This is a genomic window from Klebsiella sp. HC6 (assembly GCF_022605325.1).
Taxonomy (GTDB): Bacteria; Pseudomonadota; Gammaproteobacteria; order Enterobacterales; family Enterobacteriaceae; genus Klebsiella; species Klebsiella terrigena.
In genome coordinates, this window is record NZ_CP093276.1 from 2,329,856 (window position 1) to 2,560,541 (window position 230,686).

207 protein-coding genes, 2 tRNA genes, 2 other RNA genes, 3 pseudogenes and 1 other annotated feature are annotated in these 230,686 nt (G+C 58.3%); of the genes and pseudogenes, 128 read left to right on the plus strand and 86 right to left on the minus strand.

Annotated features, from left to right (window positions below):
• The first annotated feature begins 121 nt into the window (after positions 1-121).
• A complete protein-coding gene (locus tag MMW58_RS11375; RefSeq protein WP_133598435.1) occupies positions 122-637 on the plus strand; it encodes a DUF4823 domain-containing protein in 516 nt (171 codons plus the stop codon).
• Positions 638-734: 97 nt separating this feature from the next.
• Here the strand turns inward: MMW58_RS11375 and MMW58_RS11380 are convergent, their stop codons facing one another.
• The 3 genes from MMW58_RS11380 to nhaB all read right to left on the minus strand — a co-directional run bounded on the left by MMW58_RS11380 (position 735) and on the right by nhaB (position 3,580).
• Positions 735-1,079, minus strand: coding sequence for a TehB family protein (locus tag MMW58_RS11380; RefSeq protein WP_041146175.1), 345 nt, complete (start codon positions 1,077-1,079; stop codon positions 735-737).
• Between the two features lie 281 nt (positions 1,080-1,360).
• Positions 1,361-1,891 (minus strand): disulfide bond formation protein DsbB, encoded by a 531-nt coding sequence (gene dsbB / locus MMW58_RS11385; protein ID WP_041146174.1) that lies wholly within the window; start codon positions 1,889-1,891, stop codon positions 1,361-1,363.
• A 138-nt stretch (positions 1,892-2,029) separates the two neighbouring features.
• The gene (gene nhaB / locus MMW58_RS11390; RefSeq protein WP_241723382.1) at positions 2,030-3,580 is read right to left on the minus strand and encodes a sodium/proton antiporter NhaB; all 1,551 of its coding nucleotides are present in this window, start codon (positions 3,578-3,580) and stop codon (positions 2,030-2,032) included.
• A 242-nt stretch (positions 3,581-3,822) separates the two neighbouring features.
• On the opposite strand from nhaB, the gene fadR reads away from it, so the two are divergent.
• Complete coding sequence (gene fadR, locus MMW58_RS11395; RefSeq protein WP_041146172.1) at positions 3,823-4,542, plus strand: fatty acid metabolism transcriptional regulator FadR; 720 nt, start codon at positions 3,823-3,825, stop codon at positions 4,540-4,542.
• A 60-nt stretch (positions 4,543-4,602) separates the two neighbouring features.
• On the opposite strand, the gene MMW58_RS11400 is transcribed toward fadR, so the two are convergent.
• Positions 4,603-6,135: a SpoVR family protein gene (locus MMW58_RS11400; protein WP_041146171.1), complete on the minus strand. Its 1,533-nt coding sequence runs from the start codon at positions 6,133-6,135 to the stop codon at positions 4,603-4,605.
• Positions 6,136-6,456: 321 nt separating this feature from the next.
• Here MMW58_RS11400 and MMW58_RS11405 point away from each other — a divergent pair, with 321 nt between their 5' ends.
• Both MMW58_RS11405 and dadX read left to right on the plus strand, forming a co-directional pair.
• Positions 6,457-7,755, plus strand: a complete 1,299-nt coding sequence (locus MMW58_RS11405) for a D-amino acid dehydrogenase (RefSeq protein WP_241723385.1) — start codon at positions 6,457-6,459, stop codon at positions 7,753-7,755.
• Positions 7,756-7,764: 9 nt separating this feature from the next.
• Positions 7,765-8,835, plus strand: a complete 1,071-nt coding sequence (dadX, locus tag MMW58_RS11410; protein WP_241723386.1) for a catabolic alanine racemase DadX — start codon at positions 7,765-7,767, stop codon at positions 8,833-8,835.
• 16 nt (positions 8,836-8,851) lie between these two features.
• On the opposite strand, the gene MMW58_RS11415 is transcribed toward dadX, so the two are convergent.
• Together MMW58_RS11415 and ldcA are read right to left on the minus strand one after the other, a co-directional pair.
• A complete protein-coding gene (locus MMW58_RS11415) occupies positions 8,852-10,585 on the minus strand; it encodes a potassium/proton antiporter (RefSeq protein ID WP_133598426.1) in 1,734 nt (577 codons plus the stop codon).
• A 92-nt stretch (positions 10,586-10,677) separates the two neighbouring features.
• Entirely contained in the window at positions 10,678-11,592 is a 915-nt protein-coding gene (gene ldcA / locus MMW58_RS11420) for a muramoyltetrapeptide carboxypeptidase (RefSeq protein ID WP_041146167.1), read from the minus strand.
• A gap of 95 nt (positions 11,593-11,687) precedes the next feature.
• On the opposite strand from ldcA, the gene emtA reads away from it, so the two are divergent.
• Entirely contained in the window at positions 11,688-12,299 is a 612-nt protein-coding gene (gene emtA / locus MMW58_RS11425) for a membrane-bound lytic murein transglycosylase EmtA (protein WP_041146166.1), read from the plus strand.
• 92 nt (positions 12,300-12,391) lie between these two features.
• On the opposite strand, the gene MMW58_RS11430 is transcribed toward emtA, so the two are convergent.
• The 9 genes from MMW58_RS11430 to MMW58_RS11470 form a co-directional block, all read right to left on the minus strand.
• Entirely contained in the window at positions 12,392-14,512 is a 2,121-nt protein-coding gene (locus MMW58_RS11430; RefSeq protein WP_241723387.1) for a TonB-dependent siderophore receptor, read from the minus strand.
• Between the two features lie 263 nt (positions 14,513-14,775).
• Positions 14,776-15,420: an MOSC domain-containing protein gene (locus MMW58_RS11435; protein ID WP_133598422.1), complete on the minus strand. Its 645-nt coding sequence runs from the start codon at positions 15,418-15,420 to the stop codon at positions 14,776-14,778.
• 37 nt (positions 15,421-15,457) lie between these two features.
• On the minus strand, positions 15,458-17,428 hold the full coding sequence (locus MMW58_RS11440) for a TonB-dependent receptor plug domain-containing protein (protein ID WP_241723388.1): 1,971 nt from the start codon (positions 17,426-17,428) through the stop codon (positions 15,458-15,460).
• A gap of 26 nt (positions 17,429-17,454) precedes the next feature.
• A complete protein-coding gene (gene modD, locus MMW58_RS11445) occupies positions 17,455-18,309 on the minus strand; it encodes a ModD protein (RefSeq protein WP_133598418.1) in 855 nt (284 codons plus the stop codon).
• A complete protein-coding gene (locus MMW58_RS11450; protein ID WP_241723389.1) occupies positions 18,306-19,109 on the minus strand; it encodes a class I SAM-dependent methyltransferase in 804 nt (267 codons plus the stop codon). Before MMW58_RS11450 ends, modD begins: the two co-directional genes overlap by 4 nt.
• Before the next feature lie 2 nt (positions 19,110-19,111).
• Positions 19,112-19,876, minus strand: coding sequence for an ABC transporter ATP-binding protein (locus MMW58_RS11455; protein ID WP_159235731.1), 765 nt, complete (start codon positions 19,874-19,876; stop codon positions 19,112-19,114).
• Complete coding sequence (locus MMW58_RS11460) at positions 19,873-20,865, minus strand: FecCD family ABC transporter permease (protein ID WP_133598412.1); 993 nt, start codon at positions 20,863-20,865, stop codon at positions 19,873-19,875. Before MMW58_RS11460 ends, MMW58_RS11455 begins: the two co-directional genes overlap by 4 nt.
• Positions 20,862-21,887, minus strand: a complete 1,026-nt coding sequence (locus MMW58_RS11465) for an ABC transporter substrate-binding protein (RefSeq protein WP_241723390.1) — start codon at positions 21,885-21,887, stop codon at positions 20,862-20,864. Before MMW58_RS11465 ends, MMW58_RS11460 begins: the two co-directional genes overlap by 4 nt.
• A 213-nt stretch (positions 21,888-22,100) precedes the next feature.
• Positions 22,101-23,903, minus strand: a complete 1,803-nt coding sequence (locus MMW58_RS11470; RefSeq protein ID WP_241723391.1) for an alpha,alpha-trehalase — start codon at positions 23,901-23,903, stop codon at positions 22,101-22,103.
• Positions 23,904-24,130: 227 nt separating this feature from the next.
• On the opposite strand from MMW58_RS11470, the gene MMW58_RS11475 reads away from it, so the two are divergent.
• From MMW58_RS11475 to MMW58_RS11495, 5 genes are all read left to right on the plus strand, one after another.
• A complete protein-coding gene (locus tag MMW58_RS11475) occupies positions 24,131-25,030 on the plus strand; it encodes an alpha/beta hydrolase (protein ID WP_241723392.1) in 900 nt (299 codons plus the stop codon).
• Between the two features lie 199 nt (positions 25,031-25,229).
• Positions 25,230-26,669, plus strand: coding sequence for a circularly permuted type 2 ATP-grasp protein (locus MMW58_RS11480; protein WP_133598403.1), 1,440 nt, complete (start codon positions 25,230-25,232; stop codon positions 26,667-26,669).
• The gene (locus MMW58_RS11485) at positions 26,663-27,592 is read left to right on the plus strand and encodes an alpha-E domain-containing protein (RefSeq protein WP_133598401.1); all 930 of its coding nucleotides are present in this window, start codon (positions 26,663-26,665) and stop codon (positions 27,590-27,592) included. The genes MMW58_RS11480 and MMW58_RS11485 overlap by 7 nt, the downstream gene beginning before the upstream one ends.
• Positions 27,589-28,404 carry a transglutaminase family protein gene (locus MMW58_RS11490; protein WP_241723393.1) on the plus strand — a complete coding sequence of 272 codons (816 nt, stop codon included), beginning with the start codon at positions 27,589-27,591 and terminating at the stop codon, positions 28,402-28,404. Before MMW58_RS11485 ends, MMW58_RS11490 begins: the two co-directional genes overlap by 4 nt.
• A gap of 18 nt (positions 28,405-28,422) precedes the next feature.
• Positions 28,423-29,163: a proteasome-type protease gene (locus tag MMW58_RS11495; protein ID WP_159235737.1), complete on the plus strand. Its 741-nt coding sequence runs from the start codon at positions 28,423-28,425 to the stop codon at positions 29,161-29,163.
• On the opposite strand, the gene MMW58_RS11500 is transcribed toward MMW58_RS11495, so the two are convergent.
• Complete coding sequence (locus MMW58_RS11500; RefSeq protein ID WP_241723394.1) at positions 29,160-29,939, minus strand: AraC family transcriptional regulator; 780 nt, start codon at positions 29,937-29,939, stop codon at positions 29,160-29,162. The two genes, MMW58_RS11495 and MMW58_RS11500, sit on opposite strands and share 4 nt — an antisense overlap.
• A 93-nt stretch (positions 29,940-30,032) precedes the next feature.
• On the opposite strand from MMW58_RS11500, the gene MMW58_RS11505 reads away from it, so the two are divergent.
• Positions 30,033-31,205, plus strand: coding sequence for an MFS transporter (locus MMW58_RS11505; RefSeq protein ID WP_241723396.1), 1,173 nt, complete (start codon positions 30,033-30,035; stop codon positions 31,203-31,205).
• Here MMW58_RS11505 and MMW58_RS11510 read toward each other — a convergent pair.
• Genes MMW58_RS11510 through MMW58_RS11530 form a run of 5 tightly spaced genes read right to left on the minus strand, consistent with a single transcriptional unit; the run spans position 31,202 to position 36,233 of the window.
• Positions 31,202-32,287 (minus strand): ABC transporter ATP-binding protein, encoded by a 1,086-nt coding sequence (locus tag MMW58_RS11510; protein WP_241723398.1) that lies wholly within the window; start codon positions 32,285-32,287, stop codon positions 31,202-31,204. The genes MMW58_RS11505 and MMW58_RS11510 overlap by 4 nt on opposite strands.
• Positions 32,274-33,236 carry a carbohydrate kinase family protein gene (locus MMW58_RS11515; RefSeq protein ID WP_241723400.1) on the minus strand — a complete coding sequence of 321 codons (963 nt, stop codon included), beginning with the start codon at positions 33,234-33,236 and terminating at the stop codon, positions 32,274-32,276. Before MMW58_RS11515 ends, MMW58_RS11510 begins: the two co-directional genes overlap by 14 nt.
• Positions 33,237-33,238: 2 nt before the next feature.
• Entirely contained in the window at positions 33,239-34,078 is an 840-nt protein-coding gene (locus MMW58_RS11520) for a carbohydrate ABC transporter permease (protein ID WP_133598388.1), read from the minus strand.
• Positions 34,068-34,976: a carbohydrate ABC transporter permease gene (locus MMW58_RS11525; RefSeq protein WP_133598386.1), complete on the minus strand. Its 909-nt coding sequence runs from the start codon at positions 34,974-34,976 to the stop codon at positions 34,068-34,070. The genes MMW58_RS11520 and MMW58_RS11525 overlap by 11 nt, the downstream gene beginning before the upstream one ends.
• 9 nt (positions 34,977-34,985) lie before the next feature.
• On the minus strand, positions 34,986-36,233 hold the full coding sequence (locus tag MMW58_RS11530) for an extracellular solute-binding protein (protein WP_241723401.1): 1,248 nt from the start codon (positions 36,231-36,233) through the stop codon (positions 34,986-34,988).
• Positions 36,234-36,456: 223 nt separating this feature from the next.
• Between MMW58_RS11530 and MMW58_RS11535 the strand changes: the two genes are divergently transcribed.
• Positions 36,457-37,629 (plus strand): ROK family transcriptional regulator, encoded by a 1,173-nt coding sequence (locus MMW58_RS11535; RefSeq protein WP_241723402.1) that lies wholly within the window; start codon positions 36,457-36,459, stop codon positions 37,627-37,629.
• A gap of 16 nt (positions 37,630-37,645) precedes the next feature.
• Here the strand turns inward: MMW58_RS11535 and MMW58_RS11540 are convergent, their stop codons facing one another.
• From MMW58_RS11540 to MMW58_RS11560, 5 genes are read right to left on the minus strand one after another with little or no spacing between them, the layout of a single operon-like run.
• Positions 37,646-38,599 (minus strand): sugar-binding transcriptional regulator, encoded by a 954-nt coding sequence (locus tag MMW58_RS11540; RefSeq protein WP_241723403.1) that lies wholly within the window; start codon positions 38,597-38,599, stop codon positions 37,646-37,648.
• Between the two features lie 4 nt (positions 38,600-38,603).
• A complete protein-coding gene (locus MMW58_RS11545; protein WP_241723404.1) occupies positions 38,604-39,047 on the minus strand; it encodes a 6,7-dimethyl-8-ribityllumazine synthase in 444 nt (147 codons plus the stop codon).
• 49 nt (positions 39,048-39,096) lie between these two features.
• Complete coding sequence (locus MMW58_RS11550) at positions 39,097-40,029, minus strand: sugar phosphate isomerase/epimerase family protein (protein ID WP_133598376.1); 933 nt, start codon at positions 40,027-40,029, stop codon at positions 39,097-39,099.
• A 10-nt stretch (positions 40,030-40,039) separates the two neighbouring features.
• Entirely contained in the window at positions 40,040-41,575 is a 1,536-nt protein-coding gene (locus MMW58_RS11555) for a glycerol-3-phosphate dehydrogenase (RefSeq protein ID WP_241723405.1), read from the minus strand.
• A gap of 21 nt (positions 41,576-41,596) precedes the next feature.
• Positions 41,597-43,159 carry an FGGY-family carbohydrate kinase gene (locus MMW58_RS11560; protein ID WP_241723406.1) on the minus strand — a complete coding sequence of 521 codons (1,563 nt, stop codon included), beginning with the start codon at positions 43,157-43,159 and terminating at the stop codon, positions 41,597-41,599.
• Positions 43,160-43,601: 442 nt separating this feature from the next.
• On the opposite strand from MMW58_RS11560, the gene MMW58_RS11565 reads away from it, so the two are divergent.
• From MMW58_RS11565 to MMW58_RS11595, 7 genes are all read left to right on the plus strand, one after another.
• Positions 43,602-44,255 (plus strand): DUF2291 family protein, encoded by a 654-nt coding sequence (locus MMW58_RS11565; protein ID WP_133598370.1) that lies wholly within the window; start codon positions 43,602-43,604, stop codon positions 44,253-44,255.
• Positions 44,252-45,790, plus strand: a complete 1,539-nt coding sequence (locus MMW58_RS11570; RefSeq protein ID WP_133598368.1) for a sugar ABC transporter ATP-binding protein — start codon at positions 44,252-44,254, stop codon at positions 45,788-45,790. The genes MMW58_RS11565 and MMW58_RS11570 overlap by 4 nt, the downstream gene beginning before the upstream one ends.
• A 23-nt stretch (positions 45,791-45,813) precedes the next feature.
• A complete protein-coding gene (locus tag MMW58_RS11575; RefSeq protein WP_159235746.1) occupies positions 45,814-46,872 on the plus strand; it encodes an ABC transporter permease in 1,059 nt (352 codons plus the stop codon).
• Positions 46,873-46,963: 91 nt separating this feature from the next.
• Entirely contained in the window at positions 46,964-47,914 is a 951-nt protein-coding gene (locus tag MMW58_RS11580) for a D-ribose ABC transporter substrate-binding protein (protein ID WP_123709432.1), read from the plus strand.
• A gap of 123 nt (positions 47,915-48,037) precedes the next feature.
• Positions 48,038-48,895 carry a DeoR/GlpR family DNA-binding transcription regulator gene (locus tag MMW58_RS11585; protein WP_159235747.1) on the plus strand — a complete coding sequence of 286 codons (858 nt, stop codon included), beginning with the start codon at positions 48,038-48,040 and terminating at the stop codon, positions 48,893-48,895.
• A 118-nt stretch (positions 48,896-49,013) separates the two neighbouring features.
• Positions 49,014-49,997, plus strand: a complete 984-nt coding sequence (locus MMW58_RS11590) for a fatty acid desaturase (RefSeq protein WP_133598362.1) — start codon at positions 49,014-49,016, stop codon at positions 49,995-49,997.
• The gene (locus MMW58_RS11595; RefSeq protein WP_241723407.1) at positions 49,990-50,790 is read left to right on the plus strand and encodes a phosphate/phosphite/phosphonate ABC transporter substrate-binding protein; all 801 of its coding nucleotides are present in this window, start codon (positions 49,990-49,992) and stop codon (positions 50,788-50,790) included. Before MMW58_RS11590 ends, MMW58_RS11595 begins: the two co-directional genes overlap by 8 nt.
• Positions 50,791-50,825: 35 nt before the next feature.
• Here MMW58_RS11595 and MMW58_RS11600 read toward each other — a convergent pair whose 3' ends face one another.
• From MMW58_RS11600 to MMW58_RS11630, 7 genes are all read right to left on the minus strand, one after another.
• Positions 50,826-52,166, minus strand: a complete 1,341-nt coding sequence (locus MMW58_RS11600; RefSeq protein ID WP_241723410.1) for an LLM class flavin-dependent oxidoreductase — start codon at positions 52,164-52,166, stop codon at positions 50,826-50,828.
• A gap of 44 nt (positions 52,167-52,210) precedes the next feature.
• Positions 52,211-53,110, minus strand: coding sequence for an ABC transporter substrate-binding protein (locus tag MMW58_RS11605; protein ID WP_133598356.1), 900 nt, complete (start codon positions 53,108-53,110; stop codon positions 52,211-52,213).
• 102 nt (positions 53,111-53,212) lie between these two features.
• The gene (locus MMW58_RS11610) at positions 53,213-53,881 is read right to left on the minus strand and encodes an ABC transporter permease (protein ID WP_133598354.1); all 669 of its coding nucleotides are present in this window, start codon (positions 53,879-53,881) and stop codon (positions 53,213-53,215) included.
• Complete coding sequence (locus MMW58_RS11615; RefSeq protein ID WP_045859042.1) at positions 53,881-54,510, minus strand: ABC transporter permease; 630 nt, start codon at positions 54,508-54,510, stop codon at positions 53,881-53,883. The genes MMW58_RS11610 and MMW58_RS11615 overlap by 1 nt, the downstream gene beginning before the upstream one ends.
• Positions 54,503-55,591 (minus strand): ABC transporter ATP-binding protein, encoded by a 1,089-nt coding sequence (locus MMW58_RS11620; protein ID WP_241723412.1) that lies wholly within the window; start codon positions 55,589-55,591, stop codon positions 54,503-54,505. Before MMW58_RS11620 ends, MMW58_RS11615 begins: the two co-directional genes overlap by 8 nt.
• Before the next feature lie 177 nt (positions 55,592-55,768).
• Positions 55,769-56,089, minus strand: a complete 321-nt coding sequence (locus tag MMW58_RS11625) for an AzlD domain-containing protein (RefSeq protein ID WP_045859039.1) — start codon at positions 56,087-56,089, stop codon at positions 55,769-55,771.
• Positions 56,090-56,830 (minus strand): AzlC family ABC transporter permease, encoded by a 741-nt coding sequence (locus tag MMW58_RS11630; protein ID WP_045859037.1) that lies wholly within the window; start codon positions 56,828-56,830, stop codon positions 56,090-56,092.
• Between the two features lie 131 nt (positions 56,831-56,961).
• Here MMW58_RS11630 and MMW58_RS11635 point away from each other — a divergent pair, with 131 nt between their 5' ends.
• Together MMW58_RS11635 and MMW58_RS11640 are read left to right on the plus strand one after the other, a co-directional pair.
• On the plus strand, positions 56,962-57,786 hold the full coding sequence (locus MMW58_RS11635; RefSeq protein WP_045859628.1) for a helix-turn-helix transcriptional regulator: 825 nt from the start codon (positions 56,962-56,964) through the stop codon (positions 57,784-57,786).
• A 43-nt stretch (positions 57,787-57,829) separates the two neighbouring features.
• Complete coding sequence (locus MMW58_RS11640) at positions 57,830-58,228, plus strand: cupin domain-containing protein (protein ID WP_241723414.1); 399 nt, start codon at positions 57,830-57,832, stop codon at positions 58,226-58,228.
• A 20-nt stretch (positions 58,229-58,248) separates the two neighbouring features.
• Here the strand turns inward: MMW58_RS11640 and MMW58_RS11645 are convergent, their stop codons facing one another.
• Entirely contained in the window at positions 58,249-58,947 is a 699-nt protein-coding gene (locus MMW58_RS11645; RefSeq protein ID WP_241723417.1) for an RluA family pseudouridine synthase, read from the minus strand.
• Positions 58,948-59,052: 105 nt separating this feature from the next.
• Entirely contained in the window at positions 59,053-59,946 is an 894-nt protein-coding gene (locus MMW58_RS11650; protein WP_041146137.1) for a LysR substrate-binding domain-containing protein, read from the minus strand.
• A 313-nt stretch (positions 59,947-60,259) separates the two neighbouring features.
• Here MMW58_RS11650 and pckA point away from each other — a divergent pair, with 313 nt between their 5' ends.
• From pckA to MMW58_RS11765, 24 genes are all read left to right on the plus strand, one after another.
• Positions 60,260-61,903: a phosphoenolpyruvate carboxykinase (ATP) gene (gene pckA, locus MMW58_RS11655; RefSeq protein WP_241723419.1), complete on the plus strand. Its 1,644-nt coding sequence runs from the start codon at positions 60,260-60,262 to the stop codon at positions 61,901-61,903.
• Between the two features lie 514 nt (positions 61,904-62,417).
• Complete coding sequence (gene tssB / locus MMW58_RS11660) at positions 62,418-62,915, plus strand: type VI secretion system contractile sheath small subunit (protein WP_133598342.1); 498 nt, start codon at positions 62,418-62,420, stop codon at positions 62,913-62,915.
• Between the two features lie 37 nt (positions 62,916-62,952).
• Positions 62,953-64,503: a type VI secretion system contractile sheath large subunit gene (gene tssC, locus MMW58_RS11665; protein WP_241723421.1), complete on the plus strand. Its 1,551-nt coding sequence runs from the start codon at positions 62,953-62,955 to the stop codon at positions 64,501-64,503.
• Positions 64,504-64,520: 17 nt separating this feature from the next.
• On the plus strand, positions 64,521-65,861 hold the full coding sequence (gene tssK, locus MMW58_RS11670) for a type VI secretion system baseplate subunit TssK (RefSeq protein WP_241723422.1): 1,341 nt from the start codon (positions 64,521-64,523) through the stop codon (positions 65,859-65,861).
• Positions 65,858-66,547 (plus strand): type VI secretion system protein TssL, short form, encoded by a 690-nt coding sequence (gene tssL / locus MMW58_RS11675; RefSeq protein WP_241723423.1) that lies wholly within the window; start codon positions 65,858-65,860, stop codon positions 66,545-66,547. The genes tssK and tssL overlap by 4 nt, the downstream gene beginning before the upstream one ends.
• Positions 66,544-68,253: an OmpA family protein gene (locus MMW58_RS11680; RefSeq protein ID WP_241723425.1), complete on the plus strand. Its 1,710-nt coding sequence runs from the start codon at positions 66,544-66,546 to the stop codon at positions 68,251-68,253. Before tssL ends, MMW58_RS11680 begins: the two co-directional genes overlap by 4 nt.
• 3 nt (positions 68,254-68,256) lie before the next feature.
• Positions 68,257-68,748: a type VI secretion system effector Hcp gene (hcp, locus tag MMW58_RS11685; RefSeq protein ID WP_041146130.1), complete on the plus strand. Its 492-nt coding sequence runs from the start codon at positions 68,257-68,259 to the stop codon at positions 68,746-68,748.
• Positions 68,749-68,924: 176 nt separating this feature from the next.
• A complete protein-coding gene (gene tssH, locus MMW58_RS11690; RefSeq protein ID WP_241723427.1) occupies positions 68,925-71,576 on the plus strand; it encodes a type VI secretion system ATPase TssH in 2,652 nt (883 codons plus the stop codon).
• Positions 71,573-74,074, plus strand: a complete 2,502-nt coding sequence (locus MMW58_RS11695) for a type VI secretion system Vgr family protein (protein ID WP_241723429.1) — start codon at positions 71,573-71,575, stop codon at positions 74,072-74,074. Before tssH ends, MMW58_RS11695 begins: the two co-directional genes overlap by 4 nt.
• A gap of 3 nt (positions 74,075-74,077) precedes the next feature.
• Entirely contained in the window at positions 74,078-75,703 is a 1,626-nt protein-coding gene (locus tag MMW58_RS11700) for a lipase family alpha/beta hydrolase (protein WP_241723430.1), read from the plus strand.
• A gap of 118 nt (positions 75,704-75,821) precedes the next feature.
• Entirely contained in the window at positions 75,822-76,826 is a 1,005-nt protein-coding gene (locus tag MMW58_RS11705; protein ID WP_241723431.1) for a T6SS immunity protein Tli4 family protein, read from the plus strand.
• 191 nt (positions 76,827-77,017) lie between these two features.
• Positions 77,018-77,866, plus strand: a complete 849-nt coding sequence (locus tag MMW58_RS11710) for an acetyltransferase (protein WP_241723432.1) — start codon at positions 77,018-77,020, stop codon at positions 77,864-77,866.
• The gene (locus MMW58_RS11715) at positions 77,863-78,954 is read left to right on the plus strand and encodes a T6SS immunity protein Tli4 family protein (RefSeq protein ID WP_241723433.1); all 1,092 of its coding nucleotides are present in this window, start codon (positions 77,863-77,865) and stop codon (positions 78,952-78,954) included. Before MMW58_RS11710 ends, MMW58_RS11715 begins: the two co-directional genes overlap by 4 nt.
• Before the next feature lie 174 nt (positions 78,955-79,128).
• Positions 79,129-80,211 (plus strand): T6SS immunity protein Tli4 family protein, encoded by a 1,083-nt coding sequence (locus MMW58_RS11720; protein ID WP_241723434.1) that lies wholly within the window; start codon positions 79,129-79,131, stop codon positions 80,209-80,211.
• Positions 80,212-80,275: 64 nt separating this feature from the next.
• The gene (locus tag MMW58_RS11725; protein ID WP_241723435.1) at positions 80,276-80,554 is read left to right on the plus strand and encodes a PAAR domain-containing protein; all 279 of its coding nucleotides are present in this window, start codon (positions 80,276-80,278) and stop codon (positions 80,552-80,554) included.
• Between the two features lie 528 nt (positions 80,555-81,082).
• Complete coding sequence (locus MMW58_RS30425) at positions 81,083-81,391, plus strand: DUF7079 family protein (protein WP_463351431.1); 309 nt, start codon at positions 81,083-81,085, stop codon at positions 81,389-81,391.
• Positions 81,392-81,532: 141 nt separating this feature from the next.
• Complete coding sequence (locus tag MMW58_RS11730) at positions 81,533-82,657, plus strand: hypothetical protein (RefSeq protein ID WP_241723436.1); 1,125 nt, start codon at positions 81,533-81,535, stop codon at positions 82,655-82,657.
• Positions 82,654-86,100 (plus strand): ImcF-related family protein, encoded by a 3,447-nt coding sequence (locus MMW58_RS11735; protein ID WP_371822998.1) that lies wholly within the window; start codon positions 82,654-82,656, stop codon positions 86,098-86,100. Before MMW58_RS11730 ends, MMW58_RS11735 begins: the two co-directional genes overlap by 4 nt.
• Complete coding sequence (tssA, locus tag MMW58_RS11740; RefSeq protein WP_241723438.1) at positions 86,100-87,686, plus strand: type VI secretion system protein TssA; 1,587 nt, start codon at positions 86,100-86,102, stop codon at positions 87,684-87,686. Before MMW58_RS11735 ends, tssA begins: the two co-directional genes overlap by 1 nt.
• Positions 87,687-88,054: 368 nt before the next feature.
• Complete coding sequence (gene tssF / locus MMW58_RS11745) at positions 88,055-89,809, plus strand: type VI secretion system baseplate subunit TssF (protein ID WP_241723439.1); 1,755 nt, start codon at positions 88,055-88,057, stop codon at positions 89,807-89,809.
• Complete coding sequence (gene tssG / locus MMW58_RS11750) at positions 89,773-90,858, plus strand: type VI secretion system baseplate subunit TssG (RefSeq protein ID WP_241723440.1); 1,086 nt, start codon at positions 89,773-89,775, stop codon at positions 90,856-90,858. Before tssF ends, tssG begins: the two co-directional genes overlap by 37 nt.
• Positions 90,836-91,381, plus strand: a complete 546-nt coding sequence (gene tssJ, locus MMW58_RS11755) for a type VI secretion system lipoprotein TssJ (RefSeq protein WP_241723441.1) — start codon at positions 90,836-90,838, stop codon at positions 91,379-91,381. The genes tssG and tssJ overlap by 23 nt, the downstream gene beginning before the upstream one ends.
• Positions 91,381-91,836 (plus strand): type VI secretion system baseplate subunit TssE, encoded by a 456-nt coding sequence (gene tssE, locus MMW58_RS11760; RefSeq protein ID WP_241723442.1) that lies wholly within the window; start codon positions 91,381-91,383, stop codon positions 91,834-91,836. The genes tssJ and tssE overlap by 1 nt, the downstream gene beginning before the upstream one ends.
• Before the next feature lie 103 nt (positions 91,837-91,939).
• Positions 91,940-93,277 (plus strand): VasL domain-containing protein, encoded by a 1,338-nt coding sequence (locus MMW58_RS11765; protein WP_241723443.1) that lies wholly within the window; start codon positions 91,940-91,942, stop codon positions 93,275-93,277.
• Positions 93,278-93,507: 230 nt separating this feature from the next.
• Here MMW58_RS11765 and ychF read toward each other — a convergent pair whose 3' ends face one another.
• Positions 93,508-94,599, minus strand: a complete 1,092-nt coding sequence (gene ychF / locus MMW58_RS11770; RefSeq protein WP_041146109.1) for a redox-regulated ATPase YchF — start codon at positions 94,597-94,599, stop codon at positions 93,508-93,510.
• A gap of 117 nt (positions 94,600-94,716) precedes the next feature.
• Complete coding sequence (gene pth, locus MMW58_RS11775; RefSeq protein ID WP_041147674.1) at positions 94,717-95,301, minus strand: aminoacyl-tRNA hydrolase; 585 nt, start codon at positions 95,299-95,301, stop codon at positions 94,717-94,719.
• A 271-nt stretch (positions 95,302-95,572) separates the two neighbouring features.
• Here pth and ychH point away from each other — a divergent pair, with 271 nt between their 5' ends.
• Both ychH and MMW58_RS11785 read left to right on the plus strand, forming a co-directional pair.
• Positions 95,573-95,848, plus strand: coding sequence for a stress-induced protein YchH (ychH, locus tag MMW58_RS11780; RefSeq protein WP_045858992.1), 276 nt, complete (start codon positions 95,573-95,575; stop codon positions 95,846-95,848).
• Between the two features lie 227 nt (positions 95,849-96,075).
• A complete protein-coding gene (locus tag MMW58_RS11785) occupies positions 96,076-97,119 on the plus strand; it encodes a MerR family transcriptional regulator (protein ID WP_241723444.1) in 1,044 nt (347 codons plus the stop codon).
• Here MMW58_RS11785 and dauA read toward each other — a convergent pair whose 3' ends face one another.
• From dauA to lolB, 4 genes are all read right to left on the minus strand, one after another.
• Positions 97,120-98,799 carry a C4-dicarboxylic acid transporter DauA gene (gene dauA, locus MMW58_RS11790; RefSeq protein ID WP_241723445.1) on the minus strand — a complete coding sequence of 560 codons (1,680 nt, stop codon included), beginning with the start codon at positions 98,797-98,799 and terminating at the stop codon, positions 97,120-97,122. It abuts the gene before it with no gap.
• Positions 98,800-98,925: 126 nt separating this feature from the next.
• Positions 98,926-99,873 carry a ribose-phosphate diphosphokinase gene (gene prs / locus MMW58_RS11795; protein ID WP_004863536.1) on the minus strand — a complete coding sequence of 316 codons (948 nt, stop codon included), beginning with the start codon at positions 99,871-99,873 and terminating at the stop codon, positions 98,926-98,928.
• Between the two features lie 183 nt (positions 99,874-100,056).
• Entirely contained in the window at positions 100,057-100,905 is an 849-nt protein-coding gene (gene ispE / locus MMW58_RS11800; RefSeq protein WP_166646161.1) for a 4-(cytidine 5'-diphospho)-2-C-methyl-D-erythritol kinase, read from the minus strand.
• Positions 100,905-101,516, minus strand: coding sequence for a lipoprotein insertase outer membrane protein LolB (gene lolB, locus MMW58_RS11805; RefSeq protein ID WP_095101965.1), 612 nt, complete (start codon positions 101,514-101,516; stop codon positions 100,905-100,907). Before lolB ends, ispE begins: the two co-directional genes overlap by 1 nt.
• 271 nt (positions 101,517-101,787) lie before the next feature.
• Here lolB and hemA point away from each other — a divergent pair, with 271 nt between their 5' ends.
• The 6 genes from hemA (at position 101,788) to kdsA (ending at position 107,178) form a co-directional block, all read left to right on the plus strand.
• Positions 101,788-103,044, plus strand: coding sequence for a glutamyl-tRNA reductase (gene hemA, locus MMW58_RS11810; RefSeq protein WP_159235766.1), 1,257 nt, complete (start codon positions 101,788-101,790; stop codon positions 103,042-103,044).
• 42 nt (positions 103,045-103,086) lie between these two features.
• A complete protein-coding gene (gene prfA / locus MMW58_RS11815) occupies positions 103,087-104,169 on the plus strand; it encodes a peptide chain release factor 1 (RefSeq protein ID WP_045858977.1) in 1,083 nt (360 codons plus the stop codon).
• A complete protein-coding gene (gene prmC, locus MMW58_RS11820; protein WP_241723718.1) occupies positions 104,169-105,023 on the plus strand; it encodes a peptide chain release factor N(5)-glutamine methyltransferase in 855 nt (284 codons plus the stop codon). The genes prfA and prmC overlap by 1 nt, the downstream gene beginning before the upstream one ends.
• Positions 105,020-105,412, plus strand: a complete 393-nt coding sequence (gene sirB2 / locus MMW58_RS11825; protein ID WP_241723446.1) for an invasion regulator SirB2 — start codon at positions 105,020-105,022, stop codon at positions 105,410-105,412. The genes prmC and sirB2 overlap by 4 nt, the downstream gene beginning before the upstream one ends.
• 3 nt (positions 105,413-105,415) lie before the next feature.
• Positions 105,416-106,228, plus strand: coding sequence for an invasion regulator SirB1 (gene sirB1 / locus MMW58_RS11830; RefSeq protein WP_159235768.1), 813 nt, complete (start codon positions 105,416-105,418; stop codon positions 106,226-106,228).
• Between the two features lie 95 nt (positions 106,229-106,323).
• On the plus strand, positions 106,324-107,178 hold the full coding sequence (gene kdsA, locus MMW58_RS11835) for a 3-deoxy-8-phosphooctulonate synthase (RefSeq protein ID WP_241723447.1): 855 nt from the start codon (positions 106,324-106,326) through the stop codon (positions 107,176-107,178).
• Positions 107,179-107,274: 96 nt separating this feature from the next.
• Here the strand turns inward: kdsA and chaA are convergent, their stop codons facing one another.
• Entirely contained in the window at positions 107,275-108,375 is a 1,101-nt protein-coding gene (gene chaA, locus MMW58_RS11840) for a sodium-potassium/proton antiporter ChaA (protein ID WP_123708327.1), read from the minus strand.
• Between the two features lie 265 nt (positions 108,376-108,640).
• Here chaA and chaB point away from each other — a divergent pair, with 265 nt between their 5' ends.
• Positions 108,641-108,871, plus strand: coding sequence for a putative cation transport regulator ChaB (gene chaB / locus MMW58_RS11845; protein ID WP_041146096.1), 231 nt, complete (start codon positions 108,641-108,643; stop codon positions 108,869-108,871).
• Positions 108,872-109,023: 152 nt separating this feature from the next.
• Positions 109,024-109,704 carry a gamma-glutamylcyclotransferase gene (locus MMW58_RS11850; protein ID WP_133598275.1) on the plus strand — a complete coding sequence of 227 codons (681 nt, stop codon included), beginning with the start codon at positions 109,024-109,026 and terminating at the stop codon, positions 109,702-109,704.
• 69 nt (positions 109,705-109,773) lie between these two features.
• Here MMW58_RS11850 and MMW58_RS11855 read toward each other — a convergent pair whose 3' ends face one another.
• Both MMW58_RS11855 and MMW58_RS11860 read right to left on the minus strand, forming a co-directional pair.
• Positions 109,774-110,016: a DUF1883 domain-containing protein gene (locus MMW58_RS11855; protein ID WP_076947669.1), complete on the minus strand. Its 243-nt coding sequence runs from the start codon at positions 110,014-110,016 to the stop codon at positions 109,774-109,776.
• Positions 110,017-110,256: 240 nt separating this feature from the next.
• Positions 110,257-110,610: a DsrE/DsrF/TusD sulfur relay family protein gene (locus MMW58_RS11860; RefSeq protein WP_045858961.1), complete on the minus strand. Its 354-nt coding sequence runs from the start codon at positions 110,608-110,610 to the stop codon at positions 110,257-110,259.
• 68 nt (positions 110,611-110,678) lie between these two features.
• Between MMW58_RS11860 and nasR the strand changes: the two genes are divergently transcribed.
• The 6 genes and pseudogenes from nasR to MMW58_RS11890 all read left to right on the plus strand — a co-directional run bounded on the left by nasR (position 110,679) and on the right by MMW58_RS11890 (position 119,649).
• Entirely contained in the window at positions 110,679-111,872 is a 1,194-nt protein-coding gene (gene nasR, locus MMW58_RS11865; RefSeq protein ID WP_241723448.1) for a nitrate regulatory protein NasR, read from the plus strand.
• 247 nt (positions 111,873-112,119) lie between these two features.
• Positions 112,120-113,376 carry a CmpA/NrtA family ABC transporter substrate-binding protein gene (locus tag MMW58_RS11870; protein WP_241723449.1) on the plus strand — a complete coding sequence of 419 codons (1,257 nt, stop codon included), beginning with the start codon at positions 112,120-112,122 and terminating at the stop codon, positions 113,374-113,376.
• Between the two features lies 1 nt (position 113,377).
• Complete coding sequence (gene ntrB / locus MMW58_RS11875; RefSeq protein WP_041146091.1) at positions 113,378-114,271, plus strand: nitrate ABC transporter permease; 894 nt, start codon at positions 113,378-113,380, stop codon at positions 114,269-114,271.
• A gap of 8 nt (positions 114,272-114,279) precedes the next feature.
• Positions 114,280-115,068, plus strand: coding sequence for an ABC transporter ATP-binding protein (locus tag MMW58_RS11880; RefSeq protein WP_041146090.1), 789 nt, complete (start codon positions 114,280-114,282; stop codon positions 115,066-115,068).
• Positions 115,069-115,110: 42 nt separating this feature from the next.
• A pseudogene (nirB, locus tag MMW58_RS11885) lies at positions 115,111-118,080 on the plus strand (nitrite reductase large subunit NirB); the annotation flags it as partial.
• Positions 118,081-118,272: 192 nt separating this feature from the next.
• On the plus strand, positions 118,273-119,649 hold the full coding sequence (locus MMW58_RS11890; protein ID WP_241723451.1) for a YchO/YchP family invasin: 1,377 nt from the start codon (positions 118,273-118,275) through the stop codon (positions 119,647-119,649).
• Here the strand turns inward: MMW58_RS11890 and narL are convergent.
• Together narL and narX are read right to left on the minus strand one after the other, a co-directional pair.
• The gene (narL, locus tag MMW58_RS11895) at positions 119,646-120,296 is read right to left on the minus strand and encodes a two-component system response regulator NarL (protein ID WP_041146087.1); all 651 of its coding nucleotides are present in this window, start codon (positions 120,294-120,296) and stop codon (positions 119,646-119,648) included. The two genes, MMW58_RS11890 and narL, sit on opposite strands and share 4 nt — an antisense overlap.
• 9 nt (positions 120,297-120,305) lie before the next feature.
• A complete protein-coding gene (gene narX, locus MMW58_RS11900) occupies positions 120,306-122,084 on the minus strand; it encodes a nitrate/nitrite two-component system sensor histidine kinase NarX (protein WP_133598266.1) in 1,779 nt (592 codons plus the stop codon).
• 311 nt (positions 122,085-122,395) lie between these two features.
• On the opposite strand from narX, the gene MMW58_RS11905 reads away from it, so the two are divergent.
• The 5 genes from MMW58_RS11905 (at position 122,396) to narI (ending at position 130,842) form a co-directional block, all read left to right on the plus strand.
• Entirely contained in the window at positions 122,396-123,787 is a 1,392-nt protein-coding gene (locus MMW58_RS11905; RefSeq protein ID WP_133598264.1) for a NarK family nitrate/nitrite MFS transporter, read from the plus strand.
• A 392-nt stretch (positions 123,788-124,179) separates the two neighbouring features.
• Positions 124,180-127,923: a nitrate reductase subunit alpha gene (locus MMW58_RS11910; RefSeq protein WP_133598262.1), complete on the plus strand. Its 3,744-nt coding sequence runs from the start codon at positions 124,180-124,182 to the stop codon at positions 127,921-127,923.
• Complete coding sequence (narH, locus tag MMW58_RS11915) at positions 127,920-129,458, plus strand: nitrate reductase subunit beta (RefSeq protein ID WP_133598260.1); 1,539 nt, start codon at positions 127,920-127,922, stop codon at positions 129,456-129,458. The genes MMW58_RS11910 and narH overlap by 4 nt, the downstream gene beginning before the upstream one ends.
• The gene (gene narJ, locus MMW58_RS11920; RefSeq protein WP_076947661.1) at positions 129,455-130,165 is read left to right on the plus strand and encodes a nitrate reductase molybdenum cofactor assembly chaperone; all 711 of its coding nucleotides are present in this window, start codon (positions 129,455-129,457) and stop codon (positions 130,163-130,165) included. The genes narH and narJ overlap by 4 nt, the downstream gene beginning before the upstream one ends.
• Positions 130,165-130,842 (plus strand): respiratory nitrate reductase subunit gamma, encoded by a 678-nt coding sequence (narI, locus tag MMW58_RS11925; RefSeq protein WP_133598257.1) that lies wholly within the window; start codon positions 130,165-130,167, stop codon positions 130,840-130,842. Before narJ ends, narI begins: the two co-directional genes overlap by 1 nt.
• Positions 130,843-130,859: 17 nt before the next feature.
• Here the strand turns inward: narI and MMW58_RS11930 are convergent, their stop codons facing one another.
• The gene (locus MMW58_RS11930; protein WP_133598255.1) at positions 130,860-131,756 is read right to left on the minus strand and encodes a DMT family transporter; all 897 of its coding nucleotides are present in this window, start codon (positions 131,754-131,756) and stop codon (positions 130,860-130,862) included.
• Between the two features lie 108 nt (positions 131,757-131,864).
• Between MMW58_RS11930 and MMW58_RS11935 the strand changes: the two genes are divergently transcribed.
• Positions 131,865-132,308, plus strand: coding sequence for an Lrp/AsnC family transcriptional regulator (locus MMW58_RS11935; protein ID WP_241723452.1), 444 nt, complete (start codon positions 131,865-131,867; stop codon positions 132,306-132,308).
• Positions 132,309-132,457: 149 nt separating this feature from the next.
• Here the strand turns inward: MMW58_RS11935 and MMW58_RS11940 are convergent.
• The 5 genes from MMW58_RS11940 to MMW58_RS11960 all read right to left on the minus strand — a co-directional run bounded on the left by MMW58_RS11940 (position 132,458) and on the right by MMW58_RS11960 (position 134,437).
• A non-coding RNA gene (locus MMW58_RS11940) (RtT sRNA) lies at positions 132,458-132,589 on the minus strand.
• A 45-nt stretch (positions 132,590-132,634) separates the two neighbouring features.
• Positions 132,635-132,719: transfer RNA gene (locus MMW58_RS11945), tRNA-Tyr, on the minus strand.
• A gap of 131 nt (positions 132,720-132,850) precedes the next feature.
• Positions 132,851-132,935, minus strand: a tRNA-Tyr gene (locus MMW58_RS11950).
• Between the two features lie 158 nt (positions 132,936-133,093).
• Entirely contained in the window at positions 133,094-133,936 is an 843-nt protein-coding gene (purU, locus tag MMW58_RS11955) for a formyltetrahydrofolate deformylase (protein WP_041146078.1), read from the minus strand.
• A 42-nt stretch (positions 133,937-133,978) separates the two neighbouring features.
• Positions 133,979-134,437, minus strand: a complete 459-nt coding sequence (locus tag MMW58_RS11960; RefSeq protein ID WP_133598251.1) for a YchJ family protein — start codon at positions 134,435-134,437, stop codon at positions 133,979-133,981.
• 111 nt (positions 134,438-134,548) lie between these two features.
• On the opposite strand from MMW58_RS11960, the gene rssA reads away from it, so the two are divergent.
• From rssA to galU, 3 genes are all read left to right on the plus strand, one after another.
• A complete protein-coding gene (rssA, locus tag MMW58_RS11965) occupies positions 134,549-135,451 on the plus strand; it encodes a patatin-like phospholipase RssA (RefSeq protein WP_241723453.1) in 903 nt (300 codons plus the stop codon).
• A gap of 89 nt (positions 135,452-135,540) precedes the next feature.
• Positions 135,541-136,554, plus strand: coding sequence for a two-component system response regulator RssB (gene rssB / locus MMW58_RS11970; protein WP_133598247.1), 1,014 nt, complete (start codon positions 135,541-135,543; stop codon positions 136,552-136,554).
• Between the two features lie 195 nt (positions 136,555-136,749).
• Positions 136,750-137,652, plus strand: a complete 903-nt coding sequence (gene galU, locus MMW58_RS11975) for a UTP--glucose-1-phosphate uridylyltransferase GalU (protein WP_045858929.1) — start codon at positions 136,750-136,752, stop codon at positions 137,650-137,652.
• A 118-nt stretch (positions 137,653-137,770) separates the two neighbouring features.
• On the opposite strand, the gene hns is transcribed toward galU, so the two are convergent.
• Complete coding sequence (gene hns / locus MMW58_RS11980) at positions 137,771-138,178, minus strand: histone-like nucleoid-structuring protein H-NS (protein ID WP_041146073.1); 408 nt, start codon at positions 138,176-138,178, stop codon at positions 137,771-137,773.
• Positions 138,179-138,738: 560 nt separating this feature from the next.
• Between hns and tdk the strand changes: the two genes are divergently transcribed.
• A complete protein-coding gene (gene tdk, locus MMW58_RS11985; RefSeq protein WP_041147671.1) occupies positions 138,739-139,356 on the plus strand; it encodes a thymidine kinase in 618 nt (205 codons plus the stop codon).
• A 189-nt stretch (positions 139,357-139,545) separates the two neighbouring features.
• Here tdk and adhE read toward each other — a convergent pair whose 3' ends face one another.
• Entirely contained in the window at positions 139,546-142,224 is a 2,679-nt protein-coding gene (gene adhE, locus MMW58_RS11990; RefSeq protein ID WP_133598245.1) for a bifunctional acetaldehyde-CoA/alcohol dehydrogenase, read from the minus strand.
• Positions 142,225-142,700: 476 nt separating this feature from the next.
• On the opposite strand from adhE, the gene MMW58_RS11995 reads away from it, so the two are divergent.
• From MMW58_RS11995 to MMW58_RS12025, 7 genes are all read left to right on the plus strand, one after another.
• On the plus strand, positions 142,701-143,348 hold the full coding sequence (locus MMW58_RS11995) for a YchE family NAAT transporter (protein WP_076947656.1): 648 nt from the start codon (positions 142,701-142,703) through the stop codon (positions 143,346-143,348).
• Between the two features lie 751 nt (positions 143,349-144,099).
• Positions 144,100-145,731: an oligopeptide ABC transporter substrate-binding protein OppA gene (gene oppA / locus MMW58_RS12000; protein ID WP_076947655.1), complete on the plus strand. Its 1,632-nt coding sequence runs from the start codon at positions 144,100-144,102 to the stop codon at positions 145,729-145,731.
• Positions 145,732-145,815: 84 nt separating this feature from the next.
• Positions 145,816-146,736, plus strand: a complete 921-nt coding sequence (oppB, locus tag MMW58_RS12005; protein ID WP_041146069.1) for an oligopeptide ABC transporter permease OppB — start codon at positions 145,816-145,818, stop codon at positions 146,734-146,736.
• 14 nt (positions 146,737-146,750) lie between these two features.
• Positions 146,751-147,659 (plus strand): oligopeptide ABC transporter permease OppC, encoded by a 909-nt coding sequence (oppC, locus tag MMW58_RS12010; RefSeq protein ID WP_115192440.1) that lies wholly within the window; start codon positions 146,751-146,753, stop codon positions 147,657-147,659.
• Between the two features lie 11 nt (positions 147,660-147,670).
• On the plus strand, positions 147,671-148,684 hold the full coding sequence (oppD, locus tag MMW58_RS12015; protein ID WP_133598243.1) for an ABC transporter ATP-binding protein: 1,014 nt from the start codon (positions 147,671-147,673) through the stop codon (positions 148,682-148,684).
• Entirely contained in the window at positions 148,681-149,685 is a 1,005-nt protein-coding gene (gene oppF, locus MMW58_RS12020; RefSeq protein ID WP_123708305.1) for a murein tripeptide/oligopeptide ABC transporter ATP-binding protein OppF, read from the plus strand. The genes oppD and oppF overlap by 4 nt, the downstream gene beginning before the upstream one ends.
• Before the next feature lie 45 nt (positions 149,686-149,730).
• A complete protein-coding gene (locus MMW58_RS12025; RefSeq protein WP_133598241.1) occupies positions 149,731-150,579 on the plus strand; it encodes an ion transporter in 849 nt (282 codons plus the stop codon).
• Between the two features lie 67 nt (positions 150,580-150,646).
• Here the strand turns inward: MMW58_RS12025 and MMW58_RS12030 are convergent, their stop codons facing one another.
• Positions 150,647-150,976, minus strand: coding sequence for an HI1450 family dsDNA-mimic protein (locus MMW58_RS12030; protein ID WP_095102024.1), 330 nt, complete (start codon positions 150,974-150,976; stop codon positions 150,647-150,649).
• 34 nt (positions 150,977-151,010) lie between these two features.
• Entirely contained in the window at positions 151,011-152,471 is a 1,461-nt protein-coding gene (gene cls, locus MMW58_RS12035) for a cardiolipin synthase (protein WP_045858917.1), read from the minus strand.
• 144 nt (positions 152,472-152,615) lie between these two features.
• On the opposite strand from cls, the gene MMW58_RS12040 reads away from it, so the two are divergent.
• Complete coding sequence (locus MMW58_RS12040) at positions 152,616-152,789, plus strand: YciY family protein (protein ID WP_095102028.1); 174 nt, start codon at positions 152,616-152,618, stop codon at positions 152,787-152,789.
• Positions 152,790-152,855: 66 nt separating this feature from the next.
• Here MMW58_RS12040 and MMW58_RS12045 read toward each other — a convergent pair whose 3' ends face one another.
• Positions 152,856-153,152, minus strand: coding sequence for a YciI family protein (locus MMW58_RS12045; RefSeq protein WP_045858916.1), 297 nt, complete (start codon positions 153,150-153,152; stop codon positions 152,856-152,858).
• Between the two features lie 210 nt (positions 153,153-153,362).
• Between MMW58_RS12045 and tonB the strand changes: the two genes are divergently transcribed.
• Entirely contained in the window at positions 153,363-154,100 is a 738-nt protein-coding gene (tonB, locus tag MMW58_RS12050) for a TonB system transport protein TonB (protein ID WP_241723454.1), read from the plus strand.
• A gap of 19 nt (positions 154,101-154,119) precedes the next feature.
• On the opposite strand, the gene MMW58_RS12055 is transcribed toward tonB, so the two are convergent.
• From MMW58_RS12055 to pfkB, 3 genes are all read right to left on the minus strand, one after another.
• The gene (locus MMW58_RS12055) at positions 154,120-154,992 is read right to left on the minus strand and encodes a fructosamine kinase family protein (protein ID WP_041146060.1); all 873 of its coding nucleotides are present in this window, start codon (positions 154,990-154,992) and stop codon (positions 154,120-154,122) included.
• 105 nt (positions 154,993-155,097) lie between these two features.
• Positions 155,098-155,382 carry a type V toxin-antitoxin system endoribonuclease antitoxin GhoS gene (ghoS, locus tag MMW58_RS12060; protein ID WP_045858909.1) on the minus strand — a complete coding sequence of 95 codons (285 nt, stop codon included), beginning with the start codon at positions 155,380-155,382 and terminating at the stop codon, positions 155,098-155,100.
• A gap of 87 nt (positions 155,383-155,469) precedes the next feature.
• Entirely contained in the window at positions 155,470-156,402 is a 933-nt protein-coding gene (gene pfkB, locus MMW58_RS12065) for a 6-phosphofructokinase II (RefSeq protein ID WP_241723455.1), read from the minus strand.
• A gap of 289 nt (positions 156,403-156,691) precedes the next feature.
• Between pfkB and MMW58_RS12070 the strand changes: the two genes are divergently transcribed.
• The 10 genes from MMW58_RS12070 to ihfA all read left to right on the plus strand — a co-directional run bounded on the left by MMW58_RS12070 (position 156,692) and on the right by ihfA (position 165,680).
• Positions 156,692-157,450: a DUF481 domain-containing protein gene (locus MMW58_RS12070; RefSeq protein ID WP_076947649.1), complete on the plus strand. Its 759-nt coding sequence runs from the start codon at positions 156,692-156,694 to the stop codon at positions 157,448-157,450.
• Positions 157,451-157,719: 269 nt separating this feature from the next.
• A complete protein-coding gene (locus MMW58_RS12075; RefSeq protein WP_041146056.1) occupies positions 157,720-157,953 on the plus strand; it encodes a YdgH/BhsA/McbA family protein in 234 nt (77 codons plus the stop codon).
• 447 nt (positions 157,954-158,400) lie between these two features.
• Positions 158,401-160,329, plus strand: coding sequence for a threonine--tRNA ligase (gene thrS / locus MMW58_RS12080; RefSeq protein ID WP_241723456.1), 1,929 nt, complete (start codon positions 158,401-158,403; stop codon positions 160,327-160,329).
• A 3-nt stretch (positions 160,330-160,332) separates the two neighbouring features.
• Complete coding sequence (gene infC, locus MMW58_RS12085; RefSeq protein WP_049267827.1) at positions 160,333-160,875, plus strand: translation initiation factor IF-3; 543 nt, start codon at positions 160,333-160,335, stop codon at positions 160,873-160,875.
• Positions 160,876-160,971: 96 nt separating this feature from the next.
• Positions 160,972-161,169, plus strand: coding sequence for a 50S ribosomal protein L35 (gene rpmI, locus MMW58_RS12090; RefSeq protein WP_001124225.1), 198 nt, complete (start codon positions 160,972-160,974; stop codon positions 161,167-161,169).
• A gap of 50 nt (positions 161,170-161,219) precedes the next feature.
• Positions 161,220-161,576, plus strand: coding sequence for a 50S ribosomal protein L20 (rplT, locus tag MMW58_RS12095; protein WP_133598233.1), 357 nt, complete (start codon positions 161,220-161,222; stop codon positions 161,574-161,576).
• Between the two features lie 118 nt (positions 161,577-161,694).
• Positions 161,695-161,820, plus strand: a sequence feature (Phe leader region).
• Positions 161,700-161,744, plus strand: coding sequence for a pheST operon leader peptide PheM (pheM, locus tag MMW58_RS12100; RefSeq protein WP_001386830.1), 45 nt, complete (start codon positions 161,700-161,702; stop codon positions 161,742-161,744). (Overlaps the previous feature by 45 nt.)
• Before the next feature lie 169 nt (positions 161,821-161,989).
• Complete coding sequence (gene pheS / locus MMW58_RS12105; RefSeq protein WP_041146054.1) at positions 161,990-162,973, plus strand: phenylalanine--tRNA ligase subunit alpha; 984 nt, start codon at positions 161,990-161,992, stop codon at positions 162,971-162,973.
• Positions 162,974-162,988: 15 nt separating this feature from the next.
• Positions 162,989-165,376, plus strand: coding sequence for a phenylalanine--tRNA ligase subunit beta (pheT, locus tag MMW58_RS12110; RefSeq protein ID WP_241723457.1), 2,388 nt, complete (start codon positions 162,989-162,991; stop codon positions 165,374-165,376).
• A 4-nt stretch (positions 165,377-165,380) separates the two neighbouring features.
• A complete protein-coding gene (gene ihfA, locus MMW58_RS12115) occupies positions 165,381-165,680 on the plus strand; it encodes an integration host factor subunit alpha (protein ID WP_004102960.1) in 300 nt (99 codons plus the stop codon).
• Between the two features lie 55 nt (positions 165,681-165,735).
• On the opposite strand, the gene MMW58_RS12120 is transcribed toward ihfA, so the two are convergent.
• Genes MMW58_RS12120 through admX form a run of 3 tightly spaced genes read right to left on the minus strand, consistent with a single transcriptional unit; the run spans position 165,736 to position 168,304 of the window.
• On the minus strand, positions 165,736-166,089 hold the full coding sequence (locus MMW58_RS12120; protein WP_159235779.1) for a RidA family protein: 354 nt from the start codon (positions 166,087-166,089) through the stop codon (positions 165,736-165,738).
• Positions 166,086-167,339, minus strand: coding sequence for a D-amino acid dehydrogenase (locus MMW58_RS12125; RefSeq protein ID WP_241723458.1), 1,254 nt, complete (start codon positions 167,337-167,339; stop codon positions 166,086-166,088). Before MMW58_RS12125 ends, MMW58_RS12120 begins: the two co-directional genes overlap by 4 nt.
• 50 nt (positions 167,340-167,389) lie before the next feature.
• The gene (gene admX, locus MMW58_RS12130; RefSeq protein ID WP_241723459.1) at positions 167,390-168,304 is read right to left on the minus strand and encodes an HTH-type transcriptional regulator AdmX; all 915 of its coding nucleotides are present in this window, start codon (positions 168,302-168,304) and stop codon (positions 167,390-167,392) included.
• A gap of 277 nt (positions 168,305-168,581) precedes the next feature.
• Here admX and MMW58_RS12135 point away from each other — a divergent pair, with 277 nt between their 5' ends.
• Both MMW58_RS12135 and btuC read left to right on the plus strand, forming a co-directional pair.
• Complete coding sequence (locus MMW58_RS12135) at positions 168,582-170,015, plus strand: gluconate:proton symporter (RefSeq protein WP_241723460.1); 1,434 nt, start codon at positions 168,582-168,584, stop codon at positions 170,013-170,015.
• Between the two features lie 133 nt (positions 170,016-170,148).
• Complete coding sequence (gene btuC, locus MMW58_RS12140; protein ID WP_133598221.1) at positions 170,149-171,135, plus strand: vitamin B12 ABC transporter permease BtuC; 987 nt, start codon at positions 170,149-170,151, stop codon at positions 171,133-171,135.
• Positions 171,136-171,197: 62 nt separating this feature from the next.
• Here the strand turns inward: btuC and MMW58_RS12145 are convergent, their stop codons facing one another.
• Positions 171,198-171,998 carry a MetQ/NlpA family ABC transporter substrate-binding protein gene (locus tag MMW58_RS12145; protein WP_159235782.1) on the minus strand — a complete coding sequence of 267 codons (801 nt, stop codon included), beginning with the start codon at positions 171,996-171,998 and terminating at the stop codon, positions 171,198-171,200.
• 225 nt (positions 171,999-172,223) lie between these two features.
• Between MMW58_RS12145 and MMW58_RS12150 the strand changes: the two genes are divergently transcribed.
• The 4 genes from MMW58_RS12150 to selO all read left to right on the plus strand — a co-directional run bounded on the left by MMW58_RS12150 (position 172,224) and on the right by selO (position 176,043).
• Positions 172,224-172,775, plus strand: a complete 552-nt coding sequence (locus MMW58_RS12150; RefSeq protein WP_045858875.1) for a glutathione peroxidase — start codon at positions 172,224-172,226, stop codon at positions 172,773-172,775.
• A complete protein-coding gene (gene btuD, locus MMW58_RS12155; RefSeq protein WP_133598217.1) occupies positions 172,775-173,524 on the plus strand; it encodes a vitamin B12 ABC transporter ATP-binding protein BtuD in 750 nt (249 codons plus the stop codon). The genes MMW58_RS12150 and btuD overlap by 1 nt, the downstream gene beginning before the upstream one ends.
• 81 nt (positions 173,525-173,605) lie before the next feature.
• A complete protein-coding gene (locus tag MMW58_RS12160; protein ID WP_041146044.1) occupies positions 173,606-174,070 on the plus strand; it encodes an NlpC/P60 family protein in 465 nt (154 codons plus the stop codon).
• A gap of 530 nt (positions 174,071-174,600) precedes the next feature.
• The gene (selO, locus tag MMW58_RS12165) at positions 174,601-176,043 is read left to right on the plus strand and encodes a protein adenylyltransferase SelO (protein WP_241723461.1); all 1,443 of its coding nucleotides are present in this window, start codon (positions 174,601-174,603) and stop codon (positions 176,041-176,043) included.
• A gap of 52 nt (positions 176,044-176,095) precedes the next feature.
• Here selO and hemP read toward each other — a convergent pair whose 3' ends face one another.
• The 3 genes from hemP to ppsR form a co-directional block, all read right to left on the minus strand.
• Positions 176,096-176,275, minus strand: coding sequence for a hemin uptake protein HemP (hemP, locus tag MMW58_RS12170; protein WP_161795705.1), 180 nt, complete (start codon positions 176,273-176,275; stop codon positions 176,096-176,098).
• 171 nt (positions 176,276-176,446) lie between these two features.
• On the minus strand, positions 176,447-177,493 hold the full coding sequence (gene aroH / locus MMW58_RS12175) for a 3-deoxy-7-phosphoheptulonate synthase AroH (RefSeq protein ID WP_045858869.1): 1,047 nt from the start codon (positions 177,491-177,493) through the stop codon (positions 176,447-176,449).
• A gap of 154 nt (positions 177,494-177,647) precedes the next feature.
• Positions 177,648-178,481 carry a posphoenolpyruvate synthetase regulatory kinase/phosphorylase PpsR gene (gene ppsR, locus MMW58_RS12180; RefSeq protein ID WP_133598210.1) on the minus strand — a complete coding sequence of 278 codons (834 nt, stop codon included), beginning with the start codon at positions 178,479-178,481 and terminating at the stop codon, positions 177,648-177,650.
• A gap of 340 nt (positions 178,482-178,821) precedes the next feature.
• On the opposite strand from ppsR, the gene ppsA reads away from it, so the two are divergent.
• On the plus strand, positions 178,822-181,200 hold the full coding sequence (ppsA, locus tag MMW58_RS12185) for a phosphoenolpyruvate synthase (RefSeq protein WP_241723462.1): 2,379 nt from the start codon (positions 178,822-178,824) through the stop codon (positions 181,198-181,200).
• A 126-nt stretch (positions 181,201-181,326) separates the two neighbouring features.
• Here ppsA and MMW58_RS12190 read toward each other — a convergent pair whose 3' ends face one another.
• The 6 genes and pseudogenes from MMW58_RS12190 to ydiK form a co-directional block, all read right to left on the minus strand.
• Complete coding sequence (locus MMW58_RS12190; protein WP_241723463.1) at positions 181,327-181,650, minus strand: DUF1493 family protein; 324 nt, start codon at positions 181,648-181,650, stop codon at positions 181,327-181,329.
• Positions 181,650-182,117, minus strand: coding sequence for an STM2901 family protein (locus MMW58_RS12195; RefSeq protein WP_045858861.1), 468 nt, complete (start codon positions 182,115-182,117; stop codon positions 181,650-181,652). The genes MMW58_RS12190 and MMW58_RS12195 overlap by 1 nt, the downstream gene beginning before the upstream one ends.
• A gap of 17 nt (positions 182,118-182,134) precedes the next feature.
• Positions 182,135-182,617, minus strand: a complete 483-nt coding sequence (locus MMW58_RS12200; protein WP_241723464.1) for an Hcp family type VI secretion system effector — start codon at positions 182,615-182,617, stop codon at positions 182,135-182,137.
• Positions 182,618-183,305: 688 nt separating this feature from the next.
• Positions 183,306-183,470, minus strand: a pseudogene (locus tag MMW58_RS30305) (IS3 family transposase); the annotation flags it as partial.
• A 270-nt stretch (positions 183,471-183,740) separates the two neighbouring features.
• Positions 183,741-183,848: antisense sRNA RprA (gene rprA, locus MMW58_RS12205), an RNA gene on the minus strand.
• Between the two features lie 184 nt (positions 183,849-184,032).
• On the minus strand, positions 184,033-185,157 hold the full coding sequence (gene ydiK, locus MMW58_RS12210; RefSeq protein ID WP_133598203.1) for an AI-2E family transporter YdiK: 1,125 nt from the start codon (positions 185,155-185,157) through the stop codon (positions 184,033-184,035).
• A 322-nt stretch (positions 185,158-185,479) separates the two neighbouring features.
• Here ydiK and ydiJ point away from each other — a divergent pair, with 322 nt between their 5' ends.
• Both ydiJ and menI read left to right on the plus strand, forming a co-directional pair.
• Positions 185,480-188,536: a D-2-hydroxyglutarate dehydrogenase YdiJ gene (gene ydiJ, locus MMW58_RS12215; protein WP_133598201.1), complete on the plus strand. Its 3,057-nt coding sequence runs from the start codon at positions 185,480-185,482 to the stop codon at positions 188,534-188,536.
• Complete coding sequence (gene menI / locus MMW58_RS12220) at positions 188,533-188,943, plus strand: 1,4-dihydroxy-2-naphthoyl-CoA hydrolase (RefSeq protein WP_133598199.1); 411 nt, start codon at positions 188,533-188,535, stop codon at positions 188,941-188,943. The genes ydiJ and menI overlap by 4 nt, the downstream gene beginning before the upstream one ends.
• Positions 188,944-188,995: 52 nt before the next feature.
• Here menI and MMW58_RS12225 read toward each other — a convergent pair whose 3' ends face one another.
• Positions 188,996-189,184 (minus strand): YegP family protein, encoded by a 189-nt coding sequence (locus tag MMW58_RS12225; protein ID WP_095102074.1) that lies wholly within the window; start codon positions 189,182-189,184, stop codon positions 188,996-188,998.
• A 166-nt stretch (positions 189,185-189,350) separates the two neighbouring features.
• Between MMW58_RS12225 and MMW58_RS12230 the strand changes: the two genes are divergently transcribed.
• Complete coding sequence (locus MMW58_RS12230) at positions 189,351-189,599, plus strand: GlsB/YeaQ/YmgE family stress response membrane protein (RefSeq protein ID WP_041146033.1); 249 nt, start codon at positions 189,351-189,353, stop codon at positions 189,597-189,599.
• A gap of 185 nt (positions 189,600-189,784) precedes the next feature.
• Here MMW58_RS12230 and MMW58_RS12235 read toward each other — a convergent pair whose 3' ends face one another.
• Positions 189,785-190,108, minus strand: a complete 324-nt coding sequence (locus tag MMW58_RS12235; protein WP_241723465.1) for a hypothetical protein — start codon at positions 190,106-190,108, stop codon at positions 189,785-189,787.
• Between the two features lie 947 nt (positions 190,109-191,055).
• Here MMW58_RS12235 and sufA point away from each other — a divergent pair.
• From sufA to ldtE, 7 genes are all read left to right on the plus strand, one after another.
• Positions 191,056-191,433: a Fe-S cluster assembly scaffold SufA gene (gene sufA / locus MMW58_RS12240; RefSeq protein WP_045858850.1), complete on the plus strand. Its 378-nt coding sequence runs from the start codon at positions 191,056-191,058 to the stop codon at positions 191,431-191,433.
• Positions 191,434-191,435: 2 nt separating this feature from the next.
• Positions 191,436-192,923 carry a Fe-S cluster assembly protein SufB gene (gene sufB, locus MMW58_RS12245; RefSeq protein WP_045858848.1) on the plus strand — a complete coding sequence of 496 codons (1,488 nt, stop codon included), beginning with the start codon at positions 191,436-191,438 and terminating at the stop codon, positions 192,921-192,923.
• A 66-nt stretch (positions 192,924-192,989) separates the two neighbouring features.
• Positions 192,990-193,736, plus strand: a complete 747-nt coding sequence (gene sufC / locus MMW58_RS12250) for a Fe-S cluster assembly ATPase SufC (RefSeq protein ID WP_045858845.1) — start codon at positions 192,990-192,992, stop codon at positions 193,734-193,736.
• Positions 193,711-194,985 (plus strand): Fe-S cluster assembly protein SufD, encoded by a 1,275-nt coding sequence (sufD, locus tag MMW58_RS12255; RefSeq protein WP_045858843.1) that lies wholly within the window; start codon positions 193,711-193,713, stop codon positions 194,983-194,985. The genes sufC and sufD overlap by 26 nt, the downstream gene beginning before the upstream one ends.
• Positions 194,982-196,202, plus strand: a complete 1,221-nt coding sequence (gene sufS / locus MMW58_RS12260) for a cysteine desulfurase SufS (RefSeq protein ID WP_241723466.1) — start codon at positions 194,982-194,984, stop codon at positions 196,200-196,202. Before sufD ends, sufS begins: the two co-directional genes overlap by 4 nt.
• A gap of 11 nt (positions 196,203-196,213) precedes the next feature.
• Positions 196,214-196,630 (plus strand): cysteine desulfuration protein SufE, encoded by a 417-nt coding sequence (gene sufE, locus MMW58_RS12265; RefSeq protein ID WP_241723467.1) that lies wholly within the window; start codon positions 196,214-196,216, stop codon positions 196,628-196,630.
• A 99-nt stretch (positions 196,631-196,729) separates the two neighbouring features.
• Complete coding sequence (gene ldtE / locus MMW58_RS12270) at positions 196,730-197,728, plus strand: L,D-transpeptidase LdtE (RefSeq protein WP_133598192.1); 999 nt, start codon at positions 196,730-196,732, stop codon at positions 197,726-197,728.
• 64 nt (positions 197,729-197,792) lie between these two features.
• Here the strand turns inward: ldtE and lpp are convergent, their stop codons facing one another.
• The 3 genes from lpp to ynhH all read right to left on the minus strand — a co-directional run bounded on the left by lpp (position 197,793) and on the right by ynhH (position 200,037).
• Positions 197,793-198,029: a murein lipoprotein Lpp gene (gene lpp, locus MMW58_RS12275; RefSeq protein WP_001082307.1), complete on the minus strand. Its 237-nt coding sequence runs from the start codon at positions 198,027-198,029 to the stop codon at positions 197,793-197,795.
• Between the two features lie 312 nt (positions 198,030-198,341).
• Positions 198,342-199,754: a pyruvate kinase PykF gene (pykF, locus tag MMW58_RS12280; RefSeq protein ID WP_076947623.1), complete on the minus strand. Its 1,413-nt coding sequence runs from the start codon at positions 199,752-199,754 to the stop codon at positions 198,342-198,344.
• Between the two features lie 7 nt (positions 199,755-199,761).
• Positions 199,762-200,037, minus strand: coding sequence for a protein YnhH (ynhH, locus tag MMW58_RS30430; protein WP_421673175.1), 276 nt, complete (start codon positions 200,035-200,037; stop codon positions 199,762-199,764).
• Between the two features lie 222 nt (positions 200,038-200,259).
• Between ynhH and fumD the strand changes: the two genes are divergently transcribed.
• A complete protein-coding gene (fumD, locus tag MMW58_RS12285) occupies positions 200,260-200,475 on the plus strand; it encodes a fumarate hydratase FumD (RefSeq protein ID WP_041146023.1) in 216 nt (71 codons plus the stop codon).
• A gap of 23 nt (positions 200,476-200,498) precedes the next feature.
• Here fumD and MMW58_RS12290 read toward each other — a convergent pair whose 3' ends face one another.
• The gene (locus MMW58_RS12290) at positions 200,499-201,137 is read right to left on the minus strand and encodes a TetR/AcrR family transcriptional regulator (protein WP_045858829.1); all 639 of its coding nucleotides are present in this window, start codon (positions 201,135-201,137) and stop codon (positions 200,499-200,501) included.
• Positions 201,138-201,262: 125 nt separating this feature from the next.
• Here MMW58_RS12290 and MMW58_RS12295 point away from each other — a divergent pair, with 125 nt between their 5' ends.
• From MMW58_RS12295 to MMW58_RS12310, 4 genes are all read left to right on the plus strand, one after another.
• Entirely contained in the window at positions 201,263-203,116 is a 1,854-nt protein-coding gene (locus MMW58_RS12295; protein ID WP_241723468.1) for a bifunctional sugar phosphate isomerase/epimerase/4-hydroxyphenylpyruvate dioxygenase family protein, read from the plus strand.
• Between the two features lie 158 nt (positions 203,117-203,274).
• Positions 203,275-204,597, plus strand: coding sequence for an MFS transporter (locus MMW58_RS12300; protein ID WP_133598188.1), 1,323 nt, complete (start codon positions 203,275-203,277; stop codon positions 204,595-204,597).
• Positions 204,598-204,612: 15 nt separating this feature from the next.
• Positions 204,613-205,449, plus strand: coding sequence for a shikimate dehydrogenase family protein (locus MMW58_RS12305; protein ID WP_133598186.1), 837 nt, complete (start codon positions 204,613-204,615; stop codon positions 205,447-205,449).
• Positions 205,450-205,504: 55 nt separating this feature from the next.
• Positions 205,505-206,245 (plus strand): substrate-binding domain-containing protein, encoded by a 741-nt coding sequence (locus tag MMW58_RS12310; RefSeq protein WP_241723469.1) that lies wholly within the window; start codon positions 205,505-205,507, stop codon positions 206,243-206,245.
• Here MMW58_RS12310 and MMW58_RS12315 read toward each other — a convergent pair.
• Genes MMW58_RS12315 through MMW58_RS12325 form a run of 3 tightly spaced genes read right to left on the minus strand, consistent with a single transcriptional unit; the run spans position 206,229 to position 209,033 of the window.
• Positions 206,229-206,978 carry an ABC transporter ATP-binding protein gene (locus tag MMW58_RS12315; RefSeq protein ID WP_241723470.1) on the minus strand — a complete coding sequence of 250 codons (750 nt, stop codon included), beginning with the start codon at positions 206,976-206,978 and terminating at the stop codon, positions 206,229-206,231. The two genes, MMW58_RS12310 and MMW58_RS12315, sit on opposite strands and share 17 nt — an antisense overlap.
• Positions 206,978-207,982 (minus strand): FecCD family ABC transporter permease, encoded by a 1,005-nt coding sequence (locus tag MMW58_RS12320; protein ID WP_241723471.1) that lies wholly within the window; start codon positions 207,980-207,982, stop codon positions 206,978-206,980. Before MMW58_RS12320 ends, MMW58_RS12315 begins: the two co-directional genes overlap by 1 nt.
• Positions 207,972-209,033 (minus strand): ABC transporter substrate-binding protein, encoded by a 1,062-nt coding sequence (locus MMW58_RS12325; protein WP_241723472.1) that lies wholly within the window; start codon positions 209,031-209,033, stop codon positions 207,972-207,974. The genes MMW58_RS12320 and MMW58_RS12325 overlap by 11 nt, the downstream gene beginning before the upstream one ends.
• A gap of 190 nt (positions 209,034-209,223) precedes the next feature.
• Between MMW58_RS12325 and MMW58_RS12330 the strand changes: the two genes are divergently transcribed.
• Complete coding sequence (locus tag MMW58_RS12330; protein ID WP_241723473.1) at positions 209,224-209,955, plus strand: purine nucleoside phosphorylase YfiH/LACC1 family protein; 732 nt, start codon at positions 209,224-209,226, stop codon at positions 209,953-209,955.
• A gap of 15 nt (positions 209,956-209,970) precedes the next feature.
• Here MMW58_RS12330 and MMW58_RS12335 read toward each other — a convergent pair whose 3' ends face one another.
• Both MMW58_RS12335 and MMW58_RS12340 read right to left on the minus strand, forming a co-directional pair.
• Positions 209,971-211,551 (minus strand): rhodanese homology domain-containing protein, encoded by a 1,581-nt coding sequence (locus MMW58_RS12335; RefSeq protein WP_241723474.1) that lies wholly within the window; start codon positions 211,549-211,551, stop codon positions 209,971-209,973.
• A 1-nt stretch (position 211,552) separates the two neighbouring features.
• Positions 211,553-212,149: a cysteine dioxygenase family protein gene (locus MMW58_RS12340; protein WP_133598172.1), complete on the minus strand. Its 597-nt coding sequence runs from the start codon at positions 212,147-212,149 to the stop codon at positions 211,553-211,555.
• A gap of 130 nt (positions 212,150-212,279) precedes the next feature.
• On the opposite strand from MMW58_RS12340, the gene MMW58_RS12345 reads away from it, so the two are divergent.
• The 7 genes from MMW58_RS12345 (at position 212,280) to MMW58_RS12375 (ending at position 219,335) form a co-directional block, all read left to right on the plus strand.
• Positions 212,280-213,173, plus strand: a complete 894-nt coding sequence (locus tag MMW58_RS12345; RefSeq protein WP_241723475.1) for a LysR family transcriptional regulator — start codon at positions 212,280-212,282, stop codon at positions 213,171-213,173.
• Between the two features lie 144 nt (positions 213,174-213,317).
• On the plus strand, positions 213,318-214,403 hold the full coding sequence (locus MMW58_RS12350; RefSeq protein WP_241723476.1) for an LLM class flavin-dependent oxidoreductase: 1,086 nt from the start codon (positions 213,318-213,320) through the stop codon (positions 214,401-214,403).
• Positions 214,404-214,474: 71 nt separating this feature from the next.
• Positions 214,475-215,563 carry an acyl-CoA dehydrogenase family protein gene (locus tag MMW58_RS12355; RefSeq protein WP_241723719.1) on the plus strand — a complete coding sequence of 363 codons (1,089 nt, stop codon included), beginning with the start codon at positions 214,475-214,477 and terminating at the stop codon, positions 215,561-215,563.
• 11 nt (positions 215,564-215,574) lie between these two features.
• The gene (locus MMW58_RS12360; RefSeq protein ID WP_241723477.1) at positions 215,575-216,549 is read left to right on the plus strand and encodes an ABC transporter substrate-binding protein; all 975 of its coding nucleotides are present in this window, start codon (positions 215,575-215,577) and stop codon (positions 216,547-216,549) included.
• Positions 216,546-217,583: an ABC transporter substrate-binding protein gene (locus tag MMW58_RS12365; protein ID WP_241723478.1), complete on the plus strand. Its 1,038-nt coding sequence runs from the start codon at positions 216,546-216,548 to the stop codon at positions 217,581-217,583. The genes MMW58_RS12360 and MMW58_RS12365 overlap by 4 nt, the downstream gene beginning before the upstream one ends.
• Positions 217,564-218,559 carry an ABC transporter permease gene (locus tag MMW58_RS12370; RefSeq protein WP_133598162.1) on the plus strand — a complete coding sequence of 332 codons (996 nt, stop codon included), beginning with the start codon at positions 217,564-217,566 and terminating at the stop codon, positions 218,557-218,559. Before MMW58_RS12365 ends, MMW58_RS12370 begins: the two co-directional genes overlap by 20 nt.
• Complete coding sequence (locus MMW58_RS12375) at positions 218,553-219,335, plus strand: ABC transporter ATP-binding protein (protein WP_241723479.1); 783 nt, start codon at positions 218,553-218,555, stop codon at positions 219,333-219,335. The genes MMW58_RS12370 and MMW58_RS12375 overlap by 7 nt, the downstream gene beginning before the upstream one ends.
• Positions 219,336-219,398: 63 nt before the next feature.
• Here the strand turns inward: MMW58_RS12375 and MMW58_RS12380 are convergent, their stop codons facing one another.
• On the minus strand, positions 219,399-221,561 hold the full coding sequence (locus MMW58_RS12380) for a TonB-dependent siderophore receptor (protein ID WP_241723480.1): 2,163 nt from the start codon (positions 221,559-221,561) through the stop codon (positions 219,399-219,401).
• A 427-nt stretch (positions 221,562-221,988) separates the two neighbouring features.
• On the opposite strand from MMW58_RS12380, the gene MMW58_RS12385 reads away from it, so the two are divergent.
• The 8 genes and pseudogenes from MMW58_RS12385 (at position 221,989) to MMW58_RS12420 (ending at position 229,143) form a co-directional block, all read left to right on the plus strand.
• The gene (locus MMW58_RS12385) at positions 221,989-222,810 is read left to right on the plus strand and encodes an ABC transporter ATP-binding protein (protein ID WP_241723481.1); all 822 of its coding nucleotides are present in this window, start codon (positions 221,989-221,991) and stop codon (positions 222,808-222,810) included.
• Positions 222,807-223,826, plus strand: a complete 1,020-nt coding sequence (locus tag MMW58_RS12390; RefSeq protein WP_241723482.1) for a FecCD family ABC transporter permease — start codon at positions 222,807-222,809, stop codon at positions 223,824-223,826. The genes MMW58_RS12385 and MMW58_RS12390 overlap by 4 nt, the downstream gene beginning before the upstream one ends.
• Positions 223,823-224,875, plus strand: coding sequence for a FecCD family ABC transporter permease (locus tag MMW58_RS12395; protein ID WP_241723483.1), 1,053 nt, complete (start codon positions 223,823-223,825; stop codon positions 224,873-224,875). The genes MMW58_RS12390 and MMW58_RS12395 overlap by 4 nt, the downstream gene beginning before the upstream one ends.
• A pseudogene (locus MMW58_RS12400) lies at positions 224,865-225,844 on the plus strand (iron-siderophore ABC transporter substrate-binding protein). Before MMW58_RS12395 ends, MMW58_RS12400 begins: the two are co-directional and overlap by 11 nt.
• Positions 225,841-226,740 (plus strand): MurR/RpiR family transcriptional regulator, encoded by a 900-nt coding sequence (locus tag MMW58_RS12405; protein WP_123708253.1) that lies wholly within the window; start codon positions 225,841-225,843, stop codon positions 226,738-226,740. Before MMW58_RS12400 ends, MMW58_RS12405 begins: the two are co-directional and overlap by 4 nt.
• Before the next feature lie 95 nt (positions 226,741-226,835).
• Entirely contained in the window at positions 226,836-227,603 is a 768-nt protein-coding gene (locus MMW58_RS12410) for a basic amino acid ABC transporter substrate-binding protein (RefSeq protein WP_045858783.1), read from the plus strand.
• Between the two features lie 66 nt (positions 227,604-227,669).
• Positions 227,670-228,434, plus strand: coding sequence for an amino acid ABC transporter permease (locus MMW58_RS12415; RefSeq protein WP_041146000.1), 765 nt, complete (start codon positions 227,670-227,672; stop codon positions 228,432-228,434).
• A complete protein-coding gene (locus MMW58_RS12420; RefSeq protein WP_133599402.1) occupies positions 228,421-229,143 on the plus strand; it encodes an amino acid ABC transporter ATP-binding protein in 723 nt (240 codons plus the stop codon). The genes MMW58_RS12415 and MMW58_RS12420 overlap by 14 nt, the downstream gene beginning before the upstream one ends.
• A 53-nt stretch (positions 229,144-229,196) precedes the next feature.
• On the opposite strand, the gene MMW58_RS12425 is transcribed toward MMW58_RS12420, so the two are convergent.
• Complete coding sequence (locus MMW58_RS12425; RefSeq protein WP_159235805.1) at positions 229,197-230,396, minus strand: MFS transporter; 1,200 nt, start codon at positions 230,394-230,396, stop codon at positions 229,197-229,199.
• Between the last annotated feature and the right edge of the window lie 290 nt (positions 230,397-230,686).

Consider the following 230,686-nt stretch of genomic DNA (forward strand, 5'->3'; position numbering starts at 1 on the left):
GCTGCCCGCAGCGCTAAGCAGTACGGCTAAAACAAAAATCCCGCCAACGGCGGGGTTTTTATTTTAGCTCGATGGTCACCGATGATAAAATGTTTCCGTTTGCAATTAATGGAAACATAAAATGAAAAAAATACTAATGATAGCGATTACCGGGCTCCTGCTTGGCGGATGTTCGGCGAAATACAACACAGCAGAAGTCACCAAAAGCACCGAGCTGTTGCTGAAAAATAAAATGGTTGTTATTGCTCAGCCGGCAAATGGGGTTTATGAAACCAAAGTATACAACGGCTCCGGGGCAGCTACGGCTCTCGCGGTCCAGTCTGCGTTCTCCCGTTATACCGACAACGTATCCGTTGTTCTGGAGTGTACGACGCTGAGCTGCCTGAAGGATAAACGCCCGCTCAGTGAAGGCTATTATGTGGTTCCTCAAATACTGCATTGGGAAGACAGAGCGACAGAGTGGTCCGGAATTCCGGATAAAATTGAAGTGAAAATAACGGTCTATCATTCCGTCACGGATCGCGTGGTCGCCTCATCCATCCTGAGCGGTAAGAGTAAGTGGGCCACTTTCGGTGGCGATCATCCTCAGGATTTATTACCGCAACCGATTAATAGCTACGTTGCGGGCTTGTATTAATCACCACGTCCAGCGGCGTTCGAATTAGCCTTTAATCCCTGTCAGCAAAAACCCGCCAACCGGCGGGTTTTCTGTTTTCAGCCATCGGCAGGCGGGATTACGATTTTTTGCTGTGGAACAGCCCGTTTTCGCCGTCGGCGTCATCCTCAACCCAGAAGTTGATATTGAACTGGGCGTCGTCGCTTAATTCGATGCGGTGCCAGTACTGAGGCGGGCTGGTCGCAAACTGCCCGGCGTTAATCACCACTTTGACCTCCGGCTCCGTCGCCTGTTCGTCGGCGAAGCCGTAATACGTCACCGTCCCTTCCATCACGCAGAGCTGGCCGAAAACGGCGGCAGCGGTGTTGTGGTGGGTGAGCAGGGCGGCAGGCACGTTCTCTTTGGTAAAGAAGGGCGTGGAGCGTTTAACTTTCCAGTTAGCCGGAATACGCAGGTGAGACATCGTGAGCTCCTTAGCGGATGCGAATAAGATGTATTTAATATGCAACTTATGAGACCTGACGTCAACTCGCGGGAGAGAAAAATACCCTAAAGGCGCGGTGCCGGCGATCGGGGTCCGCTGCGCTCAATGAACGTCGGACAGAAGCTGCGGCCTCCCCGGGTCTTTTCATCGCCGATCCTTCGGCATCGTGGAGAGCTGCTGGGGGGCGAGGCAAAAAAAAACCTGCCAGCGATTGCTCTGACAGGTTTTACTCTTAGCGGCGCGGCTTTAGCGCGGCGGGGTTAGCGGCCGAACAGATCGCGTTTTTTCGGTTTGAACGGCTGAGCAATCAGAACCAGCACGGCCACAACCAGATAGGCGGCAAAGATCCCCACCAGCCACTGCGGCATCTCCAGCGTCAGAAACTCCCACTGACGCACGGAACAGTCGCCGCTGGCCACGAACATCTGCGGCAGCCACTTATCCAGCGGCAGCCACGTTGGGAAACGGGCGGCAAAGTCGCAGGTCTGGAACGGAGAAGGGTGAAGCTGAATCATGGTATGTTCCCACGCCAGCTGCAGCCCCCGCAGCGCGCTGTAGAGCCAGATAACCAGCGCCACGTAGCGCAGCGGCGTTTTCGGGGCGATAGCGCCGACAATACCGGCTGCCATAATGCCTAATAGCGCACAGCGTTCGTAAATACACATTACGCAGGGCTGCAGCAGCATAACGTGCTGGAACCACAGCGCAACCATCTCAAGCGCGAAAGCGGTGAACGCCATCAGGAGCCAGGCTCCGCGTCCTCTTGAGCACTGGTTTAAATATCGCAACATAGTCTTTTCCCTGAAAAATGCTAAATCATGGCAGTGTAAACGAAAACCGAACCGACGCCAGCAGCTAGTCCGAAAATATTACGTAAAAATATTGCACATCCGCCGGTAGATTGCGGATGCGTCAATATCGCGTCAGGCTCAGGGAAGCTGCGGCGTCACGAGCCAGCCGTTTTCGAGCATCCACTGCGTCGCCGGCATCAGCGTAAACTCAACGCACAGCAGCCCGACCAGGGTCATCACGATGGTGTAAGGCAGCGCCATCCACACCATTCGCCCGTAGGAGAGGCGAATCAGCGGCGCCAGGGCAGAGGTCAGCAGGAACAGGAACGCCGCCTGGCCGTTAGGCGTGGCGACCGAAGGCAGGTTGGTGCCGGTATTGATAGCGACCGCCAGCAGCTCAAACTGCGGCAGGCTGATGGTGCCCTGCTGGAGCGCGGTTTTGGCCTCGTTGATATAGACCGTGCCGACGAAGACGTTATCGGAAATGGATGACAGCAGGCCGTTAAACAGATAGAACAGCGACAGCTGGGCGTGCGGCGACGCCTGCAGCACGAACTGAATCAGCGGCGAGAACAGGTGCTGGTCGATAATCACCGCGACCACGGCGAAAAAGACCGTCAGCAGCGCGGTGAACGGCAGCGCCTCGGTAAAGGCTTTACCGATAGCGTGCTCGTCGGTCACGCCGGAGAAGGTGGTCGCCAGAACGATCACCGACAGGCCGATCAGCCCGACCTCCCCAAGATGCAGGGCCAGCGCGGTAATCAGCCAGATGCCGATAATCCCCTGGGCGATAAGCCGCAGGCGATCCTGACGGCTGCGCTGCTGGCGGCTGCGATCGTCGTAATCCTGCAGAACCTTACGCACCGCCGGCGGCAGGGGTTCCCCGTAGCCGAACAGGCTGAACTTCTCCACCAGCAGGCAGGTGAGCAGGCCGCAGACGATGACCGGCAGCGTCACCGGCGCCATGCGTAAGAAGAACTCGCCGAAGTGCCATCCGGCCGCTTTGGCGATGATCAGGTTTTGCGGTTCGCCCACCATGGTCATCACGCCGCCCAGTGCGGTACCGACGCCCGCGTGCATCATCAGGCTGCGCAAAAAGCCGCGGAACTGCTCCAGCACGTCGCGATAGTGCTGGTCGATGTGGCTATCGTCCAGAAGATCGAGATCGTCGGGGCGCGCGGAGGCCACGCGATGATAAATGCCGTAAAATCCCACCGCGACGCTAATCACCACCGCCACCACGGTTAACGCATCGAGGAAGGCGGAGAGGAACGCCGCCGCCAGGCAAAAGGCCAGCGACAGCAGCATCTTGCTGCGGATCCCCAGCAGCAGGCGGGTAAAGATAAACAGCAGCAGCTGCTTCATAAAGTAGATCCCGGCCACCATAAATATCAGCAGCAGGATCACCTCGAGGTTGCCGGCGATCTCATCGCGAATATGCTCTGCGGTAGTCATCCCGATAAATACCGCTTCGATAGCCAGCAGGCCACCGGGCAGCAGCGGATAGCACTTGAGCGCCATCGCCAGGGTAAAAATAAACTCAACAACCAGCAGCCAGCCGGCGACGAACGGATTGAGGTAGAACGCCAGCGGGTTAATGATTAAGAAGATAATTAAGGTGAGCTTATACCAGTCCGGAGACTGGCCAAGAAAATTACGCCACAGGGCGCGGCCATAAGACATTTCCACGACAGACATCCTTCCCCGTCAAATATTGACATGAATTTACGTATTGCGATTGGCAAGACTACCAGCTGAGCAAAAGGGGAGGCAACCTGGTTCGCATCGCGCCCGACCTCTGTCAAACGCGAAGAGCAAAATCTCAAAATGAAACGGCGATCCCTTTTTAATTACCTCCTGGCGCTATCTGCCCCATAGCGGCTCTGGTATGATGAGTAGAATTTGCAACGCTGTGTAATGGAAATCTTACTATGGTCATTAAGGCGCAGAGCCCTGCGGGTTTCGCGGAAGAGTACATCATTGAAAGTATATGGAATAACCGCTTTCCCCCGGGCACCATTCTCCCCGCCGAACGTGAGCTTTCTGAACTTATTGGTGTGACCCGTACGACCTTACGCGAAGTTTTGCAACGTCTGGCCCGTGACGGTTGGTTAACGATACAGCACGGCAAACCGACGAAGGTGAACAATTTCTGGGAAACGTCGGGTCTGAATATTCTCGAAACGCTGGCGCGCCTCGATCACGACAGCGTCCCGCAGCTGATCGATAACCTGCTGTCGGTGCGGACCAATATCTCCACTATCTTTATCCGCACGGCCTTCCGTCAGCATCCTGAAAACGCCCTGCAGGTTCTCGCCGCGGCGCGTGAGGTGGAAGACCACGGCGATGCGTTCGCCGATCTCGACTACGGCATCTTCCGCGGCCTGGCCTTTGCCTCCGGTAACCCGATCTACGGCCTGATCCTCAACGGCATGAAGGGCCTGTATACCCGCATTGGCCGTCACTATTTTGCCAATCCGGAAGCGCGCAGCCTGGCGCTGGGCTTCTATCACCAGCTGGCTAAAGTCTGTGAAGAAGGGCAGCACGAGCAGGTTTATGAGATCGTCCGTCGCTACGGACATGACAGCGGTGAAATCTGGCATCGTATGCAGAAAACGCTGCCGGGTGATTTAGTCATCGGTATGCGCTAAGTCCCGCAGTAAGATAAAAAAACGCCCGGCGATTATGCCGGGCGTTTTGCTTTATGCGATTTACAGCGCGTTTTGCCGCGGCGGGCTGCGCTCCAGCAGTTCGATGCTGCCATCGGCATTTTGCTGCTCCAGCAGGATGTCGAATCCCCACAGGCGATGGACGTGCTTGAGCACCTCACGGCGGCCCTTATCCAGCGGTACGCGGTTATGCGGCACGTAGCGCAGCGTCAGCGAACGGTCGCCGCGAAGGTCGACGTTCCACACCTGAATATTCGGCTCGAGGTTGCTCAGGTTGTACTGGGCGGAAAGCTTGGCGCGAATCTCCCGATACCCCTCCTCGTTATGGATGGCCGAAATCTCCAGGTAGTTGTGATGGTCGTCATCGAGCACCGTAAAGAAGCGGAAATCACGCATAATTTTCGGTGACAGGAACTGGCTGATAAAGCTCTCATCCTTGAAGTCGCGCATGGCAAAGTGCAGCGTCTCCAGCCAGTCGGAACCGGCGATGTCCGGGAACCAGTATTTGTCCTCTTCGGTCGGCGACTGACAAATGCGCTTAATATCCTGGAACATGGCAAAGCCCAGCGCGTAGGGGTTAATCCCGTTGTACCACTGGCTGTTGTAGGGCGGCTGGTAGATAACGTTGGTGTGGCTGTGCAGAAACTCCAGCATAAAGCGTTCCGTCACCTTGCCTTCATCGTACAGGTGGTTGAGGATCGTGTAGTGCCAGAAGGTCGCCCAGCCCTCGTTCATCACCTGGGTCTGCTTTTGCGGATAGAAATACTGGCTCACCTTACGCACGATACGCAGGATTTCACGCTGCCATGACTCCAGCAGCGGGGCGTTCTTCTCCATAAAGTAGAGCAGGTTTTCCTGCGGCTCAGAAGGATAGCGGCGCGCGGTTTCGATGGCTTTCTCTTCTTCCCGCTTAGGCAGGGTGCGCCACAGCATATTCACCTGGCTTTGCAGATACTCTTCCCGGCTTTTCTGCCGCGCCTTCTCCTCCTGCAGCGAGATTTTCTGCGGACGCTTGTAGCGGTCGACGCCGTAGTTCATCAGCGCGTGGCAGGAGTCGAGCAGTTTCTCCACCTCATCAACGCCGTAACGCTCCTCGCACTCGGTGATGTATTTGCGGGCGAAGATCAGGTAGTCGATTATCGAGCTGGCGTCGGTCCAGCTGCGGAACAGGTAGTTATTCTTGAAAAAGGAGTTGTGCCCGTAGCAGGCGTGAGCCATCACCAGCGCCTGCATGGTGATGGTGTTCTCCTCCATCAGGTAGGCGATGCAGGGATTAGAGTTGATGACGATTTCGTAGGCCAGCCCCTGCTGGCCGTGCTTATACGCCTGCTCGGTTTCGATAAATTTCTTACCAAACGACCAGTGCGGGTAGTTGATTGGCATGCCGACGCTGGAGTAGGCATCCATCATCTGCTCGGAAGTAATGACTTCGATCTGATGCGGGTAGGTGTCGAGACGATACAGCTTCGCCACCCGGTCAACCTCGGCGAGATAGGTTTCCAGCAGTTCAAAAGTCCAGTCGGGTCCATCGCTTAAACGAGTCGTGTCCCTGTTTATGGAATCAATCGTAGCCATTAGCGCGCCCTCATTGTCGGTGACTCTCTCTATACGGAGAGCCTCACAACAAGCATAGAACACGGCTCGGCAAACTGCGTCTGCGGACAATTTCTTTTCTTCGCGATTTAGCAATCTTAAAGGCCTGGTTTAGCCTTTAACGCAGAATTTTATTCTGAGGAAAAATGAAGCGCAGCAGGAGATAGTAAATCTTTGGGGTCAGTGCTGGTGCGGTTCGGTGTGAGATAAGTCACCATAAATAAAGCGTATGTTGAATAATATTTTCAACTGAGTTATCAATTTGTAATCAGATGATTGTTCTTTAACTATTACGGAGTCGCTATGCGAGTCGTCATACTGGGAAGTGGGGTGGTTGGGGTAGCTAGTGCGTGGTATTTGAGCCAGGCAGGACATCAGGTGACGGTTATCGATCGTCAGCCGGGGCCGGCGGAAGAGACCAGCGCCGCCAACGCTGGACAAATTTCTCCGGGCTACGCCGCCCCCTGGGCCGCGCCCGGCGTGCCGCTGAAGGCCATTAAGTGGATGTTCCAGCGCCACGCGCCGCTGGCGATCGGCCTTGACGGCACGCAGTTCCAGCTCAAATGGATGTGGCAGATGCTGCGCAACTGCGATACCCGCCACTATATGGAAAACAAAGGCCGCATGGTGCGTCTGGCGGAGTACAGCCGCGACTGCCTGAAGGCGCTGCGCGAAAGCACCGGCATCCAGTATGAAGGGCGCCAGGGCGGGACGCTGCAGCTTTTCCGTACCGAAAAACAGTATGAGAACGCCACCCGCGACATCGCCGTGCTGCAGGATGCCGGCGTGCCGTATCAGCTGCTGGAGGCGAAACGTCTGCGGGAAGTTGAACCCGCCTTAGCCGAGGTGAGCCACAGGCTGACCGGCGGCCTGCGTTTGCCGAACGATGAAACCGGCGACTGCCAGCTGTTTACCACGCACCTGGCGGCGATGGCGGAGCAGGCGGGCGTCATCTTCCGCTTTAATACCTCGGTTGATGCCCTGCTGTACGAAGGCGAGCAGATCGCCGGCGTGAAGTGCGGCGATGAAATTGTCAAAGGCGATGCCTACGTCATGGCCTTCGGCTCCTACTCAACGGCGATGCTGAAAGGGCTGGTGGACATTCCGGTTTACCCGCTGAAGGGCTACTCGCTGACGATCCCTATCGCCGAGGAGGACGGGGCGCCGGTATCGACTATCCTTGATGAGACTTACAAAATTGCGATTACCCGCTTTGACCAGCGGATCCGCGTCGGCGGGATGGCGGAAATAGTCGGCTTTAATAAAGAGCTGCTGCAGCCGCGTCGCGAAACGCTGGAGATGGTGGTGCGCGATCTGTTCCCGCGCGGCGGCCACGTAGAGCAGGCGACCTTCTGGACCGGCCTCCGTCCGATGACCCCGGACGGCACGCCGGTGGTCGGGCGCACGCCGTATAAAAACCTGTGGCTCAATACCGGGCACGGCACCCTGGGCTGGACCATGGCGTGCGGCTCAGGACAGCTTTTGAGCGATTTAATCTCGGGTCGCACTCCGGCTATTCCGTACGACGATCTTGCCGTCGCCCGCTATAGCCCGGGCTTCACTCCGGCGCGTGCTCAGCACCTGCACGGCGTTCACAACTAAGGAGTTTTCATGTCTCGTCCGGTACTGGCCAGCATTGATTTGTCGGCCCTGCGGCAGAATTTGCAGATTGTCCGGCGCGCGGCTCCGGGCTCGCGGCTGTGGGCGGTGGTGAAAGCCAACGCCTACGGTCACGGCCTGGCGCGCGCGTGGCACGCGCTCAGCGGCGCAGATGGCTTTGCCATGCTGAATCTTGAAGAGGCGATCCTGCTGCGCGAGCAGGGCTGGAAAGGGCCGATTCTGCTGCTCGAGGGCTTCTTCCACGCCGACGAGCTGGCGCTGTTTGATAAGTATCGCCTGACCACCAGCGTGCACAGCAACTGGCAAATTAAGGCGCTACAGCAGGCGAAGCTGCACGCTCCGCTGGATATCTACGTTAAGGTCAACAGCGGTATGAACCGGCTGGGCTTTATGCCGGAGCGCATCCATACCGTCTGGCAGCAGCTGCGGGCGTTGGGCAACGTCAGCGAAATGACGCTGATGTCGCACTTTGCCGACGCGGAAAACCCGCAGGGCATCGTCGAGCCAATGCGCCGCATCGAGCAGGCGGCGGAAGGGCTGGCGTGCTCGCGCTCGCTGGCGAACTCGGCGGCGACCCTCTGGCACCCGGAAGCGCATTTTGACTGGGTCAGGCCGGGGATCGTGCTGTACGGCGCCTCGCCGTCCGGCCAGTGGCAGGACATCGCCAACAGCGGCCTGAAGCCGGTGATGACCCTCAGCAGCGAGATTATTGCCGTGCAGAACCTGAAGGCGGGCGAGGCGGTGGGCTACGGCGGCCTCTACCGGACGACGGAGGAGCAGCGGATCGGCATCGTGGCCTGCGGCTATGCCGACGGCTATCCGCGCATCGCGCCGGCGGGAACGCCGGTGCTGGTTGACGGCGTGCGCACCACGCTGGTGGGGCGCGTGTCGATGGATATGCTGGCGGTAGACTTAACGCCATGCCCACAGGCCGGGATCGGCGCGCCGGTCGAACTGTGGGGCAAAGAGGTTAAAATCGACGACGTGGCCGCCGCCAGCGGTACCGTCGGCTACGAGCTAATGTGCGCTCTGGCGCCGCGCGTTCCCGTTGTGACGGCGTAACTTCTCGTGAGGCGGATCACTCCGCCTCATCTTCCGCTACGCGAACGCCCACCTTCAGAACGTGGTCCTCTTCTTTTTCCGCGACCGTCCACACCATTCCGGCAAATTCAACGTGGTCGCCCACCACCGGCGCGGCCCCGAGCTGGTGCTGCACCACGTCGCCCAGCGACTGCTGGCGATCGCGATACTCTTCCCCGCCGTCAAGGCCATAAATTTGTGCGACGTCGGCAAACTTAGCGCTGGCGTCAAGGATAAAGTCGCCGAAGAAGCGCTGATCGAGCGCCACCGGCGGCGACTGGCTGAACATTTTACCCAGCGCGGGCAGGTCGCGCTCGCGGCCGATAACGCACAGAATATCGCCCTCCAGCAGGCGGGTGCTGCCGGTGGGGTGCAGCAGCGCGTTATCGCGAAACAGGGCGGCAATGCGCGTTTCCGGCGGCATATGCAGATCGCGCAGCGCCGCGCCGACGCACCATTTATCCGCGCTAAGCTGATAGACGAACTGCTCCCACGGATTCTCCGGATGAATATCCAGCCCGACCCGGGAAATGGGCCAGCCTACCGGCGGGACCACCACTTTGGCTTTTTTCGCCGCCCACGACAGCGAGGTCCCCTGCAGCAGCAGCGAGACCAGCACCACGAAGAAGGCGACGTTGAAGAACAGCCGCGCATTCTCAAGCCCGGCCATCATCGGGAATACGGCGAGGATAATCGGTACCGCGCCGCGTAATCCCACCCAGCTGATAAATATCCGCTCGCGCAGGTTAAACCCGCGAAACGGCAGCAGACCGGCGAAGACCGACAGCGGACGGGCGATAAAAATCATCCACATCGACAGCAGCAGCGCCGGGATCGCAATCGGCCACAGGTCGGACGGCGTCACCAGCAGGCCGAGCACCAGGAACATGGCGATTTGCGCCAGCCACGCCAGGCCGTCGAAGTTTTGCAGAATGCCGTGACGGTTGCGAATCGGCCGGTTGCCGAGCAGGAAGCCGCACAGATAGACCGCCAGGATGCCGCTGCCGTCCAGCGAGGTGGTGACGGCGAAAATCATAATTCCGCCGCTCAGCGCCAGCAGCGGATAGAGACCGGTCGGCAGCACGATGCGGTTTATCATCTGCAGGAGCAGATAGCCGCCGCCGAGGCCGATGACGATCCCGAGGCCAAACTGCTGCACGATGTGGACCGCGAACATCCAGCTGAGGCCGGTTTGGTGCTGCTGAATCATCTCGATAAGCGTGATGGTCAGAAACACCGCCATCGGATCGTTGCTGCCGGATTCGATCTCCAGCGTTGAGCCGACGCGTTCGTTGAGGCCCTTGCCGCCGAGCAGGGAGAAGACCGCCGCGGCGTCGGTGGAGCCGACAATCGCGCCGATTAGCATCCCCTCAATCAGGTTGAGATGAAACAGCCACGCCGCCATCAGCCCGGTCAGGCAGGAGGTGATCAGTACCCCGACGGTGGCCAGCGAAAGCGCGGGCCACAGCGCCACGCGAAAGGAGCTGGCCTGGGTGCGCATCCCGCCGTCGAGCAGGATCACCGCCAGCGCCAGGTTACTCACCATATAGGCGAAAGGGTAGTTGTCAAAAGGGATGCCGCCGATACCGTCAACGCCCGCCAGCATGCCGATAGCCAGGAAGATGACCAGAATCGGAATGCCGAGACGTGAGGAAAAGGAACTCAATAAAATGCTACAGGTTACTAATACAGAACCCAGAATAAACAGACTAATAACCGCACCGGCATCCAATGTTCATGCACTCCTTACGCGTATGAAGATTTTGATAATTTGACATCATATTAACCATCCGCGGGGGATCCGGAAATGTGTCACGGAAAATTTTATTCCGTCAGCACCGGATGGCCGCTCAGCGTGAGGGTGGTGGTGGCCGCATTGTTCACCAGCAGCGCCCGCGCGCCGAGCGGCAGGGTGACGGTGCGCTGCTCGTGGCCGAAATCTAAGCCGTCGATCAGCGGAATAGCGAGCTGCGCGCGCAGGTAAGCGTAAACCGCCGGTAAATCGTATCCGGCGTCGTAATCGTTGGGCGCGGCGCCGCTGAAGCTGCCGAGGATAATCGCCCGCTGGCGCGCAAGAATGCCGCTGTGCAGCAGCTGCAGCAGCATGCGCTCGACGCGGAACGGATGTTCGTTGATATCTTCAAGTACCAGAATGCCGTCGGCAATCTGCGGCAGCCACGGCGTGCCGATAAGCGAGGTGAGCATCGCCAGGTTGCCGCCCCACAGCGTGCCCTGCGCGCGGCACTCCGGACCGTCTCCGTCCCATTCGAGGGTAAACTGCGGGCTGCTCAGCGCCTGCCAGAAGTGAAATTCCGTGAACGGATCCAGCGTTTCTGCACCAAAGTTACCTGCCAGCATCGGCCCGCTGAAGGTGATTATGCTACCCTTTGCCAGCAGACCCAGCTGGATCGCCGTGAAATCACTGTGGCCGCAGATCAGCAGCGGGTCCTGCCGCTGGCGCGCGGTCAGGCCCTGCCAGTCGATATGCGGGAGCAGGCGGCTGGCGCCGTAGCCGCCGCGCACCGGCATGACGATGCGGTTGCTGCCGTCGAGGGTGGCGAGCTGGTTGATATCGTCCAGGCGTTGCTGCTCAGTCCCGGCAAAGCGCTGCTGTCGGCGGGTAATGACCTGCTGGTTCATCACCTGGTGTCCTGCTTCCAGCAGACGGCTGACGCCGCGGGCCGCCGCCTGCTGGTTGGTGCAGTAGCCTGAGGGGGCAACCAGATAAAACTGAGACATGACAATTCCTTGCTAAGAATGAAAGGGTTATCATGCCGCCTGGAGCGATTATTGTCATCTCCAGGCGGCAAACTTCAGCCAATAAGGATAGATGTGTGAAATTGAGATGGTGCGTTTTTTTATTTGTGTTCCTGGCCGGCTGTAGCTCGAAACATGATTACCGCAATCCGCCGTGGAACGCCGAGGTTCCGGTGAAGCGGGCGATGCAGTGGATGCCAATCAGCGAAAAAGCCGGCGCGGCGTGGGGCGTTGATCCGCAGCTGGTGACGGCGATTATTGCCATTGAGTCCGGCGGTAATCCGACGGTAGTGAGTAAATCCGGCGCGGTTGGCCTGATGCAGCTGAAGCCTTCGACCTCCGGGCGCGATGTTTACCAGCGCATGGGCTGGCGCGGCGAGCCGTCGGTGAGCGAGCTGAAAAATCCGGAGCGCAATATTTCGATGGGCGCGGCCTATCTGAGCATTCTTGAGAACGGTCCGCTGGCCGGGATTAAAGATCCGCAGGTGATGCGCTACGCGGTGGTGGTCTCCTACGCCAACGGCGCCGGCGCGCTGCTGCGCACCTTCTCGTCGAACCGCCAGGACGCGATTGACGAGATTAATGATATGGATGCCGACGACTTCTTCGAGCACGTAGCGAAAAAGCACCCGGCTCCGCAGGCGCCGCGCTATATCTGGAAGCTGCAGAAAGCGCTGGACGCGATGTAATCATCGCCGCCTTGCGCCACTCGCGCCGCGCTTAGCGGGACGACAGAACGCGTGATTCTGTCGCCCGCAGGCGCGGCGTTTTAGACCAGAGCTTAGAAATCGTAGCCGACGGTGGCCGTCACGCTGCGCTCCGCGCCCCAGTAGCAGTTGCCGGTTCCGTAGCAGCCGGAGAGGTACTCCCGGTCGCTGAGGTTATTCGCATTCACCTGCACGAACGCCCCTTTCAGCGACGGCGACCAGACGCCGAGATCCGCACGCACCATGGCATCCAGCAGGGTCGCCGACGGCAGACGCTCGGTATTGGCATCATCCGCCCACTGTTTCCCGATGTAGCGTACCCCCGCACCGGCGCTGATCCCCGCCGGGAACTGATAGCGCGCCCAGAAGGAAGCCATCTGATCCGGCGAGAGCTGCGGCGTATTATCGTTGGTACCGTCCCTGGTTTCCTGGAAGCGCAGGCGGTTCCAGGTATAGGAGGCGATGGTGCTCAGCTGCGGCGTAATTTGGTTATGCATCTCCAGCTCGACGCCCTGAGAGTGCACCTTCCCGGCCGGAATAAAGGTCGCGGTAGCGATATTCGGATCGCGGGTGGCCACGTCTTTCTGGGTTAAATCATAGATAGCGATACTGTACATATCGGCGCTGCCCGGCGGCTGGAACTTCAGACCCGCTTCTACCTGCTCCGCGGTCGTCGGTTTAAGCAGGGTGCCGTCGGCTCCCGGCAGCATTGCCGGAGTAATGGCCTGGCTGTAGCTCAGGTACGGCGAGAGGCCGTTTTCCAGAGCGTACAGCAGGGAGGCGCGGCCGCTGATATGGTCATCGGAACGGCGGCTCGAGGTGCCGAACGTGTCGCTGACCTGCTGGGAAACGATGCGATCGTAACGGCCGGAGAGATCCAGATGCCAGCGATTCCACACCATCTCATCCTGCAGATAGAGCCCGGTTTGATAGTAGCGGCGGTTATTGTTATCGCTGTAGGTGACGGTGTGTCCGGTCTGGGCGGTATAGCCGCTAAACGGATCGAGCGGCGAGGCGCTGCCGGCTCCGGTCCATAAATCGTTGCGGAAGCGGTGATATTCCGCGCCGAGGATGAGGGTATGCGCCAGCTCGCCGGTATTAAAATCGGCGCGCAGGCGGTTATCCGTAGACCACGCGTCCAGCGAGCCGCGCGAGCCGCTGTAGCCGCGGGAGAGCATATTGCTATCGTCAACCCAGCCCACCTGATACACCTGGTCTAACGAGACGTTGGTGTGGGTATAGCTGCCGGCGGAGTAGGCCGACCAGACGTCGCTGAACTGATGATTAAACTCATAGCTGTAGATCTGCTCGCGACGCTGATAGCCATCGGCCGGATCGCCTTCGTTGGTGCTGGTGGAGAGCTTGCGCCCGTTGTGCGCGTAGCGGGTGCCGTCCAGCGGCAGCGATCCGTGATAGCCGCCCGACGGATCTTTTTGCAGATAGGCGCGCAGCAGCAGCGACGTGTCGCTATCCGGCTGCCAGAGCAGGGACGGCGAAATGGCGTAACGCTCTTCGCGGGAGTTGTCATACTGGGTATCGCTGGAGCGCGTCATGCCGACAATCCGATAGGCCCACTGGTCGTTAATGGCATCGGTATAGTCGAAGGCGGCGCCTTTGGTATTTTGCGTTCCGCCGCTGAGGCGGAAATGGCCTTCGGAGGTGAACTGCGGGCGCTTCGAGGTCAGGTTGACCAGGCCGCCCGGCACGCTTTGCCCGTACAGCGCGGAGGAGGGGCCGCGAATAACGTCCACCCGCTCGATAAACCACGGGTCGACCTGAATGACGTTGTGGCTCCCGCCGTCGCTCATCAGGCGCATGCCGTCGAGGAACAGGTTGTCGACGTCGCCGCCGTGATAGCCGCGCAGGGAGACGGTATCAAAACGCGTCGCGCCGCCGCCAAAGCTCGAGTAGACGCCGGGCGTGTACTGCAGCGCCTGGCTAATCGTATTCGCGCCCTGATCGGCCATTTGCTGCCGGGTAATAACCGACACCGACTGGGCGGTAGTAATCAGCGGCTGATCGGTTTTGGTGGCTCCTGCGGAGGTCTTTGCGCTATAGCCCGCGGTTGGCGAGCTGGCGGAATCGACGGGCTGGGCGGTAACCACGACCGTCTCTTCCGCAAGGCCTGCGAGAGGGAAAGCGGTAGCGAGGGCGCACAGCAAGGCGGAGCGTTTGAAGGTGACGCGAGCGATCATTGCATAATCCTGATGTTACGCAGCCTGGTACTCCTGTACGCCGCCGCGTGAAAAAGCGAAAGTGTCAATTTTCGTCATAAAGTAATGCGAATTATTATTGTTTATCTTTTCGTTATCAAGGCGTAATTGGCGCGCAGAAAAGTAAAACCTCATGATAAATATGGTATTTATCGACACAGGCGCGGCGGGCGGGGAAGGGTGCGGCGAAAGCTGCCGCACCGGGCTACCAGATTTGGTAGCCCGGCGCTAAGGAGCGGCGGCAGCTAAGAGCGGCTTTGCAGACGCAGCAGCGCCAGCGCTCTCCAGCCGTCGGCAAGGAACGGCATGGCCGAGAGCGCCAGCAGCTCCTCCGGCGTCCCGCCGTCGCTAAAGACAATGGCCTGCACCCGGCTAAGCGGCCAGCCGGCCGCCGGCCGATCGAGCAGCACAAAGCCGTCGCTGCAGCCGGTCTCGCCGGGGGTGAGTACCCGGTAAAACCAGCCGTTGCGCGACTGCTGGTGCATCAGCTCCGGCGCGTGAGGGTCCCTTAGCCGCTCGGCCATGGTCTGACAGGCCACGCGTCCCCAGGAGATCTGGATTTCAGCGCTGCCGAGGCGAAAAACATCCCCCGGACAGACGTTGGCTTCCGTCATCCCCCGCGTGGAAAAGTTCTCGCCGAACAGACCGATATGCAGCTGCTGTCCCGCCAGAGCCGGGTAGCGCTCGCGCCAGTAGTCGTAATGCTCCCGCGCGTAGTGCATCAGCGCGCAGTCGGGATCGGCAAAATGCTCCTCAATACCGTTTTCTGCCTGCAGGCCGTGGGTGTTGAGAAACACGCGTCCGCTTAGCGCCGTTTTACGCAGGGAACCATCCGCCTGGCGCTGGTTGCCGAGAATGCTGCGCAGCATTACCGGAAAATCTGTCATCATGGTGCTCTCCTTGTTCTCCGCCGCGGCGGAGAAGGTCTCAGAATTTATATTCCACGCCGGCCCAGAAGTTACGCCCTTCCTCAATAAATCCTTCACCGTAGTAGTACCGGGTATCGAAGAGGTTATTGACCGAGGCGTTGACGCTAAAACCGTGGCCGATGGCGTAATCGGTCCGCAGATGGGTGATGGCAAATCCCGGCGCTTTTTGCGATCCGTCGCTGTTGCTGTAGCTGGAGGATCGCGCCTCTTCAGAGAGCGTGATTTGCAGCGGCTCGACGGGCTTGAGCGTCAGCCAGGCGGTCAGCGTCTGCACCGGAAGGTCGGTGACCTTGCCCGCCTCTTCGCGTTTGGCATCCGCGTGAATCAGACCGTAGCTTAGCCCGACGTCGAGCAGGTCGAACGGCGAGCCTTTGATCCCCACATCCAGGCCGGTATAGTCAACCCGGCCGCTGTTCTGGTTCTGTACCGTATCGGCATCGATATTGATCGCCAGGATGGCGTCGCTGACCCGGTTATAGTAGGTGCTTATCTCGTAGGCCCAGCGGTCGTTGAGGCGTCCATTCCAGGTCAGGTCGACGCCGCGGGCGCGCTCGGGCTTGAGCTGCGGGTTGACCAGCGCAATCTGGTCTTTGGCGGGCTTCGAGGTGGTATAGCGCTCTTTGAGCGTCGGGAAGCGGGTGCGATCGGACCAGGAGAGCGACAGGGTATCTTCGTTGCTAAAGCGGTAGCGGGCCATTGTTTCCCAGTTAAACGCGCTCTGCCGGTTGTCGTCGTAGTGGGTCAGGCTGCCGTTCTTTTCGTGCTTCATTCCCTCAAGGCTGTTGCGCCAGTCGTAGCTCATCCCGGCGACGAGGTCGAGATTCTCCGCCGCCGCCCACTGGTATTCGCTGGCGACGGACCAGGTGCGATCCTTATAGCGATCGTAAGGACCGTTGGCGGCGCTCTTCTCCCGATGCACATCATCTTTCCAGTTAACGGCAAAAGAGAGCTGGTCGTTCTGGCGGACGTCGGCGGCGAGCTGCAGCCCCGCGCCGGTGCTGTAGTCGCTATAGCGGCTGTAGCTGCCGTTCTTATTGTGCAGATCCGCCAATGAGTTATACATCAGCAGGGTATTTTTGAAGGTATCGTGGTAGAGGCGGCTCTTCAGGGTCAAGCTGTCGCCGAGGTGCGTCGTGCCCTGGTAGTAGTAGCTTTCTTTGTCGTACTCCGGCCACTGCCAGTAGCGGGATTTCTGGCTGCTGGTGCCGGCGTAAGGCGGGTTCTGCTTCTCGCCATCCTGCTTGATATAGGTCAGGGCGTACTCGTCGTTAGCGCGCGGCGTGAAGCCGAGCTTAATAATGCCGCGCTTATCGTCGCTTGCCGAGTTGACCAGCTTGCCGTCTTCCCCGGCGACGGGGTTATTCGTTCCGTGAGGCAGGCCGAGGAAATCCTGCTTCAGGCGGCTGCCGCTGAGCTGGATGTAGCCCAGATCGCCGCTGGCCCCAAGGGAGGCGTGGGTGTCATAGGCGTTAGTTTCGCTGCGGCTCCAGCCCTGACGATAGCCGATGCTGGCTTCCAGCGGTTTACTGGGGCGCGGCGTGGTGATGTTGATCGCCCCGCCCATTTGGTTGGGGCCCTGCAGCAGGGAAGAGTAGCCTTTCGATACCTCCACCGAGGCGATATCGGAAGTGAGAAACCGGCCCAGGTCGAGGTTGCCGTCGTAGGGGACGTAGATCGGTACGCCGTCAAAAAAGACCGGAACCTGGCGGCCATCAAAGCCGCGGACCTTCACCTGCAGCTCGTTGCGGCTGCCGGATTTTTGTAACACCACGCCGGGCACCGCCGATAGCGCGTGGGCGACGTCCTGCTTATCCAGACGCCGGATGGTCTCCTGGCCGAGGATATTGGTGGTCGCCGCCGGGACGGGGCTTGACCAGACGGTCATGGACTCCTCCGCCGGGTCTGCCCAGGCGGTTTGACCTAAGCTGAGGCTAATCAATGTGCAAAGATAGCGCTTCCTGATTCTCATTTTTATTGTTCCTGTTTTCGTTTTTTTTATCTTGAACTGTCCGGCTCCAGGCGAACCTGAATATCCGCCGGCGGCGCATACCACGGCGCCGAAGTAATAAACAATTCAATCCCACAATCGAGGTAGTTGGTTAAGGTGGTTAAGGTAATTCCGCCCGTCAGCGCCAGCGTGCAGCGTGGGGCAATACGCTGCGCCAGGTCAGCAACCTGGCGCGCCTGCTGCGGGGTAAATTTATCCAGCTGCAGGATGTCGGGTTCCGCCTGCAGCGAGGCCAGCGCTTCTTCGAGCGTGTCGGCCTCAACGGCAACCTTTTTCTCCGGTGCCGATCGGCGCAGGAGCTGAACGGCGTGCCGCCAGTCGCCGCCGTCGGCGAGGAACCGGCGATGATTGGCGAACAGCAGCAGGGTTTCCGCGCAGCCGGCCCGGTGGATCAGCCCGCCGGCGGCGACGATGGCCTGGGTCCCGAGCAGCCGGGTACCGGGAATGGCTTTGCGGGTACAGGCGATGTGGGCGGCAGGGAGGCGGGCGCGCAGCAGCGTCAGCATTTCCGCGACGTAGGCCGATACGCCGCAGCTCCACTCCAGCACGTTCTGCGCCGCTTTCCAGCCCTGATGCAGCGCCTCCGCGCTGCCGGTTGCGCGCAGCAGCGGCGCATCGGGCGGGACGTGCGCGCCCTCTTCCTGGAGCGCGGTAACGGTTAATCCCAGGCTGCTCAGCATCTGTCCAGCCGGAGAGATACCGCTGACGCAGCCGCCCTGACGGTGGCTGAAGGTCATGACGCCGGGGCGCGCGCCAATCGCCAGCGCCCGGGTGGTCAGGTCGCCGCCCTGAATATCCTCCATCAGCCACGCGTCGGTCAGCGCCTGGGGGAAGTAGATCATACGTTTTCCCCACACTCCCAGGAGATCAGCGCCCAGTCGCGGCTGGTTGGCGCGATGGCCTGCGGATCCTGCCGCTGATACCAGTGGCGCAGCCGCGCGCGGTCCTCTTCGCTGAGTACGCCAAGCGTCCATTTGACGTTCTCTTCAAAACGTTCAAAGGTGGCGTTATCCCGCTGGCAGCTGGGGCCGCGGATAAAATCGACCCGTGCGTGAATGCCCATTTGATACAGCACGTTTAGCGCGTAGATATAGTTCGGCAGTTCGACCACTTCGCGCCCCAGCGCGCGCTGGATTGCCGGCGGCATAAACGTCGGCTGGACGAGGTGGGTGGTATAGACGCGCAGCCGCGCCTGGTGGTTGAGCTTATCCATCGCCTGGCGCATATTGCCGACCAGCGTTGAGCGTGAGGCCACGGCGATATCACAGCGCGGAATATCGTGCCACGACTCCTCCCATGCCCGCAGATGCCAGCAGGCGTTGGCGATGCGCATCTGCGCCGCGCGCTTTTCGGCGACCTCCAGCATTCCCTGGCTGTAGTCAACGCCGTGTACCGCAGCGAGTTTGTCCGCCAGCGCCAGGGCGACGGTTCCCGGCCCGCAGCCCATGTCGAACAGGCTGTGCGCATCGGTTAAGTCTATTTTCGCCAGCAGCTGGAGAAGATAGCCGTCCGTGGGCTGGGCGCAGCTGTCGGCCATTTTCTCCGCCCGGGCGTCCCAGTGGGCGGGGGATTTCTCGCTGCGGCCGGCGAGCCTCATCTGCTGTTGGTAAAGCCCGGCAAAATCAATTTCATCAATAAGCATAATTATTCCTGAAGGTGGGAGTGACCCAGGTGATGGCGGATCTGTGACGGCGTCACGCCGTACAGGGTGGCCAGCTTGCCCGCTGCGAGCTGCTCCGCCGCCGTCCCTTGGGTGACGAGGCCGCCTGGCTCGACCGCGATCACGCTATCGGCGATGGCGAGGGCGTGCAGCGGATGGTGGGTGGCCATAAACAGCGTCACCCCGGTTTGCCGCAGCTGGCGCAGGGTGTCGAGCAGGCGGATCTGGTGGCCGAAGTCGAGGCTTGAGGCCGGCTCATCCAGCAGCAGCAGACGCGGGCGCTGGACCAGCGCGCGGGCAATTAAGGTCAGCTGGCGCTCGCCGCCGCTCAGCGTGGCCCAGTTCCGCCCGGCGAGATGTGCGATGCCCAGCGCCTCCAGCTGAGCCAGTGCGCTACTGCGATCGCTTCTGGCGGGCTGGGTGAAGGTACCGATATAGGGGCTAAGTCCCATCAGCACCATATCGAGGACGCTGAAGGCGAAGGCCCCGTCGTGCGCCTGCGGCACCCAGGCAATTGCGCGGGCGCGCTCGCGGGAGCACAGCTGGGTTACCGGCAGGCCGTCAATCAGGATCTGGCCGTCGCGCAGAGGAAGGAGGCCGAGTACGCTGCGCATCAGCGTGGTTTTACCGCTGCCGTTGGCGCCGAGCAGGCAGCACAGCGTGCCCGGCAGCAGCGAAAACGAGACGTCGCGCAAAACGGCGCGTTTGGGATAGCCAATTTCGGCATGGCGTACCGTCAGCAGCGTCATGGGCGGCTCCTGCGCAGCAGCAGCGCCAGAAAGAACGGCGCGCCGATAAAAGAGGTCAGGATCCCGAGCGGGATTTCGCTGGCGCTCAGCCCGCGCGCCAGGGTGTCGGTTAAGAGCAGCAGCACGGCGCCAAGCCCCATCGCGACGGGCAGAAGGCGCTGATGATTGCTGCCGGTGAGCAGGCGTCCGATATGGGGGACGATCAGCCCCACCCAGCCGATAATGCCGGCAATAGCGACCGCGCTGGCGGTCGCGAGGGTTGCGCAGGCGACCACAATCAGCCGCAGGCGCGCGACGTTGATCCCCAGCGATCGCGCTTCGTCATCGGAGAGGGTCAGCAGATTGATGCGCCAGCGCAGCAGCCACAGCGGCAGGCAGCCGACGAGCATCAGCGGAGCGGCGACGGTCAGATCGCCGGGGGTAATATCGGAGAGCCCGCCCATCAGCCAGAAGGTGATCGAGGGCAGCTGGGTGTAGGGGTCGGCGAGGATTTTGATCAGCGAAATCCCGGCCCCGCACAGCGTGCCGAGGCAGATCCCCACCAGCACCAGCGTCAGCGCCGGATCGTGGCGGACGATGGCGCGAGAGACGACGCCGACGCCGGCGACCACCAGCAGGCCGCCGCAGAAGGCAAACAGCTGGATATAGAGCGTCGACATTCCGCACATCAGCGCCAGGCAGGCGCCGAGGCCGGCGCCTGCGGCGACGCCAAGGATATCCGGCGAGACCAGCGGATTGCGAAACATGCCCTGATAGGCGGCTCCGGCGGCGGAGAGCGACGCGCCGATGGCCAGCGCGGCGCCGATGCGCGGCAGGCGTATCTGCCAGAATACGATACCGGCCTGCGGGGGAAGGGCGGCGCTATGCGGATCGAACAGCAGATCGAGCAGCCGTCCGAGGGTCAGGTTCCACGGGCCGGTTAGCAGGGCTGCCGAGAGGACCAGCAGGCCGGCAAGCAGCAGCGCGGCGCTCAACGTTGAAGGCTTCATGGACGATTCACCAGCCTCGTGTAGCGCTCGGGGGTTAACGCCGCGTGCCAGAATAGCGTGCTGTAGCGGGTTAAATCCTCCTGCAGCGTGGTGCGGACCTGCGGATCGAGCCAGGCGTGCAGGCGACGCATCCCGGCGAGGCGGTTGATCCCCGGCGGCGCGTCCAGCCAGCCAAACGGCAGACCGTCGAGCAGTAGAACCCGCCCCTGCGCCACGGCGCTGACGCCCTGCCAGGCGGGGTCCTGTAAAATTGCGTTTCGCGTGGTGGCCTGCTGGGTGAGGATGATATCCGGCTGCCATTCCAGCAGATTTTCCAGCGAGACCTGAGCCAGCCCGCTGCGTCCGCTCACCCGCGCGACGTTCTCTAATCCCAGCAGCTCCGCCGCCTCCGTGTGCAGCGAACCGGCGAGGCCCGTTTCCAGCCCTCGGGCGCCCCGGGCGGCGTAAAAACGCGTGCGCGCCCCGGCGCCGGAGGAGAAGGCGAGCGCCTCGGCGATAAACGTTTGCGCCAGCGCCGCCTGCCGCCGGGTGCGTTCGACGGTGCCGACGATATCGCCGATCGTCAGCAGCTGCTGCGCCGAGGAGGCCAGGGTGCCGGTAATCAGCACCCACGGAATATGGCTGCGGGCGTGAACCCGGCGCGCCTGCGAGATCCAGGTATCGTCCGCACTCCCGCAGTCCACTACCAGATCGGGCTCAAGGGCCAGCAGCCCCTCCAGCGACAGGGTGCTGGCGCGTCCGGCAAGACGGCCCGTTTTCGGCAGCCGGGCGATGCTATCGGGCAGCGGAGCGTCCGGGAAGAGGGCAAAATCAAATGAGGAAAACCCCAGCAGCTTTTCCGGCGCGGCGGCCAGCAGCAGCATATCGGCGGGCCCGCCCGCGCTGACAATCCGCCGGATAGCCGCCGGCGCAGGGCGTTCGCCAATGCTCAGGGCTAATGGCGTGGCGGCGCGACTCTTCTGGCCGGGGAAGCACAGCATGAGGCTTAAAGCCTGCAGGAACGTACGGCGCGAAAAAGGCATATGTTTCTATCCTGAAACAAAGTGATGAAAAAACCGCTATATATTTACATATATAACGTTGATGAATTTGCCGGAGATCAAAAATCGACACATTAGTTTCCGCCTTACTCCATAAGGGTGAGATGAAGTCGGGGTGTCATTGGGCAGGTTATTCAGGAGGGAAAGCGCCCGGCATGGCTGAGCTGCCGGGCGTACGCTGGATGCGGTGAGGAGTTAATGCGCGGCGGCGGGCGCCGCTTTATCCGTTCCGCCGACGCCGTCGTTTGCCGCCGGCTTAGCGGCGGGCGCCGTTTTATCCGTTCCGCCTGCGCTGTCGTTCGCCGCCGGCTTATCCGTGCCGCCGGCGCTGTCGTTTGCCGCCGGTCGCGCGGCAGGGAGCGAATCGCAGGGCTTCTCTTTCGGGCACACCAGGTCGAGCATTTTCAAGGTCACGCCGTTGGTCCAGCCGAAGCCGTCCTGCAGCGGATACTCGCCGCCACCGCCGCCGGTGCCGGTTGAGCTGACGTCATACTTTTCCACCAGCTTCTGCTTGCTGTCATAGGTGTGCTGAACGTTGCTGAGGAAACGCCAGCTGACCTCCATCGCGATTTTCTGCTGGCCGTAGTTCTGCAGCCCTTCGGCGGCCACCCACTGCAGCGGCGCCCAGCCGTTCGGCGCATCCCACTGCTGGCCGCTGTTGACGGTGGTGGTGGTTAAACCGCCCGGTTTCAGCAGGCGAGACTGCGTCGCGGCGGCAACTTTGGCCGCCCGTTCGCTGGAGGCGGCGTTGACGTACAGCGGGAACAGGGCCGCGGCGGTGAGCTGATTGCGCACCTTGTGGCTTTTCAGATCGTAATCGGCGTACCAGCCCTCTTTGTCATTCCACAGGTATTTCTCCAGCGCCTTCTGGCGGTCGTTGGCCAGGGCGTCGTACTGCGCCGCTTTCGCACTATCGCCGGCGGCTTTGCTGGCGCGGGCGAGGGTTTTCTCCATGCGGAACATCAGCGAGTTAAGATCGACCGGAACGATGCTGGTGGTGCGAATGGTGCCCAGCTGCTGCGGGTTATCCATCCAGCGGGAGCTGAAGTCCCAGCCGGAGGCCGCGGCGGAGCGCAGATCGCGGTAGATCTCGGTCGCCGGACGGTTGGGGTTGTTTTTGGCGGTGGTCACGTCATCGAGCCAGGACTCAGGGCGCGGCGTATCGTTGTCGTCCCAGTAGCGGTTCAGCAGCGCGCCGTCTTCCATGCGCACCACGCGCTTATTGGCTTTGCCCGGCGACAGCGCATCGGCGCCCTCCATCCAGTATTGGTACTCTTTCTCCATCTGCGGCAGCCAGGCTTTCAGCGCCCGATCGCCGTCGTGGGTTGCCAGCAGCTCCACCATAAACGGGAAGAAAGGCGGCTGCGAACGGCTCAGGTAGTAGCTGCGGTTGCCGTTGGGGATATGTCCCCAGGTATCGATCTCGTGGCCGAAGTTGGCCACCATATCGGCCACTTTATCCCAGTGTCCGCTTTCGGCGAGGCCCAGCATGGTGAAGTAGCTATCCCAGTAGTAGACCTCGCGAAAGCGGCCGCCCGGGACGACGTAAGGCCTGGGCAGCGGCAGCAGCGAATCCCACTTCTCGACCTCGACGGTGCTGCGGGTCAGCACCGGCCACAGGCCGTCAATATGCTGGCGCAGGGTTTGGCCCTTGGGCGGGACGTAGGTGTCGTTATCTTTCGGCAGCGCGAAGTTGAGCTCGACGAAGTGGCGCAGGTCGAAGCTGGCCTGGTTTTTCTGCATCCGATAGTCGGCGAGGATCATCAGCGGATCGCCGTTCGGTACCGCGTCGGCGAAGGTTTTCTGATCGGGGAAGAGTTTGGCGCTTTGCACGTCGTTGAACAGCGGGCCTAACAGAATATCCGGCGACTGCGGCGGGGCGGGTTTTGTCTCATCGGCCTGGGCCGCCAGCGCTGACAGCGCAAAGAGGGCGCCTCCCAGCGCCAGACGCAGCGCGTAGGGCAGCGCTGCCGGGCGACGTGAAACGGATCTCGTCATGGATAGTTCTCCTTATCATTACAGACGATTTTGCCACTGCGATTGATCATCAGAAAACCTTAGACGAATATCTGCCGCTACGCGTGTCACAGCTAACATTTTGGATGAAAACAGATAATTTACCTGCATTCTGCGGCGGTGCGGACAAGAAATAAAACGCCTGTCGCCATACTTTAGCCATACTCATGTGCTGCAATGAGCGCAACTCAAACTGATCGGAGCGGCCGGTGAATCGACGTCATTTTCTGCTGTTCAGCGCGGCGGCGCTGCTGATAACCCACCGTACGCGAGCCAGCGATAGCACCCAGGAGACGCTGCCTTTATGGTCGGCGGAGCCGCCTGGGGGCGGCGGGCCTGGCGGCGCTGTGCGGCTGTCGGCGCGCGGAGCGCTGAGCCATATCGTCCGACCGTCGCTGACGGTATGGCGACCGGCGGTACCCAACGGTCACGGCGTGCTGGTGGCGGCAGGCGGCGGATACCGGCGTATTGAGATGGCGAAGGAGGCGTGGCCCGCCGCCCGCTGGCTAACGGCCCGCGGCTATACCGCCTATGTGCTGAGCTACCGTCTTCCCGGCGAAGGCTGGACGGCGGGTGGCCTGGCGCCGCTGCAGGATGCCCAGCGCGCGCTGCGCCTGATTCGCCAGCGCGAGCAAAAGGTCAGCCTGCTGGGCTTTTCCGCCGGCGGCCACCTGCTGGGCATGGCCGCCTGCCGGGCCGATTTTGCCTCTTATCCGCCGCTCGACGCGGCGGATGCGCTCCCCGCCCGCGCCGACGGGGCGGCGCTGATCTACCCCGTTATTTCGCTGGAGCCGCCCTACAGCCACACCGCCACCCACCGGATCCTCGCCGGGCCTCACGCCTCGCCGGAGGTTGACCGCGCCTGGTCGGTACAGACCTACGTGAACGGGCGGACGCCGCCCTGCTTTTTGACCCAGGCGCTGGACGATCCGGTGTCCGATCCGCACAACACCCTGATTATGGCCGACGCCTGCCGCCAGCATCAGGTGCCGGTCAGCCTGTATCGCTACGCCAGCGGCGGTCACGGCTTTGCGATGGGGCGTCCGGGCACGCCAACCGTCGACTGGCCTGGGCACTATGCGGCCTGGCTGGAGGCGCTCTCGCCGTAATGGCGCAACGCGGTTTGCCGTGCCTCATTGTGGTGCAGACCGGGCGAAATATAAGGAAAACGACGGGTTGTTTTTTGCACAATCAGGCGGCGCGAGGCTGCGGGCTTGCACAGCGACGTCACCGGCCGCGATCTGGCATAATTAATGCTTATCTCTTCCCGGGGTTACCCCAAAGTGAGTACAACCGGAGGAGACGGCCATGATAAAAATAACGCTTCCTGACGGGCATTATTATGACGAGATGCTTACCGTCGAGGGACAGCAGCGCCAGCACTATAACGCCTGGTGGCAATGGTTTCACAACACCGATCAATTCTCTATCCGGCAAAAAAAAGAGCAGGCGGAGCTGCTTTTTCACCGCATCGGCATCACCTTTAACGTGTATGGCGAAGGCGAGGGGACCGAACGGCTGATCCCGTTTGACAGCGTACCGCGCATTATTCCCGCCGCGGAGTGGCGGCGCATCGATCGCGGCATCCGCCAGCGGGTGAAGGCGCTGAACGCCTTCCTTTACGATATCTACCACGAGCAGAATATCCTGCGCGCCGGAATTATTCCGGCGGAACAGGTGTTGGCCAATGAGCAGTACCAGCCCTGCATGCAGGGAATTAATCTGCCCAATAATATCTATGCCCATATCACCGGGGTCGATATGGTGCGCAACAGCGACGGTCAGTACTACGTGCTGGAGGACAACCTGCGCACGCCGTCGGGCGTCTCCTATATGCTTGAAAACCGCAAGATGATGATGCGCCTCTACCCGGAGATGTTTGAGCAGCACCACATTGCGCCGGTGGAGCGCTATCCGGGCTATCTCCTGCAAACCCTGCGCGAAAGCTCCCCCGTGGACGATCCCTGCGTGGTGGTGATGACGCCGGGGCGCTTTAACAGCGCCTATTTTGAGCACAGCTTTCTTGCCCAGCAGATGGGGGTTGAGCTGGTGGAGAGCGCCGATCTGTTTATTAAAGCCGGCGCGGTCTACATGCGCACCACCGAGGGGCCGCGGCGGGTCGACGTTATCTACCGCCGCGTCGACGACGCCTATCTCGACCCGCTGGCCTTCCGCGCCGATTCGATGCTTGGCGTTCCCGGCCTGCTGTCGGTCTACCGGGCGGGCGGGGTAGTGCTGGCGAACGCGATCGGCACCGGCGTGGCCGACGATAAATCGATCTACCCCTTCGTGCCGGAGATGATCCGTTTCTACCTTGGCGAACAGCCGATCCTCAACAACATCCCGACCTGGCAGTGCCGCAAGCCGGAAGACCTGCAGTTCGTGCTGAACAACCTCGAGCGGATGGTGGTCAAGGAAGTGCACGGCGCCGGCGGCTACGGCATGCTGGTCGGCCCGCGCTCGACGAAAGAGGAGCGCGAAGCGTTCCGCCAGCGCCTGCTGGCAAACCCGGCCAACTACATCGGCCAGGATACCCTCGCGCTCTCGACCTGCCCGACCTTCGTCGAAGACGGCCTGTCGCCCCGACATATCGATCTGCGTCCGTTCGTGCTTTCCGGCCAGGAGATCCGCCTGGTGCCCGGCGGCCTGACGCGGGTGGCGCTGACGGAAGGCTCGCTGGTGGTGAACTCATCCCAGGGCGGCGGCACCAAAGATACCTGGGTGATGGAGGATGACGAATCATGCTAAGTCGTACAGCGAGTGAACTGTTCTGGATGGCGCGCTATCTGGAGCGCGCGGAAAGCTACGCCCGGGTGCTCGACGTAACCTGCAAACTCTCGATGATCCCCCGCCATAGCCAGCAGGCGCGGGATCTGGCCCTGCCGCTGAACCTGTCGCAGACCCACGAGCTGTTTCAGGAGCGCCACGCGCGTTTCTCGATGGGTAACCTGTTCAACTTTTTTGCCCTCGACGGCAACAACCCCGGCAGCATCTACAGCTGCGTCGAGATGGCGTGGAATAACGCCCACGCGGTGCGCGGCAGCCTCTCCGCGGAGGTATGGGAGTGCATTAACGCGACGCGCATTGAGCTGCGCAGGCTACGCCAGCAGGGGATTAGCGAGCTCGGCAGCGACGGTTTCCTTGAGTGGGTAAAAGAGCGGGTGCACCTGTTTCGCGGCGCGGTGCTTGGCACGCTGCTGCGCAACGACGCCCTCAGCTTTATCGGCATCGGCACGCTGATTGAACGGGCCTACGCCACCACCCAGCTGCTGCTGGTCAAGGATCAGCAGCTGAGCAGCGACCCGGATCCGGTGCGTGAGTACTACCGGCTGGACACGCTGCTGAACGCGGTCAGCGCCCGCGAAGCCTACAACAGCATCTACCGCCAGCCGGTGAGCCGGGAGACGGTGATGGAGCTGCTAATTTTGCGCAACGACGTCCCGCGCTCGCTCAGGGCCTCCATTTCCGACCTGGTCGGCCAGCTGGAGCATATCGCCAACGATCGCTCCCATCTGCCGCTGCGCCTGGCGCATCAGCTGAACGTCGATCTGCGCTTCAGCACCCGAGAAGAGCTGGCCAGCGCCGATCTGCAGAGTTACCTCAACGGGCTGCTGGCGCGAATTAACGCCCTGTCCGACAGCATCAGACAAACCTATCTGGAGGCGCTATGAAACTGGTTATCGACCACCTGACCCGCTACGGCTACGATGAAGAAGTCAAGTTTTCGACTCAGTACCTGCGCCTGACGCCGCGCAGCTCCGGCCGGCAAAAAATCACCTCCTGGACGCTGACGCTGCCGGAGGGCGCCAGCATCGTGACCACCGACGCGTGGGGCAACGTGCTGCACGTGCTGACGCTCGATAACCCGCATAAGGAGATAGCGATCCGCGCCAGCGGGATCGTCGATATCGCGCAGGAGGACGAAGAGAGCGGGGTAGACGAAGAGGAGCTGCTTTCGCCGCTGGTCTTCCTGCGCTGCACGCCGCTGACCCGCGCCGACGAGCGGATCCGCGAGTTCGCCCGCGGCCTCTATCGCGCCGACGAGCCGGAGGAGAGCCTCAATCAGCTGATGGCGGAGCTGCTGGTCAAAATGCCCTACTCGCCTGGCGCCACCCAGGTGCAGGACTCCGCCGCCGACGCCTTCGCGCGATCGCAGGGTGTGTGCCAGGATCATACTCACGTTTTCCTCGCCTGCTGTCGGGCGATGGCTATCCCGGCGCGCTACGTTAGCGGCTATGTTTATAGCGATAACGCGCAGCACGTGGCGATGCATGCCTGGGCGGAGGTGTGGCTCAACGGGCGCTGGAAATCGTTTGATATTACCAATAATACCCGTAACCTGAACCAGCACCTGCGGCTGGCGACCGGGCTGGACTATCTTGACGCCTGTCCGGTGCGCGGTACCCGTCTGGGCGGCGGCGGGGAAGTGATGTTAACCAACGCTGAAGTGCGCGAACATTCTCAACAGGCGCAGCAGCAATAGAGGCAGGAACGGAGAACGATGACCTACTGTGTGGCCATGTGTTTAGCGGATGGACTGGTATTCGCGTCAGATTCGCGCACCAATGCGGGCGTGGATCATATTGCGACTTTTAAAAAGCTTCATGTTTTTCAGCAGGAGGGCGAACGGGTTCTGGTGCTGCAGTCCGCCGGCAACCTGGCCACCACCCAAAGCGTGATTAGCCTGCTGAGTGCGCGAATTCGCACCCAGCAGGAGCCTAACCTGATGCAGGTCAGCTCCATGTACGATGCGGCGATGCTGATTGGCAAAACGCTGCAGGAGGTTATTCAGCGCGACAGCAGCAACCAGCAGAACTGCGGCAATACCAACTTTAACTGTAACCTGCTGCTGGGCGGCCAGCTGGCGGGGGAGACGCACCGCCTGTTCCACATCTACCCGGAAGGTAATTTTATCGAGGCCACGCGCGATACGCCCTATTTCCAGATTGGCGAAAGCAAGTACGGTAAACCGATTATCGATCGGGTGCTGACCATCGACACGCCGCTGGAGCAGGCGATGTGCTGCGCGCTGATCTCCATTGATTCAACGCTGCGCAGCAACCTCTCCGTCGGCCTGCCGCTGGATACGCTGCTCTACCGCAGCGGCAGCCTGAGTAGCGCCGAGCAGCATCGCATCACCGAAAGCGATCCTTACTTCACGACCATTCGCCGGGCGTGGTCCGAAGGGCTGCAGAACACCTTCCAGAAGCTGCCGCCGTTCGCGCCGGAGCGCGAGCGCTAAACCGCCGCCGACGATGAAAGATAGCGTCCCGGCGTCATGCCGGTCATGGTGCGGAAAAAGTAGATAAAGGCGCTGTCGCTGGCGAAATCCAGCGCCTGCGCGGCGTCGGTGATGCGCTTCCCCGTCGCCAGCAGCTCCACCGCCTTCATCAATCGCCACTGCTGACGCCACTGCTGCCAGGACATCCCGGTATCGCGGCGCAAAATGCGGCTGATGGTCTTTTCGCTGGCGCCGCACTCTGCGGCCAGCGCCCGTAACGTCGGCGGCAGGCTCTGACCGCCCAGCGCGGCGAGGCGCTTATCCTGCGGCAGGGCGAGCATCATCGGCTCATAGGCCGCCGCGCTAATCTCCGCCGCGCACAGGGCGGCAAGGTGCCAGCCGGTACCGCTCTCCCAGTCGCTTTCCCACGGGCTTGCCGCCGTCCGCTCCAGCAGCTCGCGCAGCAGCGGGCCGACGTTGAGGATCGCCGGATGCGCGGGGAGATCGGGGAAACGGGAGGGCTGAAACCACACCGAGCGGTAGTCGACGATGCTTTTCATCTCCGCGCGATGGGGGACGCCCGCCGGGATCCACGCCGCCCGGGTGGGCGGAAGCAGGCACAGCAGCGCGCCGTCGTTGAGGGTCAGGCGCACGCAGCCCTGGCGGGTGAAAAGGATCTGCGCCATGTCGTGCCGGTGGCTGCCGGAGTCGTGGCTGCCGAGCGCCGAGCGGACGCCAACCACCGTTTTGTTCAGCGCATCCGGGTTGAATGCCGCCTGCGCATCGAGCCACGCCATAATGTCCGATTTCCGATATATATAGTCACTATGTTTATAATGTCCGATCCGCGACCTGCCTACAATAGCGCCTCTTATTATCAGGAGGTGGATATGTTCGGGCGTTCGGCCGTGGTGCTGGTCACCGCATTACTGATGTTTCCGCAGATGGTGGAAACCATTTACAGCCCGGTGCTGACCGATATCAGCGTCCGTTTTGCCGTCAGCGCGCAGCAGGCAGCGCAAACCCTGGCGGTTTACTTTATCGGCTTTGCTCTCGGGGTTCTTTTTTGGGGGCGGGCCAGCGATCTCTACGGCCGCCGTCCGGCGATGCTGGCGGGGATCGCGACGTACGCCCTCGGCTGCGCGATGGCGCTGGCGGCGACGGATTTCACTCTGCTGCTGCTGGCGCGGATCGTGGCGGCATTCGGCGTCGCGGCCGGGTCGGTCGTCAGCCAGACGATCCTGCGGGACCGTTTTAGCGGCCGCCGGCTCGCCGGCCTGTTTTCGCTTATCGGCCTGGCGCTGGCGGTCAGCCCGGCGGCGGGCGTCTGGATCGGCGGCCTGCTTGCCGCCGGCTGGGGCATGCGCGGCGTCTTCCTCGCCCTGGCGCTGCTGGCCGGCGTCCTGCTGCTGCTGTGCGGCTGGCTGCTGCCGGAGACGCGGCCGGCGCGGCAGACGAACGCGGCGTTTCTGCCGGTGCTGCGCCGAATGGCGACCGACCGGCAGATTGGCCTGGCGGTTATCCTGGTCGCGGCGTTCAACGTCAGCCTGTTCAGCTACTACAGCCTGGCGCCGTTTATCTTCGCCCAGCTGCGCCTGCCGGTCGCCGCGTTTGGCTATAGCGGCATGGCGCTGGCCGGCGGCTCCCTGGCCGGGGCGCTGCTCAATCGCCGGCTGTTGCGCCGGGGCGTGACTCAGGGGCGGATGCTGCTGCTCGCCTGCTGGCTCCATCTGGCCGGCGGCGCGGCGGTGTATCTGTGGCGCGACTCGCTTTGGTTCCTGCTGCCGATGGCCGGGGTGGCGCTCGCTTTCGCCATGGCGATCCCGCTGGTGCTCGGTTCGGCGCTCGGCGCCTACAGCGATTGTCGCGGCACCGCCGGGGCCATTTTCGGTCTCGCCTACTATCTGCTGATTGGCCTCGGACTGGCGCTGGTCGGCTGGGGGCAATCGCTGGGAATGTCGCTGATGATCTGCGCCGCGGCCGGCGTCATCGCCGGCGTTCGCTACTTACCCTGTTTCGCCGAAAAGAGCGCGGGCGCCGTCCGGGGCGCCCGCGTCGGCTAGTCCTCTTCCGCCAGCCGCTCGCCGCTGGCGGCATCGAAGAGGTGGATTTTCTCGCGTCGGGCGGTGAGATTCAGCGGCTGCTGGAGCCGGGCGTCGATGCGTCCGGCGACCTGCACGTGAACCGGGAATCCCTGCCAGTCGAGATGCAGCAGGGTGGACTCTCCGGTCACCTCCATGATGTTAACCGTCCCGGGCAGGCCGTCGGGGGCCGGCTGGATATCCTGCGGGCGCAGGCCGACGGTGACCGGCGCGCTTCCCTGCGCCGCCGCCGCCCGCTGCCAGCGTTCCGGCAGCGCCAGCCACAGCTCGCCGCAGCGCACGCCGGGAACCCCGTCGCGGCTGGTAATCTCTCCCGCCAGCAGGTTCATCGGCGGCGAGCCGATAAAGCGGGCCACGAAGGTGTTGCAGGGGCGATCGTAAATCGCCAGCGGCGGCCCCTGCTGGACGATAAGCCCCTCGCGCATCACCACGATTTGGTCGGCCAGGGTCATGGCCTCAACCTGATCGTGGGTAACGTAAATCATGGTGGTCTTAAAGCGCTGGTGCAGGGATTTGATCTCCGCCCGCAGCTCCATGCGCAGCTGGGCGTCAAGGTTGGAGAGCGGTTCATCAAACAGGAAAACCTGCGGGTTGCGCACCATCGCCCGGCCCATCGCCACACGCTGGCGCTGGCCGCCGGAAAGCGCGCGCGGGTAGCGGGCCAGCAGCTTATCGATCCCCAGCAGGCTGGCGATATGCTGGACTTTGCTTTTCTGCGTCTCTTTATCGACCTTTTTGACCTGCATATGGAAGGCGAGGTTTTCGGCCACCGTCAGGTGCGGGTAGAGGGCGTAGCTCTGAAAGACCATCGCCACGTCGCGATCGGCGGGATCGAGATCGCCGATCGGCCGGCGGTTCATTAAAATCTCCCCGGCGGAAAGGGCCTCGAGCCCGGCCAGCAGCCGCAGCAGGGTCGATTTCCCGCAGCCGGAGGGCCCGACCAGCACCGTGAAGCTGCCGTCAGGAATGGTTAAATCCAGCGGCAGAAGCACCGTCTGTTTGCCGTAATGCTTGGCGACTTTTATCAGCTCAACGCTGGCCATCGGCGGTCTCCTCAATGTGGTGTTGCAGGGTTCGCCAGTCGGGATAGTGGCGGGGAGATGTGCTAATGGCGTGCGCGGCGACGGCGTTGCCCCAGCGCAGCGCCTGTGATGCCGGCTGGCCGCTTAGCAGCCCGGCGAGAAAGCCGGCGTTAAAGCTGTCGCCCGCGCCGATGGTGTCAATCACCTCGACCGGCTTCACCGCCGCGCGGTCGCCGCGCTCGGCGGTCCACCACCAGGCTCCCTCCGCGCCGCATTTGACGATGCAGCCGCCCCGGCCGCTGAGGCGCGACGCCAGGCTGCGGGCCGCCTGCGGCAGTTCGCTCATCGCGGCGAGGCCGAGGGTTTCGACTTCATTGAGCAGCAGCCAGTCGCAATCGGCCAGCCACTGGTTCACCGCTTCGCGCAGCGCCGGGTCCCAGCTTTGCGGCGGCCAGCCGGTATCCACGGCGACCTGAAAACCGCGCTGGCGCAGCGCCCGCAGCAGCTCGGGGTAGTGCGGCAGCAGGGCGGTGCACAAAAACGTCCCGCAGAGCAGGACGATATCGCCGGCCGTTGCCTGTTCCGGAAGCTGGGCGAGAACGTCCTCGGCGGAGAGGCGGGTAATATGCCCGTAGTTGCTGAGGAAGGAGCGCTCTTTATCGGGATGCGTTACCGCCACCGTCAGCGAGGTTTCGCAGGCGTACTGCGGCCAGCGCTCGGCGCTGCCGGGAAACTGGGCCGCCAGCCAGGCGGTAAAGGCATCATCGCCCTGGCAGCCGATGGTACGATGCGGGATCTGCATGGCGGCCAGCGCCAGGGCGCAGTTGCCCGCCGAGCCGCCGGGGCGCAGGGCGCTGTGCTCCAGCATCACCTCCGTGCCCGGTAGGGGCCACTGCGCGAGGGTGCCCATAATCAAATCAATATTGTAATTACCCGCGATATAGAGCACGGGTGCGGTGAGCTTGTGCATAGTTATCCTTTACTTCCACCGTTAGTGAGGCCGCTGACCAGCGTTTTTTGTAACCAGATAGCGATAAACAGAGGCGGGACCGAGGCGAGAATGCCGACGGCGGCCACCAGGCCATCGTCGGTGGCGCGACCGGCGGTAAACCCGGCGATGGTGACCGGCAGGGTCTGAGCGGCGATATTGCTGGTAAACAGCAGCGAATAGAAAAACTCATCCCACGCCAGCAGCCAGCCAAACAGCGCCGAGGCGCCGAGCATCGGTTTCGCCAGCGGTATCGTGATGCGCAGCAGCACCTGCCACACCCGCAGCCCGTCGAGGCGCGCGGCCTGCTCAATATCCTGCGGCAGCGCGTCAAACTGGTTTTTCACCATCCAGGTGAGGAACGGCATAATCAGCGAGCAGTAGACCAGTACCAGCCCGCTGCGGGTATTGAGCAGCCCGAAGTGTTCGAGAATAAAGTACAGCGGCAGGACGAAGGCCACCGGCGGCACCATGTAAATCCCCAGCCCGGCGTACAGCCAGCCGTCGCGGCCAGGATAGCGCGAGAAGCTGAAGGCGGCGGGCACCGCCAGCAGCAGCGAGACCAGCGTCGCCCCGGCGGCGACCAGCAGGCTGTTGCGCAGCGCGGGTAAAAATAGCGCCCCCGGCTCGCCGGGCTGCAGGGAGAGCAGGCGGCCGTAGCGGCTAAAGTCCCACTGCCGCGGCAGCCACTCCAGCGGCACGCGGGTCAGATCGGCGGGAGTGCTGACGCTCATTAAAAATAGCCACAGCATCGGCGCCAGAATCGACAGGGCGACCAGCAGTGCCGCCAGATAGCGCAGCAGAGTGCGGATTTTACGCTTCATATTCGGTGCTCCGGCGGCGCTGGCGCAGCAGCATAAACAGATACAGGGCGATCAGCAGGGCGCACATCAGGGTCATCAGAATGGCGTAGGCCGCGCCGCTGCCCGCCCGCAGATAGCTGAAGGACTCCTGATAGACGAAAAAGCTGAGGGTTTTGGTGCTGTCGAGCGGGCCGCCGCGGGTCATCACGTAGATGATATCGAACACCTTGAAGGCGTCGATGGTCCGCAGCACCAGCGCCACGCCCAGCGGGGCGGCGATGGCCGGGAAGGTGATAGCGCGAAAGCGCCGCCACGATCCGGCCCCGTCGAGGCGCGCCGCCTCGTACAGATCCTCAGGAATGGACTGCAGCGCCGCCAGCACCAGCAGCGTGACCAGCGGATAGTTTTTCCAGATATCCGCCAGCATCACCGCATTCAGCGCCGAGTCCGGCGACCCCAGCCAGCTGCGATAGCCGTCGATGATCCCCAGCTGGCTGAGCAGCGCGTTAATGCTGCCGTAGTCCGGGTTAAAGTTAAGCCGCCACATCATCGCGTTAACGATGGTCGGCAGCGCCCAGGGCAATATCACCAGCACCCGCAGGATATTGCGTCCGACAAAGCGCTGATTGAGCAACAGCGCGACCAGCACGCCGATAACGCCCTCAATGGCGACGGAGACCACGGTAAAGTAGAGCGAACGGGCGAAGGCGGCGCGAAAATCCGGGTCGGTCAGGGCATAGAGATAGTTCTCCAGCCAGACGTAGTTCGTCGCCTCGCCGTTTCCCACCAGCGCGGTATCGGTAAAGCTCAGCCACAGGGTGCGCGCCAGCGGCCAGGCCGTCAGCAGGAACATCGCTACCAGCATGGGCGCCAGCAGCACCCATGCCTGACGACGCTCGCGTTGTTGCAAGCTCAGCATCAAAGCTCCTTAACGCAGGCGGGCCGCGCTTTTATCAACGGTCTGCATGGCGGCTTCCGGGGCTTCTTTACCCTGAAGCACCGCCTGAAGCTGCTGCTGCAGGGTGTTGGAGAGCCGCGAATAGTCGGCGGTTTCCGGGCGCGAGAGCATCACGTTCAGCGATTTATCCGCGGCGGCGATCAGGCTCTCCTGGCCCTGGGCGACCGCCGGGTCGTGGTAGGAGGATTTCCACACCGGCAGGCTGAGTTTGGCGTATTTATCCTGCACCGGCTGCGAGGTCAGGTAGTGGATATACTGCCACGCCTGCTCCGGATGCTGGCTGGCTTTGGCGATGCCTAAGCCCATCGAGCCGTTGACGGCGCCGGCTCTATCCGGGGTATCGCCGGGGGCGGGAATAATGCCGACGTCGCCGGCGACTTTACTCTGTTTCGGGTCGTTGGCCATGTTGTACATATAGGTCCAGTTCAGGGCGAACGCCGCGTCGCCGTTGGAGAAGGCTTTACGCACGTCCTCTTCGAGATATTCGCGCGAGGCGGGGTTGGTCAGGCCGTCGTCCAGCGATTGCTTCATCAGGGTGACCGCTTTCAGGGAAGCCGGCGTGGAGAAGTCGAGCTTGCCGTCCTGATAGAACTTGCCGCCGAAGCCGGAGACGAGGGTGGTGTAGTCGCAGACCAGAGCCTCCGCCTGGGACCAGCTCCAGACCAGCGGGTACTTCACCACGCCTTTATCTTTAAGAATTTTGGCGTCGTCCAGCACCTGCTGCCAGGTGGTTGGCACCTGCTTGATGCCCGCCTTTTCGAGCATGGCTTTGTTGTAGTAGAGATACTTGGTGTCGAGGATCCACGGCATCCCGAGGGTTTTGCCTTTGTAGACCACGGTATTCATTGCGCCAGGAAACACCTTCTCCCGCTCGTCGACGGGGATCCGCGCCGAGACGTCCTGCAGCAGATCGAAGCGGCTAAACTCCGCCGGCCAGATGGCATCGAAGAGCACCACGTCATAGCCGTTACCGCCGGCACCGCGCGCCGCGACAATCTTGTCATGCAGCGCCTCATAGGGGACGAACTCGAGGTTGATCTTAATATCCGGATTCTGCTTTTCGAAGTCGGCGGTCATCGCACGAATATCGTTTTCGCTGTACGCCGCCTGGGTCATAAACAGGGCGTTGACCTGGGTGGCGGCCGCGGCCGCGCTGCCGCTGATGACGAGCATAGCCAACAGACCGGCCTTCACCCGAAGTGTGCTGTGGTATTTCATGTGGCTCTCCGCTGTACTGAGAAAAAGGGGTTATGATTTATTAAATCAATTTGATTGATTTAATCGGGGCGACAATACAGCCGCAAGGTCATTCGTGGCCCTTGGCATAAGCGTAGCAAAGCCTGTGCCATGCGAAAGTCCGTCCGAGAATGTGATTGCGGGATTTGTGACGAGGGCTAGAATTGCAGCATCGGGCGCCTGGGAAAGGGAAGGAAGGGAAAGGATGAAAACATCGGGAACAAACCTTGAGCACGCGCGGGTGCACAACCGGCGGGTGGTGATTGAAGCCGTGCGCCTGCACGGCAAATTAACCCGTGCGGAGCTGGCGCGCTTGACCGCGCTGACCCCGCAAACGGTCTCTAATATTGTCGCCGAGCTGCAGCAGATGGAGATCCTCACCAGCCACGCGCCGCGGCGGGCGGCGGGGCGCGGCCAGCCTGCGGTACCGGTGAGCCTCAACCCTTCCAGCGCGTGGTCTATCGGCATTCATCTCGATCACCAAACGCTGATCGTGGTGCTGGTCGATCTCACCGGCGAGATCCATTTTCGCCGGCACATTTTGGTGCAAAAGCCCCAGCCTGGTGCCACCTTTGCGCGCATCGGCGAGGTGATACAGGAGCTGCGGACGCTGCCGGGGCTCGACTGGGGCCGGGTGCTGGGGATCGGCGTGGTGATGCCCGGGCCCTTTGGCGTGGAGGGGATCTCCTCCACCGGGCCGACGACCCTTAACGGCTGGGAGGGCGTGGACGTCGAAGGCGAGCTGGCGCGGCTTAGCGGTCTGCCGGTGACCCTCGAAAACGATGCGACGGTGGCGGCCATCGGCGAGCGTTTTCACGGCGTTGCCCGCCACCTGAACTCCTTTGTCTATCTCTATATCGGCACCGGGCTGGGCGCCGGTATTTTTACCGACGGCCATATTTATACCGGGCATGCGCATAACGCCGGGGAGGTCGGGCATATCGTCGTCCAGCCCGGCGGGCGGGCGTGCTACTGCGGCAATCAGGGCTGCCTTGAGCGCTATGTTTCGCTGCAGGCGGCCTATGAGTTCTGCGGCCTTGACCCCTATCGGGCGCTGCCGGAAGATCTGCTGGCCGTAGATGAGGCGCTGTTCGACCGCTGGATTGACAGCGCGCTGCCGCCGCTGCGCCAGGCGATCAACCTGCTGGAGTGCGTCTTTGATGCCGAAACGGTGGTGGTGGGCGGGACGATGCCGGCGCCGCTGCTGGAAAAAGTGCTGACGCGCCTGCCGCCGCTGTATCAGTCGGTGCGCGGGCGCTACCTGACGGGGATGCGGGTGAAAATGGGCATGACCGGCACCGATACCGCCGCGCTCGGCGCCGCCGCGTTGCCTATTTTCGACGAGTTTAACCCGCAGTTTCAGGCGCTGATGAAGTAGCCCGGCGGGACTATGGCTAAGGGGTGAGCAGGGCCTGGGCCGTCAGCTCGTCGGTAATCAGCCCGCGCAGCAGGCCGCTGGCCAGCACCGCGCGCAGGGCCGGCACTTTCGCCGCGCCGCCGACGAGGGCCACAATGTTGTCCCGGCCGTGCGGATCGAGCGGTACCGCCAGCGTTCTGGCGGTGAGGCCGTTATCAATGCGCTGCCCGCGGGCGTCAAAGAAGTGGCCGAGCATCTCGCCCACCGCACCGGACGCGGAGATCTCGTGCATCTCCTGGGCTTCCAGCATCCCGGCTTCCACCAGCTGCGCTGCGGGTTCAACGGTGCCGATGCCCACCAGCTTCAGCGTGCTCGCCGCCGCCATTGCAAATATCTGGCTAACGCCGCGCTGGGAGAGCAGCACGTCGCGGTCTTCCACGGTGTTGGCAAAAAACGGCACCGGCATAATATAGGCCCTGGCCCCGGTTTTCTCGGCGATACGGTGCATGACGTCGTGCTGATTGAGCGCGTAGTTGCGGGTCAGGCAGCCGAGCAGCGAGACAAAGCGCACCCGCTGCGCGTCGAGACGCGGCAGCTGGTGGATGGCGGCCGACAGCGTGCGCCCGTGGCCCAGCCCGATGGTCATATCCGGATTGTTCGCCAGCACCGTGCGCAGATAGTCCGCCCCCGCCACCCCCAGGGCGCGCACCGGCAGCCCCTCTTCGGCGACGTCCGGCGCCACGCGGCAGAAATCGAGCCCGTAGTCGTGACGCAGGCGCGACTCCAGCTCCACGCAGCCGACGATATCGCCGTCAATCGTCACCTTCACCGCGCCTTCCGCCACCGCGCGGGCGATCAGGCGATGGGTTTTGACCGACGGTAGACCGAGGCGTTTGGCCACCTCGGCCTGGGTGAGCCCGCCCACGTAGTGGAGCCAGGCCGCCCGCAGGCTCAGGGAGTCGTCGCCGTCGGGAAGAGAGGTTAATTTCATCTTCTCAGGCTTTTGACAGCGGCAGGCGATGGATCTGCAGGACCGCCTTCGCCGCTTCCTGGCCCTTTTTCACGAAGTGATCGCGGTAAAAATCGATAAATTCGGCGGCGGGCTGGAAGTTGTGCGGCGTCAGAGAGACCGAGAACATCGGCACTTCCGTTGCCAGCTGCGTCTGCATCAGGCCGCTGACCACCGCCTGGGCCACGAAGTCATGGCGATAGATCCCGCCGTCAACCACCAGCGCGGCGCAGACGATGGCATCATAGCTGCCGCTTTTCGCCAGCCGCTGGGCCAGCAGCGGCATTTCAAACGCCCCAGGGACATCCCAGCTCTCGACGGCGTAATCCGCCTGCTGGCGATCCAGCTCCTGGCGGAAACCTGTCTCGGCCTGGCTGACGATATCCGCGTGCCAGTTGGCTTTGATAAAGGCGACTCTTAACGATGGCATGACTCACTCCTGTTAAACGGCCGGCATCGGGCGATGCGGGCCCAATCATTTAGACCAGCAGATCCTCGACTCCGCTATCGATATAGGGGGCCCAAAAGGCCACGCTTTCAGCGATATCGGCGACAACCTGGCTATCGGTCGGTTCGCGTTCTTTAAAACTGAGCTCAAGGCAGATCTCGTTATCCTCGGCGCCGCCGCGCCTGAGCGCGTCGAGCAGCGGTTGGGGTTGGATCCGTCCGTTAACATTATACTGTAATGTAAAGGGTCGATGCCCGCCTTTATCCAACATGCTTTGTTTAATATGGATAATCGGCGAGTCGCGGGGGACGGTTTCGGCCCAGGCGTAGGGATCATAGTCGCGCGGGTCGGGGGAGGTGACGTCGCCGTGGTCAATATCCGCCATCATCCGCATCGGCAGCGCCATTCCCGCAGCGGCCAGCCGCGCCTGCAGCGCCCGGCAGGCGGCAAGGGTTTCGCCAAACTCGCGCCCGACGCTCATTGGCTCCCAGAACAGATACTGCAGTCCCGCCGCCTTCGCATGCTCCGCAACCTCCGCCCAGCACTCAGCCGCCGCGTCGATTAACGCCTCCCGCCGCCGCGCATCGCCGTAGTCGCGGTAGGTAAAAATGGCAAACTGGGAGCCGACGGCGCGGCCGCCGAGCTCCGCCGTGATATCGGCAAAGGTTTTAAACCAGTCAATATAGTAGCGGCGCACGGCGGGGTCGGGATGGCCAAAGTGGTTCAGCCGCCCGTAGGGGCCGGTCATCCCGGAGGTGACGCGCACGCCGGTTTTGCCCAGCGCCGCGCGCATTCTCCGCGTCATTCGGGTGATGGTCGGTGCGGGCCAGCCGGGATTGATAAACTCGTGCGTCAGCTGCAGATCGCGGATGCGAATCCGCCGCGCCACGGTATCAATCAGATCCTCAGGTTCGGCAAAGCGGTTAACCAGCGGATTGGTATTCAGGGACAGAGTCAGCGCCATTATGCTCTCCTTAACCGGCCCGGGCGCGAGGCGGCGCCTCGGCAAGAGGCACGAAGCTCATGGCGAACCAGTCGCTAAAGCGCTGCTGCTGCTCCCCGGTCAGGTGCAGCCGATGCTTGGTGCGTCGCCACAAAATATCCTCTGCCTGCCGGGCCCACTCGTTTTCGACCAGATAGCGGGCTTCGGCTTCGTAGAGCAGGCCGCCAAAATGCTGCCCTAAATCCTGCAGGCTGCGGGCGTCACCCAGCAGCTGCGGCAATCTGGCGCCGTACAGCCGGGCGTAGTGCCCGCGCAGCGCCGCCGGCAGCCAGGGGAACTGCTCTTTTAGCGTCTGCAGGAAGGTGTCAAAGTCGGCGTTGGCGATTTCGCCTCCGGGCAGCGTGGCACCGCGGGTCCAGTCGCCCCCCATCTGCGGGAAATAGGGCGCGAGCTTTTGCACGGCGTGTTCGGCCAGCTTGCGGAAGGTGGTGATTTTACCGCCGAAGATATGCAGAATCGGCAGCTGCTGCTCATCATCAAGGTCGAAGACGTAGTCGCGGGTCACGGCGGAGGGGTTGCCCTTGCCGTCGTCAAACAGCGGACGTACGCCGGAGAAGCGGGTGATAACATCCTCAGCCCGCAGCTTGATTTTGAAATAGCGGTTAACGGCGTCAATCAGATACTGCTGCTCGCGGTCGTCGGCGCTGACGGAGTCGGCGTCGCCCTCCCAGGGAATATCGGTGGTGCCGATCAGCGCCTTATCGCCTTCATAGGGGTTGATAAAAATCACCCGCTTATCGTGGTTCTGGATCAGATACGCCTGCTGTCCCTGCCAAAACTTATCGACGATGATATGGGAACCCTTCACCAGCCGGACGCTGCGCCTGCTGCGGGTGCGGGTGACCTGAGTAATGATATCCAGCACCCACGGGCCGGCGGCGTTGACCAGCGCCCTGGCGCGGACGGTTTCCTGCGCGCCGGTCAGCGTATTCTGCAGGGTAATTTCCCAGGCGCCCTCGGCGCGTTTTGCCGCGACGCAGCGGGTGCGGGTCAGGATGGTGGCGCCGCGCTCGGCGGCGTCCCGGGCGTTGAGCACCACCAGCCGGGCGTCATCAACCCAGCAGTCTGAATACTCGAAGCCTTTAGCATACTGGTCGAGTACGGGATCGCCCTGCGGGTCGCGGTGTAAATCGAGGGTGCGGGTGCCGGGGAGCTTTTTGCGCCCGCCGAGGTTGTCATAGAGAAACAGGCCGAGGCGGACCAGCCACGCCGGACGATCGATGGGGCTGTGCGGCAGGACGAAGCGCATCGGCCAGATGATGTGCGGCGCGGACTGCAGCAGGACCTCGCGTTCGATCAGCGCTTCCCGTACCAGGCGGAACTCATAGTACTCGAGGTAGCGCAGCCCGCCGTGCACCAGCTTGCCGGATCGCGACGAGGTGCCCTGCGCCAGATCGTCCTTCTCGCACATCATGACCGACAGGCCGCGTCCGGCGGCGTCGCGCGCGATGCCCCCGCCGTTGATGCCGCCGCCAATGACAAATAAATCGAGGATCGTTTCACTCATTTTGGGACTCCATTAATCCGGTTAACGGCCCGCGCCCGGCTGCCGCAGGGCGTGCCAGACCGGCGGCAGTTCGCTGCGAACCTGCTGGTAGCTGTGAAAAAGGTGCTGATAGCGTTCAACCAGCGCGGGAGAGGGGGCTTCCGGGGCGTCCAGCAGCGGCGTTACCCAGGTTTCGACGCAGCGCGCCATGGTGGGATAGGCGCCGATAGCGACCGCCGCCATCATCGCCGCCCCCGCGGCGCCGGCCTCTTCCCGGCGGCTGCTGCGCACCGGCACGCCGACGCAGGCCGAGAGGATCTGCCGCAGCTGCGGGGAGCGAATGGCCCCGCCGGTGAGCCGCAGCTCTCCGGGCATGCTGTGGCCCATGGCCTGATAGCAGTCGCGGGCGGCAAAGCCGATCCCCTCAATCACCGCCCGCACCATGTCGCCGAAGCCGTGGCTGTAGCTCAGCCCGACAAAGCTGGCGCGGGCCTCGGCGTTGACGAAGGGGCCGCGCTCGCCGGCTTCGGAAATATAGGGGTGATACAGCAGGCTGCCGGGCTGGGCCTCGCTCAGCCAGCGGTCGATATGGCCCACCAGCCTGGCGTGGTCGACCTCGCAGCCGAAGTCGTTGAGCAGGTCGCTGGCAACGTGCAGCAGCCAGTCGAGGTTCAGGGTTGAGGCCATGTTGGTCTGCACCTGGGTGACGTAGCCCGGCCAGGGAAGGGGGATGACGTATCCGGTTTGCTGCGGGTTGAGCCAGACCTCGGCGGTGGGGAGCGCGCGCAGGTGCACCCCGGTTGAGCCGACGATGGAGCAGGCGCTGTTTGCCGCCCCGGTATGCACCCCGGCGCCGAGCGCGGTCATCGCCATATCGACGTAGCCGAGGCTCACGGGGGTGCCCGCCCGCAGGCCGGTCGCCGCCGCGGCCTCGGCGCTAAGCGGATGGGTCGTCTGCGTTCCGTCGACGATCTCCGGCAGCAGGTGGCGACGGTGCTCGAGCTCCAGCGCGGCGATGGCCTGCGGATCGTAGCGCCCGGTGCGGAAGTTGCCGAAGGTGAAGCTGGCTTCCGAAGGGTCGGTGGCGCGCACGCCGGTCAGGTTAAGATAGAGCCAGTCTTTACAGTGCAGGGCCACTTCGCTCTTATCCAGCAGCGCGGGATGGCAGCGATCCATATGCGCCATTTGCGACCCCTGCTGGCAGGTGTTCAGGCCGGTTCCCGTCGCCTCAAAGCGCGCGCGCGCCAGCGGCGAACGCTTCAGCCGCTCAACCGTCGGCGCCGCTCGGGCGTCGAGCCAAATCCAGGCGTCGTCAACCGGTCGGTTTCCGGCACCCACCAGCCAGGTGCCGTCTCCCTGGCCGGTGACCGCCACGGCGACCACGCGGGCGGCGAGGTTATCGATACGCTCACCCAGCCGGCGGATGGCGTCGACCGCATCCTCCCAGGTCTTGCTCATCGACTGCAGCGCGGCGCCGCCTTCCGCCCGGCGATAGCTGTTGCGCGCGGAGGCGCAGCCCAGCTGCTCCCCTTCGAGATCGAAAGCCACCGCTTTGACCACCGAGGTACCCGAATCCAGCCCCAGAATAATGTCGCGATTATCCATCGATGCCTCCGCAGCGCCGGTGTACTCCTCGTGGAGGAAGGGAGAGAATGTTCATCTGTCGTCACCAGTGTGTTAATTAAGTGTGATTGTTTTGATAAATAACTTCATACACTATCTATCACACAGTTAACACTACCGATGTATTATTTTTCTTTTTGTGTAATAAATTTCAGATAAGAAAGCGGGGACGATCACAGTTTTAACCTTTACCTGGCGATCGATAGCCCTGAGTATTTTCCTTTGTCGCCTTACGTTACCCATCTTTCAGCCCGTTTCCCGCTGCGATAAAATTTTCGATCCAGATCGCGCTCTGTAGAAAAAACTCAAACCCATATTGACAATCGTGCAACAAACGAACAATTCTCATCACATATAGTTATCGTATTTATAACACTAAGGCGCGCTATCAGCGTCAAAGCTAACTCTCTGTGAGGTCAACATTATGTCCGGTGTTTCCGCCCTCTCTGCCCGGCACTCGCGTCAGCGCATTCGCCGCTACGCGCTAACCGGCCTCGCCGTCGCGGCGGCCATCGCCGCCATTGCGGCAGATACCAAAGTCGTCAAAACGGGCTCCGGCGCGGCGGCGCAGGCGCAGGGGTTCTCCGTCGAAACCTATGGCGACAAAACCTTTCCTGACATTAAGCGCGCCGTTGAAAGCCGCGCGGTGGAGGCGAACGAGCTGGCTGCTGCGTTAAAGGCCGACCCGCAGGCGGCGATAAAAAAATATGGCGTTGGCGCCACGCTGCCGGTGATGGCGGTGCGTTTTCAGGGCGCGGTGGGCGACGAAAAGGCGGGGATCTTTAGCGTCGCGGTGCCCGGACTCCCCGAAGGATGGAAGATTCGCCTGCAGACGGGGCCGGTGCTCACCGGCACCGAGCTGCGGGACGCCACCGGCAGCATCCAGTTTGGTGATTTTACTAACCAGATCGAGTACCAGAACGCCGGCGCGGCTCTCAACCGGACGCTAAAGGCGACGCTGCTGGATACCCTCGACCGCCAGGCGCTCCCCGGCAAGCAGGTCGCTGTCGTCGGCGTGTTTCGGCTGCTGACGCCCAATAACTGGCTGGTCACGCCGGTCAGCCTGGAGGTGAAATGAAACAACCCAAACTGCATCCGGCGCTGCTGAAGGGCGAGGTTATTCTCTCGGCGCGCAACGTGAGCAAAGTCTACGGCTCCACCCACGCCCTCAAAGGCGTCAACTTTGATATTCGCCGCGGCGAGGTCACCACGCTGTTTGGTGAAAACGGCGCCGGAAAATCGACGCTGATGAAAATACTCTCCGGCGTGATTACGCCAAGCAGCGGCGAAATCGTGCTCGACGGTCAGGTGAAGGTCTTCAGCTCCGCCAGCGATGCGCGGGACAGCGGGATTTCGATTATCCACCAGGAGCTGAACCTGGCGCCGAACATGAACGTTCGCGACAACATCTTTATTGGCCGCGAAATCATGAAGCCGGGCGGCGTCGATTATGCCGAAGAGACGCGGCTGACCGCCCACTTGATGAAGTCGCTGGAGGAGGGGATTGAGCCGCTGGCGCTGGTGGAAAATTTACGTCTTGGCCAGCAGCAGATCGTGGAGATTGCGCGGGCGCTGTCGGTGGATTCGCAAATTCTGATTATGGATGAACCGACCTCGGCGCTGAGCGCCGCGGAGGTCAGCGTGCTGTTCCAGGTGATTCGCGATCTCACCAGCCAGGGGGTGGCGATTGTCTACATCTCCCATCACCTGGAGGAGGCGCTGGAGATAACAGACCGCGCGGTGGTGCTGCGCGACGGCGTAATGACCGCCTGGGCCCGCCGGGATGAGATCGACCTCGACTGGGTGGTGCGCAACATGGTGGGCGACAGCTTCGATCTCGGGTCGCCACCGGAGGGCTATGCGTTCGGTGAAACCGCGCTGGCGGTCAGCGACCTGACGGTAAAAGGCAAAGCCGGGATTCGGCTGGTGGACAACCTGTCGCTGACGGTACGCGCCGGAGAGATCGTCTGTATTTATGGCCTGATGGGGGCCGGGCGGACCGAGCTGATGGAGTGCATCGCCGGGCGCTTAAGGCAGTCGGCGGGGACGATTTCGCTGCGCGACGGCGACGTCTCCGGCCTGTCGATTGCGCAGCGCATCGCCAGCGGCCTGGCGCTGGTGCCGGAAGATCGCCAGCGCGACGGGCTGGTGCAAACCATGTCGGTGGGGGAAAACCTGACCCTCGCCAGCATCGGCGAGTTTATTCGCGGCATGGTGCTCTCCACGCGGCGGGAAAAGCAGCTCATCAACGACAGCATCCGCAGCGTGACGGTCAAAACGGCCGGCGGGGAGGCGGCGATCGGCTCGCTTTCCGGGGGGAATCAACAGAAGGTGGTGATCGGCAAAATGCTCGCTACCCGGCCAAAGGTGATTTTACTCGATGAGCCCAGCCGCGGGATCGATATCGGCGCCAAAGCCGAGGTCTTTCGGCTGCTGGCGGAGAACGCCAGGCAGGGGCTGGCGGTGATCTACTCCACCTCGGAAGTGGGGGAGTGCCTAAGCATTGCCCACCGTATTGTGGTGATGAGCAAAGGTCGGATTACGGCCGTGTTTGACGCCAACGTAAGCAAAGAACGCATCATGGCGGCCTCCGGCGAGTCGCTGGTGGCATGAAAATAAAACCTGGAGTAGAAACCATGACCGACAGAACTCAGTCGTTAAGCCCCGCTACGCCGCTGGCGCGAGCAGGACGGGTAAATAAAGGGATGAGCGTGGCGCGTATCCTGCTGGAGGGGCGCGCCTTTTTCGCCCTGCTGCTGATTATCGCCGTGTTCTCATTCCTGTCGCCGAACTATTTAAGCGGCGCCAACTTTCTCACCATGGCCTCGCACGTCGCCATTTTTGGCCTGCCGGCGATTGGCATGCTGCTGGTTATTCTCAACGGCGGCATCGATTTGTCCGTGGGCTCCACGCTGGGCCTGGCGGGGGTCTGCGCCGGCTATATGATGCAGGGCATTCATCTCGATGCGGCCGGCGTGGTGCTCTATCTGCCGGTGTGGGCGGTGGCGATCCTGACCCTCGCCGTCGGGGCGCTGGTGGGGTTGATCAACGGGGTGCTGATCGCCTGGTGCCGGGTGCCGGCGTTCGTCGCCACGCTGGGATCGCTGTACGTGGCCCGCGGCGTGGCGCTGCTGATGACCAACGGCCTGACCTACAACAAGCTCTCCGGCGCGGCGGAGCTGGGGAATACCGGCTTCGACTGGCTGGGGTTCAACCGTATTTTTAACATTCCCGTCGGCGTGCTGGTGCTGGGGGCGGCGGCGCTGGCCTGCGGCTTCCTGCTGAGCCGTACTGCGTTTGGCCGCTGGCTGTACGCCTGCGGCGGTAACGAGCGCGCCGCTGAGCTATCCGGCGTGCCGGTTAAGCGCGTCAAAATCAGCGTCTACGTGCTGTCGGGGCTCTGCGCGGCGATGGCCGGGCTGGTGCTCTCTTCGCAGCTGACCTCCGCCGGGCCCACCGCCGGAACCACCTACGAGCTGACGGCGATCGCCGCGGTGGTGATCGGCGGCGCGGCGCTGACCGGCGGGCGCGGCAACGTGCGCGGCACCCTGCTGGGGGCTTTCGTTATCGGCTTCCTCTCCGATGGTCTGGTGATTATCGGCGTCTCCGCCTACTGGCAGACGGTGTTTACCGGCGCGGTGATCGTGCTGGCGGTGCTGCTGAACACCCTGCAATACGGCCGGCGCGGCCGCTAGCCCGAAACTTGTCCGCAGCGGAGGCCGGGCCGTATCCGTTCTGACGTTAATCCGTACCTGTATCCTAAAATAACGGAGCACTACCACTATGATGTTTGATAACAGCAAGCGTTTTATCCTCGTTGCCGCCGCCGCAGCGTTAACCGCCTTCTCTGCGCCAACCTGGGCCGATGGGCTGATGACGATTATCGTTAATGACCCCTCTAACCCCTACTGGCTGGCGGAGGGGCAGGTGGCGCAGAAGACGGCGGAGAAGCTCGGCTACACCGCGAAAGTTAGCGCTCATAAAGGCGATACCAATACCGAAAGCCAGCTGATTGATACGGCAATCACCAATAAATCAAAAGTGATTATCCTCGACCCGGCGAACGCCGACGGCTCTATTGGCTCGGTGAAAAAAGCCATTGCCGCCCACATTCCGGTGTTTATTATCAACGCCGAGCTGAATCAAAGCGGGCTGGCAAAAGCGCAGCTGGTTTCCAATAACGCGCAGGGCGCCGCGCTGGGGGCCCAGCAGTGGGTGCAGCAGGTCGGCGACAGCGGCGACTACGTCGAGCTGAAGGGGCCGCCGTCCGACAACAACGCCGCCACCCGCGCCAACGGCTTCGAAACCGTGCTCGGCCAGTATCCGGACCTCAAGAAGGTCGGCTCGGAGGTGGCTAACTGGGATCGCACCCAGGGCTTTAACAAGATGCAGTCCCTGCTGCAGGCCAATCCGAACGTTAAGGGCGTCATCAGCGGTAACGATGAGATGGCGCTCGGCGCGATCGCCGCGCTGAAGGAGGCCGGAAAGCTCAAGCAGGTGACTGTCGGCGGCTTTGATGGCTCGCCGGACGCGGTCGATGCGGTGAAGGAGGGGAGCCTGGCCTATACCGTGATGCAGCCGGTGGCGACCTTTACCGCCAAAGCGGTGGAGCAGGCCGATACGTTCCTGAAAACGGGCAAGACCGGCGCCGCGGCGGAGAAGCAGCTTTTTGACTGCATCCTGATAACCAAAGATAACGCCGCGAAAATGACCTCACCGTTTATCCTCTCCGAATGACCGCGTAGTCTCCGCATCGGGGCGCTCGCCGCCCCTTTGCGCGAAAGCCGCTTGAAGTATGGCGGCTATAGCGCTGTAATTGACGCTGTTCAGGCCCTTTACCGATCTCTTTATGGACGAACTATGACGCAATTTACGCAGGATCATTCACTCAACGCTTTTCTGGCGGAAGGGCTGCCAGGCGATAGCCGACAGGCCCGCCAGCGCGCGCGTCGCCAGCTGATTGTCGAAGCCGTCATGGTCGAAGGGGCGATTCGGATTGAGGATATTACCGAGCGCTTTGGCATTAGCCTGATGACCGCCCATCGCGATATCGACGAGCTGGTCGAGCGCGGCCTGCTGCATAAATCCCGCGGGGTGGTGTCGGCGACGCCCACCAGCCTGGTGGAGTCCAGCGATATCTACCGCTCAACCCGCCAGCTGGAAGAGAAGCAGGCTATCGCCGAGGTGGCGGTCAGCTACCTGGAGCCGGGGCAGTCCACTTTTCTCGACGACTCCACCACCGTCTTTCAGATGGCGAGGCTGCTGCCCGCCAGGGCGCCGCAGACCATCATCACCAACTCGCTGACCCTTATGAGCGAGCTCAAGGGCCTGCCGGATATCACCCTGCTCGGCCTTGGCGGACAGCTGCACAACTGGTGCAACGCCTTTATGGGGCACATGACGCGCAGCGAGATTGCCGGGCTGCGCGCGGATATGTTTTTCCTCAGCATGTCGGCGATCGTGGACGACGCCGTCTTTCATCAATCTGCCGAAATGGTCGAAACCAAGCGCGCGATGTTTGAATCGGCGCAGCAGCGTATTCTGCTGATGGATCACACCAAGTTCGAGCGCCGGGCGCTGCACCGGTTCGCCGACCTCAGCGAGTTTGACGTGGTGATTGTCAATCAGGGGATCCCTCTCCCGGCGCTCAACCGGATGCGCGAGCTGGGGGTTAACGTGGTGGTGGCGCCGATGAAGCCGGCGGCAGCGCTGAAGTAAACCGGCCGGCCTGATTCACGTTTCTGGCAAAGCTAAGTCATTTAAATACTTTGTTATTTTCCGTGTTATCTCACATCTTCGAAGGATAAAAGATAACGCGGAAACGGTATTTGCAGTAATGACCAAAAAAACGTCTCTCTATTTGCACCCGCAGCAGCGCGACCTGATCCGCCAGCTTTCACGCAGCCGCCTATGGCGCAGCGAACTTCCGACCTGGCTCCTGATTATCACCATCTACGGCGGCTGGTTTGCCACCCTCGTATACTGGCAAACCCTGGGGCTGCTGCCGGCAACGCTGCTGCTGATCTGGTTTAGCGCCTGGTACATGTCCCTACAGCATGAGCTGATACACGGCCACCCGACGCGCTGGCCGCGGCTGAATCAGCTGCTGGGCATCCTGCCGCTGGCGGTGTGGTATCCCTACGGCCTGTACCGGGATTCGCACCTCGCGCACCACGATAATCACCATCTCACGCTGCCGGTCGACGATCCAGAATCCTACTATTTTACCGCCGAAAGCTGGCGGCGCTTTGCGCCCTGGCAGCGCCGGGTGATTCATCTGCGCAATACCTTTATCGGACGACTGCTGCTGGCGCCGCTGCTGGATATTGCGCAAACGCTCGTCAGCGCGTGGCGCGCCTTTCGCTTTCGCCAGAAAGCGGCGATGGCGATGTGGGCTATCCACGGCCTGCTGCTGGCCGGCCTGTTTGCGCTGATGGCACACGTCGATTTTTCGCCGCTCTATTTTGTCGCCGTCGTCAGCTATCCGGCGCTGGCGCTCACCAAGGTTCGCTCCTTCCTTGAGCATCGGGCCGCCGACGATCCGCTGGCGCGCTCGGTGATTAATGAAGCGGGGCTGCCGTGGCGGGTGCTGTTTCTTAACCTCAACTATCATTCAGTCCATCACGACCTGCCGGGAGTTCCCTGGTACGGATTGCGTAAACTCTATCTGCTCGAACGGGAGAGCTACCGGCAGCGTAACCACGGCTTTGTGGTGCGCGGCTATGGCGAATGGCTGCGGCGCTTTTCGTTTCGCGCGGTGGCGGTGAACGCCCATCCCGGCGTAAAAAAGCGGCCCGACGCGGGGGAGAACCATGAATAACGTTGTCGATTTTCCCATGTATGCGGTTAATCATGAACAGACGCGGGCGCTGTGGCTGGCGCTGCGCGAGATCCTCACGGCCCGCGGGGTGACGGTGGCCGACCTGCCGACCCGCTGGCCCCGGGATGAGCTGCTGAGCCACTGGCGCGATCCGCAGCTGCTGCTGAGCCAGACCTGCGGCTATCCGCTGGTGACCCTGCTCCCGGAGGTGCAGATCGTCGGCTGCTTTCACTACGCGGCGCCGGGCTGTGAAGGGGCGAACTACCGTAGCCTGCTGGTGAGCCAGGCGGTAAATCAGCATTTGTCTCTGGCCGATTTTCGCCATCGGCGGGCGGTGTGCAATTCGCCAGACTCCCAGTCCGGCTACAATGCGCTGCTGGAAAGAGTGGCACCGCTGGCCGAGAGCGGCCGCTTTTTTTCCGCCGTGCGCTGGAGCGGCAGCCACCGCCGGTCGCTGATTGAATTACAGCAGGGAACGGCTGATATCGCGGCGATTGACTGCGTCAGCTGGGCGCTGCTGCAGCGCCATGAACCCGCGCTGCTTGCCGGGCTGAGCGTTATCGGACGCAGCCCGTCGGCGCCGGGGCTACCGCTGATAAGCAGCAAGGATACGCCGCCGGCGACGATGGCGCTCCTGCGCGAGGCGTTGCATCAGCTGGTCACCGGCGCGCGGTACCGGGATATTTGTCGGGCGCAGCTGATCGACGATTTTAGCGTCGTGACGCGCCGACCCTATGCGCAGCTGCTGGCGTGGCGCGCCGAGGCGGCGACAAGGGGCGTGACCCAGCTGTAGGCGGGTGAAGGAGGCCAGGCCTCCTTCGGCGTAGGCTAGCGCGGAGCCGGGGCGGTAAAGCGGTTTTCCGCCGGCGGCAGACCGAGCTTCTCCCGCAGCGTGCCCGGCGGATAGCTGGTGCGCATCGCACCGTTCCGCTGCAGAATCGGCACCACCTGGTCGACGAAGCGATCGAAATCCCCCGGCAGCAGCGGGAACATCAGGTTAAAGCCGTCCGCCGCGCCGGCGCGCCAGGTGGCGGTCAGCGCTTCGGCGACCTCCTCTGCGCTGCCGATCAGCAGCCAGCTGTCGGAGCTTTGCAGCAGCAGGCGGCCCAGCTGCAGAACGGTCAGGCTGGGATCGTAGTGGCGGATAAGCCGCAGCGCGGTGCGGATGCCGTCAAACGTCTCCTCGTCCGGCAGCGGCGGCAGGGGTTGGTCCGGCGAGTGGGCGCTTAAATCCATCCGCAGATAGGATGAGAGCAGATCTATCGCCATCTGGTCGCTCATCAAACGCTCGTTCAGCCGCTGGCGCTCCTCCTTCTCGGCGTCGGAATTGACCACCACGGGCAGAACGCCGGCGATGATTTTAAAGTGCGCCGGATCGCGCCCGTAGTCCCGCAGCCGCTGATTCATCTCCTGACGATAGGCCAGCCCCTCGGCAATGGATTGAATAAACACGAAGTGCATATCTGACCACGCCGCGGCGAGGTTTTTCCCCGCCTCGGAAGATCCCGCCTGGACCAGCACCGGATGACCCTGCGGCGGACGCGGGACGTTAAGCGGCCCGCGAACGTTAAAGAACTCACCGCGATGGTTGAGGTGGTGCACCTTCGGCGCGTCGGCAAACAGGCCGCTCGCTTTGTCATACAGCACCGCATCGTCCTCCCAGGAGTCCCAAAGCCGGGTGACGACATCGATAAACTCCCCGGCGCGCTGGTAGCGGTTGCCGTGCTGCGGAAGCTGGTCGAGGCCGAAGTTTGCCGCTTCCTCTTCCAGCCACGAGGTGACCACGTTCCAGCTTGCCCGGCCGCCGCTAAGGAAGTCCAGCGAGGCAAAGTAGCGGGCAAGGTTGTAAGGCTCGTTGTAGGAGGTGGAGGCGGTGCCCATCAGGCCAATATGTTCGGTCACGGCGGCGAGAGCGGCGAGCAGGGTGATGGGCTCCAGCCGCGCGTTGGCGTAGTGGGTGAGGCCGCTGGGCACCGTATCCCAGATCGAGATATGGTCGGCGATGAAGATGGCGTCAAGGGTGGCGGCCTCGGCCCTCTTCGCCAGCTCCGCGTAGTAGCCGAGGGTAAAAATTTCTTTGCCCGGCGCCTGCGGATGGCGCCATGAGAAGCGGTAATCCCCCTGCGGATTAAAGAAAAACAGGTTCAGAATCATATGATTTTCAGACATGTGCGGCTCGTTTGCGGTTATTGCCGATCCCTGGCACGGAGAGGTTAGCGGTTTGCCAGATGATCGTTGACCCACGCTTCCGCCACGGCGGCCGGATCTTTATGCTGCAGATCGACCTGCTGGTTGAGTTCAATCAGGGTGGCGTTGTTCAGCTTGCCGGAGACGTCGTTCAGCACCTTGCTCACCGTCGGCGTCAGGCTGGCTTTCCGCACCAGCGGCACCACGTTCTGGCTCGGCTGCTCGTGCTTATCGTCGTCCAGCACCACCCAGTCCTCTTTCGCCAGGTTGCCCTGGGTGGAGATAACCGTCGCGACGTCGATTTTGCCGGAGTTGAGCGCCAGGCGAGTCAGCGGCCCGCCCATATCGAGGGATTTTACCGCCTTAAATTCGAGGCCATAGACGCGCTTAAGCCCCGGCAGACCGAGCGCGCGCACCGCCAGCTCCGGCGGCCCGCCGATGGTCAGCTCATGAGCAATGGGCTGCAGATCGGAGAGCTTGCTCAGGCCGTACTTTTTCGCCGTGTCGGCGCGAACCGCCCACGCGGTAATTGAGGTCGCCGGCGAAGGCGTCAGCAGCGTGAAGTCGGCGGGCAGAACCTTAGCCAGCTCGGCGCTGACGTCGCTCTGGCTGGTGGCCAGGGTTTTACCGTCGTAGTAGTTAAGCAGGGCGCCAAGATACTCCGGCACAATATCAATTTCGCCGCTCTTTAATGCCGGAATAATAATCTCGCGGTTGCCGAGATTAAGCCGGGTGCTGACCGCAATATTATTTTTCTTCAGCGCGCTGGCGTAAATATTGGCGAGAATAGAGCTCTCGGTGAAATTAGCGCCGCCGATCGTGACGCTTTCCGCTAATGAGCTAAAGCTTAAGCCGAGTAATCCGACGGCTAATAGTGACAGGCGAAAACGGCGACGGTGAAAAGGGAAAGCTAATATATTGTGCATAGTGCCTCGCTAGGTGAATAAATATCCGTGATGCGCTAAGTCAGCCACGGGTACGCTGCCGCCCGTGTGAAATATTCGGGCCGCGGCGATGGGTGATAAAAACTAATACTCCGGAGTGCCGATGGTATGGGTGAAGCGTCGGTCAATCAGTGAAAAGAGCAGCTCGCTGCCGATGGCCAGCAGGGAGACCACCAGCGAGCCGGCGATCACCTGCGGAATATCGCGCTGGCCGAGCCCGTCAATCAGAAAGCGGCCGAGGCCGCCGAGGCCCGCATAGGCGGCGACGACGGCGGTGGCGATAAGCTGTACCAGCGCGGTGCGCATTCCGGCGAAAATAAGCGGTGCGGCCAGCGGGATCCGCAGCTGCCAAAGGCTTTGCAGCGGCGTCATGCCCAGCGCCTTCGCCGCATCGCACAGCTGGCGGTCGGCGTGATAGATCCCGACCCAGGCGTTGGTCAAAATCGGCGGAACGGACATGGCGACCAGCGCGGCGAAGAGCGGAATATCGTTAAAACCAAACAGCAGAATGCACAGCAGAATTAATCCCAGCGCCGGAACTGCCCTGCCGATATTAAATAAGTTAATGACCACGAAGGCGCCTTTGCGCCAGTAGCCGAGCGCAATTCCCGTGGGCAGGGCAATGGCGGAGGCGATCAGCATGCTCAGCGTAACGTAATAAATATGCTCCCGCAGGCGCACCAGAATACCGCCGTCGCTGAGCCAGTGTTCGGGCTGCAAAAACCAGCCCAGCGTTGCCTGTAGGATATCCATCAGCGCGTCCAGGGCGTAAGCCAATAGCCAACGCGGGCGATCAGCGAGTCAAATAACAGCGACAGCGCGAGGCTCAACGCCAGGCTGACAATGACAGGAGTAATAAAATCCTGGTTAAACCCCGCCAGCAGCAGCTGTCCCAGCCCGCCCTGGCCAATCAGCGCGGTCACCGTCACCAGCCCAACCAGGGTGACGGAAGCGATGCGCAGGCCGGCAAAAAGCGACGGCGCCAGCAGGTGTAGCTCGATATCAAAAAAGCGGTAGCCGCGGGTGTAGCCCAGCGCGCGGGCCGACTCCAGCACCGCCGCCGGCAGCTTCTCGATGCCGGCAAGCGTGTTGCGCAGCAGGATCAGCAGGGAATAGATCGTCAGGCCGATGACCGAGGTGGTCAGCGACAGGCCGGTAAACGGCAGCAGTAAAATGAACAGCGCCAGCGAGGGGATCGTAAACAGGATCCCGCAGAGATAGAGCAGCGGCTGCGCGGCCTTCGGCCAGCGCAGGGTCAGGCCAATCAGTAACCCCGTTATCAGGGTGCCAAAAAAGAGCGGGATAGCCACCAGCTGGGTATGCTGCCACAGCAGCGCGCCGATCGTCATTCGGTTGTCGAGGATCCACTGCCAGTCAACCATAGCGGCGAATTTCCACCAGACCATCCAGCACGTGCTGGAGCAGCGAGTGCGAAACGGTGCCCTGATATTTTCCGCTGTCGTCGACGTGCACCAGCACGCCGCCCGGCGCATCCAGCAGCGCGCTGTAGGCAAAGCGCAGGCTGTGCAGCGCGGCCAGCGGCTGGGTGATGGGCAGCGCGATGCGCCTGTGCGGATCGAACCACTGCAGCGGACGCTGGTGCCTATCGAGGATCAGCTGCAGCGGGCTGCTGAGGGTCGGGTGGTGGCTGGCGATGGGCTCATGCTGCTCGTCAACCAGCGCCACGTCGTGGCGCGGCAGCTGGCCGACCTGAATCATGCCCAGCCGCTTGAGGTTGGGCTCGGGACCGATAAAGCGGCGGACGAAGTCGCTGGCCGGGTGCGATAAAATATGGTCAGGGGAGGCAAACTGCGCCAGCACGCCGCCCTCCTCGAAAATGGCAATTCTGTCGCCCAGGCGGATGGCCTCGTTAATATCATGCGTCACCAGCACTATCGTTTTATGCAGGCGCTGCTGGAGCAGCAGCAGCTCGTCCTGCAGGCGTTCGCGCACCAGCGGGTCGATGGCGGCAAAGGGCTCATCCATCAGCAGCACCGGCGGGTCGGCCGCCAGCGCCCTGGCGATAGCGACGCGTCCCTGCTGGCCGCCGGAAAGCTGATGCGGATAGCGCTCAAGCAGCAGGCGGTCCAGCGACATTAAATCGACCAGCTCGGCAATGCGCGCGCGGATCTGCGTTTTGCTCCAGCCGAGCAGGCGCGGTACCGTGGCGATATTTTGCGCCACCGTGCGGTGCGGAAATAACGCCGCGCTTTGCATCACAAAACCAATTTTGCGGCGCAGCTGGATAATATCGCTTTCGGCTATTTTTACACCCTGCACGTAGACATAGCCGGAATCCGGCTTATCGAGCTGATTAATCATCCGTAATAGGGTGGTTTTACCGCAGCCGCTGGGGCCAACGAAGGTGCAGAGTTCGCCGCTATTAATCGTCAGGTTCAGATTGCTTATTGCCGCATGCGCGCTGCCGGGGTAGGTCTTATAGATATTTTCGAGTCTAATCATTTGCCGCCGTCGCGCCCTGAAGTTTATTTCATGGAAAGCATGAATAAACTACAAGCTACAGAGGCGGTGATTAACCGGCAAATATGATATTTGCATTTGCAATGCCGCTATTTGAATTTAACGCGTGGGGGAAAGCTGATAATGAAAAGGCCACGATAACCGTGGCCAGGAGCATAATTAAAGCAGCAGATAGCTGAGTGCGGAAAAGGCAACCATCCCGGCAATTACCGTAGCAAACAGGCTGCGGGTGAGGGCGCCTGCCACCGTCGCGGCGGCGGCGGCCAGCAGCGAAATGCTGATGCCCGAGCCGCTTAGCGCCGGCTTGCCGAGCAGCTCTGCGGCGATAATCGCCGCCATAATGGCGGACGGAATAAAGCTCAGCCACTGCTGGATAACCGGCGCCAGGCGAAAACGCGAAAGCAGTAAAACAGGCACCGTGCGCATCAGGGCGGTGACCAGCGCGGAGGCGAGAATGGCAAGGATGATATTTCGTTCCATCTATTTTTCTCCTTTGGACGTCAGGCGCAGCCCGACCGTTGCCAGCGTTGCCGCGACCGACGCCGCCACGATGACCACCACGCTCATATCGGTGTGGCCGGCGGTGAACAGCGTGATGACCACCGCCGTTGCAATGCTGAAGGCCTCCAGCGCTTTACGCCGGCTGGCAAACCAGATCATCAGCACCAGCCCGATAAACATCGACACCAGGCTGAAGCTCAGCCCCTCCATCAGCGACGGCGGAAGGGCGGAGGCTAACCCCGCGCCGACCACGCAGGCGAGGATCCAGTTCAGCCACGCGGCGACGTTGAGTCCGAGCATCCACGCGTAGGGCACTTTGTTGTGCCCGCTGCCGCGCTGGACCGCGACGCCGAAGGTTTCATCGGTCAGCAGCAGCCCGCTGATAATTTTTTGTCCGGTCGTGTATTCCCGAAAGAATACGCTCATGGCGGAGCTCATCAGCAGGTAGCGCAGGTTCACCAGCAGCACGCTCAGCACCACCGAGGCGACTTCGGCACCGGTGGCCCACAGCGAATAAAACAGAAACTGGGCGGAGCCCGCGTACAGCGCGCTCGCCAGTAGCGCCGTCTGCGCGGTGGTGAACCCTGATAACGTGCCGATCGCGCCGGCGGCAAAGCCAATGCTCCAGTAGCCGGGGATGGTGGGCAGGCAGGCGATAATGCCCGCGCGAAACTCCGCGGCTGCCTCATCCCTGGGCGAGGTCTTCTTGTTCATCAACATCAAATAGTCCCGAATTGTCCGTCACTGAATGATAATCTTAAGAAATCGTCAGGATCGCTATAGTAAAATCCTGCTCATTGGCTGAAATATCAATTTTGCGCAATAAAAAGGGTGCCGGGGTGGCGAAAGAGATACGGGATGATATCAGGCTCTGGCGGGACAGCGAGCTGCACGGCGGGATGGAGATCCTCCGCGCCTCCTGCTACGAGCACAGCTATCCGCCGCACTTTCATAATGAATATGTGATTGCCGCCTTCGCCCGCGGCGCCCAGCGCACGCGCATCTGCCGGGAGCGCGGCATCGCGGCGGCGGGGACGGTGATGGTGATCATGCCCGGCGAAGTGCATACCGGCGAAGCGGTGCAGCGTGACGAAGGCTGGGATTACTGCGCATTTTATCCTTCAGCGCAGCTGATCGATGAGGTGGCCGCAACGGTGCTTACCGGCACCGGGGAGGTCCATTTTGGCGGCGAAGGGATGCGCCACGACCCGCTGATGGCGCGCAGCATGCTGCAGGCCTCCGCGGTGCTTGGCGCCAGCCGCGATCCGCTGGAAAAAGAGTGCCTGATGTACCAGGTGCTGAATATGCTGGTGGGGCGCTATGCCGGGCGCAGCGCCCGCGGTGGCCGAAGGGATGCAATCCGCGCCGACATCCGTCGCGCCATCGAGTTTTTACACTGCGCCTATCAGCAGCCGCTGACGGTTAAGGAGATTGCCGGGGTCGCCGGGCTGAGCGAGTTTCATTTTATGCGCACCTTCCAGACGCAGACCGGGCTGTCGGTCCATCAGTACCTGACGCAGCTGCGCCTGGTCAGAGCCAAAGGGCTGCTGGCGAAAGGCTTCGGCGCCGCGCAGGTGGCGACGGACGTCGGGTTTTACGATCAAAGCCACCTGATTAAATACTTCCGCCTGCATTATGGCATCACGCCCGGCGTCTTCGCGGCCTCGTCGATATAGGCCGTTCGGCAGACGCTTCCCGGCGCAGCGAATGATTTTGCGTATGCAACTAACATATCCGTATTTGCGCGATGGCGCCGATCGGTTATTGATTGCGGCTGGCATTCGCCTGCAGGAGGCATTGATGGAGATTAACTCTGTATACCGGATCGCCGCCGGGCTGGAGCAGGTCTGGCAGTCGCGGGTATTGGGCGCGGTAGGCAATAGCGCCATAAAGGTCATAAAAATGGGCGGCGAGGGGATCGCCGCCGAAGCGCACGATGACTTCGACGAACTGCTGCTGGTGCTGGAAGGGGCGCTGCCGCTGGTTATTGACGGCAGGCGGTTCAACCTCGCTGCCGGCGATTACTGCTTTGTGCCGAAGGGCGCCGTGCATCACGTTCCGGCCGGCAGCTTCGGCACGCTGCTGCTGGTTGATGTCAGAGACGCGCCGCCGGATTAATCGCTGCCGACCGGCGGGTTTCAGAACGGACTGGCGCTGCTGGCGTTGATTAGCTCCCCGCTGACCGGGTGGGTAAAGCGCAGCTCGCTGGCGTGCAGCATCAGGCGCGGCGCGCGCTCGGTGCCGGGTAGCAGCAGGCCGCCGTAGAGATCGCAGCCTAAAATGGGGTGCCCCGCGAGCTGACAGTGAATGCGCAGCTGGTGGGTGCGACCGGTCTCCGGGGTGAGCCGCACGCGGGTCAGCGGCAGCAGCGTCCCGTCTTCACCCGGGCGCTGCAGGCGCTCAAGCACCCGATAGCGGGAGCGGGCCGGCTTGCCGCGGGTGGCGCAAATGGTCATCCGCGGAAACAGCGCCGGGTCTTTGGCGATGGGGGCGTCTATCACGCCTTCGTCATCGGCCAGGTGCCCGCACAGCAGCGCGCTGTAGACCTTGCTCACCGCGCGCTGGCTAAACTGCTGGCAAAGGGCGGCGTTGATGGCCTTGCTGCGGGCAATCACCATCACGCCGGAAGTGCCGAAATCGAGACGATGAACCAGCGTACAGCCGGGAAAGGTCTGGACTAACCGATGGTGCACCGAGTCGAGATTGTGCGGGTTTTTCCCCGAGAGGCTGAGCAGGCCGGCAGGTTTTGCGATCAGCAGCAGATAATCGTCCTGATAAAGGATCTCAATCTCTGCATGGCACGGCGGGGCAATAAAGGTATCAACGATCGTAGACATCGGGCGGCTCGCCTGGGAAAGAGGAGGCGGATGATAGCGAATTTTGTGCCAGCTGGCGAATTAGCTATTTAGCCGGCGACGGGGGCAAGCCGCCGGTTTTATTGCTCAGGACTGGCGGGCATCCCGGGATTTAATATGCTGCCAGAAGCGCTCGGCAGACTGGTTAAGCCGCGAGCCGGAACGATACATATAGGCCCCGATCGGCAGCGAGAGCGTGGCGTCCATAATGGCCAGGCGGCCCTCATCGAGCTCGCGCTGGATAGAGTATTGCGGCAGCCAGCCCACGCCGTCGCCGTTGAGGATCATACGCTTAAGCAGCTCGCTCATCGACGAGACGAAGGTCAGGGAGAAGGTGATCCCCGGCGTGCGGTCGATAACCTGATTCACCTGGCGCCCCATATAGCTATCGTTGGCATACCTCATCAGCGGCAAAACGCCGCGGTGCAGATGAAAGAGCGGTCTGCCGCTCTCATCGCAGGGCGTAACAAGGTGCACCGAGGAGTCGAAAATTTTGTGGTTAATAAACGGATAGTTCATTAACTCCTCATTATAAAACGACAGAATAAAGTCGCTCTTGCCTTCCTTGAGGTTAAATACGGCTTCGTTAACGTTAATGGATTCGACGTGGAAGGTTTTATTTTTTATATCGGTGTAGCCGGCAATTAATTCCGGAAGGACTAAAACAGAGAGCGACGGAGCGGCATCGATTCTTATTTTCTGAGTAGTATTATTTAGCCCCTTAATGCGACTAATCTGAAAGTCCATGTCGTCCAGCATATTTCGCGCATAGCCGACGAAAATTTTGCCACGAGTGGTGAGCTGCAGCGGGTTAACCCCGCGGTCGAAGATGCTGAAACCCAGCGACGCCTCAAGCGCCTGAATCCTGCGGCTGAACGAGGATTGCGATATATTTCTGGTTTTAGCCGCCAGGGTAAAGCTTCTGGACTCCTCCAGAGCAATGACATCGTACAGCCACTTCACTTCAAGATTAGCCAGCACGGATCCGTTCCTTAACGCTGTATTTAATGCTATGCAATTTTAGCATAACGCATAGAAACTATGCAATTAACATAACCAACCACAGGTGTTAACATTTTTCTCAGATTTAGCGTATTCCTAAGCAGTTAATACGAGTTGTCGTAAAGCACAGGCGATACCCTACGAGCACCGCTATAATATCGCTGCTCCAGGCGGCTCATCCCGTTATTTCATTTTGCTGTGGGTTTTTGTACACCGGAATTCACAGAAGAACGCAATGACGGGCTGAAATAATGAATACATCTTACCTAGCCAGCTGTTTGTCAGGAGTTCCATGCCACGTATCGAATTAGTAAAACAGGCTCTGCACGAGCTTGGTATTAAGGATAGCAGCGAGTTATTTTATAACCCCGATTACGACCTGCTGATTGCCCATGAAACCAGCCCGGAACTCACCGGCGCAGCGCGCGGCGTGATGACCGCATCCGGCGCAGTGGCCGTTGATACCGGGATATTTACCGGACGTTCGCCGCGTGACAAATATATCGTCAGAGATGACCTGACCCGCGATACCGTCTGGTGGTCCGATGCCGGGCTTGGCCGCAACGACAATAAACCGTTAACGCCGCAGATTTGGGCCAGCCTCAAAACGCGGGTTGCCGGACAGCTGAGCGGTAAAAAGCTGTACGTGGTTGATGCCTGGTGCGGGGCAAGTCCTGATACGCGCCTCGGCGTGCGCTTTGTCACCGAGGTGGCGTGGCAGGCTCACTTCGTCAAAAACATGTTTATCGTTCCCGACGCTGAGGAGCTGGAACAGTTCACGCCGGACTTCGTGGTCCTCAACGGCGCGGGCTGCACTAACGACCAGTGGCAGGAGCAGGGCCTCAACTCCGAGAACTTCGTCGCCTTTAACCTGAGCGAGAAAATTCAGCTTATTGGCGGCACCTGGTACGGCGGAGAGATGAAAAAAGGGCTCTTCTCGGTCATGAACTATCTGCTGCCGCAGCAGGGCATTGCTTCGATGCACTGTTCGGCTAACCGTGGCGAAGAGGGCGACGTGGCCCTGTTCTTCGGCCTTTCCGGTACCGGCAAAACGACCCTTTCCACCGATCCTCTGCGCCAGCTTATCGGCGACGATGAACACGGCTGGGATGACGACGGCGTCTTCAATTTTGAAGGCGGCTGCTACGCCAAAACCATCAACCTCGATCCGCAGGCGGAACCGGAGATTTATCAGGCGATTCGCCGCGATGCGCTGCTGGAAAACGTGGTGGTCAGGGCTGACGGCACGGTGGATTATGCCGACGGCAGTAAGACCGAAAATACCCGCGTTTCATACCCGCTGTCGCATATCGAAAATATCGTCAAGCCGGTCTCTCGCGCCGGTCATCCGGCGCGGGTGATTTTCCTCGCCGCTGACGCATTCGGCGTTCTGCCGCCGGTTTCGCGTCTGACGACCGAACAGATGCAGTACCATTTCCTGTCGGGCTTCACCTCGAAGCTGGCCGGCACCGAGCGCGGTATCACTCAACCGACGCCAACTTTCTCCGCCTGCTACGGCGCGGCGTTCCTGCTGCTGCACCCCACGCAGTACGCCAGCGTGCTGGCCGCCAAAATGGCGGAAGCCGGCGCCGAAGCCTGGCTGGTCAACACCGGCTGGAACGGAGAGGGTAAACGCCTGTCGCTGCGCGATACCCGCAGCATTATCAGCGCTATCTTAAACGATACCACCGGTCCTCTGCGTACGGAGGCAATCCCGGTCTTTGGCCTGGCTATTCCGCAGAGCATCCCGGGCGTTGACAGCGCGCTGCTCGATCCGCGCAGCGGCTGGCGTTCTGCCGACGGCTGGCAGGAGAAAGCCGAGAGTCTGGCCCAGCTGTTTATCGATAACTTCAGACAATACAGCGATACCGAGGCCGGCGCGCGCCTGGCCCTGGCGGGCCCGAAGCTTGAACCGTCCGCCGCTACGGCAAACTAATTCGCGACGTCAATAGCGTCGCCCGCGCGAAACCCGGATGGCAACACGTTTGCTGTCCGGGTTTTTCTGTTTCTGGCAACCGGCCGAACGTGCATTAGCGGTCAGCGTCGTCCGCGCCGGCTTTCTCCTGCTTGCTTCTTTAGTCAATACCACTCCTTACGTCAATACCGCCTGCTCCTCTCCTTGTGGCGTTTTAAATGTCCGACACTGGACTTGAAAAATATTATTTTATTATTTCATTTATTAATTTGGCATTCTTATTATTGTCGTGAATGTTATTTGTTTTTGCGGCGTGGGTTTATTTAAAATAAATATTAACGGGCGACAGGAGCGCCAGGCCTGTTATGTCGGGCTTATGGCGCGGGTTGCTTTTAATTAGCGATTGCCGTTACGGGTTGTTTGAGTTTTTCAGGCTTTACGTCGCGATGAATTTAGAGTAAAAACAAAAAGCCGCATCCTCGATAGTGACAATATTTCAGGTTAAATGATTAATTTATTCAGGAGATAAGTATATATGTCTGAATCATTTCAGAACGAAATACCTCGTGCGCGTGTAAATATAAAGCTGGATCTTTTGACGGGGGGAGTTCAGAAGAAAGTTGAGCTTCCGCTAAAGCTCCTGAGCGTGGGTGACTTCAGCAACGGCAAGGCAGAGGGCACGCTCTCTGAGCGCGATAAGATAGACATCAACAAGAATAATTTTAACAGCGTCCTGGCTAATCTTAATCCGGAAGTCAATCTCACCGTTAAAAACACCCTCGCCAACGATGGTTCTGAAGAAAACGTGAAGCTCTTTTTTCAGAATATGAAGGACTTCGAGCCGGAGGCGGTGGCGCGTCAAATCCCGCAGCTTCGGGCAATGCTCGCGATGCGTAATCTGCTGCGCGATTTGAAATCAAATCTTCTGGATAATATGACTTTTCGGAAGGAGCTCGAAATTATATTAAAAGACCCCGCGCTTTCCGCAGAGTTGCGTAATGAACTGAATGCGCTTGCCCCGGCCCAGGATTAATTACTGGACGTTTTTATCACGGAATAATGACGAGTAAATGCTAATGTCAGTCAATAACGAATCCCAAAATCTGGCGGGTAGCGCCGTTGTCGAAAAACACCTGCCGCAGGGTGGGGTATATGCCTCACTGTTTGACAAAATAAATTTAACGCCGGTGGCTGAGCTCGGTGATTTAAACGGTTTTGATGATACGACCGTTATGGCGGAAACCTCCGCCGACGCGCGCGTGACCGCCGCGGTGAAAGTATTTATGCAGTGTCTGCAACAATCCGGGCGCAAAGTGGAGAAGCTGGATAAAACGATCCTCGACCATCATATTGCGGAGCTGGATTTTCAGATTGGCCGTCAGCTTGATGAAGTCATGCATCACCGGGATTTTCAGCGCACTGAGGGCGTCTGGCGTGGGCTCAAATCGCTGGTGGATAAAACCGATTTTCGCCAGAACGTCAAGCTGGAGCTCCTCGATTTGTCGAAAGAGGAGCTGCGCCAGGACTTCGAGGACTTTCCGGAAATTATCCAGAGCGGGCTGTATAAGCAGACCTATATCGCAGAGTACGACACCCCGGGCGGCGAGCCTATTGCCGCGGTTATCTCCGCCTATGAGTTCGATGCCTCCGCTCAGGACGTGGCCCTGATGCGTAACATCTCAAAGGTCTCCGCCGCCGCGCACATGCCGTTTATTGGCTCCGCGGGACCGGCGTTCTTTTTAAAGGAGAACATGGAGCAGGTTGCGGCCATCAAGGATATCGGCAACTACTTCGATCGCGCCGAATATATCAAATGGAAAAGCTTCCGCGAAACCGACGACTCTCGCTACATCGGCCTGGTGATGCCGCGCGTGCTGGGCCGCCTGCCGTACGGCCCGGACACCGTGCCGGTACGCAGCTTCAACTACGTCGAAGAGGTGAAGGGGCCGGAACACGACAAATACCTGTGGACCAATGCCTCCTTCGCCTTTGCGGCCAATATGGTGAAAAGCTTCATCAACAACGGCTGGTGCGTGCAGATCCGCGGGCCGCAGGCCGGCGGCGCGGTGCAGGACCTGCCCATTCATCTGTACGATCTCGGCACCGGTAATCAGGTGAAAATTCCGTCAGAGGTGATGCTGCCGGAAACTCGCGAATTTGAGTTCGCCAACCTCGGTTTTATTCCGCTTTCCTATTATAAGAACCGGGATTACGCCTGCTTCTTCTCGGCAAATTCGGCCCAGAAACCGGCGCTGTATGACACCGCGGACGCTACCGCAAACAGCCGGATTAACGCGCGGCTGCCCTACATCTTCCTGCTGTCGCGCATCGCGCACTACCTGAAGCTTATTCAGCGTGAAAACATCGGCACCACCAAGGACCGCCGCCTGCTTGAGCTGGAGCTCAACGCCTGGGTGCGAAGCCTGGTGACCGAAATGACCGACCCGGGCGACGAGCTGCAGGCGTCTCATCCGCTGCGCGACGCCAGGGTGGTGGTGGAGGATCTTGAGGATAACCCGGGCTTCTTCCGCGTGAAGCTGTTTGCCGTGCCGCACTTCCAGGTGGAAGGCATGGACGTCAATCTGTCGCTGGTTTCCCAGATGCCGAAAGGGAAAGCGTAACGTAAGGCAGGAAGCAGATGAAAACGGAACAACCGTTATGGGGCAGGGGCATCATGATCTCTCCCCAGCACTTCCAGCAACAGGCTGCGTATGCGGCCTGGTCTGCGGAATGTATTGCCCGGCTGGGGCTCAACCATCCCTGGGGGGTGATTGAGTCGACCTTTGAACCGGACATGCTGAAACTCGGTCGTCTGCAGGCCCGCAGGCTGCATGTCCGTTTTCAGGATGGTTCGCTCATTGATACGGATAATGCCGATGCGCTGCCGCCAGCTCTGTCGCTGGATGGCGAATCACGTGACGCCGTGGTGGTGCTGGCTCTGCCCTTGTTACGGGCTAATGGCGGTAACTGCCTGACACCCGATCAGATGGCAGATCGCCCGGTTCGTTACCGCCAGCGATGGCGGGACGTGCGCAACCAGTATGGTGAAGACACCCGCCAGATTGCGGTGATGCAGCCGGAGCTGACGCTACGCTTTGCTCATCAGAACAACAGCGATTATCTGACCTGTCCGGTGGCCCACCTGCTACAGGATTCGCAGGGCATCTGGGAGCTTGATGACCGCTTTCTCCCGCCGCTGCTATCCGTACAGAGCAGCCGCTGGCTGGTGACCCAGCTCGAACAGCTGATGACCCAGCTGCGAGCCCGTCTGACCCGCCTGATGGCCATGCGCCGGGAAAGCAATGCGCGGATGGCAGATTTTGCGGTGGCTGACGTATCTCTTTTCTGGCTGCTGAATGCCCTGAACAGCGCGGAGCCGGTACTCGGTCAGTTTTTACGATATCCACAGAGCCCGGCTGAACGACTGTATCCGGAACTGGCAAGACTTGCCGGCAGCCTGCTCACGTTCTCCCTTGAGCATCAGATCAGCGCCATTCCGGGTTGGCAGCACGAACAGCTGAACGCTGTCTTCCCGCCGTTGTTTGACTTATTGGGCGACCTGCTGGAGGCCAGTCTGCCCTCACGGGTGTTGTCCGTTGAACTTGAGTACGATAAACGCCTGCATTTCTGGCAGGCGCGCCTGCACGATCCCCGCCTGCGCGAAGGTGCCGACTACTACTTATCCGTACGCTCTCCCATCCCGGTCGCACAGCTGCAGGAGCAGTTCCCGCGCCAGTGCAAAGTAGGCAGCCCGGATCACGTCCGGGGAATCGTTAACTCCTCTCGGGTGGGGGTGCCATTGATACCGCTACGCCACGTACCTGCCGCTATTCCTCTGCGCCTGGAGAATCAGTATTTCAGCCTCGATGTGTCCCATCCCCTGGCAGTCGACATGCTCGAAAGCGGCTGCTGTATGTTTTATGTCCCGGGAATGCTCGGTGAGCCTGAACTTGAACTCTTTGCGGTACTGAGAACATGAGCGAGCGTAAACGCGGCATCTCCGCGTCCATCGATATTGATGCGCTGTTACAGGACACATGGCTGCAGGTTATCAGCCTGCGCCACGGCCCAGGATTTCAGGAAGGGGAAGGTCGATTGCTGTGGGAACGCTGTGTTGCGGACGTGGAGCGCGTCCAGCGCGCGCTGAAAGAGAGCGAGCTGGATGACGCCAGCTGTCAGCATATTCTCACCGCACAGTGTGCGCTGCTCGATGAGACGGTTAAAGGCCGCGGCGTAGAAGATGACGCCTGCGTACAGTGGTATGACATTCCTCTACAGGGACACTTTCTCGGCACCATGGATGCCGGAGATACCCTGTGCGATCGTATGCGAGATGTACTGCGTGAACCTGCACCAGACAGTGCGGTGCTCACCTGCTTTCAGCGCGTCATGATGCTGGGGTTCCTCGGTGATTTCCGGTCGCTGAATGACCCCAACCGTCAGAAACTGATACAGGCATTCGCTGACCATGTCTCACCCTTCAGCTATCCACAAACCGAGCGGCTAATGGTAGAAAGCCGCGGATATCGGGTGATAGGGCGTTGGCTGTCATTATGGCCTGTACGGATCGCGGTGAGCGCTCTGGCGACGGTTGGCCTGTGGTGGGCGCTGAACTCCTGGCTCGATCGGATGCTGACAACCCTGTTGCCTGGGGTGGTGAAATGAGTCTGGCGCAACGGCGCGGGCTTGCGCTGTGGGCGGCACTGCTGAGCGCCGTTGTGTGCCTGGGATTTTTGCCGGCGTCCCGGCTGATTTCCGTTCTTGTGCTGCTGGTTGCTCTGGGGCCGATCGCGATAATTGGCTACGTCACAAGGCGCCGTTCCGAGCAGGACGTGGCCCTGCGGTTGGATAATCTTCCTGAAGCGACCTATCGCCAGCCGGTGGTGCTGGTCTGTGGCGATCTGCCGCAAATCTGGCCAGAACGGTCTCAGGTGCTGACCGTCACTCAGGGATGTTGGATCAAGGTTGAAGAGCATCAGAACCTGGCGCATCTGACGCGGCAGCTGCTATGCCTGCGTCCGAACTGGGGGCGGCAGCTCGCGGTGATGGTCAGCGTCTGCCCGCAGCAGCATGCGGACAGCGAAGTCCTGACCAGTCGTTTGCTGGCTCTGCGCTGGTATATCAGCCAGCTGCGTCGTGACATCGGGCATACGGTACCGCTGCTCCTGAGCGTCCAGGCCGGCAGTGCGATGATGAATGACATGCTCTGGCAGGCCGCTGTTGCGGAAGAAGGGATCCGTGTTTGGCGGGAGTCCTCGGCACCCAGCCCCATTTCTGCATGGGTCTCGACAGGTGGCACGGTAGCCATGCAGCAGCAGGTGCTGATGAACAGCCTGATGACCTGGTCCCAAAGCCACGTCAAAGCGGTATTTATCGATAAGAATCCGGATATTCCGGCAGTTGCCCCCGCTGCGATGCTATGGGGTATTGGGCCGAACGTTTCCGGTAGCCTCACTGATTCCATCTGGATCGCCTGGCTGACGCGCCACACCGCCATACTGCGCGCTGCTGGCTGGCAGCCGGTGGGGGCTGACAGCACAACAATAGTGCTATTCCCGGACTTTGTTCTCCCGCTCTTACCGAAAAGCCAGGGCCCCACGCCTCGTGGCCGTACCTGGCGCTGCGCACTCGGGCTTTTCACCCTGGCGGCCATCGTGGCGCTGCTCAGCAGCGGCTGGAACAATCGTCAGCTGTTGCACCGTTTGAGTTTCGATGTCGCCCATTACTACCAGCTCTCGATGGATGACTACGGTCCCAAAGCCGATGCCGTCAAGGTATTACGTCAGGATTCCGCTCGGCTAGACGGCTGGGCGCGCAACGGTGAACCGCTACGGATGGGCCTCGGCCTGTATCAGGGGGAACGGTTACGTATGCCGGTGCTGGATGCGATCCGTTCGTATGTACCGCCGCCTTCGCCAAAACTGAAGGCAAAGTTAGCTACGCCACCCAAAATCAGCCGTCTCGACAGCATGTCGCTGTTCGATTCCGGCAGGTTCGTACTGAAAGCCGGCTCCACCAAAATGCTGGTCAATTCGCTGGTTGGCGTCAGGGCTAAACCAGGCTGGCTGATCGTGATAGCCGGGCATACCGATAACACCGGCAACCCCCAACGCAATCAGACGCTGTCCCTGAAGCGTGCCGAAGCGGTACGGGACTGGATGCGGGATACCGGCGACGTGTCGGAAAGCTGTTTTGCGGTGCAGGGCTACGGCGAAAGCCGCCCGATCGCGACCAACGACACGCCGGAAGGCCGCGCGCTGAACCGCCGTGTCGAAATCAGTCTGGTACCGCAGGCGAACGCCTGTCAGATACCGGGCACCCACCAGGCGTCATCGCAGGATGATGGCGCATCACAACACAATGGAGAGTAATTCATGGCAATTCCTGTTTATCTTTGGCTGAAAGACGACGGCGGTGCGGATATTAAAGGTTCCGTCGACGTGAAAGATCGTGAAGGCAGCATCGAGGTGGTGGCGCAGGAACACAACCTGTACATCCCAACCGATAACAACACCGGCAAGCTGACCGGCACCCGCATTCATACGCCGTTCCTGTTCACCAAGGAGATCGACTCCTCCAGCCCGTACCTGTACAAGGCGGTGACTACCGGCCAGACCCTAAAATCTGCCGAATTCAGATGGTACAAAATCAACGACGCGGGCCAGGAGGTGGAGTACTTCAACACCAAACTGGAGAACGTCAAGCTGGTGAAGGTCGCGCCGAAAATGCACGACATCAAGGACCCTTCCTACGAGAAGCATAACCACCTCGAGCAGATCGAGCTGCGTTACGAAAAAATCACCTGGACCTACAAAGACGGCAACATCATTCATTCCGACTCCTGGAACGAACGCGCCACCGCGTAAGCCCGATGCGGATGGGGCAACCTGTCCGCAGTTTTCCTGAGTATCTGCCCGGCGGGTACTGAGTAAAACATCCCGTAAACGAAAAATCTGACCTGATGCGCTTTAGGTTCCTTACGACAAGGAAAAGCGATGGGCGGTAGCGTGCCTGAAGGTCCCCAGACAGCGAGTTCAAGAACATGGAAAATCCGGCAATCCTCCTGCGACGTCTCAACCCCTACTGCGCCCGTGCGATGGAAGGGGCTGCCTCCCTGTGCCTCACGCGAGCGCATGCCGAAATTCTGCCGGAGCACTGGCTGCTGAAGCTGCTGGAGCAGGGCGAGGGTGACCTCACGGTTCTGGCGCGTCGCTATGAATGGGATATGGACGCCCTGTGGCAGAATTTACTCGCCTGGCTCGATACGCTGCCGCGCTCGGTACGCAGCCGCCCGCAGCTGGCCGATAGCACCCAAACCCTGATGCGCGAAGCCTGGATGCGAGCCTCGCTGGCCGGCGAAGAACGCATTCGCGGCGTGCATCTGCTGATGGTGCTGGTGGATCAACCTAAGCTGGTACGCTGCGACGGCCTGTGGCCGCTGCTGACGCTGGGGCAGAGCCAGCTGCAGCGCCTGCGCCCGCTGCTCGATACGCAGTCTGACGAACGCCCGGAAGCCCAGCAGGACGCGGAGCTGGCGCAGAATTGCGGAGAGGTGCAGTTTGTCGGTCGTCCGGTTGGGGCCGGGATAAAAGAAGGTGAGCTTAATCCGGTGCTACAGAGCGCGCTGGATAAATATACCCTCGACGTCACCGCCAGGGCGCGGGAAGGCAGCATCGATCCAGTATTTGGTCGTGATACGGAAATCCGCCAGATGGTGGATATTCTCTCCAGACGCCGCAAAAACAACCCGATCCTGGTCGGCGAGCCGGGCGTGGGCAAAACGGCCCTTGTGGAAGGCCTGGGGCTGCGTATCGCCGAAGGTAACGTACCTGAGCCGCTGAAAGCCGTCAGCCTGCGCACCCTCGACCTCGGCCTGCTGCAGGCGGGGGCCGGCGTGAAAGGTGAATTCGAGCAGCGTCTGAAAAACGTCATCGACGCGGTGCAACAGTCGCCAACGCCCGTCCTGCTGTTTATCGACGAAGCGCACACCATTATCGGCGCCGGCAATCAGGCGGGTGGCGCCGATGCGGCCAACCTGCTGAAGCCCGCGCTGGCGAGGGGGGAACTGCGCACCATCGCCGCCACGACATGGAGCGAATACAAACAGTACTTTGAACGCGATGCGGCGCTTGAGCGTCGCTTCCAGATGGTGAAAGTCGATGAGCCGGATGATGATACCGCCTGCCTGATGCTGCGCGGCCTGAAGTCTCGCTACGCCGAACACCACAACGTCCACATTACCGACGACGCGGTACGCGCTGCGGTTACCTTATCACGACGCTATCTGACCGGTCGTCAGCTGCCGGACAAGGCGATCGATCTGCTGGATACCGCGAGCGCCCGCGTGCGTATGAGCCTTGATACCGTACCTGAACAGCTGACCCACATCCGCGCGCAAATCACGTCTCTTGAAATGGAGAGGCAGGCGCTGCTGGAGGATATCGCCGTTGGCAATCACGCGGATGGCGAACGCCTGGCCATGATTGAACAGGAAGAGGTGCGCCTGATTGTCGAACTCGACGAGCGGGAAACCCAGTACGGTCAGGAGCTCAGGCTGACGGAGCGGCTGCTGGAGAGCCGTCAGGATATCTCCTTACAGGCTGAAACGTACGAACTGCAGCAGCGGCTGCAGGATATTCAGCAAAGCGGTCCGCTGCTTTCGGTTGATGTGGATGTTCGCACCGTCGCCAACGTCATTGCCGACTGGACCGGCGTCCCGCTCTCCTCGCTGATGAAGGACGAGCAGACCGAACTGCTGAACCTTGAAGGTGAAATCGGTAAACGCGTGGTGGGGCAGAGTGCTGCCCTCAACGCCATCGCCCAGCGATTGCGGGCCGCCAAAACCGGGCTGACGGCTGAAAACGGCCCGCAGGGAGTATTCCTGCTGGTGGGTCCAAGCGGCGTTGGCAAAACAGAGACCGCGCTGGCGCTGGCGGACGCGCTGTACGGCGGCGAAAAATCCCTTATCACCCTCAATTTGTCCGAATACCAGGAGCCGCACACCGTTTCCCAACTGAAGGGTTCACCTCCGGGATACGTGGGTTACGGCCAGGGCGGCATTCTGACCGAAGCGGTACGCAAGCGCCCGTACAGCGTGGTGCTGCTTGATGAAGTGGAAAAGGCCCACCGCGACGTCATGAACCTGTTCTATCAGGTGTTCGACCGCGGCTTTATGCGCGACGGTGAAGGACGTGAAATCGACTTCCGTAACACCGTGATTCTGATGACTTCCAACCTCGGCGGCGACCCTATCATGCAACTGCTGGATGAGCAGCCGGAAGCTACCGAAGTTGATTTACATGAACTGCTGCGCCCCATTCTGCGCGATCGCTTCCAGCCGGCGCTGCTGGCCCGTTTCCAGACCGTGATTTATCGCCCGCTGGCGGAAACCGCGATGCGTACCATCGTGCAGATGAAGCTGGCGCAGGTCAGCAAACGCCTGAGCCGCCACTACGGTGTGGCCACGCATATCGACGAGAGCCTGTATGACGCACTTACCGCGGCCTGTCTGCTGCCGGATACCGGTGCGCGCAACGTCGACAGCCTGCTCAATCAGCAGATTCTGCCGGTGCTAAGCCAGCAGCTGCTGAGCCATATGGCGGAGAAGCGGGAGTTGTCATCACTGTCGTTAGGCTGGAGCGAGGATAACGGCGTCGCACTGGAGTTTAGCGAAGCCGGAGGAGTGGCATTATGAGTACAAATCCCAGAACCAGATTTAGCCATAACCATCACCAGCTGGCGATTAAGGGATGTAAACCAGCGCTGGACGTGCTGGCTTTTGAAGGCCAGGAATCCCTGAGCAGACCGTTCAGCTATCGCATTGAGTTCACCTGCACCGATCATGCCATCAGCAAAGAGATGATGCTGATGAAGGCCGGCTCCCTGACGCTGCAGGCTCCGGTCGATCAGGGTTTCGGCATTAAGCTGCAGCAGCCGGTGCGGGTAATTCAGGGCGTAGTGACGGGCTTTGAACGCCTCAGTACTTCCGCGGATGAAACCCACTACGCGCTGACGCTCCAGCCGCGTCTGGCGCTGCTCAATCGTTCGCACCAGAACGCTATCTGGCAGGATATGTCGGTCCCACAGATCGTCGAAAAAATTCTGCGCGAACGCCATGGCTTCAAAGGGCAGGATTTTTTGTTCTCGCTGAGCAAGGAGTACCCGCGCCGGGAGCAGGTGATGCAGTACAGCGAAGATGACCTGCACTTTATCACCCGCCTGCTGGGAGAGGTGGGGATCTGGTTTCGTTTTACCGCCGACACGCGCCTGAACATCGATGTGGTGGCATTTTACGACAGCCAGCAGGGCTACGAGAAAGACCTGACGTTGCCATCGGTACCGCTGTCGGGCCAGCATTCGAAAGGGGTGGACTCGGTCTGGGAGATGGAATGTCATCACAACGTGGTGGTGCAGCAGGTCAGCACCCGCGACTATAACTACCGTCAGGCGAATGAGGACATGAATGCGCAGGTGAATGCCACCCGCGGGGATAGCACGACCTACGGTGATGCCTATCACTATGCGGACAATTATCTCACGCCGGGCAGCGCGTACGACCGCAGCCCGGCCCCGGAGTCCGGGGCGTTTTATGCTCGTATCCGCCATGAACGCTATCTGAACGGCCAGACGCGGACCCGGGCGATGACCAGTTGCCCGACGCTCTCTCCGGGTATGCTGCTGAAGGTCACAGGCGGCTATGAAGTGGCGGAAACCTTCAGTCAGGGCGTGGTCGTCACCGCAATGCATACGCATGCTCGTCGTGATGAAGACTTTAGGGTTAACTTTGAGGGTATCCCGGACAGCGTCGATTTTGGTTTCCGTTCCGAACCAGGCTCACGCCCGGTGATGGCCGGTACGCTGCCTGCCCGCGTCACCAGCACCACCGAAAATGATACCTACGGCCATATCGATAAAGACGGGCGCTACCGAGTCAATATGCTGTTCGACCGTGACGGCTGGGAGACCGGGTTCGAAAGCCTGTGGGTGCGGCAGTCCCGCCCGTACGCGGGCGACACTTACGGCCTGCACCTGCCGCTGCTGGCGGGCACCGAAGTGGCGATTGGCTTTGAGGACGGCAACCCGGACAGGCCGTACATCGCCGGCGTGCTGCACGACTCGGCCCACGGCGACCACGTCACCATCCGCAACTACAAACGTAACGTCCTGCGGACGCCTGCGAATAATAAAATCCGCCTCGACGACGAGTGCGGCAAAGAGCATATCAAGGTCTCGACGGAGTACGGCGGCAAGAGCCAGCTGAATCTCGGGCATCTGGTCGACAGCGAGAAGCAACAGCGCGGGGAAGGCTTTGAGCTGCGCACGGATTCATGGGGCGCCATCCGGGCGCAGCAAGGGATATTCATCAGTGCTGACGGGCAGGCGCAGGCGCAAGGGGAAGTGCTGGAGATGGGGGCGGCACTGAGCCAGTTGCAGCAGGCGTTAATCCAGGCCGAAACTCTGAGCAGTGCAGTTGAAACGGCCAAAGCTGAACTGGCCGACATCCAGACTCAGAAGGCGTTGCTGGAGCAGGCGCTGACTGATTTGAAACAGTCGGCGTTATTGCTCTCTGCCCCGGAGGGGATTGCACAGAGCACGCCCAAAAGCGTGCAGCTGTCAGCGGGGGAGAATGTTATCAGCACCAGCGGCAAACACACTGATTTCAGTACATTGAAAAGATTCACCGTGGCGGCTGGGGAGAGGGTGAGTTTGTTTGCCCAAAAGCTGGGTATCAAAATTTTTGCCAGCAAAGGAAAGGTGGAGATACAGGCACAAGGGGATGAAATGGCGCTGGATGCGCTGAAAGATATCCGCATCAGCAGCAGCGAAGGCAAGCTGGTTATCAGCGCGAAGCAGGAAATTATTCTCACCAGCGGAGGCGGCTATATCCGTATTGCGGATGGTGTCGTGGAATGCGCGGCACCGGACAAAATCATCCAACGGGCGGCGGTGTGGCAGAAGTTTGGCGGGCAGAGTATGAGCCAGGCGGCGCAGAGCTGGGAAAGCGCTGATTTTGCTGTGACCCCTGAGGTTCGCTGGAGATATGATGGTTCACCGATAGCCGGTCAGGCAATTCGTTTAGCGAACGATGATGATTCGGGGCAAATACTGACCACTGTTTCATCCGGAGGGGCTCCAAAGCAGTCAGGCGTGAATCTTGATCCATTAAAGGCTTATTTACAGGATGAGGAATAAGAAATGAGTGACGCATTGGGAAATAATAGTGTCGCGACTGAAAAGTTCGATAACAATGGCTCTCGTTATTATGAGCTTCCGATGGGTGAAAAACTCAAAGATCAAAAAACGATAATTTATAAAATACCCGACCGGGTGATTCCAGTCATCTTTTTACCTGGAGTTATGGGCAGTAATTTGATGAATGGAGACGGTGAATCAATCTGGAAGGTTGATGGCAAGATGAGCATGATTGTTTGGGCTGGAAGGGGGGCTGCGAAGAGGAAAAAATTACTCAATCTTAAAAAAACAGTCGTTGATCCTGATGGAAAAATTGAAACTGAAGGAAGTGAAGAGGAACTGGTTTTATTTTCGTCACGACGGGCCAGAGGCTGGGGGGAAGTGGGGGCTATGAGCTATGGTACGTTCCTCCCATGGCTACAGGAGGCACTGAACGATCATCAAACTATGTTTACCAATAAATCCACCCAAAATGGCAAAAAAACATTACGTGAACAGCTAATGCTGATGCCACTGAATGCTGAATTGGGTGAAAGTCAACTGAGCCATGCTGAGGTAGCGCTGAGCTATAAATACCTCTTTCCGGTCCACGCAGTGGGCTATAACTGGCTGCAATCGAATGGTGATTCGGCCGCAGCTTTGAGTATACGCATCGATAAAATTATCGCTGATTATAAAGTGTCCGGCCGTAAATGTGAAAAGGTCATTCTGGTAACCCATTCAATGGGCGGGCTTGTGGCCCGTTATTATTCTGAGATTTTAGAAGGAAATAACGGTGATAAAAAAATCCTGGGGGTTGTGCACGGTGTAATGCCAAATTTAGGTTCTCCGATGACATATAAACGTATGAAAACAGGGGAGGCTGGAACAACAGGAGCAGTGATTGGGGCTAACGGTGCAGAAATGACAGCCGTATTAGCGCAGTCTCCTGGACCACTACAGCTATTGCCTGGAACTGCCTATGAGAAAGGATGGTTACGCATAGATGGTTTACATCAGCTGTTACCAAAATCAGATCCCTATACGGAGATTTATACCAAGCGTTCAGCCTGGTGGGCGCTGTGTGAAGACCGATTTATTAATCCAGAAAATGAAAAAATGGATAAATCCCAGCTTGAAAAAGATTGGTTGTTATATAAAGATATTATTAATGGAAAGGTCCGGGGGGTTATAGAAGGACTACATGGTCATTTTCATAAAAATACTTATGCTTTTTATGGTAATGATGGGGGGGAATATCCTTCCTACAGTTCTTTACGTTGGTTGGATATTAGTTCGAAAAATATGACTGATGCATATAAAGAAAAAGTCACTAGTGAGGGGGGTATTTTTTATCCCTCCGATGTATACAATAAAACAACGCGATTTGCAGGTATGACTACCGCCGATAAGGGAAATGTATATCGAAAATTTGAATTGTTACCTCCTAAAGATCCGGGGGATGGAACGGTTCCTGTTAGTGCCGCCGTGATAAATTCTCCAAATCTTCAAGCGCAGCTTGGGGTAGGAGTCGATCATGAGGGTGCTTATGGGACTAAAAATACTAATGACGCACGTTGGTTTACATTGCGCTCGATAATAAAAATAGCCCAAGCAGTGAATGGTACAGGGCTGAAATATGATAACTAAAAAACTTAATTATGTATTGATAATTATCGGGTGTGCCATACTGCTCGCATATTGGAGTTGCCGACAACACCAAATTTATCCTTCACTCCAAAATCTCACATCATCACAGAAGGCTATTATGAATGATTTATTTTCAGAGGTGAGCTCCTATTGCGTGGGGCGCTATTTGATTGATGTCCCTGTTTCTTTTGCCAGATATAAATTATCAGAAAGGATGGAGGATAATCTGTGGGAGGCAAACATATCCAGGCCAGATGATTCGCACAAAACATATATTCTTACCAAGAAAATGTATCATCCAGCATTTTTGCAGTTTATTCAGCGACGTGAAAAAGAGCTCGGCGTAAAAAAAACCGTTAATATTGATGATATGCCATTTTTGAAGAAAACATGGCCTTTGAACAATGGCGGGGTAGGGGTTATTTTTGAAAGAAATGACGGCCCGAGCACCAGTGATTTTATTCGTGTTCTTGAAGGTTATTTGTATACTAATGGAGTTGCAATTAAGCTACAGAAACAAACCATAAACGATTCAGATCCACGTTATGAAAAACAACGAGATGGTGATCATATTCGAAATGATGTGGCTAAAGATGTTCAGCAAATGCAGACTTTAATGGTGAGAATAAGTGGCAGAGATGATAATGACATACCCACAGAGTCGGGTAGTTGTATGACTAATGCATTTATAGCTACCGACCCCTCAGGGACAGAGCAGGAGGATATTTCTGTTGGGGTGCGTAGTGATAAATTAAATAATATCAGATTAATATTAGAAACTGATAATTTTGTTAGTGAGGAAGATTCAGTATTAGACAGGATTGGCGAGATTGAACATAACCTAGCTCAGTCACGTGGATATATAGAAAGAAAAGGGGCTTTTTCTGCAAACGGACTTAAAATGGAAGAGTTCCTGGCTGCTGGTTTGCAGGCGGGGAAAGATGACCCTCGTTATAGATTTGAATTATATGTAAATGAAATGAACTCACATTACAAGACACCCAGTTTTACACTGAGTCTGGATAATGAAGGAATGGCTCCAACCGCTTACAGCAAAGAAGAGCTTATTACATTTTGGGATACCATTAGCCATACTATCCGTCTGAGACCCGGGGCATTCTGATAGACGGTAAGCTATTCCCGGTTCACGTCTATGGCTATAACTGGCTGCAGGATAATAAAACCTCGGCAGAAGGACTGGTAACCTTTATCGACAGGACTATCAGCCCCTACAAAAATCAGCGTGGCCACGGCATTCCCTTTCCCGCCGGGCAGGAAAAAGTCATTATCGTCACCCATTCCATGGGCGGGCTGGTGGCACGCTATGCGTCGCAGGTCTGCGGGGCAAAAGATAAGATTCTGGGGATAGTGCATGGGGTGATCCCTGACCTTGGCTCACCGGCGGCGTACCGCCGTATGAAGGTTGGTGCAAAACAGGAGGGCATGGCCGGGGCGGTGCTGGGTAATACCGCGAAAGAGCTGATGCCGGTCCTGGCCAGGGCTCCCGCGCCGCTTCAGCTTTTGCCCTCGGCGAAATACCTTTCTGGAGCTCCCTGGCTGACCGTGGAAGGTGCTGGCGAAGATGGAAGCGATGTCAAACTGCCGCAGACCCGGGATCCCTTCGGTGAAATTTACCTGAATAAGACCCTCTGGTATCGCCTGTATGAGTCCGACATTATCGATAAGGATGAAAATATCTACAGTCAAAATTGGAAGGATTATTTCGAATTGATGAAAGATAGCGTGCGTCCTTTTATTACTGAACTGGATGATAAATATCACTCTAATACATATGCCTTCTACGGCCATAACATCGCCTCCGACGGTACCCTGACGTGGCGAAAAACCTCCATTACCTATCCGAAAAATAGGCATGAAAGTGACAGGAAGCTGCCAAACAACTACCGGGAGATCCCCCTGCCCTTTAATCGGTCTCAGATGTATGTGGTCACCTCGTCAAAAACGCCGGGGGATGGCACGGTACCGGTGGAATCGCTGAGCGCCATATGCCGTAACAGCGAAATAAAAAGCGTTCTGGCAACTGGAGTTGACCATCAGGATGCCTACAAAGTCAGCAGCCTGAAGGATATACAGACCAGGCCAGCCCTGCGGTTTACCCTCAGGGCTATTGTGAAAATGGTTCAGGAGATCCCGCCCCCATGAATGTTATTCGGCAGCTTACAGCATTATCTCTTATAGCGGGCAGCATGTTTGTTATTGACCCGGCTACAGCATCCACGCCAGTGCAGAAGGACAGTACAGTGATAAAAACTTTGTTTGCGCAAACCAAACCGCAGTGCATCGGGCGCTATGTGATTGACGTTCCTGAGTCGTTCAACAATCAGCTTCACGATATGATTTTTATCGATGACTTTAAAATTGAAAGCAAACCTCTCTATCCACCCGCGTTTAAACAGCGGGTGCAGTTAAGGGAGCAGGTGCTTAATGATGTAATAAACAAGCCAGGGAATAAGCCAGAAAATGCACCCTTTATAAAGCAGATTATTCGACTACAGAACGATAAGGGTGTGATTTATGATCGAAATAACTCTGGTTCTGCGGACTCATTCCGGCATCTGGAAGCGCATGTTTATATAAATGGCATCGCTTTTATTATCACAACCAAGATTTTAGACTTATCTGCTGCTAAGTATGCGGATGAGAAAAAATTGTATATCAACGCTGGTTTTTCCGGGGTAGAGACTAACACCAAACCAGCCAAGTTGGCGGCCCTGCAGTCCCTGATATCACGGCTTAGTGGCAGAAAAGATGAGGATATTCCGTCGGCTAAAGGGGTGTGTATTCCGAATGGGTTTATCGTGGATGATGGTGGAAAGCATAAGGAAAGCCTCACATTCCGGTATGAAAATGATGATTTTGTTTTTGGTGTCGATATGGACAATACAATCAAGGGCTCAGACGACACGTTGTTTAACCGCAGCCCGAAAATTAATGAGGCACTTAAAACATCAAATCAGTACACCATTAAAAAAGTGGCACTTTCACCGCACGGCATTCAGGCAGAGTCATGGTTATTCGGCGGTACCCAAACCATCAGAAATTCTGCGACGGGAAAAGATGAAAAGAACACATTCTATAATTTTATGCTTTATGCTAATGAGCGAGATGCTACATCGGATAAGCCGAATCTTAATATTGGGTTCGGCAGTGAGTATAAAAAAACGCGCTACAGCGAAGCGCAGATGATTGAAATCTGGTACAGGCTGGTGAATTCCCTGCGATATAAATGAAGAAAAAAGATGGACGTATGGAATTGCTTTTCGTTTCTTCCGGAGAGCCAGCCAAACGTACTGAATAGGAGTTTTTACCATGTAATGTCTTCGTGAACTTTCTGCCGATGAAGTTCACGTTACGCTCGATTATAAAAATGGCCGGGGAGGTCACCTCATGCGGGTAAGGCATTTATGGGGGGATTGATTGTTGTCGTACTTATTCTCGGTACGATTTTTTGGCTGCTCACCCGCCCGTGGCCGGCAGCCCCTTTAACGGCTAAGGAAAAACAAATGACGGATAAACTTTTTGAGCAGACCAAACCCCAGTGTATTGGTCGATATCTTTTTGATGTGCCCGTTTCATTCAATAACGCTGCGGTGGGTCAGGTAAAGATTAATGAGATGAGAATTTCCAGCAAGCGGCTGTATCCACCGGCGTTTGCACAACGTATCCGTTTACGTGAACAGGAATTAAACAATAGTCTTGTAGTTGATCCCGAGGACCTTCCTTTTCTGAAACAGGTATACCGGATAAATGACAATACAGTCATTTTTGATCGCAATGTAAACGGAAGTGTTCCGGGTTTCGGGCGAATTCTTGAAGGTCATCTTTATAATAATGGAGTGGCATTTATTGTTACTACTGAGATCACTGATTTATCCGATCAAAAATATAAAAAGGACAGAGAGGATTATTTAAACAGCGGATCGAAGGAAAGTGATCTAAACGATAAACCACAGAAGCTGGAAAACATGCAAAGCCTGCTTTCCCGGTTAAAGGGAAGAAAGGATGATGGGGTGCCAGCACATTCCGGCATCTGTATTCCAGAGGGTTTTATTAATGATGCAGGTGCGATATCAAAGGATGATATTACTTTGATATATAAGCAGGGTGATTTTGAGATTATTGTTAACAGTAATAATGCCTTGGGTAAAGAAAATACATTGCTGGAGCGAGGGGGTGAAATAAATGCCACCATCATCAGGGTTGGTGCTCACACCCTGAAAAAAGGGGCTGTAAAACTGCCGGAGATAAATGCAGAGGAGTGGCTGATGAAAGGCAAACAGGACATCTATCATCCGGAAGAGAAAAGCGTATCCTACTACACGTTCCATTTTTACGGTAACGAAAAAATTGGCGATTTGAAGCATCCGGTATTTTCTCTTGAGTTGCATAACTCTGGTAAGGAAACGAAAACCTATACTGATTCACAGTTGGTTGATATCTGGGACAGAATCACCAGAACGTTCAGATATCGCCCCGGAGCGAAGTAGTCGCTAGTGAAATTAGTCGTGCTTTCCACATACTTCCATAATATTTTAAAATAAAGGATACATAATGAGCGTCAGCTATTTTTTAAGAGTTGGTGATAGTACCACCTGCGGTGGAAAGATCCTTACCGGCGATCCAACGTTTCAATGGTACGGCGTTTCTGCTGCCAGAGAAGGAGATATGGTTAACTGCGGTAAGCACCCGGGAACGTACAAAATCTTAGGCGGAGCCGCAGATACATTCGATGGAGGCCAGGTTCTGGCAGGGGGGCTTGATAGTTTTAGTTCGTGTCCATGCCATGCAAGGTTTATCCCTGGCATTCAGGATAGCTATTCTAAGATCTAAAGAAAATGAAGGGATATTTGAAAAATTCTTCTCCACTTAAAAAATTTAAATACTGTATTCCTCTGACGTAGAACATAAAAATAAATGATTGATGAAATATAAATCTCAATGCAGATTATTGCCTGCCGACCTGGCATCTCTTATTTTCATCACCGCTTACCAAACGAAGTCGGTCACTGTCGAACGCAATAAAAATATTCAAATAGTCAGCCCGTTCTCTTATTCAAGTCCTGATGGGTAATGCTATAAAATAACCGCTGAGAATAAAGATTATTACTGGCGCGTGGATAAAGATGGTCATCCATTGAAAATTCCTGAGATTAAAGATAAAGATATCGAGATTAGCTTGGGTTTATTAGACGATAGCGATTGTAAAGAAAAAGGGATTTAGTATTCACTTATGGCTCAAGGAATGAGCAGGGCAGCGTTCCGTTCTGAGCGGCAGACAGTCCGGAATAGAAAGTTGAGGAGTTCAAAATATGGAGGATAAACTAATCTATTTCGATTTATGCGGCGCACATATCAGATATGTTTGTCGATAACGAGGTCGATTTTAAATATATAGCCTCGATAGCTAAATGTTTTCCTGTCGATAAAGTTGAAGAAGTCTTGTTTGAATGGGGTACCCCTGTTTGTTACACTAATCTTCTTATACCTGCCCCTTCTATATGGAACGGGTTTGATAAAAAGGCGTTATGGATTGATATTTGTGAATATCAAAACAAAAAATGTTTTTTAACAAAATGCAAACATAGAGTTCTTGTATTCACTCTTAAAATAACCTACAGGGAAAAATGGTCGATTCTGAAACATGAAATGCTAAATCTACTATCCTAAAATTATTCATGGATTATTAAGTTATTCGACTCATTAACGGACATCGGTGGCGATTAAGTAACAAAGAACATTGCTAATGATTCTTACTTTTACTTCGCTTTTGGGGTCTTAAATAAAATACAGCAAGTATCGAGTTTTACTATGGCATGGCCTATACCTGATATCCCTGAGCAGAAATCATTTCCAGAACCAAAGTATTGGCTCTGGATGGTAGTATTAATATTGATGTTAATTACAGGTGCTATTTCCAGCGTATGGATCTGGAATATGGAAACTTACGCTAAAGTTTTCTTCTACGGTGCCCTGCCAGCATTGTTGGTTTGGCTATGTTTATTCGGGGTAATTTTAAACCGCTATGAGCAGTCTATTATAGCCAGCCGGGCATGGAGCCTCGAAACGGAACGAACCAAAGCTCACTGGCGCAGCTGGAGTCGAAGGCAGCTAGCCGTAGTTGGTAATGTTCTATTTTCCCCGGAAGAGAAGGGAATGGAGGCGCTATTGGGTGAGCTGGATAAGGTGCCTGCATATCCTAAAAAAGCTCGCCCGTTATTCAATTCGCCATATAGTTTTCCAGATTTAATGAAAAAAATAGACCGTGATTTGGAGATTCAGCACCCAGGTTATCGTTATTTTCTTCATTCTATTTATGTTTTTCAATCTCCAGGAAAATTTGATGAGCATTGTAAAGAGTCGATTTCTCAGCAATGGGATCTTATACCCACTTCAGGTTATTTCAGAGAAATGCTGGAGTCTCTCTTTAACGTAAAGAGTTCCGACGGTTTGATATTAATTCTTTGTCTGCAGGATTGGCCTGGCTCAGGCGTAGGGCAGTCAAGCGAGTTTATTTCTGCTCAGCTTATCGCTTCCCCCAGCTTTACTCACCAGCATTCACTACCTGTTATCGCCGGCATGAGTCGTATGATGCCGCTGGAGGAAGGGAAACTTATTAAAGAGTTAGATATGTTATTTGAATATGTCCAGCCTGATAAACAGAGTCTGGAATACGTTTGGCTGCAGGGAACGGTTGAAAAAACTGCCGCAGAAATAATGCAGTACGCGACCCGACACCGGTGGCCGCTGCCGGAAAAAAGACCGCTGCATTCGATCGATCTTTCTTTTGGGCCTCCAGGGGAGATGGCTTTACCACTTTCTTTAGTCATGTTGGCCGAAGCTGCCAGCAAAACAGGTAAAGATCAGCTGCTGGTTAATCAGACGACGCAGCAAACAGGAACACTTTGCTTGATTACCAGGGAGCTTTACCCATGATTGAACAAAAAATAATACCAAACGCACGTTATGGCTCATGGGGATTTTTCCTCCTGATTATTGGTCTGGCGGGAGTAAGTGCTTTTTTAATTTTTATCAACCTGGACAGTTTGAACAGCATTGGGATTTCAACTCAGAAAATCTGGACAATCTGGGGAGGCGTGTTTGCCGTCTTGCTCTTTGGTCTGATTGGTTCACCTGTCTGGTGGCGATGGAAACAGAGAAGAAATCAGGCCGTCTACGAGCCACGGGAGCCTGGCGAAAAGATGGAGTCTCTCTCCGTTGAGGATAGGGATACCGTTCCATTTTTGCCCAGCCTTAAAAAATATCTCCGAGTCCGATATAGGCTTTTATGGCGCCACAAAGTCCACTTGCTGCTGGTGACGGGCGACGAAGCCGCGATTGAAAAACTGATTCCTGGCCTGCAACAGCTCCAGTGGCTTGAAGGCAACCGTACCGTTCTGATTTACGGCGGCAGTCTGACTGCTGAGCCCGATAAGGGAAAATACACCGCTCTGCGTAAACTACGCCGTGGGCGCCCGCTGGACGGGATTGTCCGGGTCATGCCTCAGTCGCTTAACCTGACCCCGCAAATCAGTGACAGCGACCTTCGCGGGCTGGAAAAAATCAGTGAATTGCTGCATTACTCAGCACCTGTCTGGCTGTGGCGGCTGTGTGACAGCAAATGGGCGCAGACAACGCGCACTGAGCAGGCGGTCGGGGCAACGTTCCCGCCGCGTGCAAAAGCTGATGATATTGTCCGTCAGCTTAAGCTGATGCTGCCGTCCCTGCGAACGCAGGGAGTGGGCCAGATCGCGGAAAACAACAGTCACGACTTCCTGCTGCGCCTGGCCCAGGACCTTAAAGACGGTGGTATCGCTCGCTGGGCTCTGCAACTGGTGCCATGGCTGGCAGCCTCCCAGCAGCGCATTCCGCTGCGTGGCCTGGTGTTCAGTCTGCCAGGGTATAAACCTGTCGATACGTCAGAGGGAACAGCCGGTGCTGAGACATTTATCCCTGAGTCACAGCGCCATGCGCTGACCCTGCCGTTAACCTGGCAGGGCATTGTGGATGACAGTACCCGCGTGCGTGGCCGCCGTGTCGGTATGGCGTGGGAGCAAACGCTCGCCTGGACGCTGATGGCCATCATCGGTGTTTGGGGGGCGGGGACGCTGCTGTCGTTTACAGTCAACCGCCAGCAGATAGTCTCTGTTGCGCAGCAGACTCATGCTCTGGTGGAGCATCCCTCGGTATCGGATCACCAACTGACGGCTCTGCACATCCTGCGCAATGACGCCGGTCGCCTGCTGCATCATGTCCGGGAGGGTGCGCCCTGGTATCAGCGCTTTGGTCTGGACCATAACCAGCAGCTACTCAACGCGATGCTACCGTGGTATGGCGTGGTAAATAATCGCCTGATACGCGATCCGGCGAATGAGGCCCTGACGCAAAAGCTCACCGTGCTGGCTAACTCAGCGCCTAACAGCGACCGGCGTGCTCAGCTGGCGAAACCGGGCTATAACCAGCTTAAAGCCTGGCTGATGATGGCCCGCCCGGATAAAGCCGATGGCGCATTCTACGCGCAGACCATGAAAGCCGTGCAGCCGACGCGAACAGGCATCTCCACCGGCCTGTGGCAGAGCCTGTCCCCGGATCTGTGGGCATTCTACATAACTGAACTGCCACAGCAGCCACAGTGGAAAATCACGCCGGATGCGCAGCTGATCGGCCAGAGCCGTCAGGTGCTGCTGCAGCAGATTGGACGGCGCAACGCCGAAAGCACGCTGTATGAAAACATGCTCAAATCGGTGCGTCGTAATTTTGCCGATGTTTCTCTGGAAGAGATGACCAGCGGTACCGATGCTCGCCGCCTGTTTACCACTGATGAAGTGGTGCCGGGGATGTTCACCCGTCAGGCATGGGAAGGGGGCATTCAGCAGGCCATCGAGAAGGCGGCCAGCTCCCGTCGCGATGAAATCGACTGGGTGCTGAGCGATTCCCGCAAGGCAGTCTCGGCTGACCTGTCGCCGGAAGCGCTGAAAGCGCGTCTGACCCAGCGCTATTTCACCGACTTTGCCAGCAGCTGGCTGAACTTCTTCAACAGTCTCCACTGGAATCCTGCAAACAACATTGCCGACGTCACCGACCAGCTGACGCTGATGAGTGATGTGCGCCAGTCACCGCTGATTGCCTTAATGAACACAATCGCCTGGCAGGGGCAAACCGGAGCACGGAGCGAAGGCCTTTCGGACTCTATCATCAAATCCGCTAAAGACCTGATGAGCGGGAAAGACAAGCCCATAATTGACCAGTCTGCGTCAGACCCACAGGGGCCACTGGATGAAACCTTTGGCCCGCTGCTGACGCTGATGGGCAAAAGCAAAGGCGGCAATGTGATGTCGGCCGACAGCACCCTGAGCCTGCAAACTTATCTCACGCGAATTACCCGAGTGCGTTTACGCCTGCAACAGGTGGCGAGCGCTACCGATCCGCAGGAGATGATGCAGACCCTTGCTCAGACGGTTTTCCAGGGCAAAAGCGTGGACCTGACTGACACCCAGCAGTACGGCAGCCTGATTTCCGCAAGCCTCGGCGAGGAGTGGAGCGGATTTGGCAGCACGATGTTTGTACAACCGCTGACCCAGGCATGGGAAACGGTCCTGCAGCCCTCAGCCGCCAGCCTTAACGATCGCTGGAGCCGCTCAGTTGTGGCGAACTGGCATACGGCCTTTGATGGTCGCTTCCCGTTTGCGGTCAGCAAAAGCGATGCCTCGCTGCCGATGCTGGCTGAATTTATCCGCAAGGACAGCGGACGCATTGACCGGTTTCTGACCACCGAACTTAACGGCGTGCTGCACAAAGAGGGTAGCCAGTGGGTGCCGGATACGGCGCACAGCCAGGGGCTGACGTTCAATCCGGCGTTTCTGCGGGCGGTCAACCAGCTTAGCCAGCTGTCAGACATTCTGTTTACCGACGGTAGCCAGGGAATAAGTTTTGAACTGCAGGCACGACCCGTATCTCAGGTGGTGGAAACCCGGCTGACCATTGACGGGCAGAAATTGCACTACTTCAACCAGATGGCCGAGTGGCACTCTTTCCGCTGGCCCGGGGACACCTTCAAACCCGGAACCATGCTGACGTGGACTTCTACCAGCGCGGGGGCGCGTCTGTTCGGCGATTATAGCGGCAACTGGGGCTTTATTCGCTGGCTGGATCAGAGTAAACGTCAGCGGCTCGACCGCAGTCAGTGGATGATGAGTTTTACGGCTCCGGACGGCCGCACCCTGCAATGGGTACTGCGCTCCCAACTGGGTAATGGTCCGCTGGCGCTTCTGGCGTTACGCAACTTCAGCCTGCCGGAGCAGATATTCAGCGTGGATCCCTCTGCGACCTCTCAGGCTCTGGCAAGTTCGGAGAATTCAGCCATAGATGGAATGGAATAATGACGACATTACAAAGTGTACTTCAGGCCTGCTGCGCCGATGAAAAGACGCTCTTGAGCAGTGCTCGGTCGCGCAGCGCTGACTGGGAGCGCTGGCTGAAGCCGATTGGCGACAATGAGCCAACCGGAGTGGATCCCGGATACGACGATGATTTTCAGCGTATCCGTGAAGAGATCAACAAACTTTCCGATACTGATACCGGTCTGATTTGCCAACTGGCGGAAAGGCTGCTGACCGGCACCAGTAAGGATTTACGTGTCATCACTTTCTACGTTTGGGCTCGTCTGCATCAGGATGGCGAGCTTGGGTTTACGCAGGGACTTGAGCTGATGGCCTCGATGCTGGAGCGGTTTGGCAGCCGATTGCATCCTCTTCGCGATCGCAGCCGTAAGGCTGCCCTGGAATGGCTGGGCAGCAGCCGTGTGACAAACAGCCTGTGTCTGTACCCTGAGGTTGATATGTCTATCATGCAGCGCATTACCGCTGCGCTGTTGCTGGCTGAACGGACGTTTCAGACGTTTGATGAGAAAGCCCGGCCAGAATGGGCGAGCCTGTATCAGGCTCTGGATAACCGACTGGTACAAAGCGGCGGAGCGAACAGTCTGGTGCCACAAACTAGCCGGGAAGAGGGCACGATTGCCGCGTCAGCACCGGTGATGAACACCGTCACCTCGGGGCGAGATTTGCTCGATCAGGCCAAAGTTCTGGCGCAATATCTTCGCGATCGGCCAGGAGGCTGGCTGGCCGGGCACCATCTGCTGAAGTGCGTACGCTGGGACACGCTAATGGAACTTCCGCCGCTGGATGCGTCCGGGCGCACCCGCCTGGTGCCACCGAAGCCAGACAACAAAGCGCACCTCAAGCGCCTGTATCTGCAGAAAAGCTGGTCTGAGCTGCTGGAGCATACGGATACTTTACTGGCGCAGGGTGTCAACCACCTTTGGCTGGACGTGCAGTGGTATGCATGGCAGGCGCTGGCGAAACTGGATAACGACACTGTACGTGCAGACATCCTGTGCCGCGATCTTAAGGGCTTACTGGCCCGCCTCCCGGGGCTGGAAGTACTGGCTTTCAGCGACGGCACTCCTTTCGCCGATGAAGCAACGCTGAGCTGGATAAGAGAAAGCGTGCTCGACGATATGCCCGGATGGAAAGATGAGCCAGTATCAGCCGCGGTTGCTGGAGGCGATGATGTGCTGACGCTGGAGCCTGAAGTGTTGGCGAAAGCAGACGGTGAAGGTATTGAAGCCGCGCTCAACTGGCTGCAGGTTCAGCCGGGTTATACCTCCGCCCGGGACCAGTGGCTGATGCGCCTGTTGATGGCCCGGGTGAGTGAACAGTACGGTAAACACGAAATGGCACTGCATCTGTTGGGCGAACTCGACGGTAGCGCCAGGGGGCTCACGCTTGAGCAGTGGACGCCAGAGCTAATGTTCGAAGTAAAAGCCCGCAGGTTAAAGCTGTTGCGGGGTAGAGCCGGGCGCAGTGAAGCAGATAAAACGCGCCTGCAGTCTGAAATGGACGCTCTACTATCCGGGCTTATCTCACTGGATCCTGCACGAGCAGCTGTACTCTGCAATGGATGATATTACGCGCATAAAATAATATTTGAACTGCTCCATAAATATGGGGGATATGCAGATATTATGATATTAAAATAATATACTTGATACTTTGGATAATACACTTGGACAATTATTTCCTCCTCAAGATAAAAACATAGGCATTGGAATTTAGAACATACTAAAAAGACTGGCGGGTGATTTTTGAAATGCTCCCGGAGGGTGGTGTTTAAAAAAGATAAAATTGTTTCGGTATCAATATTAGTTTGTATCAACGTCGTGCTGGCAAAGATTTCGATAAATCAGTAAATACGAAGCTATTAGGTTTCAGGTGTCTTCTTAGAACTTATTGTTTCGCTATCCGGTAAACAAACATTAATTAAGACAAATCTATGGACGACTTAACCCTGCGTTATTATGACGCTGAAATGCGCTACCTGCTGGAAGCCGGGGAAGAATTTGCCCGTGCTCATCCTGAGCAGGCAGCAATGCTCAATTTGGATAAAGCGGGTGCGCGCGACCCGTTCGTGGAGCGCCTGTTTGAAGGCTTTGCCTTCCTGATGGGCCGATTGCGCGAGAAGCTCGATGACGACCTGCCAGAATTGACCGAAGGGCTGGTCAGCCTGCTGTGGCCGCATTACCTGCGTACCATACCGTCGATGTCGGTGGTGGAGTTCACCCCCGACTGGGGCGAAATGAAGGAGCAGATGCGCATCGACAAAGGCTTTGAGGTACATTCCCGGCCGATCGGTGAGAAGGGGACGCGCTGTCGTTATTCCACTACGAAAGCGATAGACCTTCAGCCCCTCTCGCTGGAGCGCGTCAGCCTGGCGACCGATTCTGATGGCCGCTCGGTTGTCACACTGCGCTTTAGCTGCAGCAAGCTGGCGGACTGGAGCCGTATCGATCTCAGCCATGTCCCGCTTTACTTCAATGCCGACGCGCCTCTGGCCTGCGCCATGCACGAAGCCTTCACCATGAATGTGGCCAGGCTGTGGCTGCGGATGCCCGGTGATGTGGAAAGAAAACCGCTGGACGGGTATTTCACCGCGCTCGGGTTCGGTGATGATGATACCCTCTGGCCGAAGGGCAGCAGTAGTTTCAGCGGCTACCAGCTGCTGCTGGAGTACTTTACCTTTCGCGAGAAATTTATGTTCACCGGTCTGCGTGGGCTGGAGACCGTCGCGTTCCCGGCTGAGCTCCCCTGGTTTGAAATCGACGTGGTGCTGGCTGAGCGCTGGGAGCATGACTTCAGCTTTACCGGGAAGCATCTGCGGCTGAACTGCGTACCGGTAATTAACCTGTTTCCACTGGAATCCGATCCGCTGACGCTCAACTCGTTGCAGACGGAATACATGCTGCGCCCGATGCGGGTACAGGATGGTCATACCGAGATTTACGCCGTGGATTCGGTGATGTCATCAAGTCAGCATACCTACGTCCCGTTCTCGAGCTTTCGCCACAAGGGCGGGATGATGCGGCATGAAGCGCCGGAATACTACTATCACACCCGCCTACGCCGCGGACCGTCCGGTCTGCATAACACCTGGCTAATTCTTGGTGGCGAAGCGTTTGATACTCACACCGTGCCGATAGATGAAAGCCTGTCCCTGACGCTCACCGGCACCAACGGTCAGCTGCCTCGTCGGGCCCTGCAAAGCACCGTGCTCGATACGGTGGTGAAAACTACCTCAGTCAGCATCGCTGTTCGCAACCTGTGTGCGCCGACGCTGCCTTGCTATCCACCGGATAGGGATCGCTTTCACTGGTGTGTGCTAAGCCATCTTGGCAGCGGTTTTCTCTCGATGATGGATAACGCAGAGGTGCTCCGCGGCACCCTGGCGCTGTATGAGTGGACAGACAGCGAGATGAACCGGCGCCGTCTGGAGGCCATTATCGATGTGAAGCACAGCGAAACCGAGCGTTTTGAGCAGGGCTACCTGGTACGCGGCGTGCAGATTGACGTCATGCTCGATAGCCACGGCTTTGCCGGAAGAGGGGATATCTGCCTTTTTGGCGAGATGCTGAGCCGCTTCTTCGCGCTTTATACCGATATCTATCTGTTTAATCGCCTGATTATCATCCTGCAACCGACCGGAGAACGCCTGGAATGGGAAGAGAAGCACAATCGCCGCATTCCCGGCTGACCCTTCAGCTGGAGGCAGATCTTCAGCGTATTAACTTTTACCGTTTCTGCCAGCTGCTGGAAAAGCGCCATCCGGGTAAACCGCTGATGGGCTCAACCAGCCATCCAGCCGATGACCCGGTACGCTTTGCCCCTCATCCGGGAATGGGATTTCCGGTCAGCGAACTGAAAGCCGTCGAATACGACGAAGACGATGACGGCAAACCAGCGGTCATTCGTACCACCTTTATGGGGATGTACGGCGTCGATTCACCGCTGCCGACCGCTTATCTCGATGATATCGCCCAGCTCCGGGAGGGACATGAGGCACTCCAGAGCTTTTTGGATATCTTCAGCCACCGCATCCTGACCCAGTTTTATCGCATCTGGCGGAAGTACTCCTGGCCTGCCACGTTCGAGCCCGGAGGAGGCGACAATATTTCGCAGTCGCTGTTGGGACTGGTGGGGCTGGGGATCCCCGGAACCGCAGAGCATATCGCCACCCCGGTGTCGCGCTTTCTGGCCCTGCTCGGCGTGTTACGCCAGCCCGGAAAAACTCAGGAGGGGATGCAGGCGCTGGTGAGCTTGCTGGCACCTGAGACAACGGTGCGGGTGAGCCCGTATTGTCTGCGGCCGGTGGAAATCAGCCAGCCCATGGGGTTTTGCGGCGAGCAGGATTTTCTCCTGGACGGCAATACACCGCTTGGCGACGAGGCGATGGATGCCAGTAGCCAGCTGCTGATTGCGCTTTCAACGGATAACCGGCAGGAAGCGCAGGGCTGGAAGCCGGATGGTCTGCTGTATTCGGATTTTCTGGTGATGCTAAGGGTCTATCTGGGCTGGCGCTTTAAGGCAAAAATCACCCTAACCACGTCGACTCGCTTGTTGGCCGCCCCTCCGCTCGGCGAAGGTCATTTCTGGCTTGGTATGAATGGCGTGCTGGGAGCCGAAGATCGCGTGTTCCTGGACGATATCCCGCAGACCTTTACGACGGAACTGGGCTACTACAGCGGCATGAACCCCGCCATACCACAACAAGGAAACCGATGTGTTACGTACAAGTTCGACTAAAATCGCCTGCTGGCTGCTGCCGCTGGTGGCGTTCAGCCTGACGGGCTGTGGGGTGACGCAGAGCGTCACTGAGGGGACTAAATCGGCCTTTAGCGCCATTTTTTACAAGAAAATTAAAGTCCTGCATCTCGATTTTATAGCGCGCGAGGCGCTGAATATCGATGCACGTGAGAGCAATTCGCTGTCTGAGCCGCTGGTGGTGCGGGTGTATCAGCTTAAGGAACGCAATACCTTCGACAAAACGGTATATCAGCAGCTGCTGAAAGAGGGCGATACCCAGCTGAGCGCTGATTTGCTGGCCACGCGTGATGTGGTCGTGAAGCCGGGTGGTGATGCGAATCTCGATATGCCAATGGAAGCCGATGCGCAGTTTGTGGCCGTTGTCGGGCTGTTCCGTCATCCGGATATGGTGAATAACACCTGGAAGCTGGTCATCGAACGTGAAGACCTCGATCCCGATAAACCGCGTATCCTGGAAGCCGGAAACAACCATCTGAGGCTACAGCCCGTTAAGGATGATTAATGTCACAGGGACACAATACCCCCTCATTATATGAAATTCTCTACGGCAACTTCACCGGCGGCCTCGACCTCAACCACGTCAACGAGCAGGACCAGGCGATCCTGTCCGTGCTGGACAACATGCAGCGCATTCTCAACTGCCGCGCCGGCACGCTGGCGCATCTGCCGGACTACGGCCTGCCGGACATGACCAAAATCCTGCAGGGTATGCCGGGCACCGCCCATGAGCTTATGGGGACGCTGTCGGCCGTTTTGCTCAAATATGAACCGCGGCTGAAAAGCATTAGCGTTATTCTCCTTGAGCAGGCGATCCCCGGCGAGCTGTGCTATGCGATCGATGCGGAGCTGAAAGGGGTGGGGCTGGTGCGCTATGGTACCGAGTTTATGCCCGAGGGGCGGATATTCATTCGCCACCTAAAGCAACAGCATTATTTCGACAGAAATCCCCGCATGTAGGGATGCCGGGCAGGCCGGCACGATATCTTCCTCGGGACGAGTGACCGCCAGCTCCCGGAGTGAATCGCCAATCTCTGCCTGCCCATCCACGGATGAATTCATTATGAAAAGCACAGAACCCCGAGATATTCGCACGGGCGGCGATCCGCGCCCGTTTCCTGACTTCATCGCCCTTCGCGATGAAATGAGCAAGCAGACGCATCCCGCCAGGCCTGATATTCACTGGGAGCGGGTGGAGAAATTGTCGCTGGCGCTGTTTGATAAAAATGGGATTGAGCTGCAGACAGGGGCCTGGTACACCCTGGCGCGCAGCCATCTGGCGCGCGTGGAAGGCATGAACGAAGGTCTGAAGATCGTTGCCACGATGCTCAGCCGCCAGTGGGCGCAATACTGGCCACGGGCCAGCCACCCGCGGGCAGAAATTCTCTCCGGGCTGTTTCAGCGGCTGCAGAAAGTGTTCCGCACCTTTACCCTGAGCCATGAGGATTATCATCAGCTCCTGCAGCTGGAGTCGACGCTTGATTTCCTGAGCAGCATCCTTGCCCGCCAGGAACTGCTGCAGATAAGCCAGATAGAGCCGCTGCTGCAGCAGGTGTGCAGCGCGCTGACGCGCGTGGAAAATGCGCCAGAGCCGCAACTATCCGCTACAGCCATTACTCTTCCTGCCGCGCAGGTTCCGCCGATCGGATTGAACGAATCACAACCAGATCCCCGGCGGCCGAATGCAATCCCGCCAGCTTCCGCCGCCGCCGTTAACAGGATCCACAAAACGGCGCCTGCGCCAAAGCGGGTCGGCCTATTCGCCTGCGGGATGCTGACGGCCTTTGCGTTGAGTGCCGCAGTCTTTATCGGCGGGCACTCCCTGGCCCGCTCGGATCAAGCGGGTCAACAGCCCGACAGCCGCCAGCAGCCGCTACCCTGGCTGCCCGGCGCGGCGGCAGGCGAGACGTTCAGATCTTCTGGCTCAGCCGCCGGCTGGTTGAAGGATGCCTCGCTGAGGTTAGAGGCGCTTTCTGCCCTCCCGCCTGACTGGCATCTCCGCTATGGTCAGGATCTAATAAACCAGGCTTATGCACTGTGGCCGGAGCTTCCCGGAACTGAAGAGTTGGGTACTCAGTGGCGGCAAAAGCTTGCCCTGAACGGGACGCCTGATGATTCGCTGGCGGGCTGGCATCAGGGCATGCGCAGGCTCCAGAGCCTGAGCGAGCAGCTTAACGCGCTGGATGGACAAAAGGGGAGATACCTGACGGTCAGCGAGCTGAAATCGCAGGTGTTTGCAGCCATTCAGGCTTTTAATCAGTCGGTGCCGGCGGAGGAGCAGCTCCGGCAGATAGCTGCACGACAGGAGCCGGGGATGATCCCGCAGGCTCAGAAACTTGAGGTGGAGCAGCACCTGCAGCAGCTCATCATTCGATACTCGGCGCTAACCACCACGGAATAGCGTTGCTCTCCGGGGAGCTTGTTCGCCACGCAACCGGGTATTGTTCCGCAGTCAGCCCAGCGCTGAATAGCCATATGGAAATGCGCCCGGGGCATTTTTACGAACTGCGCAGAGCGGCCTGCAGTATCGCCCGCGTCAAAAACAAAAAACCACGCCATGGCGTGGTTTTTTTATGCTGCTTTGCTGCTGCTATGAGATTTTGTGAAACCTCATGACACAGCAGAAGTGATTTAGACGTTGAACAGGAAGTTCATGACGTCGCCATCTTTAACGATGTAGTCTTTGCCTTCGGCGCGCATCTTGCCGGCTTCTTTCGCACCCTGCTCGCCTTTGTAAGTGATAAAGTCTTCATAGGCGATAGTCTGAGCGCGGATAAAGCCTTTTTCGAAGTCAGTGTGGATTTTACCCGCCGCCTGCGGTGCGGTCGCGCCGACAGGGATGGTCCACGCGCGGACTTCTTTAACCCCGGCGGTGAAGTAGGTCTGCAGGTTCAGCAGCTCGTAGCCGGCGCGGATAACGCGGTTCAGGCCCGGCTCTTCGATGCCCAGTTCGGCCATGAACTCATCGCGGTCAGCGTCGTCAAGTTCCGCAATATCGGATTCAACGGCGGCGCACACGGCAACCACTACTGAGCCTTCGGCGGCAGCGATTTCGCGGACTTTATCGAGGTACGGGTTGTTCTCGAAGCCGTCTTCGTTGACGTTGGCGATGTACATGGTTGGCTTCAGGGTCAGGAAGCTCAGGTATTTGATGGCGGCTTTATCTTCGTCCGTCAGCGCCAGCGCGCGCAGCATGCCGGCGTTTTCGAGCTGCGGCAGGCATTTTTCCAGTGCGACCAGTTCAGCTTTCGCGTCTTTATCGCCGCCTTTTGCCCTTTTCTGTACGCGGTGAATGGCTCGTTCGCAGGTGTCAAGATCGGACAGCGCCAGCTCGGTATTGATAACGTCGATATCGTCAGCCGGGTCCACTTTGTTGTTAACGTGGATGATGTTGTCGTTTTCAAAGCAGCGAACAACGTGGCCGATAGCTTCGGTTTCACGAATGTTGGTCAGGAACTGGTTGCCCAGGCCTTCGCCTTTGGATGCGCCTTTTACCAGGCCCGCGATGTCGACGAATTCCATGGTAGTCGGCAGGATGCGCTGCGGTTTAACGATTTCGGCCAGCTTATCCAGACGCGGATCGGGCATCGGTACGACACCGGTGTTCGGCTCAATAGTACAGAAGGGGAAGTTGGCCGCTTCAATACCCGCTTTGGTGAGCGCATTGAACAGGGTGGACTTGCCGACGTTGGGCAAACCGACGATACCGCATTTGAATCCCATGATTTAAATCACCTTAATCTTTGGATAATCAACCTGTTACATTGAACAGATTGTAGAAAAGTAAATAGCTTCGCCTATTATACACGGTGTGCGGCAAAAATTCCGCACGTCGGCCGGTTATTGCGCTTTAAATGCGTGTAAACGGTTGGTGGCTTTGGTCAGTCCCTCTTTCAGCCAGACTTCCGTGCAGCGCGCGGCTTCATCAACGGCTTCGTCTATCAGTTTCTGCTCGCTAAGCGGCGGTTTACCTAACACAAAACCGACAACTTTGTTTTTATCGCCCGGATGGCCGATCCCGACGCGTAAGCGGTGAAAGTTCGGGTTATTGCCCAGTTTGCTGATGATATCTTTCAGGCCGTTATGCCCGCCGTGGCCGCCGCCGAGCTTAAACTTCGCCACGCCGGGCGGTAAATCCAGCTCATCGTGCGCGACCAGAATCTCGTCGGGATTAATCCGGTAAAAGGTGGCCATCGCCGCCACGGCTTTACCGCTGAGGTTCATAAAGGTGGTCGGCACCAGCAGGCGCACATCCTCGCCGGCAAAGTTAATCCGTGAGGTGTAGCCGTAGAATTTGCTCTCTTCGCGCAGCGGGGCGCGGTGGCGGTCGGCCAGGAGGTCTACATACCAGGCGCCCGCGTTATGGCGTGTCGCCGCGTATTCCGCACCGGGGTTAGCCAGGCCGACAATCAGTTTTATCGTCACTTTTATATCCTGCATGGGTCGTTCTCTGGCGCGTAGTGTACTGTCTGCGAGCGCGCTTGACAAAATTCTGCCAGCGCAGCGCTATCGACACGATAATTTCGCCGGTGAACCATTAGAATTTGATGTTGTTCAGTGGGTTATTTGTAAACTTTTGTTGGTTTGATGTTCGCTATTGTGATCGCCAACGCAATCAATCTTCTGCCCGTTGTCTATACTACACCTATAAGTTCTGAGGATATTCTCAGGCAACCCAAGGTTCCGGAGGTGACATATGAAACGCAGAAACGCTTCGTTACTCGGTAATGTACTGATGGGTTTAGGGTTGGTCGTCATGGTTGTTGGCGTCGGCTACTCCATTTTAAACCAGCTCCCGCAGCTTGATCTGCCGCAGTTTTTCGCGCACGGCGCGATTCTCAGCATCTTCGTCGGCGCCGTTCTCTGGCTTGCCGGCGCGCGTATTGGCGGCCATGAGCAGGTCGGCGACAGATACTGGTGGGTGCGCCACTACGACAAACGCTGCCGTCGCGACCAGCATCGCCACAGCTAGGTCAGTGCGTTATCTGCACCTGTCGCCAGGCGGGTGCAATTTTGTCAACGTATCCGCTCTACAGCCAGCCTTCGTCCTGACGGCTGGCTGACTATATTACTCCCGCTTATTTTACTCCCGCAACGCCCGTCCCGCTGATATTGTTGCCTCAGTTGATAAATATGCGCTTGACCCTGACGTAACGTCAGGCTGCAGAGTAGCGCCACTGGCAGGCAAAAGGAGCAGTCATGTTAATTCAGGTGGGGGAACTGGCGAAACGCGCCGGAATGACCGTCCGTACGCTACATCACTATGAACAAACCGGGCTGCTGACGCCTTCGGCCAGAAGCGCGGCGGGTTATCGGCTATACGATCTGGCGGCCGTTCAGCGGCTGCATATGATTAAGGCGCTGGCACAGGCCGGGCTGGAACTCGCGGCTATTAAGGAGCATCTCGATCGCGGTTCGCTTTCGTTATCCGATCTGCTGGTGCAGCAAATTACCACCCTCGATACGCAGCTGCGCACTATCTCAACGCTGCGCGAAAGGCTGGTGCTGCTCCGCGACGAACTGGGTAGCGGCCGTGAACCCGATCTGGAGTCCTGGCTACAGACCCTGGAGCTTATGAAAATGTACGATCGTTGGTTTAGTCCGCAGGAGTTACAAACGCTGCCGTTCGCCGAGCAGGATGAACAGCGCAATCAAATCTGGCAGGCGCTGGTTATTGACGCGCAGCGGCTGATGCAGGAGAGCTGCCCGCCTGACTCGCCGTCGGCGATGGCGCTGGCCACCCGCTGGATGGAGCGCCTGGAGCTTGATACCGCCGGGCGGCCGGAATTTCTCACCCGGCTCAATGAGATGCACGCTATGGAACCGCAAATGCGCGCGCAAACCGGCATTACGCCCGAGATTGTGGACTACATTACCCACGCCTTTGCGCAAAGCAAGCTCGCGATCTGGGCGCGCTATCTCAACGCCGAGGAGCTGGCGTTTACCCGTGAACACTATTTCGATCGGCTGATGGAGTGGCCGGGGCTGGTATCGGCGCTGCATCAGGCCTGCGCTGAGCAGACCGATCCGGCATCAGAAGCCGGGAAAAAGCTGGCGCGGCAGTGGCTGGAGCTGTTCCAGTCGTATGCCGGCACCAGCCCGCAGACTCAGCAAAAGTTTCGCCACGCGATGGAGTGCGAACCGTATCTGATGAAGGGGACGTGGATGACGCCGCCGGTGCTCGGCTGGCTCCAGCAGGCGATAGGGGTGATGATGCAGGCGCGAACGCCCGCATCCCGCTAGTTAAATATCCGCCAGCGCGGCGTTGCGATCGGGGTAGAAGCTCAGGCGTCCGGCAATGGGCTGGACGCCGGCGCGTGCCAGGGTACGCAGCGGCTGAAACTCAAGATTAGACACCCGCAGCTCGCAGCCTTCCGGCAGCTTTTTCACGAAGCGCTGGAAGGCATCCAGGCCACCGGCATCCAGCACCGGCACCGCATCCCATTTCAGCACCACGATCCGCTTACCCTCAATACGCGTTTCCAGATCGTTAAATAGCCCCTCGGCGGCGGCGAAGAACAGCGGGCCGATAACCCGCAGCACCAGCACGTCGTCGGGCACGTCGACGTTGACCGGGGCCAGGCGCGTCATGCGGGCGATACGGCGCATAAACAGCAGCGAAGCCAGCACGATACCGACGCTGATCGCGATGACCATATCAAACAGCACCGTCAGCGACATGCACATCAGCATGACCACGATGTCGTCCTTCGGCGCATAGCGCAGCAAATTCACCACCTTGTGCGCTTCGCTCATATTCCACGCCACCATCAGCAGCAGCGCCGCCATCGCCGAAAGCGGCAGCCAGGAGAGCAGCGGGGCGAGGATCAGCAGCGCCATAATCACCAGCAGCGCATGGATCACCGCGGAGATCGGCGAGGTCGCACCGGCGCGCACGTTGGCCGCCGAGCGGGCAATCGCCGCGGTCGCGGTAATGCCGCCGAAGAAAGGCGCGACGATATTGCCCAGACCCTGACCGATCAGCTCGCTGTTCGCCTTATGCTTGGTGCCGGTCATACCATCCAGCACCACCGCGCACAGCAGCGACTCAATGGCGCCGAGCATGGCCATGGAGAACGCCGCCGGCAGCAGCGCCTGCAGAGAGGCCCAGCTGAGGGTGAAATCAGAGCCCGGCATATCCCAGGGCAGCACCAGCTGCGGCAGCAGCTGCGGAATGCCGCTTCCCTGGCTGCCGTCGGCGAGCGTGTAGTGGAACTGGGAGCCGATGGTAGCGACGTGGCCGCCCAGCAGGGTGACAACCGCCATCACCGCACAGCCCGCCAGCAGCGCGGGAAGATGGCCCGGCAGGCGGATCCCAAGGCGAGGCCAGATGATGAGGATTGCAAGCGTCACGATGCCAATCGCGGCGTCGCCAACGTTGACCGTCGGCAGTGCCATAATCAGCGCGGAGACTTTCTGCAAATAGTGCTCCGGCACGTGCGTCATCTGCAGGCCAAGGAAGTCCTTAATCTGCATGGTACCGATAGTAATCCCGATACCTGAGGTGAACCCGAGGGTCACCGAGAGCGGGATATATTCAATCAGCCGGCCGAAGCGGGCGAGGCCGAAGAGAATTAAAAAAATGCCGGACATCAGCGTCGCGACCAGCAGCCCGGCGAGGCCAAACTGCTGCGATACCGGGTAGAGGATCACCACAAAGGCGGCGGTCGGCCCGGAAACGCTAAAGCGCGAGCCGCCGGTCAGAGCGATGATGATCCCGGCTACGGCGGAGGTATAGAGTCCATACTGCGGCGCTACGCCGCTGCCAATTGCCAGCGCCATTGCCAGCGGGATCGCAATAATCCCCACCGTTATCCCGGCAATCAGGTCGCGGGTGAAGCGCGAAACGGTATATTTTTCTTTCCAGCAGGCGTCGATGAGGGCGCGGAAAGGCATCACGTGTGAGGAAAATAATCTATTCACGATAATGTTTCATCCATGGGCGCATCATCTGTCAACTAATATGGCAGGTGAAGGAGGCAATGGTCATACAAATTGGGTTAAGAGACAAAAAAACCCGCCTCAGCGGGTTTCCTTGGCCGGGCTCGATTAATGCTCGAACATAGCAGAGATAGATTCTTCGTTGCTGATACGACGAATCGCTTCTGCCAGCATACCGGACAGCGTCAGGGTACGAACTTTTTCCAGGGCTTTGATTTCTGGCGCCAGCGGGATGGTATCGCAGACGACGAATTCATCAATCACAGAGTTTTTAATGTTCTGGATAGCGTTGCCGGAGAAAATCGGGTGAGTGGCGTAAGCAAAGACGCGTTTAGCACCACGTTCTTTCAGCGCTTCTGCTGCTTTGCACAGCGTGCCGCCGGTATCGATCATGTCGTCAACCATGACGCAGTCGCGGCCTGCCACGTCGCCGATGATATGCATCACCTGGGAGACGTTAGCGCGCGGACGACGTTTGTCGATAATGGCCATATCGGTATCGTTCAGCAGTTTGGCGATAGCGCGGGCGCGCACGACGCCGCCGATGTCCGGAGAAACCACGATCGGGTTATCCAGATTCAGCTGCAGCATATCTTCCAGCAGGATTGGGCTGCCGAATACGTTATCAACCGGAACGTCGAAGAAGCCTTGGATCTGTTCAGCGTGCAGGTCAACGGTCAGCACGCGGTCAACGCCAACGCTGGACAGGAAGTCCGCAACCACTTTAGCAGTGATTGGCACACGGGCGGAACGAACGCGGCGGTCCTGACGAGCATAGCCGAAGTAAGGAATAACAGCAGTGATACGACCCGCCGAAGCGCGACGCAGGGCATCAACCATAACAACCAGTTCCATCAGGTTGTCGTTGGTGGGAGCACAAGTGGACTGGATGATGAAAATATCACCACCGCGTACGTTTTCATTGATTTGTACGCTGACTTCGCCGTCGCTAAAACGACCTACAGCGGCGTCGCCAAGAGAAGTGTACAGGCGGTTGGCAATACGTTGTGCTAGTTCCGGGGTGGCGTTACCAGCAAAAAGCTTCATATCAGGCACGAGAAGAACCTCAGGCATGCGTCCAGTGGTGGATGAAAAGGGCCAAAAACTGTGCGGCGGCGTCGTTTCATCCAGGCGGTGTATTTAAAGAGAGCGATGCAACGTCTGGAACAGGGTGACGTTGTCACCGTAACTCAATTTGCCCGGCGTACTTATCGTTACTCACGCTTAACGCGGAGCAACTTAGGGTAGGGCTAGCCTGAGCGGCGAGATGTTAACTCCTCGCGCAACAAAGCCTTGTAGCCATTCCGGGGCTTTCTCCAGCACCTGACGAGCGGCAGATTCGGTGTCAAATTCAGCAAAGACACACGCTCCTGTGCCAGTCAGGCGCGACGGCGCATATTCTAACAGCCAGGAAAGCGCCGCATCAACCTCGCGAAAACGTTTTCTTGCGATAACCTCGCAATCATTGCGAAATTCACATTTTAGCAACGTATTTATTGGCCTGATCGGGGTGTCTCGTGGTAGCTCGGGGTCGCGAAAGATGACCGGAGTCGGAATACTGACCCCGGGGTGAGCGACGAGGTACCACTTTTCCGGCGGTTCGACCGGGGTCAGAATTTCGCCAATGCCTTCGGCAAAGGCCGCATGACCGCGGACGAAAACCGGTACATCGGCGCCGAGCTGCAGCCCAAGCGTCGCCAGCTGGTCTTCCGATAGCCCGCAGCCCCAAAGCTGATTCAGCGCCACCAGCACCGTGGCGGCGTTGGACGAACCGCCGCCCAGCCCGCCGCCCATCGGCAGGCGCTTCTCAATGCTGATATCGGCACCGCTGCCGGATGGCAGCCGCCCGCGTTCTGCCGCCGCCTGCATCAGCAGCCTGGCGGCGCGAATAATTAAATTCTCTTCATTCGGCACGCCGTCCACCGGCGTCAGCAGACGCAGCTCGCCGTCATCGCGCGCCTCAATGGTTAACGTATCGCCATAGTCGAGAAACTGGAACAGCGTCTGCAGCTGGTGATAACCGTCGGTGCGCTGCCCGGTTATATACAAAAACAGGTTCAGCTTCGCGGGAGAGGGCCAGCGGGTCATCATTTCACAATCCAGTTATCCATTTTCAGCTTGATGCGCTGACTGCCGTTGTTGAGCTCCATATTGGCCGGCAGCGATGGCGTGGTATCGCTGGTATATCCGCCGTAGGTGACGCGCCAGGTTTTGCCGTTTTGCGTATAGTTAAGGGTGCTCAGACGATACTGCTGATCGAGGGTATAATCGGTGGCATCGCCCGGCAGGCCGACGATCCACTGGCGCAGGCTGTTCAGCGGGATGGGCATCCCGGTCAGGCGGCCAATCATCTCTTCCGCGTCGGTTGCGGTATAGGTCTGACCCTTGTTATCGATCAGCGTCACGCTGCCCGGCTGCGCGGTCAGCGACAGCTCGGTACTGCCCAGCGGGTTGGTCAGCAGCAGGCGATAGCGATCCTGACCGGTCTGCTGCCAGAAGAAACGGGCGTAAACCTTTTGCTCGTCTGAAAGATAAGCAAAGGCGCCGCGGGTCTGGAACTGGCTAAGATTGCGGACATCCTGCTGGTGCTGACGCCACTGCGGTGAGTCCGGGCTTTTACCGGGGCCTTTCGGGGCGTTGAGGGTACAGGCGGTCAGGACCAGGCTTGCCAGGGGCAACAGGCGGAGCAGTCGATTCATAATGATGACAAATCCTTGATGTCTACAGTGAAATCCGGCGAAGGGTGAATACGCACACGATTTGTGTAGCGGGTTACAATTATAACTCTTAATGCTAGCGCCGCCCGGCGGTAGCGTCTACGTTCAAATTGTCTGAAATCAAAAAATTACCGTTAGTGGCTGTTACGCATTGGCTATTACTCCAAAAGGGGAGCGTCTCTTTTATTGATTCCGCGCATCCTGTATGATGCGCTCAGACTAACCTTAGCAACGCTGGTACTACTCCCTCACAATGACCCTTTTAGCTCTTGGCATTAATCACAAAACAGCCCCGATAGCGCTGCGAGAACGCGTAACGTTTTCGCCGGACACGCTCGATGAGGCGCTGGAGAGCTTGCTGGCTCAGCCAATGGTGCAGGGAGGTGTGGTGCTGTCGACCTGTAACCGCACGGAGCTCTATCTCAGCGTTGAGGAGCAGGATAATCTGCAGGAAGTGCTCATCCGCTGGCTGTGTGATTACCACCATCTTAATGAAGACGATCTGCGAAACAGCCTCTACTGGCACCAGGATAACGATGCGGTCAGCCATCTGATGCGCGTCGCCAGCGGCCTGGATTCGCTGGTGCTCGGCGAGCCGCAGATCCTCGGCCAGGTTAAAAAAGCCTTTGCGGACTCCAGCCGCGGACATCTCAACGTCAGCGAGCTGGAGCGGATGTTCCAGAAGTCGTTCTCCGTGGCTAAGCGCGTGCGCACCGAAACGGACATTGGCGCCAGCGCGGTCTCCGTCGCGTTCGCCGCCTGTACGCTGGCGCGACAAATCTTTGAATCGCTCTCCAGCGTGACCGTGCTGCTGGTCGGCGCGGGGGAGACCATCGAGCTGGTGGCCCGCCATCTGCGCGAGCACCACGTGCGTAAAATGGTCATTGCCAACCGCACCCGCGAACGCGCCCAGGCGCTGGCGGATGAGGTCGGCGCGGAGGTTATCGCCCTGAGCGACATCGATGAGCGGCTGAAAGAGGCTGATATCATTATTACTTCCACCGCCAGCCCGCTGCCGATAATTGGCAAAGGGATGGTGGAGCGTGCGCTGAAGGCGCGCCGCAATCAGCCGATGCTGCTGGTCGATATCGCGGTGCCCCGCGACGTCGAGCCGGAAGTGGGCAAGCTGGCGAACGCCTATCTCTACAGCGTCGACGACCTGCAAAACATCATTCAGCACAACCTGGCGCAGCGTAAAGCTGCTGCGGTACAGGCGGAATCGATCGTCGAGCAGGAAACCAGCGAATTTATGGCCTGGCTGCGCGCCCAGAGCGCCAGCGAGACTATCCGCGAATATCGCTCCCAGTCCGAACAGGTCCGCGAGGAGCTGACGCTGAAAGCGCTGGCGGCGCTGGAGCAGGGCGGTGATGCCCAGGAAATCATGCAGGACCTGGCGCGTAAGCTGACCAACCGCCTGATCCACGCGCCAACCAAATCTCTTCAGCAGGCTGCCCGTGACGGGGACGATGAACGCCTGCATATTCTGCGCAACAGCCTCGGGCTGGAATAGCGCCATTTCTCTCTTTTTTCAGGACAGGGTTAATTCACACCTATGAAGCCTTCTATTGTTGCCAAACTGGAAGCTCTGTACGAACGCCATGAGGAAGTTCAGGCGCTGCTGGGGGATGCTGCGACCATCGCCGATCAGGATCGATTCCGCGCGCTGTCGCGCGAGTACGCGCAGCTGAGCGACGTTGCACGCTGTTATACCGAATGGCGCCAGGTGCAGGATGATATTGAAACCGCGCAGATGATGCTTGACGATCCGGAGATGCGCGAAATGGCGCAGGAAGAGCTGCGTGACGCCAAAGATAAGAGCGAAGAGATGGAGCAGCAGCTGCAGGTTCTGCTGCTGCCGAAAGATCCCGACGATGAGCGTAACGCCTTTGTCGAAGTCCGCGCCGGTACCGGCGGGGACGAAGCGGCGCTGTTTGCCGGGGATCTGTTCCGCATGTACAGCCGCTACGCGGAAGCCCGCCGCTGGCGCGTGGAGATCCTCAGCGCCAACGAAGGCGAGCACGGCGGTTATAAAGAAGTGATTGCCAAAATCAGCGGCGACGGCGTCTACGGCCGACTGAAGTTCGAGTCCGGCGGCCACCGCGTGCAGCGCGTACCGGCGACCGAATCGCAGGGGCGTATCCACACCTCCGCCTGTACCGTCGCGGTGATGCCGGAGCTGCCGGAAGCCGAAATGCCGGACATCAACCCGGCCGACCTGCGTATCGATACCTTCCGCTCCTCCGGGGCGGGCGGGCAGCACGTTAACACCACCGATTCCGCTATTCGTATTACCCACTTGCCGACCGGTATCGTCGTTGAGTGCCAGGACGAACGCTCTCAGCACAAGAACAAGGCCAAGGCGCTGTCGGTGCTGGGCTCGCGCATTCGCGCCGCCGAAGTGGCCAAGCGTCAGCAGGCGGAAGCGTCTACCCGACGTAACCTGCTGGGCAGCGGCGATCGTAGCGATCGTAACCGTACCTATAACTTCCCGCAGGGCCGCGTGACCGACCACCGCATCAACCTGACGCTCTACCGGCTGGATGAAACGATGGAAGGTAAGCTGGATATGCTCATTGAGCCGATTGTCCAGGAGTACCAGGCCGATCAGCTGGCAGCGCTTTCCGAGCAGGAATGATGATTTTTCAACAGTGGCTGGCGCAGGCGATTGCCCGGCTGAGCGACAGCGAAAGCCCGCGCCGCGACGCGGAGATCCTGCTGGGACACGTGACCGGCAGGGCGCGGACTTACCTCCTCGCCTTTGGCGAAACGGCGCTGACCGATGGCCAACTAGCCGAGCTGGAGGGGCTGCTGAGCCGCCGCCAGCGCGGCGAACCGATCGCGCATCTGGTCGGTCAGCGCGAATTCTGGTCGCTGCCGCTGCTGGTGTCACCGGCAACCCTGATCCCGCGTCCGGACACCGAGTGTCTCGTCGAGCAGGCGCTGGCGCGGCTGCCGGCGACGCCGTGTCGGATCCTCGATTTAGGCACCGGCACCGGCGCGATTGCGCTGGCGCTGGCCAGCGAGCGTCCTGACTGTCGGGTGACGGCGGTCGATTTTATGCCCGACGCCGCCGCGCTAGCCGCGCGCAACGCGGCTCAGCTTGCCATCACCAACGTGACGGTGCTGCAGAGCAACTGGTTCAGCGCGCTGACGGGCCAGCGGTTTGAAATCATCGTCAGCAACCCGCCCTATATCGACGAAACCGACCCGCATCTTGCGCAGGGCGACGTTCGCTTCGAGCCGAAAACGGCGCTTGTTGCCGCCGATAGCGGCCTTGCCGATCTGGCGCACATCGTTCGCGAAGGACGTCGCTTCCTGACCCCTGGCGGCTTAATGCTGCTGGAGCATGGCTGGAAGCAGGGCGCCGCGGTGCGCGGCCTGTTCCACGATGCGGGATATCTCGACGTGGTGACCTGCCGCGATTACGGCGATAACGACCGCCTGACGTTAGGACGTTTTCCGGCTATGGATAAGAAGGTTGGCGTATGAATCTGTTTACCGCAGTGCTGTATCTGCATATTGCGGCGGTGGTCGTGTCGGTCAGCCTGTTCGCGTTACGCTACTGGTGGAGCTACAGCGGCAGCCCGTGGCTTAACCGCCGCTGGGTACGCATCGTCCCGCACTGCAGCGACACGATACTCTTTCTCAGCGGCGCCGGATTAATGGCAATAACGCACTATCTGCCGTTTACTGAAGACGGCACATGGCTGACTGAGAAGCTATTTGGCGTTATTATTTACATCGCATTGGGTTTTATCGCGCTGGGCCATCGGCGTCCGCGCAGCCAGCAGAGCAGGTTTATCGCCTTCCTGCTGGCTTTGGTGGTGTTGTTCATCATCATACAACTCGCCATCACAAGAACACCGTTACTGGGGTAAGTCATGAGGTCACTAGCTGATTTCGAATTTAATAAAACGCCACTGTGCGATGGAATGGTCCTCATTTCTGAATTGATCCGCGACGACTTTCCAACGGGTTACGTGCAGGACGAGCTGGAGCGGCTGCTGAGCCTGGCGCAGGAAGAGATCGCGACCTCGTGGGATCAGGAGCGTCAGCTGGAGCGGCTGCTGGAGCTTTTCTATCATGAATGGGGCTTCAGGGACTCCCACGGCGTCTACCGGCTGTCCGATGCCCTGTGGATCGATAAGGTATTGATTAACCGCCAGGGGAGCGCCGCGTCGCTGGGGGCGATTGTGCTGTGGATTGCCCAGCGCATGTCTCTGCCGGTGGTGCCGGTGATTTTCCCGACGCAGATGCTGCTGCGCGCGGACCCTGAAACCAGCGAAGAGATGTGGCTGATTAACCCGTTCAACGGGGAAACGCTGAACGAGCACACGCTGGAAGTGTGGCTGAAGGGCAATATTAGCCCGGTGGCCGAGCTGTTCAATGAGGATCTTGATGAAGCGGATAACGCGGAAGTGATCCACAAGCTGCTCGACACCTTAAAATCGGCGCTGATGGAAGAGCGGCAGATGGAGCTGGCCCTGCGCGCCAGCGAAGCGCTGCTGCAGTTCAATCCGGAAGATCCGTACGAAATTCGCGACCGCGGGCTGATCTACGCCCAGCTCGAGTGCGACCACGTTGCGCTGCTGGATCTGAACTATTTCGTCGAACAGTGTCCTGAAGACCCGATCAGCGAAATGATCCGCGCGCAAATCAACACGATTTCGCACAAACAAATTACATTGCATTAGTCGATATACGCGAAATACGCCGCGCTGAGGCGGTTTTTAGGTATGACGCGTATTTATCTGGAATGATTCCGGTTACACCCTGATAAGGCGATCTTATGAAACAAAAAGTGGTTAGCATTGGTGATATCAACGTAGCAAACGACCTGCCTTTCGTCCTGTTTGGCGGGATGAACGTGCTGGAATCCCGCGATCTCGCGATGCGTATCTGCGAACACTACGTGACGGTGACGCAGAAGCTGGGCATTCCTTATGTGTTCAAAGCCTCTTTTGATAAAGCCAACCGTTCTTCCATCCACTCCTATCGCGGGCCGGGTCTGGAAGAAGGGATGAAGATTTTCCAGGAGCTGAAGCAGGCTTTCGGCGTGAAAATCATCACTGACGTTCATGAAGCCAGCCAGGCGCAGGCCGTGGCCGACGTGGTTGACGTGATTCAGCTGCCGGCGTTCCTCGCTCGCCAGACCGACCTGGTTGAAGCGATGGCGAAAACCGGCGCGGTGATCAACGTTAAGAAACCGCAGTTCGTGAGCCCGGGCCAGATGGGCAACATCGTCGACAAGTTTATTGAAGGCGGCAACGACAAGGTTATTCTGTGCGACCGCGGCGCTAACTTTGGCTACGACAACCTGGTTGTTGATATGCTGGGCTTTGGGGTGATGAAAAAAGCCTCCAACAACTCGCCGGTTATCTTTGACGTCACCCACGCTCTGCAGTGCCGTGACCCGTTTGGCGCCGCTTCTGGCGGTCGCCGTGCGCAGGTTGCTGAACTGGCGCGTGCCGGTATGGCGGTAGGTATCGCCGGCCTGTTTATTGAAGCACACCCGGACCCGGAACATGCGAAATGCGACGGCCCGTCCGCGCTGCCGCTGGATAAGCTGGAGCCGTTCCTCAAGCAAATGAAGGCAATCGACGAGCTGGTTAAAGGCTTTGACGAGCTGGATACCAGCAAGTAGCGGTCCCTGATATGACAAAAGCCTGCCGGTTGCAAAACCGGCAGGCTTTTTTATGCATCCTCCCCCGGTCCGCGTCGCGCGGCCGGGGGAGGTGAATCAGGCAAAAATGGTCATCAGATAGGCGGCGAATAGCGCCAGGTGCGCCGCGCCGTTGAGCACGTTGGTGCGTCCGGTCGAGAAAGAGATCTGGCACAGCACCAGGGATGAAACCATTACGATCATCTCCGGCGACCCGAGGCCAAAGTGCAGCTCATTGCCGGTTAAAAAGGCAATCAGGGTCACGACCGGAACGGTCAGAGAGATGGTGGCCAGCACCGAACCGAAGAACAGATTCATCGCGCGCTGTACCTGATTGTTTAACACCGCCTTCAGGGCACCCAGGCCTTCCGGGGAGAGGATCAGCAGCGCCACCAGGAAACCGGTAAAGGCCACCGGCGCGTTCATGCTGGTCAGCAGCGTCTCCAGCGGGTTGGCGTTCATCTTGGTCACCGCAATCACCGCAATCAGGTGAATGAGCAGCCACGCGGTGTGCCAACCGCTGCTGTGCGCCGACGGCTTGCCGTGATGCGGGTCGTCGTCGTCGCCGTCATCTTCATGCTCATAAATAAACAGGCTCTGGTGCGTTTTGGTCTGAATCAACAGGAAAACGCCGTACATGGCCGCCGAAATAAGCGCCACCAGCAGCGCCTGGCCGGTGGAGAAATTGGCGCCAGGCAGGGCCATGGGAAACACCAGCACGATAATCGCCAGCGGGAAGAGGGCGATTAAATACTGCTTGATGCCGAACAGATTCATGTACTGGGTGGCAAACTTACGCCCGCCCAGCAGCAGCGAGAAGCCGACCAGGCCGCCGGTAACGATCATGATTATCGAGTACAGGGTGTCGCGCATCAGCGTCGGCGCCGCGTCGCCGGTGGCCATCAGCGCGGAAATCAGGCTAACTTCAAGAATGACCACCGACAGGCTTAGAATTAGCGAACCGTAGGGCTCGCCCAGGCGGTGGGCCAGCACGTCCGCGTGGCGTACTACGCTGAATGCGCTGCTGAGAATGCCGACTAACGCCAGAATATTAATCGCAATAACCACTGGCAGTGACTGGCTACTTCCGAAGAAGAAAAGCACCGCCAGTGCCAGCAGCGGAAATACGAGGGACGTCTCCTTGTGGCGGGTTTTTACCGCCTCATGTGCATGGGTCATGAACCATCTCCATATTGTGCAGGTGTTATAATTATAGATACTGTAAGTTGATAAAATAACAGACATTACGGGAATTGATTGCTTTTTTTACTTAAGTTTACCGCTATCAACCACTAATGGTGTTAGATTGCTATAACCTGCTGTTATTGCGCTTTTATATTTACTATTCAGATAATTACTAAAGTCAACTTCTCACTCCCTCCCGCCTTGCGTAGGGCAATATTGCGTTCCAGACTTAAATTCCAGCCCCTTTCTGGAGAACACTATGCCTTATCACAGTAAAAAAGACCTACCCGACAGCGTCCGCCACGTCCTGCCTGAACATGCCCAGGAGATTTATAAAGAAGCCTTTAATAGCGCCTGGGACCAGTACAAGCATAGTGAGGACCGTCGGGGCGACGCCAGCCGCGAAGAGACGGCGCATAAAGTGGCCTGGGCGGCGGTAAAACATGACTATCAAAAGGGAGACGATGACCGCTGGCACAGGAAGTCATAGCCGATCCTGCTACCCGCGCGGCGCCTGAGCGGCGTTAATTGCTAATTGCCAAATAAAGCTGGATAATAATTCAGCAATGTTTCACAAGAATGTTTCACAAGGATGGCATCAGATAAACGCCGGGAAGCGGGCAGTGGCGGAGGTAGTAGAAAGTGTTAACACGTGATTTCTTAATCAATGCGGATTGTAAAACGGCGTTTGGCGCTATTGAGGAATCGCTACTCTGGTCGGCAGAGCAACGGGCAGCCTCCCTGGCGGCCACTTTAGCCTGTCGTCCGGACGCGGGATCGGTATGGATTTTTGGCTACGGTTCGCTGATGTGGAACCCGGCCCTCGAGTATCGCGAGTCCTGTACCGGTACGCTGCCGGGCTGGCACCGCGCCTTTTGCCTGCGGCTCACCGCCGGGCGCGGAAGCGCTCATCAGCCGGGGCGCATGCTGGCGCTGAAGGAGGGCGGGCGCACCACCGGCGTCGCCTATCGCCTGCCGGACTGCACGCTGGAAGAGGAGCTCACCCTGCTGTGGAAGCGAGAGATGATCACCGGCTGCTATCTGCCGACCTGGTGCAAGCTGGAGCTCGACGACGGTCGGACGGTCAACGCGCTGGTCTTCATTATGGATCCGCGTCATCCGCTGTTCGAAGCCGATACCAGCGCCCAGGTGATCGCGCCGCTGATCGCCAAAGCCAGCGGTCCGCTTGGCACCAACGCCCAGTACCTTTTCTCGCTCGAGCAGGAGCTGCGCAAGCTCGGCATGCACGATGATTGCCTCGACGAGCTGGTCGGCAAGGTGCGAAATCTGCTGGGCGATTGCGGTCAGCCGGGGCTGGCCTGAGAAATGCCCGGGAGACCCGGGCATGAAGAGACGTTTGACGCTGCGGTCACAACGCGTTCAGCGGATGCCTCAGGCGGGAACGTAGCTGATTGAGTGCTCCAGCGACTGGCTGTGGCTGTCGATAAGCACGTTCCAGGTGCCGCTGTAGGGCACGGTCATATACGCGCTGTCCCGATCCTGCACGCTCAGCACATCTGCGTGGCTGTCGCCTGGAACCTTCGCGCTCATCAGGTGAATATGGCAGCGCTCTGAACAACGCACCACCAGCGTATCACCGCCAAACAACGTCAAACTTGCTTTTACCATTGCCATTTTCCAACCCCGTCTTTGTCAGCCCACGGCATCCTGCCCGTTCGATCCTGCGCGTGATATTGTTCACACTTTGCTCATGGCATAACACCAAATGGGGAAGGTACGGATGATGATTTTGATCAAAAAAAAGGATAAAGATTCAACAAAAATGACGTTGTTCCTGAAAGCATTCAGCTGGCATATCTTTTAACGCAATAAACGCTGCCAGCCTGGTATTTAATCCTGCTAAAGAGGGTTAACTCAGAAGGTCAGGACTTTATCCGCCGCCAGCGTCCACTGCGCCAGCTCAACCAGCGTGCCGATCTCAACGCCATCGATCAGCGGCAGGGAGGTTATCCCCCGGCCGTCGGTGCAGGTTTTGCACAGCTTCACCGGCACGTCCTGCGCGGTGAGGATCTCCAGCATCTGCTGAATGTTATAGCCTTCCGCCGGTTTTTGACCGCGTAGCCCGGCGGTAACCGCGTCGGACATTAAAAACACCTTCAGCGTCAGTTCGGACTGCTGTTCGCGCAGGGCAATCGCCAGGCGCAGGCTGTTGAACAGGGATTCGCTACCGTAGGCAGCGCCGTTGGCGATAAGCACAATACTTTGCATAAGGACTCCTTTGTATAAGGCACGGTTATTGCTTAGCTGAAGTATAAAGCGTTAACCCTGGAGAGAGCATGAATAATACGGCCGGCACCGTGCCTGAAGCAAACGACTGGTTCCAACATGCGCGCCAGCTCCAGAGGCAGCAGCTGCGTCAGCTGGCGCAGCAGGGCGCGCTGGCCAATCAGATAAGCGCCCTGGTGCATATGCTGCAGTGCGAGCGCGGAGCCTCCAATATCTGGCTATGTTCCGGCGGCCGGCTCTACGCCGCGGAGTGTCGGGCCGGCGGGGCGCTGGTGAATGAACAGCTGGCCGCCTTTCGCCAGGCGCTGGAGCCGGCGCGCGCCAGCGCCAGCAGCGCCCTGTGCTGGCGTATCGCCAGCGCGGTGTGGTATCTCGAGCAGCTTCCCACCCTGCGCGAGGCGGTGCGCCTGCGCACTATCGCCGCCGAAGAGGCGACCGGCCAGTTCAGCCGCATTATCCGGCACCTGCTGAATATCGTCCCGCAGCTCAATGACAGCATCGACGATCCGCAGATTGCCGGAAGGATGGTGGCGCTCTACAGCTTTATGCAGGGCAAGGAGCTGGTGGGGCAGGAGCGTGCGCTGGGGGCGCTGGGCTTTGCCCGCGGCCAGTTCAGCGACGAGCTGCGCCAGCTGCTGGTGGACCGTATCGACGGGCAGCAGCCGTGCTTTGACAGCTTTCTGGCCCTGGCCGACGCGGCGCAGACCGCGCTGTTTAATGAGCAGTGCCAGGCCGGCCTCGAAATAGAGCAGCTTCGGCGTATCGCCTGTACCCGTCAGCCCTCGGAGGATAGCGGCGAGACGGCGCTGCGCTGGTTCTGCGCCCAGACGCAGCGTCTGGAGCTGATGCGCGGTCTGGAAGAGCGGCTGATTAGCGATCTGCTCGACGCCGCCGATCGGCTGCTGCAGGGGAGCGGGCCGGAGATGCCGGACCGCTGGCCGGAAGAGGACGGCGGCGATGACGTTGCGCGACGGCTGGACAGGCAGCTGCTGCCGCTGGTTCGCCAGCAGGCGTATGAGCTGCAGCAGCTCTCCGGCCAGCTGGCGTCGCTAAAGGACAGTCTCGAAGAGCGCAAGGTCATTGAGAAGGCCAAAAGCGTCCTGATGTCCCACCAGGGGATGAATGAAGAGCAGGCCTGGCAGGCGCTGCGCAAGATGGCGATGGATAAGAATCAGCGGATGGTGGAAATCGCCCGCGCCCTGCTGATGGTCAAGTCATTATGGCCGCTAACCCCAAAGGAGTAGGTGCACAATGAGTGGGCATTCTCTGCCTGTAGACGGTGCAATTTTGGCCCTGACCGCCGCTGCAGCGGGGGGAAAACCGGCAAAAACAGCCATATGGAAAACTGGCATCCCGTTTGCATTAGCTAAATCGAGTTAGTTCACCATTTTTGGGCAGCAGGCCAACGGCGGCATGCGGGTCCATGGATAAAGGCGTCCTGCAGTGCGTAAGCACTGTCGGGCGCTTTTTTTTGCGCGTTCTGGAGCGGGTATGGGCGATAAGATTTCGATGACACGGCGGCGTTTTCTACAGGCAGGGGCCGCGCTTGGCGGCGCGATGCTGCTGCCTGGGCTGATGCAGTCAGCGTGGGCGGCAGGCTCCGATAAGCCGGAGCAAACCACCGTGCGGGTGGGCTTTATTCCGCTAACCGACTGCGCGCCTTTGGCGATCGCGTCGCTGAAAGGCTTTGATAAAAAATACGGCATTACCCTTGTGCCGACCAAAGAGGCCAGCTGGGCGGCGGTGCGCGACAAGCTGATCTCCGGCGAGCTGGATGCGGCGCATATCCTCTACGGCCTGCTGTACGGCCTCGAGCTGGGTATTGCCAGCAAACCGCAGTCCATGGCCAACCTGATGACCCTCAACCGCAACGGGCAGGCCATCACCCTGTCACGGGACCTGCAGGACAAAGGCGTAACCGATCTTCCCGGCCTGAAGCGGCTGATTGGCCAGAGCGCGCCGGGTAGCTACACCTTTGCCCATACCTTTCCTACCGGCACCCACGCGATGTGGCTCTATTACTGGCTGGCCAGCGGTGGCATCAATCCGTTTGAGGATGTGCGCACCGTCGTCGTGCCGCCGCCGCAGATGGTGATGAACATGCGGATCGGCAACATGGTGGGCTTTTGCGTCGGCGAGCCGTGGAACGCGCGGGCCATCAACGATCGCATCGGTTTTACCGCCGCCACCTCTCAGGAGATCTGGCCGGATCATCCGGAAAAAATTCTCGGCACCCGCAGTGAGTGGGTGGAGCGTAATCCGAATACCGCCCGGGCGCTGGTTGCGGCGGTAATGGAGGCCTCGCGCTGGATAGAGGCTTCGCCAGAGAACACCCGCGAGACGGCGCGCATCCTGGCGAAACGCGCGTGGCTGAATACCAAAGAACAGTACCTCACCGGGCGGATGCTGGGTGAATACGACAACGGACTGGGGCGCATCTGGCAGGACGCGCACCCGATTCGTTTCTACGACCGCGGCGAAGTTAGCTTCCCGTGGCTGTCGGATGGCATGTGGTTCATGACCCAGTTCCGACGCTGGGGGCTGCTGAAAGCGGCGCCGGATTATCAGGCGGTGGCGCAGCGTATTAACCGAATTGACGTATGGAAAGAGGCGGCGCAGGCCGTTGGCGGCATCAGCGCGCCGGGTCAGGTGATGCGCAGCAGCACATTGATGGACGGAACGGTCTGGACGGGGGCCGATCCTGAAGGCTACGCCCGCGGCTTTGCGATTCAACGTAAGGGGGCATGAGATGAAACACGCGCAAAAAAATAGTACCCAACCTGCAGTCGCCAGCGCTGAAAAAGCGCCGGGCGAAGTCATTATCCTGCCGCCGGTGCAGGTCCGTCGTCCAACGCCCGCCGTCACGCGCTGGCTGCGCGAAGGCGTCCAGCGGGTGCTGCCGCCGCTGCTGGGGCTGGGGCTGCTCCTGTTCTGCTGGCAGATGGCGGCGATTAACGGCAAAGGCTTCCCGACGCCGCTCAGCACGCTTGATTCGGCGCTGACGCTGTTTGCCGACCCGTTTTATCAGGACGGTCCTAACGACATGGGTATCGGCTGGAACGTGCTGGCATCGCTGCAGCGCGTGGCGGTGGGCTTCGGCCTCGCGGCGCTGGTCGGCATTCCGCTGGGCTTCCTGATTGGCCGTTCGCTGTTCTTCGCCCGCATGTTTAATCCGCTGATCGCGCTGCTGCGTCCGGTCAGCCCGCTGGCCTGGCTGCCAATCGGCCTGCTGCTGTTCCAGAAAGCGGAGCCCGCGTCGAGCTGGACCATCTTTATCTGCTCCATCTGGCCGATGGTGATCAATACCGCCGAAGGCGTCCGGCGTATCCCGCAGGACTATCTGAACGTGGCGCGCGTTTTGCAGCTTTCCGAATGGACGGTGATGCGCCGCATTCTCTTTCCGGCGGTGCTGCCCGCCGTGCTGACCGGGGTGCGCCTGTCGATAGGCATCGCCTGGCTGGTGATTGTCGCCGCTGAAATGCTCACCGGCGGTCTGGGGATTGGGTTCTGGATCTGGAACGAATGGAACAACCTCAACGTAGAAAACATCATTATCGCCATCGTCATTATCGGCGTCGTCGGCCTGCTGCTTGAGCAGGGCCTCATGCTTATCGCCCGCCGCTTCAGCTGGCAGGAAAAATAGGAGTCGCTATGAAACCATTAATTCAGGTACAGGCCGTCAGCCAGCGTTTCAATACCGCCAGCGGCGAGTTTTTGGCTCTGCAAAACGTCTCCTTCGATATCTACGAAGGGGAGACCGTCAGCCTGATCGGCCACTCCGGCTGCGGAAAATCGACGCTGCTGAATCTGATTGCCGGGATTACGCTGCCGACGGAAGGAGGCCTGCTGTGCGATAACCGCGAAATCGCCGGGCCGGGGCCGGAGCGGGCGGTGGTGTTTCAAAACCACTCCCTGCTGCCGTGGCTGACCTGCTTTGACAACGTCGCGCTGGCGGTGGATCGGGTCTTTCGCCGCACCATGAGCAAGGCCGAGCGCCGGGAGTGGATTGAGCACAATCTCGACCGGGTGCAGATGGGCCATGCGCTGCACAAGCGCCCGGGGGAAATCTCCGGGGGAATGAAGCAGCGCGTGGGGATCGCCAGGGCGCTGGCGATGAAGCCAAAGGTGCTGCTGCTGGATGAACCCTTCGGCGCGCTCGACGCCCTGACCCGCGCCCATCTGCAGGACGCGGTCATGCAAATTCAGCAGGCGCTGAACACCACCATCGTGATGATTACCCACGACGTTGATGAGGCGGTGCTGCTGTCGGACCGGGTGATGATGATGACCAACGGCCCGGCGGCGACGGTCGGTGAAATCCTCGATATCAATCTCCCCCGGCCGCGCAATCGCGTGCAGCTGGCGGACGATAGCCGCTATCACCACCTGCGCCAGCAGATCCTGCACTTCCTCTACGAAAAACAGCCGAAAGCGGCGTAGGGGGCGGCGCTACTCGCCTGAAGGTGACCGGTCTTGAGCCGTTCAGCCCCGCTGACGGCGCGGCCGGAAACCCGCGGATCGCCAGAATGGCTTTTTCAACCTTCTTCAATGCAGCCGCGTGCTGCAGGACAAATCACTATGACAAAATCTGTTTTGGTGCTGATCGGACACGGCATGGTCGGTCACCACTTTCTTGAGCAATGCGTCAGCCGTAACCTGCATCAACAGTATCGTATCGTGGTGTTCTGCGAAGAGCGCTACGCCGCCTATGACCGGGTGCATCTGTCGGAATATTTCGCCGGCCGCAGCGCGGAATCGCTGTCGCTGGTGGAGGGCGACTTCTTTACCGACAACGGGATTGAGCTGCGCCTCAGCGAGCCGGTGGCCGCCATTGACCGCGAGGCGCGGGTAGTTCGCGATGCTCACGGCCACGAAACCCACTGGGACAAGCTGGTGCTGGCCACCGGCTCTTACCCCTTCGTTCCGCCGGTCCCGGGAAACGATCTTGACGGCTGCTTCGTCTACCGTACGCTGGACGATCTTGACCGGATCGCCGCCTGCGCCAGCGGGGCGAAGCGCGGAGTGGTGATTGGCGGCGGCCTGCTGGGGCTGGAGGCCGCCAATGCGCTCAAGCAGCTGGGGCTGGAAACCCACGTGGTGGAGTTTGCGCCGAACCTGATGGCGGTGCAGCTGGACGGCCCGGGAGCGGCCATGCTGCGGGAAAAAATTAGCGATATTGGCGTCGGAGTGCATACCAGCAAGGCGACCCAGCAGATCGTCCGCGAGGCCAGCGGGCTGGCGCTTAACTTTGCCGACGGCGGTTCGCTCAGCACCGATATGGTGGTGTTCTCCGCCGGTATCCGCCCGCAGGACGCGCTGGCGCGCAGCAGCGGGCTGGCGGTGGGCGAGCGCGGCGGTATCTGTATCGACGATCGCTGCCGCACCTCCGACCCGGACGTGCTGGCCATCGGCGAGTGCGCCCTGTGGGAGAATAAAATTTACGGCCTGGTGGCGCCGGGCTATCAGATGGCGAGAACGGCGGCGGCGGATCTGGCCGGAGAAGAGGCGCGCTTCGGCGGGGCGGATATGAGCACCAAGCTCAAGCTGCTGGGCATCGACGTCGCCTCCTTCGGCGACGCTCAGGGGCGCACGCCCGGTAGTCAGAGCTATCAGTGGACCCACGGACCGGAGCAGATTTATAAAAAAATCGTCGTCAGCCAGGATGGCAAAAAGCTGCTTGGCGGCGTGCTGGTGGGTGACGCCAGCGATTACTCCACCCTGCTGCAGATGATGCTCAACGACATGGCGCTGCCGTCGCGCCCGGAAAGCCTGATCCTGCCGGCCCTTGAGGGCAGCGCGCCGAAGGCGCTCGGCGTGGCGGCGCTGCCGGACAGCGCGCAAATCTGCTCCTGCCATAACGTCAGTAAAGGCGATATTTGCCAGGCGGTCAGCGGCGGCGCGGGTGATATGGCAGCGATCAAAAGCTGTACCAAAGCCGCGACCGGCTGCGGCGGCTGCAGCGCGCTGGTCAAGCAGGTGATGGAGTATCAGCTCTCCGCCCAGGGCGTCGAGGTCAAAAAAGATATCTGCGAGCACTTCCCGTGGTCACGGCAGGAGATTTATCACCTCGTGCGCGTGAATCACATTCGTACCTTTGAACAGCTGATTGCCCGCTACGGCCAGGGGCACGGCTGCGAAATCTGTAAACCGCTGGTGGCCTCGGTGCTGGCCTCCTGCTGGAACGAATATCTGCTGAAGCCGGCGCATTTGCCGCTGCAGGATACTAACGACCGCTACTTCGCCAACATCCAGAAGGACGGCACCTATTCGGTGGTGCCGCGGATGGCGGCCGGCGAGGTGACGCCGGACGGCCTGATTGCCATCGGGCAGATTGCCAAACGCTACCAGCTGTACAGCAAAATTACCGGCGGCCAGCGGATCGATCTCTTCGGCGCTCGTCTGGAAGAGCTGCCGGCTATCTGGCGCGAGCTGGCTGATGCCGGGTTTGAAACCGGCCACGCCTACGGCAAATCCTTGCGCACGGTGAAGTCCTGCGTCGGCTCCACCTGGTGCCGCTACGGCGTGCAGGATTCTACCGGCCTGGCGGTGACCCTCGAACATCGCTACAAGGGCCTGCGCGCGCCGCATAAGATCAAAATGGCGGTCTCCGGCTGCACGCGGGAATGTGCCGAAGCGCAGGGCAAAGATATCGGGGTGATCGCCACCGAGAAGGGCTGGAATCTTTACGTTTGCGGCAACGGTGGCATGAAGCCGCGCCATGCGGACCTGTTTGCCAGCGATATCGACGATGCGACGCTGATCCGCACCGTCGACCGCCTGCTGATGTTCTATATCCGCACCGCCGATCGCCTGCAGCGAACCAGCACCTGGCTGGACAACCTTGAGGGCGGCATCGACTATCTGCGCGAGGTGATCCTCGAGGACAGCCTCGGGATCGGCGAAGAGCTGGAGCAGGAGATGGCGCGGGTAGTGGACAGCTACCAGTGCGAGTGGCAAACCACCCTTAACGATCCGCAGCGCCTGTCGCTGTTCCGCTCCTATGTCAACAGCGAGCAGCCGGACGATGCGGTGCAGCGCCAGCCGCTCCGCGGCCAGCCGCAGCCGGTGGCGGCGCCCGTGCTGCATGAAGGCGCGCCTTCGGCCCGTCCGTGGCAGGCGATTTGCGATCTCGAGGCGATCCCCGCCGAGGCCGGGATCGGCGCGCGGCTCGGCGAGCGGCAGATAGCGCTGTTCCGCTTTGGCGAGCAGATTTACGCGCTCGATAACCTCGAACCCGGTAGCGACGCCAACGTGCTGTCGCGCGGGATCCTCGGCGACGCCGGAGGAGAGCCGATCGTCATCTCCCCGCTCTATAAACAGCGCATTCGCCTGCGCGACGGCCGCGCCTGCGACGGCGGCGAGCAGGCGGTACGCGCCTGGCCGGTAAAAGTGGAGAACGGCAAAGTGTGGGTGGGCAACCAGGTTCTGCTGGCGCGCGCGGAGGCGTCCTGATGGCGAAGACCCGAACGAGCGACTCCTGCCGGGCTCCCGTATCCCGGAACTGAACGCGCTGTTAACGGAAAATAATCCCCGGGCGGAAGATTCAGCATATTCCTGAAATTGGCCCGGGGGCTGCGGGCGATGGCAAAAAACGATAAACTTAGGTTCTGTTGCCATCCTTCGCGAGCCTCTGTCATCCGTTTAATGCCTTTGCTATTCCGCTTTACGCCACTTCTCCCCATCCTCCTGCTGCTGGCCGGCGCACCGGCTCGTGCCCTGCAGGGAAGCAACGCCTTCAGCGAGAAGCAGACGGCGCTGCCCGATCTCGGCATCGCTCCCCAGCTTGATCAGGATGCGCAGCATTTTGCCGAAATGGCGAAGAAATTCGGCGAAGCCAGCATGAGCGATAATGGCCTTACAACCGGCGAGCAGGCGCGGATGTTTGCGATCGGCAGGATTGGCTCCGAGGTCAGCCAGCAGCTGGAGAGCTGGCTATCGCCGTGGGGCAACGCCAGCGTCGATTTTCTGGTGGATAAGGAGGGGCGCTTTACCGGCAGCAAGGGCAGCTGGTTCGTGCCGCTGCAGGATAATGGCGATTTCCTCACCTGGAATCAGTATTCGGTGACCCAGCGCGATAGCGGTCTGGTGGGCAATATCGGCCTGGGGCAGCGCTGGCGGGTTGGAACATGGCTGCTGGGCTATAACTCCTTCTACGATAAGGTGCTGGATGAGCGCCTGGCGCGCGGCAGCATCGGGGCCGAGGCGTGGGGAGAGTCGGTGCGCCTGTCGGCTAATTACTACCACCCGGTGGGGAGCTGGCAGCAGGGCGACAGCCTGACCCAGGAGCAGCGGATGGCAAGCGGCTACGACGTCACGGCCCAGGCGCGGCTGCCGTTTTATCAGCATATTAATACCAGCGTCAGCGTCGAGCAGTATTTCGGCGACAGCGTTGACCTGTTCCATTCCGGGACCGGCTACCATAACCCGGTGGCGGTCTCAGTGGGGCTCAACTATACCCCGGTTCCGCTGGTCACGGTGACGGCAAAGCATAAGCAGGGCGAAAGCGGGATTAGCCAGAACAACGTCGGGCTGAACCTAAACTATCGCTTCGGCGTGCCGTTAAAGCAGCAGCTGGCGGCCGACGAGGTGGCGATCAGCCGCTCCCTGCGCGGCAGCCGCTACGACAGCCCGGAGCGCGATAATTTGCCGGTGGTCGAGTATCGCCAGCGCAAATCGCTGTCGGCCTATCTGGCGACGCCGCCGTGGGATCTGCAGTCGGGGGAAACGGTACAGCTTAAGCTGCAGATTCGTAGCCTGCATGGGATTAAATCGCTGAAATGGCAAGGGGATACGCAGCTGCTGAGTTTGACGTCGCCGGTAGATGCCAATAGCCCTGACGGCTGGAGCGTGATTTTGCCGGCCTGGAGCGGTGAACCCGGCGCGACCAACCTGTGGCATCTGTCGGTGGTGGTTGAAGATAAAACAGGTCAGCGCGTCTCATCCAATGAGATCGCACTGGCGCTGACCGAGCCGCTGGTAAAATTCTCGGCCGAGGGCGTATCCTGGCGAGAGCTGCCCTAGAAAACGCGCTCCTGGTGTACCCAAACCGCGGCTTCGACGCGCGATTTCAGCTTCATTTTCTTCAGCATATGCTTAACGTGTACTTTCACGGTGCTTTCGGTTATCTCCAGACGGCGCGCGATCATTTTGTTCGGCAGGCCCTGGGCGATAAGCTTGAGGATATCGCGCTCGCGCGGGGTCAGCTGGCTGATATCGCGGTCCGAGGTGGCGCGGTTGGCGCGCAGGCTGGCCGCCAGCACCGGCGTTAACGCCTCGCTCAGCACCATCTCACCGGCAGCCGCCTGCTGCAGGGCTTTCAGCAGATCTTCCGGCTCCATGTCCTTGAGCAGGTAGCCGTCGGCGCCGCGTTTTAAGGCGGTGACCACGTCTTCTTCATGGTTGGAGACGCTGAATACCACCACCCGGCCAGAGAGCGACTTCTCGCGCAGCTTATCGAGGGTTTCCAGGCCGTTCATGCCCGGCATGTTGAGATCCAGCAGGATCAGGTCTGGATCCAGCGACTCCGCCAGCGCAATACCTTGTTCGCCGTTGCTGGCTTCGCCGATCACCTGAATGTCGGATGCCATGCTAACCAGCTGTTTAACGCCGGTGCGCAGCATCGGGTGATCGTCAATGAGAAGGATGGTTGCCCGTTCCTGTTGACTCATGGGGTTCTCCTATTGGATTGAAAACGATTTTTCCGGGATAAAAGTGACGACCACTTCGGTACCGCCCGTCTCGCGACGGCGTACCTGGCAGTCTCCGCGCAAGCTCTGGGCGCGATCCCGCATAATAATTAAACCGTAATGGTTACTCCGTTCGGCATGGTCTGGTACGCCGCGGCCATTATCCGCGACCACCAGCCTGACCTGATTATCCCGCAGCGACACGGTTACGGTGACCTCCGTCGCTTTGGCGTGCTTCAGCGCATTACTGAGCGCCTCGCGGGCGATTTGCAGCACATGGATCGCCTGGTGCGAGGGGACGAAACGCGGCGGCAGCTGGTAGTCCAGCCTGACCGTAAAGCCGAAGTGGGCGCTGTATTCCATGCAGCTGGCTTCCAGCGCCGGACGCAGTCCCGGTTCGGTTAACTGTAGCCGGAAGGTGGTCAGCAGCTCGCGAAGCTGCGCCCAGGAGGTGTTCAGCTCGTTACGGATCTGACCCAGCAGCTGGCGACTCTCTTCCGGTAAATGTTCTCCCTGCATCTGCAGACAGCTGACCTGCATCTTCATGCAGGAGAGCGACTGGGCAATCGAGTCGTGCAGTTCGCGCGCGATAGTGGCGCGCTCCTCCATAACGATCAGCTGCTGCTGATGCTCCTGATGCCTGTCCAGCGCCAGGGTCGAGGTCAGCTGTTCGACCAGGGTATCCACCAGCTGCTGCTGGTCGTGGCTCAGATGGCGGCCCACCGGCAGAGTGGCCAGCAGAATGCCGTACTGGTTATGGGCATCAGAGAGCCGCCACTTCAGCGTTGCCCCGCCGTCGGGCAGCGGCGGCAGATCGCGCGGACATAAATAACAGCCTTTATCATCGCAGTGTAAATCTGAATGACAGGCGAATTCCTGATGGTTGTCTTCATCTTCGAGGTCATAGACCCTGACTTCAATATCGCGCAGCAGCGTCAGCCCCTGTAGGCCATTAAGCACCGGCGAGATCCGCTCGCAGAGCGGGGCGCTGGAGTGCAGTCGGCGGTTGGCCTGCCACAAAAAAGCGAGGATTTCGTTTTTCTGCTCCAGACCGGCGGTTTTTTCCTGCACCCGCCGCTCGAGTACGGAATAGCTCTCCGCCAGCTCTTCCGACATATTGTTCAGCGCCATCCCGAGGGTGGCCATTTCATCACGTCCGCTGATGCGCACGCGCTGGGTAAAGTCGCGATGGCTTATCGCACGGGCCATCTCCAGCAGCTGCTTCCACGGACGCAGCAGCCGAGCCCGCAGCCAGACGATGGTGAACAGAAACAGCAGCGCCATGCCGCAGCCAAGGATCCGCTGGATCCAGACTACGTGCCTGATGCGCTGTTCGGTCGTATGGTCAAAGGCGGTGACCAGATGGTCTATGCGGTCGACAAAGCTGGCGACGTCGGTGGCGACGGTCGCCTGATTCTGCGCGTGCCGCATCCCCGGCGCCAGCTCCTGCTGCCAGTAGTGCTGCAGCGCTTTAAGCTGGTTTTGCTGGCCGTCCCGCAGGGCGGCGTTCTGCAGCTCTTCGCTAAATACGGTGGCGGTCATCTCGTCGATAAGCCTGTCGTCGCTCTCGTTGAGCGGCACCGCGGCCAGCAGGCGATAGCTCTGCATTCTCAGCGAACCCGCTTTATTAATCGCATGCGCGCTGCCCTGGACGCCGTGCACCAGCCGCGCGGAGATGCCGATCCCCGTGACGCCAATGGCCGTCGAAAGCAGGACAATCAGCGCCAGTTGATTCACCAGCGTGAGCGGGGTAAAAAGACGTTTTAACATAGAATGCGTGGCTCCTGACCGGCAAACCATCCGGGAGTGGGACCTATTCTCGGATATCCGATGGAGTATACCCATACCTATAAAGGATTACCCCTTAATTGTCGGTGGTAGGTAGTCCGCCAGGAGGGGATCGGTGAAAGCGGGCAGCCTCGTGAAAAACCACACTTTTTTAAGCGAAAATAACTACTCCCTTCGAGTGATGATTTTTTTTTAAGCAAATTGGTGACAACTTTTCCTTTGATTTATATCAACTTACTGCCGCCTGTAATCCCTAATGTATCTGCGGGATATATGAATAATCAGAGGTATATATGAGTCAATCTTCCCTCCCGGAGAAGACTACCACTTCAGTCATCACCGACTGGCGTCCGGAAGATCCTGAGTTTTGGCAGCAGCGTGGTCACCGCGTCGCCAGCCGCAACCTGTGGATCTCCGTGCCGTGTCTTTTGCTGGCGTTTTGCGTTTGGATGCTGTTCAGTGCCGTGGCCGTTAACCTGAATAAGGTTGGCTTTCAGTTTACTACCGATCAGTTATTTATGCTGACCGCGCTGCCGGCGCTGTCTGGCGCGCTGCTGCGCGTGCCTTACGCGTTCATGGTGCCGCTGTTCGGCGGCCGCCGTTGGACGGCATTCAGTACCGGGATCATGATCGTGCCTTGCGTCTGGCTGGGCTTCGCGGTGCAGGATACCTCTACGCCGTTCAGCGTCTTCGTTATCATCTCCCTGCTGTGCGGTTTTGCCGGGGCAAACTTTGCTTCCAGCATGGCGAACATCAGCTTCTTCTTCCCGAAACAGAAGCAGGGCGGTGCGCTGGGTATTAACGGCGGTCTTGGCAACATGGGCGTCAGCGTCATGCAGCTCGTTGCGCCGCTGGTGGTTTCTCTGTCTATTTTCGCCGTCTTCGGCGGGACCGGCACCGAGCAGCCGGATGGCTCAATTCTGTATCTCGAAAACGCGGCCTGGATTTGGGTTCCGTTCCTTGTCGTCCTGACTCTGGCGGCATGGTTCTTTATGAACGACCTGTCGGCATCGAAAGCTTCGCTCAGGGAGCAGCTGCCGGTGCTCAAGCGTGCGCATCTGTGGATCATGGCGCTGTTGTATCTGGCAACCTTTGGCTCGTTTATCGGCTTCTCCGCCGGTTTTGCAATGCTGTCCAAAACGCAGTTCCCGGACGTGCAGATCCTGCACTACGCCTTCTTCGGGCCGTTTATTGGCGCCCTGGCGCGCTCTACCGGCGGGGCTATCTCCGACCGTCTGGGCGGGACCCGCGTGACGCTGGTTAACTTCGTGGTGATGGCCATCTTCTGCGGCCTGCTGTTCCTGACGCTGCCAACGCACGGTGAAGGCGGTAACTTTATCGCGTTCTTCGGCGTGTTCATGGTGCTGTTCCTGACCGCCGGGCTGGGTAGCGCGTCTACCTTCCAGATGATTTCGGTTATTTTCCGTAAAATGACCACCGATCGGGTGAAGGCGCAGGGCGGTAGCGAAGCGCAGGCGATGCGTGAAGCGGCGACCGATACGGCGGCGGCGCTGGGCTTTATCTCAGCGATCGGCGCGATTGGCGGCTTCTTCATTCCGAAGGCGTTCGGTATCTCTCTGGACCTGACCGGTTCTCCGGCGGGGGCGATGAAGGTCTTCCTCGTGTTCTATATCGCCTGCGTAGTCATTACCTGGCTGGTTTACGGACGTAAGCAGAAGTCCTAAGCGACGAGGTTTACCGGCATAAGGCGCAACCTGATTTGCGCCTTTTTTTTACCCTGCAAATAGTTACATCATGCTGCCGCGCGGCGGCGCCCCGACCGGACGCATAAATTCAGCAAAATAATCCCCGGCCCTGCGCTCTACCCCTTAATACCTATATAGATATTGTTCGTGCTTCAAATGGCGTACTTTTCTATGAAAATCATTAAAAAACAGATAGATAAAAAATAGAAAAAGATACCACTAAGGTGGTAACTCCCTGTTTTACCGATGTTTATAAGGCATTTCGTATTGATCGTTATCAATTCTCTCCCTCTTTCATAGCGTTACCTTCGCTGCAAATCCAGCAATGTCGATTTATCAGAGAGCCGTCAGGCTCCAAACAGGAGAAACCCATGAGTAAATTCCTGGACCGGTTTCGCTACTTCAAACAGAAGGGCGAGACCTTTGCCGATGGGCACGGCCAGCTTCTACACACCAACCGGGACTGGGAGGATGGATACCGCCAGCGTTGGCAGCATGACAAAATCGTGCGTTCCACTCACGGTGTGAACTGCACCGGCTCATGCAGCTGGAAAATTTATGTCAAAAATGGCCTCGTCACCTGGGAAACCCAGCAGACGGACTATCCGCGTACCCGCCCGGACCTGCCCAATCATGAACCGCGCGGCTGCCCGCGCGGCGCCAGCTACTCCTGGTACCTCTACAGCGCCAACCGCCTGAAATATCCGCTGATGCGTAAGCGCCTGATGAAAATGTGGCGTGAGGCTAAGGTTCAGCACAGCGACCCGGTTGCGGCATGGGCTTCGATTATTGAAGATGCTGATAAAGCGAAAAGCTTTAAGCAGGCCCGCGGTCGTGGCGGCTTCGTACGCTCCTCCTGGCAGGAAGTAAACGAGCTGATTGCCGCGTCCAACGTTTATACCGTCAAAACCTACGGCCCTGACCGCGTGGCGGGCTTCTCGCCGATCCCGGCGATGTCGATGGTTTCCTACGCTTCCGGCGCGCGCTACCTGTCGCTGATCGGCGGTACCTGTCTGAGCTTCTACGACTGGTACTGTGACCTTCCGCCGGCTTCTCCGCAGACCTGGGGCGAGCAGACCGACGTACCCGAATCCGCCGACTGGTATAACTCGAACTACATTATCGCCTGGGGTTCAAACGTTCCGCAGACCCGTACCCCGGATGCGCACTTCTTTACCGAAGTCCGCTACAAAGGCACCAAAACCGTTGCTATCACCCCTGACTACGCCGAAATCGCCAAGCTGTGCGATCTGTGGCTGGCACCGAAGCAGGGTACCGATGCGGCGCTGGCGCTGGCGATGGGCCACGTTATGCTGCGCGAGTTCCATCTCGACAAACCGAGCCAGTACTTTACCGACTACGTCCGCCGCTACACCGACATGCCGCTGCTGGTGATGCTCGAAGAGCGCGACGGCTACTACGCGGCGGGCCGTATGCTGCGTGCCGCCGACCTTATCGATTCGCTGGGCCAGGAAAACAACCCGGAATGGAAAACCGTGGCGATCAACGCCGACGGCAACATGGTTGCGCCGAACGGCTCAATCGGCTTCCGCTGGGGTGAAAAAGGCAAATGGAACCTCGAGCAGCGCGACGGCACGTCCGGTGATGAAACTGAACTGCAGCTGAGCCTGCTGGGCAGTCAGGATGAGATCGCCCAGGTGGGCTTCCCGTACTTTGGCGGCGAAGGCACCGAACACTTCACCAGCGTTGAGCTGGAGAACATCCTGCTGCATAAGCTGCCGGTAAAACGCCTGCAGCTGGCGGATGGGAGCACCGCTCTGGTGACCACCGTTTATGACCTGACCATGGCTAACTACGGCCTGGAGCGCGGTCTGGACGATGAAAACTGCGCTAAAAGCTACGATGAGGTTAAGGCGTATACGCCGGCGTGGGCTGAAAAAATCACCGGCGTTGCTCGGGCCAACATCATTCGCACCGCCCGTGAGTTCGCCGATAACGCCGATAAGACGCACGGCCGCTCGATGATTATCGTCGGGGCCGGTCTGAACCACTGGTATCACCTCGATATGAACTATCGCGGTCTGATTAACATGCTGGTGTTCTGCGGCTGCGTCGGCCAGAGCGGCGGCGGCTGGGCGCACTATGTGGGCCAGGAAAAGCTGCGTCCGCAGACCGGCTGGCAGCCGCTGGCGTTTGCCCTCGACTGGCAGCGTCCGGCGCGTCATATGAACAGCACTTCCTATTTCTATAACCACTCCAGCCAGTGGCGCTACGAGTCGGTCACCGCGCAGGAGCTGCTCTCTCCGCTGGCGGATAAATCGCGCTACACCGGCCATCTGCTGGACTTCAACGTGCGCGCCGAACGTATGGGCTGGCTGCCGTCCGCACCGCAGCTTGGGACTAACCCGCTGCGCATTGCGGAAGAGGCGAAGAAAGCCGGTATGACGCCGGTTGACTACACCGTGAAGGCGCTGAAAGAAGGCACTATCCGCTTTGCAGCGGAGCAGCCGGAAAACGGTAAAAACCACCCGCGCAACCTGTTCATCTGGCGTTCTAACCTGCTGGGCTCTTCCGGTAAAGGTCATGAATATATGCTGAAGTACCTGCTGGGTACCGAGCACGGCATTCAGGGGATGGACCTCGGCAAGCAGGGCGGCGTGAAGCCGGAAGAAGTGGAATGGCAGGACAACGGCCTCGACGGCAAGCTGGACCTGGTGGTGACGCTGGACTTCCGCCTGTCGAGCACCTGTTTGTATTCCGATATCGTGCTGCCGACCGCAACCTGGTACGAAAAAGACGACATGAATACTTCGGATATGCATCCGTTTATTCACCCGCTCTCTGCCGCCGTCGACCCGGCCTGGGAATCGAAAAGCGACTGGGAAATCTACAAGGGCATCGCGAAGAAATTCTCCGAAGTCTGCGTGGGCCACCTCGGAAAAGAGACCGACGTGGTGACGCTGCCCATCCAGCACGATTCGGCCGCCGAACTGGCGCAGCCGCTCGACGTGAAGGACTGGAAAAAAGGCGAATGCGACCTGATCCCAGGGAAAACTGCGCCGCACATTATTCCGGTTGAACGCGACTACCCGGCAACCTATGAGCGCTTTACCTCCATCGGGCCATTGATGGACAAAATCGGTAACGGCGGTAAAGGCATTGCCTGGAACACCCAGAGCGAAATGGATCTGCTGCGTAAGCTCAACTACACCAAGGCGGAAGGCCCGGCGAAAGGCCAGCCGATGCTGGATACGGCGATTGACGCGGCTGAGATGATCCTCACCCTGGCCCCGGAAACCAACGGTCAGGTGGCGGTGAAAGCCTGGGCGGCGCTGAGCGAGTTTACCGGCCGTGACCACACGCATCTGGCGCTGAATAAAGAAGACGAGAAAATTCGCTTCCGCGATATTCAGGCCCAGCCGCGCAAGATTATCTCCAGCCCGACCTGGTCAGGACTGGAAGATGAGCACGTCTCCTATAACGCCGGCTACACCAACGTTCATGAGCTGATCCCGTGGCGTACGCTTTCTGGTCGTCAGTCCCTCTATCAGGACCACCAGTGGATGCGTGATTTCGGTGAAAGCCTGCTGGTGTACCGTCCACCGATCGATACCCGCTCGGTGAAAGCGGTGATGGGTAAGAAATCAAACGGTAACCCTGAGAAGGCGCTGAACTTCCTGACGCCGCACCAGAAGTGGGGTATTCACTCGACCTACAGCGACAACCTGCTGATGCTGACCCTCGGTCGCGGTGGTCCCATCGTGTGGATGAGCGAAGCGGATGCCAAAGAGATGGGCATTGAAGATAACGACTGGATTGAAGTCTTCAACAATAACGGCGCCCTGACCGCGCGTGCGGTAGTGAGCCAGCGCGTGCCGGCCGGGATGACCATGATGTACCACGCGCAGGAACGTATTGTGAACCTGCCGGGTTCTGAAATTACCGGCCAGCGCGGTGGGATCCATAACTCGGTGACCCGCATTACGCCAAAACCGACGCATATGATCGGCGGCTATGCGCACCTGGCATACGGCTTTAACTACTATGGCACCGTCGGCTCGAACCGCGATGAGTTTGTGGTTGTACGTAAGATGAAAAATATTAACTGGCTGGATGGCGAAGGCAATGACCAGGTACAGGAGAGCGTAAAATGAAAATTCGTTCACAAGTCGGCATGGTGCTGAATCTCGATAAATGCATCGGCTGTCATACCTGCTCAGTCACCTGTAAAAACGTCTGGACCAGCCGTGAAGGGACCGAGTACGCATGGTTCAACAACGTTGAAACCAAGCCGGGCCTCGGTTTCCCGACCGACTGGGAAAACCAGGAAAAATGGAAGGGCGGTTGGGTTCGTAAGATCAACGGCAAGCTGCAGCCGCGTATGGGTAACCGCGCGATGCTGCTGGGTAAAATCTTCGCTAACCCGCATCTGCCGGGTATCGACGACTACTACGAGCCGTTTGATTTTGACTACCAGACGCTGCATAACGCGCCGGCCGACAGCAAAGCGCAGCCGATCGCGCGTCCGCGCTCGCTGATCACCGGCCAGCGCATGGATAAGATCGTCAAGGGACCGAACTGGGAAGACGATCTGGGCGGTGAGTTCGAGAAGCTATCGAAAGATAAGAACTTCGAGAACATGCAGAAGGCGATGTACGGCCAGTTCGAAAACACCTTCATGATGTATCTGCCGCGCCTGTGTGAGCACTGTCTCAACCCGGCGTGCGTGGCGACCTGTCCGAGCGGCGCTATCTACAAGCGTGAGGAAGACGGCATCGTACTGATCGACCAGGACAAGTGCCGCGGCTGGCGTATGTGTATCACCGGCTGCCCGTACAAGAAGATCTACTTCAACTGGAAGAGCGGTAAGTCTGAGAAATGCATCTTCTGCTACCCGCGCATCGAAGCGGGCCAGCCGACCGTGTGTTCAGAAACCTGCGTCGGCCGTATCCGCTACCTTGGCGTGCTGCTGTATGACGCAGACGCGATTGAAACCGCAGCGAGCACCGAAAACGAGAAAGATCTCTATCAGCGTCAGCTGGACGTGTTCCTCGATCCGCATGACCCTAAAGTCATCGAGCAGGCGCTGAAGGACGGCGTACCGCAGGGGGTTATCGACGCTGCCCAGAAGTCGCCGGTCTACAAGATGGCGATGGACTGGAAGCTGGCGCTGCCGCTGCATCCGGAATACCGCACGCTGCCGATGGTCTGGTACGTGCCGCCTCTGTCACCGATTCAGTCCGCGGCGGACGCCGGCGAGCTGGGGAGCAACGGTATTCTGCCGGACGTGGAAAGCCTGCGTATTCCGGTTCAGTACCTGGCAAACCTGCTGACCGCAGGCGATACCCAGCCGGTGCTGCTGGCGCTGAAGCGCATGCTGGCGATGCGCCACTTTAAACGCGCTGAAAGCGTTGATGGCGTAGTGGATACCCGCGCGCTGGAAGAAGTGGGTCTGAGCGAAGCCCAGGCGCAGGAGATGTATCGCTACCTGGCGATTGCCAACTACGAAGACCGTTTCGTGGTACCCAGCAGCCACCGCGAGCAGGCGCGCGACGCCTTCCCGGAAAAAAGCGGCTGCGGCTTCACCTTCGGCGACGGCTGCCACGGTTCGGACAGCCAGTTCAATCTGTTCAATAGCCGCCGCATCGACACTATCGACGTGACCAGCAAAACGGAGCCGCACCCATGATTGAACTCGTGATCGTGTCGCGCCTGCTTGAGTATCCTGACGCTGCCCTGTGGCAGCACCAGCAGGAGATGCTGGAGGCGCTGGCGTCATCGGAAAAATTAGTCGCGGAGGATGCCCGCAAGCTGGGCGACTTCCTGCGCTACCTGACCGCCCGGGACCTGCTCGACGCTCAGGCGGATTACAGCGAGCTGTTTGACCGCGGACGGGCGACGTCGCTGCTGCTGTTCGAACATGTTCACGGCGAGTCCCGCGATCGTGGTCAGGCGATGGTCGATCTGATGGCGCAATACGAGCGTCATGGCCTGGAGCTCGACAGCAATGAGCTTCCTGACCATCTGCCGCTGTACCTGGAGTATCTGGCGCAGCTGCCGGAAGATGAAGCTATCGCCGGGCTGAAGGACGTGGCGCCGATTCTGGGTCTGCTAAGCGCTCGCCTGCAGCAGCGCGAAAGCCGCTACGCGGCGCTGTTCGAACTGCTGCTGAAGCTGGCGGATACCCGGGTTGATAGCCAGAAGGTTGCAGAAAAAATAGCCGACGAAGCCCGCGACGATACGCCGCAGGCGCTGGACGCGGTATGGGAAGAAGAACAGGTGAAATTCTTTGCCGATAAAGGCTGCGGCGAGTCAGAAATTGCCGCTCACCAGCGTCGTTTTGCCGGGGCCGTGGCCCCGCAATACTTGGATATCTCTAACGGAGGACCGCAATAATGCACTTCCTGAATATGTTCTTCTTTGACATCTACCCATACATTGCCGGTTCGGTATTTCTGATCGGCAGCTGGCTGCGCTACGACTATGGTCAGTACACCTGGCGGGCCTCGTCCAGCCAGATGCTGGACCGCAAAGGGATGAACCTGGCGTCTAACCTGTTCCATATCGGGATCCTCGGTATCTTCGCCGGCCACTTCCTCGGAATGCTGACCCCGCACTGGATGTATGAGTCCTTCCTGCCGATGGACGTGAAGCAGAAGATGGCGATGATTGCCGGCGGTGCCAGTGGCGTGATGTGTCTGGTCGGCGGCGTGCTGCTGCTCAAGCGTCGCCTGTTCAGCCCGCGCGTGCGCGCAACCACCACTACCGCGGATATCCTGATCCTCTCGCTGCTGCTCGTTCAGTGCGCGCTGGGCCTGCTGACGATCCCGTTCTCGGCGCAGCATATGGACGGTAGTGAAATGCTTAAGCTGGTAGGTTGGGCGCAGTCGGTGGTGACCTTCCACGGCGGAGCGTCACAGTATCTGGACGGGGTGGCGTTTATATTCCGCCTGCACCTGGTGCTGGGGATGACGATGTTCCTGCTGTTCCCGTTCTCTCGCCTGGTGCATATCTGGAGCGCGCCGGTAGAGTACCTGACGCGCAAATATCAGATTGTTCGCGCTCGTCGCTAGTTCAGCTATCGGTTGTATCAAACCCCGCTTCGGCGGGGTTTTTTATTGCTCAGCGCCAGCCCATCACCCCAACCCAGATTATTCCCCGCCGCCGCCAGCAGGATCAGCGCACCTCCGGCCAGCTGCACCGGCGCCAGCGCATGGTCAAAGACCAGATAATCGACCACGATCGCCACAATCGGATAGATAAAAGAGAGTGAGCCGATCGCTGGCGTAGGCAGCTTCTGGATCGCGCTGTAGAGCAGCTGGTACATGATGCCGGTATGCACAACGCCGAGAATCAGCAGGTATCGCCAGGGGAACGCAGCGCTAAAATCGGGGAGGTTAACCAGCGGCAGCAGCATAATTGTCCCGACGATGACCTGAATAAAGGCAATATGCTGGGGCGGGAGCGGGCGCAGCTTGCGGGCGATCATCGCCGTTAGCGCGTAGAAAAAAGCGGCGCCAAGAGCCAGCGCAATACCCGCAGCCAGCTGGCCGCCGTGCGCCTGCATCAGCTCGCTGGAGAGCAGCACCACCACGCCGAAAAAGGCCAGCGCCAGCCAGCCCCATTTAATCAGCGTAACCCGCTCACCTGTCAATATGCCCATCAATACCAGCATAAACGGCTGGGTATTATAAACAACGGTGGCCATGCCAATAGAAATTCGGGCGTAAGCGGCAAAAAGCAGCAGCCAGTTAATGACCAGGGCGACGCCTCCGAGGATCGCCAGCAGCAGCGTGAGCCGCGTGAGCTGGCTGAACGGCTGTCGGCTGAGAGAGATGAAGCCCGCTAAGGTCAGCGCGCCAATAAGGCAGCGCCAGAAGACAACGTCGATCACCGGCAAACCGGAGAGTAAAACGAATGCGCCAATCGAACCCGAAATTATCATCGCCAGGCTCATTTGCCAGACGCCCGTCACCGTATGTTTCATTTTTCTACCTCCGTTTGCGTACCGCTATTGTCGTTAATCAGATGACAGGTTGATATGCATGATCTAAGGTGAAAACCTGATATCGCTTTTATTTAGCAGGTAAAAAGAGTGGAACACTTAATTGATAATATCGATCGCGCCATTCTGGCCTGTCTGGCGGAAGATGCGCGTATATCGCTAAAGGTGCTGAGTGGGCGGGTAGGGCTGACCTCGCCAAGTACCGCCGAGCGGGTGAAGCGTCTGGAAGAGCGCGGGGTGATTCAGGGATATGGCGCCCGGATTAATCTGGCCGCGCTGGGCTATAGCCTGCAGGCGCTGGTGCGCGTCAGACCCATGCCAGGGCTGCTGCAGAAAGTGGATAAATACATTCAGGCGATGCCGGAATGCATCGAATGCGACAAGGTCACGGGGGAAGATTGCTTCGTCATGCGCCTGGCGGTGCGTGATATTGCGCAGCTTGATACCCTGCTGGATGGCCTGGCAGAACACGCCCAGTGCAACACCTCGATAGTAAAAAGCTCGCCGGTAGCGCGCCGTCTGCCGCCGATGTAGCGCTATTCCGGATGAGGGCGTCTACGTCCAGGCAGGGATGCTTAGCTGACGCTCGAGTCGAACCCTGGTCGAAGTTTTTCATCCTTCCCGAATGGGCAGAATGTGTGACGCTGGTATTTGTTTGAGAGTGATGAGATATCAGGAAGTGATGGTGGTGGGGGAAGGATTATTCGCAGCTTTGCTGCTCACCCTTCGGGCCGTTGCCTGCGGCAACGTTCTCTCGCTGACGCTCGAGTCGAACCCTGGTCGAAGCTTCTCATCCTTCCCGGATGGCAGAATGTGCGACGCTGGCGTTTGTTTGGGAGTGATGAGATATCAGGAAGTGATGGTGGTGGGGGAAGGATTCGAACCTTCGAAGTCGATGACGGCAGATTTACAGTCTGCTCCCTTTGGCCGCTCGGGAACCCCACCAGGGGTAAAATCAAATTGTAGCTATTCAACTGCGCGAATAATGGGGTAGAGAAGGATTGTTCCTCACCCTTCCCGACAAGTGCAAACCTCGCTAAGGCTTATCGGGGTTACCACATTGCTGTGGTGAATAATGGTGGTGGGGGAAGGATTCGAACCTTCGAAGTCGATGACGGCAGATTTACAGTCTGCTCCCTTTGGCCGCTCGGGAACCCCACCACGGGGTAATGCTAATACTGGCCTGCTTCCTTCTGGGGAAGCGGGGCGCATCATACCAAATGACGCGCCCCTGTAAAGCATTCCGTTGATAAAAATAAACTGGTTGCCTGCTTTTTGCGCGCAAAGACGCAAAGCTAACCAGCTAATTTATCTATCGATTAAAGAATAATCGTTCGGTTGCCGTAAACGAACACGCGCTGCGCCAGCACCTGATACAGGGCGCGACTCAGCACGTTCTTCTCAACATCGCGTCCGGCGCGCATCATATCTTCCGCGGTGTAGGTGTGATCGACATGAATCACGTCCTGCATGATGATCGGGCCTTCATCCAAATTATCGTTCACATAGTGCGCGGTGGCGCCGATGATTTTCACACCGCGCTCGTAGGCCTGATGATACGGACGGGCGCCAATAAAGGCCGGCAGGAACGAGTGATGGATATTGATAATCTGGTTCGGGAAGCGGGAAACGAACTCTGGCGTCAGCACGCGCATATATTTCGCCAGCACCACATAGTCCGGCGCTAACGCTTCGATAGCATCGCCCATCTGCTTATCGTGCTCCTCACGCGTCAGGCCTTCATGGCTGACCAGCTGGAACGGAATATCAAAGCGCTCAACCAGCGTACGCAGCGTCTCGTGGTTACCAATAACCGCGGCAATCTCCACATCCAGGCCGCCGTAGTTAGCTTTCATCAGCAGATCGCCGAGGCAGTGCGCTTCTTTGGTGACCAGAATGACCACGCGGCGACGGCCCGCAGGCGTCAGCTCGCGAATTGAACCTTCCGGCAGCGCGCTATCCAAATCGGCCAGCAGAATGGCGTCATTGAAAATACCTTCCAGCTCGGTACGCATAAAGAAGCGGCCGGTTCGGTGATCGACAAACTCGTTGTTCTGCACGATGTTCAGCTCGTGCTTGTAGCAAATGTTGGTGATACGCGCGATGAGTCCTTTCTGATCAGGGCAAATAGTGCGTAGTACTTTACGTTGTAATGAATGCATCGCGGGGGAAATCCTGTAGTGTTTGCTATTGCTGACGCCGGTTTATTGGCCGCAGCATTTTTTAAATTTTTTACCTGAGCCACAAGGGCAGGGGTCGTTACGACCAACCAGCGGTCGCGTGCCGTCGATATAGTACCACTGTCCATTTTCTTTTAAGAATCTGGAACGTTCAATAATTACGCCGGAACGGCTATCGTCGTTAAATCGCGCAATAAAGCTGACGAATCCTTCATCGGGAGTCCGCCCCTCATCGGCGGCAAAGACGGTCAGGCCCAGCCAGTGCGTTTTGGCAAAACCGCTCTCCAGATCCGCGCGGAACTGCTGCGCATGGCAAGAGGGGTGCCAGGTTTTAATCAGATAATCGGCATCTTTCATGACAAACGCGCTGTAGCGGGATCGCATCAGCTGTGACGGGCCTGGCGCTGGCAGCGCGCCGTCCAGATAACGCTGGCAACATGCGCTATACTGCAGAGCGCTGCCACAGGGACATAATGGCGACAAAGCGGCCTCCATGGAAAAAGAATGACGGCGCATCGACGCCAAAGTGTTTTATGTTAACTGAGCTGTGGCGATGATGCCATGTTCGCGGTGGAAGGATGTGTATCGGTAATAATGAGAAAGCTTAAGATTGGTCTGGCCTTAGGGGCGGGAGCTGCCCGAGGGTGGTCGCATATTGGTGTGATTAACGCGCTACAGCGGGCAGGTATTGAAATTGACGTTGTTGCAGGATGCTCTATCGGATCGCTGGTTGGCGCGGCCTACGCCTGCAAGCGCCTTCCGGTACTGGAAAAATGGGTATGCTCGTTTAGCAACTGGGACGTGCTGCGGTTAATGGATCTCTCCTGGCGTCGCGGAGGCCTGCTGCGCGGGGAGCGGGTATTCAATCAATTCCGACAAGTCCTGCCTACCTCCGAAATTGAACGCTGCGATCGCCGGTTTGCGGCGGTGGCGACCAATCTGAGCACCGGCCGCGAACTGTGGTTTACCGAAGGCGATTTGCATCTGGCGGTACGCGCCTCCTGCAGCATGCCCGGCCTGATGTCGCCCGTTATGCACAATGGCTACTGGCTGGTAGACGGCGCCGTCGTCAATCCCGTCCCGGTCTCTTTGACGCGCGCGCTGGGGGCCGATATCGTCATCGCCGTCGATCTTCAGCACGATGCGCATCTGATGCAGCAGGATTTATGGTCTATCGAGAAGCCGCGAGCTGAAGATGAAAAAGATTTTTCCTGGCATTCGCGCCTGCGCGCGCGGCTGACGGGAATGACCTCCCGGCAGACGACCACCGCTACGCCTACGGCAATGGAGATTATGTCCACCTCTATTCAGGTGCTGGAAAATCGCCTGAAACGTAACCGTATGGCGGGGGACCCACCGGATATTCTGCTACAGCCCTTTTGCCCACAAATATCTACTCTCGATTTTCATCGCGCCGGTGAGGCGATTGCTGCTGGTCACCAGGCGGTGGAAAAAAAGATGGATGAACTTTTACCTTTGGTGCGCGCCTCGGCGTGACGCCCTTGACTTAGACTTCAGTAAATTCTGACAGGCGATAGTGTGAATTGCATGCCAATATTTAATTATCGTCAGCCAGAGGAGAGATCATGACGCAGCCATTGGCGGGAAAACAAATTCTGATCGTTGAAGACGAGCCCGTTTTCCGCACTCTTTTGCACTCCTGGTTAACCTCGCTAGGCGCTACGACCGCGCAGGCTGAGGATGGCGTTGAGGCACTACAAAAAATGGCCGAGTCAAAGCCCGACCTGATGATCTGCGATATCTCGATGCCGCGCATGAATGGGCTCCAGCTGGTGGAGTATCTGCGTAACCAGGGCGATCAGATGCCGATTCTGATGATTTCGGCTACGGAAAATATGGCGGATATTGCTAAGGCGCTGCGTCTTGGCGTGCAGGATGTTCTGCTTAAGCCGGTAAAAGATTTTAACCGCCTGCGTGAGACGGTCTACGCCTGCCTCTATCCCCACATGTTCAGCTCGCGTGTGGAAGAGGAGGAGCGGCTGTTTGAGGACTGGGATGCGCTGGTCAGCGACCCAAACGCCGCCTCCAGGCTGCTGCAGGAGCTACAGCCTCCGGTGCAGCAGGAAATATCTCGCTGCCGCATCCACTATCGCCAGCTGGTCACCGCGGACAGGCCAGGGCTGGTTCTCGATATTGCGCCATTATCAGAAAATGATTTGGCATTTTACTGTCTGGATGTCACACGAGCAGGAGATAATGGCGTTCTCGCGGCGCTGCTCCTGCGCGCGCTGTTTAACGGTCTACTTCAGGAACAGCTTGCCCATCAAGGCCAGCGCCTGCCGGAAATGACCGGGTTGTTAAAGCAGGTCAACCAGCTGCTTCGTCAGGCGAATTTGCCGGGGCAATTTCCGCTGCTGGTGGGTTATTACCACAGCGGGTTGAAAAATTTGATTTTGGTATCGGCGGGGTTAAACGGCACGCTCAATACCGGAGAACATCAAATACAGATTAGTAATGGTGTGCCGCTTGGCACATTAGGTAATGCTTATCTCAACCAAATTAGCCAACGCTGCTCCTCGTGGCAGTGCCAAATTTGGGGGGCTGGCGGCCGTTTACGCCTGATGTTGTCTGCGGAATGAACAGTTAAGTTTATTTTCACGCTGGTAGGATTACCGCTCTCTCTTTGGCGGTGATACTATCGATGGGTTTTATACGTATAAGTCCTAATTCGAGAAAATCCGCGCCTTTCAGACCAGGCTTACCTGGATGGGCTGATATACTGGGTGCGTTATTATTATGACTAGTTTAAAAAACATACAGTCCAGGAGATTTCAATGGCTGCCGTTAATTCTAAAGTAAGAAAAGCTGTTATCCCGGTTGCGGGATTAGGCACCAGGATGCTGCCCGCTACCAAGGCTATTCCGAAAGAAATGCTGCCACTGGTAGATAAGCCTTTAATTCAGTATGTTGTTAACGAATGTATTGCGGCCGGGATTACTGAAATTGTTCTGGTAACGCACTCTTCCAAAAATTCTATCGAAAACCATTTCGATACCAGTTTTGAACTGGAAGCAATGCTGGAAAAACGTGTAAAACGTCAGCTTCTTGAAGAAGTCCAATCTATATGCCCACCGCACGTCACCATTATGCAGGTTCGTCAGGGCCTCGCTAAAGGCCTTGGTCATGCCGTGCTGTGCGCGCACCCGGTCGTGGGCGACGAGCCGGTCGCGGTTATTCTGCCGGACGTTATTCTGGATGAGTTTGAATCCGACCTGAGCCGCGATAACCTGGCGGAAATGATGGCTCGTTTCGACGAAACCGGATCCAGCCAGATTATGGTTGAGCCTGTGGCTGACGTCACGGCCTATGGCGTTGTTGATTGCAAGGGACAGTCCCTGCAGCCGGGTGAAAGCGTGCCGATGGTTGGCGTGGTGGAAAAGCCGAAAGCCGACGTTGCACCTTCCAATCTGGCCGTCGTTGGTCGTTACGTGCTCAGCGCGGATATTTGGCCGCTGCTGGCTAAAACCCCTCCGGGCGCAGGCGATGAAATCCAGCTGACTGATGCCATCGATATGCTGATCGAGAAGGAAACGGTTGAAGCCTACCATATGAAGGGCAAGAGCCATGACTGTGGTAATAAACTGGGCTACATGCAGGCTTTCGTTGAATATGGCGTGCGCCATAAAACGCTCGGCGCAGATTTTAAAGACTGGCTGGAAAAAGCAATCGCTAAGTAATCGTTATCTTTAGATATCAGAGCCGGGGTGCAGGTATTGTTCCCCGGCTTTTTTATCGCAGTAAGTTAAGATAAAAAAAAATCCCGCCGAAGCGGGATTTTTCAAATCTGACGATTTATTACAGCAGGAAATCGTCCAGAGATTTGCCCTGCTCATCCATCGCTTTTTTGATCACTGCCGGGGTGCGGCCCTGACCAGTCCAGGTTTTGGTTTCGCCGTTTTCATCAACGTAGCTATATTTCGCCGGACGTGCTGCGCGTTTGGCTTTGGTGCCCGCTTTAACTGCAGCCATGGTGCTCAGCAGTTCATTCGGGTCAATACCATCAGCGATCAGCATTTCACGGTATTGTTGCAGTTTACGAGTACGCTCTTCAATTTCTGCAGCCGCAGCGCTTTCTTCTTCGCGACGTTCGTTAACGACAACTTCTAATTTTTCCAGCATTTCTTCTAGCGTTTCAAGGGTGCATTCTCTCGCCTGCGCACGAAGAGTACGGATGTTGTTCAAAATTTTAAGTGCTTCGCTCATTGTAGTAATCTCAAACTTATATTGTGGGGTGGTTTGTTGAACTAATAATAGAGCGATATAATCAGATGTGCAATAGGGTAGAATGTAAGGAACTCAAAATTACTTGTTATTTGTCCCGGTAATTAATTAATTTAAGTTAAATTTTTCGCGCGAGTTCACATCTTTCTCGCTTATAGCTTAACCGGCACCGCAAGCTAAAACCCTGAGATAGTATGCTTTTCCCAGCGGCCAGGGAGTAAAATTATACTTTGCAGGGATAAATATCCCCCTTCAGTATTAGCGCATTAGTTACAGTGATGTTTAATATAAAACGCTGAACAAAATCCGTTATAACCGCCTGCAAAATGCACCGATTCGCACGAAAGGACAACTGCTCCAGCCGGTTGCACCCCGCGGTGAGGGCAAATAACCGATGACCCGATTGTATTAAGAAGCTTAATCTTTCAGAAGTCGACTGGCGCAACATACACCTCCCACCCATCCCTGAAGGGGCCGACAGCGCCAGAAAATATGCTACAATCCCGCCGCGATTAAACACATTGATTGGGGTTATGCAGCCGATGGCACAACTTTATTTTTACTATTCTGCAATGAATGCAGGTAAGTCGACTGCGCTACTGCAGTCCTCATACAATTATCAGGAACGAGGCATGCGTGCCTTAGTTTATACGGCTGAGATTGATGACCGCTTTGGTTCCGGTAAGGTCAGTTCAAGAATTGGACTCTCATCGCCGGCCCGGCTGTTTAACCCGCAGACTTCATTATTCGCCGAGATTAGCGATGAGCACGCAAAGCAGCCGGTTCATTGTGTATTAGTCGATGAGAGCCAGTTTCTTACCCGCGAGCAGGTACATGAGCTATCCGAGGTTGTTGATGGGCTGGATATCCCGGTGCTGTGCTACGGCCTGCGTACTGATTTTCGCGGGGAGCTGTTTATCGGCAGCCAGTATTTATTAGCCTGGTCAGATAAGCTGGTTGAATTAAAAACGATCTGTTTTTGTGGCCGTAAGGCGAGTATGGTGCTGCGCCTCGATCGGGAAGGGCGGCCGTACAACGAGGGCGAGCAGGTCGTTATTGGCGGCAATGAACGCTACGTATCGGTCTGTCGTAAACATTATAAAGAGGCCTTAAAAGAGGGGTCTTTAACGCTTGTGCAAAACAAGCAGCGCTCCTGCTAACCTCCCTCCATCGACCCCGCTCAGGCGCGCACCAGGCGCCTGATGACGTCCTGCTGTCATTCCCGCGTTATATATTACGGTTGTTGCTTCAGCGTCGCTCTGCGTCGGTTGTGCGACTCCAGGCAAAATAGTGGCGATAAAAAAAGGCCTCATCAAAAGATGAGGCCTCGTATTGATTACCGGCGTAAATTAAGCGGATTTTTTCGCTTTTTTATCGGCTTTCGGTGCTGCAACAGTCTCTTTCTTCGCGGCAGCTTCGCCTTCGCTGAACTCATTACCGTAGAAGGTATCGAGCAGAATCTGTTTCAGTTCGGCAATCAGCGGGTAGCGCGGGTTAGCGCCGGTGCACTGGTCATCGAATGCGTCTTCAGACAGCTTGTCAACGTGGGCCAGGAAGTCAGCTTCCTGCACGCCAGCTTCACGGATTGACTTAGGAATACCCAGTTCAGCTTTAATGCTTTCCAGCCATGCCAGCAGTTTCTCGATTTTCGCTGCGGTGCGGTCACCAGGTGCGCTCAGGCCCAGGTGGTCAGCAATTTCTGCGTAGCGGCGACGAGCCTGCGGACGGTCGTACTGGCTGAATGCGGTCTGCTTGGTTGGGTTATCGTTCGCGTTGTAGCGGATAACGTTACAAATCAGCAGGGCGTTCGCCAGGCCGTGCGGGATATGGAACTGAGAGCCCAGCTTGTGCGCCATAGAGTGACATACGCCGAGGAAGGCGTTCGCAAACGCGATACCGGCAATTGTCGCTGCACTGTGCACGCGCTCACGCGCTACCGGGTTCTTAGAACCTTCATGGTAGGACGCTGGCAGGTACTCTTTCAGCAGCTTCAGCGCCTGCAGAGCCTGGCCGTCGGAGAACTCAGATGCCAGTACGGAAACGTAGGCTTCCAGGGCGTGAGTAACGGCATCCAGACCACCGAAGGCACACAGGGATTTCGGCATATCCATGACGAGGTTAGCATCGACAATCGCCACATCCGGAGTCAGCGCGTAGTCTGCCAGCGGATATTTCTGACCGGTCGCATCGTCGGTAACAACCGCAAACGGGGTCACTTCAGAACCGGTACCGGAAGTGGTAGTGACGGCGATCATTTTCGCTTTCACGCCCATTTTCGGGAACTTGTAGATACGTTTACGGATATCCATAAAGCGCAGCGCCAGGTCTTCGAAGTGGGTTTCCGGATGTTCGTACATCACCCACATGATTTTCGCCGCATCCATCGGGGAACCACCGCCGAGCGCGATGATGACGTCCGGCTTGAAGGAGTTGGCCAGGTCTGCACCTTTACGTACCACGGTCAGAGTCGGGTCAGCTTCAACTTCAAAGAACACTTCGGTTTCAACGCCGGATGCCTTCAGCACGGAGGTGATCTGGTCGGCATAGCCGTTGTTGAACAGGAAGCGGTCGGTCACGATCAGCGCGCGTTTGTGACCATCAGTAATCACTTCATCCAGTGCGATTGGCAGAGAGCCACGACGGAAGTAGATAGATTTCGGAAGTTTGTGCCACAACATGTTTTCAGCTCGCTTAGCAACGGTTTTCTTGTTGATCAGGTGTTTCGGACCAACGTTTTCAGAGATGGAGTTACCACCCCAGGAACCACAACCCAGAGTCAGGGAAGGCGCAAGCTTAAAGTTATACAGGTCACCGATACCACCCTGAGAAGCCGGGGTGTTAATCAGAATACGTGCGGTTTTCATCATCTGGCCGAAGAAGGCCACGCGAGCAGGCTGGTTATCCTGGTCGGTGTACAGGCAGGAGGTATGACCGATACCGCCCATCGCCACCAGTTTTTCAGCTTTATTAACGGCGTCTTCGAAGTTTTTGGCGCGATACATTGCCAGGGTCGGAGAGAGTTTTTCGTGAGCAAACGGCTCGCTTTCATCAACGTCGGTCACTTCACCAATCAGAATTTTGGTGGTGGCCGGAACGGTGAAGCCTGCCAGTTCGGCAATTTTGTATGCCGGCTGACCAACGATAGCGGCGTTCAGCGCGCCGTTTTTCAGGATGATATCCTGAACCGCTTTCAGCTCTTTGCCCTGCAGCAGGTAGCCGCCGTGGCTGGCGAAGCGTTCACGAACGGCGTCGTAGACGGAATCCACAACGACAACGGACTGTTCAGACGCACAGATAACGCCGTTATCGAAGGTTTTGGACATCAGTACCGACGCAACGGCACGTTTAATGTCAGCGGTTTCGTCAATAACAACCGGCGTGTTGCCTGCACCTACGCCGATAGCCGGTTTACCGGAGCTATAGGCCGCTTTAACCATGCCTGGACCACCGGTCGCAAGGATCAGGTTAATGTCAGGATGGTGCATCAGGGCGTTGGAAAGCTCAACGGAAGGCTGGTCGATCCAGCCGATCAGGTCTTTCGGTGCGCCGGCAGCAATAGCAGCCTGCAGAACGATGTCAGCCGCTTTGTTGGTGGCATCTTTAGCACGCGGATGCGGAGAGAAGATGATCGCGTTACGCGTTTTCAGGCTGATCAGTGATTTAAAGATTGCTGTAGAAGTCGGGTTCGTCGTTGGGACGATACCGCAAATAATACCGATAGGCTCTGCGATGGTGATGGTACCAAAGGTATCGTCTTCGGAGAGAACACCGCAGGTCTTTTCATCTTTATAAGCGTTATAGATGTATTCAGAAGCGAAGTGGTTTTTGATCACTTTGTCTTCGATAATGCCCATGCCGGATTCGGCAACGGCCATTTTTGCGAGAGGGATTCGAGCGTCAGCGGCGGCCAGAGCGGCTGCACGGAAGATCTTATCAACTTGTTCTTGAGTGAAACTGGCATATTCACGCTGGGCTTTTTTTACGCGCTCTACAAGTGCGTTAAGTTCAGCGACATTAGTAACAGCCATAATGCTCTCCTGATAATGTTAAACTTTTTTAGTAAATCAGTAGCTCGATTCGACAGTATAGACAGGCGGTTAATAGCTTGCATCTAAATGTTAACGTATCGAATTTTGCCGTACTGGCTTCACTGATTTACTAACGAAGCTTTATTTCTTTATCCTCAGGTACTGCCGGCTTCCACTCTTTGGTGTAAACAAGATTACTCACTTCTGAGTACGATTTACGTGATTTAGATCAATTTTATGTCAAGCTGACACCTTTCAGCAGGCTATTTTATGACCACTTAGATCAAGTGTAATGAAAAGGTATGCAGAATAAATGAATAAATCGGCTAAAAGACACAAATATATAACATACACACTTTATCATTAGGGTATGCATTTTTGAGATGAATTATGCTGTTAAAAAGCGTATCTTCTGCGCGAATATTTTATGACACCCACTGTCAACAGCCATATTTAATGATGCTGCGGAGCGCACTGTGACTCTACCGTTGTTTGATTTTTCAGCTTATTTCAAGTTTTTCATCGGGTTATTTGCACTGGTTAACCCGGTTGGCATCATTCCGGTGTTCATTAGTATGACCAGCTACCAGAGTGCGGCGATCCGTAACAAGACCAACCTGACGGCGAACCTTTCCGTTGCCATTATCCTGCTGACCTCGCTGTTCCTCGGGGACGGTATTTTACAAATCTTCGGCATCTCCATCGATTCATTCCGAATTGCCGGGGGGATCCTCGTCGTTACCATCGCGATGTCGATGATTAGCGGCAAGCTCGGGGAAGACAAACAGAATAAGCAGGAAAAATCAGAGACGGCTATCCGCGAAAGCATTGGCGTAGTGCCTCTGGCATTACCGCTGATGGCCGGGCCGGGGGCGATTAGCTCCACCATTGTTTGGGGAACGCGTTACCACACCGTAGCCCACCTCTTTGGCTTCTCGGTGGCCATCGCGCTATTTGCCCTGTGCTGCTGGGGAATTTTCCGCATGGCACCGTGGCTCGTTCGCCTGCTTGGGCAAACCGGGATTAACGTGATAACGCGTATTATGGGGCTGCTGCTGATGGCCCTCGGAATTGAGTTTATCGTTACCGGACTGAAGGCGCTTTTCCCGGGTCTTCTGGTCTGAAGCACCGCGTTGCGCGGGGCCTGAGGCTCCGCGCTTGCTTTATTATTAGCAAAACATATCAATAAAGCGGATATAGACGAGAAGAATAACTTTCCGTGATGATAGTTTATTTCTTTTAATATCAATTTGTTATCCGTTTTCTTCGCCTTCTTCTCTTTTTTTTCCGCACCGTCGCCACTGTTATTTTCTTCACATCATTCTCTGGTGCTTGCCGTCAGATAATTGAAATGATATTAGTAATTTCATAACAGCGGCAGATGAATGTGCTAAATAATAACCGATTGTTAAATTTTCGTACAAAAAAGCGCCTTTGCACCCTTAAGCGGCATGCAGAACGACATGTTTTTTGTATCTAAATGATAAATAACTACTTTATTGCTCCTCTCTCGGAAGTGACCGGCAGAATCCTGCCGCGGCAGGAGCAATAAAAGAGAATCCGGTAACATATTTGCAAATTGCATTGGCGGATGAGAAAGCCTTTTGGTACTTTCCGGCGTTATCGCTCACTGAGTAATAGACGTAAATGAGAATTATTATTAAATAACTCATTGCGTAAAAGCCGCCCCAGGACAGGGGGGTAAAGAATCGACGTCAAGGCTGCCGTTTGAGCGGTCGTAATAAATAAGTCGGTGATAGCAAGCAGTAAAGTCTGACAGCAGCAAAAACTCCTGCACTGTACAGAATCCCGAATAAGGGAAAAAAAGAGGCTGGTTAAATAGCCAGTAATTATAATGAGTGGAGTAACAACACAATGACCATCATCACCAAAAAAAATCTGGTAGCAGCGGGGATTTTCTCTGCGCTATTTACGGCGAACGTTGCTATGGCAGCAGATGTACCTGCAGGGGTGCAGCTGGCGGATTCACAATCGCTGGTACGTAATAACGGAGCAGAGGTTCAATCTCTGGATCCGCACAAAATTGAAGGTGTGCCTGAATCCAACATTAACCGCGACCTGTTTGAAGGTTTAGTGATTGGCGATATTCAGGGCCACCCGATTCCTGGGGTTGCCGAATCCTGGGATAATAAAGATTTTAAAGTCTGGACCTTCCATCTGCGTAAAGACGCTAAATGGTCCGACGGCACGCCGGTAACCGCACAAGATTTCGTTTATAGCTGGCAGCGCCTGTCCGATCCGAAAACCGCCTCACCGTACGCGAGCTATCTGCAGTATGGCCACGTTGCCAACGTTGATGAAATTATCGCCGGCAAAAAGCCAATCACCGATCTGGGCGTTAAAGCGCTCGATGATAAAACCTTCCAGGTTACCCTGAGCGAGCCTGTTCCTTATTTCTATAAACTGCTGGTGCACCCGTCCGTGTCACCGGTGCCAAAAGCGGCTATTGAAAAATATGGCGAGAAATGGACTCAGCCGGCCAATATTGTCACCAACGGCGCCTATAAGCTGAAGGACTGGGTCGTTAACGAACGTATCGTTCTTGAGCGTAATACTCAGTACTGGGATAACGCGAAAACCGTTATTAACCAGGTAACCTATCTGCCTATTTCTTCAGAAGTCACCGACGTTAACCGCTACCGCAGCGGCGAAATCGACATGACCTATAACAATATGCCGATTGAGCTGTTCCAGAAGCTGAAAAAAGAGATCCCGAAAGAAGTTCACGTCGATCCGTATCTCTGCACCTACTACTACGAAATTAACAACCAGAAAGCACCGTTTACCGACGTCCGCGTGCGTACCGCGCTGAAGATGGCGCTGGACCGCGACATTATCGTTAATAAAGTGAAGAACCAGGGCGATCTGCCGGCATACAGCTACACCCCGCCTTATACCGATGGCATGAAGGTCGTTAAACCAGAATGGTTTACCTGGACTCAGGATAAGCGTAACGAAGAAGCGAAAAAACTGCTGGCTGAAGCCGGATATACCGCGGATAAACCGCTGACCTTTAACCTGCTGTACAACACGTCCGATCTGCATAAAAAGCTGGCCATCGCCGTGGCATCCATCTGGAAGAAAAACCTGGGCGCCAACGTGAAGCTGGAAAATCAGGAATGGAAAACCTTCCTCGATAACCGCCATCAGGGCACCTTTGACGTGGCGCGTGCGGGCTGGTGTGCCGACTACAACGAACCAACCTCATTCCTCAATACCATGCTGAGCGACAGCTCAAACAACACCTCGCACTATAAGAGCCCGGCGTTCGATAAAATTATCGCTGAAACGCTGCAAACCAATGATGACGCCAAACGCGCCGATCTGTATGCGCAGTCAGAGCAGCAGCTGGATAAAGACTCTGTCATTGTGCCGGTCTTCTATTACGTCAACGCCCGTCTGGTTAAACCGTGGGTAGGTGGCTATACCGGTAAAGACCCGTTAGATAATATATACGTTAAAAACCTGTATATTATCAAACATTAATGGCAAGACGTGGGGCAGGCATCGCTTGCCCCACCGTGTCTGAATTCATCGCATACGATAGGCACACGCCAGAAGGTACGGGCAATGTTAAAATTTATTTTTCGTCGCTGTCTGGAAGCGATTCCGACGCTATTTATTCTTATAACTATCTCATTCTTCATGATGCGCCTTGCGCCGGGAAGTCCCTTTACCGGCGAACGTACGCTGCCGCCAGAAGTGCTGGCGAATATTGAAGCAAAATATCATTTAAATGACCCCATCATGACCCAGTACTTCAACTATCTGAAGCAGCTGGCGCACGGTGATTTCGGTCCCTCTTTTAAATATAAAGACTATTCGGTGAACGATCTGGTGGCGTCAAGCTTCCCGGTCTCCGCCAAATTAGGCTTTGCCGCCTTCCTGCTGGCGGTAGTTCTTGGCGTGAGCGCCGGCGTTATTGCGGCCCTCAAGCAAAATACCAAATGGGACTATGCGGTGATGGGGGTGGCAATGACCGGCGTCGTCATACCCAGCTTCGTGGTTGCGCCGCTGCTGGTGATGATTTTTGCCATCACCCTGCACTGGCTACCCGGTGGCGGCTGGAATGGCGGGGCGCTGAAGTTTATGATCCTGCCGATGGTGGCGCTGTCGCTCGCCTATATTGCCAGCATCGCGCGTATCACCCGCGGTTCGATGATTGAAGTTCTGCACTCTAACTTTATCCGCACCGCGCGGGCGAAGGGGCTGCCGATGCATCGTATCATCCTGCGCCACGCGCTGAAGCCTGCGCTGCTGCCCGTTCTCTCCTATATGGGGCCGGCGTTCGTTGGCATTATCACCGGATCGATGGTTATCGAGACTATCTACGGTCTTCCGGGGATCGGCCAGCTGTTCGTCAACGGCGCGCTTAACCGCGACTACTCCCTGGTACTCAGCCTGACGATTCTGGTCGGCGCGCTGACCATTCTGTTTAACGCGATTGTTGATGTGCTGTATGCCGTTATCGATCCGAAGATTCGCTATTGAGGCCGGGGTTCGCCATGATGTTAAGTAAGAAAAACAACGAGGCGCTGGAGAACTTCAGTGAAAAGCTTGAAGTCGAAGGGCGTAGCCTGTGGCAAGATGCCCGCCGCCGCTTTATGCATAACCGCGCGGCCGTGGCCAGCCTGGTGGTGCTGATCGTTATCGCTCTGTTCGTGACCATTGCGCCGATGGTGTCGCAGTTTTCCTACTACGACACCGACTGGGGCATGATGTCCAGCGCGCCTGATACGGCGTCCAGCCACTACTTCGGTACCGACTCATCCGGTCGCGACCTGCTGGTGCGCGTTGCTATCGGCGGACGTATTTCGCTGATGGTTGGCGTAGCCGCCGCGCTGGTGGCGGTGATCCTCGGTACGCTCTACGGCTCGCTTTCCGGCTATCTCGGCGGTAAGGTCGACTCCGTCATGATGCGTCTGCTGGAGATCCTCAACTCCTTCCCGTTTATGTTCTTCGTTATCCTGCTGGTGACCTTTTTTGGCCAGAACATACTGCTGATCTTCGTCGCCATCGGAATGGTTTCCTGGCTGGATATGGCGCGTATCGTGCGCGGCCAGACGCTGAGCCTGAAGCGCAAAGAGTTTATCGAAGCAGCCCAGGTCGGCGGCGTCTCGACCTTCAGTATCGTGACGCGTCACATCGTGCCTAACGTCCTGGGCGTGGTGGTGGTGTATGCCTCGCTGCTGGTGCCGAGCATGATCCTGTTCGAATCCTTCCTGAGCTTCCTCGGTCTGGGTACTCAGGAGCCGCTCAGCAGCTGGGGAGCGCTGCTGAGCGATGGCGCAAACTCAATGGAAGTGTCGCCGTGGCTGCTGCTGTTTCCTGCGGGGTTCCTGGTGGTAACGCTGTTCTGTTTTAACTTTATCGGCGATGGCCTGCGTGATGCCCTCGACCCGAAAGACCGCTAAGGAGCGCCGTCATGAGCATAATTGAAACGGCAAAAGCGCCGCAGGCGCAGCAACAATCCGGGCTGCTGCTGGATGTTAAAGATCTCCGCGTGACCTTTAAAACGCCGGATGGCGACGTCACCGCCGTCAACGACCTCAACTTTAGCCTGCGGGCCGGGGAGACGTTAGGCATCGTGGGTGAGTCGGGCTCCGGTAAGTCGCAGACCGCCTTTGCGCTGATGGGGCTGCTGGCCGCCAACGGCTATATCGGCGGCTCGGCGACCTTTAACGGCCGGCAGATCCTTAACCTGCCGGAGCGTGAGCTGAATAAGCTGCGCGCCGAGCAGATTTCGATGATTTTCCAGGACCCGATGACCTCCCTGAACCCGTATATGCGGGTCGGCGAGCAGCTGATGGAGGTTCTGATGCTGCACAAAGGTCTGGGGAAAGCCGAGGCCTTTGAAGAATCAGTGAAGATGCTGGATGCGGTCAAGATGCCGGAAGCGCGCAAGCGGATGAAAATGTATCCGCATGAGTTTTCTGGCGGGATGCGCCAGCGCGTGATGATCGCTATGGCGCTGCTGTGCCGGCCAAAGCTGCTGATCGCTGATGAGCCGACGACGGCGCTGGACGTGACGGTGCAGGCGCAGATTATGACCCTGCTGAATGAACTTAAACGTGAATTCAATACGGCGATCATTATGATTACTCACGATCTGGGCGTGGTCGCCGGGATCTGTGACAAAGTTCTGGTGATGTACGCCGGCCGCACCATGGAGTACGGTCACGCGCGCGATGTCTTTTATCATCCGTCGCATCCGTACTCTATCGGCCTGCTGAATGCGGTCCCGCGCCTGGACGCCGAAGGCGATGCGCTGTTAACCATCCCTGGCAATCCGCCGAACCTGCTGCGCCTGCCGAAGGGCTGTCCGTTCCAGCCGCGCTGTCCGCATGCGATGGAGATTTGCAATAGCGCTCCGCCTCTGAAGGAGTTTGCCCCTGGCCGCCTGCGTGCCTGCTTTCAACCGGTGGGAGATCTGCTATGAACGCCGTGACTGAACAAAGAAAAGTCCTGCTCGAAATCGCCGATCTAAAAGTCCACTTTGATATTAAAGATGGCAAGCAGTGGTTTTGGCAGCCGTCTAAAACGCTGAAGGCGGTTGATGGCGTCACGCTGCGTCTGTATGAAGGCGAAACGCTGGGCGTGGTGGGTGAGTCCGGCTGCGGTAAATCGACCTTTGCCCGCGCGATTATTGGCCTGGTGAAAGCGACCGAGGGCAGGGTAGCGTGGCTTGGCAAAGATTTGCTGGGCATGAAGCCGGACGAGTGGCGCGACGTGCGCAGCGATATTCAGATGATTTTCCAGGATCCGCTGGCGTCGCTGAACCCGCGTATGACCATCGGCGAGATTATTGCCGAGCCGCTGCGCACCTATCATCCGAAAATGTCGCGCCAGGAAGCTCGCGATCGGGTGAAGGCGATGATGATGAAGGTTGGCCTGCTGCCAAACCTGATTAACCGCTATCCGCACGAGTTTTCCGGCGGCCAGTGCCAGCGTATCGGTATTGCCCGCGCGCTGATCCTTGAGCCTAAGCTGATTATCTGCGATGAGCCGGTGTCGGCGCTGGACGTGTCGATTCAGGCCCAGGTGGTCAACCTGCTGCAGCAGCTGCAGCGCGAAATGGGTCTGTCGCTGATCTTTATCGCCCATGACCTGGCGGTGGTAAAGCACATCTCCGATCGCGTGCTGGTGATGTACCTCGGGCACGCGGTGGAGCTGGGCACCTACGATGAGGTGTACCACAACCCGCTGCACCCTTATACCAAAGCGCTGATGTCTGCGGTGCCGGTTCCCGACCCGGATCTGGAAAAAAATAAAACCATCCAGCTGCTGGAAGGCGAGCTCCCTTCGCCGATTAATCCGCCGTCGGGATGCGTTTTCCGCACGCGCTGTCCTCTTGCCGGGCCGGAATGTGCCAAAACGCGGCCGGTGCTGGAAGGAAGTTTCCGTCATGCGGTTTCCTGCCTGAAGGTAGACCCGTTATAATCTCCGGGGCTGACGCTGGTCAGCCCTTTTTTTTGCGAGGTTAACGTGGCTGTCAATATTCACGCCGCCCGTCAGCGGCTATTTCATGTGCTCTTCGATCAGCATCAGCGCTCCGGGCGCCGCTTTGAAGGACTGTGTGGCGTTTTTGCACTGCTCAGCGTGGTGGTTATTTTTATCGAGTCGGGTCTGGGGACTCAGTACCACCTGAACGTTGATGAATGGCATATTTTCGTCTGGCTGGAGCTGTTTGTTACCGCCGTTTTTACCCTCGAATATATCCTGCGCATCGTCAGCTGGCCCAATCCGCTCAGGTATATTTTCAGCTTCTGGGGGCTAATTGATTTAGCGACGATTTTACCGCTGTACGTGATGTGGCTGTGGCCGGAAATAAGCATTGACTACGTCTTTGCCTGGCGCGCGATGCGTGCGATCCGAGCCTTGCGTATTCTCAAGCTGCTGCGCTTTATGCCGTCGTTGAATATCTTCTGGGCTGCTATCGTCAGCGCCCGCCATCAGCTGATACTGTTTTACTCATTTATTGCCATTGTGATGGTGATTTTCGGCTCGCTGATGTATCTGATTGAGGGGCCGCAGTACGGATTCACCACGCTTAACGCTTCGGTGTACTGGGCTATCGTGACGATCACAACGGTAGGTTATGGCGATATTACGCCGCACACGCCGCTGGGACGAATACTGGCTTCGGTGCTGATATTAATCGGCTACTCAATTATCGCCATCCCAACCGGCCTTATTACCACCCATATGACCACCGCCTTTCAGAATCGCCGCAGTCAGCGGATTTGCCAGAACTGTCAGCACGGGCCTCATGATAAAAACGCGCGGTACTGCAACGCCTGCGGGAGTGCGCTTGCGCAGCAGGCGGACGGGTAAATAAAAATGCCTGCCGGTCGTTAAACGGGCAGGCATTTTTCAGGCCAGCAGAGGCCGGAATAAAATCTTATTCACGCCACAAAATATGGCACAGCTTGTGATCTTTCTCGCGGCACAGCAGAACGCGGGCGAAGATATCGTTGATTTCGCCGCCGTCGGTGTCAGCCAGGCCAATCACCACCTCGGCGAAGAAGTCCGGGTTGAGATCGTAATCGACGTGCTCTTGCCAGTCTTCTGCCGGATCAAAGAGTTCGGCACCGCCGCGCTCTTCAAACTGCAGGTTAAACAGAATGACATCCGCCGGGTCGAGGTTGTCGACCGCCAGCTCGAGAAAGATATCGTAAGCCTGTTCAAGCGTTTCATCTTCGGTCAGGCGATTGTTTAAATCCATATCCATGATAGCTACCCGTTTAACATCTGATTGGCACGTTTTACAGCAACGGACTGAAGAAGTAAAACAGTCGCTCCGCTATCCGCTGCCAGAGCGGACGTTTTAACCATAAGCCGGCGTCGAGCAGGCGCGAGCGGGAGATATAATCATCCTGAACCGCCGCCAGATCGCTGCCAAAACCGGCGTCATCAATCACCAGCGTAATCTCGAAATTGAGCCACAGGCTGCGCATATCGAGATTGACGGTCCCCACCAGGCTCAGCTCGCCGTCGACCAGCACGCTTTTGGTGTGCAGCAGCCCGCCTTCAAACTGATAAATTTTCACCCCGGCGGCCAGCAGCTCGGTAAAGAAGGCCCGGCTGGCCCAGCCGACGAGCAGCGAGTCATTTTTGCGCGGCAAAATGATGCTGACATCAACCCCGCGCTGGGCGGCGGTGCAGATAGCGTGCAGCAAATCGTCGCTGGGCACGAAGTAGGGGGTGGTCATGATCAGATGTTCTTTGGCGGAATAGGCGGCGGTCAGCAGCGCCTGGTGAATCAAATCTTCCGGGAAACCAGGGCCCGAGGCGATGGTATGGATGGTATGTCCGCTGGCCTCCTCAAACGGCATAATATTGAGGTCCGGCGGCGGCGGCAGGATCCGTTTACCGGTTTCGATTTCCCAGTCGCAGGAGTAAACGATACCCATTGCCGTGGCGACCGGGCCCTCCATGCGCGCCATCAGATCGATCCACTGGCCGACGCCGGAATCCTGCTTAAAGAAGCGCGGGTCAACCATATTCATACTGCCGGTGTAGGCAATATAGTTATCAATCATGACCATTTTGCGGTGCTGACGCAGATCCATCCGGCGCAAAAACACGCGCATCAGATTAACCTTCAGCGCTTCGACCACCTCGATGCCGGCGTTGCGCATCATCGCCGCCCACGGGCTGCGGAAGAAGGCGACGCTGCCGGCGGAGTCCAGCATTAAGCGGCAGTGCACGCCGCGTCTGGCGGCAGCCATTAGCGATTCTGCAACCTTATCGGCCATCCCGCCGGGCTGCCAGATATAAAACACCATCTCGATATTGTGGCGAGCCAGCTGAATATCGCGGATCAGCGCCTGCATGACGTCGTCAGACTCGGTGAGCAGCTGCAGCTGATTGCCCTTGACGCCGGCGATCCCCTGGCGGCGTTCGCAGAGTTTAAACAGCGATTCGGCGACCGGACTATTATCGTCGGCAAAGATATGCTTGCAGGCCTTGAGATCGTTGAGCCACTTGGCGGTGGAGGGCCACATTGCCCGCGCCCGTTCGGCCCGGCGCTTGCCGAGATGGAGTTCACCAAACGAGAGATAGGCAATAATTCCGACCAGAGGAAGAATATAAATAACCAGCAACCACGCCATTGCTGAAGGGACGGCGCGCCGTTTCATCAATATGCGTAATGTTACACCGGCGATCAGTAACCAGTAACCGAGGATGACTAGCCAGTTCACCACCGTGTAAAAGGTTGTCATAGATGAAAAATCCTTTTGAATGACTCTATTTTATGAGTTTACGCATCAACATCCATCTGGCAAATAAAAACGCAGCGAAAGCGTTGGTCAGCCGGATTCATAGGCCTATAATGCAGGCTGTTTTTCACTTGTAGAGTAGTAGCAATGAAGCGTAGTAGAACGGAAGTAGGGCGCTGGCGCATGCTAAGACAGGTGAGCCGCCGTAAGTCACGCTGGCTGGAGGCCCAATCGCGCCGCAATATGCGCATCCTCGCCATCCGCAAGGAGCTGGTGAAACGACAGCGTCATTCCCTGTTGTTCGTCTTCACTGAGTACTGAGATCGCTAAGTACTGAAATAAAAGGCACCGCATGCGGTGCCTCTGTGTTTTTGACGGCGGCTGGCCCTAAAATACCTTTTTGTAAGGCTTCACCGCGACGTTCTGGTACACCCCGGCAGCAATATAAGGGTCGTCGTTCGCCCATGACTGCGCTGCTTCCAGTGATTCAAACTCGGCAATAACCGTTGAGCCGGTGAACCCCGCAACGCCAGGTTCATTGCTGTCTACGGCAGGCATTGGCCCGGCGGTCAGCAGACGACCTTCATCATGTAGCAGTTGTAAACGCGCCAGGTGGGCGGGACGGACCGACGACCGCTTTTCCAGAGAATCGGCGATGTCTTCAGCGTAGATTACGTAAAGCACGGCAAGGCTCCTTATCAATAAATGGGCGAATCACGTTAAGTGAATCCGGCCTTGACTGCAATGCAAAGATGCTAAGCGGGTCAAAATGCCCGCTGCCGGGCTTTTTTTTAGCGGAAAGATGGCAAATTTTGATGCAAGCCAATAAGGCTTATTGAATATGATTGCTATTTGCATTTAAAATCGGGGCATCATTTTTCAACTGAAACGACTATGAGCGCAATGACCATTGATTTACCTCGCCGCTTCCCGTGGCCGACGCTGCTGTCCGTGACTATCCACGGTGCCGTTGTGGCGGGGTTGCTTTATACCTCGGTACATCAGGTTATTGAACGGCCATCTCCCTCCCAACCGATCGAGATAACCATGGTGGCTCCTGCGGATCTCGAGCCTCCTCAGGCCGCACAGCCGGTCGTGGAGCCGGTTGTTGAGCCGGAGCCAGAACCCGAACCTGAAGTCGTGCCAGAGCCGCCGAAGGAAGCGCCGGTAGTGATTCATAAGCCTGAGCCGAAACCCAAGCCGAAGCCAAAACCGAAGCCGGAGAAAAAGATCGAGCAGCCGAAGCGTGAGGTTAAGCCTGCGGAAACGCGTCCGGCATCGCCGTTTGAAAATACCAACACTGCGCCAGCGCGTACGCCGCCATCCACATCTACGGCCTCCGCGAAGCCAACGGTTACCGCACCGAGCGGCCCGCGGGCGCTCAGCCGTAACCAGCCAACTTATCCGACTCGCGCCCAGGCGCTGCGTATTGAAGGTGTGGTGCGCGTGAAGTTTGACGTCACGCCGGACGGCCGCCTGGACAACGTCGAGATCCTTTCCGCGCAGCCGGCGAATATGTTTGAGCGTGAAGTGAAAAGTGCCCTGCGTAAGTGGCGCTACGAGCCCGGCAAACCGGGCACCGGCGTGACGATGACCATTAAGTTCCGTCTTAAAGGCGTTGAGATCAACTAACCGCCGTCAATAAGGCCCCTTACGGGGCCTCCTCAGCGAACACATCGTCGAGCGCTTTTTGCGCCGTCACGAGGTGCTGACCGCCGAACAAGATCGCCCGGTTGAAGAGCGTATAGAGTTGGTAAATGGGCTGGCGATCGAGGAACCCGGACGGCAAAGGCGAGACCGACTGATAGCCGTCGTATATTTGCGGCGGCTGCTCAGGATGCAGCGGCAGCATGGCGAGGTCGCACTCTCGGTCTCCCCAGTAGCAGGCCGGGTCGAAGATATAGGGTCCGTTCGGCCCCAGCGCGCAGTTGCCGGACCAGAGATCGCCGTGCAGTAAAGAGGCCTGAGGTTGATGGCCGCTGAGGCGCTGCTGCACGTACTCAACGATGGTATCAATATCGCCGAAATGTAGCCCTTTTTCTGCCGCCAGCTCAAGCTGCCAGCCGATGCGCTGCTCGGCAAAGAATGTCGACCAGCGGCGTTGCCAGGCATTGGGCTGGGGAGTCGTGGAAAGGTCATTATCAAAATCGAGCCCGAACTGCGGCTGGTCGCTCCACTGATGCAGATGCGCGATTTGCTGACCGAGCAGAAAAGCGTTGTGCGCGTCGAGCGGGCGAGGGGGCAAATACTCCATCACCATAAAGCTGTAGTCGCGATCGCTGCCGACGGCAAACACCTGCGGTACGTGAACGGTTTTACTCCGCGACAGCAGCTCGAGCTGATCCGCCTCGGCGGTAAAGATAGGCAGCAGCTCACGTTCGTCACATTTCACGAAGTAGTCCTTCCCACCGAAGCGCAGGTGCCATGCTGCGTGGATTTCTCCGCCGGGCAGTTCGTTTCGCAGTTCGATTTCAGCTGCTTCAGTATGCCACTCGCTTAACAAATTGCTGATAGCCTGCCACATGCCGTCTCTCCCCATGTTTTCCACCATTTCATAAGGTTAGCGCATAACCTCGGCGTAAAATTCGAACTGACGCACAACTGACGCTTTCCACCGCGCCAATCGCACTTATTGAGCTTCCAGCCACTGAGAAAATGTGGTTACCGTAACTTCAGCAGGCCGCCCCAGCGCCGTTTCCGCTAATCCCGCGCTCAGGGCCTGCACCTCTTGCGCGCTTTGCGGGGAAACCAGGCCAAAGGTGTTGGTTCCCAGCTCGTGAGGTTTTCCCTCGTCATCATTCAGTACAAGGGTGAAGCCCGCGCGGGTAAGGTGATTGCTTAGCTCGTTAATCTCAGTAAGCGTCTCTTCGTGAAAACGGATCGTCACGACATGGGTTTGAATTTCGGCGCTCATTTTTCACCCCGTTGTTATCCATGGAATTTTCAGCATAGACCATGCTGGTCATTTGGCGACTCCCTCTGCCTGAGCAGAGGGAAGGAATCAGCGATCGCACAAATAGGCGTAAATTTTAAGCGTGTTCTCCTGCGAGCAGAGACGGGTGCCCTGATTGACGGTAGCGGCGCTGCCCGCCGCGACGCCAAAACGCACCATGTCCTCAAGTCCGGCATCTTCGGCGAGGCGCAGGGTCATCGCGCCCACCATGCTGTCGCCTGCGCCGACGGTGCTTTGGCTTTTCATCGGCGGTGGGACAACCTGTACGCTGCCGCTGCTATCGACACCCAGCGCCCCCTGCGGGCCGAGGGAGACGACGACTCTTCGGGCTTTGCCCGAGCGGATCAGCTCCTGTGCCGCCTGTCGAACGTCGTTCGGCTGGCTCAGATCGCGCTGGACGAGCGCGCTCAGCTCTTTTTGGTTAGGTTTGACGAGCTCAATGTTACCGACCTCAAGCGCGGCCGCGAGCGCTTCTCCTGAGCTGTCGATAATGCAGCGCAGATGATGCTGTTGCGCCTTTTTTACCAGCTGAGTCAGATTTTCAATATCGATCCCCGGCGGAAGGCTGCCGCTAATCACCAGCAGCGAGCCGGGCTCGATCGCCAGAACCTTCTCCTCGAGACGGCAGAACTCCTGCTGGGTTAGCGCCGCGCCGGGCATCACGAAGCGATACTGTTCTCCGCTGGAATCAACGTGGACGTGCAGATTTTGCCGCGTCCAGTCACCGGTCTCGACGGTTTCTACGGGGACCTGTTCATCGGCAAGCAGGGCGGTGAGATGTTCCCCGGTTGCGCCGCCGGCGGGGAAAATTGCCGTGGCGTGGCCGCCGAGAAAGGTAATTGCGCGGGCGACGTTAATGCCGCCGCCGCCGGGTTCGAAAACCGGTGCGCTGCAGCGTAGTTTACCTTCCGGATAGATCTGCGGGGTCTGGGTAGCGCTGTCGAGCGAAGGAGCCAGAGTCAGCGTATAAATTTTGGTCATCAAAATTCCTCCATGATACGAGTCGGCTGTTCTTTTTTTAAGCATGGCACTTCTCATTGCTAAGGGAAAGCATACGCGGCGGGGATTTGTCGGGAAGAGGCTATTTTCATTATAAAATAAAGATAGTTCTGAGGGCCGTCTTATTCAAAAAATGAAAGAGTAATTGATTGCTATGTTAATCGTGCTTTTTTATAATTTACCGCCTTTCATTGGACCAGCAGCAGCGATCCTCGCGAAAGTTTCCGGGACCATCTGGGTCTCTCTTTTTGTTGTACGGACTCTAAATTAAATGAAGCTTTTGAAGACAGTACCCGCAGCGGCTATGCTGGCGGGGGGGCTATTTGCGTCTGCGTGCGCAATGGCCGACGATTCCGTTTTTACTGTTATGGATGACCCTTCCACTGCCAAAAAACCTTTCGAAGGTGCTGTTAACGCCGGCTATCTGGCGCAGTCCGGAAATACGAAAAGTTCCTCAATGACCGCGGATTCTACGCTCACCTGGTATGGCAATACGACAGCATGGTCGCTGTGGGGGAACGCCAGCAACACCTCGTCTAACGACCAGCGCTCTTCCGAGAAGTACGCGGTCGGCGGCCGTAGTCGTTATAACATGACCGACAGCAACTATCTGTTCGGCCAGGCCAGCTGGCTGACCGACCGCTATAACGGTTATCAGCAGCGCGATGTGCTGACCGCCGGTTACGGTCGTCAAATTCTGAACGGGCCGGTGCACAGCCTGCGTTTTGAATTCGGTCCTGGCGTGCGCTATGACGAATATACCGATGGCGATAATGAGACTCAGCCGCTGGGCTACGCCTCAGGCACCTGGGCATGGCAGATGACCGATAACGCCAAATTCACTCAGGGCGTTTCCGTGTTCGGTTCCGAAGATACCACGCTAAACTCAGAAAGCGCGCTCAACGTCGCTATCAACGCTCACTTTGCGCTGCGTGTTGCCTATAACGTGACCTGGAACTCCCAGCCGCCGTCATCGGCGCCGGAGCACACCGATCGTCGTACCACGCTGTCGCTTGGCTATAAGATGTAATATTTTCAGGCCGGTTATTCCGGCCTGATTGTTTTAAATTTAGCAATAAGTGACATTATTATTTTTGGTCTTTTGTTTTGTTTTTTATAAAAAGAAAATAGCCTCCATAATTTCTTCATAATTGATTATCTTGATAAATATTTAAGTTTTTTGACACGAATAGCTAAATATTTAGTCGGACAAAAATGTGATCTGGATCTATACTATCCGTCACAGGCAGAGATGATGTCTTTGCTCGAAATCCTTACGTAAATAAGAGAATCATCACTATGAAAAATAGCAAAATCGCAACTGCGGCCGTGATGCTGTGCGCGCTCTCGTTCGGCGCCTTAGCCGCTAATCCAGTCCCACAGCCAGGCAGCAAAGACCATACCCAGGTCGGCATTGCTAAAGCGACCGACGTCGAAGCAGGCTCTAATATTGCCCCGGGATCGCAGTCAACGGGTCAGACTATGGGCGATGCTTTTAATGTTCATAAACTCGTTGCCGGTGAATGGTCCTGATATTTCATTCTTCCGTCGGACTGTCTCTTATATTTTGAGAAATATAAAGCCGGGTAAAGATGTACCGGTTTGACAGGCATATGTTTGGCTCCGCGTTTTGATTTTGCCCGCTACTCACTACCGCACGTAAGCAATACGGCGCGGGCGCTTATTTTTGTCCTTTTTATCTCAACCCGTCGTCCCTTGCGATCTTTGGCCCCGTCCTCCTTGTTTTATCATTAATAGCAGCCATTTAGTGGGTTGTGACTTTTATCACGCACTAATGATGTGTAAACTAAAGCCCGGTGTTATCAGCAGGCGGCTGCAGGTGAGAACGGTGGGGTTACCCTCGTGCTCATATTTTCGCAGAGTGAAGCGGGAGCTCGGTCTGAACTTGTTGATAATTATGATTATATTGTTTTGTATGTGCTCTTTCGTGTGGGGCACCACTGCAAATAAGGACATGAAATGCCTGTAATTACGCTTCCTGATGGCAGCCAACGCCATTTTGACCACGCGGTTAGCCCGCTGGACGTTGCCCTCGACATCGGCCCTGGCCTGGCGAAAGCCACCATCGCTGGCCGTGTGAACGGCGAGCTGGTTGATGCCTGCGATCCCATCGAAAACGATGCAACGCTCTCTATCATCACCGCTAAAGATGAAGACGGCCTGGAGATTATTCGTCACTCCTGCGCGCATCTGTTAGGTCATGCGATTAAGCAGCTGTGGCCGAACACCAAAATGGCTATCGGCCCGGTTATCGATAACGGCTTCTATTATGATGTTGATATCGATCGTACGCTGACCCAGGAAGACCTCGACGCGCTCGAAAAACGTATGCACGAACTCGCTGAGAAAAACTACGACGTCATCAAGAAAAAAGTCAGCTGGCATGAAGCGCGTGAAACCTTCGTGCAGCGCGGTGAGACCTACAAAGTGTCGATCCTTGATGAGAATATTGCTCATGATGACAAGCCCGGCTTGTATCATCATGAAGAGTACGTCGACATGTGCCGTGGGCCGCACGTGCCGAACATGCGTTTCTGTCATCATTTCAAACTGATGAAAACCGCTGGCGCCTACTGGCGTGGCGATAGCAACAATAAGATGTTGCAACGTATTTATGGCACCGCGTGGGCGGATAAAAAGGCGCTCAACGCCCATCTGCTGCGCCTGGAAGAAGCATCTAAGCGTGACCACCGTAAGATCGGTAAGCAGCTTGACCTGTATCATATGCAGGAAGAAGCGCCGGGTATGGTATTCTGGCACAACGATGGCTGGACTATCTTCCGTGAACTGGAAACATTCGTCCGCTCTAAGCTGAAAGAGTACCAGTATCAGGAAGTTAAAGGCCCGTTTATGATGGACCGTGTGCTGTGGGAAAAAACCGGCCACTGGGACAACTACAAAGATGCGATGTTCACCACCTCTTCTGAGAACCGTGAGTACTGCATCAAGCCGATGAACTGCCCGGGTCACGTGCAGATCTTTAATCAGGGCCTGAAATCCTATCGCGATCTGCCGCTGCGTATGGCGGAGTTCGGTAGCTGCCATCGTAACGAGCCGTCAGGCGCGCTGCATGGCCTGATGCGCGTTCGCGGCTTTACTCAGGATGACGCGCATATTTTCTGTACTGAAGAGCAGGTGCGTGATGAAGTTAACGCCTGTATTCGTATGGTCTACGATATGTACAGCTCCTTTGGCTTCGAAAAAATCGTCGTCAAGCTCTCAACTCGTCCGGAAAAACGTATCGGAAGCGACGAGGCCTGGGATCGTGCTGAGGCGGATCTGGCAGTCGCGCTGGAAGAAAACAATATCCCATTTGAGTATCAGCTGGGTGAAGGCGCGTTCTACGGTCCAAAAATTGAATTTACTTTGTATGACTGCCTCGATCGTGCATGGCAGTGCGGAACGGTACAGCTGGACTTCTCTCTGCCGCAGCGTTTAAGCGCCTCTTATGTAGGCGAAAGCAACGAGCGACAGGTACCGGTAATGATTCACCGTGCTATCCTTGGTTCTCTGGAGCGCTTTATTGGCATCCTGACCGAAGAGTTTGCCGGCTTCTTCCCAACCTGGCTTGCGCCAGTGCAGGTAGTGGTCATGAATATTACTGATTCTCAGGCCGATTACGTTAACGAATTGACGCGTAAACTACAAAATGCGGGAATTCGTGTAAAAGCGGACTTGAGAAATGAGAAGATTGGCTTTAAAATCCGCGAGCACACTTTACGTCGTGTCCCGTACATGTTGGTCTGTGGCGACAAAGAAGTCGAAGCCGGTAAAGTAGCCGTGCGTACCCGTCGCGGGAAAGACCTCGGCAGCATGGACGTAAATGAAGTGATCGAAAAGCTGCAACAAGAGATTCGCAGCCGCAGTCTTCAACAACTGGAGGAATAAGGTATTAAAGGCGGAAAACGAGTTCAAACGGCGCGTCCGAATCGTATTAATGGCGAAATTCGCGCGCAAGAAGTTCGCTTAACAGGTCTGGAAGGCGAGCAGCTTGGTATTGTGAGTCTGAGAGAAGCTCTGGAAAAAGCTGAAGAAGCCGGAGTAGACTTAGTCGAAATCAGCCCTAACGCCGAGCCGCCGGTTTGTCGTATCATGGATTACGGCAAATTCCTCTATGAAAAGAGTAAGTCTTCTAAGGAACAGAAGAAAAAACAAAAAGTTATCCAGGTTAAGGAAATTAAATTCCGACCTGGTACCGATGATGGCGACTACCAGGTAAAACTCCGCAGCCTGGTTCGCTTTCTGGAAGAGGGTGATAAAGCTAAGATCACGCTGCGTTTCCGCGGTCGTGAGATGGCTCACCAGCAGATCGGTATGGAAGTGCTCAACCGCGTCCGTGACGATCTGAGTGAACTGGCAGTGGTCGAATCCTTCCCATCGAAGATCGAAGGCCGCCAGATGATCATGGTGCTCGCTCCGAAGAAGAAACAGTAAGGCCTTCAAGTAGCAATTCCTGTGGAGCCCTTGGGCCTCGCAGGGACTGTTCGCCTACGTTTCGTTTATTAACAATGCGAAGTGGAAGTTATTAAAATGCCAAAAATTAAGACCGTACGCGGTGCTGCTAAGCGCTTCAAAAAAACCGGTAAAGGTGGTTTTAAGCACAAGCACGCTAACCTGCGTCACATTCTGACCAAAAAAGCTACCAAGCGTAAACGTCACCTGCGTCCGAAAGCCATGGTTTCCAAAGGCGATCTGGGCCTGGTAATCGCGTGCCTGCCGTACGCATAAGTCGTTAACCCTTTTAACTTTTTAATTAGAATAGATACAGGAGAGCACATATGGCTCGCGTAAAACGTGGTGTAGTTGCCCGTGCACGTCACAAGAAAATTTTGAAACAAGCTAAAGGCTACTACGGTGCGCGTTCTCGCGTATACCGCGTTGCCTTCCAGGCTGTTATCAAAGCAGGTCAGTACGCTTATCGTGACCGTCGTCAGAAAAAGCGTCAGTTCCGTCAACTGTGGATTGCGCGTATCAACGCAGCAGCACGTCAGAACGGTATTTCTTACAGCAAATTCATCAACGGCCTGAAAAAAGCCTCTGTTGAAATTGACCGTAAGATCCTGGCTGACATCGCAGTATTCGACAAATTAGCGTTCTCCGCTCTGGTCGAAAAAGCGAAAGCAGCTCTGGCATAAGCCAGTTGAAAGAGGGAGCTTGTCTCCCTCTTTTTGTTTCAACACTATCAATACATTGACTTTTATTGCTGTAAGCTTTTCAATACAGGTCTTACGTTTCGTGCCAGACAAGGTAATGCAAGCATGAATGCTGCTATTTTCCGCTTCTTTTTTTACTTTAGCACCTGAACTCAGGAGGCTAGCGCGTGAGAAAAGAAACGAAAAACAGCGCCAGAAAGCCTCCCACCGTGGAGGCTTTTTTCGTATATGAACTGGCTCGTTCTATTTCAAGCTGCAGGTGCGTGGCTTAATGCGCGTCATCCCGCCGGAGTCTTCGTGCTGGATAACGGCTTGATCCGCTGCCTGCGACTCGAAATAGTCAGAGCAAAATAATGACCATAACCGGTGTCTGCACCGACATAATGAGGAAAACCATGTCACATCTCGCAGAGCTGGTTGCCAGTGCGAAGGCAGCCATTAATGAGGCATCAGATGTTGCCGCGCTGGACAACGTCCGCGTGGAATACCTGGGAAAGAAAGGGCATCTGACCCTTCAGATGACGACCCTGCGCGAGCTGCCGCCAGAAGAGCGTCCGGCTGCAGGCGCGGTGATCAACGAAGCCAAAGAGCAGGTCCAGCAGGCGCTCAACGCGCGTAAAGCCGATCTGGAAGGCGCCGCGCTGAATGCGCGTCTGGCCGCTGAGACCATTGACGTCTCGCTGCCGGGGCGTCGGGTCGAAAACGGCGGTCTGCATCCGGTTACCCGCACTATTGACCGCATCGAAAACTTCTTCGGCGAGCTCGGCTTTACGGTGGCAACCGGTCCGGAGATTGAAGATGATTACCATAACTTCGATGCGCTGAATATCCCGGGCCACCACCCGGCGCGCGCTGACCACGATACCTTCTGGTTTGATGCCACTCGCCTGCTGCGTACCCAGACTTCTGGCGTGCAGATCCGTACCATGGAACATCAGCAGCCGCCGATTCGTATTATCGCCCCCGGCCGCGTTTATCGTAACGATTACGATCAGACCCATACCCCGATGTTCCATCAGATGGAAGGCCTGATTGTTGATAAGAATATTAACTTCACCAACCTGAAAGGGACGCTGCACGACTTCCTGCGTAACTTCTTTGAAGAAGATCTGCAAATTCGTTTCCGTCCGTCCTACTTCCCGTTTACCGAACCCTCTGCTGAAGTTGACGTCATGGGTAAAAACGGCAAGTGGCTGGAAGTGCTTGGCTGCGGCATGGTGCACCCGAACGTCCTACGCAACGTCGGCATCGACCCGGAAGTCTATTCCGGCTTCGCCTTTGGTATGGGCATGGAGCGTCTGACCATGCTGCGCTATGGCGTAACCGACCTACGCGCGTTCTTCGAAAACGATCTGCGTTTCCTCAAACAGTTTAAATAAGGGCAGGACAGAACAATGAAATTCAGTGAACTGTGGTTACGCGAATGGGTTAATCCGGCGATCGACAGCGAAGCCCTGGCGAATCAGATTACGATGGCCGGCCTCGAAGTTGACGGCGTTGAGCCGGTTGCCGGCAGCTTCAACGGCGTCGTCGTCGGTGAAGTCGTCGAGTGCGGCCAGCACCCGAACGCTGACAAGCTGCGGGTGACCAAAATTAACGTCGGCGGCGAACGCCTGCTGGATATCGTGTGCGGCGCGCCGAACTGCCGCCAGGGTCTGAAGGTTGCGGTTGCTACTATCGGCGCCGTACTGCCGGGCGACTTCAAAATTAAAGCAGCAAAACTGCGCGGTGAGCCTTCCGAAGGGATGCTGTGTTCGTTTTCCGAGCTGGGTGTTTCCGACGATCATAGCGGAATTATCGAACTGCCGGCAGATGCGCCAATTGGTACCGATATCCGTGAATATCTGAAGTTTGACGACAACACCATTGAAATCAGCGTGACGCCGAACCGTGCCGACTGTTTAGGTATCATCGGCGTCGCTCGCGACGTGGCGGTACTGAATAAAGAGCCGCTGAACGCACCGGAAATTACGCCGGTAGCGGCGACGATTGCCGATACGCTGCCCATCACCGTCGACGCGCCGGACGCGTGCCCGCGCTACCTGGGACGCGTGGTTAAAGGCATCAATGTTAAAGCGCCCACTCCGCTGTGGATGAAAGAGAAGCTGCGTCGCTGCGGCATTCGCTCCATCGATGCGGTGGTGGATGTCACCAACTATGTTCTTCTCGAGCTCGGCCAGCCGATGCACGCCTTTGACCGCGACCGCATTGAAGGCGGCATCGTGGTGCGGATGGCGAAAGAGGGCGAAACGCTGGTGCTGCTGGACGGTTCCGAAGCTAAGCTTGACGCTGACACCCTGGTTATCGCAGACCACCAGAAGGCGCTGGCGATGGGCGGCATCTTTGGCGGCGAGCACTCCGGCGTGAACGACGAAACGCAGAACGTGCTGCTGGAGTGCGCATTCTTCAGCCCGCTGTCTATCACCGGTCGCGCGCGCCGTCACGGCCTGCACACCGATGCTTCCCACCGCTACGAGCGTGGGGTCGACCCGGCGCTGCAGCACAAGGCCCTGGAGCGTGCAACCCGCCTGCTGATCGATATCTGCGGCGGCGAAGCCGGCCCGGTGATCGACGTGACCAACGACGCGACCCTGCCGAAGGCGGCAACCATTACCCTGCGCCGCAGCAAGCTGGATCGCCTGATTGGCCATCACATTGATGATGCTCAGGTTAGCGATATTCTTAGCCGCCTGGGTTGTGAAGTGACCGCGGGCGAAGGCCAGTGGCTGGCCGTCGCGCCGAGCTGGCGTTTTGATATTGCGATCGAAGAAGATCTGGTTGAAGAAGTTGCCCGCGTATACGGCTATAACAACATTCCTGACGAACCGGTCCAGGCTGGCCTGATTATGGGTACCCATCGCGAGGCGAACCTGTCGCTTAAGCGCGTGAAAACCCTGCTCATCGACAAAGGCTATCAGGAAGTTATTACCTATAGCTTCGTTGACCCGAAAGTACAGCAGCTGATTCACCCGGGTGAAGAGGCGCTGATCCTGCCAAGCCCAATCTCCAGCGAAATGTCGGCGATGCGCCTGTCGCTGCTGACCGGCCTGCTGGGCACCGTGGTGTATAACCAGAATCGCCAGCAGAGCCGCGTGCGCATCTTTGAGAGCGGTTTACGCTTTGTTCCTGATACCGAGGCTCCGCTGGGGATCCGTCAGGATGTGATGCTGGCCGGCGTAATTTGCGGTAATCGCGTTGATGAGCACTGGAACCTGGCAAAAGAGTCCGTCGATTTCTATGATTTAAAAGGCGATCTGGAGTCCGTTCTTGACCTGACCGGTAAATTATCCGCCATCGAATTCCGCGCAGAAGCGAACGCCGCGCTGCATCCGGGACAGTCGGCAGCGATTTATCTGAAAGGTGAACGCATTGGTTTCATTGGGGTTGTTCATCCTGAACTGGAACGTAAACTGGATCTGAACGGTCGCACTTTGGCGTTTGAGCTGGAGTGGAACAAGCTTGCAGACCGCGTGGTGCCTCAGGCGCGCGAGATTTCTCGTTTCCCGGCAAACCGTCGCGACATCGCGGTCGTCGTCGCTGAAAACGTACCCGCAGCTGATGTTTTGACCGAGTGTAAGAAAGTTGGCGTAAATCAGGTAGTTGGCGTAAACTTATTTGACGTGTACCGCGGTAAAGGCGTTGCAGAAGGCAGTAAGAGCCTTGCAATCAGCCTAATCCTTCAGGATACCAGCCGTACACTCGAAGAAGAGGAGATTGCCGCTACCGTCGCCAAATGTGTAGAGGCATTAAAAGAGCGATTCCAGGCCTCATTGAGGGATTGAACCTATGGCGCTTACAAAAGCTGAAATGTCAGAATATCTGTTTGATAAGCTTGGGCTTAGCAAGCGGGATGCCAAAGAACTGGTAGAGTTGTTTTTCGAAGAGGTTCGTCGTGCTTTGGAAAACGGAGAACAGGTAAAACTCTCCGGGTTCGGCAACTTCGATTTGCGTGATAAAAACCAGCGCCCGGGTCGTAACCCGAAAACGGGGGAAGATATTCCGATTACAGCCCGGCGCGTGGTGACCTTCAGACCCGGCCAGAAACTTAAAAGCCGCGTCGAAAACGCTTCGCCCAGAGACAAATAATCTGAACTAACTAAAAAGGCCGCTGATGCGGCCTTTTTTCTTTTCATTTTCAGGATCAGGCTTTTACGGCAGTGACCATCACTTCGACGAGAATATCCGGGCGCGCCATCTCTGCCTGGACGGCCGCGCGCGCCGGGCTGTGGCCTTCCGGCAGCCAGGCAACCCAGGCCTCGTTAAAACCGGCAAAATCGCGGGACATGTTTTTCAGCCACACCTGCGCGGAAAGAATGTGCCCGCTGTCGCTACCGGCCGCCGCCAGCAGGGCGTCGATTTTCTCTAAGACTTCACGCGTCTGCTGAATAATATCCTCCTCGCTGCTTTTCGGGGTTTGACCCGATAAAAAGATCAGGTTGCCATATTCGACGCTGGCGGAAAGACGCGGCTGCGGATTGTTACGGATAATGTTCATGCTGATTTTTTCCATGTCAGGCCATCTAAAGTGATGGCGGGGTTTTCGCTATCGAGCAGGGCGCCGAGCACCGCCGCGCTGCCGGCGGCAAGGGTGAAGCCCAGGCTACCCTGGCCGAGGTTCATCCACAGGTTTTGGTAGCCGGCGCGTCCCAGCAGCGGAGGGCCGGCTGGCGTAGAAGGGCGCATACCGCTCCAGGCCTGCGCATCCTCAATACCCTGAAGCTCGGGGAAGCTGCCGGCAACAATTTTTTTCAACGCCGCAATACGCTCAGGGCGCAGTCCGTCGCCGTCGTAGCCGATATCAACCATCGCGGCGATACGCAGCTGCTCTCCGAGGCGGGCATAGACAATTTTGTGTCCATAGTCGGTGACGCTGATATCCGGCGCGATCCCGGCCTGGGCCGGATAGGGCAGCGTCAGGCTGTAGCCTTTCAGGCCGCAAAGCGGCACGTGAATTCCCGTGCCAGCCAGTAACGGGCTGCTGCCATTGCCGGCGGCAACCACAAAATCATCGCCGACAATCGTTCCCCGGCTGGTTTCCGCCGAGTGAATACGACCGCCTTTTTTATTCAGACGGCGAACGTCGCAGTCGCCGGTGAGGGTAAAGCCGGCGCTGGCGTTGAGTTTCTCCAGCAGCGCCAGGCAAAACTGATGACAGTCGGCAGTTTCGTCGCCGGGGGAATAAATACCGCCGCAGAGCGAGGCGCGGATATGCCTGAGCGCGGGTTCAAGTTCGATACACTCGGCTCCGCTCAGGGAGCGCTGATATTGCGGATTGATCCCTGTTTCCGCTTTATTCAGATCGTACTCCCGGCGATGGACGACTAATTTCCCGCAGCGTCGCCAGTGAAAGTCGCTCAGATTATCCTCATTCAACCACGCCTGCATAACCTGACGGCTGAGCAGCGACAGGCGAAGGATATGATCGCCGTTCACCTTATTGGTCCGGCTGTTGCAGGCACGCAGGAACTGCAGCAGCCAGCGCCACTGGTCTGGCGACATCCGCAGGCGCATATTGAGCGGCGAGTCGCTCCTGCCCATCCATTTTATTCCCTGCAGCGGCACGCCGCGGTCGGCCAGCGGTGCGACGTAGCGGTAGCTGAGCTGGCCGCCGTTAGCAAAGCTCGTCGCCAGGCCGGGGTTCGCATTGCGCTCCAGCAGCTGGACCTCGTGGCCGCGCTTAATGAATACATAGGCCGTCGCCAGCCCGATAACGCCCCCACCGATAATAACAATGCGCTTTTTCATAACCTGAGGTATCCGCCGCTGATAAATGCAATGGCGCTATGTCAAAGCATTTACCCCTGTGGCGCAATTGACTTTTTATTTTCAGGGTATAACCCCAGGTTAATTTCCTGCAGCTGTTTACGCAGCTGTAGGCAGATAAAATCGACAAATTTATGCGCAATCGGACTCAGAGAAACATCCGCCCGACGCAGCAGGCAGAGAGGGATCGTCATCGGCGGCGAAATAGGGTGGATCATCGTCGGGGTCAGGTTGTGACGCGCGGAAAAAATATCGGTAATGCTGCAGCCCATGCCGTGTTTAACAAATTCAGTTGCCATGTAGTAGGTCTGAACGTTGAGGCGGGTCGTCGAGAAGTCCCGACGGGTAGCAATGGCGGCCGACAGCGAGTGGGGGCCGGGAGAGATCCAGCGCTGCTGGTCTATCTCATCGATCGCCACCACGCCCTGGCGGTAGTCGCGGTCGATGTAGACCAGCGGCACCTCGGCGATGGTGGTGGGGATGATTTCACCCTGCTGAACCGGCTGGAGCGTCAGGGCCAGATCGATCTCGCGCAGATCCAGTTTCTTGACCAATGTCTCAGTATGTTCCGTGGTCAGGGTCATCACCAGATTCGCGTTTTGCTGATAGAAGTCGGTCACCATTTCCGGCACCAGGCTCAGCCCGAGGCTGGGCAAACAGCCGAGGCTAATTTTCGCCCGCGGGTCGCGCGCCAGGTTGTCGGCAAGCAGGCGCAGATTATCCAGATCCTGGTAGATATTCTGCGCCTTCTCGAACAGCGTCAGCGCTTCGCTGCTCGGCAGCAGCTTGCCGCGAACGCGCTGAAAGAGCTTAAAACCCAGCTTCGTTTCGGCGTTTTTGAGCGCCTTACTGGCCGCCGGTTGAGAGATATTCAGCGACTCTGCTGCTCGTGAAAGGGTGCCGCAGGTCATCACGGCGTGGAAAATTTCCAGGTGACGCAGTTTCATCAGGAGTTAACTCAGGGTTATAGGGGCCAGATAAAAATTCATTTTCTAATAACAATAAATTAACATAAATTCAATTCACAATCAGCGTTCTGTTTACTTATTGCGCTTTTTGCCCCGCCGGCAGGCGGATAATCCGATTCTCAGAACAATACCTGTTGTCCCTACGCAAACCCTCAGGCCTTCGCGCCAACAATTATAACGAGGGGGATATTTTCTGAGCTGGCCCAAATGCGCTGACCTGAAATAGCGGTTGGTTTTATTGGCATCAAGGAGTTGTATGAGTGACTCAACGCTCTCCGGTAATCCTGTTACCCGAAGAACTATTAGCAGAAAAAATATCGTTATTGGCCTGCTGTCAGGGCTGTTTTTATTGATTGCATTTTGGTGTCATGGCCGCCCCAGCGCAGAGCTGGGACTTCTCAGTTTTACCCCGCTGGTGGCATTAGCCGTGCTGTCGCTTATTGGCGTGGATATCGTGCTGGCGGTTATTTCATCAATTATTATTGCGATGATCATGACCTCTACCGGGCTGCCGGAAATGGGCGCGATGCTGGCGAAATCGACCGGCTCTTTTATCGCCACCGTCGGGCTAATCATTATGCTCGGCGCCGGGGTGGGGGAAGTGGCTACCCGCACCGGCGCGGCGGTAGAGCTGGTGAAATTCGTGGTTCATCGCATCGGGCTCTCCAGCCAGACGCGGGTGAAATTTGGTATCGTTGCCTCCTCGATTCTGATTTGCGGCGCCCTGGGCACCATGGCCGGCGGTAACGCTATTATCGTCGCGGTGATTATTCCCATCGCCGCTGCGGTGCGCCTGACGCCGCCAACGGTGGCCGCGCTGATGATGACCGCCGGTTCCATCGGGCTATTTACCGGCCCCTTTACCCCGAGTACGGTGACTATTCTTAAGCTTGGAGGCCTGAGCTATCCGGACTATTTGCTCTATGTCGGTCTGCCGATGAGCGCCGTCACGCTGCTGGCCGGCTGGGTCATGGCGGGGCGTATCCAGAAAATGACCGAGGGCAAGCTGCGCTATGAGGTTAACCTTGCTGAGCTGCCGCAGGATGAGAATAACCCGACTCTTACCCGCCGCAGAAAGCTGAGCGCGCTGGCCTTTGCGGCCACGATTATCGTGATGGCGGTGGTGGGGGTGGTCATTAAGGCCGGCTTTAGCTTCGCTATTATCGTGATGCTGCTGGTGGCGCTGATTACCGGCCTGGTCGGGGGGCTGCGGCCAACGCAGATCCTGCAGGCGCTGTATCACGGCTGCGGTCGGCTGGTGTGGATGTTCCTGCTGTACTGGCTCTACAACCCCATTCTTGAACTGATGGACGGGCTGCACGCTTACCAGGGGCTGCTGGACTACACCCAGCCGCTGCTCGAGGGGATCTCTCCCGCCTGGCTGTGCTTTAGTATTTTTGCTTTTAATATTATTGGCCATGTCCCCGGCGCGGCGGTAGCGCAGATGACCTTTACCCATAAAATCTTCGGCCCGATGCTGATGGCGGCAGGCGTCCCGCCGCAGGGGACGACCGCCGTGCTGCTGGCATCATCGCAGGTTGACTGGTTTGGCCCTTTTCCGTCGTCGGATATGTTTGGACAGATGGGGTTGGCGCAGTCCACGCATTTGAAATATATGCTCTATAACGGCTGGGCCATCGTTCTGGCCAATATTGTTCTCTTCGCCGTGCTGTTCCAGGTCCTGGCGTAACAGCTGCGCTAGCGGGCAGCGCAATTCAGCCCGCTAGCGTCCGCCGATATGCGCCATGAGCCGATGTTTTGCTTTTCTCCCCGCAATACCCACCGTAAAATCAAATACATCTCTTTCTTGCATCCCGGTATTTATGCAGACCTTTGCTCAAATTCAACAGCGCCGAAGCCGGCGCTGGCTCGTTGCTTTACTGCTGCTGCTGCTGGCGATGATGGCCGCCAGCCTCTGCGCGGGCGATCTCTGGATCCCGCCGCAGGAGTGGCTCAGCGCCAGGGGGCAGCTCTTCATCTGGCAAATTCGCCTGCCTCGCACCCTGGCGGTGCTGCTGGTGGGCGCCGCTTTAGCGCTCTCCGGGGCGATCATGCAGGCGTTGTTCGAAAACCCGCTGGCGGAGCCGGGGCTGCTGGGGGTCTCTAACGGCGCGGGGGTCGGTCTCATCGCCGCCGTGCTGCTGGGTAAAGGGTTCCTCCCGGGCTGGGTGCTGGGGCTGTGCGCCATTGCCGGCGCGCTGGTTATCACCTTTATACTGCTGCGCTTTGCCCGTCGGCACCTGTCAACCAGCCGTCTGCTGCTGGCAGGCGTTGCGCTGGGCATTATCTGCAGCGCGCTGATGACCTGGGCCGTCTATTTTTCCACCTCGTTCGATTTACGTCAGCTGATGTACTGGATGATGGGCGGCTTTGGCGGCGTAGACTGGCAGCAGCTGTGGCTGATGCTGGCGCTTCTGCCGGTGCTGGCCTGGGTGGGGCTGCAGTCGCAGCCGCTGAATATGCTGGCTCTGGGAGAGGTATCGGCTCGCCAGCTGGGCTTACCGCTGTGGCTGTGGCGTAAGCTGCTGGTGGTCGCCACCGGTTGGCTGGTGGGGGTCAGCGTGGCGCTGGCCGGAGCCATCGGTTTTATTGGCCTGGTGATCCCGCATATCCTGCGGCTATGCGGCTTAAGCGATCATCGCGTTCTGCTGCCGGCCTGCATGCTTGCAGGGGCCAGCGCGCTGTTAGGCGCCGATATCGTCGCCCGCCTGGCGCTGTCGGCGGCGGAGCTGCCGATCGGCGTGGTGACCGCGACGCTGGGCGCGCCGGTGTTTATCTGGCTGCTGCTGAAGTCCGTGCACGCGCAATAAGCGCCGAATCCAGGCGCATCGGCAGGGCGTCTATCGCCTGCCGATGCGCAGATTAAGTGCTATTACCACCCTTTGATGGCATCGCCTTTATAAACTTCCAGCGCTTTGTCGGCGACCTCTTTAGTCTGGAACGCCTCTTTCAGCTCCTGAACTTTTTTGCTGTCTTTATTATCTTCGCGAGACACGATGGCGTTCACGTACGGCGAGTCCTGACCTTCCATAAACAGACCATCCCGCGCGGCGGACAGGCCAACCTGCGCCGAGAAGTTGGTGTTAATAATCGACAGGCTAACGTCAGGATCGTCCAGGGTACGCGGCAGCTGCGGGCTGTCCACTTCGACAATTTTCAAATGCTTCGGATTGTCGATAATGTCCAGCGCCGTTGGCAGGTAGCCGACGCCATCTTTCAGCTTGATCAGGCCCTGCGCCTGCAGCAGCAGCAGGCTGCGCCCCAGGGTCGTGGTCTCGTTAGAAATAGACACCGTCGCACCATCCGGCAGCTCGCTGATATTTTTTATCTTGCGAGAGTAGGCGGCGATAGGGAAAACAAAGGTTTTGCCGACGACGGCAAACTTGTAGCCACGCTCTTTCGACTGGGCTTCGAGGTAGGGCAGCGTCTGGAAAGCGTTAGCGTCGACGTCTTTATTATTTAACGCTTCGTTAGGCAGGACGTAATCATTAAAGGAGATAACCTCGACGTCGAGGTTATATTTGTCCTTCGCAACCTGCTCAACGACTTTCCAGATAGCCTCATCCGGACCGGTATTGATCGCCACCTTGATCTTATTACTATCGTCAGGGGAGCAGGCCGATAACAGCACAACCGATGAGGCAATCAGTACCGAACTCAACAGCTTCTTCATCTATAAAACTCTCTTAAATTAATCATTAACGAAATGCTATTACATCCGTTTAACACTGTACACTGAATTGCGCGACGTCCCTATTGAGAGGAATTCATGTTGCCGCACGGGCACGGTACGGTATGCCGCTCAGGCAATTCAAAGTACAATGACCGCGCCTCAATCCGCTACAGTAGATAGGGATCACCTGAACCAGAAATCGCTTTTATTCACAGAGGGAAGGCTATGCAACACACTATTCTTGATACCGAAGTTACCACTATCGATGGCGAGAAAACGACGCTTAACGCCTATGCGGGCAAAGCGCTGTTAATCGTTAACGTGGCCTCAAAATGCGGCCTGACGCCGCAGTATGAACAGCTGGAAGCGCTGCAGCAGGAGCTTGAGAATGACGGCTTCACGGTGCTGGGTTTCCCCTGTAACCAGTTCCTTGGACAGGAGCCGGGCAGCGAGGAGGAGATCAAAACCTTCTGTAGCACCACCTATGGCGTGACCTTCCCGCTGTTCAGTAAAGTTGACGTTAACGGCGAACATCGTCATCCGCTATACCAGAAGCTGGTTGAGGCCGCCCCGCAGGCCGTAGCGCCGGAAGGCAGCGGTTTTTACGAGCGGATGGCAAGCAAAGGCCGCGCGCCGCAGAACGATGGCGATATTTTATGGAATTTCGAAAAGTTCCTCCTGAGCGCCGATGGCCAGACTATCCAACGCTTCTCGCCCGATATGGCGCCGAACGATCCGCTGCTGCTGGCGGCGATTAAAGGAGCTTTAGCGAAATAATGCCGTTTTTGATGCAGCTACAGGACGTAGAAGAGCCGGGGCGGCTGGCAGCGTTTAGCGCCGAGGTTCGACCGGGAGAAATGATCCATATCGTCGGGCCGAACGGGGCCGGGAAGAGCACGCTGCTCATGCGCATGGCCGGCCTGACGACGGGGCCCGGGCGCATCATCCTCAACGAGCGGCCGCTTAAAACGTGGCCGGCCTCCGAGCTGGCACGGCATCGCGCTTACCTCAACCAGCATCAGGCGCCGCCCTTCGCGATGCCGGTCTGGCACTACCTGTCGCTGCATCTACAAAATAACGCGCGGAGCGATCTGCTCGGCGCGGTGGCCGAGAGGCTGGGGCTGAGCGATAAGCTTGGGCGTCAGGTCAATCAGATTTCGGGCGGCGAGTGGCAGCGCGTGCGGCTGGCGGCGGTCATTCTGCAAATCGATCCGCTGGCCAACCCTGCGGGACAGCTGCTGCTTCTCGATGAGCCGATGAACAGCCTCGACGTGGCGCAGCAGGCCGCGCTCGACGGCGTTCTCAGCGAACTGTGCGCGGCGGGGATCTCGGTGGTTATGAGCAGTCACGATCTCAACCACACGCTACGGCACGCGCAGCGGGCGTGGCTTATCTGCCGGGGAAAAACGATAGCCTGTGGTTATACCTCAGAGGTATTGACCGAAGAGAATTTAACCGCCGCCTATGCGATTTCTTTCCAGCGGGTGGCGTTTGGCGGTCATTTTATGCTCATCGCGTCACAGTAGCGCGAAGCAAGCTTGCCAGTTCATTGATAAACCAGCTAAATTATCCTGACAATAAGATAAGGAACAGAGGAATCGTCTGAGATGCGCTTGTGGTTCATTCTTTTGACGGCACTATTTCTGGCAGGCTGCAGCAGTCACCGGGCGCCGCCGCCCAATCCCCGGCTTGCGGATTCTATTACCGTCATCGCTAATCTTAACGATCAGCTGCGGAACTGGCGGGGGGCGCCGTATCGCTACGGTGGGATGACGCCGCGCGGGGTGGACTGTTCCGGCTTTGTGGTGAGAACCTTTCGCGATAAGTTTTCCATGCAGCTGCCGCGTGAAACCCGCGAGCAGGCAGAGATCGGCACCCGTATTGATAAAAGCGAACTGCTGCCCGGGGATCTGGTGTTCTTCAAGACCGGCTCAGGAGAGAGCGGTTTGCACGTAGGGATCTACGATACCGATAACCAGTTTATCCATGCTTCGACCAGCAACGGCGTCACGCGCTCGTCGCTGAATAACGTGTACTGGAATAAAAAATTCTGGCAGGCACGGAGAATATAGCGTCACGCGCGGTTTACCGGGTTCACGTCGGTCGGCCGTGAGGTGTTCCGTTCACCGGACGTCTGGCAGAACATGCGGCCTCGCTGCCAGGTGACCGGGTTAAGGGGAAGATAACCGTCTTCCCCTTAACAATCCCCGCGGTCCCGCACGGAAATCGGTGCTGCGCACTGCGCTCACCTCCCGGCCTGCAGCCTGCGGTCGGCTCAACTCGACCTGCTCGCCCGTTCCGGGGCTCGCTCCTGTCTCGATTCGCCTCTTGCCGCCATCCCTGGCGGCCAGCCCTTGTCTTCCGGCCTTCGGTTCGCCGATTTCAGCGGGGAGCCAGGGCCCCGCTGCACGATTCTCTATCACTAAACGTTCAGTGTTGCGAAGAGACGGACGGGGTGAGGGCAGTAACCTCCGGGTATCTTAGCTAACAAACACAGGTACAAACGCGAGACCACCGGCTTGCTCACTTTATCTTGATAACCCTGTCATTCGCCCGTGTTAATACTTTGTTGAAGGCACTACACTGAAGGCCGGAGGAACCCATGACCCTGTCTTTTACAACCCACTGGCGTGATGAACTGCCAGATTTCTATACCGCCCTGACCCCGACGCCGCTGAGCAACGCGCGGCCGATCTGGCACAACGCGCCGCTGGCGCAGACCCTGGGCGTGCCTGAGGCGCTATTTCAGCCGTCAACGGGCGCCGGCGTATGGGGTGGCGAAGCGCTGCTACCCGGCATGTCACCGCTGGCGCAGGTCTATAGCGGCCATCAGTTCGGCTCCTGGGCCGGACAGCTTGGCGACGGCCGCGGGATCCTGCTGGGCGAGCAGCAGCTGCCCGATGGCCGGCGGATGGACTGGCACCTGAAGGGCGCCGGACTCACGCCCTACTCGCGAATGGGCGACGGGCGCGCCGTGCTGCGCTCGACGATCCGCGAAGGCCTGGCATCGGAAGCGATGCACGCTCTGGGCATACCCACCACCCGCGCGCTGTCGATCGTGACCAGCGACACGCCGGTGTATCGTGAAACCGTCGAGCAGGGAGCGATGCTGATGCGCATCGCTGAGAGCCACGTGCGCTTTGGCCATTTCGAGCATTTCTACTATCGCCGGGAGGCGGAAAAAGTGCAGCAGCTGGCCGACTACGTGATTCGTCACCACTGGCCCGAGCTCGACGGAGAAGCGGATAAGTATATTCTGTGGTTCCGTGACGTTGTCACCAGAACGGCGACGCTTATCGCCAGCTGGCAAACGGTAGGTTTTGCGCATGGGGTAATGAATACCGATAACATGTCTATTCTCGGCCTGACGATGGACTACGGCCCGTACGGGTTCCTCGATGACTTCAAGCCTGATTTCATCTGCAACCATTCGGATTATCAGGGGCGCTATAGCTTTGAGAATCAGCCGGCGGTAGGGCTGTGGAATCTGCAGCATCTGGCGCAGTCGCTGTCGCCGTTCATCAGCGCCGATGCGCTAAACGCCGCCCTGGATGGCTACCAGCACGCGCTGCTGAGCGCCTACGGCCGCCGCATGCGCGACAAGCTTGGCCTGTTTACCCCGCAGCAGGGCGATAACGATCTGCTGGACGGCCTGTTTGCGCTGATGATGCGCGAAGGCAGCGATTACACCCGCACCTTCAGGATGCTGAGCGCCAGCGAGCAGCTCAGCGCCGCCTCGCCGCTGCGCGATGAGTTTATCGATCGCGCCGCCTTTGATAGCTGGTTTGACGGCTACCGTGCGCGCCTGCGCGATGAGCAGATTGATGATGCGCGGCGTCAGCAGCATATGCGTGCCGTCAACCCGGCGCTGGTGCTGCGTAACTGGCTGGCGCAGCGGGCCATCGAACAGGCGGAACAGGGGAATATCGGCGAACTGGAGCGGCTGCACGAGGCGCTGGCTCAGCCGTTTATCGACCGGGAAGATGATTACGTCAGCCGCCCGCCGGACTGGGGAAAAGGGCTGGAAGTCAGCTGCTCCAGCTGATGTGTCAATGCAATCGGGGGCGTGCTCTCCTCGCGCCAGGCGGCGGGGAGGGCTATTTTGTCAGGATCAGCTTGCCGGCATGGGTTTGACGCAGCAGATAGCGCTGGCCGTCATGCTCGATAACTACCCGACCTTCGGGACCGAGCAGCACCCGGCTGCAAATTTTGCGATCCGTGGCGACAGGGTAAGGGGCATTGTCTTTTGTTTTTTCAGCTGTGGCAGTGTTATCCATTCGCGTCATAGCACCAAAAATAAAAATAAAAGTAACAATGATAATTATTATCAGTAATGTTAATTTTCACGGCAAGCGTTTTTTATCAAAGTACTATATTTGGCAGGTTAAGGGTGGGGATATTACGGCACGTGGGGGGATTCCCACCGCAGGCGCGGTGGGAGAGTAAGCCTACAGGCGAGTGGCGGTTGCCGCAGCCAGTTCAGCCAGCAGGCGCTCGCTGTCTTCCCAGCTCAGGCACGGGTCGGTAATCGACTGGCCCCAGGTCAGCGGCTGCCCGGCGACCACTTTCTGCGTCCCTTCCTTGAGGAAGCTTTCCGCCATGATGCCGGCGATAGCCGTCGAACCGTCGCGGATCTGCTGACACACGTTCTCGCACACTTCCAGCTGGCGACGATGCTGCTTCTGGCAGTTGCCGTGGCTGAAGTCCACCACCAGCTGCTCCGGCAGATCAAATTCGCGCAGCGCATCGCAGGCGGCGCTAATATCCGCCGCATGATAATTTGGCCGTTTGCCGCCGCGCATAATGATATGCCCGTAAGGGTTGCCGCTGGTCTGATAGATGGTCATCTGACCCTGCTTGTCCGGAGAGAGGAACATATGGCTGGCGCGGGATGCGCGAATCGCATCAACGGCGATGCGCGTGTTGCCATCGGTGCCGTTTTTGAATCCGACCGGGCAGGAGAGCGCGGAGGCCATTTCACGGTGGATTTGGCTCTCGGTAGTGCGCGCGCCGATGGCGCCCCAGCCGATCAGATCGGCAATAAACTGTCCGGTCACCATATCGAGGAATTCGGTGGCGGTCGGCACGCCCAGCTCGTTGATCTGCAGCAGCAGGCGACGCGCGACTTCGATGCCGTGATTGACCCGATAGCTGCCGTTCAGGTCAGGGTCGGAGATTAAACCCTTCCAGCCGACAACGGTACGCGGTTTTTCAAAATAGGTGCGCATCACGATTTCCAGCTGCGGCTGGTAGCGCTCGCGCATCGCCTGCAGGCGGCGCGCATACTCCAGCGCGGCCTCGGTATCGTGAATGGAACATGGGCCAATAACCACCAGCAGGCGGCGATCTTCACCGTTAAGGATCTTTTCAATTCGGCGGCGGGAAGCGGAGACGTGTGCCGCGACATCGGCAGATACGGGATGCCGCTGGGCCAGCTCCGCAGGCGTTACCAGGCTTTCAATGCGCGCGGTACGCAGTTCGTCTGTTTTATTCATTGGGGTCTCAAAAATCTGTTTCTTCCGCGACGAAACTGCCGGGAAGTGATGCGCATCACGATAAACCAATCCCCGCTTATTGCAAGAGCGGGGGATGATCCTGTATAGGCCACGGGTGATAGCATAAACAAATTTTCAATAATGTACTAGTGTATTAGTACATTCTTCGATTCAGCCCCATGATATCCATGATTTTCGTCGCGATTTCCTCTACTGAATAGTTGGTACTATTCAGGCAGGGAATTTTATTTTTGCGGTACAGGGCCTCCACCTCGGTGACCTCCATTCGGCACTGACGCATTGAAGCATAGCGGCTGTTTTCCCGACGCTCTTCGCGGATCGCCGCCAGGCGCTCAGCGTTAATGGTCAGGCCGAACAGCTTGTGCTGTAGCGGTTTGAGCGAGGCGGGCAGGATTAAATTGTCCATATCGTCGGCGATAAACGGATAGTTGGCGGCGCGAATGCCGTACTGCATGGCCAGATAGAGGCTGGTTGGCGTTTTGCCGCAGCGCGAGACGCCCAGCAGAATCACCTGCGCCTGATCGAGGTTGCGCAGCGAGATGCCGTCGTCGTGGGCAAGGGTGTAATCAATGGCGGCAATACGCGCATCGTACTTGTTCAGGTTACCCGGCGTGAGGCCGTGGGTACGATGAGCGATCGGCGTGGGGTCGAGGCGCAGCTCCTGCTGCAGCGGCGCCACCAGCGCCTGCACGATATCCTGACAAAATCCTTCGCTTTGCGTGATAATGTCGCGAATTTCCGGGATCACGATGGAGTAGAAGACCAGCGGACGGATGCCGCTTTGCTCATAGATCGCGTCGATTTGCTCCTTCACCGCCCGCGCCCGGCTGACATTCTCCACGAAAGGCAGGGTAACGCTGCTGATAGCGACCGGAAACTGCGACATCACCGCGTGCCCCAGCACCTCGGCGGTAATGGCCGTCCCGTCGGAAATATAAAATACGTGGCGATCTACAGCACTTTCCATTTTGACCATCCGGTATAATGAGTTTAATTACCTGAAAGCAGTTATTAAATTTAAGCATATCCGTTTATGTTTTGTCTCATTTTAAAAATGAAACGCTATTTTTATTTTTAATGAAAAGGTAGGTTCATTTTTGCCGGCTGGTTATTTTTTGTCTCTTATTTCAGCAGATTTGTGAAGAATCATTGAGTTAGCTATATCAGGTGAACTGTCCTAAAAAAGAAAAAATAATTTGCTTGAACGATTCACCGTTTTTTTCAGCCGCGTAAATATGTCAGGATAAATCCCGTAGTTGATCGTGAGTTTTTTATCACTGGTATTAAATCACAAAAGGATTGTCTCGATGTCCAACAATGGCTCGTCACCGCTGGTGCTTTGGTATAACCAACTCGGCATGAATGATGTAGACAGAGTTGGGGGCAAAAATGCCTCCCTTGGTGAAATGATCACTAATCTGTCCGGTATGGGTGTTAGCGTACCGAACGGATTTGCCACCACCGCTGATGCCTTCAATCAGTTCCTGGACCAAAGCGGCGTAAACCAGCGCATTTATGAACTGCTGGATAAAACCGACATTGACGACGTTTCCGCATTAGCGAAAGCGGGGGGACAGATCCGTCAGTGGATCATCGATACCCCGTTCCAGAGCGAACTGGAAGACGCAATTCGCGATGCCTATAAGCAGCTGTCCGCCGACAACGCTGAGGCCTCTTTTGCCGTGCGCTCCTCCGCCACGGCCGAGGATATGCCCGATGCCTCCTTCGCCGGGCAGCAAGAGACATTCCTCAACGTGCAGGGCTTCGATGCCGTGCTCGTCGCAGTGAAGCACGTGTTTGCTTCGCTGTTTAACGATCGTGCGATCTCCTATCGCGTGCATCAGGGTTACGATCACCGCGGCGTGGCGCTTTCCGCCGGGGTGCAGCGCATGGTCCGCTCCGACCTCGCTTCGTCCGGCGTCATGTTCTCCATCGATACCGAATCCGGTTTCGACCAGGTGGTGTTTATCACCTCTGCCTGGGGCCTGGGGGAAATGGTGGTGCAGGGCGCGGTAAACCCGGATGAGTTCTACGTCCATAAGCCAACGCTGGAAGCTGGCCGTCCTGCTATCGTGCGCCGGACCATGGGATCGAAAAAGATCCGCATGATTTACGCGCCGACCCAGGAGCACGGTAAGCAGGTGCGCATCGAGGATGTGCCGCAGGCGCAGCGCGATATTTTCTCGTTGACCGACGAGGAAGTGCAGGCGCTGGCGAAGCAGGCGGTGCAGATTGAGAAGCACTACGGACGTCCGATGGATATCGAGTGGGCGAAAGATGGCCATACCGGCGAGCTGTTTATCGTCCAGGCCCGTCCGGAAACCGTGCGCTCCCGCGGCCAGGTCATGGAGCGCTATACGCTGCATGCTCAGGGGCAGATTGTCGCCGAAGGGCGTGCCATCGGCCACCGCATTGGCGCGGGTCCGGTGAAGGTTATCCATGATATCAGCGAGATGAACCGCATCGAGCCGGGCGACGTCCTGGTTACCGACATGACCGACCCGGACTGGGAACCGATCATGAAGAAAGCGGCGGCCATCGTGACCAACCGCGGCGGGCGTACCTGCCACGCGGCGATTATCGCCCGTGAGCTGGGGATCCCGGCGGTGGTAGGCTGCGGCGACGCGACCGACCGCATTCAGGAAAACCAGAACGTGACCGTCTCCTGTGCGGAAGGCGATACCGGCTACGTCTATGCTGAGCTGCTGGATTTCAGCATCAAGAGCTCCAGCGTGGGCGAAATGCCTGACCTGCCGCTGAAAATTATGATGAACGTCGGTAACCCGGACCGGGCGTTTGACTTTGCCTGTCTGCCAAACGAAGGCGTAGGCCTGGCGCGTCTGGAGTTCATCATCAACCGAATGATTGGCGTTCATCCGCGCGCGCTGCTGGAGTTCGATGACCAGGAGCCTGGCCTGCAGAACGAAATCCGCGAGCTGATGAAGGGCTACGATTCACCGAAAGAGTTCTACGTCGGTCGCCTGACGGAAGGGATCGCTACGCTGGGTGCGGCATTCTATCCAAAACGCGTTATCGTGCGTCTGTCCGACTTTAAATCTAACGAATACGCCAACCTGGTGGGCGGCGAGCGCTATGAGCCGGAAGAAGAGAACCCCATGCTCGGCTTCCGCGGCGCCGGCCGCTACGTTTCCGACAGCTTCCGCGACTGCTTTGCGCTGGAGTGTGATGCGGTTAAGCGCGTGCGTAACGACATGGGGCTGAGCAACGTCGAGATCATGGTGCCGTTCGTCCGCACCGTCGCCCAGGCGAAAGCGGTGGTGGAAGAGCTGGAGCGTCAGGGCCTGAAGCGCGGCGAAAATGGCCTCAAAATTATCATGATGTGTGAAATCCCGTCCAATGCCCTGCTGGCGGAGCAGTTCCTTGAGTACTTTGACGGCTTCTCTATCGGTTCGAACGATATGACGCAGCTGGCACTTGGCCTTGACCGTGACTCCGGCGTTGTTTCTGAGCTGTTTGACGAACGTAACGACGCGGTGAAAGCGCTGCTGTCGATGGCGATTCGCGCGGCGAAGAAGCAGGGTAAATATGTCGGTATTTGCGGGCAGGGCCCGTCCGACCATGAGGACTTTGCTGCCTGGCTGATGGAAGAGGGGATTGATAGCCTGTCCCTGAACCCGGATACCGTGGTGCAAACCTGGCTTGGTCTGGCTGAGCTCAACAAATAAGGCACCCTTTGCCCATGCAAACCCCGCCGCTAATGGCGGGGTTTTTTATTTTAATGGCCTCCTGATTAGGTATTTTGCGGCCAGGTACATAAAGTGGAAAAATATCCTAAGTAGCGGAAGGGTTTGTTATTCATAAAGCCAGCGACCTGCTTTGGCAGACTTAACGATCATTTCCACCGTAAGTGGTTTAAGTTCTCTTTCAAGGGGGACGTTTTGCCAGAATGGATACTCATATTCAAAATAGTTAGTCCCGTCAAAGCCGGAGTGTTCAATATTGAAGTGTTCAAATATGTCCAACAGAAAATCATGTGCATCTTCGGGTGAAAATTTGAAATCGTCCTGAAGCGTCCATTCTTTTGTCACCTGTTTCAAGCCCGGTTTTAACCAGTGTCGCCTTACAGGATAGTTATCCATTAAATACTGTATAACTTCTGATTCAAAATCTCTCATTAGAAGTCAGTCCATAATATACGGTCTGAAGGTCTGGCAATCTGGTTGTATTTATCTCGAGTACGCCTGGCTGTCACTGTAAGTGCCACAATCAACTGAGTATAACCTATGAACGGTACCCAGCGGCCGATGAACGTTGCTAGTTTAGGCGTTGAAACCATCTTAAGTTTAGAGAGCTTACCCATAGGTGCTGAGAATTTTAATCCATTAGGGAAACGAGCATCTTTCAAGAGCCTCCTGCTTAGTATTGACGCAATACTGGTACCTGGTGTGTTTGTCTCCGCTGATAGCTTACCTGTGACAGGGATTATTGGCTGACCAATCACAACCATTGTTGCCGCCTCCGTTGTTATCCCTAAAGAATCTGCTAACTGCTCGATAAAGATTAGGTTAAACAGTTCTATGGGCGTTACGTTAGTGTGACCGTGATAGAAGTAGGTTCCGCTAAGTTCTTCTGTAGTATCCATGCAGTCACCCGTTCAAGTTAAGCTGTCTGACGCTCGTTCCATGCGTCTGTATACCTGATATTGCCATCACAGTGCGTCCATGTGATTTTCTCGTAACGTAACTCTACTGACTCAACGTGATTACTATTCGGATCTTGTGGTGAGGCCATTGTTGGGGATATTGACACAATTCGAACGCATTCAAGGAACATATTGAAATACTCCACTTCCTGACCTGCGTCATTGATCCTGTACCATTTAATCTCTGCCGAAACTAAATTTTGTCCAGATGCTACGGCCTTGTAGAGGTATGGACTGGAGTAGTCAAACTCTTTAACTATCATCATGGATGAATGTTGCCGCGTTCCCGTGGGCTTACCAGTGGTATTATCCGTGGGGATAGAAAGATTATGATGAAATCCTTTTATCTCGATACTAAATTCACGACCTCGAATGTCTACTCCACCTTTAATAATTGCGTTTCCATCATCTCTTAACCATAAATAAGCAGGCATCGTCATGTTTTCAAAACTCCTTAATGAATGAGTGGATAATAAATCACAGAATCGAGGAGGAACTCAAGACTTCTATGTTGATGAGTGTCTTAAATGTATGTATTGGTAAAACGAGAGGGAATTATATTTATTATGAATATATTGCTGTGGTAATTAATTGCCAGTGGTATATTTCAATGCAATCAGTAATATTACTTACCTACGCGCTAAGTGTCTGGTCTGCCTGATATCTCTATGAATGCGGTTGCAGAAGCCAAATATCAATCTACCTGGGTTGACGTTAATCATCGGAAAATCCGGTAACTATTGGGTTAATAACCGCTTTACGTTCTTTGTGAAGCCCTCGGAGCTATGTCTGAGCATCGTTCTGATTTATGGGAAAAGAACTCCGAGCAGGACTTCTTTTCTGAGGAGTGAATATTGTGGGGGGATCTTAGGATGTGTTGCCACACTAACACTGAATGGCTCCGAGCTACTCTCGGACTGGAGTTTTTCAAATTTAAATGCCCCAGGCATTCGCGGGCGTAAAGGTCGATAACTTTGAGCAGACGCAATGCACTGTCATTGGCAGCAACAGCACGATACCTGAATGAGCTGCGGCTGAGCCATAGCGCAAAACAGATTTGTTTTTCTCTGCCAGCGTATCGGGCCTGTAAATTCCTGACCCATTCGCTCAGCCGTGTCAGTGTCAGATCTTTTTTGCCAGAACATCCTGCAACATCGCCTTGTCGAGGCTGAGATCGGCAACCGGCCTCTTCAGCCTGAGATTCTTCTCTTCCAGCTGCCATATATGTTTGGGTTCAGAAGGGGAAATCCTATCGTATTTTTTATGCCGCGTGTAAAACGTGGCATCAGAGATATCGCAGCTTGCGCCTGACATCCGGTAAGGAGGACCCTGCCAGTTATTGCTGTTTACTTACCGTTTAAGACCGTGGCAACGGGCCATTCGCTGCTTACTCAATGGGCGGGATGTGGTCAAAATTAGACATATATTCAGGCAAGCAATACACACTCCATCTCTTTGATTTTGAAGATTGAGGTGGAGACTATGGACGTCCCGGAAACCCCTGAACTGTACACAAGTAGTGCATTGAGCGTTTGCGATATATATCTAAGGAACTGGTTTTAGACAAAAAAATGCCCATCGTGGGAGATGGGCAAAGACTACACACAGCAATTCGTTGTTTCACTCAGGGGATTTCCATGCTTATAAATCAAGGTGTTGATTTATAACCGTGCTCATATAGTAGACACGGGGACTTTTTGCGTCGATCGGATTCCTCTCAATAGTTAAATTGAAGTGAAGAATATGCGGGGGATATGTAGCGAAAGGGACGGTGAGGGCGTCAGGCAGGCCTGAATGTATAAGGTTTATTTATGTTTAAGGCGGGTTTCCCCGCCTTAATATGCGCTGTCAGGGCCTACTTGTTGCTTTTGATATTGCCGGCATTAAGCTCGGTGAGCTCGGCCAGCACCCGATCGGGGTCTTTCGGCGGCGGTGGAACTTCGTGCACCCAGGCGTCGTACAGCCGCCATGATACGGCGAGCAGGACCGGGCCGATAAACAGGCCAATCATGCCAAAGGCAATCAGGCCGCCGATAACGCCGGAGAGGATCAGTATCATCGGCAGGTCGGCACCCATGCGGATAAGCACCGGACGGATGACGTTATCCATGGTCCCTACCACGCAGCTCCACACCAGCAGCACTGTGCCCCAGGTGGTATCGCCGCTGTAGTACAGCCAGATAATGGACGGGATGAGCACAATCAACGGCCCCAGCTGAACGAGGCAGGTGAAGATCATCACCACCGTCAGCAGCGCGGCGTAAGGCACGCCGGTGACCGCCAGGCCGATACCGCCCAGTACCGCCTGAGTCAGCGCGGTAACCACCACCCCCAGCGCCACGGCGCGAATGGCCTGTCCAGCCAGCAGTACCGCGGCGTCGCCGCGCTTGGCCGCCAGACGGGTGGCGAAATAGCGGAAGCCATAGGCCACCTTTTCACCCTGCCAGTAGAGCAGGGCGCTAAACAGCAGCATCAGTCCGCAGTAGACCAGCAGCTTGCCAATGTGTGCCGCCTGCCCGACAAACCAGGTGGTGGTGGTGCCGATATAGGGCCGAATTTTGGCCATGATCGCCGCGCCCCCCATATCCAGCAGGCCATGCCATGCGGAGTAGAGCTTGCCGCCAATCAGCGGGATGCTGTTCAGCCAGGCAAAATCCGGCAGGCTCACGCTACCGGTGGTAAACATTTTAATCAGCGGCGCGCTGTTATCGACCAGGCTGTTGACCAGCAGCGCGATCGGGATAACGAACAGCAGGAATAAGAGCACGGTCATTATCAGCACTGCGAGGGCGCGTTTGCCAAACAGCAGCCGCTGCAGGCGGAGAAGTACCGGCCAGGTGGCAATGACCACGGTGCCCGCCCAGGCAAATGACAGAATAAAGGGCTGTACGACCCACAGGCAGGAAACAATAATCAGGGACAAAAACAGCACCGATAGCAGAACCTGCGGTATATCCCGGGGCTGACGCTCGTTAATCATAGAGAAATTTTACCTTTCCAGTGGCGCCAAAAGCCTGACGCAGCGTAATTCCATATACGGATAATAATACCAATAATTTCACGAGCCTGATTCTGCACATAAATCTGGTGGGCGCATATGAAAAAAATGTGATAAAAAGTTGACTGCACTACGCAATCGTTTAGTTACCCACACGCAAAATCATCCAGGATACCTCGAACCGGCAGGTGAAAGCTCGCGACGTTTGCCTAAGTCAACGTTCGGCGCAGCAAAATCGGCTGACGAAAGCGCTCCGAAGGATGAAGTTTTTACAACACAACATAGTCAGGCAGGGTCAAGCGTTATGATCCCACAAATTTCTCAAGCACCAGGCGTCGTTCAACTGGTATTGAATTTTTTGCAGGTACTGGAGCAACAAGGTTTTACCGGCGATACCGCCACCAGCTATGCCGACAGGCTGACGATGGCGACGGATAACAGCATCTATCAGCTGCTGCCGGACGCGATTTTATTCCCCCGCTCCACGGCGGACGTCGCGCTGCTGGCGAGAGTGGCGGCGGATGAGCGTTTTAAAACGCTGGTCTTTACGCCACGCGGCGGCGGCACCGGCACCAACGGCCAGTCGCTGAACGCGGGAATAGTCGTTGATATGTCCCGCTATATGAACCGCATTATCGAAATTAACCCGCAAGAAGGCTGGGTTAGGGTCGAAGCCGGGGTCATTAAAGATCAGCTCAACCAATATCTTAAGCCGTACGGCTACTTTTTCGCGCCGGAGCTGTCAACCAGCAACCGCGCCACCCTCGGCGGAATGATCAATACCGATGCCTCCGGCCAGGGGTCGCTGGTGTACGGTAAAACCTCCGATCACGTGCTGGGCGTGCGCTCGGTGCTGATGGGGGGCGATATTCTGGATACCCAGGCCATTCCCGCAGCCCTGGCAGAAACCCTGGCGAACGAGCAGTCGGCAATCGGTCGTATTTATCGCACCGTCTACCAGCGCTGCAAAGCGCAGCGCCAGCTGATTATCGATAAATTCCCCAGGCTTAACCGCTTCCTGACCGGCTACGATCTGCGCCACGTCTTTAATGACGATCTCAGCGAATTCGACCTGACGCGGGTATTAACCGGTTCGGAAGGGACGCTGGCGTTTATTACCGAAGCGCGTCTCGACATCACCCGGCTGCCGAAGGTACGTCGGCTGGTGAACGTTAAGTATGATTCGTTTGACTCGGCGCTGCGCAATGCGCCGTTTATGGTGGCGGCCAACGCGCTGTCGGTGGAAACCGTCGACTCGAAGGTGCTCAACCTCGCGCGCGAGGATATCGTCTGGCACTCGGTCAGCGAACTGATCGCCGACGTGCCGGATAAAGAGATGCTGGGGCTGAACATCGTCGAGTTTTCCGGCGATGACGTCGAGCTGATCGACGGCCAGGTGGCTTCGCTGTGTCAGCGCCTGGAGCGGCTGATCGCCCAGGGCGAAGCCGGCGTCATCGGCTGGCAGGTATGCGGCGAGCTGGACGGCGTTGAGCGTATCTATGCGATGCGTAAAAAGGCGGTAGGGCTGCTGGGTAACGCGAAGGGCGCGGCTAAACCGATTCCCTTTGCCGAAGATACCTGCGTGCCGCCGGAGCATCTGGCGGATTACATCGTCGAGTTTCGCGCGCTGCTGGACGCCCACGGCCTGAGCTACGGCATGTTTGGTCACGTTGATGCCGGGGTGCTGCACGTGCGCCCGGCGCTGGATATGTGCGATCCCCGGCAGGAAGTGCTGATGAAGCAGATCTCCGATGAAGTGGTCGCCCTGACGGCCAAATACGGCGGCCTGCTGTGGGGTGAGCACGGGAAAGGGTTCCGCGCCGAGTACAGCCCTGCGTTCTTTGGCGACGAGCTCTACGGCGAGCTGCGGAAGGTGAAGGCGGCATTTGACCCGGATAACCGCCTTAACCCGGGTAAAATCTGCCCGCCGGAAGGCGTCGATGCGCCGATGATGAAGGTGGACGCGGTGAAACGCGGCACCTTCGATCGCCAGATCCCTATCGCCGTACGCAGCTCATGGCGCGGGGCGATGGAGTGTAACGGTAACGGCCTGTGCTTTAACTTTGATGTTAAAAGCCCGATGTGCCCGTCGATGAAGGTGAGCAATCATCGCATCCATTCGCCGAAAGGCCGGGCAACGCTGGTGCGCGAATGGCTGCGTCTGCTGGCCGATCGGGGTATCGATCCCAATCAGCTGGAGAGCCAGCTGGCGGAGAAACGCGCTAGCCTGCGCGAGCTTATCGAGCGCACCCGCAACAGCTGGCACGCGCGCAAGGGCGAGTATGACTTCTCCCATGAGGTCAAAGAGGCGATGTCCGGCTGCCTGGCCTGTAAAGCCTGTTCTACCCAGTGTCCGATTAAAATCGACGTTCCTGAGTTCCGTTCGCGCTTCCTGCAGCTTTACCACAGCCGCTATCTGCGCCCGGTTCGCGACCATCTGGTGGCGACGGTGGAATCCTACGCGCCGCTGATGGCGCAGGCGCCGAAAACCTTTAACTTCTTCATTAACCAGCCGTGGATGCGCAAGCTGTCGGAGAAGCACATCGGGATGGTGGATTTACCGCTGCTCTCTACGCCGTCGCTGAAGCAGCAAATGGTCGGCCACCGTTCGGCGAATATGACGCTGGAGCAGCTTGAAGCGCTGAGCGCCGAGCAAAAGGCCAAAATGGTGCTGGTGGTGCAGGATCCGTTCACCAGCTACTACGATGCGCAGGTGGTGGCTGATTTTATCCGGCTGGTGGAAAAAGTCGGCTATCAGCCGGTGCTGCTGCCGTTTTCACCAAACGGTAAGGCGCAGCATATTAAAGGCTTCCTGTCGCGTTTCGCCCGTACGGCGCAGAAAACGGCGGACTTCCTCAACCGGATGGCGCAGCTCGAGATCCCGATGGTCGGCGTCGATCCGGCCCTGGTGCTGTGCTATCGCGATGAATACAACCAGACGCTGGGCGATAAGCGCGGCGACTTCCGCGTGATGCTGGTGCATGAATGGCTGCCGCGGGCCCTGCCTGAAACCGCGGTGCAGGATAACGGCGGCGAGGCGTGGTATCTGTTTGGCCACTGCACGGAGGTCACGGCGCTCCCGGCGGCCCCGAAACAGTGGGCCGAAATCTTTGCGCGCTTTGGCGCGAAGCTGGAAAACGTCAGCGTGGGCTGCTGTGGCATGGCCGGAACCTACGGCCATGAGGTTAAAAACCATGCCAACTCGCTGGCGATTTACGCGCTTTCCTGGCAACAGGCGATTCAGCGTTTGCCGCGCAACCGCTGTCTGGTGACCGGCTACTCCTGTCGTAGTCAGGTTAAGCGTATTGAAGGCAGCGGCGTACGTCACCCGCTGCAGGCGCTGCTGGAGATTATTGGATGATTTGGAAACGTCAGACAACGCTGGAACAGCTCAACGGCATGGGCGAGGGCAATATGGTGGGTCTGCTGGATATCCGCTTCGATGTGTTTAGCGATGACACCCTTGAAGCCACGATGCCGGTAGACAGCCGAACCCATCAGCCGTTCGGCCTGCTGCACGGCGGCGCGTCGGTGGTGCTGGCCGAAACGCTGGGTTCGGTTGCCGGCTATTTATGCAGCGAAGGCGAGCAAAAGGTGGTGGGGCTGGAGGTCAACGCTAACCATATCCGTTCGGTTCGCGGCGGTCGGGTGCGTGGCGTCTGTAAAGCACTGCACGTCGGGTCTCGCCATCAGGTGTGGCAGATTGAAATATCCGACGAGCAGGGGCGTCTGTGCTGCTCATCGCGGCTCACTACGGCGGTGGTTTAAGCGCGCGCGCCGCCTGAGGAGATATATGGGGGAAATTTTTCCCCCATATTGTTTATAGCGTTTCATCCTTAATTATTTCACTCGGGCCATTCTTCTGCACCGAGGCAATTCCTTTTTTCGCCGCATCCTTCGAGGAATACATTTCACTGGTGGCGATGGTTTCGTGGTTATCGGCCTTCAGCAAGAAATACCAGGGTTGGGACACGCTCTTCTCTGACTTCTTAATGACGTAATACCCCATCTTTTACCTCTTTTGACGTTAACAGCTCCTCATGATATGTAGACCATGGTGGCTCGTGCGGCAAGTAATCGTCTAATAAATATATAATTCATGTTTCACATGCTCCGTATATGCTACTATTTAATTACTATGCACTTGCAGAGCAACAAAGAGGACGGAGTTAACCATGGGTATCATTTCCTGGATCATTTTTGGTCTTATTGCCGGTATTTTAGCGAAGTGGATCATGCCGGGTAAAGACGGTGGCGGCTTTTTTGTCACTATCATTCTGGGGGTCATCGGTGCGGTAGTGGGCGGCTGGATCAGCACGTTCTTTGGCTTTGGCAAGGTTGACGGGTTTAATTTCGGTAGCTTTGTCGTTGCGGTAATTGGCGCGCTGGTGGTGCTGTTTATCTACAGAAAAATTAAGAGCTAATAGCCCTTCAGTATCAGACTGAATCGTTAGATATAAAAGCTGCCGCTATTATTGGCAGCTTTTTTTTCGTTTGCATAATAGCCATGCCGATGCGTCGGGTGACAAACAACCACATAAACCCGGCGGGTAAATCCATTTCGACCGCTTATTCATCGCGCCTGCACGGTTTAATTAACCCGGCAAAATCACAGGGGCCCGGCCTCTGCCATATCGGGTACGGCGACGACTTCAACATGGACTTCATAATGCCGGGCTTTGCTGGCAGGGATTAACGCGGTGAGCTTATTAATGGTGTCAGTCGGATTATCGCTGGCAACGGTCGCGGAGAAGAGCGCCGGCTTTCTCGGCGGCATTGGAGGCATCGGCATGGGGCCACGCTGCTGGTTCATCTCAAACGGCGGCTGTCCGGCGTTATCCCGCGCAGGCGGCGTTTCGCTTTTATCCGCGGCGAAGGCGCTGGCGGCGGCAATAGAAACGGTTGCTAACAGGGCAATGATTGTTCCTTTCATCTTCGTTACCTCTTAAGTGTGTGGCTAAAATCTTAGAGGTTAGGTTTCGGGGCGACAATCCCACCGGGGGCGAATCCTCCAAATCTCCTTATTTATTAACGACTGTGGAGGGTCTGCAGGAGGGCGTGCGGGAAGGTAAAACCGAGGGCCGGTTTCATCAGGACACGGCTATGGCCGGCCGATAAACGGCGAGAATCGGAACAGCGGCGGCAAAGAGTTGTGGCGCAACACGCTTTCAGTCCAGCAGTACGCTCATCACCAGAAGGACTACCATGCACATCGACATAATACTGATATCTATCATCCGTTACGACAAAAGCTCCAGGTTACCAGCGGTTTCGGCATCATGCCGAAAACTGTAGAAATTATAAGCGAAGATTGTACACCAGCTTGATCAGGGTGATTAAAACTTAATCCCCGAAGGACGATCGACTTTATAACCAAAATGTCTACACATAGCCACACAACAACCCCGGTTTTCAGATAATGCTTATAGATTGGACGTGGTATCCGTAGGTTCAGTCAACGTTATGCTACTGGATGAGGTTTTTAGCGGCATAGCTGAAAAGCCGCCGCGCCTTCAGCGCCGGGCGGGAAGAGGCCGGTAGGGACCGATAGCACAACGGTGTGACTATATAACCCCTTGAATATCCGATAAGTCGCTGAAAGGCGGATTTTTTCATCTCCTATCTCAAAAATCGGTATTTTCGATGCATCTTTTCCATTGCCGCATCTTCTGCCAACCCACATCAAATAACTTATTATTTTTCAGTCTATTAAATAGAAAAAATGAGACCTGATAAGCAGTAAAGCAGGGTCTATGCTTATAAAAAGGGCCATAAAAGAGTCTCAGGGGCGAATACCCCTTCTCCAGATGGGTTGAAGTGATAATCGTTATCACTAACATGGTGAGATGCCCTGATGGCGCCAACCAATGAGGTAGACCGATGGAAGTACAAGCAGGAACCTTTAATCCCGACGATTTTAGCTGGCGTGGCCTGATCATGACGCCCGCCGCCGCCGCCCATATCCGTGACCTGGTGAGCAAGCAGCCGCCGATGCAGGGGCTGCGTCTTGGCGTAAAAACCAGCGGCTGTGCCGGCTTTGCCTACGTGATGGAGCTTATCGCAGAGCCCGCGAAAGACGATCTGCTGTTTGAGTTCGAAGGCGCGAAGCTGTGGGCGCCGCTGCAGGCCATGCCGTTTATTGATGGTACGGAGCTGGATTACGTTCGGGAAGGATTAAATGAAATCTTTAAGTTTCATAACCCGAAAGCGCAGCACGAGTGCGGCTGCGGTGAAAGCTTTGGGGTTCAGGCGGAGTAATTATGTCTCGTAATACTGAAACAACTGACGATGTCAAAACCTGGACCGGCGGGCCGCTGAACTATAAAGAAGGCTTTTTTACCCGGTTACAGACCGATGAGCTGGCTAAGGGCATCAACGAAGAGGTGGTGCGGGCGATCTCCGCCCGCCGCAACGAGCCGGAGTGGATGCTTGAGTTCAGGCTGAACGCCTTCAGAGCGTGGCTAGAGATGGAAGAGCCGCACTGGCTCAAGGCGCACTACGATAAGCTGGACTATCAGGACTACAGCTACTATTCCGCGCCCTCCTGCGGCAACTGCGACGACACCTGCGCCTCCGAGCCGGGTGCGGTGCAGCAAACCGGCCCCGCCGACTATCTGACCAGCGAAGTTGAAGAGGCCTTCAATCTGCTGGGCGTGCCGGTACGCGAAGGGCGCGAAGTGGCGGTCGACGCCATCTTTGACTCGGTCTCGGTCGCCACCACCTACCGGGAAAAGCTGGCGGAGCAGGGCATCATCTTCTGCTCCTTTGGCGAAGCGATCCACGATCATCCGGAGCTGGTGAAAAAATATCTTGGCACCGTGGTGCCCGGCAATGACAACTTCTTCGCCGCGCTGAACGCCGCGGTCGCCTCCGACGGCACCTTTATCTACGTGCCGAAAGGCGTGCGCTGCCCGATGGAGCTATCGACCTATTTCCGCATCAATGCCGAAAAAACCGGCCAGTTTGAACGCACGATCCTCGTCGCCGACGAGGGCAGCTACGTCAGCTATATCGAAGGCTGCTCGGCGCCGGTTCGCGACAGCTACCAGCTGCACGCGGCGGTGGTTGAGGTCATCATCCACAAAGATGCCGAAGTAAAATACTCCACGGTGCAGAACTGGTTCCCCGGGGATAACAACACCGGCGGGATCCTCAACTTCGTCACCAAGCGAGCGCTCTGCGAAGGTGAAAACAGCAAAATGTCGTGGACCCAGTCGGAGACCGGCTCGGCGATAACGTGGAAGTATCCAAGCTGTATTCTGCGCGGCGACAACTCCATCGGCGAGTTCTTCTCGGTGGCGCTGACCAGCGGCCACCAGCAGGCGGATACCGGCACCAAAATGATTCATATCGGTAAAAACACCCGCTCGACGATTATCTCCAAAGGGATCTCCGCCGGTAAAAGCCAGAACAGCTACCGCGGGCTGGTCAAAATTATGCCGACCGCGACCAACGCGCGAAACTTTACCCAGTGTGACTCGATGCTGATCGGGCCGGACTGCGGGGCGCACACCTTCCCGTACGTTGAGTGCCGTAACAACAGCGCCCAGCTGGAGCATGAAGCCACCACCTCGCGAATTGGTGAAGATCAGCTCTTCTACTGTCTGCAGCGCGGGATCAGTGAAGATGATGCGATCTCAATGATCGTTAACGGCTTCTGTAAGGATGTCTTCTCAGAGCTGCCGCTGGAATTTGCCGTGGAAGCGCAAAAACTGCTGGCGATTAGCCTTGAACACAGCGTCGGTTAACAGTCTGGCCCATGCCGGCTGCGCGATGGCGCCGCCCGAAGCAGACTGCCGAATTAAGGAATATACATGTTAAGCATTAAAGATTTGCAGGTATCCGTTGACGATAAAGAGATCCTGCGCGGGTTGAACCTCGATATCCGACCCGGAGAAGTTCACGCCATTATGGGGCCCAACGGCTCCGGGAAAAGCACGCTCTCCGCAACGCTCGCCGGGCGGGAAGACTACGAGGTGACCGGCGGCAGCGTTGAGTTTAAGGGCAAGGATCTGCTCGAGCTCGCGCCGGAGGATCGCGCGGGGGAAGGGATCTTTATGGCCTTCCAGTATCCGGTGGAAATTCCGGGCGTCAGCAACCAGTTTTTCCTGCAAACGGCGCTGAACGCGGTGCGCCGCTATCGCGGGCAGGAGCAGCTGGATCGCTTCGATTTTCAGGATCTGATGGAAGAGAAAATTAAGCTGCTGAAGATGCCGGAAGACCTGCTGACCCGCTCGGTCAACGTCGGCTTCTCCGGCGGAGAGAAAAAGCGCAACGACATTCTGCAGATGGCGGTGCTGGAGCCGGAGCTGTGCATTCTCGATGAGTCCGACTCGGGGCTGGATATCGACGCCCTGAAGATCGTATCTGACGGCGTTAACGCGCTGCGCGACGGCAAGCGTGCGTTTATTATCGTCACCCACTACCAGCGTATTCTCGACTATATCAAGCCTGATTACGTCCACGTGCTGTACCAGGGGCGGATCGTCAAATCCGGCGACTTCACCCTGGTCAAACAACTGGAGGAGCAGGGCTATGGCTGGCTTACCGAACAGCAGTAACGCGCTGCAGCAGTGGCACCACCTGTTTGAAGAGCAGGCTGAGCTGAGAACGCCGGAAGCGCACCAGCACCTGCAGCAGGCGCTGCGCCTGGGGCTGCCGACGCGTAAGCATGAACACTGGAAATATACCCCGCTGGATGCGCTGCTTGGCGGCACCTTTGTTGCCCCGCAGCCCGAGGCGCTAACCGAGGCGCAACGGGACGCGCTGGCGCTCTCCGTCGACGCCTGGCGGCTGGTGTTTATCGATGGCCGCTACAGCGAAGCGCTGAGCGACGCGCTGGGCGACAGCGGTTACGAAGTGAATATCGATAACCAGCGTCAGGCGCTGCCCGACGCGCTGCAGCCGGAGCTGTTTCTGCACCTGACCGAAAGCCTGGCGCCGACGGTGACCCGCATTCGCGTGAAGCGCAACCAGCGCCCCGCGAGGCCGTTGCTGATTATGCACGTGACGCGCGGGCTGGCGGGCGAAGAGATGAACACCGCGCACTACCGGCATCATCTGGAGCTGGAGAGCGGCGCGGAGGCGACGATTATGGAGCACTACGTCAGCCTCAACGAACAGCGCCATTTCACCGGCGGACGGCTGACCGCCGCGGTGGCGGATAACGCCCATCTGCAGCATATCAAGCTGGCGTTTGAAAATGCCCAGAGCTACCACTTTGCCCACAACGACCTCTCTCTGGGCCGCGATGCGTCGGCCTTTAGCAGCAGCTTCCTGCTCGGCGGCGCGGTGCTGCGCCAGAATACCAGCGTGCAGCTGCGGGGTGAGAATAGCAACCTGCGGATCAACTCGCTGGCGATGCCGGTCAAAAACGAGGTCTGCGACAGCCGCACCTGGCTGAACCATGATGTCGGCTACTGCAATAGCCGCCAGCTGCATAAAACCATCGTCAACGACAAAGGCCGGGCGGTATTTAACGGCCTGATTAACGTTGCGCCGAACGCGATAAAAACCGACGGCCAGATGACCAACAACAATCTGCTGCTGGGCCGGCTGTCGGAGGTGGATACCAAGCCACAGCTGGAGATTTACGCCGATGACGTCAAGTGTAGCCACGGCGCCACCATCGGGCGCATCGACGACGAACAGCTGTTTTACCTGCGCTCGCGTGGCATTACCCAGCAGGCGGCGCAGCACATGATCCTGTACGCTTTCGCCGCCGAGCTGACGGAAGCCATCGGCGACGTGGCGCTCAGGCAGCAAATTCTCGCGCGCATCGGCCAGCGTTTACCGGGGGAGACAGCATGACATTTTCTGTTGAACGAGTCCGCGCAGATTTTCCGCTGCTCGGCCGGGAGGTCAACGGCCAGCCGCTGGTCTATCTGGACAGCGCCGCCAGCGCGCAAAAGCCGGAGGCGGTGATTCGCGCCGAGGCGGAGTTTTACCGTCACGGCTATGCCGCCGTGCATCGCGGTATTCACACTCTCAGCGCGGAGGCGACGACGCGCATGGAGCAGGTTCGCCAGCAGGCGGCAACCTTCCTCAACGCGCGCTCAGCGGAGGAACTGGTCTTCGTTCGCGGCACCACCGAAGGCATCAACCTGGTTGCCAATAGCTGGGGCAACGCCAACGTGGGGGCCGGGGATAACATCATCGTCAGCGCCATGGAGCATCACGCCAATATCGTTCCGTGGCAGCTGCTCTGTGCCCGGGTGGGCGCCGAGCTGCGGGTGATCCCGCTCAATTCGGACGGAACCCTGCAGCTGGATGCGATACCGGGCCTGTTAGACGCGCGCACCCGGCTGCTGGCCATCACCCAGGTCTCTAACGTGCTGGGCATTGAAAACCCGGTGCCGGCGCTGATCGCCCTGGCGCATCAGCACGGTGCCAGGGTGCTGGTGGACGGCGCTCAGGCGGTGATGCATCACGCGGTGGACGTCCAGGCGCTGGACTGCGACTTCTACGTCTTCTCCGGACACAAGCTGTACGGCCCGACCGGGATCGGGATCCTCTACGGTAAAGCGGACCTGCTGGATGAGATGCCGCCTTGGGAAGGGGGCGGTTCGATGATCGCCACCGTCAGCCTGACCCAGGGCACCACCTGGGCAAAAGCGCCGTGGCGCTTTGAGGCCGGGACGCCAAATACCGGCGGAATTATCGGGCTTGGCGCGGCGCTGGAGTACGTCAGCGCGCTGGGGCTGGCGCAGATCGGCGAATATGAACAGACCCTGATGCGCTACGCGCTGCAGGAGCTGACAAAAGTGCCGGACCTTATCGTCTACGGCCCATCTCAGCGGCTCGGGGTGATAGCCTTTAATCTCGGGGCGCACCACGCCTACGACGTCGGCAGCTTCCTCGATAACTACGGCATTGCCATCCGCACCGGCCATCACTGCGCCATGCCGCTGATGGACTTCTTTAGCGTACCGGCGATGTGTCGGGCGTCGCTGGCGATGTACAATACCACGGAAGATGTGGATCGGCTGGTCGCAGGACTACAGCGCATTCACAAGCTATTAGGCTAAAGGAAGCAATCATGGCGGCGTTACCGGAAAAAGAGAAACTGCTGCGCAACTTCAGCCGTTGCGCGAACTGGGAAGAGAAGTACCTCTATATTATTGAGCTTGGCCAGCGGCTGGTGCCGCTGAGCGCCGAGGAGCATACGGCGCAAAATATTATCCAGGGCTGCCAGAGCCAGGTATGGATTGTTATCGAGCAGAGCGAATCGGGCGTGCTCGCGCTGCGCGGCGATAGCGATGCGGCTATCGTCAAGGGGCTCATCGCCGTGGTGTTTATCCTCTATGACCAGATGACGGCCAAGGATATCACCGCCTTTGACGTTCGCCCGTGGTTTGAAAAGATGGCGCTGACTCAGCACCTTACGCCATCGCGGTCGCAGGGGCTGGAGGCCATGATTCGCGCAATTCGCGCGAAAGCCGCAAATCTTAGCTAGAATAAACAGGTAGATTTCATTCTGTTACGTTCGGTGGGAACGCGTTTCCCGCCGATATACAGATCCTGGCGTTTTATTAGCGAAAGAAGGAATCTCAGTATGAAACGCGCGACTCTCCTCACGATATCCCTTCTGACGGCCCTGAGCGCTCAGCACGGCGCCTGGGCGGTAGATTACCCACTTCCTCCTGCTAACAGCAGGATCATTGGTCAAAATCAATTCTGGACGGTACAGGAGGGGGATCGCAACCTGCAGGCGATTGCTCGTCATTTTGATACCGCGGCAATGCTGATCCTCGAAGCTAACGATACGCTGGCGCCGGTGGAGCCTAAACCGGGCACCCAGGTGCTGATCCCGTCGCAGATGCTGCTGCCCGACACGCCTCGGGAGGGGATTGTGGTGAACCTGGCGGAGCTGCGGCTGTACTACTTCCCGCCGGGGCAAAATTTGGTTCAGGTCTATCCGCTCGGCATTGGCCAGCTTGGCCTGGAAACGCCGGAGATGACCACCCGCGTTGGGCAGAAGATCCCCAATCCAACCTGGACTCCGACGGCGGGCATCCGCGCCCGCTCGCTGGAGAAAGGGATTAAGCTGCCGCCCGTTATCCCGGCGGGGCCAAATAACCCTCTGGGACGCTATGCGCTGCGCCTGGCGTACGGTAACGGCGAATACCTCATCCACGGCACCAACGCGCCGGACAGCGTTGGCCTGCGGGTCAGCTCCGGCTGTATGCGCATGAACGCCGCCGACATTCAGGCGCTCTTTAGCCAGGTGAAGACCGGAACGCCGGTACGCATCATCAATCAGCCGGTGAAGTTTGCGGTTGAGCCGGACGGCAGGCGCTACGTCGAGGTACACCGGCCGCTGTCGCAGGATGAAAGCGGCAATACCCGCACCATTGCCTATACGCTGCCGGCGGAATTCCATCAGTTTTCCGGCGATAAGTCCGTTGATGAGGCGCAGCTGAAGCGCGCGCTGTCGAGACGAGCGGGCTATCCGGTGGTGGTTTCTGGCGGTGAGCAGAGCAGTGCTGGAGGGGCGGTATCGAATTTGTCGGTGCAGAATGCGCCGGTGGATGAGAGCAAAAGAGTGCAGTAAATCGGGGAGAGCAGGACAAAAAAAATGGCGCACAATGTGCGCCATTTCTATTACACAGGCACTATTACTTACGGTATTTAGTAGCCTGGTTGTCCAGACGCTGGTTAGCGCGTGCTGCGTCATCTTTAGCAGCCTGAACGTCGGAACGCATTGCGTTCACGTCGTTGCTCAGCTGGTCAACTTTAGCGTTCAGAGTCTGAACGTCAGAAGACAGCTGATCGATTTTAGCATTGCTGGAGCAACCAGCCAGCAGAGTAGAACCCAGGATTACCGCGCCCAGTACCAGTTTAGTACGATTCATTATTAATACCCTCTAGATTGAGTTAATCTCCATGTAGCGTTACAAGTATTACACAAACTTTTTTGGGATGAGAATATTTTTTTACGGTAATACGCCTATTTTTGATCGTTCGCTCAAAGAAACAACGAATTTGGAGGATTAGTTTAAAAAGCCGTGTGAAAACAGGACGCTTCCATCGGATTCATCTTAGATAATCTCTTATTAAATAGTAAATTCCGATTTGCATTTTTATTAAGAGCAGCTAGGGATTGAATAAAAAAAAAGCGCCTCAGGGAGGCGCCTTTAAAAAAACAGGTATTAGCCTGTAAATTATTACAGCACGTGCACGGATGCGGTATTGGTTGTTCCGCTCGGGACCAGCGCACCGGAGACCATCACAACGACGTCGCCTTTACGCGCCAGACCGCTCTGCAGGGCCAGCTCTTTGCCCAGACGGTAGAAGTCGTCGGTAGAGGCCAGCTGCTCAACCAGCTGCGGTACCACGCCTTTGGTCAGCACCAGCTGACGGGCGGTGGTCTGGTTGGTGGTCAGCGCCAGGATGGTGGCATCCGGGAAGTATTTACGCACGGCGCGAGCGGATTTACCGCCCTGGGTAGCGACGACGATCAGCGGCGCTTCCAGTTTTTCGGCGGTCTCAACGGCACCACGGCAAACGGCTTCGGTGATGCGCAGCTTGCGGTTGTCGTTGTTGAACTCCAGACGGCTGGTCATCACGCGGTCGGTACGCTCGCAGATGGTCGCCATGATAGTGACGGCTTCCAGCGGGTATTTACCTTTGGCCGATTCGCCGGAGAGCATCACGGCGTCGGTGCCGTCGAGGATGGCGTTAGCAACGTCGCCGGCTTCCGCACGGGTCGGACGCGGGTTCTTGATCATGGAGTCCAGCATCTGGGTCGCGGTGATAACCACTTTGCGAGCGCGGATACATTTTTCGATGATCATTTTCTGGGCGAAGATAACTTCTTCAACCGGGATTTCAACGCCCATGTCACCGCGAGCAACCATGATGCCGTCAGAGGCTTCAAGGATTTCGTCGAAGTTGTTCAGGCCTTCCTGGTTTTCGATCTTGGAGATGATCTGGATGTTGTCGCCGCCGTTAGCCTTCAGGTGCTCGCGGATTTCTACCACGTCAGAACGCTTACGGATAAAGGATGCGGCAACAAAGTCAACGCCCTGTTCGCAGCCGAAGATCAGATCCTGTTTGTCTTTCTCAGCCAGCGCCGGCAGAGCGATAGAGACGCCCGGCAGGTTAACGCCTTTGTTCTCGCCGAGGTCGCCGTTATTCAGCACTTTACAGATAACGTTTTTACCTTCGATGGCGGTCACTTCCATGCCGATCAGACCATCGTCAACCAGTACGGTATTGCCTACGGAGAGGTCAGAGGTAAAACCTTCATAGGTAACGGCGACGATTTCGTTGTTGCCGACCACGGATTTGTCAGTGGTGAAGGTGAAGGTCTGGCCCGCTTTCAGGGAGACGTCGTTGCCGCCTTCCAGCTTGATGGTGCGAATTTCCGGACCTTTGGTATCCAGCAGGATAGCGGCGGTTTTACCGGTTTTGCTCACCACATTGCGCAGGTTCTGGATGCGCTGACCGTGTTCAGCATAGTCGCCGTGAGAGAAGTTCAGACGCATGACGTTCATGCCCGCGTCCAGCATCTTGGTTAACATCTCTTCGGATTCGGTTTTCGGACCGATGGTGCAAACGATTTTGGTCTTTTTCATGAAGGTATTAGTCTTTAAGTTGTGAAGGATTGGGGAATCTCGCTCCGTGGGCGCAGTGCCGTGGAGTCAAACCTGTATTGCGAAAGTTGCTATGGCACGCTCTAAGGATAGGTGACAACAAAAAAGCGTGCAGAAGAATGTGTGCTGGCGGTTCAGCCCATGAAAAGAGGCAATTTTGTATGCTTTTAGTCATGCAGTCCAATGTGCTGAAACCATTCAAGAAAGATTCGGTGTGCATTATACGACGATGAAACAAAAAAGGAAAATGAAAACAACGTTTCATTTTTCGTTATACTAACGCAACAAAACTCACACCAATTTCAATCTTATCTGCAACACAAATTTTCGCCAGTCGCTAAGCTAAATCGGCCCCGACGCGCGGTTTTTACCGCGGTTTTGTTACGGAAATTCGCCATTAGCGAAGAAACTGCGGGCTGGTTTGATTTATACGGAAAACATATCAATAATGATTTGATTGATAATGATAATTTGTGAGCGAAATTCGATGGGAAACCGAGCGAAAGACGACGAGTTGTACCAGGAAATGTGCCGGGTGGTGGGGAAAGTGGTGCTCGAGATGCGCGATCTCGGCCAGGAACCGAAACATATCGTGATTGCCGGCGTCGTGCGCACCGCGCTGGCGAATTCAAAAATCGCCCGCTCTGAGCTGACGCATGAAGCGATGACCCGGGTTATTCACGCCTTATCCGGACATGAATAACGCCGACGACCGCGCTTCAGGCTTCAGGAGATAACGAAGCGCACCACCGCTTTTACCGCGATATCGCAGTGGTGGGCGACCATCGCTTCATCGTCGATTTCCGGCAGCGGATCGTCGAGGTAGAGGCTGCTGAAGGTGTAGAAATTCGAGACCTGATAAAAGCTAAAGCTGCTGATCAGCCGATGGACGTCCCGCGCCTCGAGCCCGGCCTGAAAAATTCCCTGCTGCTGCCCGCGCTGGAGAATGTCCTCCAGAATGGACAGGGCGGTTCGGTTCAGCGGTTTTAGCTGCCCGGACGCCTGCAGCCACTTCCCGCGCTGCATATTCTCCATACAGATCACGCGCATAAAGTCCGCGTGGGTCGCGTGATAGCGCACGCTCCACTTCACCAGCTGAACCAGCGCCTCAACCGGAGGAAGCTGCTCCAGCCCGAGCTGCTGCTCCGTCTCGCGGATGCGGGCGTAGACGTGCTGCAGAACCGCCTGATACAGCTGCTCTTTACTTTTGAAGTAGTAGACCACCATCCGCTTGGTGGTCTGCGCTTCGACGGCAATCTGCTCCATCCGCGCCCCCGAAAGCCCGTGTTCGGCAAATACGGCAATCGCGGCGGCGAAGATCCGCTCTTTCAGGGATTGTGCTTCATCGTGAGCAACCACGGACATAACCACTCCTTTTTTCTGAGAGACAAAAAATACACATAACGATCACAATTTAGCAACCTTGTGTGGCGTGAATGAACCAAATGATACATATTCAGGGCTCACGTCCGCTGATGACACGAGGATCTATGCTGCGCTCAATCGCCACCGTCTCGATTTCCGGTACCTTACCTGAAAAGCTTCACGCCATTGCCGCTGCGGGTTATCAGGGCGTCGAAATCTTCGAAAACGATCTGCTCTATTATACGGGCACGCCGGCGGATATTCGTAACCTGGCGGCTGATTTAGGGCTAAAAATCACGCTTTTTCAACCCTTTCGCGATTTTGAAGGCGCCAGCCGCGCGCAGTTTGCGGCCAATCTGGCGCGCGCGAAACGAAAATTCGCGCTGATGCATGAGCTCGGCTGCGACACTATGCTGCTGTGCAGCAACGTACAGCCGGACTGCTCCGCCGATATCGCCCTGCAGGTGGCGGATTTACGCGCCCTGGCGGATCTGGCGGAGCAGGAGGGCATTATCGTCGGCTATGAGGCGCTGGCCTGGGGGACTCACGTTAACCTCTGGCATCAGGCATGGGAGCGGGTAAAAGCGGTGAACAGCCCGGCAATGGGCATCGTACTCGACAGCTTCCACATCCTGGCGCGCGGCGACGATCTGGCGCGGCTCCACGAGGTACCGGTGGATAAAGTCACCTTCCTGCAGCTTGCCGACGCGCCGCTGATGAAGATGGATGTCCTCGAATGGAGCCGCCATTTCCGCTGCTTCCCCGGCCAGGGGCAGCTGCCGCTGGTGGATTATGCATGCGAGCTGACCCGCTGCGGCTATCGCGGCCCGTGGTCGCTGGAGATCTTTAACGATGGTTTTCGCGCCTCGCCGAACGGCGCGACGGCGAAGGACGGCTACCGTTCGCTGCTGTGGCTGGAGGAGCAGACCCGGCGCCGGCTGGCGAGCAGCGATGCGGCGCTGTTTGATGCGCCGGAGCCTGCGCACTACGCCGGGCTGGAGTTTATTGAGTTTGCCGCCAGCCCCTCCGAGGCCAAAGCTCTCGGCCAGCGCCTGGCGCAGCTGGGTTTTCAGCAGGAGGGCCAGCATCGTTCGAAACAGGTGGCGCTGTGGCGTAACGGGGCGGCAAGAGCCGTCGTCAACTTTCAGCCGCACAGCTGGGCCGACCATTTTTACCAGCGCCACGGGATCTCGCTGTGCGCGATGGCCCTTGGCGTCAGCCGCAGCGCGCCGATTATTGCCCGCGCTCGCGCCTACGGCTACGCCACCTGGCAGGGCGACGCCGGGCCGAATGAAAGCCCGATCCCGGCGGTTTGTGCCCCGGACGGCAGCCTGATTTATCTGATTGAGCACGGGGACGATATCTATGCCCGCGATTTCCACCTGCAGCCGTCAGCGGCCGTACGCGATGATTACGGCGGCATCGATCACCTGGCGCTCGGGATGGAGGCGGACAGCCGCGATAACTGGATTATCTTCTTCCGCACGGTGTTCGGCTTTACGCTCGAACACGAACAGACGCTGCCGGACCCGTACGGTCTGGTGCGCAGTCTCGCGGTGCACAGCCCGCAGGGCAACGTCCGCCTGGCGCTAAATATTTCTCAAAGCCGCGCGACGCAGATTGCCCGCTCCGTTGCCTGTTATCAGGGCGCGGGGCTGCAGCATGCGGCCTTCGCCTGCCGGGACCTGCCGGTCACCCTCGATAGCCTGCCTGAGGTCTCCCTCGACGCGCTGCCGATCCCGGCAAACTACTACGAGGATTTAGCGGCGCGCTTTGGCACCGACGAGCGCGTGGCGCTGTTCAAACGTCTGCAGATCCTCTACGACCGCGATGGTCAGGGCGGTGAATTCCTGCATCTCTACACCCGACCGTTCTCATCGGGGCGCTTTTTCTTTGAATTAACCGAAAGACGCTGCGGCTACGCGCTCTACGGCGCGGCAAACGCGGCGGTACGTCTTTCGGCGATGCAGTACGGCTAGTTTGTATCAAATGGTTCATTAAGTGCGTATCCCCCATACAATAACAACATTCATCTGCACCCCACGCACCGCATCATTCGCGCTGCGCTAAGGCGGCAACGTGCCTGCCGTCCGCGCAAAAAGCGCGGGTGATAACGTGTCTATGACAGGAAACGACTATGAGTTCTTATAGCCATAACCACGCGGCGACGGCAGAGACCGCGACCACCGCTCGCCGCTCCCGGCGGCGGATCGGGATCCTTTCGCTGCTGGCCGTCGGTACGATGATTAACTACCTTGACCGCACGGTATTAGGCATTGCGGCCCCCAGCCTAACCTCCGAGCTCGGCATCGATGCTGCGGTGATGGGGATCGTCTTCTCCGCCTTCGCCTGGACCTACGCGCTGGCGCAAATCCCCGGCGGCCTGTTTCTCGACCGCTTCGGCAACAAGGTGACCTATTTCCTGTCGTTGACCCTGTGGTCGCTGTTTACCCTGTTTCACGGCATGGCGGTTGGCCTCAAGACGCTGCTGCTTTGCCGTTTTGGCCTTGGGGTCAGCGAAGCGCCGTGCTTTCCGGTCAACAGCCGGGTAGTGAGCGCCTGGTTTCCCCAGCAGGAGCGGGCCAAAGCCACCGCGGTGTATACGGTGGGCGAATATCTTGGGCTGGCCTGCTTCTCGCCGCTGCTGTTCTGGATCATGGGCAGCTTCGGCTGGCGGACGCTGTTTATCAGCGTCGGCGCGGTCGGGGTGCTTTTTGCGCTGGTGTGGTGGCGCTGCTACCGCGAGCCGCACGAGGATAAGCAGCTGAGCCCGCAGGAGCGTGACCATATCGCCAGCGGCGGCGGCATGACTACCGCGACGCAGCAGCGGATGGTCTTCAGCTGGCCGCTGGTCCGCCAGCTGCTCGGCAAGCGGCAGATCCTCGGCGCCAGCATCGGTCAGTTTGCCGGCAATACGGTACTGGTCTTTTTCCTGACCTGGTTCCCAACCTACCTGGCGACCGAGCGCCACATGCCGTGGCTGAAGGTGGGTTTCTTCGCCATCCTGCCGTTCCTCGCCGCCGCCGGCGGGGTGATGTTCGGCGGCTGGGTCTCCGACAGGCTGCTGAAGGCCACCGGCTCGGCGAACCTCGGGCGCAAGCTGCCTATCGTTGCCGGCCTGCTGATGGCCAGCACCATTATCTCCGCCAACTGGCTGACCAGCGATCTGGCGGTGATCCTCGTGATGTCCTTCGCCTTCTTTGGTCAGGGCATGGTCGGCCTCGGCTGGACGCTGATTTCCGATATCGCCCCGCAGGGGCTGGGCGGGCTGACCGGCGGGCTGTTCAACTTCTGCGCCAATCTGGCCGGGATCCTCACGCCGCTGATTATTGGCTTTATCGTCGCGGCCTTCGGCAGCTTCTTCTACGCGCTGGTCTATATCGGCGGCGCGGCGCTGCTCGGGGTGGTGGCGTATCTGTTTATTCTCGGCGACGTCAAACGCATCGAGCTGGCAAAATAAGGAAAGGGATAGAACATGGTGATTAGTGGCAACACGCGGCTGATAGCCCATCTTGGCTATCCAACCGCCAGTTTTAAGGCGCCGATGATTTATAACCCGTGGCTGGCAAACCAGCAGGTGGACGTTAAAGTGGTGCCGATGGGGGTCAAACCGGAGGATTATGCCGCCTTTATCGCGCCGCTGTTCTCGATGACCAACATCGTCGGCGCGCTGGTCACCATGCCGCACAAGATTGCCACCTGCGGCCTGGTGCAGCATCTCAGCCCGGCGGCGGCCATTGCCGGGGCGTGTAACGCCATTCGCCGCGAGGCCGACGGCAGCCTGAGCGGGGATATGTTTGACGGCGACGGCTTCGTCCTTGGCATCCGCCGCAAGGGCTTTCAGCCCCAGGGCGCGCGGGCGCTGGTGGTCGGCTGCGGCGGCGTCGGTTCGGCGATCGCCGCGTCGCTGGCGGCGGCGGGGGTCAGGGCCCTGACGCTCTACGATAGCCATCCGCAGGCAGCGCAGGCGCTGGCCGGGCGCCTGCTGCAGCACTATCCGGCGCTGGATCTCAGCCTGATGCAGCGCGATCCGCAGGGGCATGACCTGGTGGTCAACGCCACGCCGCTGGGCATGAAGGCCGACGACCCGCTGCCGCTGGATCCGCAGCGGATGTCGCCCGCCTGCTGGGTGGGAGAAGTGGTGATGACCCACGAAATGACGCCGCTGCTGCGGGCGGCGCAGGCGCGGGGCTGCGCGATCCAGCGCGGTACCGACATGCTGTTTGAGATGATCCCCGCCTATTTGCGCTTTTTCAATTTACCGGTGGCGACGCCGGAGCGGCTGCGGGAGCTGGCGGAAATTCGCTACTGAAACGCACTCGGGCCGGTTACCATAGCCACCATTTCCGGACTTGAGCGAGAGATCTATGACACCGCGAATCGTTCTGCTGGCGGCGGGGAGCCTGAAAGGCGCCTTTGTCCCGCTGCTGGCGCGTTTTCAGCAGGTTACCGGCATTGAGGTCGAGGCGCATTTTGCTCCCGCGGGCCTGCTGCGCGAGCGAATTGAGGCCGGGGAGCGCTGCTCGGTTTTCGCCTCCGCCAACGGCCAGCATCCGCAGGCGCTGCGGCAGGCGGGTCTGGCGGGCGAGTGCCGGGCGTTTGCCGCTAACCGGCTGATGCTCACCGTACGACGAACCGCCGCCGGCGAGGAGGCCGACTGGCTGACGCTGCTCCGCGACCCGCAGCTGCGCCTGGCGACCTCAACGCCGGGCTGCGATCCCTCCGGCGACTACACCTGGCAGCTGTTCGCACGAATTGAGGCCAGCTATCCGGGAGCCGGACGGGAGATGATGGCCCGCGCCCGGCAGCTGGTGGGAGGAAGAGACTCGCTAAAGGTCCCGCCGGGCAGCACGGCGGCAGCCTGGCTGATTGGCGAAGGGCTGGCCGACCTGTTTATCGGCTACGCCCACTACGCCAGCCAGATGCCGGCCGGCGACGCGCTGCGCTGCGTTGTCATTCCGCCGCCGTGGAACGTGCGCGCCGACTACTACCTGGCACCAATCGACGAGAGCGCCGAGGCGCAGCGGCTCTGCCGCTTTATTCTCGGCGACGAGGGGCAGGGCTTCCTGCGCGCGGCGGGCTTTTTGCCGTTCAGCGGCGGATCGTAAACTGCGGCGCCAGCAGCGGCACGGCCGAGCCGGGGTGGTCGATTTTGCGGACCGGTAAACCGTAGGCGCGCTGCAGATTGGCTTCGCTCAGCACCTCGGCGGACTCGCCCGCCAGCCATTCGCCGTCGGGCAGCAGGAGTAAGGTGTGGCTGGCTATCTGCAGGGCGTGGGTCGGATCGTGGGTGGTGAACAGCACCGTTCGCGTCTGGCGATGCGCCAGATCGCTAATCAGCTGCAGCACCACCTGCTGGTTGGCGAGATCCAGCGCCGAACAGGGCTCGTCGAGCAGGATATTCTGGCTGGCGCCCACCAGCGCGCGGGCGATCAATACCAGCTGCTGCTGGCCGCCGGAGAGCGCGCTAAAGGCGGCGGCCGCCAGATGCGCAATTCCCAGCTGGCGCAGCGCCTCCTGCACCTGCCGTCGGTCCTCGGCGCCGGGCTGGGCAAACAGATCGACGTGGCGAGCCCGGCCCATCAGAACCACCTCCTGCACCTGCCAGCTGAACGCCGGGCGAAAAGATTGCGGCACGATGGCGGTGCCGCCGATCGATTCAAACCGGCCGCCGAGCGGCGCCAGCACGCCGGTCAGCGTATCAAGCAGCGTGCTTTTTCCGCGCCCGTTAGCGCCCAGGATCGCCCAGACTTCGCCGGAGCGGCAGCGCAGGCTAAGCGGGGCAAACAGCGGCTGACGATGACCATAGAGCAGCTGCGTCAGGCTAAGGGAGACTTCCATCAGGCGGTTCCTCGACGACGGGAATGGAAAAGCAGCCAGCTAAACAGCGGCGCGCCGAGCAGGGCGGTGATAATCCCGATCGGGATCTCTGCCTGAGTTAAGGTGCGGGCCAGGCTGTCCACCACCACCATAAAGCCGCCGCCGAGCCAGAAGGCGGTTGGCAGCAGGCGTCGATGGTCGGCGCCGACCAGCAGACGCGCAAGGTGCGGGATAACCAGCCCGACCCAGGCGATGCTGCCGCTGACCGCCACCTGCGCGGCCACCAGCACGGCGCAGCAGACCAGCACGCTGCGCCGCAGCGCGGCGACCGAGACCCCCAGCCCGCGGGCGTCCTTCTCCTCCAGCGCCAGCAGGTTAATCCGCCAGCGCAGCCGATAGAGCAGGGTTGCGGCGGCGATAATCGGCAGCGCCATCAGCAGCACCTTATGCCAGTTGGCGGTGGCGAAGCTGCCCAGCAGCCAGAAGACGATATTCGGCAGCGTCTCTTCGCTATCGGCCAGATACTGCATCAGGCTGACCAGGGCGGCAAAAAAGCCGCTGAGAATAATCCCCGAGAGGATCAGCACCAGGGTATTTTCCCGCCCCTGCAGCGCGGCAATCAGGTACACCAGCATCAGCGCCAGCAGGCCAAACCCGAACGTCGAGGCCATCATCAGCAGCGTGTCGAGGCCTAAGAGGATCGCCAGGGTTCCGCCGAAGGCGGAGCCGGAGGTCACGCCGATGATATGCGGGTCGACCAGCGGGTTTTGAAAGACCCCCTGCAGCGTGGCCCCGCACAGGCCCAGCGCGCCGCCGGCCAGCAGCGCCATCACCACCCGCGGCAGGCGCACCGACCAGACGATCTGCCCGGCCACGCCGTCGGCGGGCGACAGGTGGCCCAGCTGGCGAAAGACCTCGCCGAGGCTCAGCGGATACTGGCCTAAACAGAGTGAGGTCACGGCAATCAGCAGCGTTGCCAGCGCCAGTCCACCCTGCAGCAGGGCCGGATGACGATTACTGAGCATCCGGCGTCCATTTTACGCGGTAGAAGCGCTGGTAATAGTCCTGCGCCCTGGCGTCGACGTCGACGGTGCTATAGCGGGACGGATAGAGCTTTTTCGCCATCCACAGTTCGCCGATCGCCAGCGCTTCCGGCATCGGGTAGCCCCAGGCCTTGGCGTATTCCGGCATCAGCCACACGCGATGGTTTTTCACCGCGTCGATCCCCTGCCACTGCGGGTCGCTGGTTATTTGTTTTACCACTTCCGGATAGCGATCCTGGACAAAAATCACCTGCGGGTTCCACTGCAGCACCTGCTCCAGCGAGACCTGACGCGCGCCCTTCACCGAGGCGGCCGCCACGTTCAGGGCCCCCGCGTGCTTCATCATCAGGCCGGTATACTTCCCGGAGCCGTAGGTATTGAGATCGGGGTTAGCCATATAGACCCGCACCCGCTGGCCGTCGGGAATGTCGGCCACCGGGGCGTTGGCCTGCGCCCGGGCGCTATAGGTGTAGCGAATCAGCTCTTCCGCCTCGGCCTTGCGATTAACCACCTCGCCAATCAGGCGAATACCCTGTTTCAATCCTTCGCTATAGGCCTGCTCTTCGTCGGCCATCGACGGGTTCATTTTGTTCTTTTCACCGTCGGCGTCCTGGCGCAGCGACACGGCGACGACCGGGATCCCGGCATTCTGGATCTGCTGGATCATCGCCTGGGGCGCGTAGTTGGCGACGAACACCACCTGCGGGTGCAGCGCCAGCAGGCTTTCGATATTGACCTGGGTTAAATCCCCCGGCGTTGGCAGCCCTTCGATGGCGGGCATAAAGCGCGCAAAGGCCGGGCCGAGCTGCTTTTTCCAGCTGCTCATGACGCCGACAACGTCGTCGGCGGCGTTAAGCTGCACCAGCAGGTTCAGGGTCTGGTGCTGGAGCACGACGACGCGGTTAACGCGATCGGGCAGCGTGACTTCGCGCCCGGTCTGGTCGGTGAGGGTGCGATCGGCAAAGGCGTTCGCGGCGAACAGCGTGCTGGCAACCAGCGTCAGGCTGAGTAAGAAACGAGGTAGTGTGGACATAAGCGGCTCGGTTAGAGAGTAAAGAATCGTTGTGCATTAAAATATATAGCGTTGGCGGAAGCAACGCTAAACGTCGCGTATACCCCTTAAGATCAAGATGTTTTGACGCATGCTCCCGCGGACGGGCCGCCTTGCGCATCCGCCGACTTTGGCATACGGTAAATCATCATTAATTCATTTTGCCGCCATCATGTCCTTTCAATCCCGGTTATTAAGCGCTATTCCCGGCATCCGCCACGCCTTCCTCGACGTGCACGAGACCGCCGCCTTTCCCTACGCTGAGATGGCGCCGGTTAAGCTGGTGCACGGCAACGTTGTCCATCACTATCGGGCCCCGTTGGCGGAACGGCCGCACGCCGACGCGGTGTTCACCGCCCTGAGCGGGCAGAAAGTGGGAGTGGTGACCGCGGACTGTCTGCCGATGCTGATGGCCTCCCGCGACGGGCGCTACGTCTGCAGCGTCCATGCCGGCTGGCGCGGGGCGGCGAGCGGGATCGTCGAAAACAGCCTGGCGCTGTTCCGCGAGCATCGGGTGGCACCGAAGGAGGTAGTGGTGGCGATCGGGCCGCATATCCAGGCCTGCTGCTATGAAGTCTCCGGCGAATTTTATCAGACCCTGCTGACGATGCCGGCGGGGGCGCTGGCGCGGCGGCATCGCGACCGCCTGTTCCATCGGCGCCCCGCGCAGCCTGCCAGGGCGGAGCAGGCTCGGGGGACGGAGGCGGAGAGTTTGTGGTTCGATCTGCGGGCTTTTGCCGGGCTGCTGCTGCAGCGCGCCGGCGTGGCGGATGAAAACGTCGAGTGGCTGGGCAGCTGCACCTACTGCACGCCGCAGACGCTGGGCTCCTTCCGCCGGCGCACCCATTTCCCGGCAGCGAAAAGCTTCCAGTACTCGTGGATTATGCGTGCGCCCGCTGCGTAAACGCGGCAGCGCCGGCTAGCGCACCCTAAAGCCGTGGGTGGCGTCGCGCGCCAGCTGATCGACGAGCCCGAACTCCCAGTCAAGATAGGCCTGCATCGCCTCGGGAGAGTTATCCGTTCCCTCATACGGGCGGCGATAGCGATCGCCGGGTTCGCTCGCCAGGCGCGTATTGCCCCGCTCCAGCGGCAGGTCCGCCGCGATCCACGCCTGCGTGCCGCCGCGCAGCAGCTCTACCGGCTTACCGGTGAGCGCCGCGACTTCGGTGACAGCGTAACGCGCAAGCAGGCTGCTGCCGCAGGTAAGCACGTAGCGCTCGGCGGGCGGGATCGCCTCCAGCGCCTGCCTGAGTTCGGAGCGCACCAGCCACCAGGCGCCGGGAATATGCCGCGCCGCGTAGTTGGCGCTGGTGGTGAAATCCAGCACCGCGGTGCCCGGTTCATTCAGCAGCTCCGCCAGCCGCTGGGGGGCGATCTCTTCCGCTACCGGGGCCGGCGGGACGCTGGCTGCCGGTACGCCGCGCTCGCTAAACTCTGCCAGATTAGCTTCGCGCAGCACCGCCACCTCCCAGCCCATCTGCGCCAGCCAGGAGGCGGTGATGGCCGCGCGAACGCCGTCATCGTCCAGCGCGACGATCCGCGCCCCGCGCACGCTGGCGTGGTGGTCGGTCTCCTGCACCAGCTGCCCACCGGGAGCGCTGAGGCTGCCGGGCAGGTGGCCGGCGGCGTACTCCTCCGGGCTGCGGACGTCGAACAGATAGGTGGTGCGGTCCTCCTGGCGCCGCCAGCGCTGCAGCGTAGTCTCATCAATAAACGCCACCCCGGCGCTTTCGGCCAGCGCGCGCACCTGCTGGCGCCGCGCCGTCGACGCCTGCCGCTCAGGGTCATAGCGCCGCTGCTGGCCGTGCTCCAGCGCTAATCCGGCCAGCGTCCAGCCGATGGTGCCGTTACGCAGGGCGTAGACCGGATTACGCACTCCGGCGTTGCGCAGCGACTGGGCGCCGATAATGCTGCGGGTGCGTCCCGCGCAGTTAACCACGATCGGCGTCTGCTCCGAGGTCACGAGGCCGTCAACCCGCAGCGCCAGCTCGCCGCCGGGAACGCTGATGCTGCCGGGAATGCTCATGGTCTGATACTCATCGAAGCGCCGGGCGTCGAGTACCACCACCGGCTGCGGGCCGTCAATCAGCGCCTGAACCTCCTGCGCGCTCAGCGAAGGCGTATGGCGCTGGCTCTCAACCAGCTCGCCAAACGCTTTGCTCGGGGAGTTGACGTCCTGAAACAGCTCTCCACCGCTGCGCTGCCAGCCTGCCAGCCCCCCGTCGAGCAGGGCAACGTCGCGGTAGCCCCAGCCGCGCAGGCGTTCGAGAGCGACTATTGCAAGGCCTTCACCGCTATCGTAAACGGTTATCGGCGTCGTCAGGCGCGGCACCCGGCGGCTTATTTCCAGCTCCAGCTTGCTGAGCGGCAGGTTTGCGGCGAACAGCGGATGCGCGGTGGCGAAGTGCGCTTCTTCACGCACGTCGATCAGCGCCAGCTCCGCGCCGTCGAGCAGCGCCTGGCGGATCTGTGCGGCCTGGCGTAAGGAGTGTTCGGGCATATTAATTATCCTTAGAGAGATCCCAGAGATTGGGTAAATGGCGGTTGGAGTAGCCGGAGATAAAGGGTTTGCTGACTCCTTCCGGGGTATACACGGCGCGCCTGACGGCGCCGATATTGCCGCCGTAAACGTGGATGCTGATCGATACCCTGTCCGCCAGCGCGTTGCTGACCCGGTGAATATCGCCGTCGCGGGCGGAGACTTTTTCGACCTCGCCGGGGGAGAGGCGCTGGGCGATACCGTCAGCCACCGGCGTGCCGGCGTCGTCGAGGCGGTAGCGCTGATTCTCCTCCGCCCCGCGCAGCATGCCGATCGCGCCCCACACCCGGTGGTCGTGGATCGGCGTCGACTGTCCCGGTCCCCAGACGAAGCTGACGATTGAAAAGCGCTGCCCGGAGTCGGCGTGCAGCAGATACTGCTGATAATGGTGGGGATGCGGCAGGGCGTACTCGTCCGGCAGCCAGTCATCCTGCTTTACCAGCGCCGCCAGCCGCAGGGCCACCGCGTCCAGCAGCGGCTCCGGCCGGCCGATCTCGCGATGCAGGACGTCAACGTCTTGAATAAAATGGCGTAATTTTTCCAGTCGGGATGTGCTCATCATCGGTTCCTGTCAGAGGGGCTGGTCAATACGCTAACAAAGGCGTTAATATTATTTAAATGCAATTTCCGCATATATTAATATGCAAAATAAACATTAAGAGTCTGGCGAGGCCGACTCTAAGGAATCTATGCGCATTGACGACATCGACGCCCTGCTAGCCACCGTACAGTTCTCCTCCCTGAATCAGGCGGCGGAATATCTGGGTATTACCCAGTCGGCGATCACCCGTCGCCTGCAGCGGCTGGAGCAGACGCTGAACGTGACCCTGCTGGAGCGGCAGACCCGGCCGCTGACCCTGACCGCCGCCGGGCATCGCGTCTACGAGCAGTGCCTGACCATCAAGCGGGAAACCAAAAAGCTCTACGGGCTGCTGGACCCGGAGGCGGAGCCGCGCGGGGTTCTGCGGCTTGGCCTGCCGCAGAGCGTGGCGGAAATCGGCCTCCAGCCGGCGCTGACGGCGCTGCGTCAGCAGTTCCCGCACCTTCAGCCGCAGGTGACCTGCGGCTGGAGCGCTCAGCTGCAGAAGCGTCTGGAGAGCGTCGAGCTTGACGGCGTGCTGGCGATGGGCCCGGCGCAGCAGGCCTTCGCGGAGGGCTACAGCGGGCGGCTGCTCTGTCCGCTGGATATCGTGGTGATTGCCGGCAGGAGCCTGCGTCTCTCCGCCGGGGCGCTGCGGGAGTGCGCGGCGCACGGCTGGGTGCTCAACCCCGACGGCTGCGGGCTGCGGGCGGGATTGATCCGCGAGCTGCAGGCCCAGGGGCTGCGGCTGCAGCTGAATACCGAGACCGCGGGGGCCCAGCTGCAGATTGGCCTGGTGGCGCAGGGGCTGGGATTGGGCATCGTCCCCCGGGCGGCGCTGGCGGCCAGCCCGTGGCGCGATGAGATTAGCATCCTGGCGTTAGCCGATTTCCAGCCCGCGGTCTGCCTGTGGCAAATCAGCGCCCAGAATTTGGCTAATCTCCAGCAGCCGCTGACTTTTTTTGCCGCCAAAATCGTGCAGCAGCTCGCTTCATTTGACTGAAAAATAGGTGTAATTTATCTAAATGCTGATTTAGCATATTAAGATATGATAAAAATGCATTTTGTTCATTAATCTCCGGTGTATAGGGTAACGATATTGCGCCGCCGCCGCGGCCGGCCCGTTACCCTGACCCAAGGAGTTTGTATGAGCATTCAGTTTCTCGGCATGATCGGCCACCGTCTTGCGTCCGAAACTATCGCCCCGGTAGGGCCGATTTTTGACCGCGACTATATCGTTCGTTTTGCTCAGGCGCACGAGGCCGCCGGCTTTGACCGGCTGCTGGTGGGGCATTGGTCCGATCAGCCCGATGGATTTCTGGTCACCGCCCTGGCCGGGCTGTCGACGCAAAAAATCAATTTTCTGCTCGCCCACCGCCCGGGTTTTGTTTCGCCAACCCTCGCCGCGCGAAAATTCGCCACCCTTGAGCATCTGCTCGGCGGCCGCCTCGCGGTGCACATTATCAGCGGCGGCAACGATGCCGAACAGCGCCGCGACGGCGACTATCTCAATCACGACCAGCGCTATGCGCGCACCGACGCCTTCCTTGAGACGGTACGCAAAATCTGGACCGCGGAGCAGCCGGTCGATATCGCCAATGAGTTCTACCAGGCCGAGCAGGCATGGTCGGCCATTCGTCCGCTGCAAAAGCCGCATATTCCGCTCTATTTTGGCGGCTCTTCAGAAGCCGCCATTCGGGTGGCCGGTAAGCACGCCGACGTCTTTGCCCTGTGGGGAGAGTCGCTGGGGCAAACCCAGGAGACGGTGAAGCGGGTGCGGGCTGAAGCGGCAAAACATCAGCGCGAAATTGATTTCAGCGTCTCCTTCCGGCCGATTATCGCCGACAGCGAAGCGCAGGCCTGGGAAAAAGCCGAGCATATTTTACACGTGGCCTCCGAGCGCGCGGCGCAGACCGACGGAGGATTTAAGGCCAAGCCGGAGAGCGTCGGCGCCCAGCGCCTGCGAGCGACGGCGGAGCAGGGAAACGTGGTGGATAAGCGCCTGTGGACCGGTATTGCGAAGCTGGTGGGCGGCGGGCATAACTCCACCGCGCTGGTGGGGACGCCGGAACAGGTTGCCGACGCGCTGCTCGACTACTACGACCTCGGGGTCCACAACTTCCTGATCCGCGGCTTCGACCCGCTCAACGATGCGCAGGAATATGGCAAAGCGCTGCTGCCGATCGCCCGCGAAAAGGCGGCGCTGCGGGCGGCTAAGGCGCGGGTATCGTGAGCTATCCTCCCCAGGCTCCGCCTCAGCCGGCGGCCAGCTGGCCGCAGCGGCTGACGGAGATCCGCCGGCAGATGGCGGAACGGGCGGCAGAACTTGACCGCAGCGGCGAGTTTCCCCGCCATAACCTCGACCTGCTGCACCGGGAGGGCTTTCTGAGCCTGGCGACGCCGCGGCGCTACGGCGGCGCGCAGGCGGACCTGCTGCAACTGCAGGAGGCGATTTCCGCCATCGCGTGGGGCGAGCCGGCGACGGCGCTGATCGTCTGCATGCAGTATCTGCACCATTTGCGGCTGGCGGAGAGCGAAGGCTGGGCGGAGCCGCTGCGCGAGCGGGTCTTTCGCGACGCCGTCGAACGCGGCGGCCTCATCAACAGCCTGCGGGTTGAGCCAGAGCTCGGCTCCCCGGCGCGCGGCGGCCTGCCGCAAACCGTCGCCGCCCGCACCGCGCAGGGCTGGCGGCTCAACGGCCACAAGCTCTACACCACCGGCGTTGAGGGGCTGAGCTGGCTGGCGGTCTGGGCGCGGAGCGATGACCCCGACCCGCTGGTGGGGACCTGGCTGGTGCCGGCTAAAAGTGACGGCGTCACTATCGTCAGGAGCTGGGATCACGCGGGAATGCGCGCCACCGGCAGCCATGAAGCGATCTTCAGCAACGTGCTGCTGGCGCCGGAGAGCGCGGTGGAGACCTGGCCCGCGGCGACGCCGCCGGAGCCGAATGCCGAACAGACGCGGCTGTTTGCCAACCGCCACGCGGCGCTGCTGGCGGCAATTTACGACAGCGTCGCCCGCGCCGCGCGCGACTGGCTGCTGGGCTGGCTGCGTTCGCGTATCCCCGGAAGCCTTGGGCAGCCGCTGAGCCAGCTGCCGCGGGTGCAGGAAAAAGTCGGGCAGATCGACAGCGCGCTGCTGACCAACCGCTGCCTGCTGCAGCGGGCGGCCGCGCTGGAGTTTACCGCCGCTGAAGCCAATCTGGCGAAGGTGACCATCACCGACAACGCCATTCTGGCGGTAGGCCAGGCGCTGGAGCTCACCGGCAATCACGGGCTCAGCCGCCAGCATCCTCTGGAGCGCCACTACCGCAACGTGCTGTGCGGGCGGGTGCACACGCCGCAGAGCGACAGCGCCTGGCAGGCGGCGGGTAAACAGGCTTTTCAACTATAAGGATAATCACCATGCGCGAACGAAAGAGAACACCTTTAGCCGCGGCGCTAATGCTGCTGGCGCTGAGCGGCTATGCGGCGGCGCAGGAGCGCGTCACGCTGCGCATTGCCGATCAAAAAGGCGGCATGCGCTCGCAGCTTGAAGCCGCGAATGCGCTGCAGAACCTGAATTACGACATTAAGTGGGCGGAGTTTCCCGCCGCCGCGCCGCTGGCCGAAGCGCTGAACGCCGGTGCGGTTGATGCCGGGATTATCGGCGATGCGCCGCTGCTGTTCGCCCTCGCCAACGGCGCGCCGGTAAAAGCGATCGCCGTCGATAAGAGCAACCCCGCCGGCACCGCGGTGCTGGTCCCGCCGGGCAGCCTGCTGAAAAGCGCGGCGGACCTAAAGGGCAAACGCATCGCTACCGGGAAGGGGTCCATCGGCCACTTTGTCGCCCTCAAAGCGCTGGAGCAGGCGGGGATATCGCCCAGGGACGTGCAGTGGGTCTTCCTCGGTCCGGTTGATGCCAAAGTGGCATTGCTCAACGGGTCGGTGGATGCCTGGGCGACCTGGGAGCCCTACACCACCCAGCTGGTGAAAACCGCTGAGGGGCAAATTCTGGTCAGCGGCAAGGGGCTGCTGCCCGGCAATACCTTCCTTGCTGCCACCGACGCCAGCCTCAAGGACCCGGCTAAACGGGCGGCGCTGCAGGATTATCTGCATCGCCTGGCGGGAGCGGAGCGCTGGGCCTATGCCAATCTGGACAGCTACGGCAAAACCCTCGGGGAGATTATCCGTTTTCCAGCGGATATCGCCCGGGCGCAGTTCGCTAACCGGCAATCGCAGTGGCAGCGCCTGGACTCGCGCATCGTCGCCCAGCAGCAGGCCACCGCCGATTTTTATCAGGCCAACGGGCTGATCCGCGCCAGGCTGGACGTCACGCCGACCTTTGATGACGGCTTTACCGTGCCTGCACAAACCGCGCCTCAGGAGACCACGCCATGATCGAGACCTCTTTTTCCCGCCGCCGTTTTCTTCAGCTGAGCGCCGGTACGGCATTGGCGGCGACGGCCTGGCCGCTGTGGGCACACGATATGGCGGCGATGCCCGCAGAGGGCGAAAACCTGGCGCTGCGCCTGGCCGAACCGTACAAAATCAAGCTGGCGATCAACAAAAGCGCGGTGTGTCTTGCCCCGGTCGCGGTGGCCGAGCAGCAGAAGTTTTTCAGCAAGTACAACCTCGACGTCGAGTTCGTCAATTTTGGTAATTCGACCGACGTTCTGCTGGAGGCGATAGCCACCGGCAAGGCGGACGCCGGCGTCGGGATGGCGCTGCGCTGGCTGAAGGCGCTGGAGCAGGGTTTTGACGTCAAGCTCACCGCCGGGACGCACGGCGGCTGCCTGAATCTGCTGACGGCAAAAAATTCGCCGTTTGGCGGCCTGGAGAGCCTGAAAGGGCAGACTATCGGGGTGACCGATATGGCCGGCCCGGATAAAAACTTCTTCGCCATTTTGCTCAAGCGTCACGGGATCGACCCGCTCAGCGACGTGCAGTGGAAGGTGTATCCCGCCGATTTGCTGAGCGTAGCGCTTGATAAACGCGAGATTGCCGCCATCAGCGGCAGCGAACCCTTTAGCTATCGCCTGCTGGAGACCGGCAAGTATCAGCTGATCGCCAGCAATATGAGCGGGGATTACGCCAACCTCAGTTGCTGCGTACTGGGGGTGAGCGGATCGCTGGCGCGGGACCACAAGCCGGCGGCGGCCGCGCTGACCCAGGCCATTCTGGAGGCGCACAGCTACGCTTCGGCCCACCCGGAAAGCGTGGCGCAGACGTTTATGGCCCACGCGCTGAATACCAATGAGACCGAGGTCTCGGGGATCCTTCACGGCCAGGGCCACGGCCACCACGCCGTCGGCGAGGCGTTCGTCAAAGAGCTGACCCAGTACGCCATTGACCTGCAGCGGGTGCAGGTGATCAAGCCCGGGACCGATCCTCATCAGTTTGCGGAGAGTATTTATGCCAACGTATTCGCCTGAGCAGGCGCTGTCGCGGCCGCGGGCCAGCGGTCCGCTGTGGGCTGAAGGCCTGCTAGCCGCCGCGCTGTGGCTGGCGGGCGGGCTTTTTACCCTCAGGTGGCCGGATGCCGGGCGGCGCTGGCCCTACAGCGAAGGCTGGGCGATGGCGCAGTTCGCGATCGCCGGCGGGCTGCTGCTGCTGGCTCTGAGCTATCGCTACTGGCGCCAGCGGGGCGGGCGCCTGCAGCATGCCGGGAAATGGCTGGCGCTGCTGCCGGTGCTGTTCGGCCTGTGGGAGTGGCTGACGGCGAAATCCGCGATCCTGCCGGTACCGTTTTTTGCCCCGCCGCAGGCGCTGATCGAAGTGCTGTATGACGACTGGCCGCGCCTGCTGGATAGCCTGCTGCACTCGCTGGGCCTGCTGAGCCTCGGGGTGCTGCTCGGAACGTCCAGCGGCTTTATCAGCGGACTGGCCATCGGCTGGTCGCAGCGCATTGGCTACTGGCTGCATCCGGTACTGCGCCTGCTTGGGCCGGTGCCGTCAACGGCGCTGCTGCCGCTGTGTCTGTTTATCTTCCCTTCCAGCTTCGGGGCCAGCGTCTTTTTAATCGCCCTCAGCACCTGGTTTCCGGTCACCGTTTTGACGTGGTCCGGGGTGATGAGTATCGACAAAGCCTGGTACGACGTGGCGCGCACGCTGGGGGCCAGTCAGCGCTTTCTGATCCTGCGGGTGGCCATTCCCGCCGCGCTGCCGAACGTCTTCGTTGGGCTGTTTATGGGGTTAGGCGCCTCGTTTTCGGTGCTGATCGTCGCTGAGATGGTCGGCGTTAAATCCGGGATCGGCTTCTATCTGCAGTGGGCGCAGGGCTGGGCGGCCTACCCCAACATGTACGCCGCGCTGCTGGTGATGGCCTTTCTCTGTTCCGGCCTGATTAGCGGACTGTTTATTTTGCGCGACCGGCTGCTGAGCTGGCAGCGTGGAGGCATGACATGGTAACGACCACGACCACGGCCACGCCGGCCGGTGCGGCCATCGACATCTCCCGTCTGAGCCACGCCTTCGCGCTGGGTAGGCAGACGGTGCCGGTGCTGGAGAATATCAGCCTGCAGTTGCGCCCCGGAGAGAGCGTGGCGCTGCTGGGGCCGTCCGGCTGCGGGAAATCCACCCTGCTGCGGCTGCTGGCGGGGCTGGAGGCGCTGCAGAGCGGGCAGGTGCAGATCGATGACCGCCGCATGGGGGCTCCGGGGCCGGAGCGGATCCTGGTGTTTCAGGACCCGACCCTCTATCCGTGGCTGACGGTGCGGCAAAACGTGCTGCTCGGGCCCCAGGCGCAGGGGAGGAAAGGGCTGGAGCCAAAGGCCGACGCGCTGATTGCGCGGATGGGGCTGGAGGCGTTTAGCGCCGCCTGGCCGCGTCAGCTCTCCGGCGGAATGGCCCAGCGGGCGGCGCTGGCGCGGGCGCTGCTCAACGAGCCGCGGCTGCTGCTGCTCGACGAACCCTTAGGCAAGCTGGATTCCCTGACGCGCATCGGCATGCAGCGCGAGCTGATCTCGCTCTGGCAGCAGCAGGGCTATACCAGCCTGCTGGTGACGCACGATATCGAAGAGGCGCTGCTGCTGTGTGAAAGAGTGCTGGTGATGTCGCCCCGTCCGGGGCGAATTATTGCCGAATTTACGCTGCCGCTGCCCTTCCCGCGACACCGCGATAATCCGCAGCTGGTCGGCCATCGACAGGACATTTTGCGCATCCTGGGCCAGGCGGAGGACTGGTAGGATTGGCGATGGGGAGTCTCTCCCGGGGGCAACCTTGCGCTGCGCCGGGAGAGCGTCGGGCGCTTAAAAATCCATCTTCACCGTAAACTGCACTTCGCGCGGGTCGCCAATCTGGTTGCCCAGGTTGTTGGTACCGACCGAAGAGGTGTAGTAGGTCTTATCGAACAGGTTCTTAACGTTAACCTGCAGGGTGACCGGATACTGCAGCTTCATCTTATAGGCGGCGAACGCGTCCGCGACGCCGTACCCCGGCAGGTAATAGTCCGCGCCGTTGGTGGCGGAACGCTTGCTGACCGCGTGCCCCCCGGCGCCGAGGGTCAGGGTATTGCCGGCGTAGACGTTATGCACGTCATAGGTCATGTACAGCGAGCCGGTATGTTTTGGCACGTTCGGCATTGGCTTACCGGCGTAGTCCGGATCGTCGAGCACCTTAGCGTCGGTATAGCCGTAGCTGGCGATGATGCTCAGGTTGTCGGTGAGCGACCCGGCGACGTCCATCTCCACGCCCCGCGAGCGCACCTTGCCCGCCGTTTTGGCAATGGTTTCATCCCCGACCGTTTCGTTGTACAGCACGTTACGCTTATCGATATCGAACAGGGCGATATTGGCGGTCACGCCGCTGAACAGCTCAAACTTGGCGCCCAGCTCGTAGGAGGTGGACTCTTCCGGCGGCAGGTTGCCGATATAGCTGGCGATGGACGACTGCGGCATAAACGACTGCGCCACGTTGCCGAACAGCGAGATGGTCGGCGTCAGCTTATAGACCAGGCCAAACTTCGGCGTCCACTTCTGGTCGCTGCTGTCGGTATTGACGTTAAACGGACGCCCCTTGCCGGCGTACTGGGTGTAATACTGGTAGCGCACGCCGGCGACGGCGATCCAGCTATCGTTGAGGTAGAGCGCGTCCTGCACGTAGGCGGCGTAGCTCTCCTGCTGAATGCGCTGATCGCTATCGGACGCCGACACGCTGGTGCATTTATCGACGGTGCCGTAGACCGGATTGTAGATATTGAATCCCTTGGTGTTCTTACAGCGGATCATGTCGGTGCGCAGCAGATCGTAGTTCTCGTAGGCGATACCGCTGAGGATCTCGTTGTAGAAACCGCCAATCACCACGTCGCCCTGCAGATCGGCACGGGTCGAGTGCATCTTCTGGGTTGAGCCGTGGGTGGCGTCAACGCGGCGGGTCAGGTCGCCGGTGGCGGAATCATAGGCCATGACCCGAGCCTGGTTATCGTTGTAGTGATCCTGGCTGTAGCTGTAGTCAAAGCGGGCGGTCCAGGCCTCGTTGAGCCGGTATTCGGCGTTAAGCTGCGCCAGGTCGGAATAGCCGTCGGTAATATTGAACGGCTCGTCGAAGCGGGTTTTACGATCGACGTTGACCGCCTTTTTGGTATTGAGATCGAAAATCGTCCCGCGATCGAACGGTGTACTGTAGTCGCGATGCGAGTATGCCACGTTGACCGTGGCGCGGTCGCCAAACCAGGTCAGGGAAGGGGCGATAAAGCTGCTCTTCTCTTTGCCAAAGCTGCGCCAGTAGTCTTCATTCTGATATTCGCCGATGACGCGGTACGCGAGGCGCGTCCCTTCGATGGGGCCGGTGACGTCAAACTGGCCGCTGCCGCCGCCAAAGCTGGTGGAGGTCGCCGAAATCGATCCGCCGAAGGTTTTTTCCGGGCGTTTGGTCACCACGTTAATCAGCCCGCCGGGGTCGAGAATGCCGTACAGCGTCGAGGCCGGGCCTTTCAGCACCTCCACGCGCTCGGCGGCGGCGTTGAAGCTGCGCGGCAGGACGGTGCGCAGCCCGTTGGTCATAATGGAACCGTCGCGGTTAGCGCCGAAACCGCGGCGGGTAAAGGCGTCCTGGGTGCCGCCGAGGGTATTGGTCTGCACGACGTTGGCGACGTTATACAGCGCCTCGTCGAGCGTAGTGACGTGCTGATCTTCCAGCACCTGGTCGCTGACGGTGTTAACCACCTGCGGGATATCCAGCATCGGCATTGAGGTCAGCGTCGCGGTCGAGCTGCTGAGGGGCTGATAGCCGCTGGTGGCGTTTTGCTGGCTGCCGTCCGCCACCACCGTAATGGTTTCGTCGCTCGCCTTTTTATCTTTTTCCGCCGCGGTTTGCGCGGCGATAATCCCCGGAGAGGTAAAGGAACCCAAAAAAATCAGTGAAAAAAGTGCACGCCCTTTCAATGTCGTGAAAGGGACAGTTGATTGCGTCATTTGTCTGTTTCTCGTGAACGAATCCGTCCTTTGCGGACAGATAAAGCCAATTAAATCATTGCCCTTAAAAATATTATCTATCCGTGAACCGCCATAATTCGCGCCCGGATATGTAATTGAGAATCATTCAACCACGTAGCAATGTAGTAGTAAACGTTATGTAAGATAAAAAAACGCTGCCGGCGAAAGCGGCGTTTTGGCGGCGTAATGAACGGCGAAAATTATGTTTATCATTCTGTTTTTAATGTATTTAATTAGGATTGTTCCGCTACGTAAGATTGCCGGTAGCGCCTTTTCTCTGTGCGTAAAACAGAGTATTGACTACTACATTCATTCACATCATGATCAAAAGAGAATGAGATGTATTTTTGTTTGAGTGCAGTCCGTGCGGGCCTGATGCCACGCCGCTGCGGTGCGGGAGCGAGTTATGCCACAGCGGGTGATGCCTGCAGAGCAGGGGATTGTGCTGGATTCCCTGTCGGCCGGATACGGCCAGACCCTTATCGTCAACGATATTAATCTGACGATCCCCCACGGCAAAATGACGGTACTGGCCGGGGCCAACGGCTCCGGGAAATCGACCCTGCTATCGACCATCGCCCGAATGCTCAAGCCGCTCGGCGGCTGCGTGCGCCTCGACGGTGAGATTATCCACGAGCTGCCCACCCGGGCAGTATCGCGCCGGCTGGGGATACTGCCCCAGTCGCCGCTCACCCCGGAAGGGCTGACGGTTTTCGAGCTGGTCGCGCGCGGGCGCTATCCCTGGCAAGGGCTGATGCGCCAGTGGTCGGACGCCGACGAGCGGGCGGTGGAGGAGGCGCTGGCGCTCACCGGCACCGCCGAGTTCGCCCATCTGCCGGTGGACAGCCTCTCCGGCGGCCAGCGCCAGCGCTGCTGGATAGCGATGGCGCTGGCCCAGCAAACCGCCACTATTCTGCTCGATGAACCGACCACCTGGCTCGATCTGCGCTATCAGGTCGATATTCTCGAGCTGCTGCAGACCCTGACCCGCGAACACGGGCGCACGGTGGTGACCGTCCTGCACGACCTGAACTTTGCGGTGAACTATGCCGATACGCTGGTGTTTCTTAAGCAGGGGCGCATTGCCGGGGTGATTGGTGAAAATGAAACCTGTACCCCGGAGCTGATTAAAACGGTGTTTGACGTTGACGTGCAGATGTCGCTGAACCCGCAAACCGGTAAACCGTTCTTTATGCCCTTTCGCGCCCGCCAGGCGGCCGGACAATGAGCGCCGGCGCGCTGATGCTCCGGCGCCGACGCGCCCGGCCGCGGCTGGCCGTGGTGGTGCTGACCCTGCTGCTGATCGGCGGCTCGCTGGTGCACCTGGGGCTGGGGGCGCGCTGGATTGCGCCGCCCACCATACTGCAGGCGCTGCTCCATTACGATCCGCGCAGTTTTGACCAGCGGATTATCGTCGATTTACGCCTCGTGCGCCTGGCCGCCGCGTTGCTGACCGGCGCCGCGCTCGGCGTCGCGGGTATGCTGCTGCAGACGGTGATCCGCAATCCGCTCGGCGAACCGCACATTCTCGGCCTCAATGCCGGCGCGTCGCTGGCGGTGGTGGCGACCTCGGCGCTGGGCCTCGGCGAAGCGGCGTTCGGCCGCCCGCTGACCGCCGCCTGCGGCGCAGGGCTGCTGTTTGGCGCCGTGATGCTGCTGGCCTCCTCCGGACGCGGCGGCATGACGCCGCTGCGCATCACCCTGTGCGGGGTGGCGCTCTCGGCCTTTGCGTCGGCGGTGACCGCGGCTGTCCTGATTCTGGACGAACAGACGCTGCTGGCGATGCGCACCTGGCTGGCGGGCGATCTTGCCGGACTGAAGTGGCAAACGCTGCGCGCGGCGCTGATCCCGGCGCTGGGCGGGCTGCTGATCGCGCTCACCATCGCCCCGCGGCTTAACGTCCTGGCTTTGGGGGATAAGGTCGCCCTCGGGCTGGGGGTGAAAATTGCCCAGACCCGGCTGCTGGGGCTGACCGCGATCGCGCTGCTGTGCGGTTCGGCGGTCGCCGTTGCCGGGCCGATCGGCTTTGTCGGCCTGGTGGTCCCGCACGTGGTGCGGCGGCTGATTAGCGAGGATATTCGCCTGGCGCTGCCGCTGGCGGCGCCGGTGGGTGCCCTGGTGCTGGTGCTGGCGGATATTGCGGCACGCACCCTGGTGGCGCCTCAGGAACTGGCGACCGGGGCGATGACCGCCCTGGTGGGGGCGCCGCTGTTTATCTTTATTGCCGCGAGATTCTTTAAATGAAAAGCGCCGCTCGTCGTGCCGGATTCCGCCCGCTGATTGTCGGGAATCGTCATATTCTGCTGCGCCCGGCGGCGCTGAAGATGGCCGCCGCGCTGTTCGTCGTGATGGCGATCCTCGGCGCGTTTGGCCTGACGCGCGGCAGCTTTCCGCTGCCTTCCTGGACCGTGCTGCGGGCGCTGCTGGATGCGGATAGCCTCAGCGGACAGCAGCGCTTTATTCTGTTCGATATCCGCCTGCCGCGGCTGTTTATGGCGCTGCTGTGCGGGGCGATGCTGGGGATGGCCGGTGCGGCGATGCAGAGCATCACCCGTAACGGACTGGCGGACCCGGGGCTTATCGGCGTCAAGGAGGGGGCCAGCGTGGTGGTATTGGCGCTGATCCTGTTCTTCCCGGCGACGGCGCTGGCGTGGCGGCCGCTGGCGGGAATGGCCGGCGGCGTGCTGGTGGCGCTGCTGGTGCTGGCCCTGGCGCGCGACTGCTCGCGGCCGCGCTTTATCCTGATCGGTATCGGCGTCTCCTGGACGCTGGCCGCGGCGGTGGGCATTTTTATGACCACCGCCGACGTCCGCGACGTGCAGACGGCGATGATCTGGCTGGCGGGAAGCCTGCATGCGGCGACCTGGCCGCTGCTGGCGGTCGCTGCTTGCTGGGCGCTACCCGGCGCGCTGATCCTGTTTCTTACCGCCCGCGCGGCGGACGTGGCGCTGCTCGGCGACCGCACGGCCATCGGCCTCGGCGTCCGGCTACAGCAGCTGACGATGCTGCGCTTTTTTGCCCCGGTGCTGCTAACCTCCGCCAGCGTCTCCTGCGTGGGTAGTCTCGGCTTCGTTGGCCTGATGGCACCGCATATGGCGCGCTTTGTGCTGCGCGGCGGTCAGGTCTCTCTGCTGTGCGGCAGCGCGCTGATTGGCGCTCTGCTGGTATTAGTGACCGACACCATCGGGCGGGTGGCCTTTGCGCCGCTGCAAATCCCGGCCGGGATTGTCATCGCCCTGGTGGGCTGTCCGTTTTTTATTCTGCTGCTGTGGCGTCGTCGTGATGCCCTGTAACTCTCAAGGATTGCTATGCGTTGGTTAGTTCCTCTGCTGCTTTGCGTGGCCGGTACCGCGGGTGCCGCCGCGGGTCAGACGCAAAAATTTACCGATGATTTAGGTCGGGTGGTGAACGTGCCGCTGCATCCGCAGCGGATTGTCTCGATGCACGATCTGGATATCACGATCCCGCTGATTGAGCTCGGCGTGCCGCCGGTCGCCAGCCACGGGCGTACGCGCCCCGACGGTAGCCACTATCTGCGCTCCAGCGCCCAGCTTACCGGCGTCGATTTTGATAACAGCGATATTCAGTTTATCGGCACCGCGGATATCGATCTCGAAGCCGTGGCTGCGGCCAGGCCGGACCTGATTATTACCGAGCCCAGCCGCCACGTCTCGGTGGAACAGCTGGAGAAGATCGCCCCGACGGTAAGCATCGACCATCTGCAGGGCAGCGCGCCGCGCATTTACGCTAAGCTGGCGCAGCTGACCGGCTCCGAGGCGCGGCTGGCGGTGCTTGAACGACGCTATCAGGAGCAGATTAAGCAGCTGAAGGCGGCGGTCGATACGCAGAAGATTACCGTCTCGGTGATTCAGGCCAACGGCGGCAAAGTGACGGTTCACCATTCGTATCACGCGCTGGGGCGCGTGCTGCGCGACGCCGGCTTCCGCTTCCCGCCGCTGATTGAGCGTATTCCCGACGGCCAGCGCATCGACGTCAGCGCCGAGCAGCTGCCGGAGCTGGATGCCGATTTCGTCTTTGCGACCTGGCGCTCCGACACCGGCGGCAAGCCGCAGGACGAGCTGCAGGCGATGGAGGCCGTGATGCCGGGCTGGTGCGACTTTATGCGCGCCTGCCGCAGCGGACGCTATATCCTGCTACCGCGCGAGGACGTGATCTCCAACTCCTTCGCCGCCCTGAGCCTGATGGCGGCCGAAGTGCAGTCGCATATTGCCGGACGTCCGCTGCCGGCGGAGCTGAAATGAAAACGCCGCTAAAACGCGAGAAGGGGCGGGTTGACCTGTTTGGCGACCGCTTTCGCGCCCGGGCGCATCAGCTGTCGCCGCGCCTGCTGGCGGTGGTTAGCTATATCAACGACAACCGCGAGGTGGTGCTGGAGCGCACGGCGATGGAGATTGCCACCGCCACCCACACCTCCGACGCCACGGTGGTCAGGGCCATCCAGGCGCTGGGCTTCGCCGGGCTGCGTGAGCTGAAGCAGACCATGGAGCGCTGGTTCGGACCGTCGATTACCTCCTCGGAGAAAATGCTCTCGACGGTGAATGCGCTCTCCACCGACGTCAATTCGAGCATCGATTTCGTGCTCGAGGGCCACCAGCGCGCCTGCGAGGTGCTCTCCCGTCCCGACAACCGCGCGGCGGTAGCCCAGGCGGTGGCCCTGCTCAGCGACGCGCGCCAGGTGGCGATTTTCGGCATCGGCGCGTCGGGGATTCTGGCGGAGTATACCGCCAGGCTGTTCAGCCGCATCGGCCTGCCTTCCTACGTCCTGAACCGCACAGGTTTTAGCCTCGCCGAACAGCTGATCGGTCTGCAGCGCGGCGACGTGCTGATCATGATGGGGCAAAAATCCCCCCACCGGGAGGGCATGACCACCCTGCGCGAGGCCCGGCGGCTCGGTATTCCGACGATTCTGCTGACCCAGGCGGTCGATTCCCGCTTCAGCCAGGAGGCGCAGGTGGTTATCGAGGTGCCGCGCGGCGGCGATAACGGGCGGGTGCCGCTGCACGGAACGGTGCTGGTGTGTCTGGAAATGATGGTGCTCTCGGTCGCCTCTACCGCTCCGCAAAAAACCATGAAATCGATGAAGCGCATCAACGAACTGCATAAAGCGATCGGTAAATCTGGCGGTAAGCGCAGCTAACGGCCAGATAAATCACCGCGGCGCAGGTTTGTGGTTGCATGCCATGCTGAGTGTGTGTATTTTTATGCAAAATAAATGCATAAAAAGGATCGGTCATGGTTAAGAAGTGGATGAAAGCGTGCTGCCTGATGGCGGCAATGATTGGCACCGCGCAGGCGGCGCAGGAAACCTACGTTGTTGGTTCCGGCGGCACCTATCGCCCGTTTGAGTACGAAAACAGCCAGAAGCAGCTGGAAGGTTTTGATATCGACATCATCAAAGCGATCGCTAAGGCGGAAAACTTTGATATCAAGCTGGTCAACACGCCGTGGGAGGGGATCTTCGCTACCCTCAACACCGGCGATCGCGACATTATCATCTCCGGGATCACCATTACCGATAAGCGTAAGCAGATGGTGGATTTCTCCGCCCCTTATTTCCCGGCCGAGCAGTCGATCGTGGTGCCGGCGGATTCGAAGGTGACCTCGCTGGCGGCGCTGAAAAGCGAGAAGGTTGGGGTGGTGAACTCCAGCACCGGCGACATCGTGGTCTCTGACGTGCTGGGTAAAAACAGCACCGCCATCAAGCGCTTCGACAATACGCCGCTGATGCTGCAGGAGCTGTTTGAAGACGGCGTCAGCGCGGCGGTCGGCGATGTTGGGGTGGTAAAATACTACATCAAGCAGCACCCGGAGAAGCAGTTCAAGCTGGTGCCCGACGCGAAGTTTGAGCGCCAGTACTTCGGTATCGCCGTAGCCAAGGGCAACAGCGCGCTGCAGGCGAAAATCAACGCCGGCCTGCAGAAGATTGTCGCCGACGGCACCTACGCCAAAATCTATAAAACCTGGTTCGACGACAACGTCCCGACGCTGCCAGCGCAATAAAATCTATTTTTTGTCTTACTCACGGCTATCGGCTTTGACGATAGCCGTATTTTTTAGGGAAAGATTATGACGGGATTCCGTTGGGAGATCATCGAGGAGTACGGTCCGCTGTTTATGGACGGCGCCTTGATGACCATTAAATGCACCATTATTTGCGTGATCCTCGGCACCCTGTGGGGGCTGACCCTCGGGCTGGGGCGAATGGCGAAGGCCGAGCACGGGGTATGGAAATACGTCCTGCGCTACCTGGTTCAGTTCCCGGTACGCTTCTACGTCAGCGCATTTCGCGGCACGCCGCTGTTCGTGCAGATCATGGTGGTTCACTTCGCGCTGGTGCCGCTGTTTATCAACCCGCGCGACGGCCTGCTGGTCACCGGCGGGGTGATGAGCGCCGACTTTGCCCGCGAGCTGCGCTCTAACTACGGCGCGTTTCTCTCCTGCGTGGTGGCGATAACGCTCAACGCCGGGGCCTACGTCTCGGAAATTTTCCGCGCCGGCATTCAGTCGATCGATAAAGGGCAGATGGAAGCCTCCCGCGCGCTGGGGATGCCGTGGTGGAAAACCATGCGCCAGGTGATCCTGCCGCAGGCGTTTCGCCGCATTCTGCCGCCGCTGGGCAACAACGCCATCGCTATCGTTAAGGACTCCTCGCTGGCGTCGGCGATCGGCCTTGCCGACCTGGCCTACGCCGCGCGCACCGTCTCCGGCGCCTACGCCACCTACTGGGAACCCTACCTGACGATCTCTCTGGTCTACTGGGTGATTACCTTCCTGCTGGCACAGCTGGTTAACCGTCTGGAAAAGAGGTTTGGCAAAAGTGATTCACATTAACAATCTGCACAAGCGCTTCGGTGACAGCCACGTTCTGCGCGGCATCAGCTGCGATATTCAGCCGCAGGAAGTGGTGTGCATTATCGGCCCGTCGGGCTCGGGGAAAAGCACCTTCCTGCGCTGCATGAACGCGCTGGAAACCGTCAGCGAAGGCGAAGTTGAGGTCAACGGCTTTGCCGTCCACGATCGCGCAACGGACCTGAATAAAATGCGTGAAAGCGTCGGCATGGTCTTTCAGCGCTTCAACCTGTTCCCGCATATGACGGTGCTGGAAAACCTGATCATGGCGCCGATGAACCTGCGCGGCATGGCCCGGCAGGCGGCGATTGCGCTGGCGGAAGAGCTGCTGGCAAAGGTGGGGCTGAGCGATAAGCGAGACGCCTGGCCCTCCAGCCTCTCCGGCGGCCAGCAGCAGCGGGTGGCGATTGCCCGCGCGCTGGCGATGGAGCCGTCGATTATGCTGTTCGACGAGCCGACCTCCGCGCTCGATCCCGAGCTGGTCGGCGACGTGCTGGCGGTGATGAAAAATCTCGCCAGCGAAGGGATGACGATGGTGATCGTGACCCATGAAATGGGCTTTGCCCGCGAGGTCGCCGACCGGGTTATCTTTATCGACGGCGGGATTATTCAGGAGCAGGGCCGGCCGGAGCAGATCTTCAGCGCCCCGAGCAACCCGCGCACCGCCGCGTTCCTCAGCAAGGTGCTATAAGAAAAGCGGCCGCCAGGGCCGCTTTATCATATTGCTGCAGGCGGAACGGCGCGCTACTGCGCCGCTTCGCTCACCTCATCGACCGAAGCTTCACGCTCGTTGGCCAGCAGCGTTTTCTCGCTCTTGCCTAAGCCCTGAATCAGCAGGAACAGCAGGCCGCTGGCGAAGAGGGTGACGATCAGGCCGTCATATCCCGAAACGCCGATCGCCAGGCTGCTGATCACCGGCCCGGCAACGCTCCCCGCCGACCAGAAGAAGCCCAATAGCGCGTTTATCATGATCAGCTTCTGCCCGGAGAAGGTTTTACCCGCGCGCACCAGCGACAGGGTATAGAGCGCGCCCGCCGCTGCCCCGAGCACCAGGCAGCCGACGATCAGCTGCATGCGCGAGCCGAGCAGGAAGGGCAGCGCCAGCAGGGCGAGGCAGAAGACCAGCGCGCAGCTGAGGTGCACCCGGCGGATGCCAAACCTATCGGCAATCCAGCCGAGCGGCGCCTGGAACAGCGCATCGCCGGTGAGTACCACCGTCACCAGCAGCACCGCCATCGACTCGTTTAGCCCCTTATCCATGCCGTACAGCGGCAGCAGCGCCAGGATGCTGGCATCGAAGAAGGAAAAGCAGAATACGCCGGAGGCCAGAACCGGCAAAAATGCGCCGAGGCTACGCCAGCTGGCGCGTCCGGCGAGGCTTTCACGGCTGCCGCCCGGCAGGTGGCGCAGCATAAGCAGGCACAGGGCGGTCAGGCCGCAGATCGCCAGCAGCGCCCATGACTGATAGGCGGGGCCGGCGGAAATCAGCAGCGGCCCGGCCAGCTGGCAGCCGGTGAACGCCGAGGCGTAAATCCCGGTCAAGGTGGCGCGATTTTTCCCCGCCGCCCCGCCGGTGATCCAGCTTTCCCCCAGCACGATAATCACCCCCGAGGCGAGGCCGGTCAGAAAGCGCGGCAGCAGGAGCTGCGGCAGATCGACGGTCAGGCAGGAGGCTACCGTCGCCAGGGCCAGCAGGATCAGGCTTGCGCTGAGCAGTACGCCCATCTCAAAGCGGCGGCACAGCGCGGGCGAGAGGAAGGAGGAGAGCATCATGCCCGCCGGCGGCAGCGCGGCCAGCAGGCCAACGTAGAGGGTATCAATTTGCTGCTGCGCCAGCTCAAGGCTGATAAGCGGCACCGTATAGCCGGTGATAAAGCCTACCAGCGAGGCGGCCATGATCATCGCCAGCGTAGGCGCCAGGCGATTGTGGTCTGGGTTAAACATTTTATTCCCGATAACGGAAGTCAACAGGTGGATAATCTGGCAAATCGCCAACAGCCCTGCATATTAGTTAATCATATGGCTTCTGTCACCGTTGAAATGGCTACCATTAATTGAGACGGGGGCCGCGGCCGCTCGCCAAAGCCCGCCGGGCGGAGGTTTAGCGAGAGTTGTCAGCGCGCTGGCGAAAGGATATAACTCATAGAGCAGCCCGGCGCTCGCGGGGCGCATGGATAAAATGCATACCGATAACAACCCTCGCTCAGCGCTGATGCTGTGCAGGAAAGGAGTAC

Excerpts from the sequence above, each read along its gene's own strand:
- pckA (WP_241723419.1), top strand. The coding sequence starts at position 60,260 with ATGCCACGTATCGAATTAGTAAAACAGGCTCTGCACGAGCTTGGTATT.
- adhE (WP_133598245.1), bottom strand. The coding sequence starts at position 142,224 with ATGGCTGTTACTAATGTCGCTGAACTTAACGCACTTGTAGAGCGCGTA.
- narI (WP_133598257.1), top strand. The coding sequence starts at position 130,165 with ATGCACTTCCTGAATATGTTCTTCTTTGACATCTACCCATACATTGCC.
- oppF (WP_123708305.1), top strand. The coding sequence starts at position 148,681 with ATGAACGCCGTGACTGAACAAAGAAAAGTCCTGCTCGAAATCGCCGAT.
- thrS (WP_241723456.1), top strand. The coding sequence starts at position 158,401 with ATGCCTGTAATTACGCTTCCTGATGGCAGCCAACGCCATTTTGACCAC.
- MMW58_RS11505 (WP_241723396.1), top strand. The coding sequence starts at position 30,033 with ATGTTCGGGCGTTCGGCCGTGGTGCTGGTCACCGCATTACTGATGTTT.
- MMW58_RS12310 (WP_241723469.1), top strand. The coding sequence starts at position 205,505 with ATGACACCGCGAATCGTTCTGCTGGCGGCGGGGAGCCTGAAAGGCGCC.
- MMW58_RS12200 (WP_241723464.1), bottom strand. The coding sequence starts at position 182,617 with ATGACGATGCCTGCTTATTTATGGTTAAGAGATGATGGAAACGCAATT.
- MMW58_RS12235 (WP_241723465.1), bottom strand. The coding sequence starts at position 190,108 with ATGAAAGGAACAATCATTGCCCTGTTAGCAACCGTTTCTATTGCCGCC.
- MMW58_RS12030 (WP_095102024.1), bottom strand. The coding sequence starts at position 150,976 with ATGGATATGGATTTAAACAATCGCCTGACCGAAGATGAAACGCTTGAA.
- MMW58_RS11645 (WP_241723417.1), bottom strand. The coding sequence starts at position 58,947 with ATGTCTACGATCGTTGATACCTTTATTGCCCCGCCGTGCCATGCAGAG.
- tssB (WP_133598342.1), top strand. The coding sequence starts at position 62,418 with ATGTCTGAATCATTTCAGAACGAAATACCTCGTGCGCGTGTAAATATA.
- tssC (WP_241723421.1), top strand. The coding sequence starts at position 62,953 with ATGCTAATGTCAGTCAATAACGAATCCCAAAATCTGGCGGGTAGCGCC.
- MMW58_RS12425 (WP_159235805.1), bottom strand. The coding sequence starts at position 230,396 with ATGTTTAACCCAGACCACAATCGCCTGGCGCCTACGCTGGCGATGATC.
- MMW58_RS12120 (WP_159235779.1), bottom strand. The coding sequence starts at position 166,089 with ATGAACATTATCCGTAACAATCCGCAGCCGCGTCTTTCCGCCAGCGTC.
- MMW58_RS12225 (WP_095102074.1), bottom strand. The coding sequence starts at position 189,184 with ATGGGGTATTACGTCATTAAGAAGTCAGAGAAGAGCGTGTCCCAACCC.
- rssB (WP_133598247.1), top strand. The coding sequence starts at position 135,541 with ATGACGCAGCCATTGGCGGGAAAACAAATTCTGATCGTTGAAGACGAG.
- nasR (WP_241723448.1), top strand. The coding sequence starts at position 110,679 with ATGAATAATACGGCCGGCACCGTGCCTGAAGCAAACGACTGGTTCCAA.
- rssA (WP_241723453.1), top strand. The coding sequence starts at position 134,549 with ATGAGAAAGCTTAAGATTGGTCTGGCCTTAGGGGCGGGAGCTGCCCGA.
- MMW58_RS11450 (WP_241723389.1), bottom strand. The coding sequence starts at position 19,109 with ATGCTTATTGATGAAATTGATTTTGCCGGGCTTTACCAACAGCAGATG.
- prfA (WP_045858977.1), top strand. The coding sequence starts at position 103,087 with ATGAAGCCTTCTATTGTTGCCAAACTGGAAGCTCTGTACGAACGCCAT.
- MMW58_RS11550 (WP_133598376.1), bottom strand. The coding sequence starts at position 40,029 with ATGGCGCTGACTCTGTCCCTGAATACCAATCCGCTGGTTAACCGCTTT.
- MMW58_RS11525 (WP_133598386.1), bottom strand. The coding sequence starts at position 34,976 with ATGCTGAGCTTGCAACAACGCGAGCGTCGTCAGGCATGGGTGCTGCTG.
- sirB1 (WP_159235768.1), top strand. The coding sequence starts at position 105,416 with ATGAGGTCACTAGCTGATTTCGAATTTAATAAAACGCCACTGTGCGAT.
- purU (WP_041146078.1), bottom strand. The coding sequence starts at position 133,936 with ATGCATTCATTACAACGTAAAGTACTACGCACTATTTGCCCTGATCAG.
- MMW58_RS11555 (WP_241723405.1), bottom strand. The coding sequence starts at position 41,575 with ATGAGTGAAACGATCCTCGATTTATTTGTCATTGGCGGCGGCATCAAC.
- pheS (WP_041146054.1), top strand. The coding sequence starts at position 161,990 with ATGTCACATCTCGCAGAGCTGGTTGCCAGTGCGAAGGCAGCCATTAAT.
- MMW58_RS12360 (WP_241723477.1), top strand. The coding sequence starts at position 215,575 with ATGCGCGAACGAAAGAGAACACCTTTAGCCGCGGCGCTAATGCTGCTG.
- dadX (WP_241723386.1), top strand. The coding sequence starts at position 7,765 with ATGTCTCGTCCGGTACTGGCCAGCATTGATTTGTCGGCCCTGCGGCAG.
- MMW58_RS11625 (WP_045859039.1), bottom strand. The coding sequence starts at position 56,089 with ATGGAACGAAATATCATCCTTGCCATTCTCGCCTCCGCGCTGGTCACC.
- MMW58_RS12290 (WP_045858829.1), bottom strand. The coding sequence starts at position 201,137 with ATGTCCGTGGTTGCTCACGATGAAGCACAATCCCTGAAAGAGCGGATC.
- sufD (WP_045858843.1), top strand. The coding sequence starts at position 193,711 with ATGGCTGGCTTACCGAACAGCAGTAACGCGCTGCAGCAGTGGCACCAC.
- MMW58_RS11620 (WP_241723412.1), bottom strand. The coding sequence starts at position 55,591 with ATGATTAGACTCGAAAATATCTATAAGACCTACCCCGGCAGCGCGCAT.
- MMW58_RS11540 (WP_241723403.1), bottom strand. The coding sequence starts at position 38,599 with ATGAAATTAACCTCTCTTCCCGACGGCGACGACTCCCTGAGCCTGCGG.
- MMW58_RS11570 (WP_133598368.1), top strand. The coding sequence starts at position 44,252 with ATGAAACAACCCAAACTGCATCCGGCGCTGCTGAAGGGCGAGGTTATT.
- tssG (WP_241723440.1), top strand. The coding sequence starts at position 89,773 with ATGGGAAGAGAAGCACAATCGCCGCATTCCCGGCTGACCCTTCAGCTG.
- MMW58_RS12340 (WP_133598172.1), bottom strand. The coding sequence starts at position 212,149 with ATGAGCACATCCCGACTGGAAAAATTACGCCATTTTATTCAAGACGTT.
- MMW58_RS30425 (WP_463351431.1), top strand. The coding sequence starts at position 81,083 with ATGTTTGTCGATAACGAGGTCGATTTTAAATATATAGCCTCGATAGCT.
- MMW58_RS12040 (WP_095102028.1), top strand. The coding sequence starts at position 152,616 with ATGAAGCGTAGTAGAACGGAAGTAGGGCGCTGGCGCATGCTAAGACAG.
- ihfA (WP_004102960.1), top strand. The coding sequence starts at position 165,381 with ATGGCGCTTACAAAAGCTGAAATGTCAGAATATCTGTTTGATAAGCTT.
- hns (WP_041146073.1), bottom strand. The coding sequence starts at position 138,178 with ATGAGCGAAGCACTTAAAATTTTGAACAACATCCGTACTCTTCGTGCG.
- MMW58_RS11860 (WP_045858961.1), bottom strand. The coding sequence starts at position 110,610 with ATGCAAAGTATTGTGCTTATCGCCAACGGCGCTGCCTACGGTAGCGAA.
- MMW58_RS11545 (WP_241723404.1), bottom strand. The coding sequence starts at position 39,047 with ATGCCATCGTTAAGAGTCGCCTTTATCAAAGCCAACTGGCACGCGGAT.
- MMW58_RS12375 (WP_241723479.1), top strand. The coding sequence starts at position 218,553 with ATGGTAACGACCACGACCACGGCCACGCCGGCCGGTGCGGCCATCGAC.
- MMW58_RS12125 (WP_241723458.1), bottom strand. The coding sequence starts at position 167,339 with ATGAAAAAGCGCATTGTTATTATCGGTGGGGGCGTTATCGGGCTGGCG.
- MMW58_RS12070 (WP_076947649.1), top strand. The coding sequence starts at position 156,692 with ATGAAGCTTTTGAAGACAGTACCCGCAGCGGCTATGCTGGCGGGGGGG.
- MMW58_RS11615 (WP_045859042.1), bottom strand. The coding sequence starts at position 54,510 with ATGGTTGACTGGCAGTGGATCCTCGACAACCGAATGACGATCGGCGCG.
- narX (WP_133598266.1), bottom strand. The coding sequence starts at position 122,084 with ATGTTAAAACGTCTTTTTACCCCGCTCACGCTGGTGAATCAACTGGCG.
- MMW58_RS11490 (WP_241723393.1), top strand. The coding sequence starts at position 27,589 with ATGAAACTGGTTATCGACCACCTGACCCGCTACGGCTACGATGAAGAA.
- MMW58_RS11640 (WP_241723414.1), top strand. The coding sequence starts at position 57,830 with ATGCAACTAACATATCCGTATTTGCGCGATGGCGCCGATCGGTTATTG.
- MMW58_RS11435 (WP_133598422.1), bottom strand. The coding sequence starts at position 15,420 with ATGATGACAGATTTTCCGGTAATGCTGCGCAGCATTCTCGGCAACCAG.
- MMW58_RS12390 (WP_241723482.1), top strand. The coding sequence starts at position 222,807 with ATGAGCGCCGGCGCGCTGATGCTCCGGCGCCGACGCGCCCGGCCGCGG.
- MMW58_RS12415 (WP_041146000.1), top strand. The coding sequence starts at position 227,670 with ATGACGGGATTCCGTTGGGAGATCATCGAGGAGTACGGTCCGCTGTTT.
- dsbB (WP_041146174.1), bottom strand. The coding sequence starts at position 1,891 with ATGTTGCGATATTTAAACCAGTGCTCAAGAGGACGCGGAGCCTGGCTC.
- modD (WP_133598418.1), bottom strand. The coding sequence starts at position 18,309 with ATGATCTACTTCCCCCAGGCGCTGACCGACGCGTGGCTGATGGAGGAT.
- MMW58_RS12350 (WP_241723476.1), top strand. The coding sequence starts at position 213,318 with ATGAGCATTCAGTTTCTCGGCATGATCGGCCACCGTCTTGCGTCCGAA.
- selO (WP_241723461.1), top strand. The coding sequence starts at position 174,601 with ATGACCCTGTCTTTTACAACCCACTGGCGTGATGAACTGCCAGATTTC.
- MMW58_RS11530 (WP_241723401.1), bottom strand. The coding sequence starts at position 36,233 with ATGAAATACCACAGCACACTTCGGGTGAAGGCCGGTCTGTTGGCTATG.
- ydiK (WP_133598203.1), bottom strand. The coding sequence starts at position 185,157 with ATGATTAACGAGCGTCAGCCCCGGGATATACCGCAGGTTCTGCTATCG.
- MMW58_RS12325 (WP_241723472.1), bottom strand. The coding sequence starts at position 209,033 with ATGTCCACACTACCTCGTTTCTTACTCAGCCTGACGCTGGTTGCCAGC.
- tssF (WP_241723439.1), top strand. The coding sequence starts at position 88,055 with ATGGACGACTTAACCCTGCGTTATTATGACGCTGAAATGCGCTACCTG.
- MMW58_RS11735 (WP_371822998.1), top strand. The coding sequence starts at position 82,654 with ATGATTGAACAAAAAATAATACCAAACGCACGTTATGGCTCATGGGGA.
- sufS (WP_241723466.1), top strand. The coding sequence starts at position 194,982 with ATGACATTTTCTGTTGAACGAGTCCGCGCAGATTTTCCGCTGCTCGGC.
- ychF (WP_041146109.1), bottom strand. The coding sequence starts at position 94,599 with ATGGGATTCAAATGCGGTATCGTCGGTTTGCCCAACGTCGGCAAGTCC.
- sufE (WP_241723467.1), top strand. The coding sequence starts at position 196,214 with ATGGCGGCGTTACCGGAAAAAGAGAAACTGCTGCGCAACTTCAGCCGT.
- MMW58_RS11880 (WP_041146090.1), top strand. The coding sequence starts at position 114,280 with ATGAAACCATTAATTCAGGTACAGGCCGTCAGCCAGCGTTTCAATACC.
- MMW58_RS11870 (WP_241723449.1), top strand. The coding sequence starts at position 112,120 with ATGGGCGATAAGATTTCGATGACACGGCGGCGTTTTCTACAGGCAGGG.
- btuD (WP_133598217.1), top strand. The coding sequence starts at position 172,775 with ATGCCGTTTTTGATGCAGCTACAGGACGTAGAAGAGCCGGGGCGGCTG.
- MMW58_RS12150 (WP_045858875.1), top strand. The coding sequence starts at position 172,224 with ATGCAACACACTATTCTTGATACCGAAGTTACCACTATCGATGGCGAG.
- ychH (WP_045858992.1), top strand. The coding sequence starts at position 95,573 with ATGAAACGCAGAAACGCTTCGTTACTCGGTAATGTACTGATGGGTTTA.
- admX (WP_241723459.1), bottom strand. The coding sequence starts at position 168,304 with ATGAAACTGCGTCACCTGGAAATTTTCCACGCCGTGATGACCTGCGGC.
- MMW58_RS11455 (WP_159235731.1), bottom strand. The coding sequence starts at position 19,876 with ATGACGCTGCTGACGGTACGCCATGCCGAAATTGGCTATCCCAAACGC.
- menI (WP_133598199.1), top strand. The coding sequence starts at position 188,533 with ATGATTTGGAAACGTCAGACAACGCTGGAACAGCTCAACGGCATGGGC.
- oppD (WP_133598243.1), top strand. The coding sequence starts at position 147,671 with ATGAGCATAATTGAAACGGCAAAAGCGCCGCAGGCGCAGCAACAATCC.
- ynhH (WP_421673175.1), bottom strand. The coding sequence starts at position 200,037 with ATGAAACGTTGTTTTCATTTTCCTTTTTTGTTTCATCGTCGTATAATG.
- MMW58_RS11470 (WP_241723391.1), bottom strand. The coding sequence starts at position 23,903 with ATGACGAGATCCGTTTCACGTCGCCCGGCAGCGCTGCCCTACGCGCTG.
- sufC (WP_045858845.1), top strand. The coding sequence starts at position 192,990 with ATGTTAAGCATTAAAGATTTGCAGGTATCCGTTGACGATAAAGAGATC.
- MMW58_RS12365 (WP_241723478.1), top strand. The coding sequence starts at position 216,546 with ATGATCGAGACCTCTTTTTCCCGCCGCCGTTTTCTTCAGCTGAGCGCC.
- MMW58_RS11585 (WP_159235747.1), top strand. The coding sequence starts at position 48,038 with ATGACGCAATTTACGCAGGATCATTCACTCAACGCTTTTCTGGCGGAA.
- MMW58_RS12345 (WP_241723475.1), top strand. The coding sequence starts at position 212,280 with ATGCGCATTGACGACATCGACGCCCTGCTAGCCACCGTACAGTTCTCC.
- MMW58_RS11890 (WP_241723451.1), top strand. The coding sequence starts at position 118,273 with ATGCCTTTGCTATTCCGCTTTACGCCACTTCTCCCCATCCTCCTGCTG.
- kdsA (WP_241723447.1), top strand. The coding sequence starts at position 106,324 with ATGAAACAAAAAGTGGTTAGCATTGGTGATATCAACGTAGCAAACGAC.
- MMW58_RS11785 (WP_241723444.1), top strand. The coding sequence starts at position 96,076 with ATGTTAATTCAGGTGGGGGAACTGGCGAAACGCGCCGGAATGACCGTC.
- ntrB (WP_041146091.1), top strand. The coding sequence starts at position 113,378 with ATGAAACACGCGCAAAAAAATAGTACCCAACCTGCAGTCGCCAGCGCT.
- narH (WP_133598260.1), top strand. The coding sequence starts at position 127,920 with ATGAAAATTCGTTCACAAGTCGGCATGGTGCTGAATCTCGATAAATGC.
- MMW58_RS11605 (WP_133598356.1), bottom strand. The coding sequence starts at position 53,110 with ATGCACAATATATTAGCTTTCCCTTTTCACCGTCGCCGTTTTCGCCTG.
- MMW58_RS12410 (WP_045858783.1), top strand. The coding sequence starts at position 226,836 with ATGGTTAAGAAGTGGATGAAAGCGTGCTGCCTGATGGCGGCAATGATT.
- pfkB (WP_241723455.1), bottom strand. The coding sequence starts at position 156,402 with ATGACCAAAATTTATACGCTGACTCTGGCTCCTTCGCTCGACAGCGCT.
- oppA (WP_076947655.1), top strand. The coding sequence starts at position 144,100 with ATGACCATCATCACCAAAAAAAATCTGGTAGCAGCGGGGATTTTCTCT.
- MMW58_RS11465 (WP_241723390.1), bottom strand. The coding sequence starts at position 21,887 with ATGCCTTTTTCGCGCCGTACGTTCCTGCAGGCTTTAAGCCTCATGCTG.
- ispE (WP_166646161.1), bottom strand. The coding sequence starts at position 100,905 with ATGACCCGCTGGCCCTCTCCCGCGAAGCTGAACCTGTTTTTGTATATA.
- MMW58_RS12230 (WP_041146033.1), top strand. The coding sequence starts at position 189,351 with ATGGGTATCATTTCCTGGATCATTTTTGGTCTTATTGCCGGTATTTTA.
- MMW58_RS12300 (WP_133598188.1), top strand. The coding sequence starts at position 203,275 with ATGAGTTCTTATAGCCATAACCACGCGGCGACGGCAGAGACCGCGACC.
- MMW58_RS11930 (WP_133598255.1), bottom strand. The coding sequence starts at position 131,756 with ATGAAACATACGGTGACGGGCGTCTGGCAAATGAGCCTGGCGATGATA.
- fumD (WP_041146023.1), top strand. The coding sequence starts at position 200,260 with ATGGGAAACCGAGCGAAAGACGACGAGTTGTACCAGGAAATGTGCCGG.
- MMW58_RS12295 (WP_241723468.1), top strand. The coding sequence starts at position 201,263 with ATGCTGCGCTCAATCGCCACCGTCTCGATTTCCGGTACCTTACCTGAA.
- MMW58_RS12320 (WP_241723471.1), bottom strand. The coding sequence starts at position 207,982 with ATGCTCAGTAATCGTCATCCGGCCCTGCTGCAGGGTGGACTGGCGCTG.
- tdk (WP_041147671.1), top strand. The coding sequence starts at position 138,739 with ATGGCACAACTTTATTTTTACTATTCTGCAATGAATGCAGGTAAGTCG.
- MMW58_RS11765 (WP_241723443.1), top strand. The coding sequence starts at position 91,940 with ATGAAAAGCACAGAACCCCGAGATATTCGCACGGGCGGCGATCCGCGC.
- pykF (WP_076947623.1), bottom strand. The coding sequence starts at position 199,754 with ATGAAAAAGACCAAAATCGTTTGCACCATCGGTCCGAAAACCGAATCC.
- narJ (WP_076947661.1), top strand. The coding sequence starts at position 129,455 with ATGATTGAACTCGTGATCGTGTCGCGCCTGCTTGAGTATCCTGACGCT.
- MMW58_RS11405 (WP_241723385.1), top strand. The coding sequence starts at position 6,457 with ATGCGAGTCGTCATACTGGGAAGTGGGGTGGTTGGGGTAGCTAGTGCG.
- MMW58_RS12075 (WP_041146056.1), top strand. The coding sequence starts at position 157,720 with ATGAAAAATAGCAAAATCGCAACTGCGGCCGTGATGCTGTGCGCGCTC.
- tonB (WP_241723454.1), top strand. The coding sequence starts at position 153,363 with ATGAGCGCAATGACCATTGATTTACCTCGCCGCTTCCCGTGGCCGACG.
- MMW58_RS11590 (WP_133598362.1), top strand. The coding sequence starts at position 49,014 with ATGACCAAAAAAACGTCTCTCTATTTGCACCCGCAGCAGCGCGACCTG.
- ghoS (WP_045858909.1), bottom strand. The coding sequence starts at position 155,382 with ATGAGCGCCGAAATTCAAACCCATGTCGTGACGATCCGTTTTCACGAA.
- MMW58_RS11575 (WP_159235746.1), top strand. The coding sequence starts at position 45,814 with ATGACCGACAGAACTCAGTCGTTAAGCCCCGCTACGCCGCTGGCGCGA.
- MMW58_RS11535 (WP_241723402.1), top strand. The coding sequence starts at position 36,457 with ATGAAAACATCGGGAACAAACCTTGAGCACGCGCGGGTGCACAACCGG.
- MMW58_RS12195 (WP_045858861.1), bottom strand. The coding sequence starts at position 182,117 with ATGGATACTACAGAAGAACTTAGCGGAACCTACTTCTATCACGGTCAC.
- narL (WP_041146087.1), bottom strand. The coding sequence starts at position 120,296 with ATGAGTCAACAGGAACGGGCAACCATCCTTCTCATTGACGATCACCCG.
- hcp (WP_041146130.1), top strand. The coding sequence starts at position 68,257 with ATGGCAATTCCTGTTTATCTTTGGCTGAAAGACGACGGCGGTGCGGAT.
- ydiJ (WP_133598201.1), top strand. The coding sequence starts at position 185,480 with ATGATCCCACAAATTTCTCAAGCACCAGGCGTCGTTCAACTGGTATTG.
- lpp (WP_001082307.1), bottom strand. The coding sequence starts at position 198,029 with ATGAATCGTACTAAACTGGTACTGGGCGCGGTAATCCTGGGTTCTACT.
- ppsA (WP_241723462.1), top strand. The coding sequence starts at position 178,822 with ATGTCCAACAATGGCTCGTCACCGCTGGTGCTTTGGTATAACCAACTC.
- MMW58_RS11565 (WP_133598370.1), top strand. The coding sequence starts at position 43,602 with ATGTCCGGTGTTTCCGCCCTCTCTGCCCGGCACTCGCGTCAGCGCATT.
- MMW58_RS11480 (WP_133598403.1), top strand. The coding sequence starts at position 25,230 with ATGATAAAAATAACGCTTCCTGACGGGCATTATTATGACGAGATGCTT.
- MMW58_RS11510 (WP_241723398.1), bottom strand. The coding sequence starts at position 32,287 with ATGGCCAGCGTTGAGCTGATAAAAGTCGCCAAGCATTACGGCAAACAG.
- tssA (WP_241723438.1), top strand. The coding sequence starts at position 86,100 with ATGACGACATTACAAAGTGTACTTCAGGCCTGCTGCGCCGATGAAAAG.
- cls (WP_045858917.1), bottom strand. The coding sequence starts at position 152,471 with ATGACAACCTTTTACACGGTGGTGAACTGGCTAGTCATCCTCGGTTAC.
- MMW58_RS12145 (WP_159235782.1), bottom strand. The coding sequence starts at position 171,998 with ATGAAGAAGCTGTTGAGTTCGGTACTGATTGCCTCATCGGTTGTGCTG.
- MMW58_RS11500 (WP_241723394.1), bottom strand. The coding sequence starts at position 29,939 with ATGGCGTGGCTCGATGCGCAGGCGGCATTCAACCCGGATGCGCTGAAC.
- rpmI (WP_001124225.1), top strand. The coding sequence starts at position 160,972 with ATGCCAAAAATTAAGACCGTACGCGGTGCTGCTAAGCGCTTCAAAAAA.
- lolB (WP_095101965.1), bottom strand. The coding sequence starts at position 101,516 with ATGAATCGACTGCTCCGCCTGTTGCCCCTGGCAAGCCTGGTCCTGACC.
- aroH (WP_045858869.1), bottom strand. The coding sequence starts at position 177,493 with ATGAATAAAACAGACGAACTGCGTACCGCGCGCATTGAAAGCCTGGTA.
- sufA (WP_045858850.1), top strand. The coding sequence starts at position 191,056 with ATGGAAGTACAAGCAGGAACCTTTAATCCCGACGATTTTAGCTGGCGT.
- MMW58_RS11560 (WP_241723406.1), bottom strand. The coding sequence starts at position 43,159 with ATGGATAATCGCGACATTATTCTGGGGCTGGATTCGGGTACCTCGGTG.
- MMW58_RS11630 (WP_045859037.1), bottom strand. The coding sequence starts at position 56,830 with ATGTTGATGAACAAGAAGACCTCGCCCAGGGATGAGGCAGCCGCGGAG.
- sufB (WP_045858848.1), top strand. The coding sequence starts at position 191,436 with ATGTCTCGTAATACTGAAACAACTGACGATGTCAAAACCTGGACCGGC.
- tssE (WP_241723442.1), top strand. The coding sequence starts at position 91,381 with ATGTCACAGGGACACAATACCCCCTCATTATATGAAATTCTCTACGGC.
- MMW58_RS12355 (WP_241723719.1), top strand. The coding sequence starts at position 214,475 with ATGGCGGAACGGGCGGCAGAACTTGACCGCAGCGGCGAGTTTCCCCGC.
- MMW58_RS11720 (WP_241723434.1), top strand. The coding sequence starts at position 79,129 with ATGGGGGGATTGATTGTTGTCGTACTTATTCTCGGTACGATTTTTTGG.
- tssK (WP_241723422.1), top strand. The coding sequence starts at position 64,521 with ATGAAAACGGAACAACCGTTATGGGGCAGGGGCATCATGATCTCTCCC.
- pheT (WP_241723457.1), top strand. The coding sequence starts at position 162,989 with ATGAAATTCAGTGAACTGTGGTTACGCGAATGGGTTAATCCGGCGATC.
- MMW58_RS12405 (WP_123708253.1), top strand. The coding sequence starts at position 225,841 with ATGAAAACGCCGCTAAAACGCGAGAAGGGGCGGGTTGACCTGTTTGGC.
- MMW58_RS11460 (WP_133598412.1), bottom strand. The coding sequence starts at position 20,865 with ATGAAGCCTTCAACGTTGAGCGCCGCGCTGCTGCTTGCCGGCCTGCTG.
- oppB (WP_041146069.1), top strand. The coding sequence starts at position 145,816 with ATGTTAAAATTTATTTTTCGTCGCTGTCTGGAAGCGATTCCGACGCTA.
- MMW58_RS11600 (WP_241723410.1), bottom strand. The coding sequence starts at position 52,166 with ATGTCTGAAAATCATATGATTCTGAACCTGTTTTTCTTTAATCCGCAG.
- MMW58_RS11485 (WP_133598401.1), top strand. The coding sequence starts at position 26,663 with ATGCTAAGTCGTACAGCGAGTGAACTGTTCTGGATGGCGCGCTATCTG.
- MMW58_RS12330 (WP_241723473.1), top strand. The coding sequence starts at position 209,224 with ATGTCCTTTCAATCCCGGTTATTAAGCGCTATTCCCGGCATCCGCCAC.
- rplT (WP_133598233.1), top strand. The coding sequence starts at position 161,220 with ATGGCTCGCGTAAAACGTGGTGTAGTTGCCCGTGCACGTCACAAGAAA.
- MMW58_RS11440 (WP_241723388.1), bottom strand. The coding sequence starts at position 17,428 with ATGAGAATCAGGAAGCGCTATCTTTGCACATTGATTAGCCTCAGCTTA.
- MMW58_RS12395 (WP_241723483.1), top strand. The coding sequence starts at position 223,823 with ATGAAAAGCGCCGCTCGTCGTGCCGGATTCCGCCCGCTGATTGTCGGG.
- MMW58_RS11725 (WP_241723435.1), top strand. The coding sequence starts at position 80,276 with ATGAGCGTCAGCTATTTTTTAAGAGTTGGTGATAGTACCACCTGCGGT.
- MMW58_RS12305 (WP_133598186.1), top strand. The coding sequence starts at position 204,613 with ATGGTGATTAGTGGCAACACGCGGCTGATAGCCCATCTTGGCTATCCA.
- ldcA (WP_041146167.1), bottom strand. The coding sequence starts at position 11,592 with ATGTCTCAGTTTTATCTGGTTGCCCCCTCAGGCTACTGCACCAACCAG.
- prmC (WP_241723718.1), top strand. The coding sequence starts at position 104,169 with ATGATTTTTCAACAGTGGCTGGCGCAGGCGATTGCCCGGCTGAGCGAC.
- MMW58_RS11910 (WP_133598262.1), top strand. The coding sequence starts at position 124,180 with ATGAGTAAATTCCTGGACCGGTTTCGCTACTTCAAACAGAAGGGCGAG.
- btuC (WP_133598221.1), top strand. The coding sequence starts at position 170,149 with ATGCAGACCTTTGCTCAAATTCAACAGCGCCGAAGCCGGCGCTGGCTC.
- hemP (WP_161795705.1), bottom strand. The coding sequence starts at position 176,275 with ATGGATAACACTGCCACAGCTGAAAAAACAAAAGACAATGCCCCTTAC.
- hemA (WP_159235766.1), top strand. The coding sequence starts at position 101,788 with ATGACCCTTTTAGCTCTTGGCATTAATCACAAAACAGCCCCGATAGCG.
- MMW58_RS11430 (WP_241723387.1), bottom strand. The coding sequence starts at position 14,512 with ATGATCGCTCGCGTCACCTTCAAACGCTCCGCCTTGCTGTGCGCCCTC.
- MMW58_RS11905 (WP_133598264.1), top strand. The coding sequence starts at position 122,396 with ATGAGTCAATCTTCCCTCCCGGAGAAGACTACCACTTCAGTCATCACC.
- MMW58_RS11580 (WP_123709432.1), top strand. The coding sequence starts at position 46,964 with ATGTTTGATAACAGCAAGCGTTTTATCCTCGTTGCCGCCGCCGCAGCG.
- ldtE (WP_133598192.1), top strand. The coding sequence starts at position 196,730 with ATGAAACGCGCGACTCTCCTCACGATATCCCTTCTGACGGCCCTGAGC.
- fadR (WP_041146172.1), top strand. The coding sequence starts at position 3,823 with ATGGTCATTAAGGCGCAGAGCCCTGCGGGTTTCGCGGAAGAGTACATC.
- MMW58_RS11380 (WP_041146175.1), bottom strand. The coding sequence starts at position 1,079 with ATGTCTCACCTGCGTATTCCGGCTAACTGGAAAGTTAAACGCTCCACG.
- MMW58_RS12190 (WP_241723463.1), bottom strand. The coding sequence starts at position 181,650 with ATGAGAGATTTTGAATCAGAAGTTATACAGTATTTAATGGATAACTAT.
- MMW58_RS11520 (WP_133598388.1), bottom strand. The coding sequence starts at position 34,078 with ATGAAGCGTAAAATCCGCACTCTGCTGCGCTATCTGGCGGCACTGCTG.
- oppC (WP_115192440.1), top strand. The coding sequence starts at position 146,751 with ATGATGTTAAGTAAGAAAAACAACGAGGCGCTGGAGAACTTCAGTGAA.
- MMW58_RS11495 (WP_159235737.1), top strand. The coding sequence starts at position 28,423 with ATGACCTACTGTGTGGCCATGTGTTTAGCGGATGGACTGGTATTCGCG.
- MMW58_RS11695 (WP_241723429.1), top strand. The coding sequence starts at position 71,573 with ATGAGTACAAATCCCAGAACCAGATTTAGCCATAACCATCACCAGCTG.
- sirB2 (WP_241723446.1), top strand. The coding sequence starts at position 105,020 with ATGAATCTGTTTACCGCAGTGCTGTATCTGCATATTGCGGCGGTGGTC.
- MMW58_RS11515 (WP_241723400.1), bottom strand. The coding sequence starts at position 33,236 with ATGCACAAGCTCACCGCACCCGTGCTCTATATCGCGGGTAATTACAAT.
- MMW58_RS11610 (WP_133598354.1), bottom strand. The coding sequence starts at position 53,881 with ATGGATATCCTACAGGCAACGCTGGGCTGGTTTTTGCAGCCCGAACAC.
- tssH (WP_241723427.1), top strand. The coding sequence starts at position 68,925 with ATGGAAAATCCGGCAATCCTCCTGCGACGTCTCAACCCCTACTGCGCC.
- MMW58_RS11595 (WP_241723407.1), top strand. The coding sequence starts at position 49,990 with ATGAATAACGTTGTCGATTTTCCCATGTATGCGGTTAATCATGAACAG.
- MMW58_RS11375 (WP_133598435.1), top strand. The coding sequence starts at position 122 with ATGAAAAAAATACTAATGATAGCGATTACCGGGCTCCTGCTTGGCGGA.
- chaB (WP_041146096.1), top strand. The coding sequence starts at position 108,641 with ATGCCTTATCACAGTAAAAAAGACCTACCCGACAGCGTCCGCCACGTC.
- MMW58_RS12055 (WP_041146060.1), bottom strand. The coding sequence starts at position 154,992 with ATGTGGCAGGCTATCAGCAATTTGTTAAGCGAGTGGCATACTGAAGCA.
- MMW58_RS11680 (WP_241723425.1), top strand. The coding sequence starts at position 66,544 with ATGAGTCTGGCGCAACGGCGCGGGCTTGCGCTGTGGGCGGCACTGCTG.
- MMW58_RS11855 (WP_076947669.1), bottom strand. The coding sequence starts at position 110,016 with ATGGCAATGGTAAAAGCAAGTTTGACGTTGTTTGGCGGTGATACGCTG.
- MMW58_RS11715 (WP_241723433.1), top strand. The coding sequence starts at position 77,863 with ATGAATGTTATTCGGCAGCTTACAGCATTATCTCTTATAGCGGGCAGC.
- MMW58_RS11705 (WP_241723431.1), top strand. The coding sequence starts at position 75,822 with ATGAATGATTTATTTTCAGAGGTGAGCTCCTATTGCGTGGGGCGCTAT.
- MMW58_RS11730 (WP_241723436.1), top strand. The coding sequence starts at position 81,533 with ATGGCATGGCCTATACCTGATATCCCTGAGCAGAAATCATTTCCAGAA.
- MMW58_RS12135 (WP_241723460.1), top strand. The coding sequence starts at position 168,582 with ATGAGTGACTCAACGCTCTCCGGTAATCCTGTTACCCGAAGAACTATT.
- tssL (WP_241723423.1), top strand. The coding sequence starts at position 65,858 with ATGAGCGAGCGTAAACGCGGCATCTCCGCGTCCATCGATATTGATGCG.
- chaA (WP_123708327.1), bottom strand. The coding sequence starts at position 108,375 with ATGACCCATGCACATGAGGCGGTAAAAACCCGCCACAAGGAGACGTCC.
- MMW58_RS12315 (WP_241723470.1), bottom strand. The coding sequence starts at position 206,978 with ATGGAAGTCTCCCTTAGCCTGACGCAGCTGCTCTATGGTCATCGTCAG.
- MMW58_RS12385 (WP_241723481.1), top strand. The coding sequence starts at position 221,989 with ATGCCACAGCGGGTGATGCCTGCAGAGCAGGGGATTGTGCTGGATTCC.
- MMW58_RS12335 (WP_241723474.1), bottom strand. The coding sequence starts at position 211,551 with ATGCCCGAACACTCCTTACGCCAGGCCGCACAGATCCGCCAGGCGCTG.
- galU (WP_045858929.1), top strand. The coding sequence starts at position 136,750 with ATGGCTGCCGTTAATTCTAAAGTAAGAAAAGCTGTTATCCCGGTTGCG.
- MMW58_RS11700 (WP_241723430.1), top strand. The coding sequence starts at position 74,078 with ATGAGTGACGCATTGGGAAATAATAGTGTCGCGACTGAAAAGTTCGAT.
- MMW58_RS12370 (WP_133598162.1), top strand. The coding sequence starts at position 217,564 with ATGCCAACGTATTCGCCTGAGCAGGCGCTGTCGCGGCCGCGGGCCAGC.
- MMW58_RS12380 (WP_241723480.1), bottom strand. The coding sequence starts at position 221,561 with ATGACGCAATCAACTGTCCCTTTCACGACATTGAAAGGGCGTGCACTT.
- MMW58_RS11400 (WP_041146171.1), bottom strand. The coding sequence starts at position 6,135 with ATGGCTACGATTGATTCCATAAACAGGGACACGACTCGTTTAAGCGAT.
- MMW58_RS12160 (WP_041146044.1), top strand. The coding sequence starts at position 173,606 with ATGCGCTTGTGGTTCATTCTTTTGACGGCACTATTTCTGGCAGGCTGC.
- ppsR (WP_133598210.1), bottom strand. The coding sequence starts at position 178,481 with ATGGAAAGTGCTGTAGATCGCCACGTATTTTATATTTCCGACGGGACG.